Raw genomic sequence first — 230,686 nt, forward strand, 5'->3', positions numbered from 1 at the left:
GCAACAAACTATTATGTAGCATGCTACAGAATAAAGAAAATGAAATAATAGGTGAGCATATATCAACGATTATTCCTGATCGTAAAAAGTTAGTAGTTAATCAAAAGGGTAGTTTGTACAGGTATGAATGTAGGCGTGGCAACCAAGTTTTAATTGTGAATGAATCCCGTGTATATCAGAATGAGACAGAATATGGATCAATTGCCATTCTGGAAAGCAAGGGGAAAAGATTTATTAAAATATAGTTTCTTCATAATAACTCCTCCAAACTAATTTTTAATGTTCTTCAGAAAAGTTTAATGACACGTAAATCATAATTTTAATTATAAAAGATTATTAAAGGTAATTATTAATTTTTGGTTAGTAACGTACATACAATGTGTAATTAAGTGTGTGCACTATGGAGTGAATGCAGAAAAGGGTGAATGAAGCATATGAATCCATTTGAGCAAATGATGTACGTTGGTGTCATTATGTCTATTGTACTATCCGTAATGATTTTAGGATCTTTATATTATAATCCTCGTCTTTCGTTAACTGAATATCCGAAAGATATTCAAAAGGTAGTTTTTCCAAAATCGATTGATGAAAAGAAGCAAACGATTTACTTTAATATCATATATAATGCTATTCTTTTCGGTACTCCTTTCGTTTCTACATATATACTGCATAAACATGAAAAATTATTATATATTGATGCCTATTTACATATTTTTGGTATTTTAATGATTTTTAATTTAGTAGATTTGTTTATAATTGATTGGCTAATCTTTTGCTGGATTACCCCGAGATTTGTTGTTATTCCTAGTACAGAAGGGATGAAGGGTTATAAAGATTACAAGTTTCATTTAAGAGGGGCTATAGTCGGAACAAAATTTTTAGCAATCGTAAGTTTATTTTTGGCGGGAATTGCGACAACTATTTAGTATGAAGAAGGGTATGAAGAGTTTATAAAAGATGAGGAGATTGATAATGTATAGAATTAGAATTGAGAATTTGATACTATTGAAGTAGGAAGTTTTAAAAACAGTATATTAAACGGTATTAATATACTGTTGCAAATGTTTTGATACACTGTGAAATTTCCTGATTTTATGGAAATTTTTCATAGAATACAAAAAACGTAATGGAGGCTAATATGAAAAAAGTAATTGGCGCAGCAACAGCAACTGTTTTGGGATTGGGGGCTTTTACCACAACTGCTATCGCAGAAACGATCGTAACAGCAGATGTACTCAATGTACGTGAAAAACCGACTACGGAATCAAAAGTTGTCGAAAAAGTAAAGGAGGGACAAGAGTTAAAAGTAATAAATACCGAAGATGGATGGTCAAAAATTGATTTAAACGGTAAAGAAGTGTTTGTTAGTTCGGAGTTTACAAAAGATGTGTATCATGTAACAGCGAATTTGTTAAATGTCCGTTCTGATGCAAATACAGAATCAGAAATTCTTGGCAGACTGAAAAAAGATGATGTTATTGAATCAACGCATCAAGTAATAGACGGATGGCTGCAATTTGAGTATAAAGGAAAAACAGCCTATGCGAATGTTTCTTTCTTATCAAGTACAGCACCAGTTGAAAAAAAGGCTGAAGAGAAAACGAAGCAAGTAGCGAAAGTACAAAAAACGGTTAAAGCTAAGGAAGAAGCTAAAACACAAAAAGTAGTAAAGCCTAAAGAAGAAGTGAAAGTAAAAGAAGTAGAAAAAGCTAAAGAAGAAGCGAAAGTAAAAGAAGTAGTAAAGCCTAAGGAAGAAGTGAAAGTAAAAGAAGTAGTAAAGCCTAGGGAAGAAAGCGAAGGCTAAGGAAGAAGTAAAGGCCCAAGAAATAGCGAAGGCTAAAGAAGAGGCGAAAGCCCAAGAAATAGCAAAAGCAAAAGAAGAAGCAAAAGCTCAAGAAATAGCGAAGGCTAAGGAAGAAGTAAAGGCCCAAGAAATAGCGAAGGCTAAAGAAGAGGCGAAAGCCCAAGAAATAGCAAAAGCAAAAGAAGAAGCAAAAGCTCAAGAAATAGCGAAGGCTAAGGAAGAAGTAAAGGCCCAAGAAATAGCGAAGGCTAAAGAAGAGGCGAAAGCAAGAGAAGTAGCAAAAGCAAAAGAAGAATCTAAAAATAACATACAGTCTGCTAAACGTGAATTAACGGTAGTAGCGACTGCATATACTGCTGATCCAAGTGAAAATGGTACATATGGTGGACGCGTTTTAACTGCGATGGGGCATGATTTAACGGCTAATCCGAATATGAGAATTATCGCAGTTGATCCGAAAGTAATCCCATTAGGATCTAAAGTATGGGTAGAAGGTTATGGCGAAGCAATTGCTGGTGATACTGGAAGTGCTATTAAAGGAAATCGTATTGATGTTTTAATGGGCTCAAAAAGTAAAGCTATGAATTGGGGAAGACAAACTGTTAAAGTTAAAATTTTATAATAAATATAGTTAACTATATAAAAGTCAGCTCTCTTTATTGAGGCTGGCTTTTATTTTTGAGTGGAAATAAAATACAAAGCACAGAAAGAAAATAAGACTGACATATTCTGTCGGTCTTATTTTTGTATCGCAACATCAGTAAGAATCGCATTAAATATATCTTTTTGCGTGAAGTTATCTGTAAAAATAGCTTCTCTGGGAACCTCAATTGTATCGTGGGGATTATACCATTTTTCTAGGGAATCCTCACCAAATTCATGTCGTTGGTTCCTTGTGTTATGTCGTCGAATCGTTTCTTTTAACGATAAATCAAAGTAATATGTATAGACGTTTCCTTCAAAAAAATGTATTAATTCTTTCAGCATATCACCGTATCTACGACTGTTTAAAATGCCTTCTAAAATAACAAATTCACATTTTCCTTTTCCGTACTTTGTAATTTCAATTAGTAAATCATGTGATAAATTCCCCATCGTATCGTGTACCCTAAGCATATCTCTACGTACAACATCCTGTGATACTAAAAGTGTACCTTGTCCGAAATGTTCTTGTAGTTGCTTCGCGATTGTTGTTTTACCACTTGCGGAGTTGCCTCTAAGAATGATTAAAGTTGATTTAAGTATAGGATTAGACATAATGTATTCCCCCAGCGTGAATGAGTATATAGAAAATTTTAACAAATAAAGTGCGGAAAGTGTATAATTAATAGGATTGAAATAAAAAGGTGGGAGCTAGATGGAATATAAATTAAAAAAGGTGCAGCCGATTTGGAAACGGACATGGTTTCGCTATCTAGGGGCTTTTATAATTGTTCAATTACTATTTATTATTTGTGAGATTACAGGATGGGCACCAAATTTTAAGCCAAGTGGAGAGTTTTTAAATAGAATTTTACATTCTGAATTTTTCACGGAATGGTTCACTCCATATGAAATTCCTCATTTTAATGTGTTTACAGCATTTTTTGCGATTACATTGTTACCATACGCATTAATAGGTGCAATGAAAGATTTCACAACAAGGAAAAATATAAATAATTAAAAAGAGGTATTATATGCTATTTCAAAAAGATCATGTATCGGTACGGTACGTAAAAGAAGAGGATGCACAGGTCATTTCAAAATGGTTAACAGACCCAGAAGTCTTGCAGTATTACGAAGGGCGAGATAATCCGCAATCTGTAGAAATGGTACTGGATCATTTCATACATAATCCCAATAGTCATGAAAAAAGGTGTGTAATAGAGTTTGATAATATGCCGATTGGTTATATTCAAATGTATCCAGTTGATTCTGAGTGGAAAACATTATATGGCTATGAAGAATCTCAAAATATATGGGGAATGGATCAATTTATCGGTGAGCCGACTTATTGGGAAAAAGGAATTGGAACGAAACTCGTTCAGGCAGCAATTACATATATTATGGAGAACACGGGAGCAGAAGCAATCGCAATGGATCCGAAAGTAAATAATGAACGCGCGATAAAATGTTATGAAAAATGCGGATTTAAAAAGGTGAAGATATTAAAGGAACATGAGCTGCATGAGGGGAAATTAGAAGATTGTTGGATGATGGAGTATAACTCTATAGGGGATAGGTGATATAAATGAAGGCGCTACTTGTATTAGATATGCAGAAGGCGATACTAGAGTGTAAAGATTTTTCTGTTGAAAAAGAGTTAATCACAAATCTTTTAAAACGATTTAAAACGGAGAATGAACCTATTATTTTCTTAAAACACCGAGATAATAATCCAGAAAGTACGTTGTATTTTGAAGCAGCCGGCAGTGAATTAGTAGAAGAATATGCCGAGTTTGCGGATTATGTAGTTGAGAAGACAACACCTAGTGCTTTTAAAGGTACAAGTGTTGAAGAGGTATTAACAAAACATAAAGTTGATCATGTTGTAATCGTTGGATTTAATACGGAATTTTGCTGTTTATTTACAAGTATCGCTGCTTTTGAAAAAGGCTATAAAGTTACGCTCATTGAAGATGCGACAGGAACTGCTAACGATGAAGAAGTATATGAAATGCCTGGGCTTGATATAAAAGATTTTATCGGATCAGTCTTGAATTGGTCTAATGTAATTGAAGTTTTGTATTATGATGAATATATAGAGACATATACAAAAAAAGGGAGCTGCGCGAAATGAAAAAAGCTTTAATAGTAATTGATGTGCAAGCGGGTATGTATACAGCAGGAATGTCAGTACATAATGGGGAGAAGTTTTTAGAAATATTGCAAGAACTTATTGGGGAATGTCGGTCTAATAATATTCCAGTTATTTATGTACAACATAACGGGCCAAAAGATCATCCGTTAGAAAAAGGTACAGCTGGATGGAAAGTGCATGAGGCAATTGCCCCGCAAGAAGGGGACAGTATCATTGAAAAGACGACGCCAGATTCATTCCATAAGACGAACTTAAATGAAGTATTACAAGAAAAAGGGATTGAACACGTAATTATTTCAGGGATGCAAACGGAGTACTGTGTGGATACGACAACGCGAAGAGCGTTTAGTGAAGGGTATAAAGTAACGTTAGTGAGTGATGCACATAGTACGTTTCATACAGAAGTGTTACGTGCTGAAGACATTGTGAAACATCATAATGTAGTGTTTGGAGCGTTTGCTAATGTTGTTGCGTTAAAAGATTTGAAAGTGACTGCCTCTAAATAAGAGGCAGTTTTTTATTGTAAGAAATAGGGTCAAATATTTTCGGTAGATCGATATCTTGAAATAATCGTTTGTATAATTTCACGCACCATAATGAAAAGACACAAAAGGAGCACCACATAATTAAAAAGGGCGCTCCTGCATCACAATGTTATTTCTTCTTATCTTTATCCAATACATTCTGTTCTTCAGCAAATTCCGTACCATATGCAAAGCGGCGATTAATATGAATGTTATCATTGTTGTGTCTTGTGTGGGAGTTAGAAAAGCGATGAACGATTACTTCAGATAATGTAAAGACAGTAGCGGAAAGGAAACTCCCCCATGCAATTTGCATGTAATTGTCTAATAAAATATTACCGAAAATCCATACGCTTAAATACGTTAGCAAGAAATCCGACATAATGGCACCGGTATTACCTATTCGGTTTAATATGATTTTATCGACGAACATATAGGATACGATTGTAACAAAGAGACTAAATGAAATAATTTGGACGAACGTTGCAGGGAAAAATAAAGCGAGTCCAATACTAAATGCGATAATGCACGATATAAATTTGATAAGTACTACAGTAAAACCATTCAATATTTACACCTCCGATTTATACATAGTTTTACAATAAATTTAGGAGTTCATACATTGTAACGAATATATTTACATAAAACTTTTTCACGTTCAAATTTTGTCTAAATATTAAAAAAACAAAGAAAAAATGTTATAGTAAAATGAGAGTATATGACATTTTTAGGTAAGGGGGAATCCGGGGTGTGGATTACTTCAGAAGTAGAAATTCCAGATGAGTTAATTGATCATCTTGAACAAGGAAAGTTAGTACTATTTGTTGGAGCAGGAGTTTCTATGAAAGGGAAATCAAACTTACCGAATTTTGACGATCTAGTTGATGAGATTGCAAAAACGTTATATGTAGAAACGCGTGAAATAACAGAACCTCATGATTATTATCTTGGTAAAATTGCGAAAACAAAAGATGTACATCAAGTTGCAAGAGATTTAGTTCATACTGAAAAGTCAAAGCCAAATCCGCTGCATTATGCGATTCCGAGATTGTTTCCTTTAGATACGGAAGTTCGCATTGTAACAACAAATTTTGATGGACATTTTACAACTGCGATGAAAGAAATGAATAGAGAATTAAACGTATATTACGCACCTGCTTTACCTACAGGTAGAGCGTTTAAAGGACTCGCTTACATACATGGCAATATAGAACAAGAGAAAGAGGCATTAATTTTAACAGATGGTGATTTTGGAAGGGCTTACTTGACCGAAGGATGGGCAAGAAGATTTTTAGTTGATTTATTCTCGAATTATACTGTTTTATTCGTTGGGTATAGCCATAATGACCCAGTAATGAAATATTTAGCGACTGGTTTACCGCCAAGTACACGGCGTTATGCATTTGTTGCACAAGGGGAAAATACGTACCATTGGGAGCATTTAGGAATACGGCCGATTGTATACCCGAATAAAGGTAATAATCATCAATCTCTTGTTAAAGCAGTGAAGCGATGGGCAGAATTAATGGGAGATAATTATATTACAAAACGAATGCGGATTCGTGACATAGTAACAGTTCCACCGTCAGTAGAGCAGGAGCAATTATCATACATAAAACAATCCATAAAAAAAATTGAAACAGTCCGCTACTTTGTTGAATTTGCTCATGATTATGAATGGGTGGAATGGCTTGAAGCAGAAGGGAAATTACAAAATTTATTTTTAGTTACATCAAACGATAATGAGGTAGATGAATTACTTGCAGAATGGTTAGTCGAACAATTTCTTTTTAGTCATCAAAAAGAATTATTTCAATTAATTTTTAAAAATCATTCTAAAATATCTCCGTTATTATGGAGAACAATTTGTAGCTACTTAAACGAAACAAAAATTAAAATGGACCCGTTGTTGTTTGCAAGATGGACACTTCTTTTATTAGAAACAGCTGAAAAAGATAGTAAATCAATTGGAAAAATTTCTTACTTACTCCAAAAATGTTCTTTTCCTGAGCATAAAGAGATTGCTTTATTATTACTAACGTTTATTTTGGATGGAAAGCTTAAGTTAAAGCGGGAGAGAAAATGGGGAAATGATACAGAAGAATCAATAGAACTTGAGGAATCGAGTCGTTTACCAGTGTCTACATTTTCTTATGTGGAGCAAATTTGGAATGAGAAGATGAAACCCTATATTTCCTATTACGCCGTACCAATTATGATGATGGGAATAGAGAAGATGCGAATGTTATCACTACGACAAACAGCACTGAAAAAAAAGGATAAGGAAAATGTTGAAAAAGAGTTTCAGCAAAATGATCTTGCATTTTTAATTCAAATTGTAAAAGAGTGTTTAACTTATTTGTGTGAAAATAATGAAAAAAAAGCAAATTATTATATTACAGAAATGATAGAAGCAAATAGCATGCTTCAGAACCGAATTGCAATTGATGCAATGAATAAAAATATATTCGTTAGCGCCGATGCAAAAATGAAATGGTTGTTACAGGAAGGACTTCTTTTAGATGTCACGTATAAACACGAAGTTTTTCAACTTATAAAAAATCATTTCGTACTCTCTTTAGAAAAAACAAAGGAAGAGGTTATTCAAATTGTATTAAAGGACCTTGCAGAGGAGAGAGCATTTGATGTTTGTTTAGTTTTAGATTTATTATTCACTTGTGATTCAAATAGTCCATCTACAGCAAAAGGTTATGAGTTAATGAAGCAAAAACATCCTCACTTTCATTCTGATCGATATAGTGTACAAAAGAAAGAGACCGCAGATCAAAGTATTACTTGTAATGTAACTGCTGATGGATTATTGCAGCTGAAAGACGATGAAATTATGAAGCAAGTTCGTCAATTTTCTCAAGACGGTGTTTTTGAACAAAGCCATTTTTTAGAGATGTTATCGAAAGCATGTAAATTGAATACAGAATGGAGTATTTCATTTGCCTATCAATTAGTTGGGATGCACGAAATAAGTAATGAAGTATGGTTTGTTTGTATTAGAGAGTGGCGAAATAATCGAGGATTGACAAATGAACAAATCCAAAAAGTAATTCCGCTATTACAGAAATTTGTTAGAAATACTGCTTTTCATTGGTTAATTAGTAGCTTTCTATATGAAATTAGTAATCGATTAGAAGAGTTAGAGGAAAATAGTATACGCAGTGTGAAACGTTTTGCTTTTTCGGTATTCCCTCAAGTAATGAAAAGTGATACAGATTTTAAGCTTGGAAAACAAGACTTTTATAATGAATCGATCCAGCATCCTGTTGGGAAAATGACAGCTGTATTATTAAAACTGTTATCATATGATCATTTATACGATCGTAACGTGTATGAATATTTATTTTTATTTGAAGAACAAGTAAGAGTTAGTACAGAACGGACAAATTTTATGTTAGCGCGTTTAGTAGCAGATATTACATTTCTTTATCATATCGAGAAGCAATGGTGCCGAAAATATTTGCTACCGTATTTAGATTTAAAGAAGGAAAATGAGATTACGAAATATGCATGGGCAGGCGTATGTTACACGCAAATCAATTTACCTTTATTTACAGAGATGAAGCGATTTATTAAGTATGCGGTAGAACATTTGGAAGTATTGCATCCGCATACGAGGGAAGCTTTCTTGAAATGGCTCAGTTTTGTATTTATTAAATGTGTACTGTATTGGGAGCAAAAAACAGATTGGTTATACCCGTTACTTATACAAGAAAATGAAGAAAATAAAATTAAATTTATGGAGTTTTTATGCTATTACGTCAAAACGTTGAGTGCAAAAGAACAACAAAAATTTTGGGCATCTTGGCTCAGTGTATTTTTGCGAGAGCGACCGAAAATGGGTGAAATCACAGCTAGAGAATATGTAATGCTTTTGCGTATTATTTTATTTATGGATGAAATAGTAGAAAGAGGATTATCTATAATAAAAACATTTTCAGATGTGGTTGGAAAAGGGAATCAAACGGAGTTAAAACAGTTGTTTAATGGAATACTTGAAAAGACAGAGAGTATAGAAATGTATAAAGAATTGTATGCAAATGTATTTTTTACTTTATTACAAACGCTTCAGGAAGCCGATTTACTTGAAACTGAAATCATTCAAATAAAAGAAATATTAATCCAGTATGGAGTAGAAAAATATGTATTAAATGCAATAGATAATGAGATAATTCGCATCGGAATTGTTATGGAGAATTTACAAGAAGAAATGTAGGGCGGAAGTGGAATTTTAAAAAATATATAAAAAGTTGTTGACAGTGTTTTGAAAAGCGTTCTATAATACGAATCATACTTATTCAATTTCAAAAACATTTGAATAAACAAAGTGCAATGAAGAGATCACAGTAGTGGTTAGTCTTACTGTAGCAGAGAGCTGGTGGTTGGTGTGAACCAGTACAGGGATAATCATGAATTACAGTCTTGGAGCATCTTTTTCGTAGTAAAGATAGTATTGTCTTTATGAAGAAAAAGCGGTCAATTGATCGTTAACAGTGAAGAGAGGTAGACGGAAAGTTAGTCTACAACTAGGGTGGTACCGCGATAAATATCGTCCCTACTGATTTATTCAGTAGGGACTTTTTGTATTTTAGTGGTCCAACTTGAAAATTAAATATATATGCGTTGAAAGGAAAAGCAGTAGTTGTTGTTTCCCTGTAACAGAGAGCTGGTGGTTGGTGTGAACCAGTACAAAAACAAGAGCGAATTACAGTCCTAGAGCATCTTTTTCGTAATAAAGATAAGTATTGTCTTTATGAAGGGAAAGACGGTCAGATGATCGTTAACAATGAAGAGAGGTAGACGAAAGAAGTCTACAACTAGGGTGGTACCGCGATAAATATCGTCCCTACTGATTGGATCAGTAGGGATTTTTTGTACAAAAAAGTGGGTTTTTATCTAGTCGATAGTGTCCTTATAGTAAGTATTCGTTTAAAATAAGAAGAGGTATCGATTCCACTTAAAATTTGTATAATTTATCAGTTCAGAAAATAGAGAATTTTTCATTCTCTTACTATACTTTTAAAACATTAGAGGAGGATTTCCAAATGGCAAATCATGAATTAGATCAATTACGTAAACAGGTAGATGAAATTAACTTACAACTATTACACCTTTTAAACAAACGTGGTGAAATCGTTCAAAAAATTGGGGAGCAAAAGCAAGTACAAGGTACGAAACGTTTTGATCCAGTACGTGAGCGTGAAGTACTTGATATGATCGCAGAGCATAACGAAGGACCATTCGAAACGTCAACTGTTCAACATATTTTCAAAACAATCTTCAAAGCTAGCTTAGAATTACAAGAAGATGATAACCGTAAAGCATTACTAGTATCACGTAAAAAGAAACAAGAAAATACAATCGTTAATGTAAAAGGTGAATTGATTGGAAACGGAACACAAACGTTCATAATGGGACCTTGTGCGGTAGAAAGTTTAGAGCAAGTTCGCCAAGTAGGGCAAGCGATGAAAGACCAAGGTCTAAAATTAATGCGCGGTGGTGCTTTCAAACCGAGAACATCTCCATACGATTTCCAAGGTTTAGGAGTAGAAGGATTACAAATTTTACGCCAAGTAGCAGATGAGTTCGACTTAGCGATCATTAGTGAAATTTTAAATCCGAACGATGTTGAAATGGCATTAGACTACGTTGATGTAATTCAAGTTGGTGCACGTAACATGCAAAACTTCGATTTATTACGAGCTGTAGGTAAAGTTAACAAGCCAGTATTATTAAAACGTGGATTAGCAGCAACAATTGATGAGTTCATTAACGCAGCTGAATACATCATTGCACAAGGTAACGACCAAATTATTCTATGTGAGCGCGGTATCCGCACATACGAAAGAGCAACACGTAACACATTAGATATTTCAGCAGTACCGATTTTAAAGAAAGAAACACATTTACCAGTAATCGTTGACGTAACGCATTCAACTGGACGTAGAGACTTATTATTACCAACAGCGAAAGCAGCACTTGCAATTGGCGCAGATGCAGTAATGGCTGAAGTACACCCAGACCCAGCGGTTGCATTATCAGATTCTGCACAACAAATGGATATTCCAGAATTCCATAGATTCATGGATGAGTTAAAAGGTTTCAAAAATAAATTATCTTAATTCCATATCATATATGCGCTGAAGAGGAAACAGTAGTGCTTATCTCCCTGTTATAGAGAGCTGATGGTCGGTGTGAATCAGTACAAAGGTAAGCATGAATTACAGCCTTGGAGCATCTTTCCCGCCGCAAATGGAGGGAAAGACGGTCAAACGATCGTTAAAGAAGAAGAGAGGTAGACGATAGTTGTCTACAACTAGGGTGGTACCGCGATAAACATCGTCCCTACTGAGCGCTCAGTAGGGACTTTTTTGTACAAAAAAATAGTAAAGGGGTAAGAGAAATGAGATACATTACAGCTGGAGAATCACATGGGCCGCAGTTAACAGTTATTTTAGAAGGTGTACCAGCAGGTTTAACATTAACAGCGGAACATATTAATAAAGAATTATTAAGAAGACAAAAAGGGCACGGACGCGGAAGACGTATGCAAATTGAAACTGATACAGTTGAAATTGTAAGTGGTGTTCGACATGGGATGACACTTGGCTCACCGATCACGTTAATTGTAAAAAATGATGATTTCAAACATTGGACGAAAGTAATGGGTGCAGAGCCAATTTCGGAAAAAGAAAGTAAAGATATGAAACGTACAATTACAAAACCACGTCCAGGACATGCGGATTTAAACGGCGCAATTAAATATGGACATCGTGATATAAGAAACGTACTAGAGCGCTCATCTGCAAGAGAAACGACAGTTCGTGTAGCTGCTGGTGCAGTTGCGAAACAAATTTTGAAAGAATTAGGCGTAGAAATTGCAGGGCATGTTCTTGAAATTGGTGGGGTACAAGCGAAACGAATTTCAAACTTACCAATAGAAGAAATTCAAACGATTACTGAAAATTCACCAGTTCGATGTTTAGATAAAGAAGTAGAACAAGAGATGATGGATGCGATAGATAACGCTAAAAGTAGCGGGGATTCAATCGGCGGTATTGTTGAAGTTATTGCAGAAGGTATGCCAATAGGTGTTGGTAGTTACGTTCATTACGATCGTAAATTAGATGCAAAACTTGCTGGTGCAATTATGAGTATTAATGCATTTAAAGGTGCTGAAATTGGCGTTGGTTTTGAAGCAGCAAGACAGCCGGGAAGTAAAGTACACGATGAAATATTATGGGATGAAGAAAATGGATACACGAGAAAAACGAATAATGCTGGCGGTTTAGAAGGTGGTATGACAACAGGAATGCCAATAGTCGTAAGAGGTGTAATGAAACCAATACCTACATTATACAAGCCGTTAGCAAGTGTTGACATTGATACGAAAGAAGCGTTCCAAGCGAGTATTGAAAGATCTGATAGTTGTGCAGTACCAGCAGCAGGTGTAGTAGCTGAATCTGTTGTAGCATGGGAACTTGCACATGCACTAGTCGAACAATTCGGAAAAGATCGTATGGATTTAATTCAGCAAAACATTACGCAACATAACAAATACGCAAAAGAATTTTAATAAAAAGGTGGTTTTAACATGCAAGTAAAAGATCAACTATCATCATTACAACCATACAAACCAGGTAAATCACCTGAACAAATGAAAGAAGTGTACGGAGATCATTCATTTGTGAAATTAGCATCAAATGAAAATCCATTCGGCTGCTCACCACGTGTTTTAGATGAGTTGCAAAAATCGTGGTTGGAACATGCTTTATATCCTGACGGAGGTGCTACAACGCTCCGTCAAACAATTGCAAATAAGTTACATGTACAAATGGAACAAGTACTTTGCGGTAGTGGTTTAGATGAGGTTATTCAAATGATCAGTCGTGCAGTACTGAAGGCAGGAGATAACATCGTAACGGCTGGTGCAACATTCCCGCAGTACCGTCATCATGCAATTATTGAAGGTTGTGAAGTGAAAGAAATTCCTTTAAATAACGGTGTATACGATTTAGACGAAATTTCGTCAGCGGTAAATAATAATACGAAAATCGTATGGATTTGTAATCCGAACAATCCGACAGGCACATATGTGAATAATCGAAAATTAACTCAATTTATTGAAGGTATTAGTGAAAATACGTTAATTGTCATTGATGAAGCGTACTATGAATACGTAACAGCAAAAGATTTCCCGGAGACATTACCGCTTTTAGAAAAACATAAAAATATTCTTGTACTTAGAACATTTTCTAAAGCGTACGGATTAGCTTCTTTCCGCGTTGGATATGCGATTGGACAGGAAGAGTTAATCGAGAAATTAAATGTCGTACGTTTGCCATTTAACGTATCTTCATTAGCGCAAAAAGCAGCGACGATTGCTTTTGGTGATGATGAGTTTATTGAAGAAATAGTTCGTGTGAATACAGAGGGATTACAACAATACGAGAGCTTTTGTAAGGAAAATGAAATTCCGTTTTATCCATCGCAAACAAATTTCATCTTCTTGCCAGTTGAGAATGCTGGAGAGATTTATGAAGCTTGTGCACACGCAGGGTTTATTATACGTCCGTTCCCGAATGGTGTCCGTATTACAGTCGGAACAAGGGAGCAAAATGAAGGAGTGATTTCAGTGTTAAAACAACACTTTGAAAATAAAAAAAGAAAGTCTCGAGATGAGGCAAATGCGTAAAAAGGTAGTATTAATTGGAACAGGTTTAATAGGAGGCTCTCTCGCATTAGCAATTAAGAAAGAGCACGATGTAACGATAACAGGTTATGATATTTTTCAAGAACAAGTAGAGCGTGCAAAAGAATTACACGTAGTAGATGAAGTAGCGGTAGATTTACAGCGTGCATGCGAAGAGGCGCATTTAATTGTTTTTGCTTCTCCAGTTGAAGAAACGAAGAAGTTATTACACAAATTAGCGTCATTTCGTTTAAGAGAAGATGTTATTGTAACCGATGTTGGTAGTACAAAAGGAACGATTATGAATGAAGCGGAAGCTTTATTTTCAAAGGAAGTATCTTTCATTGGTGGACATCCGATGGCAGGTTCTCATAAGACTGGAGTTGAAAGTGCAAAAGCGCATTTATTTGAAAATGCATTTTACATTTTAACGCCGATGAATCATGTGCCAAATGAACATGTGGAAGAACTAAAGCGTTGGTTACAAGGAACAGGATCTCATTTTCTCGTTTTAAATACGGAAGAACATGATTATGTAACAGGGATTGTTAGTCATTTTCCGCATCTTATCGCAGCAGGATTAGTGAAACAAGTGGAGAAACATGCAGGAGATAATCCACTTATTCATCAACTAGCTGCCGGAGGGTTTAAAGACATTACACGTATCGCATCTAGTAGCCCAAAAATGTGGAGTGATATTGTTAAGCAAAATCGTGAGCATTTAATGGTATTATTAAAAGAGTGGATCTCTGAAATGGAAGATTTATATGATACAGTTTCTACCGGAGATGCAGGCGAGATTCAAAACTATTTTGCAGACGCGAAAGAATACCGTGACTCTTTACCAGTACGAAAGAGAGGGGCAATTCCTGCCTATCACGACTTATACGTTGATGTCTTAGATAAAGTAGGGGCATTGGCTCATATTACGAGTATTCTAGCGCGCGAAGAAATTAGTATTACGAACTTGCAAATATTAGAAGCGCGTGAAGGGTTGCTTGGGGTGTTACGTATTAGCTTCCAAAGAGAAGAAGATCGTATGAAAGCAAAGCTAGCGCTTGGAGAAGAAAAATACCAAACTTATGAAACAATTTAAATGAGAAGGTGAAAACGTGAAGGAAAGATCGATACAACCTGTTAATAACGGATTAAATGGCAACATTACAATTCCAGGAGATAAATCCATTTCACACCGTGCTGTCATGTTCGGCGCGATTGCAGAGGGAACAACAACAATTAAAGGTTTCTTGCCTGGTGCAGACTGTTTAAGTACGATTTCTTGCTTTAAAGAAATGGGAGTAGACATAGTGCAAAACGGTGATGAAGTCACTGTAGTTGGTAAAGGGTTAGAAGGATTACAAGAACCGAAAGCTGTATTAGATGTTGGTAATTCTGGTACAACGATACGATTAATGTCAGGAATTTTGGCAAATACACCATTTTTCTCTTGCGTACAAGGTGATTCATCTATCGCAAAAAGACCGATGAAACGTGTAACAAATCCATTAAAACAAATGGGTGCAATCATTGATGGCCGCGAAGAAGGAACGTTTACACCGTTAACAATACGTGGCGGAGATTTACAAGCAATTGAATACACTTCACCTGTAGCAAGTGCACAAGTAAAGTCAGCTATTTTACTTGCAGGACTTCGAGCAGAAGGTGTAACAGCTGTTACAGAACCACATATTTCACGCGATCATACAGAAAGAATGCTTGAAGCATTTGGAGTTAAAGTAACTCGCGAAGGAAAAACAGTGAAACTTGCAGGTGGGCAAAAGTTAACAGCAACAGACGTTCAAGTGCCAGGTGACGTATCATCAGCAGCATTTTTCTTAGTAGCAGGCGCAATCATTCCAAATAGTAAACTAGTATTACAAAATGTAGGGATGAACCCAACTCGTACAGGTATTATTGATGTTTTAGAGAAAATGGGTGCTATGTTCACTGTAGAGCCAATTAACGAAGGATCATCAGAACCAGCAGCAAAAATTACGATCGAAACATCTTCATTAAAAGGAATTGAAATTGGCGGAGATATTATCCCAAGATTAATCGATGAAATTCCTGTTATCGCCTTAGCGGCAACGCAAGCAGAAGGAATTACAGTAATTAAAGATGCGCACGAATTAAAAGTAAAAGAAACGAACCGTATCGATACAGTCGTTGCGGAGTTAACGAAACTAGGAGCGCGCATAGAAGCAACTGATGATGGCATGATTATTTACGGGAAATCAGCACTAAAAGGAAATACAGTAAATAGTTACGGTGATCACCGCATCGGAATGATGCTTGCAATTGCCGGCTGTCTAGCAGAAGGAAAAACAACAATTGAAGACGCAGAAGCAGTAGGCGTATCATATCCTACATTCTTCGAAGAACTTCAAAAGTTAGCAAAATAAAGTAATAAAAAGCAGATACGGGATGTATCTGCTTTTTATATTGGATTCGTGTCGTTAAGTTCATATAATTTCATTCGCCGCACTGGAATATTGAGAATTATGGTACAATTCAAACAAGGAATGGAGGAGAAATATATGAACGTTATACGATTAAAAGAAGATAGATTTAGAGAAGCATTACGCTTATCGGAATACGCTTTTCAATATAAAGTTGATGAGGAACGATTGCAGCAACAACTTACAAAGATGAAAGAAAGTCATGAAATATACGGTATTATGGAAGGTGAAGATGTAGCAGCAAAACTGCACCTTATTCCGTTTCATATATACATAGGTAAAGAAAAATTTAAAATGGGTGGCGTTGCAGGGGTAGCGACGTATCCTGAGTATAGAAGAAGTGGATATGTAAAAGAATTGCTTCAACACTCACTTCAAACGATGAAACATGACGGATATACAGTATCGATGCTACATCCATTTGCTGTTTCATTTTACCGTAAATACGGCTGGGAACTTTGTGCGAATCTCTTTGTATGTCATATGACAAAGAGTGATTTAGTTATGAAAAAACAAGTAAATGGTACTGTGAAACGTTTCAATAAAGAAAATCATTCAGAAGAAGTCGAGAAGATTTATGAAACATTTGCAGAACGTTTTTCTGGTATGCTAGTTCGCGATGAAAAATGGTGGTTACAAGCTGTTTATGATGATTTAACATTAGCGATTTATTACGATGAAAATAAAAAGGCAACTGGCTACATGCTATATAAAATAGAAAACTACAAAATGACAGTAGAAGAATTTGTTCCGCTGCATAATGAAGCACGAAATGGTCTGTGGAACTTTATTTGTCAGCATGATTCTATGATTAAAGAACTTGAAATGACAGTAAGTGAAAACGAACCGTTATTATATACACTGCAAGAGCCGCGAGTGAAGGCAGAAATAAAACCATATTTTATGGGCAGAATTGTAGATGTGGAGCAGTTCTTAAAACAATATGAGTTGAACTGGAACAATGCACAGCAAGAAGTAATTTTACATATTACAGATTCATTTGCACCGTGGAATAACGTTACAGTGAGGCTTGCAAATCATGAAATAACAATTATAGAAGAAGAAATAAAGGATAAAGGAATTAGGCTAGATATAAATGCATTATCTACAATAATGTTTGGATACAAACGTCCGTTACAACTTAATGAACTAGAATTAATTAGCGGAAGTGAAGAGGAAATACGAGCGTTTGAGAATATAGTTCCGGTACGTAAAGCATTTATTTATGATTTCTTTTAAGTTATAAAGAGGAAATTGGGCTGTCCCAAACAAAATTTTGGGACGGTTTTCTCTTATATTGTCAGTTTTTGTCGGTAAGTCGATATATCTCGGAAATCGCTGATATAATCTCATTCATAAACAAGGGATAAAAAAACGCAACGATACTGGTCACGCACTTGACTTTTAATCCATGTAATTTATAATTAAAAACGGAATGAATTTTCATTCCTGAAAATAGAGGTGGAAAAAATGGCTAAAAACAAACAAGAGGATATTTTTGATGCTGCGATGCAACTTTTCGCAGAGCGTGGTTACGATGGTACTACAATTCCAATGATCGCTGAAAAAGCAAAGGTCGGTGCGGGTACTATTTATCGCTACTTTGAAAATAAAGAGGCGCTTGTTAACTCATTATTTTCAAAAAGTATGTTAGAGCTTTCTGAAGTGATAAAAACGGATTTTCCTGTTGAAGCAAATATTCGTGAACAGTTTAGTCATACTTACAACCGTTTATTTGAATTTGCGAGAAACAATGTGGACGCTTTTTTGTTTACAAATTCTCACTGCGATAGTTATTTTCTTGACGAACAGAGTAAGAAAATATTTGACAATTTTATAGGCTTCTTTATGAATATTATTGAAGATGGAATCGAAAAAGGTTTTCTTCGTCCATTGCCTCCAGTTGCTTTAATTATTATTGTATATCAACCGCTAGAAAAACTAACGAAGGTAATTGCAACAGGGCAATTAGAATACTCAAAAGAATTAGTAAAAGAATTGGAAGAAAGTTCTTGGAACGCTATTAGAATCATTTGATTCTATAGCTTATAAGTGTAGGAATGAATATTCATTCCTGAATAGATTTGAAAAATGAGAGTAGGAGAGGATATTTGTGTAATTATGGGAATGAACATTCATTCCGGAAAAGGTAGTTTAATAGATTTTACAAAATAATGTAATAGAACGATAGGAATGAACGTTCATTCCGAAAAAGTATTTTTAAAGCGGGAGATGATTAAAATGAGTAAGCTGAAAAATTGGAGAAGTTTATCTTTTCTATTATGGATAGTTATTACTATTGCAATGATCGTAACGATGCCTAATATGGATAAATTAGTGAAAGAAAAAGGGCACATTACGATTCCTAATACAGAGCAAAGTAGTATTGCTGACAAAATGATAAAAGAGATGGATAAAGACGGGACTGAAAAGTATGAAATTATAGCTGTTTTTAATAGTGGAAGTAAAACAGCTTTAACAACTGAGCAAAAAGAGGAAATCGTAAAAACAATCCATGCTTTACAAAATGAAAAAGAGCAATTAGGTATTAAGGAAGTTGTTTCACACTTAGATAATAAAGATTTGGAAAAACAGTTGATATCTAAAGACAATACGACCATTTTAACGCAAATATCTGTAGATAAAAAAAATGGTGAAATATCAAAAGTTTCGAATGGACTTCATAAAAAAGTGCAAACGAAGGGGGTTAAAACGTACTTAACAGGAAGTGATTTAATAGCGGGTGATTTTCTTACTTCCTCTCAAGAGGGAGTGAAAAAGACAGAAGTTATTTCTATCATTTTCATTCTAGTTGTATTAATCATTGTATTTCGTTCACCAATTGTTCCAATTGTATCTCTTCTTACAGTGGGTGTATCATATTTAGTTTCAATGGGGATTATTGCCCATTTAGTAGATCAATTTAATTTTCCGTTTTCTAACTTTACACAAGTGTTTGTAGTTGTTGTCCTGTTTGGGGTTGGAACAGATTATAACATTTTATTATATACAAGATTTAAAGAAGAATTAAGTAAACAAGAAAATGCATTTTTGGCTACGAAAGAAACTTTCAAATCAGCAGGGAAAACCGTTTTATATAGCGGGATAGCAGTACTAATTGGTTTTGCATCTCTTGCTTTAGCAAGTTTCAAATTATATCAATCTACTTCAGCCGTAGCGATTGGTGTTGCAGTATTATTACTCGTATTAACTACGTTAAATCCATTTTTTATGGTGCTTTTAGGAAAAGGAATGTTTTATCCAGTTAAAACATTTAAAGGTCATGAGGATAGTCGTTTATGGGGATTTCTTGCGAAAAACTCAGTAGTAAGACCATTCGCAGCTTTAATCATCGTATTTGTGATATCGATTCCTTTCGTAATGAAATACTCTAACACACTAAATTACAATGATTTATTTGAAGTAGATAATAAATATGAGTCGAAAATGGGGATTAACGTAATAGAAGAGCATTTTCCACCAGGTTTTTCTTCACCAAGTACGTTAGTCATTCAATCGGATAACAAGTTAGATGAGGTGAGTTCGCTTCAAACTTTAGATGAACTAACTGATAAGATTTTGAAAGTGAAAGGTGTTTCAGAAGTATATTCACCGACGCGTCCAACTGGTGAAAGGATAAAAGAACTATATATAAATAAACAAGCGGGAGAACTAAATACAGGATTAGGAGATGCCAATGGTGGTATAAAGGAAATTAATGATGGATTAACTACTGCGAAAGATAAAATGGGTAGTAAAGACTCAAATAGTCTTGCAAACGTTCAAAAGTTAATTGGTGGAACAAACGAAGCGAAAAATGGTGTGTCAGCATTAGGAACAGCTTTAAATCAACTTTCAAGTGGTATAAACAACGGAGCACAAGGTGCGCAGCGAATTGAGAGTGGATTAACTTCAGTAAATGAAAATATAAATGTTCTATCTAATGCAACGTCACAACTTCATGCTGGTTATTCGCAGTTAGAAAAAGGTTTAAGTTCCTACGATCAATACTTCGGAAGTATTTCTCAAGCGATTGATGGTGCGAAAAAAGGCTATGAACAAATTGAAATATTAATGACCAATTTCATTCAAACGAAACCAGAATTAGCAAATGATCCGAACATACTGCAAACGATAGGGATCGCTAAAGAGGCTCAAAAGCAATTAGGTGGGCTTTCAAATGAATTGAATAAATTAGCAACGCAACATAAAGCGGCGATGGGTTCATTTAAAGAAGCGAATCAATCGTTATCGAAAGTGGATAACGGCTTAAAAGAAATGAGCGATGGAGTTACTAAGTTAGAAAAAGGAGCAGCTGATCTTAAAAATGGATTAAATGAAGGTGCTTCAGGATCAAAACAAATTGCGAACAAGTCATCTGAGTTACAAACCGGATTAACAAAAATAAATAATGGGCAAGGTCAGCTATTAACCGGGCTGAAAGACTTGCAAGAACAGATGGGGCAATTACAATCAGGATTATCTAAAAGTACAGAAGGGCTTGAAAAGGTAAGTAACGGTCTAGGAGATGCTCAAAAATATTTAGGAGAACTAAATGAATCAAAAAGCTCTGCGAAATTTTATATACCAAAAGAAGTTTTAGAGGGGGAAGATTTCCAAAAAGCATTGAATACGTACATGTCACAAGATAGAAAGACTGCTAAAATGACAATCATTTTAGACGTAAATCCGTATTCAAAAGAAGCAATGCCAATCATTGAAGAAATTAATAAAACGATAGACGGTACGTTAAATGGTACAGAATTAAAATCGACGAAAAAAGCAATAGGTGGCACAACAGCTCGAAACGTTGATTTAAAAGAAGTAACAGGTCAAGACTTCTTACGTACAGCTACGATTATGTTAATTGGAATTGCGATTGTATTACTCATTATTACACGGTCATTTTTAAATACAATCTTCATTATTGGATCTTTAATATTAGCTTATTTTGCATCACTTGGCATAAGTGAACAAATTAGTGCACACTTACTAAATGTAGAGTCATTAAGCTGGAATGTACCATTCTTTAGTTTTATTATGATTGTCGCTTTAGGTGTGGATTATAGCATTTTTGTAATGATGCGATACAATGAGCTAGAAGGGGACCCCGCAATGAAAATTGTAAATGCATCTCGTCACATAGGAGGAGTCGTATTATCAGCGGCACTTATTTTAGGTGGTACATTTGCTGCATTAATCCCTTCAGGTGTATTGACACTTATACAAGTAGCATCCGTTGTTGGTGTTGCACTGTTATTATTAGCTATCATTGTGATGCCAATATTGTTACCTGCATTAATAGGGTTAACGAGTAAAATGAAGCATTATACGAAGAAATTAAGTAAAAGAAAATAAAAGAATCCCCTTTTAAAAGGGGATTTTTCTTATTTAATAAATTTGTCCATCACATCTTTATATTTTGCAAATTCTTCATCTTTCATATCTCTATTCATTATGAAATTTGCTTCTATATAATATTGTTTCGTTAAAAATATAAATTTTATTCAAGATAGAAGATGGATGAATAGCAATCAACCGTTGCTATTCATCCATCTTCTACTATATAATAGCTATAGTCTACAATAATTGAGTCGTAATATGCGATTTTTTAAGACAATCGGTGAGAAAACGCTGAAATAAGCGGTATTAGTAGGAGGACACAAATGATTACAGTAAGTAACGTTAGTTTGCGTTTCGCGGATCGCAAATTATTTGAAGATGTTAACATAAAATTCACGCCGGGTAACTGCTACGGTTTAATCGGAGCGAACGGTGCTGGTAAATCAACATTTCTAAAGATTTTATCTGGAGAAATTGAACAGTCAACAGGTGATATACATATTACGCCAGGTGAGCGTCTAGCAGTATTAAAACAGAATCACTTCGAATATGAAGAGTTCCCAGTATTAGAAACAGTAATTATGGGTCACACGCAACTTTACAAAGTAATGCAAGAGAAAAATGCCATTTACATGAAAGAAGACTTTAGTGATGAAGATGGTATGCGTGCTGCTGAACTTGAAGGTGAGTTCGCTGAGCTTAACGGTTGGGAAGCAGAATCAGAAGCTGCAATCCTTCTTAAAGGTTTAGGTATTGGTGAAGATGTTCATGATAAGAAATTGTCAGAATTAACTGGGGCAGAGAAAGTAAAAGTATTACTTGCTCAAGCATTATTCGGTAAACCTGACATTCTATTACTGGATGAGCCTACCAACCACTTGGACTTAAAAGCGATTCAATGGTTAGAAAACTTCTTAATGAACTTTGAAAATACAGTAATCGTTGTATCCCATGACCGTCACTTCTTAAATAAAGTTTGTACGCACATGGCTGATCTTGATTTCGGTAAAATTCAACTTTATGTTGGTAACTATGACTTCTGGTATGAGTCAAGCCAATTAGCTTTAAAATTAACACAAGATGCTAATAAGAAAAAAGAAGAGAAAGTAAAAGAGTTACAAAACTTCATTGCACGCTTTAGCTCAAACGCATCTAAAGCGAAACAAGCAACTTCTCGTAAAAAATTATTAGATAAAATTACATTAGATGATATTAGACCATCATCACGTCGTTACCCATTTGTTGGCTTTACACCTGAGCGTGAAATAGGAAATGACTTATTAACTGTTGAAGGTCTTTCTAAAACAATTGATGGTGAAAAAGTGTTAGATAATGTGTACTTCACTTTAAATAAAGGTGATAAAGTTGCATTTATCGGTCGTAACGATATTGCGATGACAACATTATTTAAAATCCTTATGGGTGAAATGGAGCCAGATAGCGGTTCATTCAAATGGGGCGTTACAACATCTCAATCTTACTTCCCAAGAGATAACTCTAAATACTTTGAGAACAGTGACTCCAACTTAGTTGATTGGTTACGCCAATTCTCTCCACAAGATGAGTCAGAAAGCTTCTTACGTGGTTTCTTAGGCCGTATGTTATTCTCAGGTGAAGAAGTTAAGAAGAACGTTTCTGTATTATCTGGAGGCGAAAAAGTTCGTTGTATGCTATCTAAAATGATGTTAAGTGGTGCGAACGTAATCACACTTGACGATCCAACGAACCACTTAGACCTTGAGTCTATCACTGCATTAAACAACGGTTTAATCGCATTTAAAGGTACAATGTTATTCACATCTCATGACCATCAGTTCGTACAAACAATTGCAAACCGCATTATCGAAGTAACGCCAAACGGTGTAATCGATAAAGAGGCTACTTACGATGAGTTCTTAGAAAATGAAGAACTTCAAAAACAAGTAGAAGCAATGTACAAAGGTCAATAATAAATGATAAAAAACCTCGCTCTCTTTATGAGAGCGAGGTTTTTTATAATCTTTGATTTTATGAATTGTGAATAATTATACAGAAATAACTTTAGAGAAGAAAAGACCTTTTGATGTTACATATAGAGAAAGGACTGTATCAAGAATAAACTTGAAATATAAGAAGGAATTTAATATACACCGAAAAAAACAAATGCTATCTATTGTGAATTTCATTATATTACATTAATGTTCCAGAACTGGAGACATATTTATTTGCGAAGCAGTAAAGAAAGGTTTATAGTATGTGGAGTCATAATTAGTGGATGAGACTTGGGAGAAAACAGAAAATGTTACAAATTTATTTTATTAAATAGAAACCAAGGTCAAAATGTCTAGAAAGAAATAGTTGAATAAATACTAGCTTCAAATTATAATTACTAATATTCTTCATTTAGTTAAACAAACAAAATCTATTTGAAGATAAAAAATTGAATAGAGACAGACTTATAAAAAAATAAGCCTTGGATGATCAAAAGAGGTGGAGAGATGAAACAATTACTATTAAAGAGTAAGCGAGTGTTAAGCAATCACTTTGGATTTTTCGTGTTTGCCATTATTTTATTCTGGTTAAAAACATACGCAGCATATGTGACAGAATTTAATTTAGGGATATCCAACACAATCCAAAAGTTTTTACTGTTTTTCAACCCGTTAAGCTCAGCAGTTTTATTTTTAGGGCTCGCATTATTCGCAAAGGGGAAACGTGCTTACATTTGGTTAATTGTTATTAATTTGTTAATGTCTATACTGTTATACGCAAACGTAGTATATTATCGCTTTTTCAGTGACTTTATTACGTTCCCGACATTAACACAAACGAATAACTTTGGAGATTTAGGTGGTAGTATTTTTGCATTGCTACACGTCTATGATCCACTATATTTCTTAGATACAATCATTTTAATTGCTTTAGTCGCAACAAAATTTGCAAGTCCAAAACCAATTCGTGTTGCGAAACATAAATTATCACTAGTATTTGTAGCAGGTATTTTATTATTCAGTATTAACTTAGGTCTTGCAGAATCTGATCGTCCTGAATTATTAACAAGAACATTTGACCGTAATTATATTGTGAAATATTTAGGGGCATACAACTATACGATTTATGATGGCATTCAAAGTGCGAAAGCATCAACAGAACGAGCGTTAGCTGATGGAGATAATATGACAGAGGTTAGAAATTATCTTGCATCAACATATGCAAGTCCAAATCCTGAGTACTTTGGTAAAGGAAAAGGAATGAACGTAATTTATATTCATTTAGAATCATTCCAAAACTTTTTAATTGATTATAAATTAAATGGGCAAGAAGTTACACCGTTCTTAAACTCATTTACAAAAGATGCAAATACGTTATACTTTGATAACTTCTTCCATCAAACAGGACAAGGTAAAACATCTGATGCGGAGTTCATGCTAGAAAACTCAATGTTTGGATTACCACAAGGATCTGTTTTTACAAATAAGGCTCATAACACGTATCAATCAGCACCGGCTATTTTAGGTCAACAAGGATACACATCAGCAGTGTTCCACGGTAACTATAAAACGTTCTGGAACCGTGACGATATTTATAAATCATTTGGTTTTAATAAATTCTTTGATGCGTCATACTACGATATGAACGAAAAAGATGTAGTAAACTATGGATTAAAAGATAAACCGTTCTTTAACGAATCTATACCATTATTACAAACATTGAAACAACCGTTCTATACGAAGTTCATTACGCTATCGAACCATTTCCCTTATCCAATTGATAAAGAGGAAGCGACGATTGAACCAGCTAAAACAGGTGACTCTTCAGTAGATACGTATTTCCAAACAGCACGTTATTTAGATGAGTCTGTAAAAGGATTCTTGGATTACTTGAAACAATCTGGTTTATACGATAACTCAATTATCGTTATGTACGGTGACCATTACGGTATTTCAGATAATCATGGCGCAGCAATGTCTCAAATAATGGGTAAAGAAATGAACTCATTTGAAAATGCACAACTGCAACGTGTACCATTAATCATTCGTGTTCCGGGAATGAAGGGTGGCGTACAACATCAATACGGCGGAGAAATTGATGTTCTTCCGACACTATTACACTTACTAGGTACAGATACGAAAAATTATGTCCAGTTCGGATCAGATTTATTATCACCAGAGCATAAACAAGTTGTTCCATTCCGTAACGGTAACTTCGTAAGTCCAACAGTTACTGCACTGAATGGAAAATACTATGATACAGCTACTGGTGAATCTGTAGAATTAACAGACGAAATAAAACAAAATGAACAAATGGTTCAAAAATCACTGAAATACTCTGACCAAGTCGTAAACGGTGACTTATTACGATTCTATACACCGGAAGGATTTACACCGGTCGATCGTTCGAAGTACAACTATAACCATCGTGATAAAAATAAAACGAAGGTAAAGACGACTGAAGACGGAGAAACGAAATAAATATTAAAAAGCGCTACTCATATGAGTAGCGCTTTTGTTTGTACATATAACGTTGTCATTATATAGAATTATCTTTCGTTTTTTGTTTCATCTTTCCAAAGAATACTACACCGGCAATGATAATAATGATAAATGCCCATTTTATGAAAGGATTACTTTCGAAAAATCCAGCGAACCATTTCTCATCTACAATCATTTTCGCGGCAGTATAAGCTAAAACAGCTGCTCCAATCGTAATGATGACAGGGAACCGGTCCACCCATTTTAAAATTAATGTACTGCCCCATACTACTACTGGAATAGATACTAATAGTCCAATGATTACTAAAGAAAAATTACCATGTGCAGCTCCTGCAACAGCGAGAACATTATCAATTCCCATTAATGCATCAGCTATAATAATGGTTTTAATAGCAGACCAAAATCCTTCTTCTGCCTTAATATCATGATCTTTGCCTTCAGCAATTAATTTGTAAGCAATCCATATAAGAAGTACACCACCAATTAGAAGTAACCCGGGTATTTTTAATAACCAAACGACAACTAAGGTAGCGAGGGCTCTAATCGCGATTGCCCCGATAGTTCCCCATATAATAACTTTCTTTTGTTGATCTTTCGGTAATCGCCTTGCTGCTAATCCAATTACAATGGCATTATCACCGGCTAACACTAAATCAATTACAATGATGGCAAGTAAGGCAGACAAATATTCGGCTGAAAGAAAATCCATATACACATCACTCCTTAAGAGTAATATGTGCTAAAGTGTTGATAATATAAAAAATAGGATTGAATTTGTATATTCAATCCTATTTTTTGACTGTCTTTTGATATGTATATGTGTTTTAATTCCGTATAAGTCGCTTTTGTAGTTTTTTTTGCTTATCTTTTTTCTTTTTTAATTTTCGATTCATCTTATTAATACGGCTTTCTTTTCTGTTATCCCATTTATCACCTCTGATTGTATTAATAGACTTATCTTCCTTAGCACGAAAACGTCGTACTTTTTTCACGAAGGAAAGGGGAATTCTACCAATGACACCTTGTTTTTCTAGTGAATCCTCTTTGCCTAGACACCAATCAGGATGTGATAATAAATAGTCAAAATCGAATATTATCCCGTATTCTTTATCCATATAGGTATACCATTCATCTAATGTACACTTATTTTCTGTATGTAAATATATTGATCCATCAGTCATAGCGCAGCACCAATAGTCAAAATAGCTCCATAGCACCCATTCTTTCGGTACATCTAGTGTTAAAATTACCATTTTTGAATTTTCTCTACCCCAAGCTTTATGATTTCGATTCGGATAATTATTTTTTTCCCAAATCCAAATAGGATAGTTACCTTCGTAATGAGGTAATCTCGTTTTAGCTACGCGCACCATCCAGTCATATGAATATATAGAGTCTGAATCGATGACTTCTTTATTACCTTCTAAATAACCAAGTTTCTTAAATTGTTTCCAAGCTTCTTCAGTTTGTACTGTATATACGATCATATAACACCTACTTATTTAAACTAGGCTATAGTATAGCATGGGATGTTTCAAAGTTACATTTCTTTGATTTTTTCTTACTAAAAGAGAAGATATATATATTAATGATACGATGAAATCGTGTATAGGTTTTCTCTATAAGGAAATTTCCAAAAATGATAAAAAAAGACTTGATAACCTACTAGAGGAAATCAAGTCTTTTTCATTACATACGATTATCGTGCCAGAAGTTTAATGGGAAGTGTTCGTTCTCACTATAGGCTTCTAATTCATATCCTTTTTCCTTCAGTCCTTTAATAATTCCAGGTACTGCTTTAACGGATTGTGGATGAATGTCGTGCATAAGAATAACTTCTGTTGGGTTTGTAGCACCATTTAGAACGTTTTCTACAATTTTAGCTGATGCAGCATCAACTTGCATTTTGTTGTATTTCCAGTCTAAAGAATCAATTGTCCAATCCCAAACTTTTAGTCCATTCTCGACAACTTTGTTGCGAAGAGCTTCGTTTAATCCTGGCATTGAGCCGTAAGATGGACGTGTTAATACTGGTGATTTACCTAGAACACCGGCGATTAAGCCTTGATCTTCTTTCATTTCATCTACGTAATGACCTTCTGTATAAAGTTTCTTGTAGTTATGAGTCATACTGTGCATCCCAACGTAGTGGCCTTCAGCATCTTCACGTTTTACAAGTTCCGGGAATGCTTTTACGTTTGAACCAATTAGGAAAAATGTTGCTTTTGCATTTTCTCTTTTTAACATATCTAAAAGCTCAGCTGTGTATTTTCCAGGACCATCATCAAATGTTAAGTAAGCGACTTTTCTAACTTGCCCGTTATATTGTTTTGGAGCTTCTTTCGGTGCAAGAGAAGATTGAATTTCACTTACAAGTTGAACAGATTTTGCTTCATCCTCTGTACTCGCTAGAGCAGTATGTGCTGATCCTAAAGTTGCTTCGTATGTAAATAATACCCCCGCGCAAATCAACATAGCCCTTTTTACTAAAGTTGTCATTCGAATTCCATTGTGCATAATTTTCCTTCTCTCTATAAAAGTTCTACTCTACTATATTAGCAATTATAGGGCGGTAATTGCAAAAAAACTTTTTTACAAGCGCAAAAAAGTTTATGAAAAAATATGCAAGATTTTGTATCAATTGCAGTCTTGAAAAAACAGGGTGATTTTAATGTTTATTATGAAAATTTTTAAGAATCAAATTCGGTTCTTCTAATAATGATGTAGGTGGTTTTTAGGGGAATCGGTATCAAAATGAAAGGGGACTAATCATACTTTCGTATCACTTCATTTTCGTTCTAATTATTGATTTGAATATTTTTGTTTTCTATTAAAATATTGGTATAGAAAAAAATAAATTTAAAAAGGGAGTGGGAATATGGTTAATTATATTTGCACTACATGTGGAGTACAGTATCCTGAAAGTGAAGAAGCGCCTTCTCGTTGTAAAATTTGTAATGAGGAAAGGCAATATGTGAATCCAATTGGGCAGTCATGGACAACATTAGAAAGTATGAAAAATAGCAATTTATACAAAAATGAAATAATAAAAGAAGAAAGTGGTGTGTATAGCATTACTACAAAACCTAAATTTGCAATTGGACAAACAGCATTTTTAATGCAAAGTAAAACTCTAAATGTTATGTGGGATTGCATTAGTTATTTAGATGATAAGACGATTCAGAGTATATATGATTTAGGTGGTATTCAAGCAATAGCACTTTCTCATCCACATTATTACTCTACACAAGTAAAATGGGCGGAAACATTCAATGTACCTATCTATATTCATGAAGATGATAAAGAGTGGGTGGTTCGCCCGAGTAAACAAATTAAATTTTGGTCTGAGGAACATTTGATATTATCGGAAGAACTTACATTGCATCGCTTAGGAGGCCATTTTAAGGGCGGGACTGTTATGCATTGGAAAGAAGGTAACGAAGGGAAAGGAATTTTGTTATCAGGTGATATTATACAAGTAGTTTCCGATCAAAAATGGGTAAGTTTTATGTATAGTTATCCAAATCTCATCCCATTACCAGCGAATAAAGTTAGAGATATGGCAGAGAAAGTAAAAGATATCCAATTTAGTCGACTATATAATGCATTTCATGGTGTGGTGGAAGATGCGAATAAGGCTGTACAAAGATCTGCTGATCGGTATATAAAGGCCCTGCAAGGAGACCTTTTTCATACGTAATAAAATATAAGGAAGAACTATTTATTTCATCTCAATATTTATATAACTACTTTTATATGAATTTAATACTAAAGTCCTACTATTTATAAACGAATAGGTCTTTCAACTTAGGTAGTTCTCACACTAATGAGAGATACGAAAGGAAATATATGTAACTTATAATAATTACTATAAAGCTTTGGAAAATGAAAAGGAGGAAATTTGCATGAAGAATTGGGTTCAATTTAGAATTGCAAGACCAACAGATAAATTTGAAGAAGTTATAAGTTTTTATGAGACGGGGTTAGGATTAAAGCGTATAGGAGAATTTCACAATCATGAAGGATATGATGGAGTTATGTTTGGATTACCGGATGCCGAATATCATTTGGAGTTTACAACGCACGTTAATGGAAGTCCATGTCCGGCACCGACAAAAGATAATTTACTAGTTTTTTATATGCCTAATAAAGATGAAATTGAAACAATAGTGAATCGATTAAGTAATATGGGCTATCTTGAGGTAGAACCAGAAAATCCGTATTGGATAGAGAAAGGGACCACAATAGAGGATCCAGATGGTTGGAGAATTGTGCTTATGAACGCATTTGAATAAAGAAGCTCTTTTTGTATGAAATGGCACGTTTTTATAATGAAACTGGTATGAAAATAGGAACGTCTGCGGCAGCGAATTTATTAGCTGCTAAACAAATTTGAAAAGAGAAAGGTGCGAATTTTAATGTAGTTACAGTTTTTCTGGACGTAGGGTCTATAGGAGAGTGGTCAGATGTAAAGAGCTTACAAAAAATAAAGAGAAAATCAAACACATAAAAGTTTTTTTATATTCTATTTCTTACACTTTGGGAAATTGATGAAATGAAAACCTGTATATAATGTACAGGTTTTTCGTGGTTTTTTTAGTTATGTATAGCAACTATGAAATTTCACATACCGTATTTAAAAAATACATATAGGAAAACCAAAAAGTAATGTAGAATATATCGTACATACATATATGAGGTCAACATAAAAGATAAAGAGGTGGACATATGTTACTTGAAGAAGTAATGGAGCAACTAGAGGAATATGGAACAGAACAAAATCGTAAGATCTTTAAAAATCATGGGGCGAAAGAGCCGTTATTTGGAGTTAGTTTTGCAAATTTAAAATTGTTAAAAAAGAAGATAAAAAAAGATCATGATTTAGCAATTTCGTTATGGAAAACAAAAAATATGGATGCAATGACTTTAGCAACGATGATTGTAGATCCGAAGAAAGCTACGACAGAACAGCTAAATAAATGGGTACAGGAAGTTGATTATTATTGTTTAATGGACGTTTTGATGACTGCTATTTGTACGTCGCCAATCGCGATTGAAAGAATGGAAGAATGGACAAAGTCTGATGATGAATGGATTGGAAGAGCAGGCTGGTCTTTATTAGCAAATATTGCGATTAAAAATAAAAAGTTACATGATGATTTCTTCTCTCCGTATCTAGAAGAGATTAAAGCAAATATACATATTGAAAAAAATAGAAAAAAAGAAGCGATGAATAGTGCTTTAATCGCGATAGGAATTCGTAATGAAGACTTAGAGAGAAAAGCGATTGAAATTGCACGTGAAATTGGAAAAGTCCAGGTTGATCACGGGGCAACATCATGCAAAACTCCAGATGCAGAACCTTATATAAAAAAAGCGAGAGAAAGAGCTGAAAAAAAGAAAGTGAAATAAGAAAAGGGGAACGGTTATGAAACCAATGAAAGCGGCACAAAGCATAATTACATCACAATTTCCGAATTGTGATGTAGCTTTACTGGGAGGAAGCGTTGCACGAGGAGAAGCGACAAAAACATCTGACCTGGACATTGTCATAGTTGATCAAAGTTTAACGTCTTGTTATAGAGAATCTTTCTATAGTAATGGATGGCCTGTTGAAGTGTTTGTACATAATTTTGAAACGTGTAAAACCTTTTTTAAAATGGATTGTGACCGAGGGAGACCTTCGTTACCACAATTAGTTTCAGAGGGTATTGTATTGAAAGGGGAAAATGAAATTGTTGAGAAATTAAAAAGAGAAGCAAATGATTTACTAAATAAAGGACCAGCTAAATGGACGGAAGAAATGATGAAGCAGAAACGGTATTTTATTACGGATACTTTGGACGATTTTATTGGTGCATCAAAAAGAGAAGAAGAATTGTTTATCGCGAATTTATTAGCTGATTTATTACATGAATATGTATTAAGAGTAAATGGTAAATGGCTTGGAAATTCAAAATGGTTTATAAGGGTACTTAGAAGATATGATGAACAGTACGCAGATCAATTTGTAGCAGCGTTCGATCATTTTTATACAACGGGGGAGAAAAGAAAATTAATTATTTTTGTAGAAAAAACGCTAGAACAGTACGGAGGAAGAATGTTTGAAGGGTTTTCTATAGGAAAATAAAAAGGGGATAACGCAATGAATGTACCATATGTTCAATTAAGAGAACTGAAACTAGATGATGTAGAAGAGCGATATCAATGGTCATTAGATAAAGAAGTGACAAATCATTTAGTTGTACCGGATCAATATCCACCCTTCACTCGTGAAGATACGAAAAAATGGATTGAAGCATGTATAAATCGAAAAAATGGTTATGAACAAAGAGCTATCACTACAGAAAACGGCATACATATTGGGTGGGTAGATCTTAAAAACTTTGATAAAACAAATAAAAATGCAGAACTGGGAATCGCGATTGGTAATAAAGAGTATTGGGGTAAAGGATATGGATTAGCAGCTTTATATAGTATGTTACATCTAGCATTCATTGAATTTGAATTAGAAAAAGTTTGGCTACGTGTAGATGAAGATAATTTTCAAGCTAGAAAGAGTTATGAAAAGGCTGGTTTTATTTGTGAAGGATTAATGAGAAATGATCGATTACGTCAAGGGAAGTTCATTCATCGTTATCGTTATAGTATGTTAAGAGAAGAATACGAATCTTTAAATGGTAGTTTATAAAAATATTATGTTAACTAAAAGGAGCTGGAGAGATATGATTCGATTACTTACGAAAGAAGATGCGAAAAAATATTGGGAGTTACGTTTACAAGCATTACAAGTAAACCCAGAGGCATTTGTAACAACTTATGAAGAGGCGATTCGCCAGGAAAATCCTATTAAGCGAGTGGAAGGCAATTTAACAGCTACTACTAGTTGTACATTCGGTGCTTTTAATGGGGATCATCAATTAGTTGGAGTTGTCACTTTACTAACTGAAGAAAAAGAGGCTTATAAACATAAAGGTCATATCGTTGCGATGTATGTAGATGCAAACAATCGAAGAAGTGGTCTTGCACGTGAGTTAATACGTAAGGCAATTGAAAGAGCAAGAGAAATGAGCTTAGAACAATTGAACTTAGGTGTTGTATCTACAAACGAACCAGCAAAAAAATTGTATGAATCAATGGGCTTTAAAACGTATGGGATTGAAAAGAGAGCTATAAAGATGAATGGTGTGTATAGTGATGATGAACATATGGTCTTGTTCTTTTAATAGAGGGAGTTTAGTATGAAAGATCTCCATTTAGAAAAAAATATGAACCCGCAAGTAGCGATTTTGTATGCGACGGTTACTGATACATTTAAACGATTGCAAAAGTTAGTAGAAGGTACTGATGTGAAAGAACTGTCCTTCAAAAGGTCAGAAAATAATGAAAACAGTATTGGGCAACTACTTCAGCATTTAGCGATAGTCGATTTACACTGGGTGTACCGTTTAAAAGGAGAGGAAGTTCCACCGACACTTGAAAATAAATATGGACCAATGTTGAATGAAATGGGAGGATTGCCTAGTTTAAGAAAGTATAAATTACAAGAATTAATGCAAGATTATGAAGCAGTGCAACATATGTTTTATGAGGAGTGTATGAAACTAACAGAAAATGATTTAACAAGGGAAGTTTTTTATGAGAAGGGAGAAACTGCGACTATAAGGTGGGGAATATGGCATATAGCCGATCATAATCGGTACCATCAAGCTCATATTAGTCAGTTAAGAAGACTATATAGAGCTAGAATAGATGCGAGATAAAGATTTCGAATTTTAATTATATTTAATTTGTTGTATAGTATAAGAAGAAACTAAACAAGGAGTTTTATAATGAAAGCTATTGCAGTAGGGATATTGGCATCATTTTTCTTTGCTTTTACCTTTGTTTTAAACCGGGCGATGGACTTAGAAGGTGGAAGCTGGATTTGGAGTGCTTCATTACGGTACTACTTTATGGTTCCAATGCTTTTACTTATTGTCATGTATAGAGGGAACTTAAAGCAACTCCTTCAATATATGAAAAATAATCCGAAAGAATGGTTAGTGTGGAGTATCGTTGGATTTGGTCTCTTCTATGCACCACTTAGTTTTGCCGGAGCTTTTGGACCTGGTTGGCTTGTTGCATCAACATGGCAAATTACGATTGTCGCAGGAATTTTGTTAACACCGTTTTTTGCAGTAGATCCATTACATAAAAAACTTCCAATGAAGGAATTAGTTATGTCTGGGGTTATTTTAAGCGGTGTTGTACTTATGCAAGTAGAACATGCTTCTTCATTAGGAATTCGAGAAACCGTTTTATGTGTAGTTCCTGTACTTATTGCAGCGTTTGCGTATCCTCTTGGAAATCGAAAAATGATGCAAGTTTGTAAAGGAGAATTAGATGTATTCCAGCGAGTTCTCGGTATGACATTAGCAAGTTTACCATTTTGGTTTTTACTATCTGGTTATGAAGTATCAACAGGCGGGCTACCGTCAAGTAGCCAAGTTTTCCAATGTTTTATTGTAGCAGTTAGTTCTGGTTTAATCGCGACAGTACTATTCTTCTTTGCGACAGATCTTGTAAAAGATGATCCACAAAAACTAGCAACAGTGGAAGCAACACAATCCGGTGAAGTTTTATTTGCGCTAGTAGGAGAGCTCATCTTGCTATCTGCGCCAATTCCGTCATCTTTATCTTGGATCGGAATGAGTCTTGTTATTGTCGGAATGATACTACATAGTTATGTAGCGGTCGTTGTGAAAAAAGAAGAAAAAATAACGGCGTAATGAGATTAGCTCTTTATAGAAAGAGCTAATCTTTTTTCATGGAAAGGGATGTAGAAATGAATTTGCAACGCGTGGAACAAATTGAGAAAAATCCAATTTTAAATGTGTTACAGTATGCAGTCGGGCCAAGTGAAACTAGCTTAAAGAAAGCAGTTTTATATTATGAAAGTAATAAAGGGACTTTGTACAGATATGAAGAAGAGGCTTGTATAGGTATTGAAATAATTGGAGCAAATAAAGCGAGAATATGTCACATAGCAGTCGCTCCACAATATCGTAATAAAGGAATTGCGTTGCAAATGATAAAAGAAGTAGTAAAAATGCTTCAATTAACTTATATAGAAGCAGAGACAGACAATGAGGCAGTAGAATTTTATAAAAAAATTGGTTTTCAGGTTAAAAGTTTAGGAGAAAGATATCCGGGGATTGAAAGATTTCATTTGTATTTTAAAAATAAAACATATTAAAATCATCTTAGAATATAATATCCGGAATAGGATTTGAAGAAATAGTTCGTTTTATATGTATCCCGTTATTTGTGGACAGGACAGTAAAACTCTCACCTCAAAATTCGGCTGGAGTAAGGAAGCTAGGTGGAAGCCCTGAAACCCGTAAACGCCAATTGGTACGGGGATAATAATCAGTGCGTGGATGAACAAAAGCTCAACTAATTAAAATTTCACTTTATTTTTTCTAATTTTAATTGCAACTAGTTATTAGCTTTTGACAAAAATGTAAGAAAGGTTAGTTGATGCTAAGGAAGGAAGTAAAATATGAGTAAATCAATAAATAATGGAGCAATTGAGAAGAAGCGTGCAGTCTCATTAGATTTAGCAAGAGGTACTATGTTACTATTAATCGTACTTGCCCATGCGCCGCTTTACTTGTATACTGCAGATCCTGGAATTATGCATAGGGTAGAAAGTGGAAGTTTCTTTGATCAAATTGTAAACCTTTTTGGTATATTCATAATTGATAACCGTGCAAGAGCGATGTTTGCCGTATTATTAGGCTACGGTTTGGTTCTAGCACTCGAAGGGCAAATATCAAAAGGGAAAAATGAAAATCATGCTGTAAAAATAGTAAGAAGACGCTCTTGGTATTTAATACTGTTTGGGGTTGTGTTAGCAGTCTTAATTGGAGGGCAAGATATTCTTATGGCCTATGGTGTAGCGGGGCTTCTTGTTAGCCCGCTATTAAAGTGTAAAATGAAAACATTAATTCGAACATTTACGATTATCACTATATTGTATATCATTTTTATTCCAATAATATGGGGATTTAATATGCAAGCAATAGGCGATTACGGTTTTTCACCAGATGTTTCAGCAAAAGACACGTATCTAAATACTATAATGTTACGATTACTTTTCTTTCCTTTTATACCTGTTCTCATCCATTTTATGTTCCCAATTCTTCTTTCGGTAATTCTTGGTTTGTGGATTGCTAGATATCAGTTATTAATAAAACCAGAGCAACATTTGAAAAAATTATATTTTATAACAATTATAGGATTAGCAATTTCCTTAATAGGTGCTTTGCCTCTATCTTTTATAGGGACTATATGGTATCCAAGTGTATTTACAGCTGGAATGATAAATGGAATCCATATTTTAACTGGAATTGTTGGAGGGTTAGCATATGCAACGGGTTTCGGTATAATAGGGAGTAGATTGAAAAATCTAGGGTACTTTAGCCTTTCATTAATTGCTTTGGGAAAGCGCTCATTAACATTTTTTGTTTTGAATGAGGCACTGCTTGTTATACTTTTATCACCTGTAGCATTTGATTTAGGTGGGTATGTAAGTAACGCTCTTGCTGCATTGATAGCTATAAGTATTTGGATATTGTCTGTCATATTAGCTACAATAATGGAGAAAAACAATCTGAATGGACCATTAGAGATTTTATTGAGACGTTTAATATATAAAAATAAAACAATTGAAAGACGACCGGGGTATTAGGTCGTCTTTCAATTTATTATAGACTATAAATAAAATTATAATCTAATGATAGTTTGTTTTTATTCATGGAATAAAAAGTATAAAATATGCAAATGTGCATATAGGGTTTAGTTTGAAAAAATTAACATATACATTATATAATAAAGTTATATGGAAAAATATAGATGAAAGAAATTAGGTGTATAACACATGAGAATGGATAAAAGTAAATTTATAAAAGTCGCTGCTTCAATAGGAGTATCATCATTTTTATTAACTGGGTGTGGTGATTATGAAGAAGAAACTGTACAGAAAGAAAGTACCGCTGTTAAAACAGATGGTGCAAAGCAAGGCAATGAACAAGAATCTTTACATTGTGATGATAAAACTCCTACCAATGAAAATGTAGAAAATGATGAATTATGCAAGGAAATTAATCCATCGTTTTCATCGTATAATGAAAACTCACATTTACCGATACTGCCATTCGTAGCAGGATATTTATTAGCAAGCAGAACTTCGAATATGAATTATACAGCAAAACCCAATGTAATGAAGAAACCGTATGCAAATAATATTATTCCATATCGTGAAAAAGACCAAAGTAGAACTGGTGGCAGCGGTGGTGGAGGATACTACGGTGGAACTAACAGTAACAACAATAATTCTTCCAATAAAGTAGATTTAAACAAACAACAGCCGAGTACATCAAATAAAGTGACGCCAGATACAAATACGCCGAAATCATCTACTACTCAAACGCCGAAAGTGAATTCTGGTTCAAGTGGAATTGGAAACGCAAAAGCGCCAGCTGGATCATAACACGAAAGGATAATAGGATCATGTATACAGAACAAGAGCAGAAAGAGTATATGAAAGTATGGTTTTCACTTGCGGAAGAGGCTGGTCGGAATGGTTTTACATGGCCGAGTCTATTAGAAAATGAAGAATGGAATCAATATATGGCAACAGGTATGTATCGTATGCCAGTAAAAACTTATACTGCTATTTCAAAAGCAACAGAGGAAGTTATGTACGTGTTATATAGAACGTATCAATATATTGTCAATACAACAGAAGATTTTCAAAAACTAGGATTTCCAGCTGAAACGTGGGAAATTGCGAGAATGAAACATATTGGTTTGTTTTCATATTTTACAAGGTTTGACTTTATCGTAAATGGTGAAAATATAAAGTTAATAGAAGTAAATTGTGACACACCAACAGGTTATTTAGAGCCGTCTGTCGCAAATGAAGTGTTATGCCGTTATCACGACGTGAATCACCCAAATCATATAGAAGAGCATATTGTGCAGGCGTGGGAACAAATTAAACATGACTATAATATAGGTCCTGAAGAGACGATATATTTTACTAGTTATGATTGGCACGATGAAGATCATCAAACAGTTCAATTTTTAAGAAGCTATTGCTTAGATCAATCAACGGACTATATAGGAATACAAGATATCGTCGTTGCAGATGATGGTATATATACACCAAATGGTGAACGAATCCATTATTTATATAGACTATATCCAATCGAATATTTAGTGTCAGATACCGATAAAAATGGGAAAAGAATTGGACTTCAGCTTTTAGATCATATAGCGCAAGGAAGAGTGAAAATTATTAATCCACCTGCTGCTTTTCTTATGCAAAATAAAAGTGTACTCGCATTAATTTGGCAACTGTTCGAAGAGGGAGTTTTCTTTGAGAAAGAAGAGCGAGAAATCATTCAGAACTACTTCTTACCAACATATTTTACAAATAAACCGTTTATAGACAGAAATGTATCATATGTTTCTAAACCTTTATACGGCCGTGAAGGCGGAGGGGTATCTATATACGAAAATGATGAACTATTAGCTGAAGATAAAACGGAGTATTACTTTGAACAACGGAAAATATATCAGCAATACATAGAAATGCCTGACTATACAATTGACACATGGGATGGTCTGTATACTGGTAAACTATTAATTGGTTCACACTGTATTAGCGGGAGAGCCGCAGGGTTATTTTTACGTGTAGGCGAGAAAATAACGGGAAACTTATCGATGTTTACAGGGGTTACAATTGAAGGGTAAGAAACATATGAAAAAAAGCATTAATGGTAGAGCACTTTGAAATTAAAAGTGCTCTTTTTATTTTGAAAAAAATATTATTAAAAATCGTTGATATATACTAATTAAAGTGGGACAAATTATATAAATATTAGTATAATTCGATAGTGATATATTAAATGGAGATGCGATGATATTTAATTTATTTTTGAAATGGGGAGAAACATATGAAGAGTGAGTATATTTCCAAAACTACTTCACTTAGTACTCAAGTATTAAATCAAGGGGAGGTACTTGCAGCATTAGAACGTTCACTAGCTATGATAGAGTTTGATCCCTATGGAAAAGTAATATGGGCAAATCATAATTTTGCATATGCAATGGGCTATGAAGTGGATGAACTATTAAACAGTCATCATCGCCAGTTTTGTACTGCACAGTTTGTTCAAAGTCCAGAATATGATATCTTTTGGAGAAATTTTCGGAATGGAGTTTCATTTCAAAGGAAAATACAGAGAATTACGAAACAAGGGAAAACTATATGGCTAGAAGCGACATATACCCCTGTTGTAGATAATAATGGAGAGATTCAAGCGGTTATTAAAGTCGCTACAGATATTACTGCACGTGAAGATGGCACGGCAAAGATAACGCATGAATTGCAAGAGATGGCGGAAAATCTAAAGGAACGTGCGCAAGAAGGGATTAAGCGTAGTTATATGGTTTCCGCGGTCATTAAACAAATAGTTGAACAAACTAATGACAATATGAAATTATTACAAGAGCTTAACGAACAAACTAATATTATACGCGACATGGTGAAAACGATTAATGAAATTGCCACACAAACAAATTTATTAGCATTAAATGCTGGAATTCAGGCCGCTCATGCGGGTACTTATGGTAGTGGTTTTAATGTTGTTGCAAATGAAGTTCGTAATTTGGCAAATAAAGTTAAAAACGTAACTAAAGATGTACACTTTAATGTAGAGAATATAACTAAGCAGGTACAAAAGATTAGTGCAGGGACTCTACAATCAGAAAAGAGTGTTACTGAAAGTTACTCATGTATAGAACAAGCAGTTCATGAATTCAATGGTATTGGTGAAGCGGCCCAGAGACTCGATACACAGGCAAAAACTATAGTAGAGCAACTACAAGGGCAAAAATAACTTCCAATGTTCCTGAAGTTCGAGATTTAAATACATAAATTTTAAAATGTTTATAAGAAGCACATTTTAAAATTAAACATGCCATTTTTTTGTTGAAATGGGGCATCGTTCTCTTATAGAAAAAGAATCACTAACATAATATGTGATTCTTTTTTTAGGTGTTATATTTGTAATTGATTTTTAAGAATTTTTGTTAATTGATAAAAACTACATGTTTTTAAGAGATGTAAAACGCCCTTGCTATATATTTTAAAAATCAATTTGTTTTTATAGTTCGATATTTTATAAGTATGAAAAAATGATTAAGTTAAAAATTAAGAAAAATATGATAATATATGTATGTAGTAGTTTTAAAAAATGGGGGAACAATCGTGAAAATGAATGACATAGTGGCAAGTACACAATTGCCAAATACAATCAAAACAATTACAAATGATTTAAGAGAATTAGGGTTAGAAAAAGGAATGACGGTTATTGTGCATTCTTCGCTCAGTTCTATTGGCTGGGTATCTGGCGGAGCCGTTGCGGTAGTAGAGGCGTTAATGAAAGTTATTACGGAAGAGGGAACAATTATTATGCCAACTCAATCTTCGGATTTATCTGATCCGAAACATTGGTCAAGACCACCTGTACCTGAAGAATGGTGGCAAATTATTCGAGATAACGTCCCGGCGTTTGAGCCACATATAACACCAACAAGGGCAATGGGAAAAGTAGTTGAATGTTTTCGTACATATCCGAATGTAGTACGTAGCAACCATCCATTAGGAAGCTTTGCTGCATGGGGAAAACATGCAGAAGAAATAACGATGAATCAGTCGCTATCAATGAGTTTAGGAGAAGAATCTCCATTAAGAAAAATATATGATTTAGACGGATACATATTATTAATTGGTGTTGGATATGATTCCAATACGTCTGTACATTTATCTGAAGTACGTACTGGTGCATGTGAGTTAATAAAAGTAGGGGCACCAATTATAGAGAATGGTGCAAGAGTATGGAAAGAGTTTGTTGATATGGATTACGATTCTGATAAGTTTGTAGAAATCGGTGTAGAGTTTGAGCGAAAAGGAACTGTAACAAATGGGAAAATAGGAAATGCAACGTGCCGTCTTATGAAGCAACGAGATATCGTTGACTTTGGAACAGAATGGTTTCGTAAGAAAAATCAGTAAGGGATGGTTACAATGAAGGGGAAAAAGGTATTAATTACGAGTGGTGGTTGTTTAGAAAAATGGGACCAAGTGCGTGGTCATACGAATATGGCAAAAGGAACAATTGGTAGAATAATCGCGGAAGAATTTATAAGTAAAGGAGCACATGTTATATATTTACACGGTTATTTCGCTGAGAAACCGAATGATGTAAACAATCAATTAGAATTACACCCGTTTGAAGGAATTGTTGATTTACAAGATAAAATGAAAAGTATAATTACACATGAAAAAGTCGATGCGGTCATTATGGCAGCGGCTGGATCAGATTGGGTTGTAGACAAAATTTGTGATCAAGATGGTAATGTTCTTGATATGAATGGGAAAATTTCAAGTGATATAGCGCCAATTATTCATTTTCAAAAGGCTCCAAAAGTATTAAAGCAAATAAAAGAGTGGGATCCAGAAATCGTACTCGTTGGCTTTAAACTTGAAAGTGATGTAAATGAAGAAGAATTGTTTGAAAGAGCGAAAAATAGAATGAAAGAATCTAAGGCAAATGTAATGATTGCAAATTCACCGCATTCTTTATATTCACGCGGAGCGGTGCACTACGTAATTGGACAGGACGGTAATGGGAAGTTATGTAATGGGAAAGATGAAACGGCGAAAGAAATTGTCAAAAGGTTAGAAGTACTATGTAATCACATTACTGCTTTATAATTTTAAGTATTTGGATAAGAGTGAATCCGCATAGTATATATATATGGGTAAGCGAAACTTTAATTTATGGGAATTTTACTTTTACACAAACGTTAACCATTTAAGATGAATACATAAAATAATTGGTGAGGAGTGGATTCTATGGAACATTTATTAAAGCAAGCTATTAAACTCCGGAAAGAAAAGAAATATGCGCAGTCTAAAGAGATACTCATTGGATTAACAAACTTTACGAGGGATGCAGAAGTACTTTATCAATGTGCCTGGATACATGATGTAATGGGTCTTGAAACAGAAGCTATGCCGTATTATGAACAGGCAATTGCAAACGGTCTTGAAGGGGAATCACTTTGCGGAGCGTATATCGGTCTTGGCAGTACATATCGTTGTATAGGTGAGTATGATAAAGCAATTACTGTTTTAGAAACAGGTTTGCAGCAGTTTCCAGATAATGATGTGATGAAAGTATTTTTGTCATTAGCAAAATATAACGTTAACGATCATGAATCCGCGATGAAATTATTACTTGAAACGGTTATAAAATTAGACGAAGTTAAAGAATTTGAACGTGCGATTACATTTTATAAAGATCATTTAAACGAGGTTTTTAAATAGAGGAGTGAACGTATGAATGCCACACTATCACGAAGGCGAAAAGGTATTTGGATTGGACTCGTATCTTTAATCTTGTTATCAAATTATTTATTGTATGCCCTTCCGATTGTACCAGCCGCTCCGAAAGAAGTAGTACTTGGTTCTTTATTAGATTGTATGTTTGTAATTCCGGTTATTACATATTTCTTTATTATTCGAAAAAGATACTCATTAACGTATATATTTCCTGTAGTGATAGCTGGATATATATTTGCGAGATTTATTATTCCAAGCGACTATTTACAAGCTTTTTCAAACGTGTCTTATATTATAGTTGCAGGAGAAATTGCTTTTGTAGGTCTAGAACTATTCCTTCTCTATAAAATCGTTAAAGTGCTCCCTAATACAATCAAAAGATATAAAGAATATAGAAGAGAATATTCTTCATTTTCTTATGCGATTGATGCAGCGTTTGATGCTACTATGAAAAGAAATAAATTAGTAGATATCATTGTAACAGAGTGTAAGTTAATCTATTATGCATTTTTATCGTGGCGTGCAACAGTACCGAAAGGTGAATCTGTATACTCATATCACAAAAAGACTGGTGCAATAGGCGTATATATTATGATCATTCATGCGACCTTAATAGAAAGTATTGGTTTTCATTATTTGCTTCATCAATGGAATCCAGTAATAGCATGGATTATACTTTTATTAAACGTATATGCAATGTTTTATTTTTTAGCTGAAATACAAGCAATGCGTAAAAATCCAATTATTGTTACAGAAGAACGAGTAATCATTCAAATCGGATTAGGAAAGAAAATTGTTATACCATTTACAAAAATTGATAAAATTGCGTTTTATAAAGGCGAACCTTTAAAGAAAGAAGAAGAGAAAGAGGTTCTTGACGCAACTGTGATGGAATTTATAAAGGAACCTCCAACATTTGAAATCATACTAAAAGAGCCAGTGAAAGCTCAATTGTTATATGGATTTTCTAAAACAGTAAGTCGTGTTCACTTAAATGTTGATGAGGAACGGAAGTTTTATGATGTGGTTACGGAGAAGTTGAAACATGAATAGTGCTATTGGAGTTCCTTCTAATTTAGAAGGAGCTTTTTTGTGGGGAAGAAAATGAGTGTATACCCTAAAAAACAAGAAACGAATTGACTGAACGCTTTCTTAGTGGAAATATAAAGGGATATAATGAAAGAACTAAAATAAAAGGGGAAATAAAAAAATGAGTTGCTTACGTACGTCAGACATTGAAATTATTGAAAGAAAAATCCGATATGATGGTACAACCGTAGATCATACTTGTTTACTAATAGAAGCACAGCGGGACAAAATTGTTTTATATCATAAAGTACAGTACTCATTTACAATGGCAGCGAACGATACGAAGTTAACGATCCCGAAAGGAAGTTATACAGTTGCATATTACTGGGAAAATCGGCCATATAATTTATACGTTTGGAGAGATCAGGATGGGGATTATCTAGGTTCTTATTTTAATATTGTAAAGAATACATGTATAACGGATGAAGTGGTATCCTTTGAAGATTTAATACTTGATATTATGGTACTTCCAAGTGGAGAACTTTTTATATTAGATGAGGATGAATTACCTGTGTCGTTAGAACAATTTGAAGACGGGTATGTAGAAAAAGCTCTTCATACAGTCAAAAACACAATTCAAGAGTCGTTTCCAAAAATTATTTTAGAAACTGCTACTATTTTTAAAAGTAAATAACGTTCATCAAAAACCTAGTTGACTTATCGGAAATATTTGTATAATATGTACTTAATTCTATTACGTATTGCTGATTGGAGAAACCAAAGGCATTTTATCTATTGATAAAATGCCTTTGGTTTTTTTATTGCATAAATACTAAATCTGCTCATTTAGATGAATCATTTCAAGGAGGGGGAAAAGTGACTGTTTCAATTGATGGAGTATCAAAATATTTTTCGAAACAAACTCGTACTGTTCAAGTATTAGAAAATATTAATTTTCAATTAGAGAAAGGGGATTTTGTTACAGTAATTGGTCCGAGTGGTTGCGGAAAAAGTACACTATTAAAAATTATTGCGGGGTTAGATAACGAATTTGAAGGTAAAGTTGTTATCGATGGGGAGCAAATTGTAAAACCGAGTAAAAAGCAAGGATTTATATTTCAAGAGCATCGATTAATTGTAAAACCGAGTAAAAAGCAAGGATTTATATTTCAAGAGCATCGATTGTATCCATGGCTAACAGTGGAAGAAAACATTGCAGCTGATTTGTCATTAAAAGATAAGTATGTGAAGGATAAGGTAAAGGAATGGGTTGAAATTGTTCGGTTAGACGGTTTTGAAAAATCATATCCGAAAGAAATATCAGGCGGGATGTCACAACGTGTTGCGATTGCAAGAGCATTGCTAAGAGATCCCAATGTATTATTGCTTGATGAACCATTTGGAGCACTGGATGCATTTACCCGAAGTCATTTGCAAGAAGTACTGCTCAACATTTGGGAACAAAAAAAGACGACAATGATATTCGTTACACATGATATAGACGAAGCAATATATCTTTCAAACCGAATTATCATCATGAGTGCAAAGCCTGGGAAAATACATAAAGTTATTGAAAATAGTTTGCCTTATCCGCGAAATAAAACTTCTCAATCGTTCCAACAACTTCGAACGAAAGTGCTACATGAGTTTGAACACGGGGGACTGATTCAAACAAGTATATAGGAAAAGGGTGGAGTATATATGTATAAAAAATGTAAGGTTCTTTCTTTTGCATTAGTTATATCTTTATTTTTATTAGGATGTGAAAAAAGCACTGCAAGTAGTAAGAAAGAAGAGGTAACGATACAAATTGGTATACAGCAAGGATTAAGCCCACTCTTACTGGCACAGAAAAAAGGGTGGTTTGAAGAGGAGTTTAAAAAAGAAGGAGTTAAGGTGAAATGGACAGAGTTTCAAAGCGGACCTCCTTATTTTGAGGCAATCGCATCAAATCGGTTGGATTTTGGTGAAGTGGGGAACTCCCCAGTTATTTCAGCGCAAGCAGCAGGTATTGAATTTACTGAAATTGCCAATACAAGTTATGCGAGAAAAGGAACAGGGATTCTTGTACAAAAAGATAGCAAGATTACGAGTGTAAAAGATTTAAAAGGTAAAAAAATTGCAGTAGCAAAAGGAAGTAGCGCATTTAATTTATTATATCGAGCATTAGAAAAAGAAGGTATAAATGCGAAAGATGTAAATGTCATTCAACTGCAACCAGATGAAGCGCAGCCGGCATTTGAATCCGGATCAGTAGATGCATGGGCCATTTGGGATCCCTTTATTTCACTACATACGTTAAATAAAGGGGCAAAGGTTATTGCAGATGGTGAACTATTAAATGTTTCTTCACCAGAGTTTTTAATTGCGAGAACAAAATTTGCGAAGGAGCATCCAGAATTAGTTGAGAAATTCCTTAAAGTTTATGAAAAAGCACGTGTATGGCAAGAGTCAAACTTAGATGAAGCGATAAAAATATATACTTCTGCAAAGAAGATAGATGCTGAGATTGTAAAAGAAGTGTTTAATCACGACAAACCAATTTTAGTTCCAGTTACGAAGGAAATAATAGCAGAACAGCAAAAAACAGCGGATTTTCAATATAAGCTCGGTTCTATAAAGAAAGAAATTAAGACAGATAAAGTTGTAGATAATTCTTTCGTAGAAAAAGCGTTAAAGGCGAAGTGAAAAGAGGTTTTATAAATTGGAAAATACGAAAGCGGTTATGAAACCAACGAGGATAACGATTGAGAAAAACAATGTAAAGAAAGTGCGAAAGACGAATGTAAAAGTGCTAGTAAGAGCGATTACTATACCGATTATCGTATTAATTATTTGGCAGTTAGCTGGCGTATTCGATTTAGTTTCTAAAACAGTTTTACCAACACCATTAGATATATTACTAGCTTTTCAAGAACTTATAAAAACAGGAGAGTTATTCGGTCATTTAAGTTTCAGTGTATTCAGGGCTGCGGCTGGTTTCTTTATCGGCGGGAGTTTAGGAATTATTTTAGGAACGATTGTTGGATTTTCAACGAGAAGTGAGCAATATTTAGATCCATCTGTACAAATGTTAAGAACTGTACCTCATTTGGCAGTTGCACCACTTTTCGTATTATGGTTCGGTTTTGGCGAAACATCGAAAGTGTTATTAATTGCGGACGGTGCATTTTTCCCTTTATACGTAAATGCATTTTTAGGAATACGAGGTGTAGATTCGAAGTTATATGATGTTGCGAGAGTGTTAGAGTTTAGTAAAAGAAAATTAATTACAGAATTGATTTTACCTGCTGCATTGCCGAACTTATTACTTGGAGCAAGATTATCATTAGGAGTTGCATGGGTGAGTTTAGTAGTAGCAGAACTTATGGGATCTACAGAAGGTATTGGCTATATGATAATGGATGCAAGGCAATTTTCAAATACAGATATCGTATTTGTCGGTATTATCATCTTTGCATTCGTTGGGAAGTTTTCTGATTCACTCGTACGTTTATTAGAAGTGAAGTTTTTAAGATGGCGAGATAATTTTAAAGGTGAGGCAGGGAATTAACATATAAATTATTAGGGGTAATTTATATAGAGTTCTTTAATATACGTTTCAAATTAATAAAGGGGTGTGCAAAAAAATGGAATTATTATGGTTTATTCCGGCTTATGGAGATGGTCGATATTTAGGTACAACAAAGAGAGGAAGAGCAGCTGAATATGGTTACTATAAACAAGTTGCAGCTGCAGCTGATTATTTAGGATATTCGGGTGTATTACTTCCAACTGGTCAAGGGTGTGAAGATCCATGGGTATTAGCATCTGCACTTGCAGCCGAAACAAAGAAATTAAAATTTTTAGTAGCAGTTAGACCAGGACTTATGTCACCGACAGTTGCAGCGAGGATGGCATCGACATTTGATAGAATTTCAGATGGGAGGTTACTTATTAATGTAGTAGCTGGAGGAGATCCTGTTGAATTGCAAGGCGATGGATTGTATCTTGAACATGATGAAAGATATGAAGCAGCGGATGAATTTTTAAAAGTTTGGAAATCAACCTTACAAGGTGAAACGATCTCTTTAGAAGGAAAGCATATTAAAGTTACGGATAGTAAAGTTGTATTTCCTCCAGTTCAAACACCGTATCCACCAATTTATTTTGGCGGATCGTCTGCTGCAGGTAAAGAAGTTGCAGCTGAACATAGTGATGTATATTTAACGTGGGGAGAGCCGCCAGAGCAAGTGAAAGAGAAAATAGAAGAAGTAAGAAGGCTTGCAGAAGAGAAGGGACGTACGGTACGATTCGGCATCAGATTACATGTAATTGTAAGAGAAACAGAGGTAGAAGCATGGGAAGAGGCTGAAAAGTTAATTCAATATGTAGATAATGAAACAGTTGAGCTTGCTCAAAAAACATTTGCAAGATATGATTCTGTCGGACAAAAACGAATGACACATTTAAATAAAGGTACGAGAGAGTCGTTAGAGATAAGTCCTAACTTATGGGCTGGCATTGGGCTTGTAAGAGGTGGTGCTGGTACTGCGCTTGTTGGAGATCCGCATACAGTAGCAGAAAGAATAAAAGAATAAAAGAATATGAAGCGTTAGGAATTGATACGTTTGTATTATCAGGATACCCCCATTTAGAAGAGGCATATGAAGTCGCAGAACTGTTATTTCCTTTATTGAAAGACGAGAAGAAACAAGAAAATAAAATTGTTGGTGAAATGATAGCTGATGCATATGCATTAAAAAAATAGTGAGAATTAAAGTTTCACCTAAGTTTTGCTTCATTTTGTTTACTGCCTGTTAATACAGGATGAAAAAACCCGCAAGTATTTCACTTGCGGGTTTTCATCGTAAACTATTAGAAAATATGGTAAAATTAAATAGTAACTTAAGGTACGGTTGGTTGTTCAATTATCACTTCTCCGAATAGGAGGGGGGTGATAATACGTGAGTGAAATAGCGTTGCTACTGCAGGGTGGACTGTTTCTCGTTGCATTGTTAACGTTCGTCGTCGTTTTAATAGACAAGCTCAAAAAATAACAACCCACCTATGCCAATAGAATGTGGGTTGTTTTGTTTGTAAGAAACAAATAGGATAAATGAACAATCCAATCTGCTAAGTTACGTGGACTAGTGTGTAGCCGCACACTGGTCTTTTTTATTTATTTACAATTAATAATTGGTTTATGTGATTGTATTGTTCTTTTCATACTTATTATAACACAGTGTCTTTTCGTCAAGAAAGGAGACCGTATGTTCTGATTTCGATTAAATAGTAGGTTTTTTTTCTTTAAATAGCCCATCCATATACTGTTTTAAAGTTTGGACATAAAATTCCTGCCTATTTACATCATTTATGCCGACAATTGGAGATGAAAGTTCATATCTCTTTTCTGATAAATGAACGACAACGTCAAATATATCAAATAGACGAATGAAACAGAACAGGCCATCTTTATCACTTAATAAAATAAAGTAATGGTTCTCGCTATTTGTATTTAATGTATTCCATAAAGAACTTTTACTTAAATCGCGAACTATACTTTTTTCTTTTAATTCCACAAAATCGGCATTTGATAGAATGTTAGAAATATCAATCGCATCTGGATCTTCAAAATAGCCATCAACTGCTTGTACAGCGAAAGTATAAGCCATTTTTAATACACTCATTTTGTATTTACGGTTATCTAAAAGTAATTCACGTTGAATAGAGCTAGCTACTTTCGTTACACGTTCTTCTTTCCAAATTTCATTATGTAGTGAAATATCGTGCTTTTTACATAGTTTCATAATTAATGCATTGGAATAAAGTATTTCATCACTTACTTCAACAACATCTGTCTCAGCAGCCGCAAGTTCCTCACCATGTTCATTCGTATAGAGCGGGGAATCAATTTGTTTTTTCATTTGCTCAATCTTAAATTGACTTAATTTATGCCGAATTAAGGGACGATCAATATTTGTTGTCATTTGTTCATGGCAAGTATCACAAATTGAGTTTGTGAAATAATATCCACATAATATTTCGGGGATGACATATTGTTCACTAAGTTCTTTCGTATCTTTTCTGCATATGATGCATTGTGTCATTTTTATCACCTTTACCTGCAAATTTGTATGTAATCTCATTGTAGTGTATTTATTGGTATTTTGGAATATTGTAAAGGAAAATATTATGTGAAATTCTTGCTTATTTTGGTACAATGAAGAGAAGTGCTAGTTTAAAGGAGGACGTTTTTTTGAAATCGAAAGTGCACTTTTGGACATTAGAAGTGCTAATGGTTGTAGCGATCATATTTATTTGCACAAAAATATCGTTTCTATTTCAACCGATTGGTATCTTCATATCAACGTTGTTTTTCCCAATCTTAATCGCGTTATTTTTATACTTCATATTTAACCCATTGTTAGTCTTTTTGGAGAATAAAAAAGTACCTAGAAATTTAGCGATTTTACTGTTATATCTTTTTATTATAACATTAACTGCAGTTGGAGTTGGGGTAGTTGTTCCAACGATCTCACAACAGTTAATGGATTTAGTAAAAAATATGCCCGGTTATATTAAAGAGGGAAAACTATACATACAAGATTTATCCCATCACAGATTATTTGAATGGTTATCTACACAAAACTACGTTTCCATTGAAACAATTGAGAAAAACGCAATTGAATACTTAAAGGATATACCAAACACGATTACGTCGAGTGCAACGGCTTTATTTGGTATTATCACAAACGTTGCATTAGTTATCTTCACAGTACCGTTTATTTTATTTTATATGTTTAAAGATGGACATGCGTTTCCAGGGAAAGCAGTTAGTCTATTACCTGAGTCTTACCGTGAAGAAGGACTTCGTATCATTAAGGAAACGAACGAAACATTATCTGCATATATTCAAGGGCAAGCGCTCGTTTGTATATTTGTAGGTGCTTTTACTTTTATCGGTTATTTAATTATCGATTTACCGTACGCTTTCGTTTTAGGAATCATAGCAGCATTTACAAATATCATTCCTAACTTAGGTCCATTTATCGGTGCAGCACCAGCTGTTATTGTAGGTCTGTTCGTATCTCCGATGCAAGCGTTGTACGTAATTATTATCGTAACAATTGTACAACAGTTTGAAAGTAACATCATTTCACCGCGTATTATGAGTTCAAAATTAAATATCCATCCGTTAACAATTATTATTTTAATTTTAGGGGTAGGTAACTTTGCGGGAATTATCGGAATGATTTTGGCAGTACCAGTTTATGCAGTAACAAAGACAGTTGTATCGAACTTAGTGAGATTGTTTAAGACGAAACGAAGTAATCGAAAATAGTATAAGTTGAGAAAGATACACCGCTTTTTAAGTGGTGTATCTTTTGTTTGTTAATCAATGTAAAAAAGTGTATGCATAAACTTTTATTATATATTTATTACATATCAAATATAAAGATAAACTTGTATGATATAGCCTCAATAAAACTATGTGGAATCCCTCTGAACTATCCAAATCATTTCCTTACAGCGTGCTAGCAACATCATAATCGACCCCTTTCAAATTTTATATTTTTAAAAGATTATAGATGAGAGTAGTACTTGCTTCTACGATCTCGAATTTCGTCTATAACCTGTTTATATTGTTGTTCTTGTTTTAATTCCGCATCAGAATAGTTTTTTTTCTGAATTGTAATTGTTAAAAAGAAAAGGTGAAACTTCATGATACATTCCTCCTTTCGAAAGAAATTATAGATGGCTACAGTAGTGACTTTGACGTTCTTTTACATCCTCCATAGCTTTATTAATTTGATGGTCATGCAATATCTCACTGTCTGAGAACTTAGTTTTTTGAATGGTGATCGTTAAAAAGAATACTTTAAATTTCATTACATATTGCCCCTTTAAAAGTTATTTAGAAAAGACGGCTGTAATAAGAAGCTTGACGCTCTTTCACTTCGTCCATAATAGTTTGAATGTGTTGCTCACGCAAAATCTCACTTTGAGAAAGCTTACGTTTTTGAATGGTGATTGTTAAAAAGAATGCTTTGAATTTCATGAAGGTATTGCTCCTTTAAAAGTTATTTAGAAAAGACGGCTGTAATAAGAAGCTTGGTGCTCTTTCACTTCGTCCATAATAGTTTGAATGTGTTGCTCACGCAAAATCTCATTCTGTGAAAGCTTACGTTTTTGAATGGTGATTGTTAAAAAGAATGCTTTAAATTTCATGAATGTAATGCTCCTTTAAAATATATTTTTAATACATTTGCGTATAGTATGAACTTTTAATGTCAGTCATTTTATCAGTCAGTTGTTTTAATTGTTGTTTACGAATGATTTCATCTTCAGATAAAGTGTTTTTCTGAAGTGCAGTTGTAAAAAAGAAAATATGAAAAGTCATAAATGAATTCCTCCTTTCGAAAAGGAATTACAGGTGATCACAATAAAGCGCTTGGCGCTCCTTAACATCATTCATAGCTTTTTCAATTTGCTCATTATGAAAAATTTCATCTTTGGAAATTGTATTTCTTTGAATCGTAATACTTAAAAACAATACGCTAATAGTCATCGAATGTTGCTCCTTTCTTTAAAAAATAATATAAGAGGCTAAAAAATCGCACAAAAAAGCCACAGGAAGATATAGTTCTCCTATGGCTGGGCATCAAAAAGCCACAGGAAAGTATACGACCTCCTGTGGCGAATTTATGAATTAATAGAAATAAAGTGCGATTTTCAATTCTCCATTAGGGTGGTCGAATTCATATTTAATTGTCCGAAAAACAAAGGTGCAGTTAACGCTAAAGTTAAAGCATGTAATTGTAATTTCATCATTTCCTTCGACCTCCTTTTAGAATTTTTTCTTACGTTAGTAAGTATATACAATTAATGGATAATTGTAAACATAAAAATTGAAAATTTTTAATTTTGATTAAAGTGCGTATATTTTAAAGGGTTTTGAGAAGAAGTATTGTAATGAACGAAATATCGATAAAAATGGGGGATGCTAAATGAAATATATGCATCGTAATGTGGTTGTTATGCTAACAATTTTTTTACTTATTACTGCTTGTTCTAGCGGAGAAAGAATAAAAGAAATATCTGATATTGAACCTGGTGTTTTTAAGAAATATGCTGGGACATATGTTGGTAATAACTCAGATGTGGTTGCAATTGTTAATCATTTACCCGGTGGTGAAACATTTCAAAGTATAAGTTTGGAGAATGAAAGTATAAAGGTGAACTATGGTGCACGAGGGAATGGAGCCCTTACAGAAGATATGGTTGAGACGTATTGGTTTGATAGTAAGGATACGATGAAGAAGAATTTTCTCTTTAACGTTATTTATGTAGCGATTTTAGTACCAAATGCGAAAAGTTACGAGTTTCAAGTAGAAAATAAAAATTTTGCGATAAAGAGAGAAGAAATACTATCAATCATGTATGAAAAATTTGATGATTTTCCAAAAGAAAATGATATATGGGATACAAAGAAAGTAGTAAAGTTCCTTAACGATAATAACGAAAAAATTAGACTGCTTATAAATGATAAAGATTTTCGGAAAGATTTATTTGTTAAATATCCGGTGCAGCAGTTGTAATAAAATGAAAAGAGTTTGAGAACAAGAGTTGAAACTTTGGAATTTTAGAAAAGAGAGTCATTCTTAAACGAATGACTCTCTTTTTTTGTAAAAGAAATTTATGGAAATAAATAATTTAATGTGATATGGTTAATTGCATAAGTAATGAACCTATTAACCTAAGGTGGTGTAATTGTGAAACCTACTCTGGAGCAAAATAAATTAATATACTTACAAATTGCAGAAACGATTGAATCTGATATTTTAAAAGACATATTACTTGAAGAAGAACAAGTTCCATCAACAAATCAATTTGCGAAGATGTTACAAATCAATCCAGCTACTGCAGCTAAAGGGGTAAATGTATTAGTGGATGAAGGGATTCTATATAAAAAGAGAGGGATCGGGATGTTTGTTGCAAAGGGAGCGAAAGAAGTCGTACTTAAAAAAAGACAAAATACTTTTATGACTGAATATTTACCTAAAGTGTGGGAAGAAGCAAAAGTACTAGAAATATCCAAAGACGAATTGATGGATATGATTCAAAAAATTATGAAGGAAGGGAAATAGGGATGATTGCACTTAAAACGAAGGATGTAACGAAAAAATATAAAAAGAAAGTAGCGATAAATGAAGTAACGATTTCTTTGGAAGAGCATAAAATATATGGTTTGCTCGGTAGAAACGGAGCAGGAAAAACGACTCTATTAAATTTACTTGCAGGCCAAATTACTTCAAGTAGTGGTAGCGTATCAATATTTGGTGAAAATGTTTTTGAAAATAGTAAAGCGATGCAAAATATTTGTTTTGTTAAAGTGAAAGAAGCTGCATATCTAAATAATAAAATTAAAGAAATTTTTAATTTATGTAACATGTTTTATAAAAACTGGGATCAAGAGTTTGCTGAAGAACTTGCTAGGAAGTTCCAACTTGATTTGAAAGAAAAATACCATAAACTATCACATGGAATGCAAACTGTTGTAGGAATTATTCAAGGATTAGCAAGTAGGGCGCCAATTACCATTTTTGATGAACCAACTACAGGTTTAGACGCAGCACATCGCGAGTTGTTTTATAGTTTACTACTAGAAGATTACGGTGAGTATCCACGAACAATTATATTATCAACACATTTAGTAGAAGAAGTAACCCATGTTATTGAAGATGTAATCATCATAAAAGAAGGAAGGCTGGTTGTTCAATCATCAGTGGAAGATTTATTACAACAAGCTCATATTATTTCAGGGAAAAAAGATAAAGTAGATGAATTTTCGATTAATAAAAAAGTAATAAATCGAGAAGTTTATGGAAATAAAGGGATTGCTATTATATGGGAAAAACTTTCTAATGAAGATTATTACTCTCTTGAAAAAGAAGGTTTAGTAATTGATAGAATTACATTACAAAAACTGTTTATACACATAACGGGTGGTGAAGTGAAATGACGATGTTAATGAAGCAGTTGAAGTTACATATAAAATATCATTATAAAGCCATTCTTATCTTTTGGATTGTAGCATTACTTATAAAAGGGACAATGACTGCAACGGATTTAAAGGGAATAAAGGTAGCGTTTTTACATGATATCTTCAATAATTCATCAATTGCAATCGTAATGTTTATTGTGATAAGTGTGTTTTTAATTCAACTTGATATTTTTCCTACAGTCGTCTCGTTTAGTGTCACTAGGTTACAATTCTTGATTGGTTCAATATGTTTTATTTTATTGCAGTCTGCATTGTTTTCAGGTCTGCAAGTTTTATTTTTACAAGGTACATTTTATAAAACAGAACAGATAAATTTCGGATCAAATGCAATCGAACAATTCTTTGTCCAGTTCATATTTTATACTACATTAGCTTGTTTATTTCAATCAACAACAATTTTTCAGAAGAGATTTAATTGGTTTGGATTAGCTTTTAGTATAATATTTTTATTCGGATTGGCTAGTACAATGTATGCAGGGATAGGAATAAAAGAATTGGTATTTATTAATAGTAAAATGTTACTAGAAATACCTAATTTCATATCAGTTTCGATTGTTCTTATTTTCATATATATTGTAATTAGCGCCCTATTTATTCGTAAGGTTTCGTTTGAAGATACAATTTAAATACAATTATTTTAGGGGAGAAGGAAGAGTAAATGAGAGATACTTCTTCATTAATAACCGTCTTTTTATGCATTGCACTATTTATATTTTGGCGTCGTTACCGATCTATGCATAAGCCAATAAAGGGGACGGGGAAAAGTATTTTGTGGCCATTACTATTTTTAACACCGGGTATTTTATTGTTTTTTGGTCCAGTACATCCAGCTATATTACAAGTGACTATAGCTGGATCCATTGGGGTGATTTTCGCAATCCCACTTATATTTCTAACAAACTATGAGCGAAGAGAAGACGGAAACATTTATACGAAAAAAAGTGCTGCCTTTTTAATTACTTTTATTGCACTTGTCGTTTTGAGATACGGTTCAAGACAATATATTGTTGACTTAGATCAGCAAACGATTGGTTTATTATTTTACGTCGTTGCAGTATCGTATATCATTCCGTGGAGAATTGCTTGTTATATAAAGTTTAGGAAAGTTTGGCGGGAAAATAGTAATCATGCTATATGAAAACTTCTCATTTGAGAAGTTTTTTATTTTTACATGTAAGCAAAACAATTTGTTGAAGTGCAAGGCTGTCATAGCATATGATACATATTAAGATGAGGGAAAGTAGAGGGTATAAAAATGCGTACAATTTTAGTTTTTCTAAATAACATGTCTATCGATAAAATAGAGAACATTAGACAAAAACATGATCCTTTATTTGGATTCATTCCACCACATATAACAATTGTATTTCCATTTAAGAGTAATATTTCAAATGATGAATTAAAATCTCATATTTTGAATTTATCAAAAGGGGTAGGAAAAATTGAAATTGAGTTTGCAAATCGTATCACTAGTGTAGGAAACTATTTGTTTTTAGAAGTTGAGGGAGGAAGAAAACAGATAGAAGAACTACATGATATGTTGTATACAGGACCTTTAAGACAATTTTTGAAAGAAGATATTCCATACATACCGCATGTAACAGTCGGGAGAAAAGAAAGTGCTGAGTTAGCTGCTGAAGTAGCTAAGGATATTCATGGTTTCCCTGAAAAGTTACAATGTGTAGTTGATAGAATTAGTGTAGAGCGAATTGGAGGGAATGGGGAATCAATTATAGAATTTGAAGTACCGTTGCAAAAAAGCTGACAAGTGTCAGCTTTTTTTATTCGTAACATGAAGTAAAGCACCAATCGCACCACTATTACCACCATCTTGTAAAAAGATTGGTGTTTTATTTTGATATTTTGTGTAGCTACTAATAATATTTTGAAGGTGTACGTTATTACATAGGGTCGAACCAATATAAATAATATGGTCAATGTTTTTTGTTTCGGCGAATTGAAGGCTTAATGCGGTAACAACTTCACCTACAAGTCCTTGCACAGTTGCTAGTATATCAGCACTACTAAAATTTGAATCTGTTTTGGTAGCTTTTCCGAAATTGCTTGCAGTTAAGCTATTATCAATAGGAGAGAGAATGCCACCATAAATATCTCCAACCGTAATATCTAGTTCTTTTCTAGAACCCACTTTTGTTAAAGGAATCACGTCTTCAAAATGATCTATATTTGTTAACAATTTTGAAAGCCCCATAATAGTACCACCGCCAACACCGGTTCCACCAGCTCGAATATATTTGTCATTATAAACGTAATGAATGGAAGTACCTGTACCTATATTTGTTAAAATAAAGTTGTTTATATCATATTGTTCTTCTTTTAATATGTATCGGACACCTACAAGAGTAGCTTCAAATTCGTTTAATTCTACTATTTTATATGAGTCTGAAAGTAGTTGCTGTAATCGTTTTGCTTTACCACCTGTTATACATATTTGTTTTATACGAGTGTTTTTCTTAAGCCAATCTATTATTTTATCTTGTTCATTTGAATAAAATTTTTCAAAGGCTAATTGCTTTTGTTCGTTCAAATAAGCAATTTTCGTTAATGTTCCTCCAGCATCGATACCGATAGTACTTTCCATTTTCCTGCTCCTAACCAAGTAATTTATTTACTCTGTTCATGTTGGAGAGACGAATTTGTAGGAGAGAGATATCCCGACGAATTACATCGTCTCTATTCTGCTTGATATATTAATAGTTTTTCTATAGTTACAATCGGCTGATCGTTAACAGTTGCAGTACCTTTACCGAGAATAAAACCACGACGATTGCGAGCAAGTTTATAATGTAAATCAAGTTTATCACCGGGATATGCTTTTCCATGGAACACAACCCCATCTAATGAGGAGAGGAAACCTAGACCTTCAGAGTCACTTGTATTTACAAATGCACTAAGCTGAGCAAGTGCTTCTACAATTAACATATGAGGCATATGTTTTTGATTATCATTTATAAACCACTCATTATTTGAAATGAGTTTATATCCCGTAACGGATTCACGATGTTTTACATTTGTTACTTTATCAATCATTAAAAAAGGATAACGATGAGGAAGAGTGTCTTTAATATGCATATGAAAGTACCTCCAATAAATAATACCCCTGCTACAGTTAAGCAGGGGAGTTATCATTAATTTTTAACTAATTCATTTACTTTTTCAAGAGAAAAAATACCGCTATTTCTAATGTTTTCAACAACTTGTTGTAACACTTCTTTATCTTGAACAAGTGCAATACGTACAAAGCCTTCTCCATGAGGTCCAAATGCATGACCTGGTGTAACAACGACATTCGCACGATCCATTAATGCATAAGCGAAATCTATAGAAGTCCAGCCTTTCGGAATTTCGGCCCAGACGAACATACTACCAGCTGGTTTATCAACATTCCAACCAAATGTTCGGAATCCATCAACTAAAGTATCTCTACGTTCTTGATAAATACCGCGATTTTTCTCACAAAACGCAGCGCCATTTCTTAGTGCCGCTGATGCCGCTTTTTGAATTGGTAAAAACACACCATAATCTGTATTTGATTTAAATTGAGTAAGTGCACGAACAATTTCTTCGTTTCCAATCATATATCCAATACGGCTACCTGCTAAACTATAACTTTTTGATAAAGAGTTGATTTCTACTCCAACTTCTTTAGCACCAGGTACAGAGAGGAAGCTAATTGGTTTATTGCCATCAAAATAAAATTCAGCATAAGCAAAATCATGGACAACAATAATGTTATGCTTTTTCGCGAATGCGATTACCTTTTTAAAGAAATCTTCATGAGCCATTGCTGGAACTGGATTCCCTGGGAAGTTTAAAATCATCATCTTTGCTTGATCAGCAATATCTTCGGGGATAGCTGCTAAATTAGGTAAGAATTCATTTTCTTTCTTTAAAGGCATGTAATAGGATGTTGCACCAGCCATTTGAATTCCTGTTTCGTAAGCTGTATATCCTGGATCCGGAACTAATATTATATCCCCCGGATTTGCATAAACCATAGGTAAATGAACAAGTCCGTCTTGTGAACCCATTAATAATAAAACTTCTTTATCGGCATTTAATTTAACGTTATGAGTGTTGTTGTAATATTCAGTTACAGCTTCGTGAAATTCTTGAATACCACTTAATGTGTATCCGTAGCTTTCTTTTTCACTTGCTGTATGTACCATTTCTTCTCTTACGAAGTCAGCAGGTGGCATATCAGGATTCCCGATACTTAAATCAATCATTTTGTGACCTGTTGCAATTTTTTCTTTTTTATAAGCCCCTAATTCACTAAATATAGAAGATTGGAATGCTTTCATTCTAGTTGCTAACGTGTAAGTCATCAAAACCCCTCCTAAAAACAGTGTTTTCTTTCTGCGTTTTTAATTATTCTGAAAACACATGTTTACATTTTATCATTTTTTTATGAAAATTAAAACGATTGACAAATTTAGAGGGAGGATTAGTCTTTTTTGAAAGGGCGTTGTAAATAAGGATTGGTTAACTGAACTGTTTATTATATCTTTCTATACGGTTTAGGATGTTTTATAGTTTTTATTAAGTATATCCCGCATATTTTGGATGAAAAAGAACACGAAAACGAGGCCTAATATACCACTAAGCCAATAGTATGAATTTCCTGTCGTGAATCTTTCATAAAATGAAAGTGCACTCCATAGGATTAGGATAATGGAACAGATTGTTGATACAATTAATGAACTTAAACTTCTCAAAAAAAGCACCTCGCATTAAAATATTGTTATTATATAATACTACATTTAAATTTAAAGATTTCAAAGAGGAAAATGTTTTTGGGGAGGTTTTGTAAATTAAAAATAACGCAGAAAATATTTTCTGCGTCTTATATGAAGTGTAATCATTTCTTTTTATATGTACATAACTTTTCCACTGCATAAAAGTATACATTTAATTTGCCATCGACAATTTGTAAAGTTTGATCCGATGTAAATGAGTTACCATAATCAATATGATATACATTAGAATTTTTTACAAATGAGCCTTTGTATAAATCTTCTTTTTCCTTTGATGTTTGCATCTCCACTAAATATTGAACAATTTTTTCTTTCTTTTCTTCTTTTACAACTGTTTCAAATTTATAAGATGTAGGGCAAAGACCATTTTTGTTGTCAACGACTTCCCAAGAACCGTATATATCATTATTGCTACATCCGCTAAGTAGAACGATGAATATTGGAATAATTAATAGAATCTTTTTCATTTTGTACTCCTTTCTTTTCATTTTCAATAAACGTGCGAATACGATACAAATATTGTAATAAATAAAGTTTAAATTTTTATAAAGAATTATTTAATTTCACATAAAAATTTTGGGGGAATTGAAAAAGCATGAATCTAGTATAAAGTCAGATTCATGCAGAGTACTATAGCCTATGTTATGTCTCTTTTGAGGAAAAGTAATGAGGAAAGTAGGATCATTATTCCATTTAAAATATATATAATTGCAACAATGAAGGCTATCCCACCTGCGCCAAATCCAGCTTTATCGAATATAGAAGCGAATGCTACGGTAGCAAAAAAAACAATAGGAGTTAGTAGTAAAAAAATGAAACCTGCGATAATTCTTCTTTTAAGGTTATGTCCAGATAAGGAAATTGCTAAAAAGTTTATAATGCTAAACAGAACTAATACAAAAATAAAGATACTAAATAACTGCATACCATCAGACAATTTCGCACCTCCTATATATATCATGTTAGTATACTGTTACTGTATTCGAAAGCGAAAGAGGGTACTCCTTTAAATAATTATAATAAGCGTAATAAATAAGGATTTATATAACAAAGACGCATGGATTAATCTAATATGATCCATGCGTCTTTATTTATGTTATAAATTCGCAGATTGCGAAGGCTGTTTTTCATATTGTTTCTGTTTAGATAATGAAATGAAAATAATTAATAATGAAATGACACCGAAAATTAAGACCATGTACTGTAAACCAATCGTATCTAAGAAGAAACCAGTACCGAGTAAAACGATTTGGAACATAACTCTCTCAAACATATTACGGAATGAGAAAAGACGGCCGTGATAGCTTTTTTCCACTTTCGTTTGGAAAATTGTCGACATAATAGGGAAGAAGCAACCGACACTAAAACCAAACAAACCAAATGATGTAAGAGACATCCACTTTATATCGCTAAAGAACAATGATAGATGTGCAAAAGCGGTACAAACTGCGAAGAAGTATAATAATTTTTCAGGTTTGAAATGGTCAGATAAACGTTTAATAACGAAGGCCCCTAACATAAATGCGACACCTTCAATTGTATATATAAAGCCTTTAATCGTTGGATCATGTTGCATTTCACTAATGTTGATTACCATTAAATTAAATCCAGCTATAAATAATAGAGGGATAATACTTAATATAAGTGCTGTAAAAGCAATAGGAATTCCTTTTAAAATACGAAATACTTCCATAAAGCTATTATCTTTTGCAGCTTGTTTACTTGGTGTTGTTGATTTCTTATCCTCGAATTGTAGGAAGAAAGTTGAGAGGAATAATAAAGCGTATGCTGCCATTGAGAAGGCATACATATACTGTAAACTCATTACAACTAAAAGAATTCCACCTAGTGAAGTACCTGCAATACGAGCGATTGTACCTACATTCATATGTACACCGTTCATCTGTAATAACTCATGCTCACGTACGATAAGTGGAATTACAGATTGTAATGCAGGGAAGTAAAATGCTGCAGAAATTTGAAGAGCAACCATAAATGCAATCATGAAGGCAATGCTTTCAAATTGGATAGCGAAAAACATAAAAATAACACTAATAACGCGACCGAACCCAGCATAAAGAAGAACTTTTTTCTTTTCATACTGATCGATAATACGACCAGCCATAGGACCAACTAGTACACCAGCTAATAGTCCGATAAATAATATAACTGATTTCATGAAATCAGAAGGGACATATTTTTGCATAAATTCAAGGTTGCCAAGAATACCAAGCCATAGCCCTAGACCAGCAATAAACTCCCCGATTAACACAATCCAAACATTTTTATTACGCCACATAATGTAAAACCTCTCCGTCTTTTAAAATGAAAAACTCGTATATAAAACCTCCTTATTTTATGTATAATTTATAACGAACTTTTTTAGAGTCAGAGTCTATATTACGTGTTTCATGAGTGGATTACAATCTTTTTGATTTGTCAAAAAATGATTTATTAGTTGGTGAAATAAGCAATAAAAATGTGAAAAAATTTATGATGAATTGACTATTGAGAGTAAGGATACATATAAAAAAGCAAGAACGCACATAGTACGTCTCGCTTTTCTCAAGTACAAAATTAAATATTAGATTGGCTTAGCAGCATTTACGCTCTTGTCCAATAGCTAAAGCGCTAAAAGATAGTGGGCCAACAACTTCTGCGCTTGCACCACTAGTAAGGTTTTCTACAGTTAATGAATATTCGTGTGTTCCACTGCTAACGTTTTGATCTATAGCTTGAAATGTTTGTACGTAGAATTGTTCAGAATCTGTAGATTCAATACCTACTTGTGCATTAAAAATTTCAATGTTATCACGGAAAATTCGGAATAAAACTTGTGAAGTCCCAGTTATACCTTCTACACCAATTGTAGCGATTAATTCTACTCGATTATTACGTGAATCTCTACTTGAAATTCTCAATTTCAAATTTGCTAGAATTGCTTTATTTGGAGAAGCTGGGATTGCAAAAGTTGTTTCACCAGTTTTACTTATAGGTTGAGTAGCTTGGTAATCAATGATATGAGTCATAATTGTCACCTCCTCATATACTAAAATATGAAATTTACGATAAAATAGCTTGGACAAATAATAGAATGTATTAAGAGAATAGAGCACAATTTCTGAAAAGAGGGAGATCGAATGAAGGCATCAAGAATATAGCACAATTAGGTGATATATTCTTGATGCCTTTTGTAATTAAGCAGAATATTCTTCTTTACGTACTTCGAAAAATTCATTACGACGTAAGTAATTATAAACTTTCTCGGAAACCTGTTCTTCTTCAGACATTAAGAAACGATGATCAAAAGCATAGAATGATTGACCTTTAATTAATTTTACGTAGTATATTTTACACGCCTCCTCTAGCATAATTGGAACTTAATTAATATTATGATGGCCTATATGCTTGTTAATCATACTTGGAGTTTCAAAGGATAGAAACTAAACAAATTATAAAAGGTTACAAAATTGTAATGTTGGTGTCACGTTTTCCGATAGTTAAAAATAACCAATCTCTCCTATACTACAAATATGTTACATAAAATAAGGGGGTAAAAAGATGGATGAAGTAATTGGAGAAGTTGTAGCAGGTATTTGTGAATTTGTAGTAGAAGTAACAGCTGATGCTATTGGGAATTTAGTTTCCGGGAATGATGAGGAAAAAGAAACATTATAATAGTTTGTAAAAGTAAACAGATGATTCAAATATAAAGGCTGATTTCTAAAAGGGAGTCAGCTTTTTTATTTTTTACATTATATTAATATTATTTGAATATTCATTTGTTATTATGTTTGTGAAACTCATAAAGGAGGTGAATAAATAAAGATGTCTAATTTAGGATCTGATTTATCTGATTCTCGTTTAATTATGGCGAATGTAGACGAAAGGGAATATCATTTTATTATACGTGAACATCCGATTTTAGGGAAAATTATATCGCTACTTGAAAATGGAAAAGAATATGGTTTAATAGATAAACAAATCGCTAATAAAGATAAATTTATAAAATCGGAGCTTATTAAATTAGATTATTTTAACATAGATGTTCTACATCATACACCTGGATGGATATGGATTGGTATGGATCAATTTGGTTTACATGCTCGTGAGGCTACTTATAACGAAGTAGACGTTATTATGAAGTTGAAAGAGGATTTATATTATATAGATGTATATGAAAAAGTAAAAATGTAATAAATATTTAATCAGGTTAGGGGACAAGTTCCCGTAGCCTTTTTTGTTTAGTAATAAAACATAAAATTTATATTATATTGATGATAGGACAGCAGGATAAGAAGTGAGCTGAAAAGAGGATTTGAAAATACATAAAGAGAACTTTAATTATTACATGAATCCTATATGTAAATAACAATAGAAAGAAGATGATAAAATGAGTAAAGAAGAGCTTGTAAAACAACAGTTTGGTAATAATGCGGAAAAATATGTGAAAAGTAAAATTCATGCTAAAGGACCGGATTTACAATATGTAGTTCAACAAGTAGAGTCTCGTCATAATAATCGTCTTCTTGATATTGCTACTGGCGGTGGACATGTTGCGAATGTATTAGCTCCATTGTTTAAAGAAGTAGTTGCCTTAGACTTAACAGAAAAAATGTTAGAGAATGCGAAAAGCTTTATTACCAGTAATGGACATGAAAATGTATCTTTTGTCGCTGGAAACGCTGAAATTTTACCGTTTTCCGATAGTTCTTTTGATACGATTACATGCCGAATTGCAGCACATCATTTTACGAATCCAGCTCAGTTTATTTATGAAGTAAATCGTACGTTAGAAGATAATGGATTGTTTATTTTAATAGATAATGTTTCACCAGAAAATAATGAATTTGATACATTTTATAATTTTATAGAAAAAAAACGAGATCCGAGTCATGAACGAGCGCTGAAAAAAACAGAATGGATTACCTTGTTAGAAAAAAATGGTTTGCAAATGCAATCATGCCTTACTTTTGACAAGAAATTTGAATTTGACTGGTGGTGCGATATGATGAATGTACCTTTGCAGAAACGCGTGAAATTAACAGAGTGTATGATGAAAACATCAGTTGAAATGCAAGAATTCTTTAACATTCAATATGAAAATAATAAAATTAAATCGTTTTATACTGAAATGGCATTGTTTGTATGTAAAAAAAGCTCGACATTAAAAAGATAAACTTCTTGCAGTCTTTTCAAAGTACGTTATACTTAGTACAGAGAAAATGAGAATTGAGGAAAAGTAATAATGATTCGCGTACGTATTGAAGGAACTGAAGAAGAAATGCTTGAATTTATGGAGAAAATGCCGGATATTCCTGGATTTGAAAAAACACATATGAGAGAACCTAGAAAAGGGAATAATCCAAAATACGATTCAAGTAAAAATGTACTAGCATACTTATCTTATAAAAAGATTGAAGTCGCCAATAAATAGGCGGCTTTTTTAGTTTGCACCGTTTCACAGCCTTGTCTTTTTTACATAATAATAATAGTAGATTATGTTGAAGAGGGGTGAGGATAGTTAATAAGAAAATCATCTTTTTTGGAGACTTTGGTATTGACGATGCGGTGGCGTTAATTTATGCAAATAAAACATGTCAATTGGATATTATAGGTATTGTTGCTGAATATGGGAATGTATCGCGAGAAATTGTAACGGAAAATGTGTATTTTTTAGAAAGATACTATGCTACAGAAATAAAAATCATTGAGGGTGCAGCAAGACCGATGACAGCTGAAGAACCTTTGTTCTTTCCTGAAATACATGGAGATCACGGTTTAGGGCCAATTATTCCACCTGATATGAGGATTTGTAAACGGGAAAATTTTTGTGAACTAATTAAATTAATTGAACCTTGTCCAGAAGATATTATTATCGTAGCGACAGGACGTTTAACAACATTGGCAACGCTATTTTTATTATATCCAAATGTAATGGATAAGGTATGCTCCTATTATATTATGGGCGGTGCTTTTTTATTTCCTGGTAACGTTACTCCTGTATCGGAAGCTAATTTTTATGGAGATCCAATCGCCGCAAATATTGTAATGAAGTACGCAAAAAATTCGACTATTTATCCGTTAAATGTAACGCAAGCAGCCCTCATTACTCCAGAAATGGTGGATATTATTAATAAAGAAGGAACAGGGCAGGCGAAGCTTATTAAACCAATGATCGATTTTTATTATGAGAACTTTTATAAAAAAGAATACCCGGGTATTGCTGGAAGTCCGATTCACGATTTACTTCCGTTCATTTCATTTATAAATGATGATATTTTTGAATACAAAAAATCTGCGGTTTGGATTAGTACGACAAATGACGTAACAAGAGGACAAAGTGTGGCAGACTTTAGAAAAATAGCTGTGCCGACAACGTTTGATAATAGGCCTATTCAAAAAATTGCAGTTGGTTTTAACTATCCAGCTTTTAAAGAAGAGTTTATGCGGACAATATTAAAGCCTGACTGTCCCTAATATGTGAAATACGAAATGTATTAACCGGAAGTCAAAAACTGGTCGTTCATTATTTTGAAATAATCTAATAGTTACCCTTTATGAATAACTAATGAAAAATGTAACATAACTAATGGTAAGCAATTGTTTCTAATTATATTTTGATCTGTGAAATTTAAAGGAGGTTATCATATGATTTGGTCTTTAATCGTTGGTGGTTTATTAGGATGGTTTGCAAGCTTAATTACTGGAAGAGACGTACCAGGTGGTGTAATTGGTAATATTATTGCTGGTATTATCGGTTCTTGGATTGGTTCGAAATTACTTGGTAGTTTTGGTCCAGTCATTGGCGGATATGCAATTATTCCAGCTTTAATCGGTGCGATCGTTTTAATTTTCATCGTAAGCTTCTTATTACGAGCAATGCGAAAATGAATGTAAGGACTGTTTACATTTGTAAGCAGTCCTTTTTATATGTTATGCTAGTATTATACAATCAGGAGGTGTCAGCATTGAAAACATTTACAGTAAATTTCCATCAAGAAGATAATGCTAAAGCGACAACAGTACATAAATTAAGTGAAGAGGACTTCAATAAAGCAACAGAAAAAGGTACTCGTCATCTATTTGATTTAGATACAAACGTTGGATTCTTCGTATTTTTTGACGCAGAAGACGCAGAAGGTAATGATCAATACTTAATGTTACAATACGAAGGGGATCATGAAGAGCCAACTGCGTGCTACGGATTTGATTTAAAACTATACTATCAATTTTTAGCACTATACTTAAATGATCTTGAGTTCCACGGTGAAACAGATGAGGAAGAGGAAGAGTATGGCCCAATTCATCATTTAGCTCACTTACTTTATCATATTGTTGAAGATGGTAAGTCAATCGAAGTGTAAAAATACATATGTAAAGCTGTCCTTTTTGGACAGCTTTTTTTTATTATTATGATGCATGTTATGATTTGCATAATGGTAAATGGATTTCTGATGGTGATAAATGGTTTGATTAAACAGAAAAAGCAACAAAGAAGACTCATCTTTCTTTGTTGCTTTTTCTACGTTTCAGGAAGGATTGCAGTGTAAATGGCGAGAAGGGATATATAAGGAGATGGAAAAAATGATAAATAATACGATTCCAAGTTTTTTAAAATTATGGGAAAGTAACGATGTAGAATTAGCAGTCCTCAACCAATACTTTACTTCGCACCCAGAGATATTTGAAGAATACTTTAAGTATCATTGTCCTAAAACGAGAGAACGTCTTTCTAATGCGATTAAACAATATCCCGCAAAAATAGAAGAAATTCGTATCATTGCAGAAACATTACCGACTATTATTCAAGAGATAACGAATGAATATCATTATAAATATAACTTTGATGTAAATATGAATTTTCATCTCTTTGTTGGAGGGTTTGGCTCTAATGCATTTGTAGAAAGGGAAATTATTGGAGACATATTTTTTTCGGCAGAAAAATTATCTCCAGATTTAAATCATCTTCGTGTTATTGTCGCTCACGAAATAGGACATATATATCATAATGTTATGTTACACAATGATGGAATGGATTGGGGTAAAGCCGATTGGACTGACGGGTCAGTTAATTTGTATCGTGAAGGTGTTGCAACATATTTATCAAAGCAAATTATGAGAGGTTTAAATGAATCAGTGTACTACTCATATAACAATGATGGCGAACGTTGGTTACAATGCTATATAGAAAATGAAGAACAAATAAAGAATCGTTTTTTGGAAGATTATATAGAAGGATGGACGTTCGAAAAAGAGAAAGAGTGGTTTCGGTTATCAGGAGGACAGTATTTTGGATACAACCGACTCGGTTATTTTTTAGGAACAGCTTTTGTAGAATATGTTGTACAAGCATTGGGAGAGAGTGAAGCATTTACTTTTTGGAACAAACACAATTTGAAAAGCGGTGTCATGGATTGGTTATCGAAAGGAATAAGATTATAATAGGGGGCTGAAATGTATGAAAGTGTATGTAAAGATAGCTATGTTATTTCTCGCTTTTACATGCATATTTGCATTAGTAGCATGTAAAGGGACAGACGAAAAAAAGGAAACAAACCCAACCTCGGAAAATAGTAAAAACGAACAAAATAATTCTTCTGAAGAAAAGAAAGAGCCTGAAGCAAAATCAAATAATGAAGGATCAGCAAAACCAAAGACAGATTCAAGCACGAAAGATACAGTTATAAATCAAAAATCAATTAACCACATTAAAGATTTGTTTGAACTAGCGAAAGAAGGAAAAGTACCTAATGTTCCGTTCGCAGCACATACAGGTGATATTGAAGAAATAGAAAAAGATTGGGGTAAAGCAGATAAAACGGAACAAGCAGGTAACGGAATGTACGCTACCTTTACAAATAAAAATGTTTCCTTCGGTTTTAATAAAGGGTCACAAGTTTTTGATGTATGCTCCTATCATGCAGAGCTAAAATCAATTACATTACAAGAAATAGAGAAAGCATTAGGAAAACCAGCTTCAGTTAAAGTAAATGGGGAAGATAAAATATACTTATATAAAGTAAACAATCAGTTTGAGTTAAAATTCATTATTCCAAAATCGACTGGTAAGGTAAATCATATTTCGGTATTTTCACCAGAAGATAGTATTAATAAAATGGCAGGGTAATAAAAAAGGATGTCACAAAAGTCTCGAGACTTTTGTGACATCCTTCTTTTTATAAAGAAAGCATCCTATAAAATATGAGGGGTATGCTCCGAAACGTCTTTATTTATTTTATTACGTTCTACATTATGAATAAACAGTGCTTGAATAATCCCTCCCATTATTAAGAAACAAGCACAAATATAAAATAGCATGCTACCGTTTAGTTTACTTAATAAAACCGCCCCAAGTACAGGACCGCACGTACGAGATATATCCCAATGTAACCCGTAAATTGAAAAATACAATCCACGCTTATCTGTAGGAGCGATTTCTGAAACGAATCGAAGTAAATGGTTTAAGGCGATACTTTCCCCAATGACTAAAAAGAGTAATGTGAAGAATAGTGACGTGATTGTTGCTGAAATCCCGTAGCCAATTGCAGCTATTGTATAGCAGGTGTAAGAAATAAGAATAATTTTCGCCATAGAAAATCGTTCAGACCATTTCACAAGGAAAACTTGCAGGAAGATTTCCATTATAGCCTTGCATGTTGAAATAAAAGCGAGCATGAATACGAAATCTGGAAATATATCTTTAGCGAAAATGCGATAATTTGTCTCAGTTTGAGCATAAAAAAAGCTAATAGGGAGTGTAGTAATCATAAGTCCTAAAACGGCGTAATGCTTGCTTACAAATTGTTTTGAAGATGATACTTCAACTTTTTGCTGTGGCCTTGTAAATACTGGAGCGGTTTCTGGAAGCTGAGTCCATACAACTACTGCATATACCATAAGTGTAATGCTTTGCATTATAAATAAATATTCAGGGTGAGTATGATAAAAGATAGCACCAATTATTGGACCGATTACGGAACCAATTGCAGCCATCGTATGCAAAAGAGCAAAAATTTCTGCTTGTTGTTTTTGTTTTGTTAAATCAGCAATTTGTGCACGTTGAGCGGGAATATATAAGGAACGGCCAACCCCATTTATGACGTAAAGCAAAGCAAATATAAAAACAGATTGAGCAAAGACGAAGCTGCCGATTGCAACGCCTTGTAGCAATAAGCCGAGTAACATAATTTTCTTTCGCCCATATTTATCCGTCACTCCTCCAGCAATAAGTGTAAATACAATGTCTGAGAGAGGTTGTAGTCCGAAAATGAGCATAGTTATTATTATATTACCGTTTAACATTTTATTAATGTAAATAATCATAATGAGAGCTAACATAGATTCAGTCGTTCGGGTTAATAATTCGCCGCACAGTCTAATAATAATGGGTTTATTATAACGTAGTATGAGATTGTTCAATATTAATTCCTCCTTTCTATATTGAAATGATAAGATGAAAGGAGAAGTGGAAAAAGGGTAGAAACAAAAGGGATTATTTTTCACCTTTTAGGGGGATTATGATGTTTATTTTAAATCAATATATTGAACTATGGTGTGCCTATGGTAAAGGTAGACAAGAAGGAGAACAATTAGAAGTTACCGTACAAATGATAGCAGAAACATTATTTTGTACGGAGCGTAATAGTAAATTAATAATAAAAAAATTAGAAGAGTTAAATTGGATCGCTTGGTTTCCAGGGCGCGGAAGAGGGAATCGTTCTAAATTAATATTTCAAAAGCAACCGATGATATTAATTTTAGACAGAGGAAAAGAACTAACGAAAAAAGGGGATGTGAAAAGTGGAATCTCATTTGTGGAACGATACAGCTCACAATTTCCATTAGTAAAGAAAGAGTATGAAGCTTGGGTAGATTCCATATTTGGTCATAAAATAGAAAGGACACCTGAAGGAAGAAAAGATGTACTTCGGTTGCAAGTACAAATGAATCTAGACATCGCTTTAGATCCGGTCTACGCTACGATGCGCTCAGAATGTCATATGGTTAAACATATTTTTGATACACTCGTATATGTGAATGAGGAAACAAATTGTATTGAGCCAAGACTTGCTTTTCACTGGCAATATAATGACGCTGAAAAGGTTTGGACATTTTATTTAAGAAAAGGCGTTCATCTTCATAATAGAAAACGACTTACCGCACATGATGTTATACATTCATTGAATCGATTTATGAAAGCGGAAAACAACCCACACGCATGGATGTTGCAACATGTTGAAAATGTCCGTGCAGTGGATGAATTTGTTGTTGAAATTCAATTACATACGGAAAATAGGATGTTTTTACATATGTTAAGTGCAGAACAGTGTTCTATCGTAAATGTAGATGAAGCAGGAAACTTTATTGGTACAGGACCTTTTATATTACGCGAGAAAAATGCACAATTATTTGTATTAGAAGTGCATGATTTATATTATCGTGAAAGACCTTTTCTTGACCGAATTGAACTAATGAATGTAGAGCAAAATGTAAATACGTATGACGTGTTAGTAAAGGCGCAATATAAAGATAAAGAAAAGCCTAATAAAGAGTTGTCTCGGCTTGAATCGAACGTGACATATGTAACGTGCAATCTTGTAAAAGAAGGACCAATGCAAGATGAGCTGCTTCGAAAGGCACTACATAAAATCATTCATGGCGATAGAATTGTTCAAGAACTCGGCGGAGAACGTGGAGAAGTGGCAAAGAAACTAATATTAGCAAATGAAAGAAAAGTAGAGATTAAGGAAGAGATAGAATGCTTAGTGAAAAGGAGTATGTATCATCATGAAGTGCTACAACTCTACACATTTACAGGACAAGATCACGTAGAAGATGCACAATGGATTCAGAAAGAGTGTGCGAAGTATGGGATTCGTGTAGAAAATAATTTTCTTGAAGTTGAAGAGTTATTGGAAATCAGTACGATACAAAAGGCTGATATGATGCATGATAGTGCAACAATTAGCGAACGAATAGAAGATAGTCTGCTATATATGTTTCTTACAAAAAATAGTTTTATTCATGGGCAAAGCAGCATGGACTTTCATAAAAAGTTCTCCCCTTATTTTAAAGAAGAACATTTAGAGAATAGAGTTACATTGTTACGCGATATTGAGGACACTTTGTTGCGTCACATTCATATTATTCCTTTATATCGTAACAAACAACAAGTAACTTCTCACGAAAAAGTACAAAATATAATGATTAATTCACAAGGGTGGATTGATTTCTATGAAATATGGTTTACATGTTGATATATAAGGGTTTTTACACGTTTTAAATGATGTGTAAGAGCCTTTTTTTGTGTGTGAAACAGGTTTGTTTTACACATTGTTACGCTACTTACGATAAAAGTCCATTTACAGCGTAACAGTGTTATGTTACATTGTTATCAGGAAGGAGTGTTATACAGTTGAGTACAGATTTAATTTCAAAAAAAGATTTATTAGAACTAACTGGTATTTCATACGGACAGTTATATAGGTGGAAAAGAAAAAATTTAATACCGGAAGATTGGTTTGTACGAAAATCAACATTCACGGGTCAAGAGACATTTTTTCCGAAAGAAAAGATATTAGAGCGTATTGATAAAATCCAAACGATGAAAGAAGATTTATCACTTGATGAACTAGCAAATATGTTTTCACCGAGTGTAAGAGAAATCCTTTTAACTAAGGAAGACGTCTTACGTAAAGGAATTGCATCAGAGCCAGTTTTACAATTCTTCATAGAACAAACGAATAAAACAACAGAGTTTCAATTTGTAGATATTCTTTATGTGTATATGTTAGAAGAATTACTACAATCGGGAGAGATTAGTTTAGAAGAAGGAAAAATGGTCTTGCAAGTTTTACGTGAAAATTATGAAGCGATTAAGCATAAAACTTGTGACTTAATCATCGTCCGAAAGTTAGGGATTTCTACATGTTTCTTAGTTTCAAACGTGGACGATTTAATTTTTGAAAAAGGTACCAAAATTGTTTTACGCGAAGCGATTATGAAATATACCGAAGCATTAAAAACGAAACTGTTGTAGTGGAGGAGAAAGTATGCGTACAGATAATTTGATTATAAATGGTTACGGTTCATCGAATGGCGGCGAGTTTCATAAAGTGCAATTAAATGGAAAAGGGACTGTTAATGGAAATGTTGAATGTGATCAATTTGAATGTAACGGTTACGGTGCTGTTACTGGAAATTTGAAAAGTAGTAATGCAAGAATTAGTGGATCGGGTAAAGTCGATGGTACAGTTATTGCGGAAACGATGCGAATTGATGGAAAAGCAACAATTACGCAAGATGTGAAGGCGAACAGTTTAAAAATTGCAGGAAAAGGTACAGTAGGTGGAAATGTAACTGGTGAAGAATTTAAAATCAACGGTCAAGCAACGATTGATGGTAATTGTGAAGTGGATACTTTTTCTTCAGAAGGACAATTTACAATTGGTGGATTATTAAGCGCCGATGAAATAAATATTAATATTCAGGGTACATGTCGAGCGAAAGAAATTGGTGGTCAAACGATTAAAGTAAAACATAGACTAAGTACTTTTAGTAGACTGTTTAAATCGGTATTTGGTATGCAATTAGAGGCTGAACTATTAGAAGGTGACAATATCGATATTGATTATGCTCACATAAAAACGGTAAGAGGAAACAATGTGACAGTAGGAGCGAACTGTGAGATTGAATTGATTGAATACACTGGTGTTCTTACTGTTGATAAAAGCGCAAATGTAAAAGAAATGAAGCAGGTTTAATGGGAGGGAGAAAATAATATGGAACATCAACATAGTCTTACTGTCAATGGTTCTGGTAGTTCAGCAGGCGGGGATTATAACAAAGTGAAGATTCGCGGTGAAGGAACAATTTCTAATGATATGAGCTGTAATGAATTTAAAACGTACGGAACGAGTGAAGTGCGCGGTAATATGAAAGTGAAAAATTATGTCGTGTATGGAGATAGTGAAGTACAAGGAAATGTAACTGCTGAATATGTAAAAGTATACGGAAATACACAAATGAATAGTGATGCCCATATTGAAAAAACGAAAGTAAGAGGTATGATAGAAGTTAAAGGGAAGTTTACTGGTGATTTCGTAGATGTGAAAGGCGCTTTAAATGTGAAAGGAGATATTGAAGTTGAAGAACTATCACTAACTGGTGGCCTTGAAAGTGATGGATTACTTAATGCTGAAAATATTGATATTTCACTTCGTTATGAAGGAAGTAAAGTGAGAGAGATTGGTGGTAAGAAGATTACCGTTCATAAAAAAGCGAGATTTATTCCATTTACAAGTCATGCGGGAAGCCTCCAAACGTCTATCATTGAAGGAGATGAAATTTATTTAGAGCATACGATTGCTGAAGTTGTAAGAGGAAACAACGTTACCATTGGTCCAGGATGTGAAATTAGTGTTGTAGAATATCATACTAGTTTTAACCAAAAAGGTAATGCAGTCGTAAAAGAACATAAACAAATATAAGTAGTACGAGGGAGAGCAAGGTTATGGTTGAGAAAAATAATAAGCTCGGCTTTGTTGTGGCGGGCTTATTGCTAGGTATTTTAATGGCATCAATGGACAATACCATTGTCGTAACAGCGATGGGAACGATTGTTGGTGACTTAGGAGGCCTTGAAAACTTTGTATGGGTCGTTTCTGCCTATATGGTCGCAGAAATGGCAGGTATGCCGATATTCGGAAAACTATCAGATATGTATGGTAGAAAGAGATTCTTTATTTTCGGTTTAATCGTCTTTATGATTGGTTCGGCACTTTGTGGTACTGCTGAAAATATTACACAGTTAGGTATTTATCGTGCCATTCAAGGTATTGGCGGTGGGGCATTAGTGCCGATCGCGTTTACTATCGTTTTTGATATTTTCCCTCCTGAAAAGCGAGGGAAAATGGGTGGATTATTCGGAGCAGTATTTGGTTTATCAAGTATTTTTGGTCCGTTGCTTGGTGCGTATATTACAGATTACATAAGCTGGCACTGGGTATTTTACATTAACTTACCGCTTGGCGTTTTAGCACTTATTTTTATTACATTCTTTTATAAAGAATCACGAGTTCATAGAAAGCAAAAAATTGATTGGTTTGGCGCAATTACTTTAGTTGGTGCAGTAGTTTCGCTAATGTTTGCTTTAGAACTAGGTGGACAAAAGTATGATTGGGATTCTAACTTTATTTTAAGTTTATTTGGCGGATTCGCTATTTTAATTATTGCATTTATTTTTATTGAACGTAAAGTAGAAGAACCGATCATTTCATTTGAAATGTTTAAACAACGTTTATTCGGAATGAGTACCATTATTGCATTATGTTACGGTGCTGCGTTCATGTCAGCAACTGTATACATACCGTTATTCATTCAAGGTGTATACGGTGGTAGCGCAACAAACTCAGGATTATTACTTTTACCGATGATGTTAGGATCAGTCGTAACAGCTCAATTAGGTGGATTTTTAACGACGAAGCTTAGCTACCGAAACATTATGATTATTTCTGCTGTTATTATGCTAATTGGACTATTTTTATTAAGCACATTAACGCCAGAAACAAGTCGTATATTATTAACGGTTTATATGATTATTATTGGATTTGGAGTAGGTTTCTCATTCTCTGTACTAAGTATGGCAGCTATTCACAACTTCGGTATGGAGCAGCGTGGATCTGCAACTTCAACGAGTAATTTCATTCGTTCATTAGGAATGACACTTGGTATTACAATCTTCGGAATGATTCAAAGAACAGGTTTCCAAGATCAATTAGAAGAAGCTTTTAAAGGTATGAGCGGAGGAATGAATACAAACGCTTTAGGAGATTCAAGAGCTATTCTATCAGAATCGGCAAGATCTCAAATCCCGCCGCAAATATTAGATAAAATTATTGATGCTCTTTCTAGCTCCATTGTTCAAACATTTATGTGGGCATTGGTACCAGCAGGTCTAGCATTCATATTTATTTTCTTAATGGGAAATGAGCGTATGGTAATTAAGAAAAAACAAACGAATAAAAAGAGTGAAACATCAAAAGCGTAATGAAAAAGCTCCTTTCCAATTGGAAAGGAGCTTTTTCGTATGTACGGATTTAGATTAGCCTTCGATAATTTCGTATTCTTCGTCTGCTAATAATAAGATTTGTGTTTTCTTACCTTTGTTTTGAACTTCGATTACATCGTATGCACCTAAGTCTCTTAGTTTGTTTTGAGAAGCGTTAACCATAACTTCCATAGAATCAATTAAGATATCTTCTTCAATGTATGATTCAGGCAATGCCATATCTTCTGTTTCTAATACACATGCGTATAGATTTTGTAAGTTTTCAGCAGTTGGGTTTTGTTCCTCAACATCAATGATATTCTTTACTGCATCCATATTTTCTTCTTTTGCTTGGTATACTTTAATTTTAGCCATTTTTTTATTCTCCTTTATAACGTAATCGTAGAGGCTACACCTTATTATAACGTTTTTTTCATGAAAGATGAAATTGTTATATGTATTTATAGGGAAATTTATGTGCTATTACTCATTATTGGCGTAATTTCATTATTAATGTGATAAGTAAGTACCTATATTCCTGAGTTAAAGTTATATTGTCCAAGCTTTTTTATACTCCGTTCATATTATATGTATTAGATAAAACATATAGGGAAGGGATGGAGTGTAAGTGGGTTGTGAGCCGAAACGAAATTATCAATGCTACCAAAATAGTATTTGTGAATTTTTGCGAAGTCTAGAGCCTTTTACAAAAGTTGAGAGTATAGTAATCGCCGGAAACGAAATTGTTGTATCTTATTTTCTTTCATTTAATAAGAGGAATGGTATCGTATCCTTCGTACAAGAGGACAATGAGGTTATTTTTGTAGATTGCTCTAAGATTGATGCAATTCGAATAGGAAAAGTTTGTAGTTGTAAAACGAAAGTTAAATTTATTGAAGAGGATTTTAGTTTACTTGGAAATGTTTGTCCGCAATGTTTAACAGAGGGTAGTACACTCTTTTTTGACTTTTACAATCCAGAATTGAATTTATCACTACAAGCAAAAACAATTGATGCACCTAGTTGTACTGAATTTACAGATGAGATGGGGAATATCGTAAAGCAAATTACTATAATAGGTGAAGCGATTGTTTCTAAAGATTTTGTTCAAGTGCCTGAACTATTAAACTTTCGATTAGTTTTATCTGATACGGCTGCGAATCCTGTAAAGTTTGGAATACTGTTCATTAATTTCCCAGATCTTACGTTTATTATTCTTTTCGCATCGAGTGGATACCTCAGCATCTCGAACTGTTTGAAAATCGAGAGTGGAGCTGGTAATACTGAGATAGAAGAGATGAAAAAGATGATATCGAATGACGATAATACGTACTCATCAGTTGTTAAAGTGACTAAAGTATATAAAAACGGAGGAACAGAATCATATATTTATAAGAATGAGTTATAACATAGGTATTTAAATGAACCCTCAAACGAGTATTGAGGGGTATTACATAATAAAAGGTGATAATCGGTTACATGTAGATTGCAAATTATTATTAAGTATATTTACTGTTAACCTTTATACAGGACAGTCGCTAACTATTCATTAGATGTTATAATAATTTTATATTTACGAATATTTTACGATTATATATAGTTTAATAAACTTTTGTTTATATATGAAAAGTAGAGTTAAACTGATTCCAAAGAAAGCGGGAATGTAAATGATATATGAAGCGAATATACATACGAGAAAAAAATTAGTTACTATGTTCGAGGATTTCAATAACGTTGTTTTACTTTCTTATTTACAAGGACATATGGGTAATGCTTGGGTAAATGATCTTGAAAACCCAACAGTAGCGCAAGTTACGGTAGGGATTTTCACATTTTACGCTGGGGATCCAAATAGGAGAGAAACAGAAGAATTACTACGTAACATTCCTGATAGAATGTTAGTAATCGTAAATAGTGAAGAGTGGAAAAAACGTTTAGAAACATTTTACGGAAGAAAAATAGATAAGTTTTTACGCTATAAATTCAAACGTAATGCAGAAGTTTTTAATCGTTCAAAATTACAATCTTTTATATCAGTGCTTCCAAAAGGATACGAGTTAAGAAGAATAGATGAAGATATCGTAAATAACCCTACATTACATAAAGTCTCTGAAGATTTTACAAGTCAATTTCAATCAGTTGAAGATTATATAAACCGAGGTATAGGGTATTGTATTTTGTATACAGGAGAAGTTATATGCGGTGCATCATCATATAGCATTTATGATAAAGGGATTGAAATTGAGGTAGCGACTGATCACAATCATAGAAGAAAAGGATTGGCGACTATAGTTAGTGCAGCACTCATCTTGGACTGTTTAGAAAAAGAGATATATCCAAACTGGGATGCAGCGAATACTACATCTGCAAAACTAGCAGAAAAGTTAGGATATGTTTTTGATAAGGCATATGATACTTATTTTGTGGATAATAGATGAATGAGCAGAGAGTGTAAGATTTGTACAAAGTATAGAGTTTAAAGGGAAAGACAGATGACTAGAATGTTTTGATAGAGTTTTTAAAAATCTATCAAAACATTAGAAAATAAAATAATTAGTTCAATAATAAGAAGATTTTATAATATATTGAGTGCAAAAACTGGCTTTTTTAGTCGGTTTTTATTTTTTATAAAAAGATAAATTAGTCGTGACCTTCTATTTTGTGGATATTAAAAAGTCGGTAAATGGTTCTTATTAAATATTATCCTTTGTTAGATGGAATAAAAGACTCTTGAAAAATTAATTTTGGAACACCTATTAGCTCTAACAGAAAAAAGTCGAGACCTTCTATTTTATATAGGTAGATATCAGTATAGGCTCCTTTTATTAATTTATATGTTTTTAACTATAAAGGGGAAATGAATCTCTTATTTTGCAAATGATAAAAGTGACTATGATACAAACCCACGCATTAATAGAAAAAGTACATATACAGTATAGAGAGTTGAAAAACTCTAATTTTTTTTTATAAAGGAGATTATATATTATGAGTGAACAATGTCCAATTAATGTACCATGTCAGGTAGTAGGACAAACCCAAACACCATTAAGTGATGAGGCAGCAGCACCAATTCTTACACCAGGAGCACCGATTGTAAAAATCCCAGTTGTATTAGCCGAAAGAACAATTCAAATTGTTGTAGAATCAGATGTTCCATTAGCACCTGCAGCATCCGAAATTAAACGTGTGTTAAAAAACGTATTTTTAACACAGTGTAAGTTAGTTCCAGTAGCATTCACTCCAGTACCAGGTACAAATTACCGCCGAGTTACAAGAGCAAAGTTATTTGTACAAGGATATATTCGTAAAAACATTGAATATGCAGGTAGTGGATGTAATTCAGTACTATTTGATCGTATCGCAAATGTTCCATTTTCTGGTTTTTCAGATTTAACAGAAACAGATTTTCTATCACTAGCAATAGTAGCTGCTTCCTCAGATACTACATCTCACTTTATTAATCCTAATAACGGTGACTTACCACGTTTAGACAAATACTTCTTTGAAAATACTGTTTTTTATAATGAACAACCATATTGCGAATTAGTTAGCGCTCAATTTTTTGAATTAGACTTCTCTCCTTGTCCAACAGAATTAAACGAATCATTTGAGACTCTTCGTGAGAAAATTGTACTGGATCTTACTGTGAAAGTTTTACAAGTGCAACAAGTACGAGTGTAAAACTAAAAAAGCATTGTCTTTGATAAAAAGACAATGTTTTTTTTCGTTTTATAAAACATATATAATAATGAAATGGTCGCGTACAAAAATATATTTTTATGAGTTTCATTGGTGGGGGGATGGTGATGAAAAATCCATGGGTTGGTAAGAAAATATGGAACAAAGTTTACAAAGGAGAGATACTGATTGATCAAGAGCAATCTCATGAAATAAGAGAAAATAAGAAAAGTAAACAAACAGATTCAGAGAAAAAAGAGAAAGCAATACAAGTAGAGAAAGAAGGTAAAGGACCAGAACGTAAGGTGAAGGCAATACAAGCAGAAAAGGAAAATAAAGAAACAAAGTCAAAAAAAGAAGAAAAAGCAATACAAGCAGAAAAGGAAAATAAAGAAACAAAGTCAAAAAAAGAAGAAAAAGCAATACAAGCAGAGAAAGAAAGTAAAGTAACAAAGTCAAAAAAAGAAGAAAAAGCAATACAAGCAGTGAAAGAAAGTAAAGAACCAGGGTCAAAAAAAGAAGAAAAAGCAATACAAGCAGAGAAAGAAAATAAAGAACCAGAGCCCCAAAAGGAAGAAAAAGCAAATGAATCTGAGAAAAAAATCGAAAAAATTTTCCTAGGAAAAGAACATAAAACGAGTGGATTAGAGGGGAAAAGTATAGATTCTGAATCAAAAATAGCGAATTCAGAACGTTCAATAGAAGTGAAAACCCCATTTTCTATTATTTCAGATGTTACTAGTTTTAAAAAATCCCCTAACATGAATGTGAAAAATCAAGAAGTATATGTATTTCGTAATGAAGAAGATGCAAGAGGGCGTGAGCTGGATTCTACGTTACTAACTACAATGGAATATTATCATGGAGAGATTGATTGTAATTTAGTTTCTTCAAACCTTCATGAAAAGAGGGTACTTTTAGAACTTTCTAATCAAAAAGAAAAAGGGAATATTGAAGAGGGTTGGGTAGGCTCATCTTCATGGATTCCTATCCACGGTATAATATTAGAGAAGGAAGTTGAAGCAGATGTAAATAATTATATAACTGCGAAATTACCAATTGAAATAGGGCGGTATAAAGGTGAAATTAGTCTAATAGAAAAGATCGTTTTTAAAGAAACAGTTATAGAAATAAAAGAAGTATCACAGGAAATTATTGTAACAAACAAAGAATTCTTATTGCCAAAAATAATAAAGAAAGGAAAAAATCCATCTATAATTGAAAAAGGAAGCTTACGTGTAGAAGGTTATATATTTCAGTGTATTGAATTTACATCAGAACAAAGTGAAAATCATGATAAGATCTACCAGTTAATGCAAAATATTATATTGGAACTAAACGTCCAATTATTACAAGAACAGGAAGTTCGTGTGCGAATTACATAAATGATTATTTCACTATCAATCAGTTGAATTTTTTTAGGAGTTTGTAATAGAAAAACACAAAAAGTGCTAGCAAGTCTGCAAACAAGCTAGCTAACATGCATTGGAAGTGAAATACTGCCAATGTAGTAATTAACAATACGTTAATTAACTAGGTGAAACGTGATAAATCTTTTTTACATGTGGGGAAATACAAGGTGTTAAATCCTAATTTAGAAACTCACAACTTAAATAGTAAAACATGTTTATCATAAGTATCCAAACACCAGTTATATTTTTTTAGAATAATTGGATGGATAACCTCTTTTGTAGCATCAACTTCAGTAAAGCCATATTTCTTATAAAAGTTTTCTAATTCCTCAAAAGGAAGACAATATACATTTTTTACTTGTAATTTTTTCGCAGTTTCTACTAAAAATGATACAAGTTCCCCAGCTAAATGTAACCCTCTAAATTGGGGGAGAATAAAAATTCCACCCATTTCTATAGTATCATCATCTATTTGGACTAATCGTCCCACACCTGCATACTCGTTGTTGTATGTAATGATTGCAACTTTATCTCTTTTTAAATCACTTCGTACAAATCCTATTGAGTCATATTGATTATTAATCCATTCTAAATCGTTAGATGTAGCCATTTGAATATTCATAGACACCCTCCTTCGGAATACTAGCACTATCTTTATTATATAAAACATAAGATGCTATATCAAAAGAACCTTGATATAGCACATTTGCTAAATTTGTTAGTTGAAGGTGTGGATTTGCTGGTATTGAAATGATTACTTCAACTAAAAGAGGATAAGAACCTTGTGAATTTAGTGTAAAACTATTTCGTGTGTTTGGTAACGCATTATTATTTAAGCGTATAGAGTTTATAGGCTTATTTTAATTGGTGTAGCTACTATATTATTGGAACTAGTAAGGAAATATAATAATCACCAGCCTGAGTGATAAAAATCGTATTAGGATTTAGAAAAAAACCTCCTGAAAAAGAAAAGGGATTTAAAGATAAGAGCACTTCGAAAAGTGCCCTTCAGTAACGACTACTCATTCTAAAAAGAAAGGATGCAATATATCATATGAAGTTAAGTGTATTTAATTATGGGCCTTTTATATAAAAGTTTTATTTTGTTCCGAATAAAAAGGCGGTTGTTTCCGCAACCACCTTTCAGTAAAACAAAGCACTTTTTATGAAATAAATTATGGATGATCCCTAAAAAGGTTATAGGATATACCCACATTTTTATAACTAAAGTGACGAACTCAGGTTATAAGGAAGGAACAATTATATTGTATGAAATCTATTCTAGAGTAGTCACAAAGAAAGTTGTCTTCTTATTAGAAGGCAGCTTTTTTTATTAGAAAAAGAAGTAGAAGATTAAGTTACTTGTCCAAACAAATTTTTAAAAAATACATAAAATGCTAGTAGTTAGTCAATATTTTAATATTGCTAATTTTTAAGACTAAAAGGGGTGATTTTATGTGTGAATGTGAAGTTTGTAGAAGAAAGAAAAATCGGGATCCATTAAACCGGGAGTTTGAGCCGAAAAAACGAGTTCCTGAGCCAAAAAAAGAAGATTGTGAGCCGAAAAAAGAGGATTGTGAACCAAAGAAAGAAGATTGCGAATCATTAAATTATTATTCGTTTAGTAAAAATGCAAATTTTTTAGAGGAAGCTATACAAACAGATGAAATCGATCAAATTTCTGAGGAATATATTGAAATAGTTGATTCAGCAGATGTACAAGTTACTACTACAGATACAAAAGCTGCGCTATCTATCCAAACGGCATTACAAGCAGCTATCGTAGTTGTAGTAAGTATTTCTATAGCAGATAGTGAAAAGGCAGATAAAATAACACAAGAATTATTTCAAAAATCATCTATTAAACAAATTAATAGACAAAAAACACTTATTAAAAATTCCAGAAATGTAACCGTAACAACTACTGATACAGATATTGCAGTGAATATTCAAATTCTCCTTCAAATTTTATTAGCTTTATTAGTTAAACTAAATATTTTATAAAGTTTCTAACCTGTTTATATTTAGCTATAAAGGTTCATTCTAAGTAAATATTTTTTGTTGTAATATGTGGTACAAGCTTGGACTTCTTATTATGACTGAATTAACATTCAAGATTAATGGGAAAGTAAGTGTAGAAAACTACACAATAGTAAAAGTTAAATACATTATTTAAAAGTAAATGAAACTTATGTTTATGTGAAGGAAAGCTGGCTTCTTATTAGAAGCCAGCTTTTTGATTTTATTAGAAAAAGAAGTGGAAATAGAAGATTAAGTTACTTGTCCAAGCAATTTTTATTAAATTACATATAATGCTCGTAGTTATTTAAAATTTTTATAGAAAATTGATTGGAGTGAATATTGTAAATGGATGATTTAAACAAATTTTCTTCCTTTAAGTTTGATAAGGATCAAAAGAATATAATCATAGACCTTTTACTCTCAGATATTTTTAATAGGCATGGGATAAATGAAGAAAGGTTAAAAAATTTATCGCCAGAAAAAAAACAGCAAATTAAAAGTATTGTTTCTGAAATACAATCACAGGTTAATAATTATTTAGATTGAAAGGGGGTGAACTTATGGACAAAGCATGCCATACAGATGAAAATAAAAAGTGGAGTGCATTAGATTACTCAAATCCTCATCCGTCTTTTAAAAATGCTAGCGTTTCAGAAGCAGCTGCGCAAGAAAGTAAAACTTATCAAATTTCTGAAGAATCTATTATAATTGTTGATTCAGCAGATGTAGAAGTTACTACTACAGATACAAAAGCCGCGTTATCTATTCAAGCAGCATTACAAGCAGCTATCGTGGTTATAATAAGTATTTCTATAGCAGATAGTGAAAAAGCTGACCGTGTAGCACAAGAATTGTTTCAAAAATCATCTGTTAAACAAGTTAATAAACAAGAAACTGTCATTAGAAATTCTAGAAATGTTACAGTTACGACTACGGATACAGACATAGCAGTAAATGTTCAAATTCTTCTCCAAATTTTATTAGCTTTACTAGTAAAATTAAATATTCTATAAAATATTTAACCTGTTTTTTATATATGCTGCTTCTTAGTGATAAATATTCACTGTTTTAATTCTAGTACAGGCTATAAATATTAATCATAACTGGACTTATATTTAACATTGCCTAAATAATAATGTAAACAAACAATGTGATGGAAAATAAAGTTTGGTTATTTTTAAAAAAATTTAAAAGCCGTTTCCTTTATTGGATTTGGCTTTTAAATTTTAAATAGTATAAATTTGAAAAGACTATATTGAATTAAAAAATAAAATATATAAATGCAAAATAATCATAAAATCATTTGTGTTATAGAAAGAATAATAAATAGTTAAAATAGAATGATTTTTAGTAAAGGTTCAAGTTTTGAAGAATAGTGCATACAATATAAAGTCTTTTCCTTTCTTCATTTAAGTTTTACGTATATAATTTAAAAGTACTATTTTTATTTTATATTTTTTATATTTATAACAGAATAGAGGTTTAAAAATGGGTGTTAAAATCATTACGGATAGTGCGGCGGATTTACCGGTAGAATTGCTGCAAGCATATGATATTGATTTAATTCCACTCCGTGTATATGATGAAGCAGAAACAGAGTATTTAGATGGAGTTACATTAGAGTCAGTTACATTATTGCAAAATATGAGAGAAGGCGCTGTTTATAGAACGTCATTGCCTTCACTTGAAACTTTCCAAGAAAAATTTGTTTCTTATGCAAAAGAAGGTAATCCTTGTATATATTTAGCTTTTTCATCTGAACTGTCCGGTACATATCAATCGTCAGTTGTTATTAAAGAAGAAGTGAAAGAAACATATGCTGATTTAGATTTAGAAATTATTGATACAAAATGTGCTTCGCTTGGTCAAGGGCTTGTCGTATTAGAAGCTGCTAAAATGTCGACAGACGGTGCATCAAAAGAAGATATTTTAAAACGTATCGCTTTTCTAATGAAGCATATGGAGCACATCTTCACTGTAGCTGACTTGCAGTACCTTGTGAAAGGTGGACGTTTAAGTAAAGTAGCTGGTTTTATCGGTGGTTTATTAAATATTAAACCAATCTTAAACGTAGAAGATGGAAAGCTTGTACCACTTGAAAAGGTAAGAGGGAAAAAGAAAGTACTAAGCCGAATTGTAGATATTATGGAAGAGCGCGGAAAAGACCTTAAAGGTCAAACAATCGCTATGACTCATGGTGATGACTTAGAAACAGCTGAAGCATTAAAAACGTTAATTACGGAAAGATTTGGCTGTGAAGTATTTATCGTAAATACAATTGGAGCAGCAATCGGAGCGCATACAGGACCTGGTGCGTTAACATTGTTCTTCTTAAATGAAGTAGAGTAAAGGATTGATCTTTTGATCAATCCTTTTTTAATTCTAATATAATTGTTTTATGAGGATGAAAAATATGTAATTTTATATTAGTTAGTAACTTTCTTTTTAGTAGGTATGAAGGTAGATAGGAAACCAGTGAAGGCTAGCATGAAACCAAATGTTTCAGTATCATCAACTACTAAACCATTGTTCCACTGATAAAGGAAGGATGCTAGTATTAAAAGAGTAGCGGCTCCTCCAACATATCTTACTATTTTTCGTGTTGAATCGTTTTTAGGTTTTACAATCATATTTATCGCCCTTTCATATTTAATAAATAATTCGATAAACTAACTTACAGGATGTGATATTTATAATTCATTTATTGAGTCTATTTATTAACTTTCTCTTTAATAGGTAAGAAGGTAGATAGGAAAGTAATGATAACTAGCCCAAAGCTGACTCTTTCAGTTTGATCAATTACTAAGTCATTTTTCCACTGATAAAGGAAAGAAGCGATTATTAAAAGTAAAGCAGCGCCTCCAACATATCTTACTATTTTTCGTGCGGATTCATCTTTAAATCTTACAATCATGTTTATCATCCTTTCGTTTTTATTGAATAATTCGACAAACTAATTTCTAGGATTTGATATTGATAATTCATCTATTAAATTTATTTGGTTTATAATAGATATTTTTTATGTATTAGGTAAATGTAATGAACTATAACTATCTAAATGAAGAATGATAGCTTACATGTAGTTAAATCCTTTTCATTAAGTTTATCGTAATTTAAGTATATGATTCTGTGTTTGTTAATAACAAGTAGTAAAATCACATGAAAAAAATGGACGAAAAATCTAAATTTTAACCATTAAATTTAACAAAGTATCTAGAAATAATCATAGTATGAATGTAAAAAAATGTATGATACATTTTTTTACATTTGTGAAATTGTATATTTTATTTAGTATGAAAAATATGTAGATACATAATGACTTAATTAGTAAAAAGCATGAAAAGGTTAATTAGGGAGAGAAAAAGATGGAAATAGGGGAACGTATTCGGCAAGTTCGTATGCATAAAGGATTGACACAGGGGGAGCTCGTATCAGAAATATGCTCAGTAACCTATTTAAGTAGAATTGAGAGTGGGAAAATCAAACCATCATCTTCTTTTTTAAAACAAGTTTCTAAGAAGTTAGATGTTAATAGCGATTATCTTATAGATGGCAATTACGAGGAGATAAAGCTTACTATTTTTAAAATATGTGATAAATATAAAAAAGATAAAAGTATAACTGAAGCTGAATTATCTTTGTTAGAATTATACGTTCGTGAAGTGGACACAATTCCTTTATTATTAAAGACGTATGGCGTCATCATATACTATCATGTCCGAAATAAAAACTTATTATATGTGAAGTTATTTGTAGATCAAGCTTTGCAAATGATTCCAAGTCAAGTGGAAATGAAAAATACTGAAGATTATATATATTATTTAAGAGCTCGAGGTCTTTATTTTTCTAATAAAGGGGAGTATTTTACAGCATATGAAGTTTACAAAAAGATAGAAAATATGTTGGAATCCGAAGAGACCGAGTTGCACGCTGATACGTATTACAATATAAGTATGGTAAGTCAGCATCTTAATAAAGACCTAAGTGTTAGTCGCAAATACGCAAAAAAAGCATATGAATTGTATAAAAAGTTTAATATAGAGCAACATAAAATTTATGCGTTAATACTTCTTGCGATGCAATATAACAAAGATAAACAGTATGAACAAGCATTTGAAACTTTGAAACGAGTAGAAAATGAATCAAAGGTGGAAAATGATTCATTAAACTTATGTTATGTAAAATATAATTACGGAAAAATTTATCAAGCATTAAAAGATTATAAAAATGCAATAAAATGTTACGAGGAAAACTTGATTCTTTGTGAGTATTTACCAAACAAAGCAGGTAAGGTATATACAATTCGTAATTTAATAGAAATTTATATGGAATTAAAAGATTGGCAAAAAGTAACTAAACTTATAGATGAGGCATTTGAAATTTTGTCAATTTGTGATGTACCTTATGCACATGTTCAACTATATGAGTTTAAAGCAGAAAAATCTAAAATATGGGCAGATTATAATGGATATGAGAAGAATATGAAACAAGCAATTGAGATGGGGATTGAAAAACAGCAATATAGCTTGGTTGCTGAATTAGCTTATAAATTAGGGAATTATTATTATGAGAATCGTTCCTATAAATTATCTGCGAAGTATTTTAAAATATCAGCTGAAAATAAAATAGATTAAAAGCAAAGTTTAGTCAGAAGCTTTTATGAATTTTAAAATTAAAGTGGTTATTCAAAAAGTAAAATGTTTTATACTTTTTGGATAACCTCCTTTTATTGCTATTTTATAATTATCGGTCGATATGGTAGCGGTTTATCCTTTTATCGGTGAGTGATATTTATTCCAGTGGCTGTATCATTCATGTGCTTATGCTATGTGCGTTTCATTAACGGAAGTAAAGAATATCAATAAGACTTCGCTTTTAGAAATCTAAATATTTAAAGATATTAAAATTTTTCCGTTTCATATATAATTGTGTAGGGAGAAATATCTGTAACTATTTGTAAAAATAGGAGGCGGCTATAAAAATGCACGAAATTGCTAGATGGGATTTAGATCGATTGTATCCAATTGAGGATATTCTAACTCCAATATTGGAGTTGAAAGAACAATATTATACGACAAAAGATGTAGAGATTCTTTCAAAACTCATACAAGCTATTGAAAAAGCAGAATACTATTTGTATTGCCGATCTGCTGAAGAAAGTGTTTCATCTGACCTTGCTATATCGACTACGACAGTAAAAGATTTGAAAAAAGAAGTACAGCAAGTAATACAACAAAGTAAATTGGAAGCTTCCAATAATATTAATACTAAGTTAATAAAAGATGAACTTGATGCATGGGAAAATATGTACATGCAATTAAGAAATAAGATAAAAATAGAACACAATAATAAGCAATTATCATTTGGACAAGCTAATAATATTGCAATGAATAGTGATAATGAAAAGGAAAGACTAGAAGTATTTGAGTTATTAACAAGTGCTTTACATGAGGAAAAAGAAATCTTTGCTACTGTATTAAATCAAATAGGGAGATTGCGCAATACAAAGAGTAATGAATTAGAAGATAGAGAGATTTTAACACAATCTCTTCATGCGAATGGCATTTCTGAAACAGTATTATTACAAATGTGGAATGCGGCAGAAGAAAATCTTGATAAATTAGTAAGTGCTTTAAATGTGTATAAGAAGGGGGAAGCTTCGATTACATGGCATGAACTTATGACAGTAAAGGAAAATAATGAGACTTTTATACCTTTTTCAGTTTCAGTACAGAACATATATGATGCATTACAAAATATTGATAAAGAATTAGCAGAATTTGCATGGAATGCAATAGAGAGTGGATGGGTGGATGCGGAACCGAGAGATGATAAACCACCTGGTGGATTTTGTGCTCCTTTTTTCAGTGAAAAAGAATCACGAATCTCAATGCGTTATGACGGAAGTATTGATAGTGTAAGAGTACTTGCGCATGAACTAGGACATGCTTGGCATTTTTATAATATGAGTTTTGAGCAATCTACTTCTTTTTTAGATGATTATTTGCCAATGAGTACGGCTGAATCAGCGTCTATTTTCTTTGAAACCGTGCTTATAAACTATTTAGTTCAAACAACAGATAGTATAGATATGAAAAAGTCATTGCTTAGTTGGAAAATAAGCAACTGTTTTAATTATGTAATGGCAATTCGAGCATCATTTGAATTTGAGAAGAATTTTTATGAAAAATATAAAGAAGGTCCTTTAAGTGCTGATGAAATCGAGAAATTATCTATAGTAGCGCAAGAAAAAGCATACGGGAATGCATTATTAGAATATCAGCCGTTTGTTTGGATGAAATATGTTCAGTTTTATATAGCAGATGTTCCTTTTTATAATTATCCATACACATTTGGTTATTTAGCTAGTTTTAGTTTATTAGAAATAGCTAAAGAAAGTAAAAGTACTTTTCATTTGAAATATAAAGAGTTTTTACGAGAAACAGGAAAATCTCCAGTGGAAGAGCTTATGAAAAAACATTTTGAAATAGATATAACAAGCTATGCATTCTGGGATAAAGCTTTTAAACAAATTTCTAAAGATATTGATGAATATTTGAGGCTTATTTAGAGTGAAAAAGGGGACGACATACATGAACAGAATCGGCATTATCGGAGCAATGCAAATTGAAATAGACTTACTTTTAGAAAAACTAGCTATACAAGAGGAACAGACGATTGCGGGAATGCCCTTTTACATTGGCGAATTCATGGGAACAGAAGTAATTATTACACGTTCTGGTGTAGGGAAAGTAAATGCAGCCGCATGTACGCAAACATTAATTCATAAATTTCATGTAGATGCTATCATCAATACGGGTGTTGCTGGAGGGTTACACCCAGATGTAAAAGTTGGTGATATCGTTATTTCAACGAATGTTACCCATCATGACGTAAGTAAAACACAAATGAAAAACTTATTTCCGTTCCAAGAAGAATTTATCGCAAGTAAGGAATTAGTAGAGTTAGCACGTACAGTATGCAATAGTAGTAGTTTACATATGGAGATTCATGAAGGAAGAATTGTCAGCGGTGAATGTTTTGTTGAAGATTCAAAACAAAAAGCGAAATTAATAGACGAATATGCACCGCATTGTACAGAGATGGAAGGTGCAGCAATTGGACATGTTGCTTATATAAATGAAGTACCGTTTCTCGTTATACGATGTATTTCTGATAGCGCAGACGATGAAGCTCAAATTTCTTATGATGATTTCGCGAAAACTGCCGCAAATTATTGTTCAGAAATTATCGTTGAGATGCTGAAAAATATATCGAGTAATACTTTAAGTTCAAAAGGAGAGAATGAAATGTTACAAGCATTAATTTTTGATATGGACGGAACGTTATTTCAAACAGATAAAATTTTAGAATTATCGTTAGATGATACTTTTGATTACTTAAGATCACTACAATTATGGGATACGGTAACACCTATTGAAAAATACCGTGAAATTATGGGTGTGCCTTTGCCGAAAGTCTGGGAAGCTTTATTACCGAATCATTCTATTGAAGTAAGAGAACAAACAGATGCATATTTTTTAGAAAGACTAATTGAAAATATTAAGAGCGGAAAAGGTGCTTTATATCCGAACGTAAAAGAAGTTTTTACATATATAAAAGAAAATAATTGTTCAATATATATTGCTAGTAATGGTTTAACTGAATATTTACGAGCAATCGTATCTTATTATGATTTAGACCAATGGGTTACTGAAACATTTAGTATTGAACAAATAAACTCACTTAATAAAAGTGATTTAGTTAAAAGTATTTTGAACAAGTATGATATAAAAGAAGCAGCTGTAGTTGGGGACCGGTTATCTGATATAAACGCAGCTAAAGATAATGGTTTGATTGCGATTGGATGCAATTTTGATTTTGCACAAGAAGATGAACTTGCGCAGGCGGATAAAGTAATAGATGATTTATTGGAGTTGAAGGGAATATTGCCTGTTGTGCAGAGGTAATAAAATCATTTTCAAAAATTATAAAATTGTATAAAAAGCCTTCTTCCACTAGCGGAGTAGAATTCATTTGTGATAAATCAGTAATAGTTTGATTTGTTTTAAAATTAAGTAGAGGATTATAAAGTGTGCGCAGTTTTTTGCCAATTTCTGTATATCTTATTCCGAGGAGGAAATATGCTTAAAAATAATTTTAACATTAGTAATATTCCCGCGGTTTTGTGGGGAGATAAAAGTGAAAAAGTTTTTATTGCAGTACATGGGAATATGTCAAATAAGGAAGATGCAGTTATTCAAATATTAGCTGAAGCAGCCAATCAAAAAGGTTATCAAGTATTAAGCTTTGATTTACCTGAGCATGGAGAAAGGAAAAATGATAATACTCCTTGTAAAGTACAGTTTTGTGTTAGTGAATTATCTATAATCATAAATTACGCAAAAAAACATTGGAAAGAAGTAAGCGTGTTTGCATGTAGTATCGGAGCTTATTTTAGCCTTTTAGCCTATCAAAATGATGTGATAGAAAAGGCATTATTTTTATCACCAGTAGTTAATATGGAACGAATTATCGAAAATATGATGAAATGGTTTAATGTAACGCCAGAACTTTTGCAAAAAGAAATGACTATAGAGACACCTATTGGTCAAAAGTTATATTGGGATTATTTATGCTATGTAAAAGAGAATCCTATTAGTACATGGAATACAGATACATATATTATGTATGGAGCTAAGGATGAACTGTGTGAATTTGAAACTATAAACTATTTTACAAAAAAACATCGTTGTGAATTAGAGGTCGTGGAGACAGGTGAACATTATTTTCATACTGAAGAACAGTTAAAGATATTTGAACTGTGGTTACATAAACATTTAGATTAACAAATTATAACTTAACTTGAACCTGTTAGAGAAGAATGGTGAATTTAAAAACTGATATTATATTTGAGAGACAATATAAATGTATTCATTTAAACAAACAGCTGCTTGAGTTCAATAAGACTTAAACAACTATATTATCGATTTACATCTGAAGTGAAGAATACACATACTACGAATTGAATAAGATAACAATCATAAAAATGCTCAGAATCAATAATTCTAGAGCATTTTTATGTATTTTCATAGTAAGGGGGATTTACTTGAAAGATATACATATTCAACAAATTGAAGATTTAATGATATACGAACACGAATATCTTGTTCAGGAAAGCAAAGACGAAGGATTTTATTTCCTAATAAAACTAATCAGTGAATATGAAAATAAAATAAACACATTTAATAAAACTGGTGAATGCTTATATGGGATTTTTCATGAGGAAAAGTTAATCGGAATAGGAGGGTTAACTGAGAATCCGTATATAATAAACAATAAGATTGGTAGGGTAAGAAGATTTTATATTGTAAAAGAATACCGCCGGAAAGGATTAGGGAGGTTATTATTAGTGAGAATTATAAGCGATGCGAAAAAATATTTTAATATTGTTGTTTTAAATACAGATACAGTACAGGGTGACAAATTTTATACTTCGATTGGATTTGTGAAAGGGACAAAATATATGGGAGCGAGCCATTATTTGAACTTATATAAAAGGATGTAGTGAATTATTATTTACCTCTTCAACAGAACTTTTGTTCTGTTTTGTGTAGATTGATGTTATAATTTATATGAATATAATATTAGAATGGGGAATTGGATGATGGGAGAAAATAAAATTATTAATGATTTCAATGAATATTCAATTTGGATAAATACATTGAAAGGTATGAAAGAGGAATTGTGGGTGGTACCAATATCAGAGGGGAAATGGACTATTGGCGAAATCATATCTCATATTATGAACTGGGATGACTATCTATTACGTGAGACATTATCATCAGTGAGAGATGGAAAGGGAATGGAGTTCCCTGATTTTGATACATATAATAAACTAGCATCTAGTTATGCCAAATCCGGTATATCTAAGATGAAACTTCTTGAAGAAGCAAAAGCTAAAAGAGAGTTACTCGTAAAAGAACTTAGATTACTGTCTGCTGAAAATCTAAAGAAACCTTTAACTGCCAATGGAGTATCACATTGTCCTCATACTGGAACGCCGTATTCTCTTATATATATTATTAAAGAATTTGTAGATCATGATAACCATCATAAAAGACAGGCTAGTCATTTTTTAAATGAAAATCAAGTTGTTAATTGATAAAGAAAGATCCCGCGAATGATATTTGTGGGATCTTTCTTACATTATAACTTAACATTCATTTGCTTCAATAATCCCTTCGGATCACCTTTCACATAATAAAAATGCGGATTGTTTTCATCATCGTAAAGCATAATATAAGGTTTTTCGTTAAGTGGTAGAAGAATAAGTACTTCATCAATTGTTGTTTGTAGCCATTGATTTGTAATAGAAACTGGTTTAGATAATGGGATTTTTATCATGTGACCATCTTTCGGAACGACGTTTAAGTTTTTGAAGGGGCCAGTAATGGATTTAGCATATTGAACAGCTTCTTTTTGAATAGCTGGATCTAAAGATTGTTTTTGAACGACCATTTCTTTTTGACAATCAAACACTTCAATTTGTTGATTTGTATTTGCGAACACATTTGTTGATAATAAGAAACAAAGAAAAGTAATGAACCCGATTTTTTTAATCATAGTACAACACCTCGTCTTTACTATACCCTTAAAAGGTTTAAATATTTTTCTGTCACATTTATGTAACAAAGAAGTTGTATAATACAATTGGTTTTTGTTTAAAAGCAATGGAGGATAATGTATGAGAGTATTAATAGCAGATGATGAACAAGATATGTTAAGGATTTTAAAAGCTTATTTCGAGAAAGAAGGCTTCGAAGTTTTATTAGCGAAAGATGGAGAAGAAGCACTTCAAATATTTTATGATGAAAAAATTGATTTAGCTATTTTAGACTGGATGATGCCGAAACATAGTGGTATTACTGTTTGTCAGGAAATAAAAAAGAACTCAAGCGTTAAAGTATTAATGCTTACGGCGAAAAGTGAAAGCGAAGACGAATTAGCGGCGCTTCAAAGTGGTGCAGATGAGTACGTAAAAAAACCATTTCATCCAGGTATATTAATAACTAGAGCGAAAAAGCTTATACAGCATAATGATGTCATTCAAGTTCAAGATTTGAAAATAGATTTCACTAAAAATAAAGTTTATAAAAATGACAAAGAGTTAGATATTACAAAAACAGAGCTAGAATTAATAAAGTGTTTTTTAAATCATAAAGGGATGATTTTAACTCGTAAAAAATTGTTAGATATCGTATGGGGATTTGATTATTTTGGAGAAGAGCGAACTGTTGATACACATGTAAGAAGATTACGTAAAAAAGTAGGAGAAAATATTATAAAGACGCATCGTGGTTTAGGATATAGTTTGGAGGAGCAGAGTGAATAAACTCGGAAAAAAGCTATTTCTCAGTATTTCTTTAACTGTTATTCTTATTTTTACAATCTCTTTATTATTAATTAACTATCTTTTACCGAAATATAATATTTACAAAACGCGAGAAAGTTTAGAAGGTATTACAGCACAAATACAGTCCATAGAGAGCAAACAACTGGATGAAGCGATTACTAGCATTGAAAATAAAGGAAATGTTACGATTGCGTATACATCAATTAACAATTCGGAAGATCAAATTAATGATGAGTTACGTATGCAACTTACAAGGAAAAGGGTTGCCCTTAATAAACTTTGGATTACAAAAGAAGAAGTAATGAAAGTAAAGAACTTCGGGCAAGCGAATAAAATATATGATCAAGAAAAGATTAAATCTAGTTTTTTTGTGAAATACATTGCGAAAGACGATATGTTAATTTTAGTAGGAGTTTCAATCGCAGATTCTAATGAAGTAATAAAAACGTTAAATTCATTTTATTTTTACATTTTTGGCATTACGATTTTTCTCATTATCGTACTTGTATGGATACTTTCAACAACAATCACCAGACCATTGAAAGAATTAAGTAATGTTGCAGAAGATATTTCAAATTTGAAATTTGAACGAGCGAAAGTGAAAACAAATGATGAAATAGGGGACTTAGCTAATAGTATTAATATCATGAGTGAAAAACTAAATGAAGCGCATGAAGATTTAACAGATCGAAATGAACATTTAAAACGATTTATGGGTGATGTGACGCATGAATTAAAAACTCCAATCGCATTAGTGAAAGCATATTCTATGGGAATCAAAGATGGTTTAGATGATGGTACGTACATAGATACAATCATTAAACAAACTGATCACATATCAAATCTAATTGAAGAGTTATTACGATTTTCTAAACTAGAAAGAGATGTTTTAGAAAAAGAAGAATTCTCTATTACATCACTAGTCCAAAGTATATTAGATAAGCATAAGATTGAACTGGAGTCGAAAGAAATCAATTTGCAAGTGAACTATAATGTTGGCGATGAAGTTGTTTATGCTGATGTAAATAAAATGAGAATGGTGTTTCAAAATTTAATATCTAATGCGATAAAATATACAGCAAATCAACATATAAAAATTACTTTAGAAAATCGAAATGAAAATATATATTTTCAAATTCAAAATGGTATGAATGCTGAACAAATGAAAGATATCGATAAAATTTGGGAACCTTTTTACGTCTTAGAATCTTCTCGTAGTAAAGACCATTCAGGTACAGGATTAGGCTTAGCGATAGTGAAAAGTATTTTAGAGAGACATGGTTTTGACTATGGAGTATCTACTATAGATGGAGAAATACGATTTTATATTAATATGAAGAATGTCTAATTCAATAAAAAACATCGTCTATTATTAGGCGATGTTTTTTATTGATTATATGAGAGTGGTAAATCAGGATAAATAATCTTGAAAGCTCGTGTGAAGAGTGTTCTACAAATTTTTCAAGTTGTTGCATAAAATATAAACTGAATTTTCTGTAATTTTGTTGTATAGTAAAAGGAGGCATATATGGGGAGGAAAAAGTATGGGGAAAAAGAAAATAGCAATTACATTATCAACAATCTTATCTTTATCAGTCACATCAGGAGTTTCTAGTATGACTGCGTATGCAGACAATAAAGAAACAAACTACATAAATGAGAATGACGTGAAGTTAAATGGGAAAGTTTCAGAAGGGGTACAATTAAATACGAAGATCGAATTAGAAAATGGGATGACAAAGCCGATTTACTCGCTTGATGAAGCAATTATCGAAAATCTATTTGTAGAAACGGAAGTTGATAGTGATCGAGATGGAAACAAGGATCGTGTATCAGTTAAAGTTATGCGTCCAAAAACTGAGTCGAATGTGAAAGTTCCCGTTATTTATGAAATGAGTCCATATCGATCTGGCTTAAAAGATGTTCCTGTATATAATGTAGACGAAGAATTGTATGCGTATGAAGGGAAACCGTATGGAGCTGTTAATCTCGGTTCATACGGCAATTATTATGTGCCAAGAGGCTATGCAGTCATTTTAGGTGAAAGTATAGGAACTGGAAAATCAGACGGATGTCCGACTACTGGGGATGAGCAAGAAATATTAGGGACAAAATCTGTCATTGATTGGGTGAATGGACGTGCGAAAGCATATACAGAAAATGGTGAGGAAGTTAAAGCTGATTGGTCTACAGGAAATGTAGGGATGACAGGAGTTTCTTATAATGGTACGTTACCGAACGCTGTTGCGACGACTGGTGTTGAAGGGTTAAAAACAATTATTCCAATCGCAGCGATTAGTAGTTGGTATGATTATTATCGTGCAAACGGTGCAGTCATTGCGCCAGGTGGATACCAAGGAGAAGATACAGATAATATGGCAGAAGCAGTACTAACAAGAGAAAATCCTGAAGTTTGCGGACAAGTAATAAAAGAGTTAACAGCTGGACAAGACCGGAAAACTGGTAATTATAATAATTTTTGGGATAAACGTAATTATGTAAAAGATGCTAAAAATGTAAAAGCAAGTGTATTTGTGGTTCATGGTTTAAATGATTGGAATGTTAAGACGAAGCAGTTCGCGCAATGGTGGGATGCGCTTGGAGAAAATAATGTTCCTCGTAAAATGTGGTTACATCAAGGTGGACATGGTGGAACATCAACGAATGACTGGCAAAGAACACAAAATAAATGGTTCGATTATTGGTTGTATGGAATTGAAAATGGAATTATGAATGAACCAATGGTTGATGTTCAACGTGAAAATAAAACTTGGGATAAAATAAAAAATTGGCCGGATCCAGCAGCTGTACCGTCAAAAGTTCGTATGTATTTAAGTAACAAAGCAGTTAATTTGCCATTAAGTATGGGCTCTGCAAATAAAGTTTTCTCATTCGTGGATGATGCAAAAATGAAATCAAATCAATTAATAGCAAACCCAGAATTAGAAGTAGCCAATCGATTAGTGTATACAATGCCTGTACTTCAAAAAGATACGCGTATAAGCGGTACACCAAAGATTTCAATTACAGGAAATATTGATCGATCTGTATCGAATTTAACTGCTTTACTTGTTGATTATGGAGGAACGAAGCCAGAAATCGTAACGAGAGGTTGGATGGATCCACAAAACTTAACGAGTATAGAAAGTTCAACAGCGATTCAACCAGGCAAAGATTATACATTTACATGGGACATGCAGCCTGATGATTATGTATTTAAAGCGGGGCATCAAATAGGGGTCATTTTAATCGCTAGTGACTATGATTATACGATTAGACCGAAAGCGGGCACAAAGCTTACAGTAAAATTAAGTGAAGTAACATTGCCGATTGTGAAATAAATAGTTATGAATAAAGAGCTTACTGCATAGTAAGCTCTTTAAACTTTGAAATGGGGAGTTTATTATGAATTTTTATTAGTAGATACAAAAATGCTTACAACAAATAAAAAAATCGCATTTATAATCAATAGACCACTAAAGGTAAGCCCAGCAAAACCTCCAGCGAATCCATCTCCTACTTTTTCACCAATTACGTGCAAAGTGGCGAAGAAAACAACGGGAGAAGAAAGTATGAAAATACCACTGGCTATTTTCCATATTCGTTTATATTTCTTTGCTATAAAGAAAATTAGAGCATTAAAAGCAATAAGAAGTAAAAGAAATATAATTAATGAATTCATCATATCCTCCTTTCTTTAAAAGTCTGAATTTTTATTTTTCTATATTTTTATTTCGAAGGAAATATTATACAATATGATTATATTGTATGGAAAGCGAGTGATATATTATGACAGTCAGCTCTTTCGAATTTTCATTAAAAGTAAAGGTACAGGAAGATTAATTGAAAGAAAATCTTCCGTACGTAAAAAACGGAGGAGAAAATAAATGTTTAGTTTTTATAGTACACTTTGCACAGAACTTTATGATTACACAAAGCCTGTCGGTTATTCTTTAAATGGTGATATTGAGTATTACGAAGAACGTTTAAAAAATTGTAGAGGAAGAATTCTCGAAGCGGCAGTAGGATCAGGGCGCGTTATCATCCCGCTTCTTGAAGCTGGTTTTACAGTAGATGGGATAGATTATTCACCTGAAATGCTAGAATCGTGCCGCATACGATGTAAAGAGAGAAGCTTACATCCTAATTTATATGAGGGAAGCTTACAACAATTTTCACTGCCACATAAATACGAGGCAATTATCATTTCTACTGGATCTTTTTGTTTAATTGAAAATCGTACGGATTCTATAAACGCATTGAAATGTTTTTATGAACATCTTAATCCAGGCGGGCGACTAATCGTAGATATTATGCTGCCGCATGACTGGAAGACTGGGAAAATTCATACATCGACTTTTTCTTTGCCAAGCGGAGACGGAATTACATTAGAAAATAAATCAATTGAAATAGATTGGCTGAACCAAGTTACTCTATCATATTTAAAATATGAAAAATGGAGTAAAGGACAGTTAGTACAAACAGAATTACAACGCTTCGCGCTGCGCTGGTATGGAATAGAAGAGTTTAAACTTCTGTTAGAAAGTATAGGTTTCTCTAACATTACTTGCTCTGCTGACTATGTTTATGGAAAAGAGCCGTCAAATGCAAATCAAATGTTTACTTTTGAAGCTGTGCGAAACGAAGAATAAAGAACTATTTATGAAAGCAAGGGGATCGATATTATATCGACTCCCTTGTTTTAGTTGTGAATTCTTTACAGGTCATTACATATTCATTGTCCAAGCATTCTTCTAGTAGCTACATATACTATTTATGTTAAAGTCAGTCATTATTTTAAATAGGGCTGTTATTTTACTATAAATGATATTTTAGAGCAGTAGGGGGGATAAATTTGGAAAACGTAGAACAAGGAAGAATTGAAAATCAAGTGTATTCAAATCGGGTAGTAAGATCTGAATTTGATGGAAATTGGGAAACATGTATATCAAAAAGTGGTTATGTAATTTATGTAGCAACAAGTAATAATGCTGAAGTAATAGTACTTCTTGCAGATGGTTCAAGTAAATTATTAATATTTGAAAAAGGCGGTAAAGTAGTAGTAGGCGGCGGTGGAACAAGTCATTACAGTAAGCCGCATATCGCAAGAAATATTTAAGGTAGAACATGATAATTGAGAAGAAGCTGGAAAACGGTTAGTCTATCATGTTTATAGCATGTATGACTAGCCGTTTTTATTTAAATCATTTTGGAAGGACATGATTTGTTATAAATACTTTTAGGTGACCAGAGAAATTAGGAGGGAATTGTACGGATAAGAGTTTGAGATATATTGTAGGTTTGGAAAAAACATATAAGCAATTTAAAAAAGCATTTCCTATTTCGGGAAATGCTTTTTCTATGTTATAGTATAATAGTGTTTTGAAACGATATTATTTTAATATAAATCAAGTTTTGTTGTGTATTATTTTTATATTAAATTAGTTGTGTAAGTATTTTTTTATATAAGGAGTAATAATTAGAGAAATGAAAAATATAGACTTTATACTAGAAAGTGACGAAGCATTAAAACCGTCTGAACGATTAGTACTATTATTATTAGAGAAGCATAGAATGTTATATACGAACGATCTATTAGCATTATCTAATTTATCATATAAAACATTAACAGATTCATTAACGGCGCTCGTTTTAAAATCATATGTGTTAAAGGAAACAGGTAAGGGAAGAAGACAGAATTGTTATAGATTGGTATGATAAGACTGCTGATTTTAGAGAGTTTATAATAAGTTTTTTCAAATGTAATGAGAAATATCGTTTTTGTTTTCAAATGAAAAACACTCTACAATGTGCGCTTTAATATTTGGATTTCATTTTTATTAATGATAATTCTATTGTTGTTAAAAATAGAAAAATAAAATAAACTGCATAAAAAAGAAATAAAAAAACAATCCATTTTAAAAATGGATTGTTTTTTTATTGGAATAATATTATTTGATGAATGGAAAACAGGAATGATTATTCTACTTCACTTGTATACTTTTCAGGTAATAATTCCATTACGTTACATTTTACAAGTTCACCATTATAAGAAAGTATAACGTTCGTATTTTTTCCATAATCACTTATTAATTCTCGACACATACCACATGGAGCAACAACCCAACATTTTTCTATATCTTCATGAGGGTGTGGGTGAGCGACTGCTACAATGGTATCAAATTCATGATCGCCTTCTGAAATAGATTTTCCAATCGCCATAACCTCACCACACACTGTAATTCTTCCAACATTCGCTTCAACATGCACTGCTGCATAAATGTTACCTGTTGTAGTTCTTACAGCTGAACCGATATGATGACGGCCATATTTATAGTTTTTTTCAATTACTTTTTCAGCAGCTGTAATTAAATCATAGTCTTCACTATTTAAAGGCATTACTTGTAACATAATTTCTCCTCCGTATAAAACATGATAATTTTATTTTAACAAAAAATTTTAATATTTAAAATAAAAGGTGGGGATCGGTTAGATAATATTGTTATGTAAACTTCTATATTTACAGGAAAATAGCATAATCAATAGAACATATAGAAGAGTATGCTTAAATATTTGAAAGATAGGAGATTATTATGGGAATTTTACAATCAATAGTACAAGCTGTTATAACTGGTAATAAGGAATAAGTGGTGGAGTTTATAAAAACGAATCCAAGTGCTGTTAACGAATTTAGTGACGATGGCTGGACTCTCCTTCATTTAGCGGGTTATTTTGGACAAAAAGAGATAGCAAGTTTTCTTTTAGAAAGTGGAGCAGATATACATAATAGAGCAAAAAACGAAAATGAAAATACACCTTTGCAAGCTGCCATCGCGAATAAGCAAAGTGAACTTGTTACTTTCTTAATTGAAAAAGGATCGGATGTAAATGTTATACAAAGTGGTGGTTGGGCAGGGTTACATGAAGCAGCATTATTAGGAAGTGAAGAAATAGTTATGCTACTTCTTGAAAATGGAGCTAATAAAGCGATTAAGAAAAATGATGGAAAAACAGCATATGATATTGCGTTAGAAAAAGGATACGAGCACCTTTTAAAACATTTAAAACAGGAAGTGAACGTATGATAAATAAATGGAGTGTAGGCATATTTTTATTTAACGAGGTAGAAGTGTTAGACTTTACTGGGCCATTTGAAGTTTTTTCTGTAACCGAAGCGGATGAAGAAAAACCATTTACTGTATATACAGTTAGCCAAAATGGAGAAATGATTACAGCAAGAAATGGATTAAAGGTAAAGCCGGATTATAGTATTGAAGATTTACCACCAATTGATATTTTAATCATTCCAGGTGGTAAAGGCGTTAGGGAAAATGAAATGCACAATGATATTATAATAAATTGGGTTCGTCAGCAAATGAAAGAAGTAAAGCTAATGACTTCAGTTTGTACGGGTGTGCTATTACTTGCGAAAGCCGGCTTATTGGAAGGTATAAAAGCAACAACGCATTGGGCCAGTATTCAAACTTTCAAAAAAGACTTTCCGAATGTAGAAGTAATGGAGAATGTAAAATTTGTAGATGAAGGACACATTATTACATCGGCAGGTATTTCAGCTGGTATTAACATGTCATTTCATATTGTGAAAAATTTGTTAGGTGTGGAGATTGCTGAGGAAACAGCCAAAAGTATGGAATATGATATTGATTTACAAGATTAAAAAAGCCTAATTTGGGCTTTTTTATATTGAATGTATATAGGTAAGTGCCTTAAGAGTTGATCTATGATCCAACTTCTAATTCTGAAACAGTAATTCAGGTTTTATCGAATGTACGAAAATGCAGTTTTTTTCTCCTTGTAAGCATGTTAAAACGAGGAGAAATTTCGTATGTAAAAAAACTCTTCTACAATAATAGAAAAAGAATAACAGAAACTACTATTTTATGGCAGCATACATAAAAAAATTCAATGTAAATATGGAAATGTCGTCGAATGCTATCTTTAATTGGTTAATTTGTGAGATATTTTTGTGAAGGAGCTTATTTTATAAGAATAGAATTACAGTTAGTAAGAGATCATGCCGATGGTAGTGAAAATATATGTGTTAGGGGGATTTCAAAATGAGGAAACTCAAGCGAATAAATGTTCCTAATATACAAGAACAACTATCACAGTCTAATGAGAATCGAGCAATTAATAAGAAGAAACTAAGGCGATTTATATTCATGTTTATATTTATTGCGGCGGCTACATTGTACGTTCAATTTATTTTAACGAAACAACAAGAAATAATCGTGGGAAAAAAAGATACAATAATGAATCAAAAGAAACAATTAGTATCTTTAAAGAAAGATAAAGGCTCTTTAAAGACTAACATAGAAAATTTAACAGACGATGAGGAAGAGATTTTGAAGTTTGCGAGAAAAGAATATCAATTTTCAAAGTCAAATGAAACTATATTTGTGATGCCGAAGTAGTGTAATTGAACAGTTAGCGATAGATAGCTAACTGTTTTTTCATGTATAAATAGCATGGTACAAGTAACAATCACATATTGTAAAAATGAAGAGTTTGAGCTGTTTTTATAATTATGGAATATACACCGAAATAAATGTTGTTAAAATTCTGTTAATTGTATTATAATACAAGGTGAGCGGATACATTTCTTAATCAACGTTGAGTTTATCACTCATACGACTATTAAGAAAACCGTTATCCCGTATTAGAAAGGAAGATAGCTGTGTACGCTTCAAATACAATTTATATCGTAGGGGATGCGAAAGCACCTCAAAATAATCCTATTACCGAAAAGTTCAAAAGTTATTTTGTAGCGTTTGTACTTGTTAAGGAGACAGGGAAAATTGTAGATGCAGATTGCTCAGCGACAATTGCGTTAACATCTCAATTCGTTAAATATTTGTTTCTACATAAAAATATTAATGATCCACTATTGGTAACTGAAATAAAAAATAGATACTTCGGTTCGTCTCAAAAAGCACTCCTTGTAGCATTAAAAGATGCACAGAAAAAATATAATCAAATCGCTGCTTTGTCTACCCATTCCTAGACAAAATCCAGCCATAAGAATCTTCTTATGGCTGGATTTTTTTATTTCACATTAACTTTCTACATGAAAAGTAAGCGAAAGAGGAAATTTATTGTTCCTAAAAAATTAATTCTTTTTGGGGGATTAAGGTTCCACTTTCTCAGACAACGAAAGGATGAACAATATGAAAATTACCGATGTAAAAGTAAATCGTAGACGTGTAAATCTTCATACACCGTTTAAAACGGCGCTTCGTACCGTAACCGAAATAGAAAGTATAGATGTATATATTCATACAGATAAAGGAATTGTTGGCAAGGGTGCTGCAACCGCAACACCAGTTATTACGGGGGATTTCGCTAACGGGATTGAAGAAGCAATTTTAGGACCGATGCGTTCTTGTTTAATTGGTCAAGATATCATTCAATTTCAGCAGTTACTGCAGGACATTCAAATGAGTTGTATTGGAAACCCAAGTGCGAAAGCGGCAGTAGATATCGCTTTATATGATGTGTATTGTCAACATCAAAACGTTCCACTTTACGTATTATTAGGCGGGAAGAAAGAAATTCATACAGATATTACGGTGAGTGTAGATGAGCCTTTTATTATGGCAAAAGAGGCAAAGCAACATGTAGAAAAAGGATTTCAAACTTTAAAAATTAAAGTGGGAAAATCTGCTCATTTAGATTTAGAACGTATTGAAGCAATTCGAAATAGTGTACCAAAAAATACGACGTTACGATTAGATGCAAATCAAGGGTGGAATCCAAAAGAAGCGGTTACGATCATTAAAGAGATGGAAAATCGTAATTTAAATATCGAGTTTATTGAACAACCTGTTCATGCGAAAGATTGGGATGGGTTAAAGTATGTCAAAGATCATGTACAAACGCCCATTATGGCAGATGAAAGCATATTTTCAGCGCGTGATGCATTGAAAATCGTTCAAGGGGGATATGCAGACTTAATTAATATTAAATTAATGAAATGTGGTGGCATACGTGAAGCGTGGCGTATTGCCGATATTGCCGAAACAGCTGGTGTAAAATGTATGGTCGGAAGTATGATGGAATCTTCACTTTCTGTTTGCGCTGTAGCCCATTTAGCAGCTGCCCATCCTAATATTCATTACTTCGATCTGGATGCACCGCTTTGGTTAATGGAAGAACCGGAAGGAATGACTTATTCTGGATCAAAGGTAAACCTTCAATCGACAGTGAATAGTAAATCTTAGGAGAAGAGACTAGTAAACTATCTTTTAAGGGGGATATGTATGAAAAAAATAGGAACTGCATTTTTAACAACTTTATTTATATTTTCATCGTTTACATCAGCAAATGCTGAAGAGAAGAAGGATAGTAAAGCGTTTATCGATGTATCTGCCGCAACACTTTGGACTGCGCCTGATTCATTACGGCCGATAGATGTACCGAGCGCTACAAATCCAGTTGATTTGTGGAAGTGGACGAAATCGATGACGCTTGACGAGAAACTTTGGTTAACAAATGCAAATAAATTAGAAACGCAAGCACTATTAGGTCAAGAAGTAACGGTTGTTGATAAAAAAGGCGACTGGGTGAAAGTGTTAGTCCATGGTCAACCAACACCACGAAACGAAGAAGGTTACCCGGGATGGATGCCTGAAAAACAATTAACATATAATCAAGAATTTGCAGATAAAACAAATGAACCTTTCGTATTAGTAACGAAACCGACAGCCATTTTGTATATTAACCCTTCTGAAAAACAGAAATCGATTGAAGTGAGTTATAATACGCGACTGCCGCTACTTAGTGAAGATACAATTTCGTACCGCGTGTTGTTACCAAACGGACAGAAAGCTTGGCTACGAAAAAATGATGGAACGGTTTACCGTTCGCAAATTGATATTCCAACTCCGGCGGCTGATGATTTAATAAACACTGGAAAAATGTTTTTAGGATTACCGTATATATGGGCTGGTACGAGTGGTTTTGGATTTGATTGCTCTGGATTTACACATACGATTTATAAATCGCACGGTATTACTATTCCGCGAGATTCTGGTCCGCAATCGAGAAATGGAATTGCAGTTGATAAAGAAAATTTACAAAAAGGCGATTTAATCTTCTTTGCACATGATCAAGGAAAAGGTAGTGTTCACCATGTTGCTATGTATATTGGTGACGGAAATATGATTCACTCACCAAGAGCTGAAAGATCAGTAGAAATTATACCGCTAAATACACCAGGATATATAGAAGAATACGCTGGTGCTCGTCGTTACTTACCTTAAAAAATAGAGGGGGTTTTCAAATGAAAAAATTTGTTCGTTACTCATTAGTTAGTACTCTATTAGTTTCTTCATTTTTAGTAGGATGCGCAAAAGAAAAAACAACGACAAAGCCGAAAGATGAGAAGAAAGTATTACAGTTACTAGAAACTGGTGAAATTCCGTCATTAAATTCAGGGAAAGTAACAGATGCAGTATCATTTAACGTTTTAAATAACGTAATGGAAGGATTATTCCGTTTATCGAAAAATGATGAAGTGATTGAGGCTGGAGCACAAAAATATGAAGTAAGTAAAGATGGAAAAACATATACATTCCACTTGCGTGAAGCGAAATGGTCTAACGGAGATCCAGTAACAGCACAAGATTACGTATACGCTTGGAAGCAGCTTATTAATCCGGATACTGCCTCTCAATATGCATACATTGCGTACGATGTGAAAAATGCGGAGAAAATAAATAAGAAACAATTAGGGTTAGAGGAATTAGGAGTGAAAGCGGCGGATGATAAAACATTCGTTGTAGAACTAGAACATCCAGTGCCGTATTTTACGAAATTACTTATTTTACCGTCCTTCTATCCAATTAACGAAAAATATGCGAAAGAGCAGGGCGATAAGTACGGATTAGAAGCAAATAAAGCGGTGTATAACGGGCCATTTACATTATCAGAGTGGAAGCATGAAGCAAGCTTTACAATGAAAAAAAACGATAAGTATTGGGATAAAAAAGAAGTGAAGCTAGATGAAGTAAACTATCAAATTGTTAAAGAAATTTCAACTGCGGTAAATTTATATGAAACAGATAAAGTTGATAGAGCTGTCATTTCTACAGAATTCGTCGATAAATATAAAAATAATAAAGAGCTAAAACAATATACAGATCCGGTTATGTACTTCTTCCGATTCAATGAAAATGTACCGATTCTTAAAAATAAAAACGCAAGGCTCGCGCTAAGTACAGTGTTTGATAAGAAAGGACTTGCGACTTCATTTTTAAATGATGGTTCGGTTGCTGCTAACTATTACGTACCAAAAGGATTTTTAAAAGGTCCAGATAAAAAAGATTTTAGAAGTACAGCAGGTGAGTTTAATAAAACTGATGTAAAACAGGCGAAAGAATATTGGGAAAAGGCGAAGCAAGAGACCGGTTCAAATGAAGTGACGCTTGAGTTATTAAACTATGACTTAGAAAACTTCAAAAAAGTAGGAGAATACATTAAAGAAGAGCTAGAGAAAAACTTACCAGGCTTAAAAGTAAATGTAAAATTACAACCACACACGCAAAAACTAGCGTTAGAGAAGAAGAAAGAATATGAAATGTCATTATCACGCTGGTTACCGGATTATCCAGATCCAATGACTTACTTAGAAGTATTCCTTTCTGGAAGCAGTGTGAACAATACAGAATATGCAAACCCAGAATATGATGCGTTAATTAAGAAGATTAAAACAGAATTAGGTAATGATGAAAAAGCTCGTTGGAAAGCAATGCAAGACGCTGAAAAAATGCTACTCGATGATGCAGTAATTGCACCGGTATTCCAGCGCGGATTATCTTACTTACAAAAGCCGCATGTGAAAGATTTATATGTACATCAATTCGGTCCAGCTACAAGTTTAAAATGGGCAGATGTGCAGAAATAAAATTATGGGGAAACAGACTTCACGTATGTGATAGTCTGTTTTTTTTGTGCAGTTTCAAATGTATAGACATTTTATATATTTTTTCATGTCTTAAAAATAAAATTATTAGTAAAATTCCAGTGTGAAATTTATGTAGAATCTTGTATAATTAACGTGTTTCTATGGAAACATTTTCTTGTGCTATTTATATAGGACTTAATAGAACAAGGAAAGAAATACATACATGTATATAATAGATAAATAGAATGGAACATGTATAGAGAAAAAGGAGAGAAATGATGGCGTGTCAAAAACAAGGGTTACAATTTAATAGCGATAGAAAGAGGAAGAGACGATGAAAATGAAGCATGCTTTTGGTCCCATAATTTTAGCGTGTGTGCTTTTTTTCATTATCATACTCATCCCATCGAAAAGTTTAGTATCACTTATTAGTGATAAGAAGGTAGAAGATGCAGCAACTTCCTTGCAAAAAGAAAAATTGCAAAGTGTTTTTTTACAGCAAAAAATGTTAGAGAATTCGCAGTATTTATCGATGTATGGTTCATCTGAATTTTTACGAATGGATGCATATCATCCGTCTAATTACTTCAAAGTAAATCCCGCAGGTTTTACGCCATATTTAATGGGGATTGGCGGTACACAAAGTTTAGCTCATATATTAAATATGACGTCTACAATGGATGAGTTAGAAGGTAAAAAAGTAGTCTTTGTTCTATCACCACAATGGTTTACAAAGACTGGGGTATCACAGGGGGATTTTACGAACAATTTCTCTAAGCAACAAGCATATCATTTTATTTTTAATGATGAAATAAATGCTGAAATGAAGAAGCAAATTGCGAAACGACTATTAGACTATAAAGTTGTTCAAAAAGATGATATATTAAAGCATTCATTAGAAGGTATTGTATATAATGATACGAAACATAACATAAAAGCAGGTTTAGTTAAACCACTTGCTTATATGCATCGAAATATATTAGATCATAGAGATTTATTTAACTCTTTATTTAAGATTGAACCGATGAAAGAAAAAACAAATATGGGGCTACGTTCAATTTCTTGGGTAGATGCACGTAAACATGCGGAGGAAGAAGGGAAATTGGAATCTACTACAAACACATTCGGAATTGAAAATCCGTATTACTATAAACATAATTTAAAGAAAAAATTAAAAGGTTTAAAAAACTTTAGAGCAAATGAATCGTATGAAGAATCACCAGAATATGATGACTTACAAATTGTTTTAAATATTTTTAAAGAGAAAAATGTTAAGCCACTCTTTATTTCTGTACCTGTAAACGGACCATGGTATGATTACGCTGGTTTCCCTAAAGAGCGCCGTGAAGTGTATTATAAAAAAGTTCGGGAACAAGTTGAGAATGCAGGATACCCAGTTGTTGATTTCTCTGGCCATGAATATGATAAGTATTTCTTAAAAGATACAATTCATTTAGGTTGGAAAGGCTGGATTTACTTTGATGAAGCGGTACAAAACTTTTATACTGAGAAATAAGTGTGGAGAAAAAGGAACGGCTATAAGCTGTTCCTTTTTTAGTACAGAGTATTTTGATGTGGACAATTCGGAAAGGCATGTATATCTTGAATTTGTCCAAAATCATAATGCTTCATTGCGAATTGAGCTTGATAAAGGTATTCATACACATATAATTGACCATCATGTGCTGAACATAATACACCAGAAGTACCTTGCCCGTTCATGAAAGAAATGCCGATAGGGCGTCCGATTAAGTATTGTATTTTTTGTTGCCAATGCATAGGGGAATCACTTCTTTTTGAGATAATATACGAAATGGACGAGTGAATTGTTGCTTATCCATATAAATGTTAACTGAGGGGTTTTCTTGTGATTTCTAAAGATTAGTCAATTTAAACATAAAAAACCGCTATAGTTCGTAATGAATGTATAGCGGTTTTTATTTTTTATCTTAAGCAAGATTTTTACGTTTTTTCGTCCATTTTTTAATGATGAAGTATAAAAGAATGAGTATGACACCGCCAATTGCGAATGATTTCACATATGGCCCAGCAATATCATTAATATTCTCCCAATTTTCACCTAGTTTTTCACCTAAATAAATGAAAATGATAGACCAAGGAATGATTGCAAGTGCTGTTAATGTAGTGAAACGTAGTAATGGCATTTTTGTAATACCAGCAGGTATTGAAATCGCATGGCGTACTACTGGAATAAAACGTGCAGTGAAAATTACACCAGTTCCGTAACGATTAAACCAATCTTCAGCTGCATCTATTTGTTTTTTATGAATGAAAATATATTTTCCGTAACGTTCTAATATAGGGCGTCCACCGTATCGTCCAATCCAATAAATAAAGATTTGGGCAATAACACCGCCAATTGTACCGAATACAACGGCGCCTACAAATGAGATACTACCATTGAATACTAAAAATCCCGCATAAGCTAGGACGATTTCACTTGGAATAATCTCAATCATTAGACCAAGCATTATGCCCCAATAACCTAATCCTTCAAAAAACGTTAATACTGAATGAATAAAACTACTTACCATTGTTGCACCTTCTAGTTTATGTATTTTTGAATAGGTGAACCATTTATTTAATAACATAAAAGATTCACTATGTGTAGATTATACCTTATTTGTATAGGGGATTGCTATTTCAATTCTTTTATGTCTCTATAGTAAAGCATATAAGCTCCGTTTTCATGAAGAGAAAATGAAAAGATTATTAAAAATTTCTCATATATAAATGATAATGTTATGGGCTTTTAATTTACAAAGTGAGAAGAGTAATGTATGCAAAATAAGAATCAAATTTATGGACTATTTTCTATTTGGGATAGAGATATGATTCGGTTGATAAAAACAAAAGTATTTCAAAGGTTGGCTTATAGGTTCAAAAATATAAAAATAATTCAAGGAGAATAAAAACATAAATATTCTCTTATCACTTAGACAGGTACTTTACTTTCAAATAACGAATTATAATGTTAATAAAATTTTTATAGAAAATTAACGTGATGAAGGTGAAAATATGAAAAAGGAATTATTAGAAAAGGCCTCATATCTACATAAAGCAGAATTAGAACAATTACATAAAGCTATATTAGTTTCCGAGAAAGCTCATGAAGGTCAATTTCGCGTTTCAGGTGAGCCGTATATTACTCATCCATTTGCAGTTACAGAGATTGTAAGGCGGATATTATAACTTTCGTTGCAGCGTTATTACATGATGTGGTGGAGGATACAGATTATACAATTGAGTATATACGTGATATATTCGGTAAAAAAAGTGGCTGATATTGTAGAAGGGTTAACTAAAATTGATAAAAAACAAATCCCTAATAAAGAAGAGTATGAAGCAATAAACTTAAAGAAATTATTGTTAGCTACGCAAGGAGATATAAGAGTAGCTATTATTAAAGTGATAGATCGTCTACATAACATGAGAACTTTACAGGTGAAAGCTGTAAAGAAACAAATTCCTTATGCTAATGAAACACTCAAAATTTTCGCTCCGATTTGTAAAAGGCTAGGGCTATTACATATTCAACACGAGTTAGAAGATTTAGGTTTTTTTTATCTTAATCATTCTAAATATAAGAGAATAAAAATTCTTTTACAAAATTATGTTAAGTCATTAGAGGATTTATCTCAAAATATTATGCAAGATATAAATAATTTTCTAAATCCATCTTTAATATTTGAAGTTGACTATGAAGTAAGTCCTATTTATACAGCTTATTCTCGTCTCCAAGATATTCAAGACATTACAGCAGTGTCAAAAATAATTATCACGGCTTCAAATAATTTAGACTGTTATAAAATATTAGGAGTTATACATCAACTATACAAACCAATTCCATATCAATTTGAAGATAATATAGCAATTGAAAGTGATGTATTAAACAAATACTTAAAGACCAAAGTGGTAATCAATAACCATGAAATAATGATATGTATTGAAACAAAATTAAATAAGGAGATACGAGATAAAGGGGTATTTCATATTCTTACAAAAAGTATAACTGATAAGGATATGCAAAATATAATTCATAAATTGATGGATCATTTTATTAAGACAAATGATCTAGTAACTCAAGATACGATTGAATTTTATGATTTAGTATCATATGAACTATTCCAAGATAACATTGTAGCATTTACTCCTAAGTTAGATTCCGTGAACTTACCGCAAGGTTCTACTGTAATTGATTTTGCTTTCGCATAAAACCCTGAGATTGCTAAATATATGTCAGGTGCTAAAGTTAATGGTATAAATAAATCGATAACAACGAATGTTTCACATCTAGATATCGTTGAACTTTTGGTAACTGAAAACACTAGTAATGTGGAACAGGATTGGTTAAGTTTTGCTAATAGCTCAAAAGCTCAAATCGAAATTTGTAAAGAGTTACAAAGATGAAGGAATTAAATTTATCGAGAAAATTTGTTCGAAATTTAATAGAATGAAATATTCATTTTTGAATTAATAATAGGCGCTTATAATTTTTAAAAATTAATACCTAGAAAAGCAAGTATCCACCTGTTCTAAATATATAACAAGTGGATGCTTGTTTTCGTTATAAAAAAATAGAAGCATTTCTGCTCCTATTTTTTACGGTTTCACTTCTAAATTTTGTAAAAATAAAGTTGCTGTTACGTAACGTTTCGCTAACATTTGTACATAAGCGGTATGTACAGAAAGTGTCGCAATAATAATGGCGTTCCGAATTGCTTCGCGTTGCTCGTTATTAATTTGATCAAACTTGCTTGCGATTTTATCAGCTTTTTCTTTTACGATGTTTTCAATTGTATGAACTGTATCTGTTGCATTTAGTTGTAAGCAGTTCCCTTGATTGAGTTCTTCAAATAGAGAAGAGTATGCCCCATATAAATGAACAGGATTGATTAAGTCATCACTTCGATCGGCTGGGTCATTTACGATAAGGCGTAATAGCTTACGGATGGATTCAAAATCAAGTGCTGTTTTTAAATCTTCGACAATGAATAGTAAGGCTGCTTGTTCAATTGAATATTTTTTCCCTTTTTGAGGGGAGCCAATCATTTCTTTAATATCTCGTTTTACCCAGTTTTGCATGGCCGTTACTGAGAAACTTGTATTTTCAATCTGATTTCCAAGCGCAACTATTTCATTTAATGAAAAACCGACGTCTGTATCATCAATTTTAATCAGTTTTTCAAAAATAGGTGAAAGTGCGGTAGTAATAAAAGCAGTTACGCTTTGTCCGCTTTCAATATCTTTTTTATGTGACTTTGCCCACGCTTCTTGTAAAATACCGAGAGGCTTTTTCGTATTCCATCCTCTTAAAGATAGAAGAAGGGTAGCCATTTCGTTTCGTGTGAGATGAAATGTTTCCATCTTTTCACCTCCAAAAATATTAAAAAGTTCTTATGAACCTATAATATGTTTTGTTTCATTTAAAGTCAATTCTGTTTTGCTTAATTTTTCCTTTGTCACCAAACTGTCGTAAGTAAATAATGCTTGCATATTTCGACAAAAGTTCATATAATAAGTTCATAAGAACCTTTAAAATGTTTTTAAAAACAAATCTATCATTCTGAATTTACTAGAAAGGTAGATTTCACATATATCTATATAAAAGGAGAATGGATATAATATGTTGAAAAAACTTGTAGCAGTCATGACAGCATTCATGGTTATCTTTGGAGCTAGTAGCTTCATGTTTGTAGATCACGCAGCAGCGAAGAGTTACAAATCTGGTAAAAAATCATACACACCAAGTTCTGGTCAAAAGTCAAAAGTTGATTTGAACAAAAAAGATACTAACGTAAACTCACAAAAAACGACAACAGATTCAAAAACAAAAGCAACAAACACTGCACCAAAAAGTAATAAAGGAAGTTTTATGAAAGGTTTATTACTAGGTGGTCTTGGTGGTTTACTAATGGGTAGCTTATTTGCAAATATGGGAGCTCTTGGTTCTGTATTAGCGTTTATGGTAAATATGTTAGTAATGGCTGGTATCGTAATGTTAGCAGTTCGTGCATTTAAATACTTCAAAGATCAACGTAAGAAAAAGGAAGATGAAGTAGCATGGAAACAATAAAAATTTCTGAACAAGAATTAATAAATGCACTTTGCGTATATATCGCTGAAAAAAGACAAGTTGGTCCAGAAGAAGTTTTAGTTGAATTAATGTATGACGATGATTACGGTTTTTCTGCTGAAGTAGAAGTAAATGGTCGCAAACAAATTTTAATTCAAGCGAACTTAATCGAAGCACTACGCTTATTGCTTGACAGAGAATATAATGTCAATTCATTCGCAGCAAGATTACAACTTGAATTAGATGATGAAGAAGGCATTTACGCATTAGCAAAGTTTAATAACTCAGATGAGTAGAAAAAAGAGCTGTTGAGAGTAATCTCAGCAGCTCTTTTTAGTATGTGCATATGCCAGGGAATAATCACGCCAAATTTCATTCATTTTGCTTCTACCAACATCAACCATCGGGTTAAATTGAATGGCAGCTTGTTGTCGTACGGTATGTACATGTTGGATCGCCTGTTGCAAGTGTTGTTCAACCGAATGGGATTTTGTATTTGCTTGTTTTACGATTGAATATCCAGCAACTGTTCCTTGTGCCATCGCGATTTTTCCGCTTTCAATGCCTGTTATATTTCCGGCTACAAATAAACCGGGAAGAGGGGTTTCCATTGTTTCGGAATGCAGTGGAACATGTCCGCCTAATTCCGGAATGTAACGGAAAGGACAACCAGCTACAGCGGCTAGCTCAGCAAGAGGGTATAAGCCACCAGCAATACAAACGAAGTCTGCCTCATATATTTGTTCCGATCCAGTTATGATGTTTCCTTTCGTATCAATATTAGCAACGCGTACACCTTCAACTTGATCTGTACCGATAATTTCAAGAGCTGCTTTTCGAAGGTGAAGTGGTGTGCCATTTATTTTCATACCGTTATTTGGATAGAAGTTTAATCCAGCTTGTTTCGCCCAATTATATTTCATCAATCGACTACCTATACGTAATAAAGGCGAAGGGGCAAGGTGTGCAGCATGTAATAGAGAGTTTAAAACTTCTTCTGGTTCACCAGCCTTTTGACTTAATTCACTTTTTTCAGGAAGTACGATCTGTTCCACTTTAATTCCCGCTAATTGTAATTCATTTAAAATAGCGAAGGACAAAATGTTAGCGCCAATAATTACTCCTTTTCGCCCAACTTGAACGCGATGTACATTTGTCATTACTTGGGCTGCACCAATCGACATGACTCCTGGAAGTGTCCAACCAGGAAGGGGGATTGAGTACTCAGCAGCGCCAGTAGCAAGTAAAACGAACGGTGCTTCTAACGTACCGATATTCGTATGTACGAACCAAGAACTTTCATCTTTATCTAAATTATAGACGGAAATACCACATCGAATATCAACTGAAAGTGATTTTGCTTCTTCGTGAAGGCGTTTTGATTCTTCTATTCCGTTCCACCATTCTCCAGTAGGTTCTTGATGTAATTGTCCGAGCAATCTTCCGCCAGGCTTCATAAATTCATCAATAACAAGTACATTTAGTCCAAAACGAGCACAAGAGATGGAGGCTGACAAACCTGCTGGTCCAGCACCGATAATAATGACATCGTTCATCGCTTTTTCACCATCTCTCTCACGATATTTGGATGCTGTTTACCACTATCAACTACCATATCTTTTTCTACAACAGTTAAGCATGCTCGTACGTTCGTTTGATTGTTTACTGTCACGCGGCATTCAGAACAATGCCCGATATTACAGTAAATACCTCGCGGCGTTCCGCTATCTTCATGTACTCTTAATGTTCGTATCCCGTTTGCAAGTAAAGCCGCCGCAATGGTTTCATGTTCATATGCTTCATATTGTTGCCCGTTAAATTGGAAAGTGATGCGCTTACTACTATTTAAACTCCCTAAAATCGGGTGGTGTGTAATTCTATTCATTGATTTTCACCTACCGCTCCAAAGGTAACTGCGCGCACGGGTGGTTGATATTTTAATGGAATTTCATTAGTGTTTACGTCGGGATTTGCACTTTCAATCATTCGATCTATTATCATTCTACATGTGCGGCCACCGCAAAATCCCATGCCAGCACGTGTTCTTAGTTTTAATTCTCTTGCCGAGCATTTATATTCAGCAATTGTCGATTGAAGTTGTCCGTATGTAACTTCTTCACATCGACAAACAATTAAGTGATCTTTATTCGTCATATGTATTCCTCCTCTAGTTCGGTTTGCACAAATTATTATGCAAAAACTATGCCAAAATAGAGGAGGAAGGTTTATTGTAACCCGAGTTTTTTTAGGCGGTTATATAAAGTGGCCCTCGTAACACCGAGCTGTTTCGCACATTCTAATTTATTCCCATTCAAAATACGTAAAGCCCTCTCAATGACTTTTTTCTCATGTTCGTCCATCTCTTCTTGCAAAGAGAGAATTGTATTATTGTTGCTGAGTAATAGGGAATGAGCCGTATGATTGTCTAACGTTTCAGTTGTATGAAATGGTAAATATTCTTGTTTTATAATACCGTCAGTTGCAAATACGACAAGTCTTTCAACAACGTTTCGGAGCTCGCGAATATTACCTGGCCAATTGTAATGAAGCAGTTCATGCATAATGCTTGAAGGCAAGTCACGAATTGGTCTGTTATAGTTGATTGAAAAATCGTTTAAGAAAGAATAGGTCAATTCAATAATATCTTCGCGTCTTTCACGCAGCGGTGGAATATGCAAGCTAACTACATTTAGGCGATAGTATAAATCTTCTCGAAACGTGCCTTTTCTCATTTCTTCTTGTAAATCACGATTTGTAGCAGCGATAATGCGGAAATTAATATGAATCTCTTTCTCTCCACCAACTCGGTAATATTTTCGTTCTTGTAGTACACGCAACAGTTTTACTTGCATATCGAGCGGCATTTCTCCTATTTCATCTAGAAATAATGTACCGCCTTGCGCGAGCTCTATTTTACCCTTTTTGCCTTTACTACTTGCACCAGAAAACGCCCCGCGTTCATACCCAAATAATTCACTTTCAAATAACGCTTCTGGAATGGCACCGCAGTTAATTGAAATGAAAGGTGCCTTAGCTGATTCACTTGCTTCATGAATCGCTTTTGCAAATACTTCTTTTCCAACACCACTTTCGCCGAGTATTAAAACAGTTGATTTCACCGAACAAACTTTTCTAGCTAATTGAATCGTTCTTTGTATAACAGGGCTTTTTCCATTCATCGCAAGGAAAGGATCGGATTCATCTTTGTACTTTGCAACCTCCTGTTCTAAACGGTGCATTTCATGTGACATATTAAATAGTTTTTCATTTAAAGCGACTTGATTTGTTACATCAGTTTCTGAAACGACAGCTCCGATAATTTCATCGTTACAATACACTGGATTTGAATTAATTAATACGAACAAATCTGGACGAGGCTGATGGAACTGAGCGATTATGCTTTTTCCGTCATGTAATGATTGCAAGATTTCCAAATCTTTATAGTCAAAAAAACGAGTGATAGGTTGTCCAATAATTTCAGTATGGTTGACCGAAAAAATCTTTTCGGCGCCATCTGTCCAAGTGCGAACACATTCTTTATCATCGATAACTGTAACAGAAGAATCCGTTGTTTGTATTACGGTGTTATAAAAAGATTGTAGTTCATTGTAAGTCTTAACAAGAAACGGAATGATTTGTTGAGCCGTTATACAGCATATAGGCTCTTTATTTCCGTTCATGATGATAATGAATCGTTCATTGGAAAACGCGTTAATTAAAGCGTTAAATGAATCATCTTCATGTATAACTGCACAGTTATATTCTTTTGTAGTAGAAGGGCAGTAATAAAATGTTTCGCCAACTCGCTGAATAGGTTGCATGTTGTATGTACGATCAATTGATAAAGTTTTTAGAAATTCTTTTATTGTAGGAAATGAGAATGCCATATTGTCCTCCTGTTATGTATAAAAATTTTGACAGTGATAAAAAAATAATACACCTATTTACGATAAATTTAAAATATTTTTACAAATAAAAATATTTATTATAAAAAGTGTATGTAAGTAGAGTTGGCATGTCAATTGCATAAAAGAAAGTGAGGGAATAAAAAGAAGGGAGGGGTGCTACGTGAGGCACTGTGACGTTTTAATAATAGGTGGTGGAATTATAGGTTGTTCTATCGCTTATTACACTTCAAAATACGGAAGAGACGTAACAATCATTGAAAAAGGGGAATTTGTCAGTGGAACGTCTTCACGGTGTGACGGGAATATTTTGGCTATTGATAAAGATCCAGGATTTGATAGTCAAATGTCTTTAGTTAGTCAAAAATTAGTAACAGAATTAAGTGAAGAGCTGGAGCACTCATTTGAATATAGAGCGCCAGGAAGCATTCTCGTATGTGAGTCAGACGAAGAAATGGAAGCTGCACAGCAATGGGTGAATCGTCAAAAGGAAGCTGGATTACCGTTTCGAATGCTTGATAGACACGATATACGAGAAGAATCGCCATTTTTTGCAGATGATTTATTAGGCGGGTTAGAATGCGCAACGGATTCAACTGTAAATCCATATCTTCTTGCTTTTTCACTTCTTGCAGAATCAAAGAAATTTGGTACGAAAGCTTTTAATCATACGGAAGTAAAAGAAATGAAAAGGGATATAGACGGTTCTTTTATTGTAGAAACGACAAATGGGACGTTTACTGCGAAGCAAGTGGTGAACGCAGCCGGTGTATGGGCTCCAAAAATCGGACAAATGTTGGATGTAAATGTCCCAATTGAACCGAGAAAAGGGCATATTATTGTAGCTTCAAGGCAACAACACGTTGGCTGTCGTAAAGTAATGGAATTTGGTTATTTAATTTCTAAATTTGGCGGAAAACGAAAAGTGGATGCTTTAACTGAAAAATATGGGGTAGCTCTTGTGTTTGAGCCGACAGAAAGTCAAAATTTTTTAATTGGTAGTAGTAGAGAGTTTGTAGGGATGCATACGAGGATAAATAACGAGGTTATTAAATGTATTGCGAACAGAGCAATTCGCTTTTATCCGAAAATGGCAGATATGATGGTGATTCGTTCATATGCTGGATTACGCCCGTGGACAGAAGACCATTTGCCGATCATTTCACGTGTGGAACATATCCCGAATTACTTTATAGCAGCAGGGCATGAAGGAGATGGCATTAGCCTTGCAGCTGTTACTGGGAAAGTGATTGAAGAATTATTAAATGAAAAAGAAACAATTATTCCTATTGAACCACTTCGTTTGAGTCGTTTTACAGAAAGGGTGTTAAACGGATGAGGTCACAAAGAGTCTTTACGACGATTGATACACATACGGGTGGGAATCCAACGAGAACATTGATTAGTGGACTTCCTAAGTTAATTGGAGAGACGATGGCAGAGAAGATGTTACATATGAAAAAAGAGTATGACTGGATTCGCAAATTGTTAATGAATGAACCACGTGGTCATGATGTAATGTCAGGAGCATTATTAACAGATCCATGTCATCCTGAAGCAGATATTGGTGTTATTTACATAGAAACAGGTGGATATTTACCGATGTGTGGTCACGATACAATTGGTGTATGTACAGCTTTAATTGAATCAGGTTTAATTCCGGTAGTGGAACCGATTACTTCGTTAAAGTTAGACACGCCAGCCGGCTTAGTTGAAGTGGATATCTTTGTTCAAGATGGAAAAGCGAAAGAAGTCTCTTTCTGTAACATACCAGCTTTTTTACTGAAACATATTACTGTACAAGTCGAAGGAATTGGAACTGTAGAAGCAGATATTGCGTATGGAGGAAATTTTTATGCCATTATCGATGCGAAGTCAGTAGGTTTAGAATTAGTACCAGAAAACGCATCTACAATTATCGATAAGGCAATTCATATTAGAAATATCATTAATGAGGAATTTGAAATCATACATCCGCAGTATTCGTTTATTAGAGGGTTAACACATATTGAATTTTATACAGATCCTACTCATGAAAGTGCTCATGTGAAAAATACAGTTGTCGTTCCGCCAGGAGGAATTGATCGTTCTCCATGTGGTACAGGAACATCAGCGAAGTTAGCTGTATTATACGCAAATCAAAAAATTAAAGTGGATGAAGAGTTTATTCATGAGAGTATCGTGGGCTCTTTATTTAAAGGGTGCGTTATAAATACAACATCTGTAGAAAATATTGAAGCTGTCGTAACGAAAATTGCAGGTTCAGCTTGGCTTATGGGGATGCATAGATTTTTTTATAATGAAAAGGACCCACTGAAAGAAGGCTTTTTGCTAATTCCGCCGATGGAACATGAAACGGAGGATGTAAAATGAACATTCAAAAAATGTATACAGCAGTAGACGTACATGTAAATGGTGAAGCATTTCGTGTAATGAAAGATGTACCATGCAAATACTACTACAGTTTAGAGCAATTAAACGAACAATTTTCAGGTGAATTAGCAGAAGAAATGAAGCTTTTATTAAATGAGCCACGTGGTTTTATCGGATTAAATGGATGTATTGTTGTTCCTTCTATTCATATGGAAGTCGATGCAGCTGTATTATTTTTTAATCATGAAGGATCCATTCCGCTTCATTATGGAGGCATTGTGGCAGTAATAACGATGTTACTAGAAAGCGGGTATTTAAAAAAGAGAGAGACGAACCAATACAAAATCGAAACGCTATCTGGTATATTTTCAATCCATGCGTATGTAGAGAATGATGAAGTTGTATCTGTTTCGTTTGAAAGTAAACTATGTTATATGATTGAGAAAAATTTGCAAGTGGGTAATATAAGTTACTCTCTCATACAGGCAGATAAAGTATATGCAGTTGTAGAAAAGGATGCATATTCACCAGAAATTAGTATTGAAAATATCTCTAAATTAAAAAAATGGGGTGAAGTTACACTTCAAGCTATACAAAAACAGTCATTAATAAAAAGACTTATTTTAGTAGAATCTATGCAAGCAGAAAAGAACCATATAAAGTCGATTACATTTCATGAAGATAACTTTATAGTACGTTCGCCTGGTTTTGTTTCTACTATTGTATCTTATGTTCATACATTATTTAAAAATGATTATATAGCGGATAAACCTTTTAAAAATGAAAGTGTTTTTAATAGCTTTATAACAGTGGAACAAGTGAAGAAAGAAGAACAAGGATACATTTTCCGCTTTGAAAGTAGAGGGTTTATTACAGGAATGCAGACGTTTCTATTAGACTCTACAGATCCTTTTCCGACAGGGTTTTTATTAAAATAAAATAGTTAAAGGGAGAGATAAATATGAAAAACATTAAAGGGGCATTTCCAGTATTAATCACACCGATGGATGAGTTTCAAGAAATTAATTGGAACGGTGTAAAACAAAACGTAAACTATTTTATCGATCAAAAGGTAGCTGGCATTATTATTAATGGAAGTACAGGAGAGTTTGTTAGTTTATCAAAAGAAGAAAGATTTAAAATGGTAGAAACAGTATTAAAAGAAGTTGATGGACGTATTCCAGTTATTGTAGGAACTGCTGCGGAGACGACGAAAGAAACGATTGAATATACGAAACATGCAGAAGCACACGGAGCGGATTGCGCATTAATTATTAACTCGTACTATTGTAAGCCGAAAGAAGAGGAAATTTATTTTCATTTTAAAGAAATCTCAAACGCTGTAAATATACCAATTATGTTATACAATAATCCGTTTACATCTGGTGTTGATATGAGTACAGAGCTCATGCTACGTATTGGAAAAGAATGTGAAAATGTTACACATATTAAAGAATCTAGCGGAGATATTCGTAAAGCAAGAGATTTAGTACGCCGAGGCGAAGGTGCTTTTCAAGTCTTCTGTGGATCTGAAGATTTAGTTATGGAATCTTATTTAGTAGGTGCAACGGGATGGGTTTCAGTAGCAGGAAATATCGTACCGGGACTTGTTACGAAAATGTATGAGCATTTCCAAAATGGTGAATTAGAAAAAGCTTGGGAAATAAACGATGCTATTTTACCTCTTTGCGAGTTCCTTGAAGGATCAGGAAAATATGTACAAATCGTTAAACGCTCAATGGAATTACACGAGCAAGCTGGGGGACCTTCTCGTTATCCGAGACTCGGATTAACTGAAGAAGAAGATCAAAAACTACAAATGATTATTTCAAAAATTGCAGCTCATGCAGCTGTTTAAATAAGGAGGAAAACATATATGTTAACGACAAATATTGAGTTGAGACCAAAAGTGAAAGCGTTTTTAAATGAAGAAATTAAAATGTTTATTAATGGTGAATTTGTACCTTCCATTAGCGGGAAGACATTTGAAACATACAATCCAGCAACAGAAGATGTTCTAGCTGTCGTATGTGAAGCGCAAGAAGAGGATATTGATGTCGCAGTAAAAGCGGCAAGATCTGCATTTGAATCAGGACCTTGGGCAGAGATGACTACTGCTGAAAGAGCGCACCTTATTTATAAATTAGCAGACTTAATTGAAGAGCATGGAGAAGAATTAGCGCAGTTAGAAGCTTTAGATAATGGGAAGCCATATCAAGTAGCACTGGATGATGATATTGCAGCGACTGTAGAAAATTATCGCTATTATGCGGGATGGGCTACAAAAATTATCGGGCAAACGATTCCGATTTCAAAAGATTACTTAAATTACACACGCCATGAACCTGTTGGCGTTGTAGGTCAAATTATCCCATGGAATTTTCCGCTCGTTATGTCTTCTTGGAAAATGGGAGCTGCACTAGCAACAGGATGTACGATCGTATTAAAACCAGCAGAGCAAACGCCTTTATCGTTATTATATACAGCCAAGCTCTTTAAAGAAGCAGGTTTTCCAAACGGTGTTGTAAACTTTGTTCCAGGTTTTGGCCCTGAAGCAGGAGCTGCAATCGTAAACCATCATGATATTGATAAAGTAGCCTTCACAGGTTCAACAGTTACAGGGAAATATATTATGCGTCAATCTGCAGAAACAATTAAACATGTAACGTTAGAACTTGGTGGTAAATCACCAAATATCATTTTAGAAGACGCTGATTTAGAAGAAGCGATTAACGGTGCATTCCAAGGCATTATGTATAATCACGGCCAAAATTGTAGTGCCGGTTCTCGCGTGTTCGTTCACCGAAAACATTACGAAACAGTCGTAAATGAACTAGTAGAAATGGCGAATAACGTGAAACTTGGAGCAGGTATGGAGAAGGAAACAGAAATGGGACCGCTCGTATCTAAAAAACAACAAGAGCGTGTGCTACATTACATTGAACAAGGAAAAGCTGAAGGCGCTACTGTTGCTGCTGGTGGTGAACGTGCATTTGAAAAAGGTTATTTTGTACAGCCAACAGTATTCACAAATGTTACTGATGATATGACAATTGTGAAAGAAGAGATTTTTGGACCAGTTGTCGTTGTACTTTCGTTTGATTCAACAGAAGAGGTCATAGAAAGAGCAAATCGCTCTTCATACGGACTCGCTGCGGGCGTATGGACACAAAATATTAAAACAGGACATCAAGTTGCTAATAAATTAAAGGCAGGAACAGTATGGATTAATGATTATAATTTAGAAAATGCAGCTGCACCATTTGGTGGCTTTAAACAATCTGGTATCGGTCGTGAGTTAGGTTCATATGCGCTTGATAACTATACAGAAGTGAAAAGCGTTTGGGTAAATATAAAGTAATAGAGAATCTAACTGTTAATAAATAGAGGGATGAAATAATGAGCGATACGGACAACTGTAAGTGTTAAAAATAGTTGTCCGTTTTCTTATATATAAAATAGCTTTTAAAAGAATGATAAGGGGGATTTGGATGGAGCAATTAGTAGAGTGGTTAGTAGGGCAAGTATGGAGTATTGGGCTAGTTGTTTTTGCATTAGGGGCAGGTGTGTATTTTACAATTGCCACTCGTTTTCTGCAAATTCGTTATTTTAAAGAGATGATTAAACTATTATTTGAAGGGAAGAGCTCGGAGACGGGAATTTCATCCTTTCAAGCATTTTGTTTAGCCTTATCAGGTAGGGTTGGAATAGGTAATATCGCAGGGGTCGCGACTGCTATCGCTTTTGGCGGACCAGGAGCTGTGTTTTGGATGTGGGTAATGGCTCTTTTAGGAGCAGCGAGTGCATTTGTTGAATCAACATTATCTCAAGTGTATAAAAGTAAAGTTGGAAATGAATACCGGGGCGGTACACCATATTTCATTGAAAAAGGCTTGAAAATGAAATGGTTTGCAGTCATTGTAGCGGTTGTTGTAACACTTTCATATGGCGTTTTATTACCAGGTATTCAGTCTAGTAGTATCGCAGTTGGATTTGAAAACTCTAATGGCATTAGCAAATATATAACTGGAATATTATTGGTTATATTATTAGCATCAATCATTTTTGGTGGCGTAAAGAGAATTGCGGGCGTTTCGCAAATGCTTGTTCCATTTATGGCAATTGGTTATGTAATTGTTACATGTATCGTATTAATTGCGAATGTAACAGAAATTCCAAGTATGTTCGCTTTAATTTTCTCTAGTGCTTTTGGTGTAAATGAAATGTTTGGTGGAATCGTCGGCGCAGCAATTGCATGGGGCGTAAAGCGCGCTGTATTTTCAAATGTTGCAGGTGTTGGAGAAGCGACGTATAGCTCCGCTGCTGCTGAAGTATCCCATCCTGCAAAACAAGGGTTAGTTCAAGCATTTTCTGTATATATCGATACAATTGTTGTATGTACAGCGACAGCTCTTATGATTTTAATAACAGGTATGTATAATGTTATACCTGAAGGGAAAAGCGCTATAGTAAAGAATATAGGGAATGTTGATGCAGGTCCAATCTATACACAACAAGCAGTTGAAACTGTTATGACAGGGTTTGGTCCATTATTCATTTCAATCGCAATCTTCTTTTTCGCATTTACAACTTTACTCGCATACTACTATATCGCTGAAACGACGCTTACTTATTTAGATCGTGATCTTAAACTTAGATGGTTAAAACCAGTTTTAAAAATTGGATTTTTAATTATGGTTTACATCGGTAGCGTAGAATCAGCGTCGCTTTTATGGAATCTTGGAGATTTAGGAATCGGTAGTATGGCATGGTTAAACTTAATTGCGATTCTACTATTAAGTAAAATCGCATTAAAAGTGTTAAAAGATTATGAAGCACAGAAAAAAGAAGGGAAAGATCCAGTATTTGATCCTAAAAATGTTGGGATTGAAGGATTAACGTTTTGGGAAGAAAGAAGTAAAGAGATTGAAAGGAAAAACTATAAGGAACAATCTGTAGTGGATGATAGTCTGAAATTGTAACTATAATAAACTGAATATTCTTTCTTTTTAACGAGGTATATTGCCTTCTTTTCATCACATACTACAATAGGTACACATAATTTGAATGGGGGTAATAATAAGATGGAACACGAACAACATAGTTCAGTAAATGATGTTCTACATCATTATAAAGAAGGAATTGGTAGTTTTACAAACCAAATTCCTGAAATTGCTGAAACATATAATGCATTCACGCAAGCTTGTTTTCAAGAGGGCGCTTTAACAAAAAGGGAAAAGCAACTTATCGCATTAGGAATTAGTCTAGCAACGCAAGATGAATATTGTACCATTTATCATACAAAAGGTTGTCTTGATCAAGGATGTTCAGATAAAGAGATTCTCGAAGCATGTGGTGTATCAGCAGCATTTGCTGGCGGAGCTGCAATGAGTCAAGCAGTAACATTAGTACAAGAGTGTTTAAGTGAACTGAAAAATCAGAAGCATTGAATATAAAAGAACGTTTTAAACTTTATGTTTAAAACGTTCTTTTACGTGAGATTAAATTTGAGTATAAAAATTATTTGGTATGTGATGTATTAAAGTAAGAATTTTAAATTTAGTGGGAATGAGAAATCACAACTATTTATTTAGTATTGAGATTTTCTAAAAAGTTTCAATTGTTTCATATAATCAATAGCTTTTGTTTTGTTCTTTTGTTTACATACATATTCGAATTCATTCTTATCTCGATAGTAACTATTTATTATTTCTTCTGTAAGAAATCCATCGGAAATAGCTTTTTTAATTGCGCAATGTGGTTCATTTGTATGAGTGCAGTTAGAGAATTTACAGCTCATAGATATCTCTTCGATATCTTCATAGCCAAGATCAAAGTTGTCCTCATGTTTTATTAAGTCAAAACCTGTTTTACTAATGGTTAATCCCTCCACTTTTCATACATTCTATAAGTATGTTTTATCTAAATATATATTTCCTTTTAGTAATCTGTTATTCCTTCTATAAAACTTGGTACAATGAAACAAAAGGGGGATTAGTAATGCAAAATTTAGTAATTGAAGAGATTAAGCAAATAAAAGATGGCGTGGAGGAGCTTTCGAATCTTTTGAAAACGGTTGTAGATGATGGGGCATCAATTGGTTTTTTACCTCCACTGGAACAAAAAGAATCGGTAAAGTATTGGGAAACAGTCTTAGCACCAGAAGTGATCTTATATGTCGCTAAAATAAATAATGAAGTGGCAGGGAGTATTCAATTACATTTAGTTACAAAGCCTAATGGGATTCATAGAGCTGAAATTTGCAAGTTAATGACTCACCCGAACTTTAGACGTAACGGCATTGGACGTTCGCTTATGCAAAAAGCAGAGGAAAGAGCAAAGCAAGAAAAAAGGTCTCTTTTAGTGCTAGATACTAGAGAAGGAGATCCTTCGAATAGATTGTATAAGTTGTTAGACTATCAAGAATCCGGAAAAATACCAGGGTATGCAATTTCTCCGAATGGTGAGTTAGATGCAACGGTAATTTATTATAAAATGATTTAGTTTTTTATTTAAAAAGGGAAATAACTCCAAACAACACATTTGTTATTATGTTCGTGCGTTGATTTATAAAAAATATTGATAATTTAAAACAATGTTTGATAAAACCTTGTAACTTCATCTGGAACATTCAATTAAAGGGCTAGTTTGTAGTAGGATAACAGGTTTTTTAGAGTTATTATTTAACGTATTATCCGAAAGAAGTCTCCTTCCTCAAACATGTTAGCTCGGCTGTCTGTCCTAGGACAAATTCGTTAGCTATCAAAAGTAACGATGAACCGAGAAGCCCCCACTTCGGGGTAAGCTAGTAAGAGATACTAAGTGGGGGGTAGTTCACATAGGAATTTTGAAGTCTTTTGGTGAATATTAAATGTTAATCTAAAAGATGGAGGTTGCTGTGATGTTGAAACTGTTTCAATATAACTGGCAAGTTCGTGATGATTGGTTTACATGGTGCGAAGACATGTCGGCCGAAGAACTGGTAAAGAAACGGGTCGGTGGATTCGGCAGTATACTACATACCCTATTTCATATTGTAGATGTGGAATATATGTGGATCTTAGGGTTGCGTGGTGAATCAGTGCCTGAGGAGCCATTGTTTGAAGAGTATGCCAGCTTACAAAAAGTGAAAAATCTTTCAGCTCAATACCACGGGAAAGTGAAACCATTTGTGACCTCTTGGACAAATAAAATGGATTCTCGGAAACTTTCAAAAGCCGACTTCAATGAAGAGCCAATTAGCTCAAGAGACGCACCAATTAGGCGCCGAGTCATTGAATGTACACACGGAGAGTTAATACGTCATGTCATTGTCCACGAAATCCATCATATCGGCCAGTTATCTATATGGGCACGTGAAATCGGAAAGGAGCCAGTTTCCGCAAATCTGAGAGGGAGAGGGCTATTTGATAACTAGACTAACTTTGCCAATTTCGTAATTTATTTATAAACGAATAGTTTAATTGAGTATATTTAACACCGTCTATATTTCTCTAGCGGTGTTATTTGAATGTATCAATAAAATTTATTTAATGTACTAAATGAATTTGAGAAAGTTTTTAGAGGGTTCTTTTAGGTATGTTCTTCGACTTATAATGGATGTAGAGAAGATGACTAGCCGACTATAGTTATTTTCGCTTTATTATGGGAAAGGGGATGACGGGATGAGAACGAAAGGTTTACAGAAGGTGAAGAAAGTTATATTAAGTGGTGGTATATTACTTACGGGATTGTTAACTTTCGGTTTTTCAGAAAAAGCTTCAGCTCATGGATATGTAGAATCACCAGCGAGCCGTTCTTATTTATGTAAGCAAGGGGTAAATGTAAATTGCGGACCGATTCAATATGAGCCGCAAAGTGTAGAAGGAATAGGTGGATTCCCGCAATTAGGACCTTCTGATGGACAAATCGCAGGAGCTGGCCATTTTCCTGCTTTAGAGGTTCAAACAGTCGATAGGTGGAAGAAAGTTACGTTAAACGGTGGGACGAATACATTCAAGTGGAAACTAACCGCTCCTCATAGTACGAAAGAATGGAAATACTACATTACAAAGAAGGATTGGAATCCAAATATGCCTTTAACAAGGTCTAGTTTAGATTTAGTGCCGTTCTATGTGAAAAATGATGGAGGAACTAGACCAGGAACTTCAGTAACACATGAAGCAAATATACCTACTGATAGAAATGGATATCACCTTATTTTAGCTGTTTGGGAAATTGCAGATACTGGGAATGCATTTTATCAAGTTATAGATGTTAACCTTGTAAATAACGGTTTGGCATCGAATTTCGCGCTAAATCATGTAGTGCAGGCTCCTACCTTATTTTAAATAAAATATACATTTCGATCATCTAATTCATTTTAGATGATCTTTTTTACGAAAAACGATGAAAAATATAGAAGAAAGTACAATTATTTATAAAAAAATGGGCTTTAAATATTGTCATATTTGCTTCTTTAAGATATCCTTTTCATGAAGAGGTGGAAAACATGGAAAAAGTACTAGTTTTCGGGCATAAAAACCCAGATACAGATGCAATTTGTTCTGCAATTGCTTATGCAGAATTGAAAAAAGAATTAGGAATGGATGCTGAGCCTGTACGTTTAGGCGAAATCAGCGGTGAAACTCAATTTGCGTTAGACCATTTTAAAGTAGAAGGACCGCGTTTTGTTGAGACAGTTGCAAGCGAAGTGGACAACGTTATTTTAGTTGATCATAACGAGCGTCAACAAAGTGCTAACGATATCGAATCTGTTCGTGTGTTAGAAGTTATTGACCATCACCGTATTGCTAACTTTGAAACAAGCGATCCTATTTACTACCGTTGTGAGCCAGTTGGTTGTACAGCTACAATCTTAAACAAAATGTACAAAGAAAACGGCGTTACAATTCGTAAAGAAGTTGCAGGTTTAATGTTATCTGCAATCATTTCAGATTCTTTACTATTCAAATCTCCAACTTGCACAGAGCAAGACGTAGCAGCAGCTCGTGAATTAGCGGAAATCGCTGGTGTAGATGCTGATAGCTACGGCTTAGAAATGTTAAAAGCTGGTGCTGACTTAAGCGGAAAAACAATGGAGCAATTAATCTCTCTTGATGCTAAAGAATTCCAAATGGGTAATGCGAAAGTTGAAATCGCACAAGTAAACGCTGTTGATACAAACGACGTTCTTGTACACCAAGCGGAACTTGAAAAAGTTATCTCTGCAGTAGTTGAAGAAAAAGGTTTAGACCTATTCTTATTCGTTGTAACTGATATCTTAACTAACGATTCTGTCGGTCTTGCGATCGGTAAAGCAGCAAACGTTGTTGAGAAAGCATACAACGTATCTCTAGAAAACAACACTGCGACTTTAAAAGGTGTTGTATCTCGTAAAAAACAAATCGTACCAGTATTAACAGAAGCATTCCAAGCTTAATATACTTGGGTATGGTTTAACAAAAAACAGAAAATTAAAAACGGGAGGATTGTGTATGCTTAATGATTTAGAAAGTAAATTACAGTCACTTTTAGAGCGAAATATTACTTCTGTTTCAGAATTAGAGCGTTGGCTTTTGGAGGAATTGCGTGTAAACGCTGAAATAGAAGAGGAGATAACAAGTAGTTTAATCGCCATGTATAGAGATACAAATGACAGAAATATACGTAATTTACATATGTATAATCAAAATACAATTCAACCACTTTTAAAAAGATACAATGCAAAATTTGACCAGAAATTTAGAGAGTGTCCATTTTCAAATTTATTAGATGAGCAGAAATATGGATTTATGAAAAAAGCAAGATTGGTGAAAAGTAAAACATTTAATGAAAAGAACATTGCTCTTTCCATTAAAGAGCAAGAGCTTATAACGCAGTATAGAGAAATAATGTCTAACATATCTATTAATTGGGAAGGAGAGCTAAAGACGTATGCATACATAAAAGCAAAGTTAGATAACCCCAATAGAGTTATTCGTGAAAAAGCTTGGTATGCTTTATGTGAAGCAAGAAGTGTAGTGAAAATAGAAATAGATTGTATTATGAATGAACTCGTACAATTGCGGAATGAGATCGCTTTACATGCAGGATTTAATAATTATAGTGAATATGCTTTTAAACAAAAAAATAGAGATTATAGTATTGAAGAGTGTTATAAACTTCATGAATCTATAGAAAAGTATGTTGTACCAATATGGGAACAGTTGGGGATTCTTTCTAAAAAGAATCTCGGTGTAAAAACGTATCGCCCTTGGGATCTTACTCCAAGTAATTTACCAAAAATCCCGTTTCAAAATGCCATTGATGTATTGAATGGGGTGGAAGAAATATTTCGGAAGACAGATTTATATTTTTATGAGAAATTTATTCATATAAGAAAAGGGGGATTCATTGACGTAGAAGAACGTGAAAATAAAGCGCCAGGAGCCGCTTGTTTTACCTTGCCTCATAGTAAAGAGGTTTTTGTGTATTCTAATTTTAGTCCATCATTTTATGCAATTAACGCGTTAATACATGAAGTGGGACATGCATTTCATTTTTATAAACAATTTAACAATGATAGTAGCATGCAGGAAAGATATCTTCGTGAAGAGGTGGCTGAACTTTATTCCCTAAGTCTTGAGTTACTAGTAACGGATAAGCTGGATATCTTTTATAAGAAAAAGGATGAATATAAAGAAGTACAGCGCGTCCAATTATACCGTGCTTTGTCTTTATTAATGTCGTCAGTTGCAGGAGATGTATTCCAGCACTGGCTCTATTCAAATCCAAACCATACATCAGAAGAACGTGATAAGAAATACGCTGAACTATGTAAAAGATATCAATATTCATCAGTCAATATTGCTGGATTAAAAGTTGAAATTGGTTCGAGTTGGTTAGAGTCATTTCACTTTGTTCAGTTTCCTTTTTATAAAATTGAATATGCAATTGCTCAAATAGGAGCAATGCAATTGTTTCAAATTTACCGGGAAGACCCAGAAAAAGCGATTGCTTTCTTTAAAGAAGGTGCGAGTGCAGATTGGAATTTATCCATACAAGAAATATATGAAAAAACAGGTGTCACGTTTGATTTTTCGGAAGAAAGGATAGAAAGTACTGCAAGTGTTATTTTGGATTTGATTAATGAATAAAATAAGGATAGCATTTGCTATCCTTATAACTGCGTGTTCGTAGATTTTTTCTTGTTTATATAAAATGTAATAATAGCCGCAATGAGGAAAATAGGTATAGCATACGCTTGCCCAACAAACAACTTCCAGCCAACATGATTATAGCCTTGAGATGCTGGAGCAATCATAGCGATTATGCAAACAATAATATAGAGTACTAGTGCAGGGATTATATTTTTCATTTGTTCACCTCCTTTTCATAAAATTATCATATGTATATTTATATAATACATTATAGATTGAGATAAGATATATGTTTTTCTAACTTTTATGTAAATAAAAGGGTTGTTTTTAAGTGGAATAGAATAGGTGTATGTAGAATGATATAGGGGTGTTACATATAATGAATAATATACTAAATCGAATAAAGAAAGATGTAAGTATAGAATTATTGAATACGCTATGGCCTAGTTTTAATAGGGCTGCATTTGCATTATATGATGACGAGCATGTGTATGTATTTCATCATCCATTATTTTTGAAAGATGATGGTGAGTATGCCATTTTAAAGTGGGATGACCAATTTAAAGGCGATACACTTATTCTATTCAAAGATTATCCGACTGCCATTGTGAATATGAATAGGTATAAAGATTATGAAAGTTTATTTGCGGTTGTTGTGCATGAACTTTTTCATTGCTATCAATATTTGAATAAAGAAAGTAGATTTCCAAATGAATCTCTAGGATTTCTATATCCTATATTAGAAGAAAATATAGAATTGCGAAATAATGAACGAATGTGTTTATATGATGCTGTTCATTGTAAGTCACAAGCTGAGAGAAATAATTATATTAAACAATTTATTGAACTAAGGAAGCAAAGAGCTCGTTTTATAAAAGAAGAGTTTATAACTTATGAATGTATGGTTGAAAGTATAGAGGGGCCTGCTTGGTATGTTGAAATGAATGCTTACAATACAGTATGTAAAAATGATGAAAGCGAAACATTACGAAAATATAGCGGATTCATTTTAGATGCATATGAAGCTAATTATAACATTAGGAAGAGCTGCTATAGCTCAGGAATGCTTTTATGTTTATTATTAGATGAAATTCATCCAGAATGGAGAATGAGATTCTTTAATAGTGATAAATCGTTATATTCTTTTTTAAAACAAAACATAAATGTGGATTTGAGTTTTAATAATGAAATTGCAATAAGTAAAGAAACGAAACAAATCCTTCATTTTGTTCAAAACGAAAGAGACAAGGATTTTAAACAATTCTATAAAGAAAAAGGGTATCATCTGTATATTGTAGGGGATATAAAATTAAATTCGTTTAATCCGATGAATGTAAAATTAAACAAAAATAAAGTGTTACATAAAACTTTTTTAAGTGTAAGTATACATAATAAAACATATATGATAAATCAACCTGTTTTAGCATCTTTTGAAGAAGATTTTAAAAATATGAAACAAGTTCATATTATAATGAATGAAAAGCCAATAGAAACAAATAATGTTTGGAACGTAGTGGGTATTGGGGATATAGAAGCTGAGTATGAAGAAGTAGGGAATTCTATATTTTTAAATTTAAAAAGTTAGAAGTGAGGTAAGAAATAACGATGAAAAGGTTATGCATAATTCCATGCGGAAAAAAGAAAATTTGGGATAAGTATCCAGATTACGGATCGATGGAGGCAAAAGAAGTATATATTAGTCCGTTCGGAAAAGCATGTCAGGCGTATGCAACTATGTTTTTCGAGAATTGGGTTATATTATCGGCGAAGCATGGATTTTTAAGACCAAATGATATTGTTTTAGAAAACTATGACCTTGCATTTGATTCAAAAAGCGATGAGATTATTAGTGTGGAACAATTAAAACAACAGATGATTGAAAAAGACTTACATCAGTTTGATGAAATAGTTTTACTTGCAGGCAAGAAGCATAAGAAAGTAGTGACACAATTATATGCAGAAGAAATTATTACGTATCCGTTAGCAGGATGTAAAGGAATTGGGTATATGTTGCAGAGGTTGAAAGGGGCTGTGGGGGAAGGGAAGGAATTATAGGGAATATATTATAGCCAGCTTTGCATATAGGTAACTAATGTATAATTAAGGTATGAAGATGGAGGTGAAGAAGGTTTTCAAAAGTAATGTATCTAGTTTTGTTTGTATAGGTCTAGTGTTATTATTAATTGATTTTAATAATTTATCGATATTAGAATACATATTCTTAACAACGAGCACCCTTGCTTTTGTTGCATTTTTAGTGAACTTAGCAGTTACATACTATTGTGAGAGAGAAGAAAGAAAATATACATGAATGTAAAGCCTAAATATTGGGCTTTTTTCTATGTTGTATTTTGGTTGAATATGTAAGGGAGAATTATTAAGGGTACTAAAATAATTCTTATAATCCGTAGAATATAGACCAGTAAACAAGCCTTTTTATACTTTCAAACATAGAATATGATGAATACTATTGAAGGGAGAGTCATATTCATGGGAAACAATTGTCGTTGTAGACAGTTCCGGGATTGTAATAGATTTTGGGATGATCTAATGTTTGGAAGATGCAGACGTAGAGATTGTGATGATTGTGGTTGTAAACGAAAACGTCATTGTGATTGTGATGATTGCCGTTGCAATCATAAACGTGACGATGATGACGATAAATGCCGAAAGTGGTAATTTTTTTGAAAGAGTACTTATAAGTAAGTACTCTTTTTGTATATCAACCTTTTATATTCCATCTTGAACAGATTTTTTTACAATTTCCCATGTGTCTTGTTTTTTAATCTTGATAGCTACATTAGTTCCGGTAGATTCCTTATAAAAGATATATCCATTGTTTTCGTCCACATATGTCAATGGTTCACTTATGCAATCTCGCGAACAAGATGTATTAATTAGCTCAATTAATGATAGTTCGCTCGGATCGGTTTTACTTGCATCTATAATAGTATCAACGTCTGTTTTACGGTAACCTTGTAAGTTTACATGGAAACTTTGTTCAATTTCACCTGTAATACTAGTATTCATTACTTCAATTGAAAGTTTCTTTTCTTGAAGAAATCCTTTTTCATAAAGTAATTTTGTATATCCAAGCCATCCAATTAAAACGAGCATAATAAACATACTAAATATTTTAAGTGTTCGAAGCCGTTTACTAACAATCGTTTCTGAGTATTTCATTCAGTTAAATCCTCCATTGTTTTTAATTAAAAGTATGCCTAAATACATACTTTTAGAAGAAGGATAGAACTTAACGAGTTCTATTCTAGATTCAAAAAAGAAAGCATCCGAAGTTAGATGCTTTCTTTTTTGCGTATTTTTCGCTATCTGTTCGTTACTTGTGTCATAAGTGGTCTAATTTCTTTAACAGGTGGTTTTTTATCATAGGCATCAACGTAAGAGAAATAGTAATTTAAGTTTCTGAGAAGACCTTTTCCTATTTTAGCGCTCAAGAACGGAAATACTTGCCCAGTATAATCATCGAGAGATTTACAGTAATATTTTTCATCTAGATAAATACTGTATTTACATGTTAGTTCTACTAGTGAGTTCCCTTCATCATCAATTACTTCTTTAGAATCAATAATGTCTATTAATGCGAATTTTTCATTTAGATAAACTTTCTTCTTTTTCTCGTGTTTATTTGTGAGGATAAATACGAGACCAATGGCGTTAATCAAACTATTTCCTCCTATAAAAAACGGATATTAATAAAATATATCGATATACGTTAAATGTAAAGAGGAGAGGTGAAATTTCATTGATAGAAAGTATTATAAGCCGATTTGTTTTTCAAATCGGCTTAATGTTATTGAAACACTTGCGGGAATTGTTTTACGATTGCGTTTGTTATCATATCAGCCATTTCTAATGCTTCTTTTTCAATTTTATCGTATAGTTTTACGCTTGCTTCAAAATCTTTATTTAGGAAGGCAAGCGCTTCTGCTTTCGTAAGTGCTAAATGTTCATAAAACATTTTTCTGAATTCTTCTTTTTCTATATATGGGTTGATGCTAGTAAGAAATGCTACAATTTCATCACCATTAGCGTACCATTTTTTCTCTATAGCGGCAGCTGCATTTTGATCACCAGCTTTTGCGGCTTTAACTAGATCCGCTGCAATGACTAAGTGGTCTTTAATTAGCGCACTATATTTTTTTACAGCATCCTCACCATAGAATGGTTCAAGTGATAGTCCCATATGTGTTGCATTTTGAAGAAGACGCCCAACTGTAACGTTAACGTCTGGTAAATTAAAGACAATACTTATAATAGCTAATCTTGTCCAAGCGACATGTTGTTCCCATAAAGAACGCATATAACCTTTTAAAAAGTTCTCGTTTTTACTAATTCGGTAATTACGTACAGATGTATCAAAGTGTACATAAGGGTTATGATAGGGGGAGTAATACGATTGCCAATAAGAATACATAAACGGTAACACTCCTTTGAACATGTATAACTCAAAGTATGATGGGAATTTATTTTTAGTTACGTGTCCTAGATTAATTTCAGAAATTGATATGGAAAAAGATGAAGAATTTTATTGTGGTATATATAAATAAAATGAATATGATATTAAACAAGGCTCTGCAAGGGAAGTTGCAGAGCCTCAAAAGGGTATTGCCGAGATGTCGGACTCGACTAAGTAATGTTATCATAAAATTCTATTAAAAAAACCTGGTAAATGTGTCCAAATGAAAGTGGATCTTTAATAAAGTCAAAGGGATCCGCTTCCCGCAGCAGATCCCTTTAACTAGATAATGTTGATGAGCAAAAACTCATCTAGAGTACTTTTATAGTAACAAGTGAAAATCGTTTTGTGTATTGAGAAAAAAAGAATTACTTCAATAAATGTTAAGAACTTATATTTTACTTCTTGTTATTATCATCATTTGTTGTGAGTGGAGTATGGTTATAAAATGGAGAAAAGACATGTAAACATATATAAGTGTACTGAATTAAATAATAATCAAAAAAGACCTGCTTATAAAAGTAGGTCAAATTAAGGGGTTTTATCCAACAGAATATTTCATATGATAACAGCTGTATTATAGGAAGTCTATAAGGTATATATTGAGAAAATTATTATGGATAGTATCACATACACACATTAACGTTTAAAAAGTTGAAAAAGAAAATGAAAAAGCTTTCTATAAGAAAATAATGGCTGATACTTATAATACGATTCATATTTCCACGCATCATGATTCGAGAATTGGAGTTGGTTCGGTACTGTTTTCTGCTTGATGGAACTAATATTCTGCTGCTTCATATAGTAACCTCCTGAATTCATATGTATAAGACTAGTAGTATTCAAGGAAGAGTAATAAAATGTATATCTATTTTGTAATTCATTTTATATGTACTTTATTTATGTTTTAAAATTTATAAACATACATAGCCATTAAAATACTGTTGCTAAACAACCTTTAAAACGTAGAGAAGCGTAAAATAATGAAAAAGTAAGCTGTTAGTCATGTATTCAGCACTTTCATGACGCATAAGTGATGATATAATAGGAATAGATGAAAGATAAAGAAAAGCAGGTGACTCTTTTTTGTTTACAAAAGCACAAGAACTTTTAGCGTCTTATTTCGGTTATTCGTCATTCCGAAGAGGACAAGATGAAACAATTAAAAATGTATTAGATGGGAAAGATACTGTCTGTATTATGCCTACAGGTGGTGGTAAGTCAATTTGTTATCAAATTCCCGCATTAGTATTCGAAGGAACGACATTAGTTATTTCACCATTGATTTCACTTATGAAAGACCAAGTAGATACATTAGTACAAAACGGTATTTCAGCTACTTATATTAATAGTTCTATTTCGATTGCGGAAGCGAATCAACGAATTCAATTAGCAAAACAAGGACATTATAAGTTACTTTATGTGGCGCCGGAGCGTCTTGATTCAATGGAATTTGTTGACCAACTTATCGATATGAAAATCCCGATGATTGCAATTGATGAAGCGCACTGTATTTCGCAGTGGGGACATGATTTCCGTCCGAGTTATTTACATATACATCGCATATTAGATTATCTTCCAGAAAAGCCGCTTGTACTAGCATTAACTGCGACGGCAACACCACAAGTTCGTGAAGATATTTGCAACACGCTTGGAATTAATCAAGAAAATACGATTATGACAACGTTTGAGCGCGAGAACTTATCATTTTCTGTTATTAAAGGACAAGATCGTAATGCATATTTAGGGGATTATATTCGTCAAAATCAAAAAGAATCTGGGATTATATATGCAGCTACTAGAAAAGTTGTTGATCAATTGTATGAGGATTTAATGAAAGCGGGAGTTTCTGTATCAAAATACCATGCTGGTATGAGTGATAACGATCGAAATGAGCAGCAGGAACTCTTTTTACGTGATGAAGTGAGTGTAATGGTAGCGACATCTGCGTTCGGGATGGGAATTGATAAATCGAATATTCGTTACGTTATCCATTATCAACTGCCAAAAAACATGGAAAGTTATTACCAAGAAGCAGGCCGTGCAGGCCGTGATGGATTAGATAGTGCGTGTATATTGCTATATTCTTCTCAAGATGTGCAAGTACAGCGCTTTTTAATTGATCAATCGACAGGAGAGTCTCGTTTTTCAAATGAACTTGAAAAACTGCAAAATATGACTGACTACTGTCATACAGAACAATGTTTACAATCATTTATTTTGCAATACTTTGGAGAAGAGCCGAAGGAAGATTGTGGTCGCTGCGGTAATTGTACGGACGACCGCGAAAGTATCGATGTGACGAGAGAATCACAAATGGTTCTATCTTGCATGATTAGAACGAACCAACGATTTGGAAAACAAATGATTGCACAAGTTTTAACTGGTTCAAAAAATAAGAAAGTTATTGAATTTAATTTTCATACGTTACCAACATACGGATTACTATCAAATCGTAGCGTAAAAGAAGTTAGTGAATTTATTGAGTTTCTAATTTCAGATGAGTTGATTGCAGTTGAACATGGTACGTATCCAACATTAAAAGTAACAGAAAAAGGGAAAGAAGTATTATTAGGTAAAGAGAATGTTTTACGTAAAGAACGAGTAGAGACAAGACAAATTGTTCAAGATCATCCTTTATTTGAAGTGCTTCGCGAAGTACGTAAAGAAATTGCGCAAGGAGAAGGTGTACCTCCATTCGTTATTTTCTCTGACCAAACGTTGAAAGATATGTGTGCAAAAATGCCGCAAAGTGACTCTGAACTTTTAACTGTGAAAGGGATCGGCGAACATAAACTTGTGAAGTATGGTTCTCACTTCTTACAAGCAGTTCAGCACTTTATTAAGGACAATCCAAACTATGCTGAAACAGTTAAAACAGAAGTGGTGACAGAGCGGAAAAAGTCAGGAAAAGCTTCAGCAAATTCTCATTTAGAAACGTATGAAATGTATAAACAAGGCATTGATCTAGATGAAATTGCGAAAGAACGTGGCTTATCAAGACAAACAATTGAAAATCATTTAATTCGCTCTTTTGAAGATGGAATGGGAATAGACTGGAACAGTTTTGTTCCTGCAGAATATGAATCACTGATTGAAACTGCCGTGCAAAATGCAGAGGGTGGTCTGAAATCAATTAAGGAACAACTTCCAAATGAAGTGAGTTACTTTATGATTCGTGCATATTTACAATTTAGAAAGTAGATATATATAAAGGGGATAGGGATATATGCATCACGTTTTCGTGTATGGCACATTAAGAAAAGAGCAAACGAATGCCCATTTTATGCAAGGTGCAATATGCATCGCAGACGGAGCATGGACGTATGGTAAATTATTTGATACAAACGAAGGGTATCCGGCAATGATTTGTTCAAATGAGGACAAAGTATACGGAGAAGTTTATGAAGTAAATGAGGTTGTTCTGCAAAAATTAGATGAACTTGAAGAATATACAGGTAATGCAGAAAGTGATTTATATGACCGAATCACCGAAACGGTTTATTTAGGTGATAGAGAAATACGTGCATTTGTGTATGTTGCTCAAGATATAGGGATACTGAAAAAAGTTATCATTTCTGGTGATTGGGTGATGTATCAAAAAGGTAAATAAAAGTAGCGGAAGAGCAGATAGTGGAATCATCCATTATCTGCTTTTTATATTGGTACTTTCAAAATTCTTATTATTTTGATAAATTGTAAATATAGGGAAATTAGAATGGTTTTTTCATGGGTGTCAGAGATTTAGTTTTTCACCTGTAGAAGAAAAAACTATTGCAGGAGGAGAATAATAATGAACGAATTAGATGTGAGAGAATTTTACGAAAAACAATTCAAACTATCCAATTACGATATCAATACAGAAAGCTGGTTAGAGCAAGTTGCTAAAGAAGTTAAAGAACAAGTTGGATATCCATTTCAGTCGATGTTGGAACTAGGTGCAGGAAATGGTGGATTCGCAAGGGCGATGGCTAAGTTAGATGTAAAAATGACTACTGTTGAGCTTGTACCAGAGTTAGTTATGTTTGCAAAAGAACATTCTACTAATGATATAGATATTCATTGCGCTGATTTTTATAAAATTAATTTTGAAGAAAAGTTTGATGTTGTTAGTTATTTAGATGGATTTGGTGTAGGAGCAGATGATGAACAATTGATTCTATTAAAACGCATTAAAAACTGGATGAAGGATGATGGATGTGCACTTATTGATATGTATCAACCATTGTATTGGAAAAAAGCAAGTGGACAAGAAATGACCTTAAGTGCAGCTATGCGAAAATACGAATATGATAGTATAAATGAAAGAATGTTAGATCATTGGTGGCATCCGAATAATCCCAACGATATAGTCACACAGTCTTTACGATGTTATACGGTAGATGAGATTAGCAATCTATGTGCTGAAGCTGGATTAAGTATTGTAGGGTTCTTCCCAGGTGGAGCATATGATTTTGAAAAACGAAAATATAAAGAATTAGCAACATTAAATGAATGTTTGGCATATCGAATTAAAGTAAGGAAGAGTAGGGATTAATCTCTACTCTTTTTTGATTTAGAAAATTCTTACTAAAGCTATTGACTTTATAAATGGATTTTTAATACAATTATATTTCGACTGAAAAATTAGAACGGACAGGAGGGAATCATCAAATGAACAACATTTTTGAGGTAGAGTTACAAAGGATGAAAGATACATTAAGTACGATGGATGATCAATTAGAACAGCTCGAAAAAATTCCGGTTTATTATGGAGATGATTTTAAAGAACAGATTCTAGAAAGTATGAGGGAGTCTAATAGACAAAACTTACGTATTGGTGTGCATGAGCCATACTTTGGGAGACTAGACTTTCAAGAGGATGGCAAGGAAGATGTTATGCCGATTTACATCGGTAAAGTAGGTGTTTCAGATAAAGATACGATGAAACCAATTGTAATTGATTGGCGGGCACCTGTCGCAAGTATGTTTTATTCATTTACCGGTGGAGATGAATTAGCGTTTTATCAATCACCAGACGGATTAGTAGAAGGTGATGTTTATTTAAAGCGAAATATCTCTATCCGAAAAAGAGAACTAGAACGTGTTGTTGATACATACGTGAAAGGAAATGAAGATGTATCGCATGCCGATGATTTTCTTCTATATCGATTAGGTGAGAATAAAGATAATAAACTAAAGGATATTGTTTCGACGATACAATCAGAGCAAAACGATATTATTCGTGCGGAAAGAAACTTACCATTATTAATTCAAGGGGTTGCAGGGAGCGGAAAAACAACAATCGCTTTACATCGCCTTGCTTTTTTAATTTATGAATATCGTGAGCAGCTAGAAGCTGAGAGAATGATTGTATTCGCTCCGAATAGTCTGTTTTTAGACTATATTTCGAGTGTACTACCTGAATTAGGTGTAGGGAATATTAGTCAAACAACATTTCCAGATTGGGCATTACGTACGTTAGATGATTCGGTGAAACTGAAGCAGACAGAAGAAAAATTGATAGAAGCATTTTCTATTAATCGTGATGAAGAAAAGGTTATGCTCGGTAAATTGAAAGGTACACTAGAATTTAAGTCCTTTATTGAAGAGAGAATGATTCAATTTGAAAATGAATTAGTACCAACAAGTGATTTTGAGGCATGGGACAAAGCTATTATTCCAGTAGAAGACATAAAAAAATGGATGCAAGTGGAATATAAACATTATCCATTAAAGAAAAGAAGAGAAAGATTAGTCGGCCGAATGAAGCGCTGGATTGAAATTGAACTGAAAAAGTATGGAGAAACAAACGAGAAGAAATTATTAAAAAAAGAAGCGACAAAGAGATTGAACACTTATATGAAGTTTTGGCCGAAAATGAGCCCACTTTCACTATATAGTTCAATATTGAAAAATAAAGAAATACTCGAAGTATTGCCTGAAGAACTTGTGAAAGAAACTGAAAAGAGTTGTCGTAAAAAAGAAGTGTATGTAGAAGATTTACCAGCTTTAATTTACATACATCTCCGCATAACAGGTATTGAAATCGGACAGAAATTTCATCACGTCGTTATTGATGAAGCGCAAGATTTTTCACCATTCCAAGTTTACGTATTAAAAGAAATTACACTAGGTAATTCTTTTACTATATTAGGTGATTTATCTCAAGCAATTTATGATTATCAAGGGATTGAAGATTGGAGTGCTTTTAAAGAAGTGTTCCAAGAAACAGGTTATTATGAACTGACAAGAAGTTATCGTTCTACAAAAGAAATTATTGAATTTGCGAACGAGATAATTAAAAATGCAGAGATTCCAGTGGGGCTCGCAACACCAGTTTTTCGCAGCGGTGAAGATGTTAAAGTAATCCATACAGAAGATCAATTTAATGAGATTATGAAGACGTTAAAACATCTACAAAATGAAGATGTGAAAACAATTGCGGTAATAGGAAGAACAGACGATGAATGCCGCGATTTATATGAGAAATTAACAAATGCAGGATTAGCTGTAAACGTCATTGAAGCAGATCAAAGTAAATATGAAGGTGGTATTTCAGTAGTACCTGTATACTTGGCAAAAGGGTTAGAATTTGATGCTGTTCTATTAATCGATGTTGATGAAGAACATTATAAAAATACGAAACATGATGCGAAGTTACTATATGTCGGATGTACAAGGTCACTTCATGATTTATGGATTTTCCATAGCGGAGAAGTATCACCTTTAATTAATGGAATAAAATAAATATGAAAAACAAGAGGCTTTTCTAGTAACAATAAGAAGAACCTCTTGTTTTTCTATATAAAGACATGGAGAGAAAATAACTATGATAACAAAAGTAATAACAAAAAGAAATTGGGAAATCGCAAAGGTAGATGGAGAAGTTAATGAAGCTTCACTTAAAGAAGAGGGATTTATTCATTGTTCATTTTTACAGCAAGCTTTAAAAGTTGCTGTAAAACATTTTAGTCATGAAGAAGATGTTTTATTACTAACAATTGATCCATCCTTAATAAAAGCAGATATAAAATATGAACTTGCTTCTAACGGTCAAGAATATCCGCATGTATATGGGGTAATTCATATTGAGGCAATTGTAGATGTTACTCCATTTACTAAAGAAAAAGGAGAGTTTATATTATAAGAGGTACAAAATTAAGATTGTAATAGCCGTTTAAATTAACAAAAAAAGCACAAATAATATAATTTGTGCTTTTTTATTATCTATTTTTTGTAAATATGCATTGTTTTTATCACACTAATACTGTACGATACATAGTATAAAACATATACTGTATGACATATAGTAATGGAAATGAGGTGAGTGAATGGATACTTTATTAAATTCGTTAATTACTGAATTAAGAAGAGGTACATTAACATTAGCGGTTTTAAGCCAGTTAAGAACACCGCAGTATGGGTATTCACTTGTCCAATTATTGGAGCAATCAGGGATCACAATCGATCAAAGTACTCTATATCCACTACTTCGCCGATTAGAAAAGCAAGAGCTAGTGACGAGTAGTTGGGATAAAACGGAGAGTAGACCTCGTAAGTATTACGTTTTAAGTGAATATGGATTAGAGATATTTTTGCAGTTAAAAAAGGCATGGATAAAGGATTCGAAAGAACTTTATAACTTATTAAAGGAGGAGGACAAGAATGAATTTGATTGATATTTATGTCGAAGAAGTAGCGAAGAGATTACCTGAAAAAAATCGTGAAGATATTATTCTTGAACTACGGTCAACTATCGAGGATATGTTACCTGATGAGTATAATGAGGAAGATGTAAACAGTGTCCTTGAAAAATTGGGAAGCCCAGTTTCATTGGCTAATGGCTATCTGGATAGACCGATGCATTTAATTGGACCACGTTATTTTGATGTATATACGACATTGTTAAAAATGATCATACCAATAGCAGCTGTTATCGCACTTATTGCAATGGTTGCAGAAAATTTTGTAGGATATAATGGTGAGCAAGCGGTATTAAATGTTATTTTAAATTTGATAGGTAAAGGGATTGGGGAAATTATCGAAGTAGGCCTCCATGTGTTTTTCTGGTTGACACTTGTATTTGCAATTTTAGAAAGAACAGATAAAGACAAAGGTACCCAACCGCTGACTACAAGTTTAAAAAAATGGACGCCTGATGATTTAAAAAATACTTCGTATGTTCCAAAGAAAAAGTCGATCTCAAAGTTCGAAGTATTTGGCGGGTTAATGTGGACGGCAATATGGGCAACACTTTATTTTTATGCGAATCATCTTGTAGGTGTATATCATGGTACAGAAAACGGACTAAAGTTTGTCGCGCCAACTTTTAATCAAGATGTGTTACTTCAGTATTGGCCAATCGTTGTAATTATGATTGTGTTTGAAATAGGGATATCTCTTTATAAGTTAGTACAAGGACAATGGACGAAAAAGTTGGCAATTGGGAATGCTTTTCTTCAAATAGCTGGAACAATAGTATTCATTGTAATTGTAGTAAATCCGCATTTATTTAACGAAGGATTTATTACGTATGTGGCAAATGTGTTTACTACTTCTCCAGAGGAATTTAAAAAGTGGTTAATTGGTGGAGGTATAATCATTTATATTTTATCTGCAGTATTAAATATATTTGATGGTTTCCGAAAAGCTCGTATTCGTATGTAGGAGTGAAAGAAAAGAAGATATACTTTATGAAAGGAAGAAAGCAATGATAAGGGAAGCAACGAAACAAGATATAACAAACATTTTAGATATTTATAATGATGCTATATTGTATACAACGGCCGTATATACGTATAAACCTGTAACCCTTGAAAATAGAATAGACTGGTATGAACAAAAAAAGGCTGAAAGTTATCCGATTTTAGTATACGAATTAGATAATAAAGTAGTAGGATTTGCGACATTCGGGCCGTTTAGAGCTTGGCCTGCCTATAAATATTCAATTGAGCATTCTGTTTATGTTCATAAGGAATATAGAAAAAATGGGATAGGAACTTCTTTAATGAAAGCATTGATCACAGTTGCAAAAGAAAGGGAATATATGACCTTAATTGCTGGAATTGATGCAGAAAATGAGAAAAGCATTGCCTTACATGAAAACTATGGATTTGTTCATACTGGGACAATAAAAAAAGCTGGTTATAAGTTTAATAGGTGGTTAGATTTAGCTTTTTATCAATTGGAGCTTAATGGTCCTAAAAGGCCTACGGAAGAATAGATATTTGCGTTTTGCTTAGTATTTCTTTTAGAAAGGTAGCATGGAGAAATTTCATGCTACCTTGTTTATTGTATGCATAAATATCACGTAACAAAAAAGGTTTTTTATATTCTATATCGAATTTTGAGAAGATGATAAAACTATATAAAAATAGGTAAGGATATGTATTTACAAAAAGTATAGCAAAGGCATACTAGGGGGTGAGTGATTGAAAAAAAACTTAAAAACTTCAACAATGATCATTTTAATTTTAACAATTATCGCTATTGAAGTTGGAATGGCGATTTATGATCATAATCTGTCATTGGATACGATTTACTTTGCAGCAATCCTCATTTGTATTGTATTGCTTTTTGGCACACGTGTTTCTGAAGAGAAAGCAAGTACATCGAAAGAGAGACGAAGAAAAACAGCACTTATATTTTGGCCATCTATTTTATTGTCTATCGCTTGTTTTGCCGTTATAAGTTATATAAGAATAGGCTATGTCTCTGTACCAGGGATAATTGGTTTTTCATGCTTTGTTACTTATGGTGGATTCGTATTTATTAGTATTTTAAAAAGGAAAAGTAAAAATTAAAGGTAGCTTACTAAGTTGAAAGGAATAAATATATGAAACATATAGAAAGTGGTACTCGAACTGAAGGAGAATACATAAAAAATAAAGTAATTCAATATAACATGTCGATTTTAAGAGATGAAGCAAAACAGCCGATGGAACAAGTAAGTTTCGTAGTAAAAGATGAGGATGGAAAAATTTTTGGCGGGGTAACAGGAACGATGTATTTTTATCATCTTCATATAGATTTTTTATGGGTTGATGAAACAGTTCGTCATGATGGTTATGGTAGTCAACTGTTACATAAAATTGAAGTCATCGCGAAGGAAAAAGGGTGTAGATTAATATTATTAGATTCATTTAGTTTTCAAGCACCAGATTTTTATAAAAAGCACGGCTACCGAGAATATGGTGTTGTTGAAGATCATCCTAAAGGACATAGTCAACACTTTTTAGAGAAGCGGTTATAGTAATAGTATTCGTGCTCTAGAAGAAAAATTGATTTTAAAAGCATCGCCAAACAAGGTGATGCTATTTTAAATTTAAAGCAACTACTCAAGCTGATGTAATTATGGGGACAAATAGTACGATTCGTATAGCTATAATTTTCTTTTCTAATGGAAATGAGTTACTGTCTTTGTAGAAGACACTTGTCGTATTTACTATATGTACTAGCAAATACTATTGAATTTTTAGGAGAGGAAGAGCAATAAGACGAGCTCTGAATATAATACTAATAAAGGAGGTGTTAAGAAATGGGTTACATTGTAGATATTTCAAAATGGAACGGTAATATTAACTGGGATGTAGCCGCTCCACAACTAGATTTCGTAATCGCTAGGGTACAAGATGGTTCAAATTATGTAGATCCTTTATATAAAAATTACGTACAAGCAATGAAAACAAGAAATATTCCTTTCGGTAATTATGCATTTTGCCGATTTATTTCAATTGCTGATGCGAAGAAGGAAGCGCAAGATTTTTGGAATCGAGGTGATAAGAGCGCTACAGTTTGGGCGGCTGATGTAGAAGTAAAAACAATGGATGATATGAGAGCCGGTACACAAGCTTTTATCGATGAATTACGCCGACTAGGAGCTAAGAAAGTTGGCTTATATGTTGGTCATCATGTATATGAACCATTCGGTATGGCGAACGTAAAAAGTGATTTTGTATGGATTCCTAGATATGGAGGTAATAAACCAGCATATCCTTGTGATATTTGGCAATACACCGAGACAGGTGATGTACCAGGTATTGGCAAATGTGATTTAAATCAATTAATAGGAAATAAGCCACTTTTCTGGTTTACTGAATCAGTACCAAAACAAGAAAATATACAAGCACAAGTTTCTAAACAAAATATTATTCAATCTGGAGCCTTTTCACCTTATGAAACTCCAGATGTTATGGGAGCATTAACTTCTTTAAAAATGACTGCTACCTTCATTTTACAATCGGATGGTTTAACGTATTTTGTTACTGAACCTACTAGTGATACGCAATTAAACGCTATGAAAGGCTGGCTTGATCAAAAAGGTTGGTGGTATGAAGTTAAATAGCTCCTATATGTGAAAAAAGAAGAGCCATTAAACAAGACGGCTCTTCTCAAGTTATTATTGAATCTTGCTATTCAAATAATTTATCCATTAAATCTTGGATTTCACGTCTTCTTTTATCTGTTTCGTTCTTATCAATTGTATACGTATCATTTTCGATTATAAGAACATCACCTTCTTTTGCAGTGGAAGGGATTTTGGATTTAGGTACATCAATTGTCACGTTATTCACTTCAATTACTGCTAGTTCGCCTTCAAAACGGTCAATAATACCTCTTTTCATAATTATCTCTCCGTTCTTACAGAAATATTTGAACCATCACTATTAATAACTACAGTGCCATTTAAATCTGTTCTATATACATTAACAGACATTGCATTTAACTTTGCCAAAGTTTCCTGTGTAGGATGGCCATAGCGATTACCTGCACCGGCACTGATCACAGCGATACTTGGTTTCACTGCATCTAAAAATGGCTGAGAAGAAGATGTCTTACTTCCATGATGACCAGGTTTTAATACATCAGATTTTAGGTTAGAACCATGTGCTAGAACCATATCTTTTTCACTTTTAGATTCAGCATCACCAGTAAATAAGAAAGATTTGCTACCGTGTGTTACTTTTAATACCGCACTCCACTCATTTAGGTCGTTACCGTATTCTTTTACGGGAGCTAAAAATTGTGAGTTTAAACCGTTGATTGGTAAAGTTACTCCAGATTTCGCTTCTTTAATTGTTAATCCTTTGTTAGCTACTGCAGTTAGGAAGTCTTTGAACGTTTGTGTCGTATGACTTACTTTAGGGACGTAAACGTTTTTTACATTCATAGCATAAAGCACTTCATCTAATCCGCCTACATGATCAGCATCAGGATGAGTGGCAATCATATAATCAATAGTTTGGAATCCTAATCCTTTTAAATAATTTGCTACTACTTTACCTTTGCCGTTGTTACCAGCGTCAATAAGGATTGTTTCTCCACTTGGAGATTTAATAAAAGTAGCATCACCTTGTCCGACATCAATATAATGTACCTCTAAGTTACCTTTAGGATTAGGAAGAGCTGGACGGAAATTTGGTTCTAATACACGAGCCAAAAATGCAGCGAATTGCTCACGAGTTACTTTTACACCTGGACCAAATGTACCATCAGGCAATCCAGTGGTGATATTATTTTGTGCTAAAATTTTGACATAATTGTAACCCCAGTGAGTAGATGGAACATCAGGGAAATTGACGTCAGTACCTGTAGGCTTCAAATCAAAAGTTTTAACTAAAACTTTTGCCATTTCTGCACGAGTTAATGAGCGATCAGGGAAATAGTTTGTTTCACGTTGTACAATGTTATTATGTGCTAACTTATGTACAGAATCATAGTAATAGATACCTTTGGCTACATCGGAAAAAATATGATTATAGCTAGATGGTTTTTCTAATTTTAATGATAAATCTAGCATTAAGGCCATTTGTCCACGAGTTACATCATCACTCGGTTTAAAAGTTCCTTCTGGCGTACCTTTAATGATACCTTTATCCGATAAATAGTTAATTTCTTTAATTGCCCAATGATTAGATTGGACATCAGGGAAAGATTTAGCACTTGTAAAATTAGGGATGAATAATGATAAAATTATGACAAATGCTGTTAGTAATAAACTAAACTTTTTCAAAAGATCGCCTCACTTTGTGTATTTTTTACCTAATTAACTTTACCAGTTCTTGCAAGAAATTCAAGTTTTAATAGTTATAAATAATATGAGAAATGCTTTTGGTATTATATTCATTAGTTTTCTCTTATTCTTTATATTTGATATACGTAATATGAAAGGATAAGAGTAACGATTGCAATTGTAAAATCGATATTATAAATTTATTTTATGAAGTTTTTTTGTAACAGGTTGGATTCTATAGTTTTATATTGAAAGAAGTAAAGTAAGATAAATTATATATAATGAGAAATTTGATGGGAGAAGGAAAATGTACACGTATAAATTGAAACATGAACAACCAATTTGCGTAGAAAAAATAAAAAAACTTTATGATTCTGTCGGTTGGTGGCCAGAAAGAAAAGAAATCGATATTCGAAAAATGTTAAAGAATAGTATAGCAATTGGAGTATGGGAAGAAAATGAATTAATTGGATTTGCTAGAGTTGTTTCTGATGGTGTTTTTCGAGCGTACATAGAAGATGTTGTTGTGCATGAGAGTGTAAGAAATAAAGGCATTGGGGAGAAGATGCTTACAATGTTACTTCAGGAGATATCTCATGTTCATATTGTTAGTCTATTTTGCGGGGAAAAACTAATAAAGTTTTATGGTGAACAGCAATTTCAAGTGACAAAGCAAATTGTGATGCATCGTAATCAAATAGTGAAAGAATAAGAGGTGCCAATGAGAATGAATGTAACAAGAACATATTGTTTATCAAAAAGAAAAGCGACTGAAGATTCTCCTGATGGTTGGAATGCAACATGTATGAGGCTTAATAATAAAATATTTGCGATAATAAACCATGAAGAAGGAGAAACAGCTGCGATTACATTAAAATGTGATCCAGAACTTGCACTAAGATTAAGAGAGGAGTATCCAGAAGCAATCATTCCGGGGTATCATATGAATAAAAAACATTGGAATACAGTGTATATACATAAAGATGTAGAGCAAGAGAAAATTAACAAAATGATTGATTGGTCGTATGATTTAGTTCTACAATCATTTTCAAAGAGAAAGCAGAAAGAGTTATTAGATTAGTATGTATAAGGGGTGGAAGTAATGAAAGACACGATCAAAGATACATATGATAAATTAGCGAGTACATATAAAGAAAATCTAGACTTGGCAAATCCATATAACAGTTATTATGAAAGACCAGCGATGATGGAGATGATTCCAAAGAATTTAGAAGGGAAGAGTATATTAGATGCTGGATGTGCAGCTGGGTGGTATACTACTCAATTTGTAGAAAGAGGAGCAAATGTTACTGCAATTGACGTAAGTTCTGAAATGGTAAAAGCTGCAAAGGAAAGTACAGGTAATAAAGCAACGTTTCTTTGTCATGATTTGCAAGAAGTATTACCATTTGAAGATAATACTTATGATGTTATTGTAAGTTCGTTAACGCTTCATTACTTAGAAAATTGGAATAAAGTATTTCAGGAGTTTCATCGAGTATTGAAGCCAGGTGGCGAATTTATATACTCCATTCATCATCCTTTTATGGATTTTACAAAGTTTCCTTGTGAAAATTATTTCGAAAAACAATTATTAGTAGATACTTGGGTTAAACCAAATATTACAATAGAAGTTAGCTTTTTTAGAAGATCACTCCAAGATATAATTAATGAAACAACAAATTATTTTGTGCTAGATAAAATGGTAGAACCGAGGCCTGTTGAAAAGATGAAAGAAGTAAACGAAAAGTCATATCATTATTTAAATACAAATCCACATTTTCTTATTATGAAAGCCATTAAAAAATAGCTAGTAAAATAATTATATTTTACTAGCTATTTACAGTTTTAAATTACATATTAGGAGATTTTGATATGAATACGAAACGAAATAGGTTATTATATGCACTATTTACTATCGTTGTAATTATTTTAGGTCTTAGCTCAAGAAAGTTAGCTTTTGCGTTACCTCATTTATTAAACGAGTATTTAGGCGACGCTTTGTGGGCATTGATGATTTTTACTGTATTTGGATTTTTATTTCCTAAAACAGAAACGAAGAAATTAGCTTTTATTAGTTTGCTATTTTGCTACGGGATTGAAGTGAGCCAATTGTATCATGCTGAATGGATAGATAGCATTCGTGCAACGACTTTAGGTGGACTCGTATTAGGTTACGGATTTTTGTGGAGTGATTTAGTTGCTTATACAATAGGTGTTGGGATTGGAATGTTTTGTGAGTTTATGTTAAGGAATAGATAAAAGATGTAAGAAGGGGTATTTATGAAAAAAATAATATTAATAGGTTCTGGTGGTTCAGGAAAATCTACATTAGCAAAACAGTTAGGGAATAAATTAAATATTAAAGTGCATCATCTTGATGCGTTATTTTGGAAACCGAATTGGGAAGGTGTACCGAAAGCGGAGCAAAGAAAGGTTCAAAATGAATTAGTTAAGGAAGATGAATGGATTATTGATGGGAATTATGGCGGGACAATGGACATAAGAATTAAAGCAGCTGATACAATTATCTTTCTTGATATTCATAGAACAATATGTATTTATCGTGCCTTTAAAAGGGTTGTACAATATCGGAATAAAACAAGACCGGATATGGGTGCTGGATGTGAAGAAAGGTTTGATTTGCAATTTTTCAAATGGATATGGCAATATCCTAAAACGAAACGGCCTTCAATTTTAAAAAGGCTAAATCAATTGAGTAAGGAAAAAGAGGTTATTATTTTAAAATCTTCAAATGAAGTAAGACTATTTTTAGAGAAGTACAATACCATGAATAGCTAGATTATAAAAAGAAGTAACATGGGGGGATAGGATTGAATAGATTCATTGGCCCGGTTGATTCTAATATGGTGAAAATTCCAGCAGGAAAAGTAGAATTAAGAGATGATCGAATAAAAAAACAATGGCAAGTTCAAGTTAAACCGTTTCTTCTTGCAAAGTATGTTGTAACGATGGAATTATATGATGCCATTGTGGATAATAAACCAAGTTTATTGAAAGATAAAAATAAACCAGCTGTAAATATCTCATGGAATGATGCCATTATGATTTGTAATTTACTTTCAAAAAAAGTGGGATTAAAAGAATATTATTCTATTAGTGACGGTGGTCAAATTGTTAGTTGTAATTTAGATTCAACTGGCTACCGATTACCTTCAGAAGCAGAGTGGCAGTATGCATGTAAAGCAGGAACTACTGGATACATATATGGAGAACTGAAAGAGATCGCTTGGTATAATGAAAATTCAGATGGACATATTCATGAGGTCGGAAAAAAAGAACCGAATGCATGGGGACTGTATGATATGTTAGGAAACGTTTGGGAATGGTGCTATGATTTGTATGATGAAAAGGTATATGGATCATACCGAATTTTTCGAGGTGGTAGCTGGGCTGAAGCAGCTAGAGGTTGCGGTGCGACTTGTCGCCGGCGTAGCCATCCAACATTTTATATAGATGATCTTGGGTTTAGGCTTGCAAGGTCAATTTAATAAAAGCATGTTATATATAACAAAGAGTTTGGAGAGTAACCATATTCTTAATAGTATAGAAAAGATTTGACGTAAGGAGTGTTTACAGTGGCACGTGTGTTATTCATTAATACTGGATCAGAAGGGCATATAAATCCAACGTTGCAAGTTGTAGAAGAGCTAGTTTCTCGTGGTGAGGAGGTAGTTTATTTTTCAATTGAATCTTTTAGAGAGCGCATTGAGAAGACAGGTGCGACGGTACGAACAATTGATGATCAAAAATTTATAAAAGCTTTTCTCTCTGGTGGCCGAAATTATTTACCAGAAAGAATAAATGGTCTTTTATATACAGCAGATGTTATTATACCAGGTGTTCTTGAGCAAATTGAAGGCGAACATTTTGATTACATCATTCACGATTCGATGTTTGGCTGCGGTCGTATAATTGCTCAAATTCTAAAGCTTCCGGCAATAAATTCTTGTACATCCTTTGCACAGGATGTACAAGAATTTGAACAAATGTTAGACCACATGTCTAAAAATATCCCACTGGAAATCCAAGATAGAATACATAATGATTTTCAAACCTTAACAAAAGGAATTGCAGAAAGATATAGTGTTGAAATAAACTCACCGTACGAAGTTTTTTGTAACCCAGCACCACTCACTATTGTGTATACAATAAAGGAGTTCCAACCTTTTGGAGATGCGTTTGATGAAAAATATAAATTTGTAGGCCCATCTATTTCTGCACAAGTAAAAAATGAAGACTTTGATTTTACTTCAATTGAAGAAAAAAGTGCAATTTATATTTCTCTAGGTACTGTTTTTAATGAAGCACTTGATTTTTATAAACTTTGTATAAAGGCGTTTGAAAATAGTGAGCATACTATTGTTATGTCTATTGGTAGTAAAACGAAAATAAGTGATTTAGGTAACATTCCTAAAAACTTCATTGTGAAAAACTATGTACCACAAACGAAACTACTTGCATATACAAAGTTATTTATTACACATGGCGGGATGAACAGTACACATGAAGGATTATATAACGGGATTCCACTCATTGTAATTCCGCAAAGTGCAGATCAACCAGTAATCGCAAAGCAAGTGGAGAATCTCGGAGCCGGGGTTAAGTTGCACATGAAAGAATTAACTGAGGAACAACTACGTGAAAGTGTAGAAATCGTATTAAATAATCCTTCATTTAAAGAAGCAGCTTTGCATTTGAAGGAGTCTTTCCGAAAATCTGGTGGGTATAAACAAGCTGTTGATGAAATTTCTACATTTGTAGGTCAGTAATAAATAGAAAATTATACATGAGAAGAGTGTCTATATGAAATGATATAGACACTCTTCTGTTATATGAAGCGGAGAATTAGATGTTTTGAAAGAATGAATATTCTGTTTTATAAATTCAGGCCATAGTTTTATGTGTTACTAATGCTTTCACAGTTTCTGCACAACTTCTGCACATACTTTGATAATTTCTATGTCATGATATATTTGTTAAGTGAAATATTTCACAAGAAATGAAATATATTTTCACTGTGGTGTATGCATAACTAACACATACACCGATACAAGATTGCCTCTTGTTATTCTTTTACATCAAAGCCCACATTACACTACGAAGTATAACAAGAAGGGGACAGGAACATGAATAATCGATTTTTAAAACAACTACAAAACATGAAAATGAACAAAAAAAGTCTAGGAGCTGTTGCATTAACAGCCGGAATTATTGGCACGACACTTATTCCTCAAAACGCATACGCGCATGGTTTTGTTGAAAAGCCTGGCAGTCGATCTGCTTTATGTAGTCCAACTTATGGTGCACTAAATGTAAACTGCGGAAGTGTTATGTATGAACCGCAAAGCTTAGAAGCACCAAAAGGATTCCCGCAAGGTGGCCCACTTGATGGACAAATCGCTTCTGCAGGTGGTAAATTTGGTGGTATTTTAGATCAACAAACAGCAAATCGTTGGTTTAAAAATACAATCACAGGCGGAGAAAATACTTTTACCTGGAAGTATACGGCGCCTCACTTAACGAGCAAATGGCATTACTATATTACAAAAAAAGGATGGAATCCAAATAAAGCGCTCACAAGAGCAGATTTTGAACCAATTGGAACTGTACAACATGATGGTTCTGCAGCTTCAAATCATTTAACTCACAAAATTAATGTACCTACTGATAGAAGTGGATACCATGTGATTTTAGCAGTATGGGATGTAGCTGATACAGCAAATGCTTTCTATAATGTAATCGATGTTAATCTTATCAATGATGTGAAACCAGATATAGAAGCTCCAAGTAGTCCAAATGGAATTCAGACACAAAAAGTAACAGCGAATAGTATAGAACTAACGTGGAACGCTTCTACGGATAATGTAGGGGTAAAAGGGTATCAAATCTTCCGTAACGGAGAGATGATTGATACAGTACCAGGAACTCATTTTATTGATAAAAAATTACAACCAAGTACGGAATATTCTTATACTGTAAAAGCGATTGACACAGCTGGAAATGTCTCGAAAGAAAGTGCAGCACATACAGTGAAAACGACAGTTGAGGCTCCTGATACAGAAGCACCAACACAACCAAAAGGATTACATAGTATGGGAACAACAACGTCAAGTGTAGATTTAATGTGGAGTCCTTCTGACGATAATATTGGTGTAGACCATTACGATATTTATAGAGAAACAGAAGGATCACTGAAAAAGATTGCAACATCCAAACCGACTTCTTATATGGATAAAAACTTACTCTCTAATACTACATATAAATATGTAGTGAAAGCTGTTGATGTAGCTGGAAATGAATCTGTACAGAGTGATATATTTATAATTACTACAAAAGCTGAAAGCGCTTCATATGAAGATTGGGATGCAAAGAAAGCATATGAAAAGGGAGATAGAGTTCTACACGAAGGAAAAGTATATGAAGCAGTCCAGAGCTATCAAGGAAATGGGGATCCAAACTGGATTTATGCCTTATCATTATGGAAAACAGTGTAAGCTTTACCTAGGTATGAACTAAGAGATAATGGGCTTTGATGCAAAAAGAAATCTTGAGAATTCACTTTTCTGTTTATAAAAAAGACGACGTTGAATACGTCGTCTTTTTTAACCAATTTCCCTTTCCTTTCCTACGGATTTTCTCCGCTGTAAGTAGAAAAAATAATGGATTTATTCGCTATACGATTCATGTCATTACGGCAGCTACTGTATACTTGCTGTGTAGAAGTACGAAATGCAGTAGTATTTATAAAGAGGAAGGAGTATATGTGCTTTTTTAAGGATAGTCCTGATATGGTTTCCTACAATTGTAAGTCTTCCTGCTAAAACGGACTCTAGCAGTTAAAAGCTTCCTGTTCGTAGTATTATTAAAGACACAAAGAATATATAAAAGAAAATGCTCCGCTCTACCAGAGATCCTTTATCGCTGGTTACGGTCAGAAAGTCTATCGATTCGCCAAAGTCAATATTTCATCTGCAACGAGGTCAGGACGAAATTGATGAATATAATGATCGGTATCCTTAATCACCAATTGTTTTGCTTGCAAGGACCAGGAAGTAAATTCCTTTTCGTATTTGTTCCAGATTTCATCCGTAGCCCCTAAGTAATCGGCGGTAAGCACAGTAAGGGGAAAAGGGAAAGGTTGTTTGTCATCCAATACGATCTTCGCATTAGTTTTTGACTGACGTAGTTCATCATCTATATTGTCATTTTTAAGCTTAAGCAATGAGGCTGTCAGATCAATTTCCTTCAATTTATCGGGAACAAATTTCAAGCCGTTTCGATTTTTACGTGATTTTTCGATAACGCTATCCGAGTGAAAAAGCATCCGAAACACACCTGTGTTAATGAGCAGCTGATTAGTAAAACCACCACTTATTGGTGTCTCAACATCATCGTAGTAATATTCTGGACTTCCGCTATCGAGCAAAACGATACCCTGAATCTCATCTGGGTATTTTTGCGCAAATCGGATTGTTTCAAGGGATCCTAGCGAATGTCCTACAAATAAGTAAGGTGGTTTTTGTCCAGACGCCTGCAATATTTCATGTATTTCGTTCGTTATTATATCGATATCACGCTTCTTATCTGTCGTATCACTATAACCATAGCCAAACCGATCATAAACTGCGAATTTAACATGTGGCGCGAGCTTCTCATATAGTGGATAAAAATCAACATATGGATTAGGTGTCCCCCACCCAGAAGCAAATACAACGGTCACATTTCCTTGACCACCGGCATATAAATGCATATTTTTCCCATTAATATTGTACAGCTGGCCACTAGGGGTATAAGATTTCAAATCTTGCTGAACTCTTATCTTTTCATATATCACGCCTGATCCCAGAAGAATAAGAATAGCCAGAAACCCAAAAGTAACCGTTTTACATAATCTTTTACGCCATTTTTTCATCTATCACATTCTCCTTTTATGGTAAGAAATGTATACCTTGGATCTCTTTCAGTATATATGCTTATTAGAAAATGGTATCTTAATTTTGGCTTAATTCTCAAAAGTAGCTGTTATGGGGGGATTTGGAGCAAATGTTTTTTAAAATGATAGTTATTTAATAAATAAAGATAATGAAGTGTTTGATATCATTTCATTTAACGAAGATTTGATAGGTCAATTAAAAATTAAATATAGTACAGAATATGATAATTATTATGAAATAAGTAGATAACTTGCTAACGATTAAGAGGCTATTCTATAAATCAATGGAGTTGATTTGTAGAATAGCCTCTTTTTAAAAGGAGAATAAAAAGATGTACGAAAAGAAAATCATATAAAAGATTTTTCTAATTGTTATGTATTACTATTGAGATAAATCTTTCGTCATAAGTATATGTGGAATGCCATCTTCCATAAATACATCAGAAGAAGTTTGATAACCTAGTTTTTTATAAAATCCTTCAGCTTGTGTTTGACCGTGTAGTTTTACTTTCGTAGCTTCTTTGTCACGAGCAATCTCTTCTAACGATTGTATAATTACTTTTCCTAATCCATATTTACGATAGTCTTTTAAAATACAAATACGTTCTAATTTTCCTGCGCCGTCAACAAATCGTATACGACCTGTACCTACAGGAAGCTCGTTATAATAAACTAAAATATGTTTACATTCCTCACCGATTTCATCGAATGTATCGAATTCATCTTCAAGATGTACATTTTGTTCCTTTACAAATACTTCTTTTCGAATATGAAAGGCAGTTTCTAAATCTGTAAGTTCTGTTATGAGTTTGGAGTGCAAATTGTTCAGCCCTTTCTAGTGTGATGTGCTTTTGTTTTCATAGTATATCATAATGATACGCAATAAAGAAAACATATAAAAAGCTGACTGTAAGAGTCAGCTTTCATTATAATTCCTTTATCCCATTTTTTGTTCCAATAATCGCCTTACTAGTCATATTAACAAACAACCCTGTTTCAACTACACCTGTAATCATTTTTAATTGAGTGTGTAAATTGGCAGGATTAGTTATGTTATGAGGGAATATACAATCGATAATCACGTTATTGTTATCGGTAATAAACGTTTCATTATTTTTTAAACGTAACGTTGTTTGACAACCTAAAGATTGAATTTTCCTTTCGGTTTGTTTCCATGAAAAAGGTATAATTTCAACAGGTAATGGGAAAGTACCTAAATGTGTTACAAGTTTCGATTCATCAGCAATAATAATTAGTTCTTTGGAGGAAGTGGCAACAATTTTCTCGCGAAGTAATGCGCCACCACCACCTTTTATAAGCTGTAAATTAGCATCAATTTCATCCGCTCCATCAATTGTAAGATCAAGACTTTGTACGTCGTTTAACGAAATTAGAGAGATATTTAGTTGTTTAGCTAATACTTCCGTTTCTTTTGACGTTGGTACAGCTTGAAATGATAAGCCTTCTTTTACACGCTCACCTAATTTTTGTATCGTCCAATATACAGTAGAACCTGTACCAAGTCCAACTTTCATCCCATCTTTTACAAAGTTAGCAGCATATTCACCAGCGAGTTGTTTTAAATTCATCATTTTACTCCGCTGGGCGTGGACCGGCATCTAATCCTGAATTTTCAACTGTAAGTACCGGACGAACTACTATATCTTTATGTACACGCATTTGGCAAGATAATCGTAAATGATCTTCAATCCCTTTTTCTGTCATCGCATTTTTTTCATTTGTGCTCGCTTCACAGAAATCACCCGCTATAATTTCAACTCTACAAGTAGTGCAACGTGCTTTACCACCGCAACGATGGAGAATATGTACACCGTTATCTTCAATTGCTAATACTAACTTTGTTCCTTCTTTCACATCAAAAGTTCCCGCACCTTCAATTGTTAATTTTGGCAAATTTGTTCCTCCTCAAGTAATATTGTACATAACATATTTATGACCGCGAATTATTGAACATAAACATAATTTTTTTATATGCCCCGTAACTTTTTTATTTGTTGAATCGTTAATTAAGTAAGCGCTGAAAAGGAGTGGTTATTTTGTGCACAAAAGTAACTCATATTTTAAAAAATCATATCGATATGAATCATTCAAATATAAATTTTTTAATTGAGCAATATGGAGAATTGAAAAGGTACTGTACATTTTTAACGAAAAACAAATGGGACGGCGAAGATCTTGCTCAAGAAACAGTTTGTAAAGTTCTTCAAAAATATAGTAATAAAGATATTTGTATGACGCTTGCATATAAAATAGCTAGAAATCGCTGGATAGACCAGATGAAATCAAAATCAGTTCATGAAAAAATAAAGGAACAAATTATTTTTGATGCCCCACAAGAGAATATTGCAGATTTGCATGAAATGGTAGGGAAAGTATTATCGTCATTAAATGTACAACAATCCACAATTTTATTATTAAAAGATGTTTTTCAATATAGTATCACTGATATTGCTAAAGTATGTTCCGTATCAGAAGGTGCAGTAAAAGCCTCTTTATTTCGGAGTAGAAATAGGCTGAAAGCTGTAAGCGAAGAAGGGATAGAGATTGTCGAATTCACAGATGATATTGAAGTTGTAGTAACGTCTATTCGTGAGGAGAGACCAGAATTATTAACGAAACTCCTTCCGACAATAGATTTTACTAAGTTACCATCTATACAGCCAGTCTTATTGTTTTATGCGAAAAACCCTTCTTCCTACAGTTGTATGCTTTGTGCGGCATAACAATTATTGGAGGGATTTAAAATGAATGCAATTCCATATGTAGTAGAACAAACGAAATTAGGAGAACGTTCCTATGATATATATTCAAGGTTATTAAAAGATCGTATTATTATTATCGGTTCAGAAATAAATGATCAAGTAGCGAGTAGTGTCGTAGCTCAATTATTATTTTTAGAAGCGGAAGATGCAGAGAAAGATATATATTTATACATCAATAGCCCAGGTGGTTCAACAACAGCGGGTTTTGCCATATTAGATACGATGAATCTCATTAAACCAGATGTACAAACGCTATGCATGGGATTTGCAGCATCATTTGGTGCATTGTTATTATTATCAGGTGCAAAAGGAAAACGGTTTGCACTCCCTAATAGTGAAATTATGATTCATCAGCCACTTGGTGGTGCACAGGGGCAGGCAACAGAAATTGAAATTACAGCAAAAAGGATATTGAAATTAAAGCGTGATATTAATAAAATGATTGCAGAAAAAACAGGGCAACCGATTGAAAGAGTAGCACATGATACAGAAAGAGATTATTTTATGACTGCAGAAGAAGCGAAGGCATATGGGATAGTAGATGATGTTGTTACGAAAAAATAAGATAAAAACAGGCTAGGGGATATGTTAATCCTCTAGCCTGTTTTCTTAATCTTTTACCCATTCATCAACTAGCGCTTGATTCTTTTCAATCCATTTGCGCGCCGCTTCTTCGGGATCTTTCGTTTTATTTAACTCGACCATTAATGTACCAAGCTGTTCATCGTTCATTTTCCATTTGTCAAAGTATTTTATGATATTGGGATGATCTTTTTCGAAACCTTTACGAACAGAGTAATAAATGTCATCTTTTTCACCATATACTTTCTTAGGGTCTTTTAAATATTTTAAGTCAAATTCTGAAAAGCCCCAATGCGGATTCCAAAGCGTAACAGCGATTGGTTTCTTTTTCGTATATGCTTTCTTTAGTTCACTCATCATCGCAGCTTCAGAAGATTGGACAAGTTTTAGTTTTATATCATATTCCTTCATTGCTTTGTTCGTTAAATTCATAAGACTACTACCGGGTTCGATTCCGACAATTTTGTTATCTAGCTCATCTTTATGTGCATTTAAATCCTCAATACTGTTAATGTTTTTCACATAAGAAGGGACGACGAGGCCAAGTCCAGTACCTTCATACCATTTGGATTTTAGGACAATATCATCTTTATAACGAGCATTTAACGGTTTATCCGTAACGGGTAGCCACACTTCTAAATTAGCATCAACATCACCGCGAGCAACGCCAGTCCAAATTGCCGCTTTTTCTAAATACATGAGTTCAACTTTGTAGCCCTTTTGTTCTAATAGAACTTTCCACATGTTTGCCGTTGCAATATTTTCTTTCCAACTTGTTACACCAAGTTTAATTTTTCCTTTCGAATTTGCATTTGTTGCATTACATGAAGAGAAAATCATAGTAATAAATAATGCAAGGCATATAAGCCATATTTTCTTTTTCATCGAAACCCTCCTAAGAAACGTTTGCCTTTTTAAATAAATGTATAAGTAAGCATTCTTATTATGAACGGAAACGCGAATTTTAAAGAAATCTTATGAATGTCATTTTTATGTAATATTTCTTTGCAAAATCGCAACACTATATGAATAGATGGGTAGAAAAGGAGTAGTGACATGGATAATACAAAGGTGCGTGTTGAAAACGTAACAAAAGTATTTGGGAAACACCCGCAAAGAGCGCTGTCTTTATTAAAAGAAGGAAAAAGCAAATCGGAAATTTTGAAAGAGACAGGAATGAACGTGGGTGTAAAAAAGGCAACCTTTGAAGTATATACTGGAGAGATTTTCGTTATTATGGGTTTGTCTGGTAGCGGGAAATCTACGTTAGTTCGGATGTTAAACCAATTAATTAAACCAACAGCGGGGCATATATACATAGATGGTGAAGATATCGCAACGATGGGAAAAGAAGAGTTGCGAAGAGTGAGAAGAACGAAGATGAGTATGGTGTTTCAAAAGTTTGCTTTATTTCCACATCGTACAGTGATACAAAATGTTGCGTACGGGTTAGAAATTCAAGGAGTTCCAGTAGAGGAAAGAGAGAATAAAGCGTTAGAATCGCTACAGTTAGTAGGACTCGATCATCATAAAGATAATTATCCAAGTCAACTTAGTGGCGGTATGCAGCAACGTGTTGGAATCGCAAGGGCATTAACAAATAATCCAGATGTATTGTTAATGGATGAGTCATTTAGTGCATTAGACCCACTGATTCGAAAAGAAATGCAAGATGAGCTGTTAGAATTACAAGATAAAATGGAGAAAACAATTATTTTTATTACACATGATTTAGATGAAGCTCTTCGAATTGGAGATCGTATCGCATTAATGAAAGATGGAGAGATTGTCCAAATTGGAACACCGGAAGAAATTATGATGAGTCCTGCCAATGAATTTGTAGAGAAATTCGTAGCGGATGTAAATTTAGGAAAAGTAATTACGGCGGAATCTATATTAAAACGACCGGAGACTTTATTAATTGATCGTGGACCGCGTGTAGCACTTCAAATTATGAGGAACGCTGGCGTTTCTACTGTGTATGTTGTTAACAAAAAGTATGAATTTTTAGGTATATTAACTGCGGATGATGCAAGTAAAGCAGTGCAAAAACAGTGGCCAATCGCTGATTTATTACTTAACGATATTCCGCATGTATATTTAGATACTTTACTTGAAGAGACGTATGCAAAAATGGCGGAGATGAAATATCCGTTACCCGTAATTGATGAGAAGAAAAGGTTAAGAGGAATTATTAAACGTGAAAGTGTCATTCAAGCTCTTGCAGGTAACATTGAGGAAGAGGTGAAGGACGATGAATAATATACCGCGCATTCCATTAGGGGAATGGGTCGATTCATTTGTTGCAAGTTTATATGAGCACTTTGAAGGCTTATTCCGAGGGTTCTCTTATATTATTGGAGGATTCGTTGATTTACTCACTAATTTTTTAACAATCATACCAGCCATATTGATGATTATTATCCTTTGTTTCCTCATTTGGTACACAACGAGAAAATTATCTTTAGTTATTTTTACGCTTATTGGATTATTATTTATTTTAAATATTAACTATTGGGCACAAACGATGCAAACATTGGCACTCGTATTAACATCCGTTATTATCTCAATTATTGTAGGAATCCCAATCGGAATTTTAGCTTCTCAAAATGAACGTTTTTCAAAATTTTTAAAACCGACATTAGATTTTATGCAAACAATGCCGGCATTCGTATATCTCATTCCCGCGATTACATTTTTCGGAGTAGGTGTAGTACCTGGGATTATTGCATCTGTAATCTTTGCAATGCCACCGACAATCCGTTTTACTGACTTAGGAATTAGACAAGTTCCAGAAGATTTAATTGAAGCAGCGAATGCGTTTGGCTCTACCGCATCACAAAAATTATTTAAAGTACAATTGCCACTTGCAACTGGAACGATCATGGCTGGTGTGAACCAAAGCATTATGCTTTCTTTATCAATGGTAGTAACAGCATCTCTTGTAGGAGCACCAGGTCTTGGAGTTGATGTATACCGCTCTGTAACACAAGTTAATATCGGAATGGGATTTGAAGCCGGACTAGCTATTGTTGTCATTGCGATTATATTAGACCGCATTACACAAGGATTTCATCAAAAAAGAAGATAAAAGGAAAACACACTTTATTATACAAAGTGTGTTTTTTTGTTCAAAAAAATTACATACGAACGATAACAGAACCACCAGGTGGTGCACAAACTTGGTTTTGTTGTTGTTCCATTGATTTAATTAAATGATTATTTTCTTCAATTAATGAGATTAGTTTCGCTAATTGACTTTCAAGACTTGCGATACGCTGCATCATATATTGTGAATCATGATGTAGTGTATTTCTTCCGGGATGGGGGGAATACACATATTGTTGATTTATATTTGGATTCCAGTGAGGATGCATTTAAATCTTTCCTCCTTCAATAAATTACGAAGCTTTCTTATAGTAAATGCCTATGTATAATTAATGGTTACTTGAAATTTTATTATGATAAAAGAAGTATGTACAGAAAATGGAAAATATTATTATACGAAGTTAAAGTACATTTTTTGGAAATATTCAAGTGAGATAGTGAATATATTAATACATTCAAGTACATGTATGTTATTTAGGGAGAAATGATGAGAGGAGATGTAATTTTGACTAAAAATAAAAAAAGAAATGATGCAATGGCGATAGGTATCAGTATAGGTGTTGTAATTGGTGTGTTTCAAGGGTTCTTTACTAATAATTTAGTAATCGGAATTGTGATTGGAATCGTAATTGGGATTGCGTTTTTGAAGAAATAATAAGGTGCAAATTTATTTCAAAAATTGCCGAATTGAAAGAATGAATTTTCGGAATATAAATCCTATTTTTCCTTTTTTTATGATATTATAAATATTAAGGTTGGTGATGGAAATGCATACAACAAATAATAGACAATATTCATGGGTTGGAAATAAGAAGATGTGTTTAGACGAAGTTTCAGTAAAACAATATGGTGATATCGTACTCGGTGCATATGGCGGGAATATAAGTGCTGGAGCAAAAAAGAATGAAGATGGTGCGTTAGTTTGGTCAAATGGTGATTGGGAGTTTACAGCTATTTTAGATGGACATAATAGTGCGGAAAGTGTTGATTTAGTGGTAAATACAATCCAAAAGGAATATGAAAATATAAAAGTAATGATGAATGAATCGATTGATACAGTATTTCGATCTGTTGAAAATCATCTACTTACAATCTTTCAATCCTCTTCATTTAAGGAAAAGTGCCAAAGCATTAAAGGTGAAACAGCTTGCTTAATATGTGTAAGAAAAGAAAATTATATATGGTGGTTGTCTATTGGCGATTGCCTCATTTATGTATTTCATGAAGAGTTACATAAGTTAGGACAATATGCATTAAATCAACGTCATTTTTACGAATGGATTGGAAATGTAAACACTTTCACTTTACCAGTCCCTTGCTATTCAACAGGAATTCGTGAATTACGCGCTGGAAAGAATCGAATTGTAATGGTTACAGATGGGGTATTAGAATGCGGGGAACGTCATTATGAAACACCATTGAATCTGTATAATGATATGAATAGAAATAATATAGAACTTGAAGAAAGTGTTCAACATGTATTAGAACACGTTCATCATCAATTCGGACGAGATAGTGCGACCGTTATTTGTTGGGATGTCGGAAATAAAGAAAATACTACGTATCCAAGTGATCAGCCGGAGAAAATTCAGACGATAAGGTAAAGGAGGCGATCTCTCAATTGCATGTGAAAGTCATTGTATTAGTTTTATGGATCATATTCTTATTTTTCCTAGAAAATATAGTGAGAAAAAGGCTAAATATACCGAAACAAAAAGGATGGAATAATAAATATGTAAATAAGCTGCATAAATGGGGAAACAGGATTATTATTTTTTCTTATATAGTGGTGATAATTATATGCTCTTTTCTTTCAAATCCCCTATACATGAGCTTTCTACCTTTTCTGTTTTTAATTACGTTGTATAGTTTCGAATCATATATGGAATGGAAATATGATCGAGAATCAAGGGAGTTTTTGATGTCCTTAGGCGGAGTTGTATCACTAATGATAACAGGGATAATCCTATATTTCCTTATTTAATACGTATTGATTACAACACTATGGTAATATCATATAATGAGCAATTATAAGGAGAGAAGAAGTGAAAAGTCCTTGATTACGTGCTGAAGCAATGATTTTAAATAAAAGATCATTCTAAAGTACTAGTACAATGTGAGTTAAGTGAAACATTTTATCGTTTTCCAGGAGGTTCTATTGAATTTGGTGAAACAGCAAAAGAAGCGATAATGCGAGAATGAGAATTAATGGAAGAATACGATTTGAAGATCTATGTTCAAGAATTAGCCGTTGTAAATGAGCATATTTTTGAGTGGAACAACGAAAAAGGACATCATTGCACATTGATACATAGGGGGACTGTTCAAGAGAGAATTACAAATGAAATAAGACATAAAGAATATGAAGATATTATATTAATATAGAAAAGTATAGAAGAATTAAAAACGAAGCCAACATACCCTGAAGGAATTGTAAGTTATTTAGAAAAGGATAACCATAATATAGTCCACTTTATTTCTAAAAATAAATAAAGTAATAGGAGGTGGAGTAATGGGAACTTCTACTTTTTGGATTATAAGTATTATTTTTTGTATAGTTGTTTATTTTTTGGATAAGTATTTAAGAAAAAAATTGAATATGCCAAAGAGTGATTTTTTGGGATATAAAAAACATGTAAATAGTTTACACAAAAAATTAGAAATAGGACTAATGTTGATTTATTTAATAACTAGTTTTATTTTTATCGTTAAATTCGAAAGCGTTAATATTGCTTATGTCATTTTCACTTATTTAGGGGGAACGTTGATATTAAGAGCATTGATGGAATGGAAATTTGATAGAGAATCGAAAGAATATATATTTTCAATAATTGGGATATTCACGTTTGTTTTTATGACTTCAATACTATTTTACTTCTTTCCATCTGCCGCATAACAAGATAATGATTGATGCAAGAACTATAAGAGGGAGGAGGTTGGACTTAAACGTAATTTTAAAACGTATTCATGAAAAACGTAAAAAGCAATCACATATAATAATAGGTATTGATGGTGCAAATAATGAAATAACTAATAAATAAGAAACCATTTACTGCTAAATGGTTTCTTATTTAAGCATCTATTTTAGCTAAAATAGATGTAACGAAATTTGTTTTATCCTCTGCATATTGATGTTTATTATTAGGGTTAGCTTGTGAAAGTTGAATCTTTAACTGTTCATACTGTATACGAGAAATTTTGTTGTTTATTAAGTAATCTCTGAATTGTAATTGCTCTATTAAATATGTATTTCCTTGTTCATACATATGAATTTGATGAGTTCTTGGCTCACCTTTATTAAAATAGTATCTTTCTGGCAGTATATCTTTTCTGTATTTATAGTTTAGTAGTTCTAACTTTTTAATACATTTTAAATCGTCCTTATAATCTTCTAATTCGATTGCTATATCAATAATTGGCTTTGCACTTAGATGTGGGATAGAGGTACTACCAATATGGTGTATCGCTAAAATATGTTTGCCAATTTGTTCCTCAATGAAGTGTTTCTCTTTCATAAATTCAATTTGCCATTCTTCAGTCCACGGAACTAAAAACACTTTTCCATACGGTAAACCTAACATTTAATTAGCACCTCTTTCAAAATGGTTTTCAAAAAGTCTTTTACATTTTCTTAAAGCTCTTTAAAACAAGGTATTCCCACAATCTCCAAGGAAGAATCTTCTTCACAAAAATCATAAATTTTACACCTTTTCCAATCGGATATCGTAAATTCGTACGCTTAGATTCAGCGATTTCTACAATTTTATTAGCAACATCTATCGGATTACCAAACGTATCACTGCCGCTATTAATATGTTTTTGGATTTTATCCATATATTCTTTGTAAGGAGAAGATGTATCAGATTGGTTTGAAGCTAGTTGTTTACCGACTTCCCAAATGTTTGTGTTATAAGAACCAGGTTCAATTAAAGTAACATCTATTCCAAAAGGTTTCACTTCTAAACGAAGGGATTCACTCCAGCCTTCTAATGCATATTTTGAAGAAACGTAAGGGGATAGACCCGGGAATCCAACTTGACCACTAATGCTGCTTATATTAATGATTTTTCCACTTTTTTGTTCTCTCATATAAGGTAAAACAAGCTGTGTGATTGAAATAGCGCCAAAAAAGTTTGTTTCAAATTGTTTACGGTATTCCTCTAATGGAATTTCTTCTACAAAGCCCCCATTTGCAAATCCTGCATTATTAATAAGAAGGTCTACTCTGTTTATTTCTTTTAAAAAAAATTGGAAGTTATGTATAGAGTTTTGATCGATTACATCTAATTGTTGAATTTTTATGTTTTGTTTTAAGTTGAGTTTAGTAGCTTGAGATATTAAATCTTCTTGTTTATTAAGGTTTCGCATTGTAGCAATGACTAAATAGTCTTTTTTTGCAAGCTCAAGTGTTGTTAATAGACCGAAACCACTTGAAGCCCCGGTAATAACTGCTATTTTTTTATTCATTTTTTGCTCGCTTTCTTTTTCTTTTATCATAACGAGTTATGAAAAGAAAATCTATTAATCTTGCATTCGTTTTGAGAGCAATACCGTTAATTCTATTTTAAAAGAGGGAATTATTCGGACTCAGCGTATATAAAGAAGTGAGTATAAATACGTTAATGAAATGAGGGGAAAAAATGGCTCATGTAAAAGATGTATTAGCAGATCAATTATTAGCGAATGCAAACGATCCTAGTTGGTATATTCCATTTTCAGATGCAGTGAAAGATCTACCTGAGAGAGAAGCTTTCTGGAAACCGAATGAAGAGAGTAATAGTATAGCTGAAATTGTACAACATTTACTGTATTGGAATTCAACGTGGCAAACTAGGTACAAAGAATCGAATGTGGATGCCGTGCCCGCTTTTGGTGATAATAACAAAAGTTTTATGCTTTCAAATAATCAAACCTTCGATGAGTTGAGAGAAAAACTACTAGAGAAACTGTTACAATGGCAAAAGCTTATAAATGAAGAGAAGGTTGAAAGCGATGTAGTTGGATTTCCCGTAAATGCGAAGTGGTGGGAAGTGCTTAGTAATGTAACGACTCATAATGCTTATCATATTGGTCAAATTATTTACATCCGGAAGTTACAGAAGAGTTTTGAGAATGAATAAGATAATAATTCTCAAATTAGGTGAACAAAAGTGGACAAAACGAGACATATGTCTCATTTTGTCCACTTTTTTATTATGAAAGAAAAGAGAAAACCTATGAAATCAGGGATTAGAATTTGGCACAGTACTTGCAATATAAAAGATGAACAAGAAAATAGGAGGGCTGGACATGTTAAAAACAACTGAAAGTAAAGGGAATGAAATTACGAAAGAACAAGCTCGTTGGATGTATGAAAAAATGTTAGAAATTCGTAAGTTTGAAGATAAGGTACATGAATTATTCGCGCAAGGCGTTCTGCCAGGTTTCGTTCATTTATACGCAGGTGAAGAAGCGGTAGCAGTTGGTGTATGTGCCCACTTAACGGATAGTGACAGTATTACAAGTACACATAGAGGTCATGGGCATTGTATCGCAAAAGGCTGTGATTTAAACGGAATGATGGCTGAACTTTTTGGGAAAGCGACAGGGTTATGTAAAGGTAAAGGCGGTTCCATGCATATTGCCGATTTAGATAAAGGAATGCTTGGTGCAAATGGGATTGTAGGCGGAGGTTTTCCACTTGCTTGCGGTTCAGCATTAACAGCTAAATATAAAGGAACGAAAGATGTGAGTGTATGCTTCTTCGGTGACGGAGCAAATAATGAAGGAACATTTCATGAAGGGGTTAATTTAGCGGCGATATGGAAGTTACCAGTTATTTTTATCGCAGAAAATAATGGTTACGGTGAAGCAACGACATTTGAATATGCTTCAAGTTGTGATTCTATTGCTGATCGTGCAAAAGCTTATAATATTCCAGGTGTTCAAGTAGATGGAAAAGATCTACTTGCAGTATACAAAGCTGCTGAAGAAGCGGTGGAACGTGCGCGTAATGGCGGTGGTCCAACAATAATTGAATGTATGACCTATCGCAATTACGGTCATTTCGAAGGTGAAGCGCAAACATATAAAACTTCAGAAGAAAAAGAAGAACATTTAAATGAAAAAGATGCGATTGTGAATTTCCGTAAGCATTTAATTCATGAAGCTTTATTAACTGAATCTGAACTTGTCGATATGGAAAAGGCAGTAGATGAAGCAGTGCAAAGATCGATTGAATTTAGTGAAAATAGTCCATATCCAGAGGATGAAGAATTATTAAAAGATGTATACGTTTCTTACAAATAAGAGGAGGGTGAAAAATAATGAATAGAACAGTAAGTATGTCAACTGCAATTAATGAAGCGATGAAAATTTCAATGCGTCGTGATGAAAATGTAATTTTGATAGGAGAAGACGTTGCAGGTGGTGCACAAGTTGATCATTTGCAAGACGATGAAGCATGGGGCGGTGTACTCGGTGTTACGAAAGGCCTTGTACAAGAATTTGGCCGAAATCGTATTTTAGATACACCTATTTCAGAAGCGGGTTATATGGGGGCAGCGATGGCAGCGGCTGCAACAGGATTACGTCCAATTGCTGAATTAATGTTTAATGACTTTATAGGTAGTTGCCTTGATCAAGTATTAAACCAAGGCGCAAAGTTCCGCTATATGTTCGGTGGAAAAGCGAAAGTGCCAGTTACAGTACGTACGATGCACGGTGCTGGATTTAGCGCAGCGGCACAGCATTCACAAAGTTTATATGCGTTATTTACGAGCATTCCAGGTATAAAAGTTGTCGTTCCTTCCACTCCTTATGACGCAAAAGGCTTATTATTAGCGGCAATTGAAGATGACGATCCAGTAATCTTCTTTGAAGATAAAACACTTTACAATATGAAAGGCGAAGTACCAGAAGGGTACTATACAATTCCTTTAGGAAAAGCAGATATTAAACGAGAAGGTTCTGATGTAACAATCGTCGCAATTGGAAAACAAGTTCATACAGCACTTGCAGCTGCAAAGCAATTATCGAAAAAGGGACTTGAAGTAGAAGTAATTGATCCACGTTCTTTATCACCACTGGATGAAGATACGATTTTAGCATCTGTTGAAAAAACAAATCGCCTAATTGTTATTGACGAAGCAAATCCAAGATGTAGTATCGCAACGGATATTGCGGCAATTGTAGCGGACAAAGGATTCGATTTGTTAGATGCACCAATTAAACGAATTACAGCACCACATACACCAGTTCCGTTCTCGCCACCACTTGAAAAGTTATATTTACCAACGCCGGAGAAAGTAATTGAAACTGTATCAGAAATGATCGGAGACCAATCTTTATTACATGTGTAATGAAACGACGAGAAGGGAGAGAGAAACATGGCTGTTGAAGTTGTAATGCCAAAGTTAGGTATGGCGATGAAAGAAGGTATTATTACGAGCTGGAATATTAAAGCAGGCGATAACGTAGCAAAAGGTGAACTAATTGCTAGCATTAACTCGGAAAAAATCGAAACTGAAATAGAAGCACCGGCTGATGGAACTGTTCTTGATATAGCTGTAAGTGAAGATGAGGGAGTTCCACCTGGCACTGTTATTTGCTACATCGGTAAGCCGAACGAAAAAGTAGAAGTCTATGAAAATACAAATGTTGTTGAAGAAAAAACACCTAATGCAGAACATAAAAATATACAACATCCAGAACCATATGCGAAAGAAGTGGCGAAGCAAAGAATCAAAATTTCACCTGTTGCGAAAAAAATTGCAAAGTCTGAAAATCTGGATATCAATGCGTTAGTTGGTACAGGTCCTGGCGGAAGAATTACAAAGGTAGATGTTTTAAAGGTACTTGAGGAAAGAGTTGCAATTCCAGAAGTACTTGAACAAGAAGAAAGTAAAGTCATTCCTGTTACTGGTATGAGGAAAGCAATCGCAAACCGTATGCATGCGAGCTTACAAAATAGTGCGCAATTAACATTAACGATGAAAGTAGATGTGACAGATTTAGTTGCTTTACATAAAGACATATCGGAAGTTGTACAAAAACGATACGATAACAAACTAACCATTACGGATCTCGTTTCTCGCGCTGTTGTATTAGCACTTGCGGAGCATAAAGAAATGAACAGCGCTTATATAGATGATGCAATTCATCAATTTGAACATGTTCATTTAGGCATGGCAGTCGCGTTAGAAAAAGGATTAGTCGTTCCGGCTATTCGCTTTGCTAATAATTTATCTTTAGTAGAGTTATCTAAAGAAATTAAAAATGTGGCACAAAAAGCAAGAGAAGGTAATTTAAGTAGTGACGATATGCAAGGAACAACATTTACAATTAGTAATTTAGGTAGCTTTGGGATTGAATATTTCACACCAGTATTAAATACACCTGAGACTGGTATTTTAGGTGTTGGTGCAATTGAACATGTTCCAGTATATAAAGGGAAAAAATTTAAAAAAGGAAGTTTATTACCTTTAAGTTTAACTTTCGATCATCGTGTATTAGACGGCGCACCAGCAGCTGCATTTTTACGCACAATTAAAGGTTATTTAGAAGAACCTGTAACAATTCTTTTATAAAGAGAAGGTGAGAGAATGAGTAAATTAGTCGTTATTGGAGGCGGACCTGCTGGCTATGTAGCGGCAATTACCGCGGCTCAAAATGGAAAAGATGTCACTCTTATTGATGAAGCTGATCTTGGCGGGACTTGTTTAAATGTCGGTTGTATGCCTACAAAATCATTGTTAGAAAGTGCGGAAGTACATGGCATTGTGAGAAAAGCGAATCATTATGGAATTACACTTAACAATGGAAGTATATCAATTGATTGGAAGCAAATACAGGTGAGGAAATCACAAATCGTAACGCAGCTCGTCCAAGGAATTCAATACTTAATGAAGAAAAATAAAATAAAAGTCATACAAGGTAAAGTGAAATTTGAAACGGATCACCGTGTGCGAGTTACACACGGTGATAATGTAGATATAGTAGATGGAGACCAGTTCATTATAGCGGCAGGATCAGAACCAACTGAATTACCTTTTGCTCCATTTGATGGGAATTGGATTTTAAATAGTAGCCATGCAATGTCCCTAGAAAATATACCGAAATCATTATTAATCGTTGGCGGTGGTGTAATAGGTTGCGAGTTTGCAAGTATTTATAGTCGTCTTGGAACAAAAGTTATGATTGTTGAAATGGCACCGCAATTATTACCTGGTGAAGATGAAGATATCGCACATATTTTAAGGGAGAAACTAGAAAATGATGGTGTTGAAATATTTACAGGAGCTGCTTTAAAAGGATTAAATAATTATAAGAAGCAAGCTTCATTTGAATATGAAGGAAGTATTCAAGAAGCCAATCCGGAATATGTTCTCGTTTCTGTCGGCCGAAAACCGCGTGTACAACAATTAGATTTAGAAAAAGCAGGCGTTCAGTTTTCAAATAAAGGAATTTCTGTGAATGAATATATGCAAACAAATGTATCACATATTTACGCAGCAGGTGATGTGATTGGTGGAATACAACTTGCTCACGTTGCTTTCCATGAAGGAACGACAGCAGCATTACATGCGAGTGGAGAAGATGTGAAAGTAAACTATCATGCTGTACCTCGCTGTATTTATACAGCTCCAGAAATTGCTAGTGTCGGTTTAACAGAAAAAGGAGCAAGAGAGCAATACGGTGACATCCTCATCGGAGAATTCGCATTTACAGCGAACGGAAAAGCGCTTATTATTGGAGAACAAACGGGGAAAGTAAAAGTTATTGTGGAACCTAAATATCAAGAAATTGTAGGGATTTCTATTATCGGTCCTCGTGCAACCGAACTAATCGGACAAGGAACGGTGATGATTCATACAGAAGTAACCGCTGATATAATGAGAGATTATATTGCAGCACATCCAACTTTATCTGAAGCAATCCATGAAGCATTATTGCAGGCGGTAGGACATGCTGTACATGCTTGAAGGTAAAAAGACCAGTCTAATATGACTGGTCTTTTTAGTAAATAATATTTAAGTAGCAATATGTATAAAAAGATACTAGAAAAATCACTATACTCTCATGTTTTTTTAATCGATGAGAGTATAGTGATTTTGAAACTTCTTCACTTATTTAATTGAAATGCGCTGTTACTATTTAATTTCAATAGCTGAAGTTATATCGTTCCAATCTGCAGCTAAATTAGCAGTTTGACCATACCAATCAGAGTGTCTAAAGGAGACACCTTTTCCATATCCTTGAGTTGAAGAATGTTCCCATAGCGTTGTTGAATAACTTGCAGAAGGTGAAGCTGTACTTACAGAAGAAATTCTGTCGTTCCAGCTAGAAGGTAGGTTTTTAAAGCCACTGCTCCAATAAATATACTGTCCACCTTTATTTTGATGCTCATAAAAATCGGTACTACCAGCACCACTACCTAAAGGGTTAATTTGATTTTTAAGTGCCCTTTTATCCTTTTCAATAAAAGCATTCAATGTTTCTCTGCTAGTAAAGCCATAAGCTAACCAATCTCCATTTTCATTTTGCTTAGGTAGTACCATAGTAATTTGGATGTCTTTTTTTGATTGATCGCTTAATTTTGTGAATGAATTAACATTCTTTTCATCAACTTTTAAATAATCAAATGATTTAATTGTATTATCTTTTTCTGCAGCACTTACTACTCCTAATCCTCCAGTTAATGCAAAACCTGCTACTAATGTCCCTGCTACTAATTTCTTCAACATATAACCATCCCTTTTTGTTTAGATTTTTGTACAGGTAAAACTTGTACATGTAAAATGTATTCTAATTTCGTATTTTTGTAAATATTCTGAAGTTTTAGAAATAATAGGCGGAATATTTACAGTTTTGCATTTATTCTTTAGAAAAAATAGCTATTGGAATGATATAATAAATAGATATATTGCTATTGTTGGATGTTGAAATGTTTTAGGAGGAAAGCCATTGAAGTATTTCAATAAAGATTGGTATAAAGAAATGCAAGTATCTGGATTTTTAATTTTCTCAGAAACATTAGAAGAATGGGAAGAGATTTTGCGAGAGAGCGAAAAGGTAGGAATGGATTATAAGAAAAGTTTGAGAGAAGACGTGGAAGAAAAGAAAGAAGATTTATTAAAGTTTCTACCTAAGTCACTACATCCATACATTCATGACAATGCAATTAAGTCAGAATACCCATCAGAAAAGTTAAAGAAACTTATGCTTGATTGGACAGAAGATTATGAGAAAAGAATGAATGATTTAGAACAAGCTCATATAGATAATTATAATGCTATAAAAGAAAAGCTCGCGCAGAATGTCGTTCAACTACATGAATACTCACTACATGACAGTGTAGTCAAATCAGTAGAGAGAAGATCAAAAGATACGCTAATTATTACTTTAGATTGCAGTGGTACTTTCAGTGAATTTGACAAACTGGAAGTAACTTTTACAGGCGTAACGAAATGTTCTATTCCGGAAAATTTTGAAGGTGCTTGGTGGTTATGTCATGAAATAGATCTTACTAATGAAGGTTTCGAATTGGGTGTTTTATTTGATTGCCCATTTGAAGAAGTGACGATTTGTGCAAAAGATGTATTGCTTAAGAAAAGTAACTAGTAAACTTTATAACTTTACAAATAAAAAACAGTCTTATATGACTGTTTTTTATTTAGATGCTAAATTATCAAGTTTCCAATATGTATCTGTTAACGGCGCAGCTTTGCTATCTATGTATAAATACATATTATTTAAATCTTTTGGAGAAGTTTTCATATTAAATACAATGTCGGTAGTTAAAGAAAACTCAGATGGAACCTTTTTAGCATTTTCATTTTGTATAAATTCACCTTCGTATTTTTCACCCGTTTTTGCATCTTTTAGGAAATATTTTATTTCTGAAAGATCTATCGTTTGTCCTTCAGCACGAGCATTATTTATAGTAACGCGAGCTGTGAGACGCCACTCTTTGTCTATTTTATCGAATTTTGCATTTTCAACAGTTGCTCTATAGTATTCGTTTTTAAATATTTCCCCATAGTGCATTGCATTCTTTTCAAAAGCGCTCTTTTCTTGTTTTGGTGCAGTATTTTCACTACATCCTGCCATTATTCCTGTAAATAATAATGCTGTACAAGTTACTTTAATTATAGATTTCATAGTAATCCCTTTCTGTATTAAAAAGTAAAACATAGGAATAATTTTACATCAATAGGAGGTTAAATGGAAGTGTATTTGCGGAATATGCAAATATACATTTATTTCGTTGTCAAGTTAACGTGATAGAAAGAGGGAGAATACTGTATAAAACGGAATAAATAAGAATTGAAAATATTGTAAAACGGAAGAGGCGTGCATATAATTAAAATAAAGATTAAATTTCTGAATCTTCAATAATGGTGGTGGGAACATGTTTACTGAAGAGCGTAGAGAGAAAATTTTAGAGTTACTTAAGAAAGATGGAAGGATAATTGCTAAGAATCTTGCGGAAAGTTTCGATATGTCTATCGATTCTATAAGAAGAGATTTGTCTGTTATGGAAAAAGATGGATTGTTGAAAAGAACGCACGGAGGTGCAATTGAACTTACGCGAGTGAGAAACTTAGCTGCCGAACCATCGAAACGTTATAGTGATCGTTCTATAAATGAAGAAGCGATTGCAAAAGTTGCTGCATCCTACATACAAGAAGGAGATTCCGTTTTTATTGGCGGGGCTTCTATTCATTATGCTATGTTAAAATATTTACCTGAAATGTCATTTACAGTGATTACGAATTCTTTAGAAATTGCTAGTACCTTACGGGAATATAAGAACATTGATACGTACTTAATTGGTGGAAAGGTGAAACCATCAGGAAATATGACAGATACACTTGCCTCTGAAATGATAAGTAGATTATCTATAGATCTTTATTTCTCTACAGGTGGTGGCATTTCATTGAACGGTATAAGTACTGCAACTCCGGAAGTTGCTTATTTTGGAAAAAGAGTAAGTAACATTGCTAGAAGAAATATTTGTTTAGCTCCTCATAATAAACTCGGAATAGACTGCTTTATAATAGGAGAGTCACTAATAGAAATTGACCTTATCATAACAGATGAAGAGGCTAATAAAGAAATAATTCTACAATTTGAGAAACAAGGGAAAGAAATTGTAATAGCATCAATAGACTGCATTTAAAAGGAGTTTGTAATGATTATAAAAGGACAAGAGTTTCATATAAATGGATTAACTTATACAGTTCGTTCTGCAGCTGAAACGGATGCTGAGCAGTTATCGAAAATTAGAGTTCAGATCGATGGCGAAACTGAAAATATGGATAGAGAAGCTGGAGAGGGATTTATAGATAAGATAGGTTTTCAAAATATAATAAAAGCAGATAGTGAAGAGATGAAAAATCTCTTTTTAGTTGCAGAAGTGCACAACCAAATCGTAGGATTTTCAAGATGTGAAGGATCGAATTTGAAAAGATTATCCCATAAAGTAGAGTTTGGCGTTTGTATTTTAAAAGAGTTTTGGGGATATGGAATGGGTAAGAGTCTATTGCAACAATCTATTCAGTGGGCTGATGAAAATGAAGTGAAAAAGATATCATTACAAGTGTTAGAGACAAATGAAAAAGCCATTCAGCTGTATAAAAAATCAGGTTTTGAAGTAGAAGGTATTTTAAAAAATGATAAAAGATTATCGAATGGGAAGTATTATAATACGGTAGTAATGGGAAGGTGTATTTGAGTCTGTTCATAAAAGAGGTGGAAATGTATGTTTTATAGAAGGAAGTACTATATAGTAAAGAATGAATTTATAAAAATATTTAATGAGCATTTTACTCACACGAACTTACCTAATCAGTTAAAGCATGGTTCCAGGTTAATAGGACGCTGGATGAAAGATAATAATGATGGTACAACAGAAATATTCGCCATATGGGAATATGATAGTTATGAACAGTATAAAGAAATTGAATCGAAAATTAGAAGTGATGAGATGCATGTTAAAAGAATACATGATTGGTATGAAAAACATGGCGGAAGAGAATATGTTTTACAGAAGTACATATTAGAGTTGAAAAATGAAGAGTTAGTATGTACTGTAATTTGATAGAGAGGTGAGGGGGAATGAGAATTAAAACAAAATTATATTTTAGTTTAGCATCTACCATTTTATTTGCCATAGCTGTAATAGTTTTCTTTATAGACGGCAATCCACAAAAGTGGTTTTGGTTATGTATTTTCTTTGCGTCCATTATACAAAATATAGTTTTACTAAAAAAGAATAAAGAAGCGCATTAAAATATTCAAATTATTAACATATTTGTGTCGTCTTTCTAGTTTTATTGAAAACGCTTTTATTCAGTTTTATAATAAAAGTATGTTTTTATAGATCTCCAAAATAATGAATAGGGAGATGATACAATGTTAGCTTCACCGTTTTACTTACATACATGGAAAAAGTTTGTTGATGAAGGAGTCCTTGATTCGAACCGTATGAACGAAAGAATTTCAGAGTCATGGTATCGATGTAAACAAGCAAATGTGAATCCTCATATGAATAAAGGTCTGAAAATTTTGTCTTCTAATATTTTTCACGATCAAAAGAAAAAGAGTGAAATCTTCCTTGATATAGCAATACCTCAAATACAAAATATGAGAAAAACTATTGACGAACTGCAAATGATGGCATTATTAATTGATCCAGACGGTTATGTTCTATCGTTAAGTGGAAATCAGCAAACGTTGAAACGAGCGAAACATATTAACTTCATTGAAGGTGTGAAATGGACGGAAGCAGCTGTTGGTACAAATGCGATAGGAACCGCGTTACAGATTGAAGAGGCTATTATGATTAGTGGTACAGAGCATTATTCTGTCGCATCTCATAGCTGGAGCTGTGCGGCCGCTCCGATTCATAATGATGACGGGAAATTAATTGGAGTTCTAGATTTCTCCTGTCCAATTGAATTTTCACATCCGTATATGCTCGGGATGGTAACTTCGATTGCACATGCGATTGAACGTGAATGTAGTATTCGAGTGCATCAAAATGAACTACATTTAATCCATCGTTTTTTAGATGTAATTGACAGTGATGAACAAGTTGTCATTTGTAATCATCGTGATGTCATCGTTTCCGCAAGCAAAAAGGTTCGAGAACGTGTTTCTAATTGGTCACGAATGAAACTTGAAGATTTAATGCAACATGGATTGAAGCCTAAATTAGAAGTACCAGTATATAGTAATGATAGAATGATCGGGAAATGTATTTATGTAAAAGAAAATAAGCGAGAGAATTTATTTTCTACTTCCCCATTTATAAACGGAATTACTTTCCCAGGAGTTATTGGGACAAGCAATGCATTTCAACATACTTTAGAAGAAATTAAGCTTGTATCTCCAACTGACGCTAGTGTATATGTTTGTGGTGAAACAGGTGTAGGGAAAGAATATGTAGCGAGAGCGATTCATGAAAATAGTCCAAGAAAAAATGGTCCTTTTATAGCTGTTAACTGCGGTTCATTGCCGAAAGAATTAATGGAAAGTGAATTGTTCGGTTATGCTGAAGGTGCGTTTACAGGTGCGCGGCGCCAAGGATATAAAGGGAAATTCGAACAAGCAGACGGAGGAACAATATTTTTAGATGAAATTGGTGAAGTGCCGCCAGAGATGCAAGTAGCATTATTACGTGTTTTACAAGAACGAACAGTAACACCTATTGGCAGTTCAAAAGAGATACCTGTAAATATTCGTATTATTACTGCGACACATAAAGATTTACTGCGATTAGTTGAAGAAGGAAAGTTCCGTCAAGATTTATATTATCGTTTACATGTGTATCCATTATATGTTCCATCGTTAATAGAAAGAAAAGAGGATATACCGTACTTCATACAACATTTTTGTGAACGAAAGGATTGGAATGTTGTATTTCCAAAGAGTATTTGTAATCAATTTTCACAGCATACATGGCCCGGAAATATTCGAGAATTATTAAATGTATTAGAACGCATATACATTTTGTCGCAAGGACGGGAAATATGCGAAAAACAAATCTCTTTTTTATTACAAACAATGATGGGAAATCACCATCAACTTGCATTGCAAACAGAAAATAAAACAGAACATACATTAAATTTTCGTGAAAAAATACAGCGTGATAGTATGATTGAAGCGCTAGAAAAGACGAATGGAAATGTTTCATTAGCTGCAAAACTTTTAGATGTACCTCGAAGTACATTCTATAAGCGAATGCAAAAATATAAGCTATAAAGTAGATTTTTGTAATCTACTTTTTCTTTGTGGGCTCATGTTCTGTCGGAATGTGCGCTTACCGGGGAAATAATAGAATAGTTAGAAATTAATTTCCGAAAGGGGGACTTATGTGAAGTATATTGAAATTGGCTTCGGAAATAGGTGGTTCGTTCGAACAGAAACTGAAAATAAAGATGGAACTGAATTTGAGGAACGAGGAATTATAAAACCTATTTATTTTGAGTCACTATATGTACGAATGTGGTTTCGGAAAACGTGTTTTATTTTTGATACGAAAGAAGGGTTTAAAAAAACTAAGAAGAGGAGGATTGAATATAAATTTATAGTTGGAATTGTAAGTAGAATAAATAAAGAAAAAGTGTGCTGATATACATTATTATATTGACCAGGAAATTCTTTGGACTTATATCAAATTCATAAAAAGCAATTTTACTAAATATAAATTGTTAATAAAACCACTAAAAATTATTATCAAGACCTAAAAGCTAAAAATCCTAAAAAAATAAAGGTGAGCGCATATTAGTCATGTATAATATGTACTCACCTTTATTTTCTTGTTCAAAGCACCCGTTAGTCACTCATGGAACATGGAATAAAGTGTGGTATTGATTTAAAATAAAGTTTGATAATTTATAAAAAAGATTGATAAAACCCTGTATTAATATAAGGTTTTTCTTTTGCCCCTTAAATTTCAGTTGTATTGTTCAATTAAAGGGCCAGATTGTTGAGGAAACAGGAATAATAAGAATACTCAAAAGATTGTTTGTGAAGTGTTACACTTAAACTAACGGGCAGTTTAGCTTAAGTACATTTTTTCACAAATTTAAAGGGGGAAATTTCCCCATTTTTTATACCAGCTTAACGTTGATTCGGGAATATTGAACTGCGCTACCTGCTAATTGAATTCTACTTCATCTGGAGACCTTTAAATTAAAATGTTTCCTTTCTTCTGACAGACTTATTAAATTTCGAAAACAATCAATTCAATCATCTTTTCGTATAGAAAAACTTATTAAGAAACATGCACTAGAAAAAATATAAATCATATATAGGAGATATCCCGTTTGAATGCTTGAGGAGGATATTATGAAACCTATGTTACCTTGTGAAAAATATTTCGGTAATTTAGAACTAGTTTATGCATTTTATGGGGCTATGCCTACAGGTGTTACTGTTTCAGAAACCGGTCGTATTTTCATTTGCTTTCCGAAGTGGGGAGACGATGTTAAATTTACGGTGGCGGAAATTTTTGAGGATAAATTGCAGCCTTATCCTAATTTACAAACCAATTTGGCTAACCCCGAGAATATCCCAATGACTTTCATCAGTGTCCAAAGTGTAGTTGCTGATGGAAGGGGAACGCTTTGGATATTAGATACAGCGGCACCCAATTTTTCTGAACCTATTAAAGGGGGGGCAAAATTAGTCGCTGTTGATTTAGAAACCAATACAATAAGAAAAGTATATACCTTTACAGAAGATGTTGTCCTGCCTACAACTTATCTGAATGATGTCCGTTTTGATTTTCGTGTTGGAAAAGCAGGTTATGCCTATATAACGGATTCTTCTTCAAGAGGACCAGGAGCTATTATCGTCGTAGATTTATCAAATGGAAACGCGTTTAGACGGTTAAATGGAGCAAATTCAACTTCACCCGATCCCTATTTTTTACCGAAAGTAGAAGGTCAAATTTTAATGAATCGAAACAAAGACGGTTCAACTTTTCCATTTAGGTTGGCGTCTGATAGTCTTGCGATTTCTCCCGATGGAAAGATATTATTTTTTGCTCCACTAACCAGTCGGCATTTGTTCTCGATCTCAACAGAAGCCCTGAGAGACAGAACGATACCGGACATGAATTTACCTTATCATGTGGAGTATTGGGGAGAAAAAGGTGCGTCTGATGGAATGATCACCGATGCAAAGGGAACTGTTTATGCTGGAGATTATGAAAACAACAGTATCCGTAAGATATTGCCAAATGGCATAATGGAAACTATCGCACATGATCCGAGAATTTTGTGGCCGGATACTTTTTCAATTGGTCCGGATCAATATTTGTATGTCATTGTGAACCAATTACATCGACAGCCTAGATTTCATTATGGAAAAGACTTACGACAGAAACCTTATAGTTTACTTCGTATCAAAATTGATGAATTTCCTGCTCCGACCTTTTCATAATAAAAATAGTCAATTAATTGTTTTCATTGATAGAAAATGATCAAACTTTTTTATAAAACCAAAACATAAACCTGCTGGATAAGAATCCATTTTGATCAATCTTTTTCAAAATGGATTCTTTTTATTTACCATAGAATACGGGTTAACACGATATTTTTAATCAAACTTTATTTTAAAATTACGAAGAAACTCATGAATGTTTTAAAAAATATGGTGAAGTAGTAATACCCGAACTTATGAGTGAAATTAATGAAAAGTTAAAATGGGATGTTGTTAGTTATGTAGATCATAAGGAGTATGCTTTATGGCCACTACTAAAATATTTTAAAAAGATAATTAAACAAGATTCACAAGAATGGAAAACGCGAGGTTTAGAACTGTATAAATTATCTAGTGTAGCAGATATAAAGGGGAGTAATAGAGCCTCGTACGATATACAAAAAGAAATTGCAACTGCTGCAGTAAAAAGTGGGATTAATGATATATGGCAAGTTAGACAACATGATGAAGAATTTCGTTTCTCGTTAAATTTAATATATAATCAATTATTTGATTTTGTGGAGATTGCTACTGATATTGAAGAGTTAATTTCTATTTGGATATTAAGTTTTGGGATATTATCTTGGTATCACAAAGAAGACCGAGCAGGATTAAAACATATTTATTTCAAATGTATAAATAAAGGTAAAGAAATAGGCGCTGAAGAAATTGAAAGCCTATTAGCGGATTTATCACCAGAACAAGTAAAGATTGCTTTTTATCAAGAAAGTAAGGAATATTTAAAAATACAAAATCAAACTGATTATGATCAAAGAAGCAAATTAGAAGAAAGTGAATTAAAAGCAATTCTAAGTGAAATGAAAGAGGAGGAAATAATAGAGTTTTTAAAATTTGAAAAGAATTCATTGATGAGATGGACTTCAATTAATATTGCTTGGGATATTATTGAAAATCGTGGTGAGATTTCTAAGGACATTGCTGAAGAATTTACTGAAATTATTTTAAGTAGATTAGAGAGTTATTCTTGGGAAAATTCGGGGTGTATAAGCATTGTTGAAAAAATTAAAAATATATTAAAAGAAGATTTTTTATGGGATTTGGCGGAATATAATATAAAAAATCTTGATGACGATGACAATTATTATACTTGTAGCTCGAATATGGAGTTTCTGTTGCAATACGCAGGAGATTTATTATCTATAGATATTGTGAAATATATGTTCGATGAAGAGTTGAAATGTCACTATATGTGGCTAACTGGATGTGGACATATAAGCTTTAACTTTGAAATTGCTCCTTCAACTAGCTATTTACCTCAGCCTAAAGATATTAAGGAACTTGTTTGTAATATTCTATTTGAAGATTTTTCATTGAAAATCTCAATAGCTCTTTCAAATATTTCTTGATTAATACAAAATCTTTCTGTTATCCAATAATTAAGTTCAGAAGATATAAGGCTTTGTTCTATTTTCTTACCTTGGGAATATTGTTTTAAAACATTATTATTAATAGAAGTCGGAATGCCATCGATATAACCGAAAATCTGAATTTTCTTTAATACAGGAGATATACGCCAATCATTAGACTTTGTAATGATTTCTTTCATACTTGATAAATGTATTGGCTCTGTATGTAAAACTTCTGCTGGACCTGGATTGCTAGTAATCTTTATCTTATTATTTGAGACTTCATAAGTGAAAGTTTCTCGTACATTACTTACTTGAAATGATTCATAAAGTGGATAAGCTTGGAATAAAGGTGCACAGTAACCAACATCAACATAGTAAGGCTGCTCTAAGTTAACCCGTATGCATAAATGTCCGAGATTCATATACAAATAATAAACGTCAAAACCAAGGTTTGATAATAACCAATGAAATCCAATCGAGTGCGTCCAACAAGTACCGCCCAGACCTTTTGTTGTAATACGGTCTATATATGTCTCAACGGAAGGAAAATAATCCGCTGTTTCATTACCTTTTTCACAGTCAATTATTTTAGTAAGAGTTTCCCACTTTACTTTTTCTTGATGAGCTTTAATAAGTTCATTTAAAAACTTTAAGCTAGTAGGCTGTTTTGTAGCACCTAAAAATGATAGAAAGCTATTTACTAGTTGTTCTTGAGACATTTTCTTATCCTTTCTATATAGGAATTGTTATTGGTATTATTATACAATAAATGTCAGGAAATACAGTTATTTATAGAGTAGGAGAGAATTATATGTCTATGTCGCTATATTATAAAAAGATCCGGGAGCAATTAGGCCATGAACTAATTCTAATACCGAGTGTAGCTGCAGTTATTAAAAATGAGCAGGGAGAAATCTTATTTCAATATCCTGGAGGAGAATACTGGAGCTTGCCAGCTGGAGCAATTGAACCTGGAGAAACTCCAGAAAAATCGGTAGTTCGGGAAGTGTGGGAAGAAACGGGTTTGAAAGTGCAAGTAAAAAAACAAAAAGGCGTATTTGGAGGGGAAGAGTTCCGTCATACATATCCGAATGGCGATCAAGTAGAATACATTGTTGTTGTGTTTGAGTGTGAAGTTATCAGTGGTAAGCTGAAGTCAATAGATGGTGAATCCTTAAAACTACAATATTTCTCTTTATCTGAAAAGCCACCATTATCGTTACCGTACCCAGATAAAATATTTTTATAGATGTAAAGTAGCACACCTTATTCATTGAAGGTGTGCTATTTATATAATCCCGCCGTATACATTTCCGTCAATGTATGTACTATCTCTTCTAACACTAATTTCTTATCATTTTTCACAATCGTCCAAAGAAACATCTCATTCATAGCGAACCAAGCACGAGCTACAATTTCTTTATTTAATTCAGGATGTGCTAATCCACTTTCTTGAGAGTATGTAATATCCTGCGTAATATTGTTTATAAAGCGTTCCCGTATCTCTTCCCATTTTTGACGTATCTCTTTTGATAATCCTATAGCTTCCTGAACAACTTGCAATATAGCTCGTTCTTTTTCTGCTAGTTGTAGGAATGCTCTAACTTGATTTTGAATCATTTTATGTGCTTCTTCTTTCGTTTGAGGCGAAAAGGAGCGCTCAGCAATATCATAAAATTGATTCATGACATCTTCCATTAAAACGATAAGGAGATCATCTTTGTTTTTAAAGTATACATATGCCGTTCCATAACCAGTTTCTGCATGTTTAATAATTTGTGTAATTGTCGTTTTTTGAAATCCGTTATGTATAAAAATAGTGTAACCAGAGTGTAATAGTTTTTTCTTTGTTTCTAAGGAGCGGTGTTTTCTTGATGAAAGAGTATTGTTTTTCAAAGAATCACCTCTTTATACTGAAATATCTGAAAATATAACAGTATTGTAAAAGAAATGCATATATAAAGTCAACTGACATAATATCATTGACGTTATATCAACTAAGGTGATATATTTCAATTAGTTAGAATAAAAAGAAAATTAAAAGAAGGTGACACCATGTATAAAGAACCATTTCAACCAACTTATGAATATGCGCTTGAATGTGATAAACATGATGAACTGAAAGATTTTCAAACTGAATTCTATAAAAAAGAAGGAACAATATATTTAGATGGAAACTCATTAGGACTACTTTCAAAAAGAGCAGAGAAATCGTTACTTACGTTGCTAGATTCATGGAAGGAGTATGGTATTGATGGTTGGACGGAGGGTGAACACCCTTGGTTTTTCCTTTCGGAGAAATTAGGTGAGTTGACTGCACCTCTTATTGGGGCTTTACCGGAAGAAACAATTGCAACCGGTTCCACGACGACGAATATTCATCAAGTAATCGCTACGTTCTATGAACCGAAAGGAATACGCACAAAAATTCTTGCTGATGAATTAACATTCCCATCAGATATATATGCACTTCAAAGTCAAATTCGTTTAAAAGGATTAGATCCAGATGAGCATTTAGTACGAGTGAAAAGCCGAGATGGTAGAACGCTTTCTGAAGATGATATTATTCAGGCAATGACAGATGATGTCGCGTTAATTTTATTACCTTCTGTACTATATAGAAGCGGTCAAATTCTTGATATGAAACGTTTAACAGCGGAAGCACATAAGCGTGGTATTCATATCGGATTCGATTTATGTCATTCAATCGGTTCTATTCCGCATTATTTCAAAGAATGGGATGTTGATTTCGCTATTTGGTGTAATTATAAATATTTAAATGCAGGACCTGGTGGAGTTGCGGGCCTTTATGTAAATAAAAAGCATTTTAATAGACTTCCAGGATTATCAGGTTGGTTTAGTTCTAGAAAAGATAAGCAGTTTGATATGGAACATACATTAACAGCTGCTGATCATGCAGGTGCTTATCAAATTGGTACACCGCACGTATTAAGTACTGCACCTTTAATTGGTTCTCTTGAAATATTTAAAGATGCTGGTATAGAACGTTTACGTGAAAAATCTCTACATATTACAAGATACATGATTGATTTAATTGATCACGAATTAAAAGATTACGGATTTACAATTGGAAATCCATTAGAAGATGAAAAACGAGGCGGTCATATTTATTTAGAGCATGCAGAAGCAGCACGCATTTGTAAAGCGTTAAAAGCAAATGGAGTTATCCCTGATTTCCGTGCACCTAATGGAGTAAGACTTGCGCCGGTCGCTTTATATAACACATACGAAGAAGTGTGGAAATCTGTACAAATATTAAAGAAAATTATGAAAGATGAAGAGTATAAGCAGTTTGAAAATAAGCGAGAGGTTGTGGCATAAGTATGAAAGCTTCAGAGTGGATTGATATTTCACAACCGCTAAATAATGATATTGCCACTTGGCCAGGAGATACACCGTTTTCGTATGAAGTTTCATGGTCAAAAGAAGAGAGTGGCTCAGTAAATGTCGGAAAGTTAACGATGAGTATTCATACAGGTACTCATATTGACGCACCGTTTCATTTTGATAATGATGGAAAGAAAGTAATAGATTTAGATGTTCAAGTTTATGTCGGTCCAGCACGGATCATTGATGTTTCTAATCTTGAAAGTATTGGGAAAAAGGAATTAGAAAACTTTCATTTAGAAGGCGTAGAACGCTTGTTGTTACGCACATCTTCACATGGTAAAGCTAATGAATTCCCCGATGTAATCCCGAATTTACGTGCTGATATCGCACCATTTCTTTCTGAAAAGGGAATTCGTTTAATTGGGGTGGATGTACCATCAGTTGATCCATTAGATGATAAAGAATTAGCAGCGCACCATCAATTGTTTAAACATGGCATACACATCTTAGAAAATGTCGTACTAGATCATGTAGCAGACGGTGATTATGAATTAATCGCATTACCACTTGCCTTAACAGATGCAGATGGAAGTCCAGTTCGAGCAGTTATTAGACCAATATAAGTAGAAATATATAAAAGGGGTGTTTGGCTAATATGAAAGAAAACGAAAAGGTAATTATGGAAAAAGGAATTCATACGGACTTTAAAGAGAATATGACGTACGGGGAGTATTTACAATTAGATAGTTTACTATCTTCTCAAAAGAGATTATCAGATCATCATGATGAAATGTTATTCATCGTGATTCACCAAGCAAGCGAGCTTTGGATGAAATTAATTTTACATGAGTTAAATGCAGCAATTGAATCGATTAAAAATGATAAATTACAACCAGCTTTTAAAATGTTAGCACGTGTATCAAAAATTCAGTCGCAAATCATTCAATCTTGGGATATCCTTGCGACATTAACACCATCTGAATATATTGAGTTTCGTGATTCACTTGGTCAAGCCTCAGGGTTTCAATCGTATCAATATCGTATGATTGAGTATGCACTTGGCTATAAAACACCGCACGCATTAAAAATTTATGAAAAGGATCCAGAATTACACGCTCGACTTCATACAGCGCTACATGCACCAAGTTTATATGATGTGGCAATTCAAGCACTTGTAAAAGAAGGATTCCCTATTCATAAGGATGTGTTAAATCGTGATATTACGCAGCCTTATGAAGAAGATGCAACGGTAGAAGCGGCATGGATAGAAGTGTATGCAGATGTGAAGAAATATTGGGATTTATATCAGCTTGCTGAAAAATTAATTGATATAGAAGATTGGCTTCAACAATGGCGTTTCCGTCATATGAAAACAGTAGAACGCATTATCGGACATAAAATGGGAACAGGCGGCTCTTCTGGTGTATCGTATTTAAAACGAGTACTTGATCAATGTTTCTTCCCAGAGCTTTGGAATGTTCGGACGAAATTATAAAAACAAACCTGTCAGTTCATTACTGGCAGGTTTGTTTTTTATTTGAACACAAGTATGTTTTAATTAAAGCTACAAGATATAATAAATAAGGTAATGATTTAATTGGAGGTAAAGTTTTGAATTTCAAGCAACTAGAAAATAAATTTGAAAAGAAAAAAGTAAATACATTTCTCGTTTATCAAAAAGGTGAGCTAACCAATGAATATTATAAAACGATAGAATGTGCAAGTAATTTATATAAAATAAATTCGATTACAAAAAGTATTGTATCCATATTAATAGGTATTGTAATCGATAAAGGATATATAAATGATATACATACACCAATTACAAAATGGATTCCAAATATACCAGAAGAAAAAAACGAATTAACAATTTATCATCTATTAACGATGACTACAGGTGAAGATTGGAAAGAGTTTGGAAATGGAGTAGTGTTCCCAAATGATTTTGTAGAATCGAAAAACTGGGTGCAGTACATATTAGAAAAAACAATTATTGAAGAACCCGCTACAAAAATGAATTATAACTCAGGGTCTTCGCATTTGCTTAGTTATATTATTCAAGAAGCTACCGGAATGTCGACAGAACAATTTGCAAAAAGATATTTATTTGATCCGTTAGAAATTACCGAGTATGAGTGGCAACAAGATCCCCAAGGAATACATGTCGGCGGGTTCGGCATGAAAATGAAATCTAAAGATGTATTAAACCTCGGAATATTATGTTTGCAGAATGGATATTGGCAGGGGAATGAAATTGTATCCTCGAAATGGTTAGAAGAATCAAGTACACCTCTATTTGAAACGTATGAACATGTTGGGGCGTATGGATATCACTGGTGGGTATTGAATAACGAAAGATTTCACATGCCGTATTGTATGTACTTTGCTATGGGATATGGCGGGCAATACATCGTTATCATTCCGCAGTTAGAGCTTGTTGCTGTAATAAGTAGTCATATGCCAAAACGTGGACTCGTTCCATTGAAATTATTTATTGAACATGTACAAGAGAATGATAAGTTGAAATAAGAAGAGGAGAGAATGTATGAGAAGTGTAAAAACATTATCTTTATTTAGACTATGTTTAAGTCTTCTAGCATGTAGCGCCATTATTACGCAATTTATAATAAGGGCACAAGTGAAACCGTTCAATCCAGTTAACTTTTTTAGTTTCTTTACGATCGAAAGTAACATCTTAGTTGTATGTATTCTCCTTTTAAGTAGCATTGGAACAGCTACATTTGGTCGGTCAGAGCAGTTTAGTATACTTCGTGGTGCCGCAACTGTATATATACTTACGACAGGACTCATTTATTTTTTGCTATTAAGAGGATTAGAAGAATCACTTCAAACCGCAATACCATGGGTAAATACGGTGCTACATTATATCATGCCAATTGCCATGCTTTTAGATTGGATTATAAATCCACCTAGTAAGAAAATCACTTGGAAACAAGCTGCAAGTTGGCTCTTATTCCCGTTCTTTTACGTTGTGTACAGCTTAATACGTGGCACGACTGTGAATTGGTATCCTTATCCATTTTTAGATCCGAGAATAGGCGGATATGGTAGAGTGCTTTTATACAGTATAGGGATAGCGATTGTAATTGGTGCTATTTGTATATTGGTAAGATTTTTAGGGAATCGAGATTTTAGGAAAGAATTTTAGAAATGAAAGAAACCCCACTGTTAACATGTTAACAGTGGGGTTTCTTTCATTTTATCTACTCGTCTTATGAAACGACATTTTTAAAAATTTATCCGTCTTCGTTTCAAACTCAACATCAACAAAAACACCATATTCTTTTCCATTTTCACGTAGCCACAATTTAAATTTTTCAACTGTTATTTGAACGGTTTTTGGTTTTCTACCTATATGAAGATAATCAATAATCTCCGCTTTTGGGTATTGTTCTTTCGTCTTTTCTACAGCAAGTTTACCCCATTTTGCATACGGTGGCTGCGCATGAACAATTGATGGACCGATATATATATTTGAACATGTTGTTATGAACAGAATAACAAGTGCGACACGCTTTAATAACAATTTCTTCATGATGAACTCCTTTTATCCTTTTTTCATATTGTTTACATATTTTTTCAACGATATGAGTTTGGATTTTTTTGTCTTCTTTACATAAAAGCGAGGCTTTTACAAAACATAACCAAGAAATCATTTCCGTAATTAAGGAGGGAAAATTATGCGTCAAAAAGCTATTTTTAAAATAGCAGTTTTACTTGCGTTCATAGGACTATCTTTGATGGTCAGTAGTATACAACTAAAGAATGTAGAAGCTTTTTCTAATCAAGTCATTCAAAGAGGAGCATCTGGCGAAGATGTCATTGAGCTGCAATCTCGTTTGAAATATAACGGATTTTATACGGGAAAAGTGGATGGTGTTTTCGGATGGGGTACATACTGGGCACTTCGAAATTTTCAAGAGAAATTTGGACTACCTGTTGATGGTTTAGCTGGAGCCAAAACGAAGCAAATGCTTGTAAAGGCAACGAAGTATGACAAGTCAACTGCTAATAAAGGAACGACAACGAATAAAGGAAATAGTGGTGGTACTGCACAAGAAAATAAACCACCTCAAAATAAAGGGACAAATGTTCCAAACGGTTATTCTCAAAATGACATTCAGCTCATGGCAAACGCAGTATATGGAGAATCTCGTGGTGAGCCGTACTTAGGGCAAGTTGCAGTAGCTGCGGTTATTATAAATCGAGTTACAAGTGCATCATTTCCAAATACCGTTTCGGGTGTAATCTTTGAGCCAAGAGCATTTACAGCAGTAGCAGACGGACAAATATATTTAACGCCAAATGAAACAGCGAAAAAAGCTGTATTAGATGCAGTTAATGGATGGGATCCAACAGGAAACGCATTGTATTATTTCAATCCAGATACTGCAACAAGTAAATGGATTTGGACTCGTCCACAAATTAAAAAGATTGGGAAACATATTTTCTGTAAATAGAGCGGAGGTGGAATTGTGTTACGAGGTATTGTAATCGTATTATTAACAATCGGTGTAGTTGGAACTGGATACTGGGGCTATAAAGAGCACCAAGAGAAGAATGCAGTATTAATTCGAGCAGAAAATAGCTATCAACGTGCGTTTCATGATTTAGCATACGAAGTTGATTTGTTGCACGATAAAATTGGAACAACGCTTGCAATGAATTCGCGTGCATCTTTATCACCTGCATTAGCAGATGTATGGCGTTTAACATCTGAAGCTCGTTCGGATGTAGGACAACTTCCTTTAACATTAATGCCTTTTAATAAAACGGAAGAATTTTTAGCAAATATCGGCGATTTTAGTTATCGTGCAGCCATTCGTGATTTAGAAAAAGAACCCTTAAATGATCAAGAATACAAAACGTTGGAAACTTTATATTCAAATGCAGGAAATATACAAGATGAGTTACGAAAAGTACAGCATCTAGTTTTGAAAAATAATTTACGCTGGATGGATGTTGAGATGGCACTCGCATCAAATCGTGATCCTGCAGACAACACAATTATTGACGGATTAAAAACAGTAGAGAAAAACGTAACATCGTATTCATCTACAAACTTCGGACCGACCTTTACTAGTGCACAAAAAAATAAAAAAGGCGGATTTGAAGCAGAAGGGAAAGCAATCTCTAAAGATGAAGCAGCGAAAATTGCAAAATCATTTTTGAACTTAAAAGGAAATGAAAAAGTAGATGTTGAGAAAAGCGGAAAAGGTGCGAAAGAATCTTTCTATAGTGTAAAAATTAAAGATAAAGCAACGAATAATGAGTTTTATATGGATATTACCGGAAAAGGTGGATATCCAATTTGGGTAATGAATAATCGAGAAATTAAAGAGCAGAAAATTAGTTTAAACGATGCTGGTAGTAAAGGTTTGACATTTTTAAAAGACCATAAATTTAATAATATGGAGCTTTATGATAGCTCGCAATATGATAATGTTGGTGTATTTACGTATGTAGTAAATGAGAATGGCATACGAATTTATCCAGAAGCAATCCAAATGAAAATTGCTTTAGATGACGGTTCCATCGTTGGATTTTCCGCAAAAGAATATTTAGCATCACACCAAAAACGAACAGTTCCCTCAGCAAAGCTAACTGCAGCAGAAGCAAGAAAGAAAATCAATCCAGATGTTAAAGTTATGGAAGAACGTAAAGCTGTAGTTGTAAATGATTTGCATAATGAAGTACTTTGCTATGAATTTATAGGTACTTTAGGGAAAGATACGTACCAAATTTTCATTAATGCAAATAGCGGAGCAGAGGAAAAAGTGAAGAAAATGCAAGCTGTTGAAAAAATTTATGATTAAACTTTAATAGTAAAGTGGTGAGAATAATGAAAATCCTAATATATATGTTGATGCTTTGCTTTTTTATAACAGGATGCAGTATTGGAAAAAAGGACAATCCAAACGAAAAACCAGAGCAAAAAAATGTTTCGACGAAAAATGTTAATTATACGAACAAACCAAATAAGCCAAATGAAAAAGCAGCGGACCATTTAGCATCTTTAGCCGCGAGTGTGCCAGGTGTGAATGATGCAACAGCGGTAGTTGTCGGGAAATATGCTATTGTAGGTATTGATGTAAAAGCGAAACTCGATCGAACTCGCGTGGAGTCCATTAAATACTCTGTAGCAGAAAGTTTAAAAAACGATCCGGATGGTGCTAATGCAGTCGTTGTAGCGGATGTTGATACGTATGAACGACTCAAACAAATTGGAAAGCAAATTAAAAAAGGCAAAACAGGTGAAGGTATACTTGATGAGTTAGCAGCAATTGTTGGCCGAGTAATGCCACAAGTTCCAAATGACATGATTGAAAATCGAGAAACGAATCCAATTAAAGATAATGATAAACAATTACCAAAAGATGAAGAACAAGAACTAAGAAAAGAACAGAATGACCAATCAAATAATCATTTGAATAAATAAAGTTAACCCCGTACTTAATTGTACGGGGATTTTTCAATATAATATTTAATATTTAATATTTAATATTCAGTTTATTTTTAAGGGAATATATGGTTTAATTATGATGGGAGGGACAACTGTTATGATGAAAAAAAGCGCATTAATAGTATGTAGTTTATGCTTAGGTTTCAGTATGACAGCGTGTGAACAGAAGAAAGAAGTGAAAAAACAAACAGCGACTTCTTCTACTGTGATGGAAAGGCAGCAGAAAAATTCTATCAATATAAATCATTTCTCGAACATAAATGAAGGAATGACTTATACAGAAGTGAAAGATTTAATTGGTTTTGATGGTAATTTACTTATAGAAGAAGGTGTAGAAGATTCTACACAAATTAAACAAATTTTTTCTTGGAAGGGAAGCGATCCAACTTCATTAGTTGAAATTACCTTTTTAGATGGAAAAGTGCATTCAAAAGAGCAGCAACGTTTAAGTTAATAAGTTGAAAAATGGGAGAGTTTCGCATGAACATACATACAGGGGAAATTCAATTAGTTCCGTATAAGCAGAAATATAAAGAAGTTATACAAACATTTACTTTACCAAGTGAACAAGTTCAATTCACATCAGATCCAGGTGAATTATTGGAGAAAGCAAAAAGTGATCGAACAAAAAATGTGATTGTTATTTTAGATTACAATGGGGTACCTGTTGGTCTTTTCGCATTGCAAACGGGAGATAGAGTACAGGAGTTCACAGATAATGAAAGCGCTCTACTTTTAACTTCGTTTTCTATAAATCAAAATAGACAAAGAAAAGGATATGCTAAAAAGTCATTGGCTTTATTACAAGAGTTTGTAAAACGTTATTTTCCGATGAAAAATGAAGTTGTACTTGCTGTGAATGAAAAAAATATTCCGGCACAAAATTTATATGTAAAAGTCGGCTTCCAAGATAAAGGTTTTAGAAGAATGGGACCAATTGGTCAACAAATCATAATGCATTTATCTATCATGAAATAATAATAAAAAAACTTACTCTTGCATAACAAAGTAGTAAGTTTTTTTATTTAGAACGATAAGAGAATATATATGAAAAGGCTATATTTAAGAGTCAAGAAATTATAGCTAGTTACATAAAAAAATAAAGATACTTGAAAAACTTTAAATTTAGTAAGTTCTACAATCATTAAATAATACTTTTTGGGGGTGTAGCTTTATGGAATTTATTCAATTACTGAAGAAAGATGACTTATTTAATAAGGCAATAGATGTTTTTTGGAAAGAATGAGGTGAGGAAGGTGGACGTGTTTTTTATGAAGATTGTATGACTAATGCTTTAACTGATCCAAATGACATACCGAGTTTTTACATTGCAAAGGTAGATGATAAGATTGTCGGAACGTATGCATTAATTCGCAATGATTTAAATAGTCGTCAAGATTTGAGCCCGTGGTTAGTGTGTTTGTAGATGAAAAATTTAGGGGCAACTCTATAGGAGCAAAATTGTTGAATCATGGACTGCTAGAAGCTGCAAAGAGATGGTATCAATTTCTTTATCTTACTTCAGATCTTAACGGATATTATGAAAAATATGGATGGGAAGAAATTTGAGTTGCTTATGGGCCTAGTGGAGGGTACATACCTTTGTTTAAAAAGTCAACGGCTCTATAACAAAATCACTTTTTATTCAACAAACAGGTGCTTTCGTTAAATGAAATTAAACACCAAGAACCTTACTACAATAAAATGTAGCAAGGTTCTTATAGGTTATATTAAATAACTTTACATCAACTTTGAAACACATTTAAACGAGGAGAAATGATATGACAATTTATATTGCATTACTAAGAGGAATCAATGTAGGCGGGCATAAGGTAATCAAAATGGTGGATTTAAAACAAATGTTTGAATCAATAGAGTTAAAACAAGTAAAAACATATATTCAAAGCGTTAATATCGTGTTCGAATCTGAGGAGAATATAACATTTCTAAAGGAACGAATAAAATCTGAAATTAAAAACGTTTTTGGTTTTGATGTTTCTATCATGTTAAGTACACATGATGAATTTATAAATATTATAAAAAATGCCCCTATGAAGCTGATTCATTGCTAGAAGGTGAAAGTATACATGTTGCTTTCACCTTCTAGCAATGAACTTTCTGAAAAAGATCAGCTGCTTATGCAAAAAAATGAGACTGAAGATTGCTATATTCATGAAAAAGTTGTGTATTTATTTTTCAAAAATAGCATTCGAAATTCTAAATTAATGAACCAGTTTCAGAAGTTACATACACCAGCTACAGTAAGAAATTGGCGGACTGTGAATAAATTAAAAACGATAGTTGAGGGTATGTAAATTTAAAAAGGTGAGATTTTCTGTATATAGAAAATCTCACCTTTTTATTTATATTGTTTTGCGACTATAAGCTCGACGATAGGATAAATAAAAAACGAAGAACAAAGTGCGATAAAAAGAGGAAGATTCTTTATTTCATCGAGTAATAGGAATGCAAATCCTTCTGATAATATTAAAATAAAAAACATTAGGCATATTAGTACAAAATAAGCAACTTTAAAGCTTTTATATTGGATTTGCTGTCCCATTTCATCTTGACTTTCTTCCGATACTCCGTTTGGGTCTCCCTAAGTAATTTGATTAATTAAATTACCAATTATTAACGAAAAAGCGAATATTGTTCCTCCCAAAATAGAACCTTCCGTTGCATATTTATATGCGCCATGTATGAGGACTCCGATTAATGATAAAACGATAAGCATGAAAATAATTTTTTTATGATTCAATTTAGAAATGACACCTCCTGTTATGTAAAAAACTCTTTACACCAATAGTATAAAATTGGAAAAGTGTTATGTCAAATACTTTTTACATAAAGGTCCGAAAATATAATATTTTGTTTTTACGATTAATAAAAAATTACATAACATTTGAATGTAAAAGAATGGGCTCGCATATATTTGGAAGGGATGTCAGATTAATTTAGGGGGTAGTTATGTCTATTCTATTAAAAGCTGGTGCTGATGCAGGAAATAACGGTTTGAAGTTAATGGTGAAAGGGCAAGACCCTATTTTTATTCCGAGTATATATTCTTTATATATAGGAGAGCCTACAGGATTGTTAGATGAGAGTGATGTTTCATTATCCGAATTAGAAAATCACATTGACGTGACCATTAGTTCTCCATCGCTAATGTTAAATAATGTGCGGTATATCGTTGGTGAAAAAGTCATTCAAGATCAATTAAAAGGTACTGAGGTTGAGAAGAAATCAAATAAGTCAACTGATGAGTTAATGGTTATTACAATTCTATCTGGTTTAGCGGTGAGTGCTATGCGTCAAAGTCCAACTTCTAGTCATATTAATATTCGTTATGATTTATCTGTTGCTCTTCCTATGCAGCTTATTACACAAGAAATAGCTGCGGAAAATGCGAAACGTTATATGGGCAATCATAAGGTTGTTTTCCATTATCCAAACGGACGTGATGTGACAATTAATATTTCAATCGAATATTGTAAATGCCTGCCTGAGGGCGCTTCTGGTACGTGGGGCATTGTATATGATGAAGAAGGAAATGTAGTGAAACATAAAATAGAATGTGAACAAAATCAAGTTTCAGAAATTGATTTTGTTGATAAAACTTTATTGTCTTTTGATATTGGTGCAGGGACGACAGAAGAAGTAGTTTCACTAGGTGTGAACTTTAGACCACAATTAAGTAAGGGCTTATCATACGGTGTGAAAGAAACGTTACTACAAATTATTACAAGATGGAACCGGAAGTATCCAACAAAGACGATTGATAGTATTACAGAGTTTAACCAAATTTATTTACATGAAAAGCACCCAAGAAATGCGTTACTAGTTGAAGAATCACAACCAGCATTATTAGGTTTAGCAGCGCGTGTCGCAACGGATATCATAAACAAAATTGATGACATGAAAGACGATCCATACGTATTTATTTATGGCGGGGGCGCAGTAATTATTAAAAACAGTTTAAAAATGATTTTAAAACAAAAAGGACGACTAACAAATGTAATCTTTGTAGATAATCCGTTATTTACAAATGCACGTGGATTATTAGTCTACACTTGTTCGCCAAAATATAGAGAGCATAAGCAAAAAGAGTTAGGATTTACAAACTTAACGATAAGTTAGTTGGTGGAAGTATGCGATCTAGGCGATATAAACGTGGTGATCGAGTAAAAATCAATATTCATAAATCAGTATCACCTGAAATGATTGCATGGCTGAATAAACAATCAAACCCAACCAATTTCTTTTTCTTTGCAGCGCAGCAACTCTTTAAACAAGTAGGAGATATTGATGTGTCAAAAGCTATACCAGGTAGCCATGTTTTCTCATTATACGTGGAGCCATCATCTTTATTAAAGGTCGAAGTAAATCCCTTTAAAAACGTGCCACTAGAAGCTAATAAATCCACCGATAATATAAAAAAAAAATCATGGGAATCTGTTGATCAATTAGATTGTCCGTTTTTTTAAACATAGAAAAAATAAGTATTGCCCATCACTATACATACGGATACAGTGATGGGCTTTTTTACATGTAACGAATAGAAGGGGCACAAATTATGGTGTGCTCCTTCTATTCGTTATTTATCTATATTTTAGATGTATGTTCAGTAACTGCATGAATGATGTCTGCCCAGTCATCAGGATGATTTTCATGTCCTGCGCCTTCAAGGGTTAGTAGGACTGATTTAGGAATTTCATCAATAAGTGCGAGACCATGTTCAAAAGGGAGTGCTGTATCGTCTGTTCCGTGGATAACTAATGTAGGTGCTTGTATTGAGTGAAGCACACCTTCATAAGCATCATCACCTTGAAGTAAAGCGTGATTAAACATACTTAATAGATTGTTTGCGCGTTCTATTTCTTGTTTTACTTGATTATAGACTCTTTTTTCATCAAATGTTCGTTTGGATCCACATAATAGGCGAGATCCGGAAACTAAATATTCTGCTACAACATTTTCATTTGTCCAATCTAAATGCGTGCCATTTGCGTGATGTGTTAAAATTCTTTCGTCCATCGGAGGTAAATCGCGCGTATTATCGTCAGAGCCTATTATACTTGTAGCTAATAATGTTAACGTTAAAATTCTTTCGGGATGTTTTACAGCAGCAATTTGAGCGATCATACCACCTAATGACATACCAAATAGATGTGCTTTATCAATATGATAAGCATCGAGTACCCCAATTGCATCTTCAGCCATATTTGTAACTGTATAATTGGAAGTTCCAGGCTCATATGTAACAGAGCATCCTACATCACGGTTATCAAAACGAATAACAAATTTCCCCGTGTTAGCCAACTGTTCACAAAACTCTTCATCCCAATAAATCATTGAACACGTAGCACCCATAATTAATAAAATAGCTGGGTTTTTAGGGTTCCCAAAGCTTTCTGTACATATATCAATCCCGTTTATTTTAAATATCTTTTCAGTCATAGAGTTCTCCCCATTTCTTTTGAATGTAATTGAAAATACAGTTTTGAACGATTCTAAGGTGAGTGTACGTTTCTTTATGGAATTCATAATGCTTCTTACGTAATTACCCCCAAAAATAAGTTTATGATAATTTAAGGCAAAAAATTTTGAGAAATATTTGTATGTTATTAAAATAAATAGCAAGGAGGAATGGAAATGAAAACAATTGTTATAGATCAATATGGTAATGTTGAAGAATTAAAAGAAAGAGAAGTTTTAAAACCAATTGTTAAAGGTAACGAGGTATTGATACGCATTCTCGCAACATCTATTAATCCTGTTGATTGGAAAATAAGAAAAGGAGACTTACAAGAACAGTTGCGATTTTCATTTCCAATTATTTTAGGGTTGGATGTAGCTGGGGTAATTGAAGAAGTTGGGGAAGAGGTAGAGTGCTTCAAAGTAGGAGATAAAGTATTTACGAAACCTGAAAATATAGGGAAGGGCTCTTATGCTGAATTCATTACAGTAAAATCGGATTTAGTATCCTATATGCCTACTAATCTAAGTTTCGAAGAGGCGGCTTCTATTCCTCTGGCAGGACTTACAGCGTGGCAAAGTCTTGTAGATTACGCAAAAATAAAAGAACATGACCGAGTACTCATTCATGCTGGAGCTGGTGGAGTTGGAAGTTTGGCAATCCAAATCGCAAAATTATTTGGAGCTTTTGTTGCGACAACTGCAAGTAGTAAGAATGAAGAGTTTTTAAAATCTTTAGGAGCAGATCTCGTTATTGATTATAAAAAAGATAAATTTGAAGAATTATTATCAGATTTCGATATTGTATTAGATACAATAGGTGGCGAAATACAAGAAAAAAGCTTTCAAATTATAAAATCTGGTGGTGTGTTAGTTTCGATTGTTCATGAGCCCATTCAAAAAGTAAAAGGGATAAAATCAGGGTTTTTATGGCTAAAACCAAACGGGAAGCAATTAGAAGCATTATCAAAATTAATTGTACATGGAAAAATAAAGCCAATTATAAGTAAAGTTGTGCCTTTTAATGAAGAGGGGGTTAGAGAAGCTCATATTTTGAGTGAAGGTCAACATGTTAGAGGTAAAATTGTAATAAAAGTCGGAGGATAATGAAGATAGTGGCTTGTAGAGAAAGTGAAGTTGAACCAGGAAAAAACTTAGAAATAAACACTATCCCAAAATTCACATTTTCATTTTGGGATAGTATTTATTATTGGACATGTAATGTTATCTCTATAATATACAGTTTCGTATTGTATCATGTAATTTCTCTAAACCAATCAACATATCTTTTTCATTTAACATTGAATAGCTAATCCGTAATTTGTTATGATTTATATCGGTATTTAATTGACAAGCTGTACCTGGTAAAAAAGAGACATCTACTTTATTTGCTTTTTGTAATAAGGTAAAGGGATCTATCGAATCAGGAAGTGTAATCCATAAATTAAAGCCACCATTTGGTATTTCAAATCGTAATTCTTTAAGTGGTGATAACATATCAATCGTTATATCACGTCTAATTTGTAAAGCCGTACGTAATTTTTCTAAATGATTTTTCATACGTTCTGCACGTAAAAAAGGAAGGAGTGCTTTTTGCGTTAATAAAGGACTACCGATATCCATTGAACCTTTTACAGCATATAACCATTCAAAAATAGGCCCATCAGCAATAAGAGATGCGATACGTAATCCTGGTGCTAACGTTTTACTAAATCCTTTTATATATATTACATGACCATTCCTATCAAAATTTTTAATAGGAGGGGGAATAGTAGCACCCTCAAAATATATTTCTCCGAAAGAATCATCTTCAATTATAAAAAACTCATATAGCTCTGCTAGTTCTATAAGTTCCATTCGCCTTTCATTACTCATTACTGTACCTGTCGGGTTCTGGAAAGTTGGATTCGTATACAATAATACTGGATTTTTACTTTGACAAATATCATCGATTAAGTCGGAGCGAACTCCATGATTATCAAGAGAAACTGGTATAATTTTAGCGCCTTTATTGATGAAAATATCAAGTGCAGCACTGTAACAAGGACTTTCCACTAATACAATATCACCAGGTTTTAATAATGTTTGAGCAATTAAATCAATTCCTTGTTGTGCTCCGCTTGTAATTAATAATTGAGATGGATCGGTCACTAAATTCTGGTGTTCACTTAAGTAATTTGCTATTTCAACTCGCAGTTCATAATCACCCTGTACTGGCCCATAAGTTGCTAGGATCATCTTGTCTTTATTAAGTATTTTATGCATTTCGTCTGCTAAGAATGGATTTGGCAATAAACGAGGATACAAAATCGCTTGTGAAAAATCGTAATATTTTCGGTGCTGATTCATTGCATATTGAGATCGCATAACATTAATCGTTTTCGTTTGTTGCCATTTGTACGGAATTGGTTTGAAATCTTTTCTTACATGTTTATGTATATAAGCACCTTTTCCTTGCTCAATGCGTATATATTCTTTCTTTTCTAATTGCTTGTATGCCTTACGAACAGTTAATAGGCTAATCTGTAAATCTTCGGCCATAGAGCGTAAAGATGGAAGTGCGTCACCATGCGCAAGCATGCCACTTTGTACTCTTTCAACGATTTGCATATATATTTGTTGGTAATACGGTATGTTGGATTCTTTACGAAGGACAATCTTCATGGTTTCACCTTTTTCGTTTTTATTTTATTAAAGCGAAAAATATAAAGAGAATCAACTACAATTTTAAGTAACTGTTATATACATAGTTACACTGTTATACACCACACCTTCTATACTCATGTTAAGAGTAAAAAGGAGGAAGAAAAATGGTCATTTTCAATTATATTTTAGTATGTATTATTTTCGGAACAACATTTTTAACGATAAAAATCGGAATTGAAGCAGGGGCGCCCCCATTATTTTCAGCAGGAATTCGTTTCTTGTTAGCAGGCGTAATTCTGATGATTATATTTAAGTTAAAAAGAAAAGAAATTATGCCACATGTATTTTCAAAACGTATTATGTATGCTGGTTTTTGTTTAACGTTTATGACATTCGCATCACTGTACTGGGCAGAACAATATATTTCTTCAGGTTTAGCTGCTGTACTTTCTGCTACGGGGCCGATGATGATTTTGTTATTACAAGCAAAGAGAAATAAGACAAAATTACAAAAGGAGCAACTCGTAGCATTAATTATTGCACTAATAGGTGTTATTTTTGTTTCTTTACCAGGAACGCACCAAGAAGTAAGTCTCATATGGAGTATCGCTTGTTTTGTTTTAATAATAGGAGAGTTATTTTACGGAATAGGCTCTATTCGCTCAAAAGAAATACTTTCGGATTTACAAAGTGTATCACCATTTCTCATTAATGGTATTCAAATGTTTTACGGAGGGGTTTTATTAATAATCGTATCCGTCATAGTAGAACAACCGAATGTATCTGTATTAGCTTCATGGAGTGTACAGTGGCCTATTTTATATCTAATCTTTATTGGATCAATTGGTGGACACGGATTATACTACTGGCTCTTATCAAAAACAAACCCTGTATTCCCGTCAACGTGGTTATATGTATCACCGTTAATTGCTATTATTGTAGGATATATCATATTAGGAGAACCTTTAAACCCTACAATGGGAATAGGTGCTTGTTTTATTTTGGTTGGTGTATTTTTAGCTAATCGATCCACACTCCGGAGCTATTTCAAGCAAGGGAAATGGTTTGAGAAGGAAATGTAGTTGTATAAAGAAGCAGCCCTGTATATAACAGGGCTGCTTGAATTTTATTCATGATACGGATTGACTTTATTTATTGGAAAGTCGTAATATTATTAAGCTATATGAAAGAGAACCACAAAAAGAGGGGGAGTTATTATGAAAATAAACTGGACTGAAGTAAAGGGAAAAATTCGAACGCAAATTTCAAAACCATCATATGAAACTTGGTTTACTAATACTACTGTTTATTTAGAGGATGATATATTAACAATTTATTGTCCGAATGAATTTGCTCGTGACTGGTTAGAATCTCACTACAAAGAATTAGTATTTCATACATTAAGAGAAATGTTTAATACGACGTTTGAAATTCAGTTTGATCTATGTAATGGCGAACCATCTAAATTGAAAGATGTTCAAAAAGAAAGGCTTAATAGCTGGGATGAAGTAAAGAAAGCGTTAAGGCCAAAATTAGCAGAGAAAACATTTATGACCTGGATTAGAAATACAAATGCTACTATAGAAGATAATACATTAATAATCTTTTGTGAAGATGCGTTTCATCGTGATTTGCTTGAAGGTGAGTATAAAAATATAATTTCAACTACCGTACAGAAAATTACTAATGAAGAATATCAAATATGGTTTGAAATAGGATCAAACACCGCTTTAATAGCACAAATTCATCATATGCAAAATAATCAACTCACTTCCGGACAAGAGGAATCGAATATAATTTGGAATCAAATAAAAGATAAAATGCAATTAATAATTTCAAGATCTTCATATGAAACGTGGATGAAAGAAACGACAGCCAAAATAAATGAAAATTCATTGATCATTTATTTTGAAAATGAATTCCAACAAGAATGGGTTGAAAAGTCTTATAAAGATTTAATTTCGCAAATAGCCAAAGAATTAACTGGAAATACATATGAACTTCAATTTGAATTAGAATCAAATAAAGTTGTAACCAGTAATAGTGAAAAATCAAAGTCACCTACCGAAAATACTATTTTCGAATTATGGGAGCAGTTCAAATCGTCCAATGATGATTTAAAATATAATAATCTAGAAGATAGCGAAAAACGCATTCAAGCATTAGAAGAAAAAATAGTGAACTTGGAAAATGTAATTGATACATTAGTGGGGAAATTAGAGGTAGTAGAATTAAAAACACAGTTGGAAAAATAACCAACTGTGTTTTTTTACTTAATTTACTTTTTTTATAAACCCTTTATAATGACGTTTCACAAGCTGACTTTCTAATGTCTTCATTGTTTCAAGTGCTACACCGACGATGATAAGTAAGCTTGTACCACCGATTTGTGCAGAAGGTGGTAATGTAGCAATTTTCGTGAATACGAGCGGTAAAATTGAAATTGCCCCTAAGAAAATTGCACCGATAAATGTTAAACGGTATAAAATTTTAGTTACATATTGTTCTGTTGATTTACCAGGGCGAATACCAGGCACATAGCCATTTTGCTTTTTCAAATTCTCAGCCATTTGTTCAGGATTTACTTGAATAAATGCGTAGAAGTATGTGAAAGCAACGATCAGACCGACATAAAGCGTCATTCCAATTGGATGTGCGAAATCAAGATTTGCAACTAACCATTGCGATACGCTTGAATCAGGGAAGAGCTGCGCAATTGTACGCGGCGTCATTAAAAATGCGGAAGCAAAGATAACTGGAATTACACCAGCACTATTTACTTTAAGAGGTAAATGAGTGTTTTTTGCTCCTTGATATTGATTGTTTCCTGAAACAGCTTTTGCATATTGAATCGGTATTTTACGCACAGCTTGTTGAATGTAAATAACGCCAACAACTATTGCTAAAATTACGAGACCAATTAAAACTATTTTTATGATGTGCATGAATAATTGATCGCCTGCATTTTGAAATTGTTGTAAATAAATTTGATTCGCAACATTTGGAATCGCTGCTACAAGTCCTGCGAAGATAATCATCGAAATACCATTACCAACGCCATTAGCGGTAATTTGTTCACCTAACCAAAGTAAAAATGCAGTACCTGCAGTTAAAACTGTCGCAATAAATAAGTATGTAGTCCAGCTTTGATCTGTTATTAATTGTCCACCTGCTATATTATTAAAACCATAAGACATCCCAATGGCTTGTATGAATGCGAGAACGATTGTAAAGTATCGAGTGAATTGAGCTGATTTCTTACGGCCCATTTCTCCTTGCTTTGCCCATTCCGAAAATTTAGGTATAACGTCCATTTGTAGTAATTGTACTATGATGGAAGCTGTAATATAAGGTGTAATACCTACAGCGAAGATTGAGAAGTGTTGTAGTGCTCCTCCGCCAAATACGTTTAGCATACCTAAAACGTTAGCTTGATCTTGTACTTTTAATACCTCTGCGTTAGTATGAGGAACTGGAATAAACGTGCCAATTCGAAAAACAATTAGCATCGCTAGTGTAAAAAGAATTTTGTTTCTTATCTCAGCTACTCTCATGAAATTTGAAATCGTACGAAACATTATGTCGCCTCCTATATTTTTATCAGTTTAAAACTGATTATTATATCCCGATGAAGTAACCACAAACCTCCTTCCGCATTAAATTCATTTGACAAATGGAATTTCATACACTTTGTAGTTTTCACGGATATAAAAATATAAGGTTTTTTAGCGACCTATAAACTTTTCATAATCATTCAATACACATAATATATCGAATAAATTAACAAATGTACATACATACGCATGAAAAATGAATGAATAGGGGCATTTTTTACATTTATGTAATACTAGATTGATAATTAGGAACGTTTTATGTAGTTGTATTGAAAGGGTTCGGCGGGAAAGTAATATGGTATAGCTGTAGCACATGATAACCTCAAGGAAATCTTCAAGGATGTTGAGAAAACTTATATATTTAGTCGTGAATTAGAGAAACAGTAGTGAAGGAAAATCTTTCTTCTATAGAGAATATTTCTAACGCAGGAATCTAAGTATATAGGTTCTAATGAAAGGAGAATTCACATGAATACATTTGTAAAGGACAAGTTTTATGAAACGAGAAATCAATTATTTGAGGAAATTACTTTGTTAAGTGATGCTCAATTTAATAGAAAACCAGATAAGGATAAATGGAGTATAGCACAAGTGTGTCATCACTTAGTTTTATTAGATGAGAGAGTTATAACGGTTATTTCGTCAGGATTAAAAAAGATGGATAGTTTCCAAAATGAGCGTAAAGAAATTCATACTATTGTATTAGATAGATCGATAAAATTTATAGCACCAGAAATGATTGAACCAAGTATAGAACCATTTGAAGTGCTGCAAATGGTTGATTTGTTAAACGACTCTAGAAAAGAATTGATGCGTTTTCTGAGTACAATAGAAGATGAATCTAAATTGGCAAAAAAATCAGTGATGCATCCAGCTCTTGGAGAATTATTTCTTGATCAGTGGATAGAATTAATCTATTTGCATGAACAGCGTCATATAGAACAAATCAAAGAGGTAAAATTGCTTTGTGAAGTTGAAAAGTAAAAATTATTATCTATTTATTTAGCGATTTAGGAAAGCATCAAGGGTTCGAGTGATAAAATACAAGTCCTGATTAAAATTATGATGAATTTAGTTGAAAGCAACCAATAAGCAAAAGAAAATATGAAACTAGCAGATTTTACTGCTGAAGAGGAAACGAACATTTGAAAAACATCTGAATCCAATTTGCTGTATAAGTGTAACCCCGTCTTGAATGAAGAGCGGGGTTATTATTTTTGGAAGTGATCTCAGTATTTTCATATAGAAGGAAATAAATTGGAAATTAAATCCGAAAATGAGTTATATGTCCAAAATTTTGAAAGTACATATACATCTACCGTTAGTTTAGCGCTCTTCACACGTTGGAGGAAGAAGTATTTTGTTAGAAAATGATAAAATACTATTCTGTTAGGGGATATATGCATTTTATTCTCTATATTTTCACAGCAGAACCACCTTCAAAATTATCTTTTGTAGTTGAATTTTTCCGAATAATAAGTTACTGTCATAAAGTTCAAGCAACTTTATGACAGTACAAAAAGGGGAGAAATATTGTTATTATGCAAAAAATGAAATGGAAGAACTATGTATGCTATTTTATTATTCTAATGCTTCTTGTAACAGCAGTAACAGTCAAACCAGCTATTTCTAAGGCTGAGGAATCTGATGTTAATATTACATTGTTAGGTACTGCAGATATTCATGGTAGATTTATGCCTTGGGATTATGCGCTTGACGGAGCGAATATGAGTGGAAGTTTGACGCAGCTTTATACGGTTATAAAGAAGGTACGTCAAGAAAATCCAAATACCATATTAGTAGATGCCGGGGATACAATTCAAGGAAACTCAGTAGAATTATTCAACGATAAGCCACAATCGCCAATGATGGTAGCGATGAATACAATGGGATATGACGCCTGGGCATTTGGAAATCATGAATTCAACTTTGGATTAGATACATTGAAAAAAGTTAGTGAGCAATATAAGGGAAAGACGTTAGCAGGAAATATTTATAAGGAAAATGGAGAGCGTTTTCTTCCTGCATATACGATTGTTGAAAAAGGTGGAATTAAAGTCGGGATAATTGGTATGAATACACCAATGATTAGTGATTTTGAAAAAGGGACAGATCATTTGGATGGTTTAGTAGTGAAAAATCCAGTAGAAGAGACAAAAAAGGCAATTAAAGAATTAGAAGGTAAAGTAGATGTAATGGTAGGGGTTATGCATATGGGACTAGAAAATGAGAATGGAATCCCAGGTACTGGTGTTCAAGATATTGCGAATGCTTGTCCGGAACTAAGCGCTATTTTTGCGGCTCATATGCATAAACTTGTAAAAAAAGAAGTTGTAAATGGCGTAATTATTACAGAACCAGATAAATATGGAACGCATATTTCACGTATTGACCTTACTTTTACAAAGCAAGATGGAAAGCTGGTTCTAAAAAATAAAACTGCTACAGCTATACCTGTAAAAAATACTGATGGAACAACAATAGTATCTGATCCTACACTTGAAGACACACTGACACCTTTTCACGAGTATGCGAGAGGAGATGCAAATGTTGTAGTTGCCCAATTAAAGGGTAGAAACCTTGTTCCTGAAAATGAAATAAAGGGTATTCCAAGTGTGCAGATTCAAGAGACACCTTTATCAGATTTCTTTCATGAAGTCATGCTCCATTACAGTAAGGCGGATGTAGTAGCCCATCAAATTGATAATGATTATGCCCGTTTGGATATAGGTCCTATAAAGAAGAAAGATATTGCTTATAATTATCAATATGCTTTGGGAGAAATTACAGTATATAAGATAACTGGAAAAGATTTAAAAGACTATATGGAATGGGCAGCAGGATATTTTAATTCATCTCGTGCCGGAGATGTAACAGTTAGCTTTGATAAAAATCGTCGTGCGTCTAAATACAGTACGAACGATTTCTTTGGAGGCGTAAAATACGAAATTGACTTAACAAAACCATATGGTAGTAGAATTACAAATTTACGCTCTATTCGTACAAATAAACCAATCAAAATGAGCGATGTTATGACGCTAGGAATGAATGCGTATAGAATGGAGGCTCTTCAGGCAAAAGGGGGAGCTTTAGAGGGACGTAAATTTGAACAAACTTGGTCATCTAAACAAGAGAATGCATTCGGAGAAACAGGTGGAACCATTCGTAACCTTGCTATTACATATTTAAAAGAGGTAAAGTACGGTGTATATACACCAAAAGTTATGCATAATTGGAAAATTACTGGTGTAGATACACATTCTTCAGAGCATAAGGCTGTAGTTGATCTTGTAAATAAAGGGATTTTAGAAATTCCAAAAACAGAAGATGGAAAATATACAAATATAGCATCTATAAATACTAAAGATTCAATTACAAAAGAAGAGATTGTAGCACTCTCACAAAAAGCTAATATTAATCCAAATCAGTTTAATCATGTAAAAAGAAAAGGTGAATTTTACAAAAAACTTAGTAGGATAATTAAATAAATATAAAATAGATGGCTCTCGTGCAAAAAACTATTAAACTTGGACATACCATTATCCTAAAAAAGTCTGTGATCGGTATGGTAGTATAAAGAATCAACGATAAAAAATCCCCTGGATCATTAAACAAATCCGGGGGATTTTTTATTTGAATAATTATGGTTTTATTTCTTTTAAAGCATATTTATAATATGCTTTAAAAGAACATACCTTAAGTTAATAACATGCAATAGATATGTCCTTTTCTATATTTAAATAGGGAGTCAAAAATATCTTTGAAAGATATTTTTGACAAGATAAAAAAGCCTGAAACTCATATAAGACTTCAGCAGTCTCAAAACGTTACAATCCATGCAGCTATAGACATAAATAACAAAATTATATTGAAAAATCTAACTTGTATATGCGTTGCCTCACTACAGTATTTATCTACTATTCTTAAAATAGTAAAGAGTGGTTTTTTATGTTGTTAATAAGATATAAGTGTACTTTGATTAGAATGAATATAGATAATTAACGACTAACCAATTGGATGAGCACCTAAAAGGGCTCATTTTTTATTTTATCGACCACATTTATGTAATTTTGCATAATATTACATAAATTTTGTGTTTTCTCTTTTTTTCGACATAAATAGACAGTATACTTTGTACAAGCTTTCTATTTCAAAAATTATACGAGGTGAAAAAATGAAAAACAAAAAGACATTAACTAAGGTAGCATTAACAACAGGCTTAGCTTTAACAGCTGTAGCACCATACGGAGTAGGTCATGCTGAGGAAACAGATCAACTACAAGTTCAAATTCAGGAAGAATCGTTCCGTTCAGGTGAACTTACACAACCGTCACAAAAGGCACCAGAGAATGTAGTAAAAGATGCTCTTAAGGAGAAAACAGAACAAGCTCTTTCTCCAAAGCAAGTCAATGGAGAAACAGGAGTAGATTATAAAGTTCTTCAAAAACGTGGTTCATATGATGGAACTACACTTGTACGTATACAGCAAACATACGAAGGAAAAGAAGTATATGGCCATCAATTAACTGCACACGTAGATAATAACGGTGTTATTAAAAGTGTTTCAGGCGATAGCGCGCAAAATTTAAAACAAGAAGAATTGAAAAAACCTATTAATCTATCAAAAGATGAAGCAAAACAATATATTTATACGAAGTACGGGAACGATATCAATTTTATTTCTGAGCCAGAAGTTAAAGAAGTTATTTTTGTTGATGAAAATAATGGACAAGCTAGTAATGCATACCAAGTTACATTTGAAGCTGCAACACCAAAATATGTTTCCGGAACTTATTTAGTAAATGCACAAAATGGTGATATGTTAAAAAATATGGTACAAGAATCTAACTTAAAAGCAAGTGAAAAACTAGTTGGAGCATTAAAGAAAAGTAAAAAAAGCAATCTTACATCATTAACTGGAACAGGAAAAGATGATTTAGGTATATCACGTACATTTGGAATCTCTCAACAAAGTAATGGCAAATATGCTCTTGCTGATTATACAAGAGGGCAAGGAATTGAAACATATGATGTGAATTATAGAGACATTACTAAAGAAGAAAGCTATTATCCTGGTACATTAGCAACTAGTACTTCGACAACATTTAACGATCCAAAAGCAGTAAGTGCTCATTACTTAGCAACAAAAGTATTTGATTTTTATAAAGATAAATACAAGCGTAATAGTTTTGATAATAAGGGACAAAAGGTAGTTTCAGTTGTACATGCTTGGGATTCTGGAGATACGAATGATCCGAAAAATTGGCAGAATGCATTAAGTGCGAATAATGGAAGTATGCTTGTATACGGAGATCCTATCGTCAAGGCATACGATGTAGCTGGCCATGAATTTACACATGCAGTTACTTCTAGCGAATCTAATCTTGAATATTACGGTGAATCTGGTGCGATTAATGAGGCGCTATCTGATATTATGGGAACATCTATTGAGAAATACGTAAATAATGGAAGCTTTAACTGGACGATGGGAGAACAAACTGGATCTGTTTTTCGTGATATGGAAAACCCGGCTTCTGTTCCATCTTCACTTGGAGTACCTTATCCAGATGATTACAGTGAATTTAACGATTTTAATGGATGGGATCAAGGTGGCGTTCATTTTAATTCAAGTATTATTAATAAAGTTGCGTATCTCATTGCAAAAGGTGGAACTCATAACGGTGTAACTGTTAAAGGGATTGGTGAAGATAAAATGTTTGATATCTTCTATTATGCAAATACAGATGAGTTAAACATGACTTCTAATTTCAAAGAATTGAGATCAGCATGTATTCGAGTGGCAACTAATAAATATGGAGCAAATACTGCTGAAGTTCAAGCAGTTCAAAAGGCATTTGATGCAGCAAAAATTAAGTAAGTTAGAAATATAGTTTTTATTCATATATTATTACATTATGAAAAACAGCTAATGTCATTTTAAAGATATTAGCTGTTTTTTTTACACAGCAATTTATGAGCGATACTAAGTTGCGACAAATATATAAGGATTTAAATTAAAAAAACAGAAAATTAATAATATATTGACCTCTTAATAGGAAGTGCTATAGAATGAAAGCGATAACAAACGATTGCTTTAAAATGATTTCTCTGATCTTTTAGTATTTATACATATATGCAGACATAAACAAATCTATTTTTTCGAACATTAATGCAAGCGTTTTCGTAATAAAAAGATCATTGAAATCCATATGTGAAAATTGCCAATATGGGGGTGAAGTAAAAGAGATTTCTAGATTAATTTAAATATTGTAATTTAGTACGAGCATAATAAATTGTACGTACTATTTAAAGAAAGGGTGTATGTGGTGCAAATGATAAAAAGATTAATTAACAAATCCGTTGTATTACTGACTATAATCGTTATGTTATCATCTGTTTTCTCTTTTCAAAGTGTAAAGGCAGTTTCAAATTCGAAAACAACTGAAATTATCATTCATTACAAAGAGCAGTCTGGAAATACAAAAGAATGGAACCTTTGGACATGGGGAGAAAATGAAAATGGTAAATCATATGAATTTACTGGCGAAGATGATTTTGGAAAGTACGCTAAGATTAATATAGATAGTGACTATAATCGTGTAGGATTTATCATTCGTACAAATGAGTGGGAAAAAGATGGTGGCGATCGTTGGATTGAAAATATAAAGGATGGTCGTGCTGAAGTATGGATTCTTTCTGGTGATGATAAAGTATATAACTCTAAGCCCTCTTCGGATCTATCCATTCAAAAAGCAACTATTGATAGTTTCAATGAAATTACTGTAACGACTAATGTGCCGTTTCATATTAAGGAACGGAATATTGAAATTGAAGGCATTAAAATTAAGGATATTAGTCCTTATGATATAAACAGTGGAAATGTTACTAATAAGGTTAAAATAATTACGGAGCAGAAAATTGATTTAAAACAAACATACAAAGTTAAAATCGAAAACGTAGCTGATACGAATACTGAAATCGGTAAAGTCATTCGTAGTGAGGAATTTGATCATTCATTTTATTATGCTGGTAACGATTTAGGTAATATATATACGCCGCAACACACTAAGTTCCGTGTATGGGCTCCTACTGCGAGTGAAGCGAAGTTAGTTACATATAAAAAATGGAACGATAAAATAGGTACTGAAATAAACATGCAACAAGGTGACAAAGGAACTTGGAAAGCAGAACTTAAAGGGAACCATAAAGGACTCTATTATACGTATAAGGTGAAAATTGGTGATAAGTGGAATGAAGCAGTTGATCCGTATGCACGTGCTGCTGCAGTAAATGGAGATAAAGGTGCAGTTGTTGATTTAGAAGAAACAAATCCGAAAAAATGGAAAGCAAACAAAAAACCAAAATTTAAAAATCCGGAAGATGCTATTATTTATGAATTGCATGTACGTGATCTTTCTATTCAGCCCGAAAGCGGTATTAAACAGAAAGGAAAATATTTAGGGGTAACAGAAAAAGGAACAAGAGGTCCTGAAGGTGTGAAAACAGGCCTTGATCATATGAAAGATCTTGGTGTTACGCACGTGCAGCTTTTACCGATATTTGATTATGCATCAGTAAATGAAGAGAATTTAAATGAACCACAATATAACTGGGGATATGATCCGAAAAATTTCAACGTTCCAGAAGGATCCTATTCTACAAATCCATATGAGCCAACTGTTCGAATAACTGAATTAAAGCAAATGATTCAAACACTGCATGATAATAATCTTCGTGTTGTAATGGATGTAGTATATAACCACATGTATAATGCTGTTGAATCTAATTTTCATAAGTTAGTTCCAGGTTATTATTACCGTTACAATGAAGATGGAACATTTGCAAATGGAACCGGAGTAGGAAATGATACAGCTTCAGAACGAAAAATGATGAGAAAATTTATGGTGGATTCGGTGACATACTGGGCAAAAGAATACAATTTAGACGGATTCCGTTTTGATTTAATGGGTATTCATGATTATGAAACGATGAATGAAATACGTAATGCTGTTAATCAAATTGACCCTTCTATTATAATGCATGGGGAAGGTTGGGATTTAAATACACCTCTTGCTGCTGAATTGAAAGCAAATCAAAAAAATGCGGAGAAAATGAAAGGGATTGCTCATTTTAACGATAATATACGTGATGGATTGAAAGGTAGTGTATTTGAGGAGAAGGAAAATGGATTTGTAAATGGAAAGGACAACATGGAAGACCGTATTAAAAAAGGGATTACGGCAGGCATTGACTACGATATAAATTCGTCTACTTATCAAGATCCAGAGCAGGTACTCACTTATGTGGAAGCACATGATAATCATACATTATGGGACAAACTTGAGTTGACTAATCCAGGTGACAGTGAAGAAGTGCGAAAACAAATGCACAAATTGTCTTCTTCAATTTTATTAACATCACAAGGTATTCCATTCTTACATGCAGGACAAGAGTTTATGCGCACGAAGTATGGTGATCATAACAGTTACAAATCTCCTGATTCAATTAACCAAATGGACTGGTTGCGCCGTGCTGCATTTAATAATGAAGTAGATTATATGAAGGGCTTAATAGAATTACGCAAAAAGTACCCAGCTTTTCGAATGACATCTGCAGAACAAATAAAAAAACATATAGCTTTTATGGATACTCCCAAAAATGTTGTGGCTTATTCAATAAAGGGAAATGGTAATAAAAACGAATACTTTATGGTGGCTCACAATGCAAATAAGGAAGCTGTTGACATAACACTTCCATCGAAAGGTCCATGGAAAGTGCTAGTAGACGGTAAACAGGCAGGTAGTAAAACACTTTACGTTGTCCATGATAATAAAATTAAAGTTCCTGCATTAAGTTCATTAGTTTTAAAAACAGAGAGACCGATTAAATAAATACAAAAAGCTAAGTGAAGGTTGTTTTCACTTAGCTTTTAAAGTTAAAGTAATATAATTTCACATACTGTAATTTTATTACAATATAATAAAAAACATAAACAAAAGGAGACGAACTCACCAAGGTTCTTCTCCTTTTGTTTATGTGTAATAAGAGTATCCATAGTTGCAGGTATGGGTAGTGTAAAATTAACTTTTTTTATTTAATTAACAGCGAATAGGTGTCTGCAAATAAATTATATCAATCAGAAGTTGTTTACATAGAAATATACGATTCTAAAATTGTTGTGGAACTAGCCGTTACATACCGAAAGACCAATATTAACCCAGAGTTACAAGAGTTTTTGAAAATAGCGAAAGGCAAGACGATGAACCTATTTACAAAGTGACAAGAAAATGACAAAACTGTAAGAATGCATGAATGTTTGTAAGAAAGTTCGATGTTTTCCTTTTTCTTTTTTTATTAAAGTGAAAAAGAAGAAAGCGGTGTCATAAGAGGTTAATATTTTTAGGTGCGTACAATAACCAAAACTATTCATGCAATGAAGGTATATGGCAATCAGTAAAACACCTTACTAAAAAGGAGGGATTTGAAATGTCTTTTTCTCAATTCAATATTGATATTTTTCGAGCAATTAATGATTTAGGTAAACAATATTCATTCCTAAACTCAACCATCGTATTTTTGGCAGAATATATGGTATATATTTTTGCTTTAATTATTTTAACTTATTGGTTTACTGGGGCCAGAAAAAGTAGGATGATGGTTATTCAAGCGATGGTTGCTTTTGTAATTGCTGAGGTGATTGGAAAAATAGCAGGGAAATTCCATCTAAATTATCAACCGTTTGCAGTATTGCCTGATGTGAATAAACTTGTCGACCATACTGTAGATAATTCATTTCCTAGTGACCATACGATTCTCTTTTTTTCGATATGTTTTTCGTTTTGGCTTGTTCGTAAAAAAACTGGATGGTTATGGCTTATACTTGCATTTTGTGTAGCGATTTCTCGTATTTGGGTAGGAGTTCATTATCCTTTTGATGTTGCAATAGGGGCTTTAATAGGATGTGTTTCAGCATTGTTTTCTTATTGGTTAGTATCTAAATTTTCTTTTATCAAGCAATTGCTTACTCTATATGAAAGAGTAGAGAAACATGTTTTACCATCCAAAAACAATTCAAAGGAATTTTGAGTATAGAAGTATAAAAAAGACGTTATCCTTTCCTATAATTCTACAGAAAGGATAACGTCTTTTTCGTTTTATCGAAAGTGCAAAATATTAGATTGATAATGATGTATAGGGAACCCATAGTTAAATATAAGTCTCTTCAACTCTATCCAACCATTCAAAATAGCTTATTTTTGTATTAAAAGGTGTACCTTTTAATATGACGTGATTTCTATGAGTAACATTAACAATCCCCATTTAGATATTTAATAGGTTCTCTATATTTATTGTATATAAATTATACAATAAATATTTTTATGTTACATACATTAAATTTAAGCTTAACCTCTCTCTTTTTCTATAATTCTCTTAAATGGACAAAATTCTTACCAATATTCAGAAACGATTACGCTTTTGCATTGATTTTTCGGTTTTTCTTGACCAGGTCAATGAATAACTACACATAAACTCCTTATATCTATAGATAAACTACCGATTAACTCCATTTAAACTCTAGATAATCTATATAAAATAAGAGTTATCAAGGAGGTAAGAAAAAATGAATTTTATGAAACGTGCAATTCTCAGTATGAAAAAAAGGATAGGAACATCATTAATTTTGATGGCAGTTTTTCTGATTGTTACAAATTTGGTTCTTTCAGGGTTCACAATCCAAAATGCATCAAAAAAAGCTGCGGATGCAGCAAGAAAAAGACTAGGTGCAGATGTTACTTTAAGTCTTGATTTTGACAAATTAGGTCAACAAGCTCGAGAAACTGGAGAGATGCCTAACCCACCGAAGCTTAAAACAAAAGAAACAGATCAATTAGCGAAGTCCAAGTATGTAAAAGACTATAATTACATAGCTAACACTTTCGGTATTTCTGATGGACTTAAACTAGTAGGAGCTTCAGAAGGAGAAGAAGAAGGAAAAGGTAAAGTGGGAATGGCGGCTGTGCGAGGCGGTTCAAGCTCTGGTACAGAAATAGATATGAATGCTTCTTTTATGATTGAGGGGGTCCGCAAAACTGCATTACAAGAAAGCTTTAAAAACGGAAAAAGTAAAATCATTGATGGAAAACCAATTACAGAGCAAATGAAGGATCAGAATGTAGCTTTAATGGAAAAACGATTAGCGGAATTAAACAATTTGAAAGTAGGAGACAAAGTTAAAGTGCAATCAGGGGATAAGAAGGAAACCCTCGAGATTGAAATTATCGGTATTTACGAAACGAATGAGCAAGCAATAGGCCAACAGGCTCCTCCTATTATGGATCCAGCTAATAAACTATATATGCCGCATTCAACTATGAAAAAATTAGAAGTAGACCAAGGTATAAGTAGTGTTCAAGTCGTGTATTTCTTGAATGATCCAAAATATATTGATGCATTTAAAAAAGAAGCAAAAAAATCTAATATTGATTTTAATTATTACAAATTAGATGCACATGATTCATTGTACAAACAAATGATTGGTCCTATCGAAAATATCTCTTCGACTTCTCAAATGATTATTTATATTGTATCGATTGCAGGTGCGATTATTTTAGGATTAATCATTATGCTATCAATTAAAGGACGTCGTAAGGAAATGGGAATTCTGTTATCTATTGGAGAGAAAAAATGGAAACTGATGGCGCAGTTCGTAGTAGAAGTAGTATGTGTCGCTATTTTAGCATTTGGATTATCCATAACAACAGGAGCCAAAGTTTCTCAATTTATAGGGGATAATTTACTTTCGAGTGAAATCGCTACAACAAGCGAAGAAACAGACACCATGCGAAATAATAGTACTGTAATGATGTCTGGATCTGGTAGTAGTACGCTACAAAATCAAAAAGAAGATCCAATTGATAAAATTGATGTAAGTGTAACAGGAGAAGATGTAGGGAAAATGGGGGTGATTGGACTAGCTATTGCTATAATAGCAACACTTCTTCCAGCATTATCAATTCTACGTTTAAATCCAAAACAAATTCTTTTAAAAGATGAATAAGGAGGCATAATATGGAAACGATTTTACAATTTAAAAATTTGGATTATTATTATGAAAGTAATGGAAAAAATGTAGCGATACTAGACAATGTTAACTTTTCTTTTCAAAAAGGGCATTTCTACACGATTTTAGGACCATCTGGATCTGGTAAAACCACAACGCTAAGTTTAGGTTGTGGACTAGATGTCCCTAAAAATGGTTATGTACTGTATAATGGCAAAGATATTAGAAAAATTGGTTTGGATCGATACCGTAATCAAAATGTATCTGTAATTTTCCAATCTTATAACTTAATTACCTATATGACAGCTCTTCAAAACGTCTTAACAGCAATGGAAATTACAGGTGTTAAAGTGAAAAATAAGACGGTAAGGGCATTAGAGTTATTAGAGAAAGTAGGACTTACAGAAGCTGAAGCGAAACGAAACGTCCTGCAACTAAGTGGTGGGCAACAACAGCGTGTAGCAATTGCTCGAGCACTATCTTGTAATGTTGATTTACTGATTGCAGATGAGCCAACAGGAAACCTCGACGAGGAAACCACAATGGATATAATAGAACTGTTTCAAGAACTTGCACATAAAGAGAATAAATGCATTATTGTTGTGACGCACTCACAGGAAGTTGCTAAAAAATCAGATCGTGCAGTGTATTTAAGTAAGAAGAAGTTGGTCGTAAATGAAATCTAATATAAACATCGTAGCTGGTCAATTCACATAATTTTCAAAATGCAGTCCTTTCAAAAGCTTATATTTGATTTATAATAAAATCAAGCCATAATCAAAATGGTCTCCCTGTACTGAATGTTAAAATAGTTTGTTGTTCCCGTTTTAATAATATAAGAAAAAGAACTTGTAGTATATTCTACAAGTTCTTTTTCTTATAATTGGTTACCTATATCATGGGATAAGCACACATAAAAAACGGGACATTACCTAGATATATAATCTAAATGCTGTCCCGTTTAACTGTGTATTTGTATAGTTATTGCAGAATTAAACCTACAATCATAATTAAACTAAATACTATTATCCAACCAAACGCACAATAGCCAAAAATTCTAATCCATTTAGGTAATTGATTCATGTTAATTTTATTTGAGGAAACTCCCTGCATAGAAAACATCATTTTTTGATCTCTATCTCTATTATTTTGTTGTTCATACATAGCATCATAACCTTTCCAGAACTATTGTGTTTATAGTATATCAGCCTGAAGAAAATTATGTACAGAATAAAAGGGGATAACTTAATATTATGTGGTGAATTTTATAAATACTGAAAAAAAGCCCTACATAAATAAGACTATGTTTCTTCAAGTATTAACTTGCTGGATATGCATTAGAACCAAGATAGCGTTCTTTTATAATTTGAAGATGATGAAGTTCATGACCAGCAATGATGTATGCTAATGCACGAACTGTAACTTCAGAATTATTCGCATTTCCTCTTTGTGACCAAGCTTCTTTATCTAAGCTTCTAAGTAAATACACGGTAGATTGGCGAACAACTATTAAATTCTCAAGAAGATCTTGCATAGATTGCTTATCAAAAGCAGCTCTAAGAACATACATATCATCATTATAGCCTGGAAGTTCTGCTGTCTCGCCTCGAGCGATAGATAGCAATCGATACGCCATAATACGTTCTGTATCTGCTATATGACCGATTACTTCTTTTATACTCCATTTAGTAGGAGCATACCGGAAAAGTCCCTCACTATCAGAAATTTCCTTTAATAAAAGATTCGTTTTCTTCATTTGTTGTTCTAGAATATGTATGATATTTCCGTCTAATACCAAGTTGGTATACGTTGCATAATAGGAGTTATATTCACTTACCTTTGGTCTTATTTGCATACGAATCATCCTTTATGTTTTATGTTTAATCTTTACATATAGCTTATCATAAAAGAATTCCAAATTAATCTGAAAAATGGAGGCAAATATGCATTTTTCATCTTCCTTTTCAGTTGCATAGATGAAATGCATCTCAAATAAGAGAATCTAATTTGTTGCTAAGCGGAATTTCGTTTTTTTGCTGTTATAGGTAGAAGGTGAATATTTAAGTTGGATACAGTTTGTCACTACTTATGACAATCGCAATTTAAGAAGTAGCATATATCATTAAATGAAAAGCCTGTTAATAAGTTTATACTTGCTACAAAAACAAACAAACTCGTCCTACTAAGAGGGGAGTTTGTTTGTTTGTTGTTTAGATATAGGAATGTTCATGCAAAATTGCACACTATGTTCCATATTTTTTATAGAATACTTTATATTTAGCGTTTCAAGAATTTGTTTAACAATATATAGCCCCAAACCACTTCCTCCAGTATTTCGATTCCTAGATTTTTCAATTCGATAAAATGGTTTGAAAATTTGTTGTATGTCTTCATCTTTAATATTGACACCTGTATTTATAATTTGCATTTTGATTTGACCATGTTTAGAATCCTTACTTAACTTTATATAGACTTTTTCATTATGTGGTGAATACATAACTGCATTATGGATAATATTTTTACATACTTTTTCAAAAAGTAAATGATCTGTATAAACAGAAAGGTCAGAGTCAATTTCTTTTATTATTTGGATGCTTTTTTGAGAAGCGAAAAATTCGAGATCTTTTGTGATTGTACCTATTAACTTTGAAAAATTAACTTCTTCTATTTTTAGTTTAAAAGTGTGTTGTTCTAACTTTGACATACTTAAAATTTCACGAACTAATTGTTCCATACTTTCAATAATTTGATGATTTTTCTTTAAATATTGATCACGATTTTGATAAGGGCCAATATTGTATATCATCCCTTCTAAGTATCCTTTCATTACAGTAAGAGGGGACTTTAATTCATGTGCTACAATCGCAAAAAACTCTCTGCGTTTTGTTTCTATTTCTCTTTCTTTTTCAATATCATTTTTTAATTGTTCATTTGCTTTTTTTAAATCAAACATAGCTTGTTGTAAGTTAATAGACATGTCATTCAAACTATTAGATAATTCTCCTAACTCATCTGTGGAGCGAACCTCAATTTTTTCGGAGAAATCTAAATTTGCCATCTTTTGTGCACCCTCATTAATATAAATAAGTGGCTTTGTAATAAACCTGGAATAGAAATAAGCACTCCCTATACCAATTACGATCACAATGATACTAATATAGGGGAGAAAGCGCGCTAATACTTGCGAAGCTTCATCAATCGGTTGAAATGTTGCGAACACTACAAGCGTTAAACTACCATCTTGGAATTGAATTGGTTCCGTAACATTATATGAATTGCTAATGGTACCTGCATTCTCAAATCGTGCCGCTTTAGTAACTACTGTTGTTTGTGTACCACTTTGAATAAAAGAAAATGAAGGCGAGTAAATAATTATTCCTTCTTTATTTTGAAGCGAAAGCATCGCGTTATTTTTTTTTGCGTATTCATCAAAAAGTGGTATCGCATCTTGAAACGTAAGATCTTTGGATTTATCAATTATTTCTTTTATCCCTGTTTGAAGTTGATCTGTTTTGTATTGCTCATAAAACGTAGGGAGAAAGAAATATAAAGTTAAATAAATCAACACTGCAAAGGATAACAAAATGAGAGATGTAGTCATAAAGAGTTTATAAGTAATTTGCTTCATCTTCATGATTTTTAAAATTTTATTCATCAATTTTATAACCAATCCCCTTTATTGTTTTAATATAGGGGATAGTTAGTTTTTTACGTAGGTTTTTAATATGTGTATCTATTATTCGTGTTTCTCCAAAATAATCGTATCCCCAAACTTTTTCTACGATATTTTCTCTTGTAAGTACTTTTCTCTCATTTTGAAATAGTAGTTGTAGAATTTCGAACTCTTTTGTCGTTAACAAAATTTCAACATCATTTACATATACTCTATATGCATCAACATCAATGCGCACTTCTTTAAATACCAAATAATTATTTACATTTTTATCATAACTTCTTCTAAGTACAGCTTCGACTCGCCTAATCAAAACATGAAACGAAAAGGGTTTTGTTATATAATCATCAATCCCAAGATCGAACCCTTTCATTTGATCTTCCTCTTCTTCTAACGCAGTTAGCATAATAATTGGTATGTTTGACTGACTTCGAATCATTTTAGCAACTTCAAATCCATTAAGATTGGGCATCATTACATCTAGAAGAACTAAATCAAAGGATTGCTTATTAAATTGTGTCATACCCTCTAGTCCATCTGAAGCAACTACCACTGTATACTGTTGTGTCATTAAAAATTGTTTAATTAATTCCTGAATTTCTTGATCGTCCTCAACCACGAGGATATGATAGTTTTTCATAATATCACCTCTGGTAGTCATTATAGCCGTACTATCTGTAGTTTATGTGGAGATATAGCAGGAAACTTCATAGGACGTTTAACTCCATTTTCAAGATTGTGTATTCTCCATAAAAAAGTATTATTACCCATATTCCTTTTTATGGATAAATATTTGTGTGCTTGAAAAAACTTATTATATAAAAAGCTGAACGATTAATATTTACAAAAAATAATGTATAATAATGTAAATTGTGTGTAGTTTTTTTAACTGTTTGAAAATATACTTTCGATACTTTACTAGAAGGGGAAAGGGAAAGGGAGATGAATTTAAATATAAAAGAAGCCAGCGAAATTCTAGAGCGTACGCCACAAACTTTTTAGTTTTTTTGCTAATTTAGTAAAGGCCTAAGGTGCGAACAAGGGATTATTTAAATCATGTGAGAAAGGTTGTGAAATTATTTGATGGGTTATAAAGCGATGCTGTTTGATTTAGATGATACGTTACTCGATAGGGATAAGGCAGTAGATAACTTGTTTTTATTAGTTTTAGAAAAGTGTTATGAGGATGTTAGTGATACAGTCAAAAACAATATGTTACAGAAATTCAAAGAATATGATAAAAGAGAATATGGCATTAGTGATAAAACGATAGTTTTAGAATCATTATTTGATGAATTCGCGCCGAAATATAGATTGCCACTCAATTATATCCAAGATTTTTGGAATGAAAATTTCCCTAAATGTTTTTCAATTGACCAAAATACTATTCATTTCTTAAATCATATAAAGAAGCACTTTGAAGTTGGAATTATAACAAATGGCTTAACGCAGAGGCAAAAGGCTAAAATAATTAATACGAATTTAAACAATTACTTTGATACAATCATTATTTCTGAAGAAGTAGGATTGAGTAAACCTGATAAACGTATATTCGAACTAGCATTAAATAAGCTAAATGCACAGCCGGAAAATACCTTATTTGTTGGGGATGACCTAGAAAAGGATATTGCTGGTCCTCAAAATGCAAATATAAAAGGTGTGTGGTTTAATCCTCAGAAAATCAAGAACACAACAGAAATACAACCGTATGCCGAGATTCATACTTTGGATAGTTTGTTAAGTTATGTTACACCACAATATTTTTTTAACAAGTAAAATCAATTTCATATATATTCAAAAATATAAAAAAGAGAAACTTATCATTAATTTCATTGACCGTATTAATAATATAAAAATAGATATTTACAATAAAAAATAGAGGCGATTTTAATAGCTGCGGCTAATTTAATCTATGGTTAAAACAATTTTAATCATACTGTGTAAATTATAAAGGGGTGGAACTATGAAAATAAAAAAAGTCGTAATTGACGGAATAAATATTGCTATCATAAGAAATGATAAGGTGCTAATATCCGATGTTCAATCTGCATTAGATACTATGGCAACAGTTCAATATGAGGTAGATGCGAAGCATATTATTATCAACAAATCATTAATAAGTGAAAGCTTCTTTGACTTAAAAACACGGCTTGCGGGTGATATTCTTCAAAAGTTTATAAACTACAGAGTAAAGATTGCTATCATTGGAGATTTCTCTATGTATACTAGTAAAAGCTTAAAGGATTTTATTTATGAATGTAATAAAGGTAAAGATATTTTTTACTTAGCAACTGAACAACAAGCAATTGAAAAACTAAGTACATTGAAGCTTTAATAATGCCCCAGTAAAATCTCTTTCTTTTTCACGTCGCTTATCATTTACAACATATAAGAACTAATGTTTGTGATAAACTAAGAGATGACTAAAGGGGGAGTTTTCTTGAACAATTTTAATGATACAATCCGAAATGTAAACAATTTAGTTTACAAACCTAACAATTTAATGATTACGAATCTAAAAGAAGAAAAGCAAAACGCAGAATATGAAGGATGTTTATTTCATTTAAATAACAAAACCATGCGTTTTAGAAAATCAAAAATTACGCCTAATAAAATTGGTCAATTTGTTTCTTTTTGGGAGAAAGATGACAATATGCAAAATCAAGCGTTTTCTTATGACGCTGCTCCTGATTTATTAGTTATTACTTGTATAGACGATAACAAACTAGGACAATTTATTTTCCCTAAAGAGATCCTTCTTAAGGAAAAAATCTTGAGAACACAAAATCAAAAAGGCAAAATGGCTATGAGGATTTATCCTATATGGGATAACCCTGTCAGCAATCAAGCTATAAAGAGCCAAATGTGGCAACTTCAATATTTTGTTGATTTAAGTGATCATAATAATTTACCTAAAGACAAACTATTAAATTTGTATTCGTAGCTTCTTATTTTAAGTGATCTTGTAGGTTAGACTTTTTGTACCGGTACAGTTAAACGAAATGTACATTGTTTCAGTACCCCATCAAATTTACAATCAGCATATACTATTTTAACTTATACATTTTAAGGGGTGCTGACTATGACAAGTCTACAACATAAGCTTTTTAAAAGATTGAATGTTGCAAAGCGTACTGAAGTGAAATTTGAGGAATTAAATACAATTCTCTTTACATTTGCACACACTATACCATTTGAGAATTTAGATGTTATAGCACGCAATGCAAATACAATTACTATGGAAAATTTACAGAATAAAATTTTAACTTCATCCCGCGGCGGACTTTGTTATGAATTAAATACTCTTTTTTACTACTTTTTACAAGATTGTGGTTATGATGTACAACTTGCACTTGGAACCGTTTATAAAAATGAAATAAACGCATGGGCACTTGAGGATGGACATATAACGATTATTTTAAATTATGATAACGTACGATACTTAATTGATGTAGGTATTGCTTCATTAGTACCTCTAGCCCCTGTACCTTTTACTGGTGAGTCAGTTTCTTCTAAAAATGGTACGTATCGAGTGAGACGAAAAGATACGAGTAAAGGGAATTACGTTCTAGAAAGAAAAGATACGAACGGTGAGTGGAAAGTTTGTCATGCTTTTTATAATCGTATGATTGATGAGGCAATAGTAAATGATGTTCAAAAAAGAGTAATAGAAGATGAGAAATCTATTTTCAATAAGGGACCAATTGCAGTAAAATTGACGGACTCTGGCCATGTCTCTTTAACAAATACTAGTTTAACTGAAATAATTCATGGTGAAAAAGCGAAACGTAAAATTACAGAAGAGCAATATAGAGAGCTTTTAAATACTTTATTTGCTATTGAGCTGTAATGAAACAAATAGATAGCCGGTTCTTATGCAGAATCGGCTATTTTATTAACTTTAATTTAAAACAACTATTAAAGTTTGATTTTCTAATTAGATATAATACACTAGAACAGTATGAAAAATTATAAACAATGAATTTTGAATGTAAAGGAAGATTTTTATGTCAATTATTGATAAATTGAAACTTAATAAGTATACAAATATGGTTGTAATTAATGAACCTAGTGATTATGACATTTTTACAGGGAAAGAAACTGCATTTTCCAAAGATCATGATGCCATTTTTATTTTTGTAGAAACACTTGATGAAATGGTGAAACAAACGAATTATATTATTAGTAATGAAGAATTACTAATTGAAAAAAGCTACATATTCTTCGCATATCCGAAAAAAGGGAATTCTCGTTACAGTACGTTTATTCACCGTGATGAAATGTTTCCTGCATTAAGCGTTGGAGAAGATGGGTATGTAGGACAGAGTGATATTAAATTTGCGCGAATGGTAAGTATGGACGATGTCTTTACTGTTGTAGGTTTAAAGCGTGAAAAGAAAAAAGAGAAGAAAACGCCTGCTATGAGTCAATGTGTTGCCGATTATGCAGATCGTATTAAAGATGTTGAAGCACTATTGGCTAGTCATCCAAATGAACTTAAATTTTATCAAAGTTTAACACCTGGATATCAAAAAGATTGGGCGCGTAATTTATTTTCTGTAAAACAAGAAAAAACACGCGATAAACGTCTTGAAAAAATGATTGAAATCCTTTCACAAGGCTATAAAACAATTGAATTATTCCGTAAGAAGAAAAAATAATGGTTAGGAAAGTCACAATGATGCAACAATTAATTACGCTTAGTACATTGAAAAAAGGATTCCTTTCAGTATACTAAAGTATGTTCTTATATTTAAATAATTAGCAAAAGAGAAAAGGTGTTTGAAATGAAATCGTATATTGTAGTTGGAGCTGGAATTTTAGGAGCGTCTACTGCTTATCATCTTGCTAAAGCAGGTGCGAATGTTATTATCGTTGATCGCCAACAATTAGGTCAAGCAACTGATGCAGCAGCAGGTATTGTCTGTCCTTGGCTTTCACAGCGTCGTAATAAAGCGTGGTATAAAATCGTTAAAGGCGGTGCACGTTACTATTCTTCATTAATCCAACAATTAGAAGAAGACGGTGAAACGGATACAGGTTACAACCGTGTAGGTGCAATTAGTTTACATACTGACGAGAAAAAACTAGATCAAATGGAAGAGCGAGCTTATAAACGACGTGAAGATGCACCAGAGATTGGTGAAATCACTCGCTTATCAGCTGAAGAAACAAAAAAATTATTCCCAGCATTATCAGAAGAATATAGTTCTGTTCATATTAGTGGCGCTGCACGAGTAAATGGAAGATCATTACGTAACGCATTAATAAGTGCTTCGAAAAAACATGGTGCTACTTTTATAAAAGGAGATGCTGTATTAGTTCGTGAAGGTAATCGTATTACCGGGGTTACAGTAAACGATGAAACAATTTTAGCAGAAAAGGTAATTGTAACTGCAGGCGCCTGGGCGAATGAACTCTTGAATCCGTTAGGAATTAATTTCTTAGTTACATTCCAAAAAGGACAAATTGTTCATTTACAAATTGCAAATACAGCAACAGAAAATATGCCGGTTGTTATGCCGCCAAACGATCAATACATTTTAACATTTGACAATGGTCACGTCGTAATTGGTGCAACACATGAGAATGACACTGGTTTCGATCACCGTGTAACAGCTGGGGGTTTACATGAAGTATTCCATAAAGCATTAACAGTTGCGCCTGGTTTAGAAGATAGTACTATGCTTGAAACGAGAGTTGGATTTAGACCATTTACTCCAGGATTCTTACCTGTTATCGGACCTCTGCCTAACTTTGAAGGCATTCTCGTTGCAAACGGATTAGGTGCTTCAGGTTTAACTGCTGGACCATATTTAGGTTCAGAACTTGCTAAATTAGCACTCGGACAACCAATTGAATTAGATTTAAACGATTATGACGTTGCTGGTGCAATTGAATAACAAAAAAAGATTAGGATTCGCTCCTAATCTTTTTTATTTAAAGCTAATTTTGTTAGTTAATACTTTAATTGTTTTAATAACCTTTTGTTTAATTCCCACAATGCTGTTTTGTTACTATCCCATTTCAAAAGCGTTACTGCTTCCTCAAAGCATAACCATTTATAATTGAGGTGTTCTTTGGATAAGGAAATATTTGTTGTAGGAACTTTAACTCCAAAAGAAAATTCTTTTATTACATAAACATCTTCTCCCCAAAGAAACCCTCCGACTACATCCTCTACAGGTAGTGAAGATACAGAATCTAATTTTATATAGGGATATTCTCTTAAAATACCAGCCTCTTCAAAAGCTTCCCGTTTTGCTGATTCAATAAGAGTCTCACCATCTTCTCCACCACCAGCTATTCCTTGCCAATAACCATAATCACTTCGGTTAAAAATAGCATATTGAATAGAATCGTCAGTTATAATATAAGGAAATATCAATACTTGATATTGTGCTCTCATTGCATAATCTCCTCCCAAAAATAAGCTGTAAATAAATATGAATAAAGAGCCGACATCACTATTCTACATTAATAATGCAGTTTTTTGATGTCGGCTCTTCATTTTCAAAGAACAAATTTATTGTTCATAGACATGTTTACTCATAACGGGGAAAAACTGCTTTTTCTTGTCAGAATTTGCTAAACGTAGTTTTTCTCCGAAATGCTATCGATTTCCCTTACAGTTAATTGTTATATGGAGTGGGGGTTCTTTTGAATAAAAACACCACTGATAAAATAAAGATTACAGCCTTCAAACTTCTCCAATATGGATAAACAGCATGATCTGTTAAACTAGCATATTGAAAAATATTTTCTAAACCGAAAATTCCTATAATGACCGCCAAAAGAAATGCAGCTTTTCCCATAGTCGTATTACGATAGAGGGTAAATAAGTATATTGCACAAATAAGTGGTACGATGATTTGTAGTAAGAGTGTCATAATGAGTCCCCCTAGTTTATTTATAATTATATCATATACAGAATTGTAATAAAAAGGAATTATAGTTATTTAATACTAATAAGTCTTCTCTAATCATACTATTCTATTAAAAAGGGGTGTACAGTGAATTGACAAAAGTTAAGGTTCGTTTACGGCCCATCGTTCATAACTTAAATTTACCAACTGTAATAAAAACAGCTATGCTTCCTGGTGAATCGGCTGACAGGCTATTTATTGCAACCCAATTAGGAGAGATTTTTTACATAGGAGACGGAGATATAAAGACGTTTTTAAATATTCGTCACCTAATTATTACATTAGGCACATTTGAAGAAGGTGTTTCTAGTAGCGGTTATGATGAACGCGGGTTGCTCGGACTAGCGTTCCATCCACAATTTAATCATAACGGCTTATTTTATCTTCATTATTCTATGGCCGGGACTCAAGGACCTGGTGCGCTTTCAGAACAATTTAAACCGAATCCTTGTGACCCGAAAACTTTAAACTTAAAGTGGATAAATAGAGATACTCAATATGATCATATTGATACAGTGGAAGAATGGATTTTACAATCACACGGCCAACCTCAAAAACAAAGAACTTTACTTAATATAAGAAGACCATTTTTTAATCATAACGGCGTAAATAGTTTAAACTTTTCACCAGAGACAGGAAAACTTGTTTTTACAAATGGAGATGGCGGTTCGGGCTATGATCCATTTAATTTAAGCCAGGATGATTTAGAAGTAGCAGGTAAAATAATTGAAATCGATGTAAGTAAAAATACATTCATAAACAATCCTCCAGTCGTTACACGTTTTAATGAACTTCCTCTATCTATTCAAGAAACTCTTACAGTAATGGCAAAAGGCGTTCGTAATATAACAGGTATTTCATTTCAAAGGTTTTATAATCAATATATTAAATATGCCGGAAATGTGGGGCAGGATATTGTAGAGTCTATTTTTTCTTTTGTTCAATATACACCAATACCAGTTACCGAACTTGTTCAAACCCATTTAATGAGAGATACTCCCGATCAATATGGATTGATTAATTTCGGTTGGAGAGGGTGGGAAGGAGAATTACCTACTTCATTTATAAGGCACTGTTCTGAGAATCCTACTTTGGATGAGAGGATAATGGCTTATTATAATGAAACAATAGTAACATCTACAAATCGTATTCAACCTCTAATTAGTTATTATCATAAAGATTCCAGACCGGATAAGTTTGGAGGAACTTCACTTACAGGAGTTCAACCATATATGGGGACTACAATCCCCATTTTAACAGGTAGCGTCGTATTTACTGACCTTGCTAAGAAAGAAAAATCGCAGTCTTCAGTAAAGGGTGCTTTAGTTTATTCTAGAGCTGGTACGCATGGTAAACATAATGACTTTCATGTTATGGAAATCGATTATGATTTTGGTACGCAAGCAGCTTATTATATGAGTTTAGGAGCAAATTTAGATCAAACTAGATTATATTTAGGGGTCTATGGTTCTATGAAAGTAACGGATTTTAACAAAGGTACTATTTTTGAAATCGTTCCTTGATAGGATAAAAACTTTCAGATACATTTTTTATATAATCGTTTATTGTATAATGATTGATTCCTTTTAGAAGGTAACAAATAAACAATAAGTGTATGAATAAAAATAGAAAGTGATAAATTAAATATTTTTAGGGGGATTTTGATGAATCACTTTAGAAACTATTGGTATCAACCAATAATCGCGCATGATACGAATTTTGTTCATAGAAGAAAGAGGACGCCAGCAAAGAGGTTAGTCATTACAGCGTTACTCGGTTCACTTGCTGCTATTTTTCAATCTGCCGGGAACTTAATCCCTGGTATCGGCTTATTTATTAGTCCTTTTGCAACGCTGCCTATATTTTTCGCTATTTGTTATTCTATTCGTTATTCTATTCGTGCGGGAATACTTTCTTATATTCTTACTATTCTTCTATTATTTATTATTGAGCCAAGTGAATTAATTGTCTTTCCTTTTACTACAGGTTTATTAGGTATAGCGCTAGGAGTATCTTTTATGCAATTCAAGAGGAGGATTTGGATTGTTTCCTTTTCAGCAATATGTCTACTTATAGGTATTATGATTGTACTTGATGTCTTTCGATTCCCTGTATTAGGTCCTACTGTTCTTACAACTTTAGATATAAAAGTTATTTTATCGATATTTATACTGAGCTTTCTATATTGTTGGATCAATGCAGGCCTTTGTAGAATAATGTTGAATAGAGTATATAAAGTATGGTCTTAACAATTTCTTATATATTTTCAAAGATTGGAGATTTAAGTCGTGTATAACGTTAAAATAAGAAGGCCAAATTCGGATGATTTAGATGAACTCAATTTGTTTTTTCGTCTTGTTATTACTCATACATTTAAAAATGAAGGGTTATCACAATTATTAGATGACATAGAAAATGAAATACATACGAAAAAACAGTATTTGAAAAATGATTTGGAGAGTAATGGAGAAAATCGTTACTTTTTATTAGCAATTGATACAAGTTACGATAAAATCATTGGAACAATTGAAATCGGTCCAGCGAGTACATTGATTCATAGTTGTACAGGTGGTGTACTTAAAGATTTATATGAAATAGGAACAGTATTTGTTCTACCTGAATATCAACGAAATGGCATAAGTAAGTTATTACTTAATGCAATGTATATTACGTTACTTAGCAGAGGAATAACAGAATACTGTTTAGATAGTGGATACAAAAAAGCACAAAGTATATGGACGAAGAAGTTTGGAGAGCCTAGTTATGTATTGAAGGATTATTGGGGAGAATCAAGTGATCATATGATTTGGAAGAAGAGTTTACATGATACTCCTATAATATTTGAATTATAAAATGAAATATGCCTCTGAACGTAGCTTTTCTTACATATGTATGCTATTATTTATCTTTATAATAAAAGAGGACGTGAATGAACTTGATTAAAATTAATATCCCTGAAGCTAATGTTTCAATTACTGAACGTAAACAAGTTTTTAAAGGAGACGAGCCAATCATTACTCCAATCAATGGCTTTATCGATTTCCACTTGTTGCCTAGAGATAAAGGCGGCATTTTTATGTTTTACAATATTAATGACGAACTTCTTTTCGTAGGTAAAGCTCGTAAAATTAGACAACGTATTAAAAAGCATTTTGAAGACAATGTTTCGCCAATTAAAAATCACCGTGATGAAGTATACCGCATTGATGCATGTATCGTAGAAGATCCAACAGAAAGAGAAATTTACGAAACATACATTATTAATGAATATAAAGCAAAATATAACGTTGATAAAGTGTTCTATAAATAAGTAATAAAAAAAACAATCCTAGCACATATACTGGGATTGTTTTTTTTATTTAAATTTAGTCCTCATATTTTTCTCCTTTTTTCAAATGATTCGCAACAATAAAACAGCACACACCTATACAAATAAGTACAATTCCAATCGTTTTATGTTTTCCTTCAAAGAAAGGAATATCAGAAATAACATTTGTCATACATAATCCAACAAACACAAGAATGGGTCCTACCCACAGTAATATATTTCCTAATTTCGTATGTTGCCACATAGTAACCCTCCTGATCTCTTTTTACATATATATCCATAAATTGAAAGTAAATTCATAGAGAAATATAGTTTTTTTCATATCGAAAATTTAACCTTCATATATTGGTACAAGCAAACGAGAAAGGGGACTATCATGAATTGGTTAGAAGCTTTTATATTAGGGATCATACAAGGTTTAACAGAATTTTTACCGATAAGTAGTACAGGGCATCTTTATTTAGGAAGACATTTGTTTCAATTAGATGAAGCAGGATTGTTTTTAGATACGATGCTGCACATTGGAACTTTGCTTGCAGTGTTAATTTATTACAAAAAAGAATTTATATATTTAATTAAAAATCCATTTTCAAAACTCATGTTACTACTTATTGTTGGGATGATACCCGCAGTTGTAATTGGATTGTTATTTAAAGACTTTTTTGAGGATATTTCAAAAACAGGCATTACGATTGGATGGGAGTTTTTAGTGACAGGCTTCTTTCTATATATAGCTGATAAACAAAGAAATGATCGTAAAAAAATGGAGGACATTACATATAAAGATGCATTTATCATCGGTTCATTTCAAGCTGCTGCTATTTTTCCAGCAATTTCTCGTTCTGGTATGACAATCGTTGCTGCATTATGGAGGAAGTTAGACCGCGAAACTGCTGCTTACTTTTCTTTTTTATTATCAACGCCAGCCATTGTCGGAGCTATCATTTTGCAATTAGCAG

At 33.3% G+C, this 230,686-nt stretch carries 243 protein-coding genes, 10 pseudogenes and 3 other annotated features (1 of these 256 cut by a window edge); of the genes and pseudogenes, 186 read left to right on the top strand and 67 right to left on the bottom strand.

Annotation, left to right across the window (positions count from 1 at the left end):
• The 3 genes and pseudogenes from MKO96_RS00005 to entB all read left to right on the top strand — a co-directional run.
• A pseudogene (locus tag MKO96_RS00005) lies at window positions 1-227 on the top strand (sigma-54-dependent Fis family transcriptional regulator); the annotation flags it as partial.
• Window positions 228-434: 207 nt separating this feature from the next.
• Entirely contained in the window at window positions 435-926 is a 492-nt protein-coding gene (locus MKO96_RS00010) for a nitroreductase (RefSeq protein WP_140386811.1), read from the top strand.
• A 212-nt stretch (window positions 927-1,138) separates the two neighbouring features.
• A pseudogene (gene entB / locus MKO96_RS00015) lies at window positions 1,139-2,426 on the top strand (cell wall-binding protein EntB).
• 116 nt (window positions 2,427-2,542) lie between these two features.
• Here the strand turns inward: entB and MKO96_RS00020 are convergent.
• Window positions 2,543-3,061 (bottom strand): kinase, encoded by a 519-nt coding sequence (locus MKO96_RS00020; RefSeq protein WP_240586221.1) that lies wholly within the window; start codon window positions 3,059-3,061, stop codon window positions 2,543-2,545.
• A gap of 100 nt (window positions 3,062-3,161) precedes the next feature.
• Here MKO96_RS00020 and MKO96_RS00025 point away from each other — a divergent pair, with 100 nt between their 5' ends.
• The 4 genes from MKO96_RS00025 to MKO96_RS00040 are packed head-to-tail and all read left to right on the top strand — an operon-like array spanning window position 3,162 to window position 5,110.
• On the top strand, window positions 3,162-3,467 hold the full coding sequence (locus MKO96_RS00025; RefSeq protein ID WP_087980789.1) for a YfzA family protein: 306 nt from the start codon (window positions 3,162-3,164) through the stop codon (window positions 3,465-3,467).
• 13 nt (window positions 3,468-3,480) lie between these two features.
• On the top strand, window positions 3,481-4,029 hold the full coding sequence (locus MKO96_RS00030; RefSeq protein WP_240586222.1) for a GNAT family N-acetyltransferase: 549 nt from the start codon (window positions 3,481-3,483) through the stop codon (window positions 4,027-4,029).
• A gap of 5 nt (window positions 4,030-4,034) precedes the next feature.
• A complete protein-coding gene (locus tag MKO96_RS00035; RefSeq protein ID WP_240586223.1) occupies window positions 4,035-4,583 on the top strand; it encodes an isochorismatase family protein in 549 nt (182 codons plus the stop codon).
• A complete protein-coding gene (locus tag MKO96_RS00040) occupies window positions 4,580-5,110 on the top strand; it encodes a cysteine hydrolase family protein (RefSeq protein ID WP_240586224.1) in 531 nt (176 codons plus the stop codon). Before MKO96_RS00035 ends, MKO96_RS00040 begins: the two co-directional genes overlap by 4 nt.
• Before the next feature lie 148 nt (window positions 5,111-5,258).
• Here MKO96_RS00040 and MKO96_RS00045 read toward each other — a convergent pair whose 3' ends face one another.
• The gene (locus MKO96_RS00045; protein WP_001013096.1) at window positions 5,259-5,696 is read right to left on the bottom strand and encodes a YndM family protein; all 438 of its coding nucleotides are present in this window, start codon (window positions 5,694-5,696) and stop codon (window positions 5,259-5,261) included.
• 150 nt (window positions 5,697-5,846) lie between these two features.
• On the opposite strand from MKO96_RS00045, the gene MKO96_RS00050 reads away from it, so the two are divergent.
• The 11 genes from MKO96_RS00050 to ltaS all read left to right on the top strand — a co-directional run bounded on the left by MKO96_RS00050 (window position 5,847) and on the right by ltaS (window position 26,085).
• Window positions 5,847-9,356 carry a DUF4020 domain-containing protein gene (locus MKO96_RS00050; RefSeq protein WP_240586225.1) on the top strand — a complete coding sequence of 1,170 codons (3,510 nt, stop codon included), beginning with the start codon at window positions 5,847-5,849 and terminating at the stop codon, window positions 9,354-9,356.
• 107 nt (window positions 9,357-9,463) lie between these two features.
• Window positions 9,464-9,700, top strand: a binding site (T-box leader).
• Window positions 9,701-9,754: 54 nt separating this feature from the next.
• Window positions 9,755-9,991, top strand: a binding site (T-box leader).
• 194 nt (window positions 9,992-10,185) lie between these two features.
• Window positions 10,186-11,262 (top strand): bifunctional 3-deoxy-7-phosphoheptulonate synthase/chorismate mutase, encoded by a 1,077-nt coding sequence (locus MKO96_RS00055; RefSeq protein ID WP_001273578.1) that lies wholly within the window; start codon window positions 10,186-10,188, stop codon window positions 11,260-11,262.
• 9 nt (window positions 11,263-11,271) lie between these two features.
• Window positions 11,272-11,490, top strand: a binding site (T-box leader).
• A gap of 53 nt (window positions 11,491-11,543) precedes the next feature.
• Complete coding sequence (aroC, locus tag MKO96_RS00060; protein ID WP_001269422.1) at window positions 11,544-12,716, top strand: chorismate synthase; 1,173 nt, start codon at window positions 11,544-11,546, stop codon at window positions 12,714-12,716.
• Between the two features lie 18 nt (window positions 12,717-12,734).
• Window positions 12,735-13,835: a histidinol-phosphate transaminase gene (gene hisC / locus MKO96_RS00065; RefSeq protein WP_240586226.1), complete on the top strand. Its 1,101-nt coding sequence runs from the start codon at window positions 12,735-12,737 to the stop codon at window positions 13,833-13,835.
• Window positions 13,828-14,928 carry a prephenate dehydrogenase gene (tyrA, locus tag MKO96_RS00070; protein WP_023522270.1) on the top strand — a complete coding sequence of 367 codons (1,101 nt, stop codon included), beginning with the start codon at window positions 13,828-13,830 and terminating at the stop codon, window positions 14,926-14,928. The genes hisC and tyrA overlap by 8 nt, the downstream gene beginning before the upstream one ends.
• A 16-nt stretch (window positions 14,929-14,944) precedes the next feature.
• Complete coding sequence (gene aroA / locus MKO96_RS00075) at window positions 14,945-16,234, top strand: 3-phosphoshikimate 1-carboxyvinyltransferase (protein WP_240586227.1); 1,290 nt, start codon at window positions 14,945-14,947, stop codon at window positions 16,232-16,234.
• 135 nt (window positions 16,235-16,369) lie between these two features.
• Entirely contained in the window at window positions 16,370-17,530 is a 1,161-nt protein-coding gene (locus MKO96_RS00080) for a GNAT family N-acetyltransferase (protein WP_240586228.1), read from the top strand.
• Window positions 17,531-17,761: 231 nt separating this feature from the next.
• Window positions 17,762-18,328, top strand: a complete 567-nt coding sequence (locus MKO96_RS00085) for a TetR/AcrR family transcriptional regulator (RefSeq protein ID WP_240586229.1) — start codon at window positions 17,762-17,764, stop codon at window positions 18,326-18,328.
• Between the two features lie 204 nt (window positions 18,329-18,532).
• Window positions 18,533-21,649 carry an MMPL family transporter gene (locus MKO96_RS00090; protein WP_240586230.1) on the top strand — a complete coding sequence of 1,039 codons (3,117 nt, stop codon included), beginning with the start codon at window positions 18,533-18,535 and terminating at the stop codon, window positions 21,647-21,649.
• Window positions 21,650-21,957: 308 nt separating this feature from the next.
• A complete protein-coding gene (locus MKO96_RS00095; protein WP_000633872.1) occupies window positions 21,958-23,583 on the top strand; it encodes an ABC-F family ATP-binding cassette domain-containing protein in 1,626 nt (541 codons plus the stop codon).
• A gap of 528 nt (window positions 23,584-24,111) precedes the next feature.
• Window positions 24,112-26,085 (top strand): lipoteichoic acid synthase, encoded by a 1,974-nt coding sequence (gene ltaS, locus MKO96_RS00100; protein ID WP_240586231.1) that lies wholly within the window; start codon window positions 24,112-24,114, stop codon window positions 26,083-26,085.
• Between the two features lie 58 nt (window positions 26,086-26,143).
• Here ltaS and MKO96_RS00105 read toward each other — a convergent pair whose 3' ends face one another.
• The 3 genes from MKO96_RS00105 to MKO96_RS00115 form a co-directional block, all read right to left on the bottom strand.
• On the bottom strand, window positions 26,144-26,815 hold the full coding sequence (locus MKO96_RS00105) for a TerC family protein (protein WP_075307552.1): 672 nt from the start codon (window positions 26,813-26,815) through the stop codon (window positions 26,144-26,146).
• A gap of 115 nt (window positions 26,816-26,930) precedes the next feature.
• Window positions 26,931-27,593, bottom strand: coding sequence for a DUF3841 domain-containing protein (locus tag MKO96_RS00110; protein ID WP_240586232.1), 663 nt, complete (start codon window positions 27,591-27,593; stop codon window positions 26,931-26,933).
• Between the two features lie 202 nt (window positions 27,594-27,795).
• The gene (locus MKO96_RS00115) at window positions 27,796-28,623 is read right to left on the bottom strand and encodes a peptidoglycan-N-acetylglucosamine deacetylase (protein WP_240586233.1); all 828 of its coding nucleotides are present in this window, start codon (window positions 28,621-28,623) and stop codon (window positions 27,796-27,798) included.
• 361 nt (window positions 28,624-28,984) lie between these two features.
• Here MKO96_RS00115 and MKO96_RS00120 point away from each other — a divergent pair, with 361 nt between their 5' ends.
• The 24 genes and pseudogenes from MKO96_RS00120 to MKO96_RS00235 all read left to right on the top strand — a co-directional run bounded on the left by MKO96_RS00120 (window position 28,985) and on the right by MKO96_RS00235 (window position 48,636).
• Window positions 28,985-29,806, top strand: coding sequence for an MBL fold metallo-hydrolase (locus tag MKO96_RS00120; protein ID WP_240586234.1), 822 nt, complete (start codon window positions 28,985-28,987; stop codon window positions 29,804-29,806).
• Between the two features lie 205 nt (window positions 29,807-30,011).
• Window positions 30,012-30,401: a VOC family protein gene (locus tag MKO96_RS00125; protein WP_087980776.1), complete on the top strand. Its 390-nt coding sequence runs from the start codon at window positions 30,012-30,014 to the stop codon at window positions 30,399-30,401.
• Between the two features lie 11 nt (window positions 30,402-30,412).
• Window positions 30,413-30,616, top strand: a pseudogene (locus MKO96_RS00130) (cysteine synthase); the annotation flags it as partial.
• Between the two features lie 218 nt (window positions 30,617-30,834).
• Window positions 30,835-31,518, top strand: a complete 684-nt coding sequence (locus MKO96_RS00135) for a DNA alkylation repair protein (RefSeq protein WP_240586235.1) — start codon at window positions 30,835-30,837, stop codon at window positions 31,516-31,518.
• 16 nt (window positions 31,519-31,534) lie between these two features.
• Window positions 31,535-32,236, top strand: coding sequence for a nucleotidyltransferase domain-containing protein (locus tag MKO96_RS00140; RefSeq protein ID WP_240586236.1), 702 nt, complete (start codon window positions 31,535-31,537; stop codon window positions 32,234-32,236).
• Between the two features lie 15 nt (window positions 32,237-32,251).
• The gene (locus MKO96_RS00145; protein WP_240586237.1) at window positions 32,252-32,797 is read left to right on the top strand and encodes a GNAT family N-acetyltransferase; all 546 of its coding nucleotides are present in this window, start codon (window positions 32,252-32,254) and stop codon (window positions 32,795-32,797) included.
• Window positions 32,798-32,831: 34 nt separating this feature from the next.
• The gene (locus tag MKO96_RS00150; protein WP_240586238.1) at window positions 32,832-33,332 is read left to right on the top strand and encodes a GNAT family N-acetyltransferase; all 501 of its coding nucleotides are present in this window, start codon (window positions 32,832-32,834) and stop codon (window positions 33,330-33,332) included.
• Window positions 33,333-33,347: 15 nt separating this feature from the next.
• Window positions 33,348-33,869, top strand: a complete 522-nt coding sequence (locus MKO96_RS00155; RefSeq protein WP_240586239.1) for a DinB family protein — start codon at window positions 33,348-33,350, stop codon at window positions 33,867-33,869.
• Between the two features lie 69 nt (window positions 33,870-33,938).
• A complete protein-coding gene (locus MKO96_RS00160; RefSeq protein WP_240586240.1) occupies window positions 33,939-34,877 on the top strand; it encodes a DMT family transporter in 939 nt (312 codons plus the stop codon).
• A 56-nt stretch (window positions 34,878-34,933) separates the two neighbouring features.
• Window positions 34,934-35,344, top strand: coding sequence for a GNAT family N-acetyltransferase (locus tag MKO96_RS00165; protein ID WP_001053323.1), 411 nt, complete (start codon window positions 34,934-34,936; stop codon window positions 35,342-35,344).
• Between the two features lie 306 nt (window positions 35,345-35,650).
• Complete coding sequence (locus MKO96_RS00170) at window positions 35,651-36,841, top strand: DUF418 domain-containing protein (protein ID WP_240586241.1); 1,191 nt, start codon at window positions 35,651-35,653, stop codon at window positions 36,839-36,841.
• A 189-nt stretch (window positions 36,842-37,030) separates the two neighbouring features.
• A complete protein-coding gene (locus MKO96_RS00175; protein WP_240586242.1) occupies window positions 37,031-37,642 on the top strand; it encodes a hypothetical protein in 612 nt (203 codons plus the stop codon).
• A 20-nt stretch (window positions 37,643-37,662) separates the two neighbouring features.
• Window positions 37,663-38,910 (top strand): glutathionylspermidine synthase family protein, encoded by a 1,248-nt coding sequence (locus MKO96_RS00180; protein ID WP_240586243.1) that lies wholly within the window; start codon window positions 37,663-37,665, stop codon window positions 38,908-38,910.
• 203 nt (window positions 38,911-39,113) lie between these two features.
• A complete protein-coding gene (locus MKO96_RS00185) occupies window positions 39,114-40,058 on the top strand; it encodes a methyl-accepting chemotaxis protein (RefSeq protein ID WP_240586244.1) in 945 nt (314 codons plus the stop codon).
• 377 nt (window positions 40,059-40,435) lie between these two features.
• The gene (gene aacC, locus MKO96_RS00190) at window positions 40,436-41,236 is read left to right on the top strand and encodes a BA2930 family N-acetyltransferase (protein WP_131233603.1); all 801 of its coding nucleotides are present in this window, start codon (window positions 40,436-40,438) and stop codon (window positions 41,234-41,236) included.
• Window positions 41,237-41,248: 12 nt separating this feature from the next.
• The gene (locus MKO96_RS00195; protein WP_240586245.1) at window positions 41,249-41,938 is read left to right on the top strand and encodes a phosphopantothenoylcysteine decarboxylase domain-containing protein; all 690 of its coding nucleotides are present in this window, start codon (window positions 41,249-41,251) and stop codon (window positions 41,936-41,938) included.
• Between the two features lie 141 nt (window positions 41,939-42,079).
• The gene (locus MKO96_RS00200) at window positions 42,080-42,553 is read left to right on the top strand and encodes a tetratricopeptide repeat protein (RefSeq protein WP_240586246.1); all 474 of its coding nucleotides are present in this window, start codon (window positions 42,080-42,082) and stop codon (window positions 42,551-42,553) included.
• A gap of 12 nt (window positions 42,554-42,565) precedes the next feature.
• On the top strand, window positions 42,566-43,621 hold the full coding sequence (locus MKO96_RS00205) for a hypothetical protein (RefSeq protein ID WP_240586247.1): 1,056 nt from the start codon (window positions 42,566-42,568) through the stop codon (window positions 43,619-43,621).
• Between the two features lie 157 nt (window positions 43,622-43,778).
• Complete coding sequence (locus MKO96_RS00210) at window positions 43,779-44,291, top strand: ribonuclease FAU-1 family protein (RefSeq protein WP_240586248.1); 513 nt, start codon at window positions 43,779-43,781, stop codon at window positions 44,289-44,291.
• A gap of 182 nt (window positions 44,292-44,473) precedes the next feature.
• Window positions 44,474-45,280, top strand: coding sequence for an ABC transporter ATP-binding protein (locus MKO96_RS00215; protein WP_240586249.1), 807 nt, complete (start codon window positions 44,474-44,476; stop codon window positions 45,278-45,280).
• Window positions 45,281-45,298: 18 nt separating this feature from the next.
• Window positions 45,299-46,285 (top strand): aliphatic sulfonate ABC transporter substrate-binding protein, encoded by a 987-nt coding sequence (locus MKO96_RS00220; RefSeq protein ID WP_240586250.1) that lies wholly within the window; start codon window positions 45,299-45,301, stop codon window positions 46,283-46,285.
• 16 nt (window positions 46,286-46,301) lie between these two features.
• Entirely contained in the window at window positions 46,302-47,150 is an 849-nt protein-coding gene (locus MKO96_RS00225) for an ABC transporter permease (protein WP_240586251.1), read from the top strand.
• 76 nt (window positions 47,151-47,226) lie between these two features.
• Window positions 47,227-48,347 (top strand): annotated as a pseudogene (ssuD, locus tag MKO96_RS00230) (FMNH2-dependent alkanesulfonate monooxygenase).
• Between the two features lie 196 nt (window positions 48,348-48,543).
• Window positions 48,544-48,636, top strand: coding sequence for a putative holin-like toxin (locus MKO96_RS00235; protein WP_001289320.1), 93 nt, complete (start codon window positions 48,544-48,546; stop codon window positions 48,634-48,636).
• A gap of 228 nt (window positions 48,637-48,864) precedes the next feature.
• Here MKO96_RS00235 and MKO96_RS00240 read toward each other — a convergent pair whose 3' ends face one another.
• Entirely contained in the window at window positions 48,865-49,686 is an 822-nt protein-coding gene (locus MKO96_RS00240; protein ID WP_240586252.1) for an HNH endonuclease, read from the bottom strand.
• Between the two features lie 149 nt (window positions 49,687-49,835).
• Here MKO96_RS00240 and MKO96_RS00245 point away from each other — a divergent pair, with 149 nt between their 5' ends.
• Window positions 49,836-50,921: an AI-2E family transporter gene (locus MKO96_RS00245; protein WP_000837880.1), complete on the top strand. Its 1,086-nt coding sequence runs from the start codon at window positions 49,836-49,838 to the stop codon at window positions 50,919-50,921.
• 241 nt (window positions 50,922-51,162) lie between these two features.
• Here MKO96_RS00245 and MKO96_RS00250 read toward each other — a convergent pair whose 3' ends face one another.
• The 6 genes from MKO96_RS00250 to MKO96_RS00275 are packed head-to-tail and all read right to left on the bottom strand — an operon-like array spanning window position 51,163 to window position 52,148.
• Window positions 51,163-51,303: a YrzI family small protein gene (locus MKO96_RS00250; protein ID WP_064473550.1), complete on the bottom strand. Its 141-nt coding sequence runs from the start codon at window positions 51,301-51,303 to the stop codon at window positions 51,163-51,165.
• A 25-nt stretch (window positions 51,304-51,328) separates the two neighbouring features.
• Entirely contained in the window at window positions 51,329-51,469 is a 141-nt protein-coding gene (locus tag MKO96_RS00255; protein ID WP_000669812.1) for a YrzI family small protein, read from the bottom strand.
• 25 nt (window positions 51,470-51,494) lie between these two features.
• Window positions 51,495-51,638 carry a YrzI family small protein gene (locus MKO96_RS00260; RefSeq protein ID WP_000668983.1) on the bottom strand — a complete coding sequence of 48 codons (144 nt, stop codon included), beginning with the start codon at window positions 51,636-51,638 and terminating at the stop codon, window positions 51,495-51,497.
• 26 nt (window positions 51,639-51,664) lie between these two features.
• A complete protein-coding gene (locus tag MKO96_RS00265) occupies window positions 51,665-51,808 on the bottom strand; it encodes a YrzI family small protein (RefSeq protein WP_000668975.1) in 144 nt (47 codons plus the stop codon).
• Between the two features lie 28 nt (window positions 51,809-51,836).
• Window positions 51,837-51,980: a YrzI family small protein gene (locus MKO96_RS00270; RefSeq protein WP_087980752.1), complete on the bottom strand. Its 144-nt coding sequence runs from the start codon at window positions 51,978-51,980 to the stop codon at window positions 51,837-51,839.
• Between the two features lie 27 nt (window positions 51,981-52,007).
• Entirely contained in the window at window positions 52,008-52,148 is a 141-nt protein-coding gene (locus MKO96_RS00275; RefSeq protein ID WP_000156189.1) for a YrzI family small protein, read from the bottom strand.
• Between the two features lie 439 nt (window positions 52,149-52,587).
• Between MKO96_RS00275 and MKO96_RS00280 the strand changes: the two genes are divergently transcribed.
• From MKO96_RS00280 to MKO96_RS00305, 6 genes are all read left to right on the top strand, one after another.
• The gene (locus MKO96_RS00280; RefSeq protein ID WP_240586253.1) at window positions 52,588-53,178 is read left to right on the top strand and encodes a DUF4825 domain-containing protein; all 591 of its coding nucleotides are present in this window, start codon (window positions 52,588-52,590) and stop codon (window positions 53,176-53,178) included.
• A 174-nt stretch (window positions 53,179-53,352) separates the two neighbouring features.
• Window positions 53,353-53,727 carry a GntR family transcriptional regulator gene (locus MKO96_RS00285; RefSeq protein ID WP_087980749.1) on the top strand — a complete coding sequence of 125 codons (375 nt, stop codon included), beginning with the start codon at window positions 53,353-53,355 and terminating at the stop codon, window positions 53,725-53,727.
• A gap of 2 nt (window positions 53,728-53,729) precedes the next feature.
• Window positions 53,730-54,602, top strand: coding sequence for an ABC transporter ATP-binding protein (locus MKO96_RS00290; protein ID WP_240586254.1), 873 nt, complete (start codon window positions 53,730-53,732; stop codon window positions 54,600-54,602).
• Window positions 54,599-55,270, top strand: a complete 672-nt coding sequence (locus tag MKO96_RS00295) for a DUF4052 family protein (protein WP_240586255.1) — start codon at window positions 54,599-54,601, stop codon at window positions 55,268-55,270. The genes MKO96_RS00290 and MKO96_RS00295 overlap by 4 nt, the downstream gene beginning before the upstream one ends.
• 32 nt (window positions 55,271-55,302) lie before the next feature.
• A complete protein-coding gene (locus MKO96_RS00300; protein WP_240586256.1) occupies window positions 55,303-55,782 on the top strand; it encodes a CcdC family protein in 480 nt (159 codons plus the stop codon).
• 117 nt (window positions 55,783-55,899) lie between these two features.
• Window positions 55,900-56,409 (top strand): 2'-5' RNA ligase family protein, encoded by a 510-nt coding sequence (locus MKO96_RS00305; protein WP_240586257.1) that lies wholly within the window; start codon window positions 55,900-55,902, stop codon window positions 56,407-56,409.
• A 6-nt stretch (window positions 56,410-56,415) separates the two neighbouring features.
• Here MKO96_RS00305 and coaW read toward each other — a convergent pair whose 3' ends face one another.
• From coaW to MKO96_RS00350, 8 genes are all read right to left on the bottom strand, one after another.
• Window positions 56,416-57,246 (bottom strand): type II pantothenate kinase, encoded by an 831-nt coding sequence (gene coaW / locus MKO96_RS00310; protein WP_240586258.1) that lies wholly within the window; start codon window positions 57,244-57,246, stop codon window positions 56,416-56,418.
• A 92-nt stretch (window positions 57,247-57,338) separates the two neighbouring features.
• Window positions 57,339-57,737 (bottom strand): 3-hydroxyacyl-ACP dehydratase FabZ family protein, encoded by a 399-nt coding sequence (locus MKO96_RS00315; RefSeq protein WP_240586259.1) that lies wholly within the window; start codon window positions 57,735-57,737, stop codon window positions 57,339-57,341.
• 56 nt (window positions 57,738-57,793) lie between these two features.
• Window positions 57,794-58,993 (bottom strand): LL-diaminopimelate aminotransferase, encoded by a 1,200-nt coding sequence (locus tag MKO96_RS00320; protein WP_240586260.1) that lies wholly within the window; start codon window positions 58,991-58,993, stop codon window positions 57,794-57,796.
• Between the two features lie 533 nt (window positions 58,994-59,526).
• A complete protein-coding gene (locus MKO96_RS00330; protein ID WP_240586261.1) occupies window positions 59,527-59,889 on the bottom strand; it encodes a hypothetical protein in 363 nt (120 codons plus the stop codon).
• A gap of 170 nt (window positions 59,890-60,059) precedes the next feature.
• A complete protein-coding gene (locus MKO96_RS00335) occupies window positions 60,060-60,359 on the bottom strand; it encodes a hypothetical protein (RefSeq protein WP_087980741.1) in 300 nt (99 codons plus the stop codon).
• Between the two features lie 159 nt (window positions 60,360-60,518).
• Window positions 60,519-61,721: an MFS transporter gene (locus MKO96_RS00340; protein WP_000269247.1), complete on the bottom strand. Its 1,203-nt coding sequence runs from the start codon at window positions 61,719-61,721 to the stop codon at window positions 60,519-60,521.
• A gap of 295 nt (window positions 61,722-62,016) precedes the next feature.
• Window positions 62,017-62,451, bottom strand: a complete 435-nt coding sequence (exsC, locus tag MKO96_RS00345) for an exosporium protein ExsC (RefSeq protein WP_000148799.1) — start codon at window positions 62,449-62,451, stop codon at window positions 62,017-62,019.
• A 168-nt stretch (window positions 62,452-62,619) separates the two neighbouring features.
• The gene (locus MKO96_RS00350) at window positions 62,620-62,772 is read right to left on the bottom strand and encodes a YqbF domain-containing protein (RefSeq protein ID WP_078183406.1); all 153 of its coding nucleotides are present in this window, start codon (window positions 62,770-62,772) and stop codon (window positions 62,620-62,622) included.
• A gap of 478 nt (window positions 62,773-63,250) precedes the next feature.
• Here MKO96_RS00350 and MKO96_RS00355 point away from each other — a divergent pair, with 478 nt between their 5' ends.
• The 8 genes from MKO96_RS00355 to MKO96_RS00390 all read left to right on the top strand — a co-directional run bounded on the left by MKO96_RS00355 (window position 63,251) and on the right by MKO96_RS00390 (window position 68,552).
• Window positions 63,251-63,619 carry a hypothetical protein gene (locus MKO96_RS00355; protein ID WP_048560753.1) on the top strand — a complete coding sequence of 123 codons (369 nt, stop codon included), beginning with the start codon at window positions 63,251-63,253 and terminating at the stop codon, window positions 63,617-63,619.
• A 196-nt stretch (window positions 63,620-63,815) separates the two neighbouring features.
• Window positions 63,816-64,601 (top strand): class I SAM-dependent methyltransferase, encoded by a 786-nt coding sequence (locus MKO96_RS00360; RefSeq protein WP_240586262.1) that lies wholly within the window; start codon window positions 63,816-63,818, stop codon window positions 64,599-64,601.
• Between the two features lie 69 nt (window positions 64,602-64,670).
• Complete coding sequence (locus MKO96_RS00365; protein ID WP_000621879.1) at window positions 64,671-64,859, top strand: DUF3970 family protein; 189 nt, start codon at window positions 64,671-64,673, stop codon at window positions 64,857-64,859.
• A gap of 77 nt (window positions 64,860-64,936) precedes the next feature.
• Window positions 64,937-65,902, top strand: coding sequence for a nucleoside hydrolase (locus MKO96_RS00370; RefSeq protein WP_240586263.1), 966 nt, complete (start codon window positions 64,937-64,939; stop codon window positions 65,900-65,902).
• 171 nt (window positions 65,903-66,073) lie between these two features.
• Entirely contained in the window at window positions 66,074-66,316 is a 243-nt protein-coding gene (locus MKO96_RS00375) for a GlsB/YeaQ/YmgE family stress response membrane protein (protein ID WP_087980736.1), read from the top strand.
• 77 nt (window positions 66,317-66,393) lie between these two features.
• Complete coding sequence (locus MKO96_RS00380; RefSeq protein ID WP_000847586.1) at window positions 66,394-66,789, top strand: hypothetical protein; 396 nt, start codon at window positions 66,394-66,396, stop codon at window positions 66,787-66,789.
• Between the two features lie 220 nt (window positions 66,790-67,009).
• A complete protein-coding gene (locus MKO96_RS00385) occupies window positions 67,010-67,867 on the top strand; it encodes an aminopeptidase (protein ID WP_240586264.1) in 858 nt (285 codons plus the stop codon).
• Between the two features lie 16 nt (window positions 67,868-67,883).
• Window positions 67,884-68,552 (top strand): YjgB family protein, encoded by a 669-nt coding sequence (locus tag MKO96_RS00390; RefSeq protein ID WP_240586265.1) that lies wholly within the window; start codon window positions 67,884-67,886, stop codon window positions 68,550-68,552.
• 65 nt (window positions 68,553-68,617) lie between these two features.
• Here MKO96_RS00390 and MKO96_RS00395 read toward each other — a convergent pair whose 3' ends face one another.
• Window positions 68,618-69,844, bottom strand: a complete 1,227-nt coding sequence (locus MKO96_RS00395; protein ID WP_240586266.1) for an MDR family MFS transporter — start codon at window positions 69,842-69,844, stop codon at window positions 68,618-68,620.
• A 101-nt stretch (window positions 69,845-69,945) separates the two neighbouring features.
• Between MKO96_RS00395 and MKO96_RS00400 the strand changes: the two genes are divergently transcribed.
• From MKO96_RS00400 to MKO96_RS00420, 5 genes are all read left to right on the top strand, one after another.
• Window positions 69,946-71,682 carry an ABC transporter substrate-binding protein gene (locus MKO96_RS00400; protein WP_087980732.1) on the top strand — a complete coding sequence of 579 codons (1,737 nt, stop codon included), beginning with the start codon at window positions 69,946-69,948 and terminating at the stop codon, window positions 71,680-71,682.
• A gap of 158 nt (window positions 71,683-71,840) precedes the next feature.
• Complete coding sequence (locus MKO96_RS00405) at window positions 71,841-72,464, top strand: YhbD family protein (RefSeq protein WP_087980731.1); 624 nt, start codon at window positions 71,841-71,843, stop codon at window positions 72,462-72,464.
• 13 nt (window positions 72,465-72,477) lie between these two features.
• A complete protein-coding gene (locus MKO96_RS00410; RefSeq protein WP_240586267.1) occupies window positions 72,478-73,188 on the top strand; it encodes a bactofilin family protein in 711 nt (236 codons plus the stop codon).
• Window positions 73,189-73,206: 18 nt separating this feature from the next.
• The gene (locus MKO96_RS00415) at window positions 73,207-73,914 is read left to right on the top strand and encodes a hypothetical protein (protein WP_000401032.1); all 708 of its coding nucleotides are present in this window, start codon (window positions 73,207-73,209) and stop codon (window positions 73,912-73,914) included.
• 23 nt (window positions 73,915-73,937) lie between these two features.
• Window positions 73,938-75,473: an MDR family MFS transporter gene (locus tag MKO96_RS00420; RefSeq protein ID WP_240586268.1), complete on the top strand. Its 1,536-nt coding sequence runs from the start codon at window positions 73,938-73,940 to the stop codon at window positions 75,471-75,473.
• 54 nt (window positions 75,474-75,527) lie between these two features.
• On the opposite strand, the gene MKO96_RS00425 is transcribed toward MKO96_RS00420, so the two are convergent.
• A complete protein-coding gene (locus MKO96_RS00425) occupies window positions 75,528-75,848 on the bottom strand; it encodes a hypothetical protein (protein WP_001062728.1) in 321 nt (106 codons plus the stop codon).
• Window positions 75,849-76,101: 253 nt separating this feature from the next.
• On the opposite strand from MKO96_RS00425, the gene MKO96_RS00430 reads away from it, so the two are divergent.
• The 4 genes from MKO96_RS00430 to MKO96_RS00445 all read left to right on the top strand — a co-directional run bounded on the left by MKO96_RS00430 (window position 76,102) and on the right by MKO96_RS00445 (window position 80,536).
• A complete protein-coding gene (locus MKO96_RS00430) occupies window positions 76,102-76,881 on the top strand; it encodes a BC_2878 family exosporium-associated protein (RefSeq protein WP_240586269.1) in 780 nt (259 codons plus the stop codon).
• Window positions 76,882-77,140: 259 nt separating this feature from the next.
• Entirely contained in the window at window positions 77,141-77,911 is a 771-nt protein-coding gene (locus MKO96_RS00435) for a GNAT family N-acetyltransferase (RefSeq protein ID WP_240586270.1), read from the top strand.
• 547 nt (window positions 77,912-78,458) lie between these two features.
• Complete coding sequence (locus tag MKO96_RS00440; protein ID WP_240586271.1) at window positions 78,459-79,154, top strand: CsxC family protein; 696 nt, start codon at window positions 78,459-78,461, stop codon at window positions 79,152-79,154.
• Between the two features lie 125 nt (window positions 79,155-79,279).
• On the top strand, window positions 79,280-80,536 hold the full coding sequence (locus MKO96_RS00445; protein WP_240586272.1) for a BC_2427 family protein: 1,257 nt from the start codon (window positions 79,280-79,282) through the stop codon (window positions 80,534-80,536).
• Between the two features lie 217 nt (window positions 80,537-80,753).
• Here the strand turns inward: MKO96_RS00445 and MKO96_RS00450 are convergent, their stop codons facing one another.
• The gene (locus tag MKO96_RS00450) at window positions 80,754-81,185 is read right to left on the bottom strand and encodes a GNAT family N-acetyltransferase (protein ID WP_240586273.1); all 432 of its coding nucleotides are present in this window, start codon (window positions 81,183-81,185) and stop codon (window positions 80,754-80,756) included.
• 833 nt (window positions 81,186-82,018) lie between these two features.
• Between MKO96_RS00450 and MKO96_RS00455 the strand changes: the two genes are divergently transcribed.
• The 4 genes from MKO96_RS00455 (at window position 82,019) to MKO96_RS00470 (ending at window position 84,934) form a co-directional block, all read left to right on the top strand.
• Entirely contained in the window at window positions 82,019-82,567 is a 549-nt protein-coding gene (locus MKO96_RS00455) for a spore coat protein (protein ID WP_240586274.1), read from the top strand.
• A 363-nt stretch (window positions 82,568-82,930) separates the two neighbouring features.
• Complete coding sequence (locus MKO96_RS00460; RefSeq protein WP_060487103.1) at window positions 82,931-83,131, top strand: hypothetical protein; 201 nt, start codon at window positions 82,931-82,933, stop codon at window positions 83,129-83,131.
• A 14-nt stretch (window positions 83,132-83,145) separates the two neighbouring features.
• On the top strand, window positions 83,146-83,598 hold the full coding sequence (locus MKO96_RS00465) for a spore coat protein (protein WP_087980724.1): 453 nt from the start codon (window positions 83,146-83,148) through the stop codon (window positions 83,596-83,598).
• Between the two features lie 475 nt (window positions 83,599-84,073).
• On the top strand, window positions 84,074-84,934 hold the full coding sequence (locus MKO96_RS00470) for a DegV family protein (RefSeq protein WP_240586275.1): 861 nt from the start codon (window positions 84,074-84,076) through the stop codon (window positions 84,932-84,934).
• Between the two features lie 77 nt (window positions 84,935-85,011).
• Here the strand turns inward: MKO96_RS00470 and MKO96_RS00475 are convergent, their stop codons facing one another.
• The gene (locus MKO96_RS00475) at window positions 85,012-85,215 is read right to left on the bottom strand and encodes a hypothetical protein (protein WP_098208896.1); all 204 of its coding nucleotides are present in this window, start codon (window positions 85,213-85,215) and stop codon (window positions 85,012-85,014) included.
• 80 nt (window positions 85,216-85,295) lie between these two features.
• Window positions 85,296-85,499 (bottom strand): hypothetical protein, encoded by a 204-nt coding sequence (locus tag MKO96_RS00480; protein WP_016129684.1) that lies wholly within the window; start codon window positions 85,497-85,499, stop codon window positions 85,296-85,298.
• 451 nt (window positions 85,500-85,950) lie between these two features.
• Here MKO96_RS00480 and MKO96_RS00485 point away from each other — a divergent pair, with 451 nt between their 5' ends.
• From MKO96_RS00485 to MKO96_RS00510, 6 genes are all read left to right on the top strand, one after another.
• Window positions 85,951-87,219 carry a helix-turn-helix domain-containing protein gene (locus MKO96_RS00485; protein ID WP_240586276.1) on the top strand — a complete coding sequence of 423 codons (1,269 nt, stop codon included), beginning with the start codon at window positions 85,951-85,953 and terminating at the stop codon, window positions 87,217-87,219.
• Between the two features lie 347 nt (window positions 87,220-87,566).
• Window positions 87,567-89,156 (top strand): M3 family metallopeptidase, encoded by a 1,590-nt coding sequence (locus tag MKO96_RS00490; protein WP_240586277.1) that lies wholly within the window; start codon window positions 87,567-87,569, stop codon window positions 89,154-89,156.
• A gap of 22 nt (window positions 89,157-89,178) precedes the next feature.
• The gene (locus MKO96_RS00495) at window positions 89,179-90,555 is read left to right on the top strand and encodes a 5'-methylthioadenosine/adenosylhomocysteine nucleosidase (protein WP_240586278.1); all 1,377 of its coding nucleotides are present in this window, start codon (window positions 89,179-89,181) and stop codon (window positions 90,553-90,555) included.
• Window positions 90,556-90,729: 174 nt separating this feature from the next.
• Window positions 90,730-91,434, top strand: a complete 705-nt coding sequence (locus tag MKO96_RS00500; protein ID WP_240586279.1) for an alpha/beta hydrolase — start codon at window positions 90,730-90,732, stop codon at window positions 91,432-91,434.
• A 260-nt stretch (window positions 91,435-91,694) separates the two neighbouring features.
• Entirely contained in the window at window positions 91,695-92,153 is a 459-nt protein-coding gene (locus MKO96_RS00505) for a GNAT family N-acetyltransferase (RefSeq protein WP_240586280.1), read from the top strand.
• Window positions 92,154-92,252: 99 nt separating this feature from the next.
• A complete protein-coding gene (locus tag MKO96_RS00510; RefSeq protein WP_240586281.1) occupies window positions 92,253-92,750 on the top strand; it encodes a DinB family protein in 498 nt (165 codons plus the stop codon).
• Between the two features lie 44 nt (window positions 92,751-92,794).
• On the opposite strand, the gene MKO96_RS00515 is transcribed toward MKO96_RS00510, so the two are convergent.
• Window positions 92,795-93,211 carry a hypothetical protein gene (locus MKO96_RS00515; protein ID WP_240586282.1) on the bottom strand — a complete coding sequence of 139 codons (417 nt, stop codon included), beginning with the start codon at window positions 93,209-93,211 and terminating at the stop codon, window positions 92,795-92,797.
• A 121-nt stretch (window positions 93,212-93,332) separates the two neighbouring features.
• On the opposite strand from MKO96_RS00515, the gene MKO96_RS00520 reads away from it, so the two are divergent.
• From MKO96_RS00520 to MKO96_RS00530, 3 genes are all read left to right on the top strand, one after another.
• Entirely contained in the window at window positions 93,333-93,980 is a 648-nt protein-coding gene (locus tag MKO96_RS00520; RefSeq protein WP_048560780.1) for a response regulator transcription factor, read from the top strand.
• On the top strand, window positions 93,973-95,349 hold the full coding sequence (locus tag MKO96_RS00525; protein WP_240586283.1) for a sensor histidine kinase: 1,377 nt from the start codon (window positions 93,973-93,975) through the stop codon (window positions 95,347-95,349). Before MKO96_RS00520 ends, MKO96_RS00525 begins: the two co-directional genes overlap by 8 nt.
• A gap of 196 nt (window positions 95,350-95,545) precedes the next feature.
• A complete protein-coding gene (locus tag MKO96_RS00530; RefSeq protein WP_240586284.1) occupies window positions 95,546-97,342 on the top strand; it encodes a Xaa-Pro dipeptidyl-peptidase in 1,797 nt (598 codons plus the stop codon).
• A gap of 62 nt (window positions 97,343-97,404) precedes the next feature.
• On the opposite strand, the gene MKO96_RS00535 is transcribed toward MKO96_RS00530, so the two are convergent.
• Window positions 97,405-97,683 (bottom strand): hypothetical protein, encoded by a 279-nt coding sequence (locus MKO96_RS00535; protein WP_240586285.1) that lies wholly within the window; start codon window positions 97,681-97,683, stop codon window positions 97,405-97,407.
• A gap of 205 nt (window positions 97,684-97,888) precedes the next feature.
• Between MKO96_RS00535 and MKO96_RS00540 the strand changes: the two genes are divergently transcribed.
• From MKO96_RS00540 to MKO96_RS00550, 3 genes are all read left to right on the top strand, one after another.
• Window positions 97,889-98,653 (top strand): class I SAM-dependent methyltransferase, encoded by a 765-nt coding sequence (locus MKO96_RS00540; RefSeq protein ID WP_240586286.1) that lies wholly within the window; start codon window positions 97,889-97,891, stop codon window positions 98,651-98,653.
• Between the two features lie 203 nt (window positions 98,654-98,856).
• A complete protein-coding gene (locus MKO96_RS00545) occupies window positions 98,857-99,120 on the top strand; it encodes a hypothetical protein (RefSeq protein WP_087980709.1) in 264 nt (87 codons plus the stop codon).
• A 368-nt stretch (window positions 99,121-99,488) separates the two neighbouring features.
• Window positions 99,489-99,719 (top strand): hypothetical protein, encoded by a 231-nt coding sequence (locus MKO96_RS00550; protein ID WP_000789031.1) that lies wholly within the window; start codon window positions 99,489-99,491, stop codon window positions 99,717-99,719.
• A 261-nt stretch (window positions 99,720-99,980) separates the two neighbouring features.
• Here the strand turns inward: MKO96_RS00550 and MKO96_RS00555 are convergent, their stop codons facing one another.
• Window positions 99,981-100,412, bottom strand: a complete 432-nt coding sequence (locus tag MKO96_RS00555; RefSeq protein WP_240586287.1) for a cytidine deaminase — start codon at window positions 100,410-100,412, stop codon at window positions 99,981-99,983.
• 236 nt (window positions 100,413-100,648) lie between these two features.
• On the opposite strand from MKO96_RS00555, the gene MKO96_RS00560 reads away from it, so the two are divergent.
• The 8 genes from MKO96_RS00560 to dltD all read left to right on the top strand — a co-directional run bounded on the left by MKO96_RS00560 (window position 100,649) and on the right by dltD (window position 108,442).
• On the top strand, window positions 100,649-101,086 hold the full coding sequence (locus MKO96_RS00560) for an ankyrin repeat domain-containing protein (RefSeq protein WP_240586288.1): 438 nt from the start codon (window positions 100,649-100,651) through the stop codon (window positions 101,084-101,086).
• Window positions 101,083-101,679 carry a DJ-1/PfpI family protein gene (locus MKO96_RS00565; protein WP_240586289.1) on the top strand — a complete coding sequence of 199 codons (597 nt, stop codon included), beginning with the start codon at window positions 101,083-101,085 and terminating at the stop codon, window positions 101,677-101,679. The genes MKO96_RS00560 and MKO96_RS00565 overlap by 4 nt, the downstream gene beginning before the upstream one ends.
• A gap of 400 nt (window positions 101,680-102,079) precedes the next feature.
• A complete protein-coding gene (locus MKO96_RS00570; RefSeq protein WP_240586290.1) occupies window positions 102,080-102,436 on the top strand; it encodes an FtsB family cell division protein in 357 nt (118 codons plus the stop codon).
• A gap of 263 nt (window positions 102,437-102,699) precedes the next feature.
• The gene (locus MKO96_RS00575; RefSeq protein WP_240586291.1) at window positions 102,700-103,026 is read left to right on the top strand and encodes a DUF3870 domain-containing protein; all 327 of its coding nucleotides are present in this window, start codon (window positions 102,700-102,702) and stop codon (window positions 103,024-103,026) included.
• Between the two features lie 154 nt (window positions 103,027-103,180).
• A complete protein-coding gene (locus MKO96_RS00580) occupies window positions 103,181-104,242 on the top strand; it encodes a dipeptide epimerase (RefSeq protein WP_240586292.1) in 1,062 nt (353 codons plus the stop codon).
• Window positions 104,243-104,281: 39 nt separating this feature from the next.
• Window positions 104,282-105,283: a C40 family peptidase gene (locus tag MKO96_RS00585; RefSeq protein ID WP_240586293.1), complete on the top strand. Its 1,002-nt coding sequence runs from the start codon at window positions 104,282-104,284 to the stop codon at window positions 105,281-105,283.
• A gap of 20 nt (window positions 105,284-105,303) precedes the next feature.
• The gene (locus tag MKO96_RS00590) at window positions 105,304-106,926 is read left to right on the top strand and encodes a peptide ABC transporter substrate-binding protein (protein ID WP_240586294.1); all 1,623 of its coding nucleotides are present in this window, start codon (window positions 105,304-105,306) and stop codon (window positions 106,924-106,926) included.
• A gap of 334 nt (window positions 106,927-107,260) precedes the next feature.
• On the top strand, window positions 107,261-108,442 hold the full coding sequence (gene dltD, locus MKO96_RS00595; protein WP_240586295.1) for a D-alanyl-lipoteichoic acid biosynthesis protein DltD: 1,182 nt from the start codon (window positions 107,261-107,263) through the stop codon (window positions 108,440-108,442).
• A 38-nt stretch (window positions 108,443-108,480) separates the two neighbouring features.
• Here dltD and MKO96_RS00600 read toward each other — a convergent pair whose 3' ends face one another.
• Together MKO96_RS00600 and uptA are read right to left on the bottom strand one after the other, a co-directional pair.
• Window positions 108,481-108,705, bottom strand: a complete 225-nt coding sequence (locus tag MKO96_RS00600) for a hypothetical protein (protein ID WP_240586296.1) — start codon at window positions 108,703-108,705, stop codon at window positions 108,481-108,483.
• A 170-nt stretch (window positions 108,706-108,875) separates the two neighbouring features.
• Window positions 108,876-109,481 (bottom strand): undecaprenyl phosphate transporter UptA, encoded by a 606-nt coding sequence (gene uptA / locus MKO96_RS00605; protein ID WP_240586297.1) that lies wholly within the window; start codon window positions 109,479-109,481, stop codon window positions 108,876-108,878.
• A gap of 484 nt (window positions 109,482-109,965) precedes the next feature.
• On the opposite strand from uptA, the pseudogene MKO96_RS00610 reads away from it, so the two are divergent.
• Window positions 109,966-111,357, top strand: a pseudogene (locus MKO96_RS00610) (HD domain-containing protein).
• A gap of 192 nt (window positions 111,358-111,549) precedes the next feature.
• On the opposite strand, the gene MKO96_RS00615 reads toward MKO96_RS00610, so the two are convergent.
• Window positions 111,550-112,314 carry a DUF1836 domain-containing protein gene (locus tag MKO96_RS00615; RefSeq protein WP_075307439.1) on the bottom strand — a complete coding sequence of 255 codons (765 nt, stop codon included), beginning with the start codon at window positions 112,312-112,314 and terminating at the stop codon, window positions 111,550-111,552.
• Between the two features lie 259 nt (window positions 112,315-112,573).
• On the opposite strand from MKO96_RS00615, the gene MKO96_RS00620 reads away from it, so the two are divergent.
• Together MKO96_RS00620 and MKO96_RS00625 are read left to right on the top strand one after the other, a co-directional pair.
• Window positions 112,574-113,023 carry a hypothetical protein gene (locus MKO96_RS00620; protein ID WP_098274149.1) on the top strand — a complete coding sequence of 150 codons (450 nt, stop codon included), beginning with the start codon at window positions 112,574-112,576 and terminating at the stop codon, window positions 113,021-113,023.
• The gene (locus tag MKO96_RS00625) at window positions 113,011-113,319 is read left to right on the top strand and encodes a YxcD family protein (RefSeq protein ID WP_000447755.1); all 309 of its coding nucleotides are present in this window, start codon (window positions 113,011-113,013) and stop codon (window positions 113,317-113,319) included. The genes MKO96_RS00620 and MKO96_RS00625 overlap by 13 nt, the downstream gene beginning before the upstream one ends.
• Before the next feature lie 24 nt (window positions 113,320-113,343).
• On the opposite strand, the gene MKO96_RS00630 is transcribed toward MKO96_RS00625, so the two are convergent.
• The 4 genes from MKO96_RS00630 to MKO96_RS00645 all read right to left on the bottom strand — a co-directional run bounded on the left by MKO96_RS00630 (window position 113,344) and on the right by MKO96_RS00645 (window position 116,910).
• Complete coding sequence (locus MKO96_RS00630) at window positions 113,344-114,579, bottom strand: NAD(P)/FAD-dependent oxidoreductase (protein WP_087980694.1); 1,236 nt, start codon at window positions 114,577-114,579, stop codon at window positions 113,344-113,346.
• Window positions 114,576-114,908 (bottom strand): (2Fe-2S)-binding protein, encoded by a 333-nt coding sequence (locus tag MKO96_RS00635; protein WP_001080017.1) that lies wholly within the window; start codon window positions 114,906-114,908, stop codon window positions 114,576-114,578. The genes MKO96_RS00630 and MKO96_RS00635 overlap by 4 nt, the downstream gene beginning before the upstream one ends.
• Complete coding sequence (locus MKO96_RS00640; protein ID WP_240586298.1) at window positions 114,905-115,177, bottom strand: (2Fe-2S)-binding protein; 273 nt, start codon at window positions 115,175-115,177, stop codon at window positions 114,905-114,907. Before MKO96_RS00640 ends, MKO96_RS00635 begins: the two co-directional genes overlap by 4 nt.
• Before the next feature lie 71 nt (window positions 115,178-115,248).
• Window positions 115,249-116,910, bottom strand: coding sequence for a sigma-54 interaction domain-containing protein (locus MKO96_RS00645; RefSeq protein ID WP_087980693.1), 1,662 nt, complete (start codon window positions 116,908-116,910; stop codon window positions 115,249-115,251).
• A 181-nt stretch (window positions 116,911-117,091) separates the two neighbouring features.
• Here MKO96_RS00645 and MKO96_RS00650 point away from each other — a divergent pair, with 181 nt between their 5' ends.
• The 7 genes from MKO96_RS00650 (at window position 117,092) to MKO96_RS00680 (ending at window position 124,751) form a co-directional block, all read left to right on the top strand.
• Complete coding sequence (locus MKO96_RS00650; RefSeq protein WP_087980692.1) at window positions 117,092-118,267, top strand: NAD(P)/FAD-dependent oxidoreductase; 1,176 nt, start codon at window positions 117,092-117,094, stop codon at window positions 118,265-118,267.
• On the top strand, window positions 118,264-119,301 hold the full coding sequence (locus MKO96_RS00655) for a proline racemase family protein (RefSeq protein ID WP_087980691.1): 1,038 nt from the start codon (window positions 118,264-118,266) through the stop codon (window positions 119,299-119,301). Before MKO96_RS00650 ends, MKO96_RS00655 begins: the two co-directional genes overlap by 4 nt.
• A complete protein-coding gene (locus MKO96_RS00660) occupies window positions 119,298-120,239 on the top strand; it encodes a proline racemase family protein (RefSeq protein ID WP_240586299.1) in 942 nt (313 codons plus the stop codon). The genes MKO96_RS00655 and MKO96_RS00660 overlap by 4 nt, the downstream gene beginning before the upstream one ends.
• 23 nt (window positions 120,240-120,262) lie before the next feature.
• Entirely contained in the window at window positions 120,263-121,159 is an 897-nt protein-coding gene (gene dapA, locus MKO96_RS00665) for a 4-hydroxy-tetrahydrodipicolinate synthase (protein WP_087980689.1), read from the top strand.
• An 18-nt stretch (window positions 121,160-121,177) separates the two neighbouring features.
• Complete coding sequence (locus tag MKO96_RS00670; RefSeq protein ID WP_240586300.1) at window positions 121,178-122,662, top strand: aldehyde dehydrogenase family protein; 1,485 nt, start codon at window positions 121,178-121,180, stop codon at window positions 122,660-122,662.
• A 130-nt stretch (window positions 122,663-122,792) separates the two neighbouring features.
• Window positions 122,793-124,283: an alanine/glycine:cation symporter family protein gene (locus tag MKO96_RS00675; RefSeq protein WP_087980687.1), complete on the top strand. Its 1,491-nt coding sequence runs from the start codon at window positions 122,793-122,795 to the stop codon at window positions 124,281-124,283.
• Between the two features lie 102 nt (window positions 124,284-124,385).
• The gene (locus MKO96_RS00680; RefSeq protein WP_016087526.1) at window positions 124,386-124,751 is read left to right on the top strand and encodes a carboxymuconolactone decarboxylase family protein; all 366 of its coding nucleotides are present in this window, start codon (window positions 124,386-124,388) and stop codon (window positions 124,749-124,751) included.
• A gap of 140 nt (window positions 124,752-124,891) precedes the next feature.
• Here the strand turns inward: MKO96_RS00680 and MKO96_RS00685 are convergent, their stop codons facing one another.
• Window positions 124,892-125,194, bottom strand: a complete 303-nt coding sequence (locus tag MKO96_RS00685; protein ID WP_240586301.1) for a hypothetical protein — start codon at window positions 125,192-125,194, stop codon at window positions 124,892-124,894.
• A gap of 107 nt (window positions 125,195-125,301) precedes the next feature.
• On the opposite strand from MKO96_RS00685, the gene MKO96_RS00690 reads away from it, so the two are divergent.
• The 5 genes from MKO96_RS00690 (at window position 125,302) to MKO96_RS00710 (ending at window position 130,418) form a co-directional block, all read left to right on the top strand.
• A complete protein-coding gene (locus MKO96_RS00690; RefSeq protein WP_087980685.1) occupies window positions 125,302-125,805 on the top strand; it encodes a GNAT family N-acetyltransferase in 504 nt (167 codons plus the stop codon).
• Window positions 125,806-126,202: 397 nt separating this feature from the next.
• Window positions 126,203-126,718 (top strand): DinB family protein, encoded by a 516-nt coding sequence (locus MKO96_RS00695; RefSeq protein ID WP_240586302.1) that lies wholly within the window; start codon window positions 126,203-126,205, stop codon window positions 126,716-126,718.
• A gap of 247 nt (window positions 126,719-126,965) precedes the next feature.
• Complete coding sequence (locus tag MKO96_RS00700; RefSeq protein ID WP_240586303.1) at window positions 126,966-127,631, top strand: lytic polysaccharide monooxygenase; 666 nt, start codon at window positions 126,966-126,968, stop codon at window positions 127,629-127,631.
• A gap of 161 nt (window positions 127,632-127,792) precedes the next feature.
• The gene (gene ppaC / locus MKO96_RS00705; RefSeq protein ID WP_240586304.1) at window positions 127,793-128,722 is read left to right on the top strand and encodes a manganese-dependent inorganic pyrophosphatase; all 930 of its coding nucleotides are present in this window, start codon (window positions 127,793-127,795) and stop codon (window positions 128,720-128,722) included.
• A 55-nt stretch (window positions 128,723-128,777) separates the two neighbouring features.
• A complete protein-coding gene (locus MKO96_RS00710) occupies window positions 128,778-130,418 on the top strand; it encodes a M3 family oligoendopeptidase (RefSeq protein ID WP_240586305.1) in 1,641 nt (546 codons plus the stop codon).
• A gap of 23 nt (window positions 130,419-130,441) precedes the next feature.
• On the opposite strand, the gene MKO96_RS00715 is transcribed toward MKO96_RS00710, so the two are convergent.
• Window positions 130,442-130,639, bottom strand: a complete 198-nt coding sequence (locus MKO96_RS00715; protein WP_240586306.1) for a DUF4017 family protein — start codon at window positions 130,637-130,639, stop codon at window positions 130,442-130,444.
• A 161-nt stretch (window positions 130,640-130,800) separates the two neighbouring features.
• On the opposite strand from MKO96_RS00715, the gene MKO96_RS00720 reads away from it, so the two are divergent.
• The 3 genes from MKO96_RS00720 (at window position 130,801) to MKO96_RS00730 (ending at window position 133,100) form a co-directional block, all read left to right on the top strand.
• Window positions 130,801-132,006: a peptide ABC transporter permease gene (locus tag MKO96_RS00720; RefSeq protein WP_240586307.1), complete on the top strand. Its 1,206-nt coding sequence runs from the start codon at window positions 130,801-130,803 to the stop codon at window positions 132,004-132,006.
• A 20-nt stretch (window positions 132,007-132,026) separates the two neighbouring features.
• The gene (locus tag MKO96_RS00725) at window positions 132,027-132,476 is read left to right on the top strand and encodes a DUF6884 domain-containing protein (protein ID WP_240586308.1); all 450 of its coding nucleotides are present in this window, start codon (window positions 132,027-132,029) and stop codon (window positions 132,474-132,476) included.
• 435 nt (window positions 132,477-132,911) lie between these two features.
• Window positions 132,912-133,100, top strand: a complete 189-nt coding sequence (locus MKO96_RS00730) for a hypothetical protein (RefSeq protein WP_088096646.1) — start codon at window positions 132,912-132,914, stop codon at window positions 133,098-133,100.
• A gap of 51 nt (window positions 133,101-133,151) precedes the next feature.
• On the opposite strand, the gene MKO96_RS00735 is transcribed toward MKO96_RS00730, so the two are convergent.
• The 4 genes from MKO96_RS00735 to MKO96_RS00750 all read right to left on the bottom strand — a co-directional run bounded on the left by MKO96_RS00735 (window position 133,152) and on the right by MKO96_RS00750 (window position 135,699).
• A complete protein-coding gene (locus MKO96_RS00735; protein WP_240586309.1) occupies window positions 133,152-133,604 on the bottom strand; it encodes a hypothetical protein in 453 nt (150 codons plus the stop codon).
• A 143-nt stretch (window positions 133,605-133,747) separates the two neighbouring features.
• On the bottom strand, window positions 133,748-134,104 hold the full coding sequence (locus MKO96_RS00740; RefSeq protein ID WP_240586310.1) for a cytoplasmic protein: 357 nt from the start codon (window positions 134,102-134,104) through the stop codon (window positions 133,748-133,750).
• A 128-nt stretch (window positions 134,105-134,232) separates the two neighbouring features.
• A complete protein-coding gene (locus MKO96_RS00745; RefSeq protein WP_137052833.1) occupies window positions 134,233-134,856 on the bottom strand; it encodes an acetylglutamate kinase in 624 nt (207 codons plus the stop codon).
• A gap of 681 nt (window positions 134,857-135,537) precedes the next feature.
• Window positions 135,538-135,699 (bottom strand): hypothetical protein, encoded by a 162-nt coding sequence (locus tag MKO96_RS00750; protein WP_240586311.1) that lies wholly within the window; start codon window positions 135,697-135,699, stop codon window positions 135,538-135,540.
• Window positions 135,700-135,984: 285 nt separating this feature from the next.
• On the opposite strand from MKO96_RS00750, the gene recQ reads away from it, so the two are divergent.
• From recQ to MKO96_RS00805, 11 genes are all read left to right on the top strand, one after another.
• A complete protein-coding gene (recQ, locus tag MKO96_RS00755; RefSeq protein WP_240586312.1) occupies window positions 135,985-138,102 on the top strand; it encodes a DNA helicase RecQ in 2,118 nt (705 codons plus the stop codon).
• A 25-nt stretch (window positions 138,103-138,127) separates the two neighbouring features.
• On the top strand, window positions 138,128-138,511 hold the full coding sequence (locus MKO96_RS00760) for a gamma-glutamylcyclotransferase family protein (protein WP_087980673.1): 384 nt from the start codon (window positions 138,128-138,130) through the stop codon (window positions 138,509-138,511).
• Between the two features lie 180 nt (window positions 138,512-138,691).
• On the top strand, window positions 138,692-139,435 hold the full coding sequence (locus MKO96_RS00765; protein WP_240586313.1) for a class I SAM-dependent methyltransferase: 744 nt from the start codon (window positions 138,692-138,694) through the stop codon (window positions 139,433-139,435).
• Window positions 139,436-139,551: 116 nt separating this feature from the next.
• Window positions 139,552-141,627: a HelD family protein gene (locus tag MKO96_RS00770; RefSeq protein ID WP_240586314.1), complete on the top strand. Its 2,076-nt coding sequence runs from the start codon at window positions 139,552-139,554 to the stop codon at window positions 141,625-141,627.
• An 82-nt stretch (window positions 141,628-141,709) separates the two neighbouring features.
• Complete coding sequence (locus tag MKO96_RS00775; protein WP_087980670.1) at window positions 141,710-142,027, top strand: DUF952 domain-containing protein; 318 nt, start codon at window positions 141,710-141,712, stop codon at window positions 142,025-142,027.
• A 184-nt stretch (window positions 142,028-142,211) separates the two neighbouring features.
• Entirely contained in the window at window positions 142,212-142,559 is a 348-nt protein-coding gene (locus MKO96_RS00780) for a PadR family transcriptional regulator (protein ID WP_087980669.1), read from the top strand.
• Window positions 142,546-143,547, top strand: a complete 1,002-nt coding sequence (locus tag MKO96_RS00785) for an HAAS signaling domain-containing protein (protein ID WP_240586315.1) — start codon at window positions 142,546-142,548, stop codon at window positions 143,545-143,547. Before MKO96_RS00780 ends, MKO96_RS00785 begins: the two co-directional genes overlap by 14 nt.
• A 43-nt stretch (window positions 143,548-143,590) precedes the next feature.
• Window positions 143,591-144,103: a GNAT family N-acetyltransferase gene (locus tag MKO96_RS00790; protein WP_240586316.1), complete on the top strand. Its 513-nt coding sequence runs from the start codon at window positions 143,591-143,593 to the stop codon at window positions 144,101-144,103.
• A gap of 208 nt (window positions 144,104-144,311) precedes the next feature.
• Complete coding sequence (locus MKO96_RS00795) at window positions 144,312-144,683, top strand: hypothetical protein (RefSeq protein WP_240586317.1); 372 nt, start codon at window positions 144,312-144,314, stop codon at window positions 144,681-144,683.
• A 32-nt stretch (window positions 144,684-144,715) separates the two neighbouring features.
• Window positions 144,716-145,132 carry a GNAT family N-acetyltransferase gene (locus tag MKO96_RS00800; protein WP_240586318.1) on the top strand — a complete coding sequence of 139 codons (417 nt, stop codon included), beginning with the start codon at window positions 144,716-144,718 and terminating at the stop codon, window positions 145,130-145,132.
• Window positions 145,133-145,417: 285 nt separating this feature from the next.
• Window positions 145,418-146,224, top strand: coding sequence for a GH25 family lysozyme (locus MKO96_RS00805; RefSeq protein ID WP_087980664.1), 807 nt, complete (start codon window positions 145,418-145,420; stop codon window positions 146,222-146,224).
• A 67-nt stretch (window positions 146,225-146,291) separates the two neighbouring features.
• Here MKO96_RS00805 and MKO96_RS00810 read toward each other — a convergent pair whose 3' ends face one another.
• Together MKO96_RS00810 and MKO96_RS00815 are read right to left on the bottom strand one after the other, a co-directional pair.
• Window positions 146,292-146,504 carry a DUF3006 domain-containing protein gene (locus tag MKO96_RS00810; RefSeq protein ID WP_240586319.1) on the bottom strand — a complete coding sequence of 71 codons (213 nt, stop codon included), beginning with the start codon at window positions 146,502-146,504 and terminating at the stop codon, window positions 146,292-146,294.
• A gap of 2 nt (window positions 146,505-146,506) precedes the next feature.
• Window positions 146,507-147,892, bottom strand: coding sequence for an S-layer homology domain-containing protein (locus MKO96_RS00815; RefSeq protein ID WP_240586320.1), 1,386 nt, complete (start codon window positions 147,890-147,892; stop codon window positions 146,507-146,509).
• A gap of 307 nt (window positions 147,893-148,199) precedes the next feature.
• Here MKO96_RS00815 and MKO96_RS00820 point away from each other — a divergent pair, with 307 nt between their 5' ends.
• The 8 genes from MKO96_RS00820 to MKO96_RS00855 all read left to right on the top strand — a co-directional run bounded on the left by MKO96_RS00820 (window position 148,200) and on the right by MKO96_RS00855 (window position 154,410).
• Entirely contained in the window at window positions 148,200-148,604 is a 405-nt protein-coding gene (locus MKO96_RS00820) for a GNAT family N-acetyltransferase (RefSeq protein ID WP_240586321.1), read from the top strand.
• Between the two features lie 15 nt (window positions 148,605-148,619).
• The gene (locus MKO96_RS00825) at window positions 148,620-148,973 is read left to right on the top strand and encodes an MmcQ/YjbR family DNA-binding protein (RefSeq protein ID WP_240586322.1); all 354 of its coding nucleotides are present in this window, start codon (window positions 148,620-148,622) and stop codon (window positions 148,971-148,973) included.
• Between the two features lie 21 nt (window positions 148,974-148,994).
• Window positions 148,995-149,702 (top strand): class I SAM-dependent methyltransferase, encoded by a 708-nt coding sequence (locus tag MKO96_RS00830; RefSeq protein WP_240586323.1) that lies wholly within the window; start codon window positions 148,995-148,997, stop codon window positions 149,700-149,702.
• A 65-nt stretch (window positions 149,703-149,767) separates the two neighbouring features.
• Window positions 149,768-150,154 (top strand): ribosomal maturation YjgA family protein, encoded by a 387-nt coding sequence (locus tag MKO96_RS00835; RefSeq protein ID WP_240586324.1) that lies wholly within the window; start codon window positions 149,768-149,770, stop codon window positions 150,152-150,154.
• 21 nt (window positions 150,155-150,175) lie between these two features.
• Window positions 150,176-150,694, top strand: coding sequence for a DNA topology modulation protein (locus MKO96_RS00840; protein WP_240586325.1), 519 nt, complete (start codon window positions 150,176-150,178; stop codon window positions 150,692-150,694).
• Window positions 150,695-150,759: 65 nt separating this feature from the next.
• Window positions 150,760-151,404 carry a formylglycine-generating enzyme family protein gene (locus MKO96_RS00845; protein ID WP_240587366.1) on the top strand — a complete coding sequence of 215 codons (645 nt, stop codon included), beginning with the start codon at window positions 150,760-150,762 and terminating at the stop codon, window positions 151,402-151,404.
• An 87-nt stretch (window positions 151,405-151,491) separates the two neighbouring features.
• Window positions 151,492-152,685: a macrolide family glycosyltransferase gene (locus MKO96_RS00850; RefSeq protein ID WP_240586326.1), complete on the top strand. Its 1,194-nt coding sequence runs from the start codon at window positions 151,492-151,494 to the stop codon at window positions 152,683-152,685.
• A 357-nt stretch (window positions 152,686-153,042) separates the two neighbouring features.
• On the top strand, window positions 153,043-154,410 hold the full coding sequence (locus tag MKO96_RS00855; RefSeq protein WP_240586327.1) for a lytic polysaccharide monooxygenase: 1,368 nt from the start codon (window positions 153,043-153,045) through the stop codon (window positions 154,408-154,410).
• A gap of 446 nt (window positions 154,411-154,856) precedes the next feature.
• Here MKO96_RS00855 and MKO96_RS00860 read toward each other — a convergent pair whose 3' ends face one another.
• The 4 genes from MKO96_RS00860 to MKO96_RS00875 form a co-directional block, all read right to left on the bottom strand.
• Window positions 154,857-155,828 (bottom strand): alpha/beta hydrolase, encoded by a 972-nt coding sequence (locus MKO96_RS00860; protein ID WP_240586328.1) that lies wholly within the window; start codon window positions 155,826-155,828, stop codon window positions 154,857-154,859.
• Window positions 155,829-156,231: 403 nt separating this feature from the next.
• Complete coding sequence (locus MKO96_RS00865; RefSeq protein ID WP_240586329.1) at window positions 156,232-156,669, bottom strand: GNAT family N-acetyltransferase; 438 nt, start codon at window positions 156,667-156,669, stop codon at window positions 156,232-156,234.
• 106 nt (window positions 156,670-156,775) lie between these two features.
• Complete coding sequence (gene rpiA, locus MKO96_RS00870; RefSeq protein ID WP_240586330.1) at window positions 156,776-157,438, bottom strand: ribose-5-phosphate isomerase RpiA; 663 nt, start codon at window positions 157,436-157,438, stop codon at window positions 156,776-156,778.
• A 4-nt stretch (window positions 157,439-157,442) separates the two neighbouring features.
• Window positions 157,443-157,763, bottom strand: coding sequence for a 2Fe-2S iron-sulfur cluster-binding protein (locus MKO96_RS00875; RefSeq protein WP_240586331.1), 321 nt, complete (start codon window positions 157,761-157,763; stop codon window positions 157,443-157,445).
• Window positions 157,764-157,906: 143 nt separating this feature from the next.
• Between MKO96_RS00875 and MKO96_RS00880 the strand changes: the two genes are divergently transcribed.
• Together MKO96_RS00880 and clpP are read left to right on the top strand one after the other, a co-directional pair.
• Window positions 157,907-158,593: an RNA polymerase subunit sigma-70 gene (locus MKO96_RS00880; RefSeq protein WP_240586332.1), complete on the top strand. Its 687-nt coding sequence runs from the start codon at window positions 157,907-157,909 to the stop codon at window positions 158,591-158,593.
• 21 nt (window positions 158,594-158,614) lie between these two features.
• Entirely contained in the window at window positions 158,615-159,196 is a 582-nt protein-coding gene (gene clpP / locus MKO96_RS00885) for an ATP-dependent Clp endopeptidase proteolytic subunit ClpP (RefSeq protein ID WP_087980652.1), read from the top strand.
• Window positions 159,197-159,241: 45 nt separating this feature from the next.
• Here the strand turns inward: clpP and MKO96_RS00890 are convergent, their stop codons facing one another.
• Complete coding sequence (locus MKO96_RS00890; RefSeq protein ID WP_240586333.1) at window positions 159,242-160,099, bottom strand: glycine betaine ABC transporter substrate-binding protein; 858 nt, start codon at window positions 160,097-160,099, stop codon at window positions 159,242-159,244.
• A gap of 171 nt (window positions 160,100-160,270) precedes the next feature.
• On the opposite strand from MKO96_RS00890, the gene MKO96_RS00895 reads away from it, so the two are divergent.
• Complete coding sequence (locus tag MKO96_RS00895; protein ID WP_046954107.1) at window positions 160,271-161,476, top strand: quaternary amine ABC transporter ATP-binding protein; 1,206 nt, start codon at window positions 160,271-160,273, stop codon at window positions 161,474-161,476.
• Window positions 161,469-162,305: an ABC transporter permease gene (locus MKO96_RS00900; RefSeq protein WP_098266583.1), complete on the top strand. Its 837-nt coding sequence runs from the start codon at window positions 161,469-161,471 to the stop codon at window positions 162,303-162,305. The genes MKO96_RS00895 and MKO96_RS00900 overlap by 8 nt, the downstream gene beginning before the upstream one ends.
• A gap of 49 nt (window positions 162,306-162,354) precedes the next feature.
• Here MKO96_RS00900 and MKO96_RS00905 read toward each other — a convergent pair whose 3' ends face one another.
• Complete coding sequence (locus tag MKO96_RS00905) at window positions 162,355-162,591, bottom strand: hypothetical protein (protein WP_240586334.1); 237 nt, start codon at window positions 162,589-162,591, stop codon at window positions 162,355-162,357.
• Between the two features lie 218 nt (window positions 162,592-162,809).
• Here MKO96_RS00905 and MKO96_RS00910 point away from each other — a divergent pair, with 218 nt between their 5' ends.
• From MKO96_RS00910 to MKO96_RS00930, 5 genes and pseudogenes are all read left to right on the top strand, one after another.
• On the top strand, window positions 162,810-162,977 hold the full coding sequence (locus MKO96_RS00910; protein WP_240586335.1) for a glycine zipper domain-containing protein: 168 nt from the start codon (window positions 162,810-162,812) through the stop codon (window positions 162,975-162,977).
• A gap of 112 nt (window positions 162,978-163,089) precedes the next feature.
• On the top strand, window positions 163,090-163,926 hold the full coding sequence (locus tag MKO96_RS00915; protein ID WP_240586336.1) for a PP2C family serine/threonine-protein phosphatase: 837 nt from the start codon (window positions 163,090-163,092) through the stop codon (window positions 163,924-163,926).
• A gap of 17 nt (window positions 163,927-163,943) precedes the next feature.
• Window positions 163,944-164,306, top strand: coding sequence for a DUF4181 domain-containing protein (locus tag MKO96_RS00920; RefSeq protein WP_240586337.1), 363 nt, complete (start codon window positions 163,944-163,946; stop codon window positions 164,304-164,306).
• 91 nt (window positions 164,307-164,397) lie between these two features.
• Window positions 164,398-164,815, top strand: a pseudogene (locus tag MKO96_RS00925) (NUDIX domain-containing protein).
• Between the two features lie 19 nt (window positions 164,816-164,834).
• Window positions 164,835-165,218, top strand: coding sequence for a DUF4181 domain-containing protein (locus tag MKO96_RS00930; RefSeq protein ID WP_240586338.1), 384 nt, complete (start codon window positions 164,835-164,837; stop codon window positions 165,216-165,218).
• A 175-nt stretch (window positions 165,219-165,393) separates the two neighbouring features.
• On the opposite strand, the gene MKO96_RS00935 is transcribed toward MKO96_RS00930, so the two are convergent.
• Window positions 165,394-165,903: a GrpB family protein gene (locus MKO96_RS00935; RefSeq protein WP_240586339.1), complete on the bottom strand. Its 510-nt coding sequence runs from the start codon at window positions 165,901-165,903 to the stop codon at window positions 165,394-165,396.
• A gap of 40 nt (window positions 165,904-165,943) precedes the next feature.
• On the bottom strand, window positions 165,944-166,789 hold the full coding sequence (locus tag MKO96_RS00940) for an oxidoreductase (RefSeq protein WP_240586340.1): 846 nt from the start codon (window positions 166,787-166,789) through the stop codon (window positions 165,944-165,946).
• A 173-nt stretch (window positions 166,790-166,962) separates the two neighbouring features.
• Between MKO96_RS00940 and MKO96_RS00945 the strand changes: the two genes are divergently transcribed.
• The 5 genes from MKO96_RS00945 (at window position 166,963) to lpdA (ending at window position 172,284) form a co-directional block, all read left to right on the top strand.
• Window positions 166,963-167,442: a DinB family protein gene (locus tag MKO96_RS00945; RefSeq protein ID WP_240586341.1), complete on the top strand. Its 480-nt coding sequence runs from the start codon at window positions 166,963-166,965 to the stop codon at window positions 167,440-167,442.
• Between the two features lie 169 nt (window positions 167,443-167,611).
• Window positions 167,612-168,610, top strand: a complete 999-nt coding sequence (acoA, locus tag MKO96_RS00950) for an acetoin:2,6-dichlorophenolindophenol oxidoreductase subunit alpha (protein WP_000921285.1) — start codon at window positions 167,612-167,614, stop codon at window positions 168,608-168,610.
• A gap of 17 nt (window positions 168,611-168,627) precedes the next feature.
• A complete protein-coding gene (gene acoB, locus MKO96_RS00955) occupies window positions 168,628-169,662 on the top strand; it encodes an acetoin:2,6-dichlorophenolindophenol oxidoreductase subunit beta (RefSeq protein ID WP_240586342.1) in 1,035 nt (344 codons plus the stop codon).
• A 27-nt stretch (window positions 169,663-169,689) separates the two neighbouring features.
• Window positions 169,690-170,889, top strand: a complete 1,200-nt coding sequence (locus MKO96_RS00960) for a dihydrolipoamide acetyltransferase family protein (protein WP_240586343.1) — start codon at window positions 169,690-169,692, stop codon at window positions 170,887-170,889.
• 15 nt (window positions 170,890-170,904) lie between these two features.
• Window positions 170,905-172,284, top strand: a complete 1,380-nt coding sequence (lpdA, locus tag MKO96_RS00965; protein ID WP_240586344.1) for a dihydrolipoyl dehydrogenase — start codon at window positions 170,905-170,907, stop codon at window positions 172,282-172,284.
• A 168-nt stretch (window positions 172,285-172,452) separates the two neighbouring features.
• On the opposite strand, the gene MKO96_RS00970 is transcribed toward lpdA, so the two are convergent.
• Window positions 172,453-173,046 (bottom strand): hypothetical protein, encoded by a 594-nt coding sequence (locus tag MKO96_RS00970; RefSeq protein WP_240586345.1) that lies wholly within the window; start codon window positions 173,044-173,046, stop codon window positions 172,453-172,455.
• A 220-nt stretch (window positions 173,047-173,266) separates the two neighbouring features.
• On the opposite strand from MKO96_RS00970, the gene MKO96_RS00975 reads away from it, so the two are divergent.
• Entirely contained in the window at window positions 173,267-173,923 is a 657-nt protein-coding gene (locus MKO96_RS00975; protein WP_240586346.1) for a DUF4085 family protein, read from the top strand.
• Between the two features lie 48 nt (window positions 173,924-173,971).
• Here MKO96_RS00975 and MKO96_RS00980 read toward each other — a convergent pair whose 3' ends face one another.
• The gene (locus MKO96_RS00980; protein WP_240586347.1) at window positions 173,972-174,463 is read right to left on the bottom strand and encodes a hypothetical protein; all 492 of its coding nucleotides are present in this window, start codon (window positions 174,461-174,463) and stop codon (window positions 173,972-173,974) included.
• 250 nt (window positions 174,464-174,713) lie between these two features.
• Between MKO96_RS00980 and MKO96_RS00985 the strand changes: the two genes are divergently transcribed.
• The 7 genes from MKO96_RS00985 (at window position 174,714) to MKO96_RS01015 (ending at window position 182,163) form a co-directional block, all read left to right on the top strand.
• Window positions 174,714-175,484: a DeoR/GlpR family DNA-binding transcription regulator gene (locus MKO96_RS00985; protein ID WP_240586348.1), complete on the top strand. Its 771-nt coding sequence runs from the start codon at window positions 174,714-174,716 to the stop codon at window positions 175,482-175,484.
• Window positions 175,485-175,496: 12 nt separating this feature from the next.
• Window positions 175,497-176,039 (top strand): GNAT family N-acetyltransferase, encoded by a 543-nt coding sequence (locus tag MKO96_RS00990; protein WP_240586349.1) that lies wholly within the window; start codon window positions 175,497-175,499, stop codon window positions 176,037-176,039.
• Window positions 176,040-176,066: 27 nt separating this feature from the next.
• Entirely contained in the window at window positions 176,067-176,405 is a 339-nt protein-coding gene (locus tag MKO96_RS00995) for an NIPSNAP family protein (RefSeq protein ID WP_087980634.1), read from the top strand.
• A gap of 314 nt (window positions 176,406-176,719) precedes the next feature.
• Window positions 176,720-178,570 (top strand): sigma-54-dependent Fis family transcriptional regulator, encoded by a 1,851-nt coding sequence (locus MKO96_RS01000; protein WP_240586350.1) that lies wholly within the window; start codon window positions 176,720-176,722, stop codon window positions 178,568-178,570.
• A 112-nt stretch (window positions 178,571-178,682) separates the two neighbouring features.
• Complete coding sequence (locus MKO96_RS01005; RefSeq protein ID WP_087980631.1) at window positions 178,683-178,940, top strand: DUF3977 family protein; 258 nt, start codon at window positions 178,683-178,685, stop codon at window positions 178,938-178,940.
• A gap of 719 nt (window positions 178,941-179,659) precedes the next feature.
• Entirely contained in the window at window positions 179,660-180,757 is a 1,098-nt protein-coding gene (locus MKO96_RS01010) for an L-dopachrome tautomerase-related protein (RefSeq protein ID WP_240586351.1), read from the top strand.
• 236 nt (window positions 180,758-180,993) lie between these two features.
• A complete protein-coding gene (locus tag MKO96_RS01015) occupies window positions 180,994-182,163 on the top strand; it encodes a hypothetical protein (RefSeq protein WP_240586352.1) in 1,170 nt (389 codons plus the stop codon).
• Here the strand turns inward: MKO96_RS01015 and MKO96_RS01020 are convergent.
• The gene (locus MKO96_RS01020) at window positions 182,073-182,885 is read right to left on the bottom strand and encodes an arylamine N-acetyltransferase family protein (RefSeq protein ID WP_240586353.1); all 813 of its coding nucleotides are present in this window, start codon (window positions 182,883-182,885) and stop codon (window positions 182,073-182,075) included. The genes MKO96_RS01015 and MKO96_RS01020 overlap by 91 nt on opposite strands.
• A 92-nt stretch (window positions 182,886-182,977) precedes the next feature.
• Between MKO96_RS01020 and MKO96_RS01025 the strand changes: the two genes are divergently transcribed.
• The gene (locus MKO96_RS01025; protein WP_147808022.1) at window positions 182,978-183,415 is read left to right on the top strand and encodes an NUDIX hydrolase; all 438 of its coding nucleotides are present in this window, start codon (window positions 182,978-182,980) and stop codon (window positions 183,413-183,415) included.
• Between the two features lie 35 nt (window positions 183,416-183,450).
• Here the strand turns inward: MKO96_RS01025 and MKO96_RS01030 are convergent, their stop codons facing one another.
• On the bottom strand, window positions 183,451-184,062 hold the full coding sequence (locus tag MKO96_RS01030; RefSeq protein WP_240586354.1) for a TetR/AcrR family transcriptional regulator: 612 nt from the start codon (window positions 184,060-184,062) through the stop codon (window positions 183,451-183,453).
• A 159-nt stretch (window positions 184,063-184,221) separates the two neighbouring features.
• Between MKO96_RS01030 and kynU the strand changes: the two genes are divergently transcribed.
• The 5 genes from kynU (at window position 184,222) to MKO96_RS01055 (ending at window position 188,686) form a co-directional block, all read left to right on the top strand.
• Window positions 184,222-185,508 (top strand): kynureninase, encoded by a 1,287-nt coding sequence (gene kynU, locus MKO96_RS01035; RefSeq protein ID WP_240586355.1) that lies wholly within the window; start codon window positions 184,222-184,224, stop codon window positions 185,506-185,508.
• Window positions 185,509-185,510: 2 nt separating this feature from the next.
• Window positions 185,511-186,140 carry an arylformamidase gene (gene kynB / locus MKO96_RS01040; RefSeq protein ID WP_240586356.1) on the top strand — a complete coding sequence of 210 codons (630 nt, stop codon included), beginning with the start codon at window positions 185,511-185,513 and terminating at the stop codon, window positions 186,138-186,140.
• A gap of 32 nt (window positions 186,141-186,172) precedes the next feature.
• On the top strand, window positions 186,173-187,012 hold the full coding sequence (gene kynA / locus MKO96_RS01045; RefSeq protein WP_199694243.1) for a tryptophan 2,3-dioxygenase: 840 nt from the start codon (window positions 186,173-186,175) through the stop codon (window positions 187,010-187,012).
• 116 nt (window positions 187,013-187,128) lie between these two features.
• Window positions 187,129-188,046 (top strand): serine hydrolase domain-containing protein, encoded by a 918-nt coding sequence (locus tag MKO96_RS01050; RefSeq protein WP_240586357.1) that lies wholly within the window; start codon window positions 187,129-187,131, stop codon window positions 188,044-188,046.
• 16 nt (window positions 188,047-188,062) lie between these two features.
• Window positions 188,063-188,686, top strand: coding sequence for a Pr6Pr family membrane protein (locus tag MKO96_RS01055; RefSeq protein WP_240586358.1), 624 nt, complete (start codon window positions 188,063-188,065; stop codon window positions 188,684-188,686).
• 51 nt (window positions 188,687-188,737) lie between these two features.
• Here MKO96_RS01055 and MKO96_RS01060 read toward each other — a convergent pair whose 3' ends face one another.
• Window positions 188,738-189,073, bottom strand: coding sequence for a DUF3889 domain-containing protein (locus MKO96_RS01060; RefSeq protein ID WP_087980621.1), 336 nt, complete (start codon window positions 189,071-189,073; stop codon window positions 188,738-188,740).
• Window positions 189,074-189,218: 145 nt separating this feature from the next.
• Between MKO96_RS01060 and sleB the strand changes: the two genes are divergently transcribed.
• The 7 genes and pseudogenes from sleB (at window position 189,219) to MKO96_RS29445 (ending at window position 194,316) form a co-directional block, all read left to right on the top strand.
• Complete coding sequence (gene sleB / locus MKO96_RS01065) at window positions 189,219-189,998, top strand: spore cortex-lytic enzyme (RefSeq protein WP_240586359.1); 780 nt, start codon at window positions 189,219-189,221, stop codon at window positions 189,996-189,998.
• Between the two features lie 15 nt (window positions 189,999-190,013).
• Window positions 190,014-191,354, top strand: a complete 1,341-nt coding sequence (gene ypeB, locus MKO96_RS01070) for a germination protein YpeB (protein ID WP_087980620.1) — start codon at window positions 190,014-190,016, stop codon at window positions 191,352-191,354.
• Window positions 191,355-191,380: 26 nt separating this feature from the next.
• Complete coding sequence (locus tag MKO96_RS01075) at window positions 191,381-191,977, top strand: YhcN/YlaJ family sporulation lipoprotein (protein ID WP_048547299.1); 597 nt, start codon at window positions 191,381-191,383, stop codon at window positions 191,975-191,977.
• A 121-nt stretch (window positions 191,978-192,098) separates the two neighbouring features.
• Window positions 192,099-192,455 carry a hypothetical protein gene (locus MKO96_RS01080; protein ID WP_240586360.1) on the top strand — a complete coding sequence of 119 codons (357 nt, stop codon included), beginning with the start codon at window positions 192,099-192,101 and terminating at the stop codon, window positions 192,453-192,455.
• 26 nt (window positions 192,456-192,481) lie between these two features.
• Entirely contained in the window at window positions 192,482-192,979 is a 498-nt protein-coding gene (locus MKO96_RS01085) for a GNAT family N-acetyltransferase (RefSeq protein ID WP_240586361.1), read from the top strand.
• 196 nt (window positions 192,980-193,175) lie between these two features.
• A pseudogene (locus tag MKO96_RS01090) lies at window positions 193,176-193,570 on the top strand (GNAT family N-acetyltransferase).
• A gap of 212 nt (window positions 193,571-193,782) precedes the next feature.
• Window positions 193,783-194,316 (top strand): annotated as a pseudogene (locus tag MKO96_RS29445) (DUF1697 domain-containing protein).
• A gap of 44 nt (window positions 194,317-194,360) precedes the next feature.
• On the opposite strand, the pseudogene MKO96_RS01100 reads toward MKO96_RS29445, so the two are convergent.
• A pseudogene (locus MKO96_RS01100) lies at window positions 194,361-194,762 on the bottom strand (hypothetical protein).
• 209 nt (window positions 194,763-194,971) lie between these two features.
• On the opposite strand from MKO96_RS01100, the gene MKO96_RS01105 reads away from it, so the two are divergent.
• Window positions 194,972-196,141 carry a ParM/StbA family protein gene (locus tag MKO96_RS01105; protein ID WP_046954076.1) on the top strand — a complete coding sequence of 390 codons (1,170 nt, stop codon included), beginning with the start codon at window positions 194,972-194,974 and terminating at the stop codon, window positions 196,139-196,141.
• An 11-nt stretch (window positions 196,142-196,152) separates the two neighbouring features.
• Entirely contained in the window at window positions 196,153-196,488 is a 336-nt protein-coding gene (locus MKO96_RS01110) for a hypothetical protein (protein WP_240586362.1), read from the top strand.
• A 118-nt stretch (window positions 196,489-196,606) separates the two neighbouring features.
• Here MKO96_RS01110 and mleBCA read toward each other — a convergent pair whose 3' ends face one another.
• Window positions 196,607-197,461, bottom strand: coding sequence for a BCA family alpha/beta fold macrolide esterase (gene mleBCA / locus MKO96_RS01115; protein ID WP_240586363.1), 855 nt, complete (start codon window positions 197,459-197,461; stop codon window positions 196,607-196,609).
• 195 nt (window positions 197,462-197,656) lie between these two features.
• Between mleBCA and MKO96_RS01120 the strand changes: the two genes are divergently transcribed.
• Window positions 197,657-198,586: an NADP-dependent oxidoreductase gene (locus MKO96_RS01120; RefSeq protein WP_240586364.1), complete on the top strand. Its 930-nt coding sequence runs from the start codon at window positions 197,657-197,659 to the stop codon at window positions 198,584-198,586.
• A 123-nt stretch (window positions 198,587-198,709) separates the two neighbouring features.
• Here MKO96_RS01120 and pdxR read toward each other — a convergent pair whose 3' ends face one another.
• Window positions 198,710-200,143 carry a MocR-like pyridoxine biosynthesis transcription factor PdxR gene (pdxR, locus tag MKO96_RS01125; protein ID WP_240586365.1) on the bottom strand — a complete coding sequence of 478 codons (1,434 nt, stop codon included), beginning with the start codon at window positions 200,141-200,143 and terminating at the stop codon, window positions 198,710-198,712.
• Between the two features lie 146 nt (window positions 200,144-200,289).
• Here pdxR and MKO96_RS01130 point away from each other — a divergent pair, with 146 nt between their 5' ends.
• Window positions 200,290-201,207: a DMT family transporter gene (locus MKO96_RS01130; RefSeq protein WP_240586366.1), complete on the top strand. Its 918-nt coding sequence runs from the start codon at window positions 200,290-200,292 to the stop codon at window positions 201,205-201,207.
• Between the two features lie 135 nt (window positions 201,208-201,342).
• Window positions 201,343-202,380, top strand: a complete 1,038-nt coding sequence (locus MKO96_RS01135) for a DnaA N-terminal domain-containing protein (protein ID WP_240586367.1) — start codon at window positions 201,343-201,345, stop codon at window positions 202,378-202,380.
• 18 nt (window positions 202,381-202,398) lie between these two features.
• Here the strand turns inward: MKO96_RS01135 and secY are convergent, their stop codons facing one another.
• On the bottom strand, window positions 202,399-203,703 hold the full coding sequence (secY, locus tag MKO96_RS01140) for a preprotein translocase subunit SecY (RefSeq protein ID WP_240586368.1): 1,305 nt from the start codon (window positions 203,701-203,703) through the stop codon (window positions 202,399-202,401).
• Between the two features lie 504 nt (window positions 203,704-204,207).
• Here secY and MKO96_RS01145 point away from each other — a divergent pair.
• The 8 genes and pseudogenes from MKO96_RS01145 (at window position 204,208) to MKO96_RS01180 (ending at window position 216,486) form a co-directional block, all read left to right on the top strand.
• Entirely contained in the window at window positions 204,208-204,723 is a 516-nt protein-coding gene (locus tag MKO96_RS01145) for a DinB family protein (protein ID WP_076538079.1), read from the top strand.
• A gap of 557 nt (window positions 204,724-205,280) precedes the next feature.
• Window positions 205,281-207,227 (top strand): bifunctional metallophosphatase/5'-nucleotidase, encoded by a 1,947-nt coding sequence (locus MKO96_RS01150; protein ID WP_240586369.1) that lies wholly within the window; start codon window positions 205,281-205,283, stop codon window positions 207,225-207,227.
• A 686-nt stretch (window positions 207,228-207,913) separates the two neighbouring features.
• Window positions 207,914-209,617 (top strand): M4 family metallopeptidase, encoded by a 1,704-nt coding sequence (locus MKO96_RS01155; RefSeq protein WP_240586370.1) that lies wholly within the window; start codon window positions 207,914-207,916, stop codon window positions 209,615-209,617.
• Window positions 209,618-210,065: 448 nt separating this feature from the next.
• Complete coding sequence (gene pulA / locus MKO96_RS01160; RefSeq protein ID WP_369294511.1) at window positions 210,066-212,630, top strand: type I pullulanase; 2,565 nt, start codon at window positions 210,066-210,068, stop codon at window positions 212,628-212,630.
• 221 nt (window positions 212,631-212,851) lie between these two features.
• Window positions 212,852-213,019: pseudogene (locus MKO96_RS01165) on the top strand (LysR family transcriptional regulator); the annotation flags it as partial.
• A gap of 206 nt (window positions 213,020-213,225) precedes the next feature.
• Window positions 213,226-213,825: an undecaprenyl-diphosphatase gene (locus MKO96_RS01170; protein WP_240586372.1), complete on the top strand. Its 600-nt coding sequence runs from the start codon at window positions 213,226-213,228 to the stop codon at window positions 213,823-213,825.
• A 535-nt stretch (window positions 213,826-214,360) separates the two neighbouring features.
• Complete coding sequence (locus MKO96_RS01175; protein WP_240586373.1) at window positions 214,361-215,797, top strand: ABC transporter permease; 1,437 nt, start codon at window positions 214,361-214,363, stop codon at window positions 215,795-215,797.
• An 11-nt stretch (window positions 215,798-215,808) separates the two neighbouring features.
• Entirely contained in the window at window positions 215,809-216,486 is a 678-nt protein-coding gene (locus tag MKO96_RS01180; protein ID WP_000447847.1) for an ABC transporter ATP-binding protein, read from the top strand.
• A 295-nt stretch (window positions 216,487-216,781) separates the two neighbouring features.
• On the opposite strand, the gene MKO96_RS01185 is transcribed toward MKO96_RS01180, so the two are convergent.
• The 4 genes from MKO96_RS01185 to MKO96_RS01200 form a co-directional block, all read right to left on the bottom strand.
• Window positions 216,782-216,964 carry a hypothetical protein gene (locus MKO96_RS01185; protein WP_240586374.1) on the bottom strand — a complete coding sequence of 61 codons (183 nt, stop codon included), beginning with the start codon at window positions 216,962-216,964 and terminating at the stop codon, window positions 216,782-216,784.
• 154 nt (window positions 216,965-217,118) lie between these two features.
• Window positions 217,119-217,655 (bottom strand): DinB family protein, encoded by a 537-nt coding sequence (locus tag MKO96_RS01190; protein ID WP_240586375.1) that lies wholly within the window; start codon window positions 217,653-217,655, stop codon window positions 217,119-217,121.
• A 327-nt stretch (window positions 217,656-217,982) separates the two neighbouring features.
• The gene (locus MKO96_RS01195) at window positions 217,983-219,455 is read right to left on the bottom strand and encodes a sensor histidine kinase (protein WP_240586376.1); all 1,473 of its coding nucleotides are present in this window, start codon (window positions 219,453-219,455) and stop codon (window positions 217,983-217,985) included.
• Entirely contained in the window at window positions 219,448-220,113 is a 666-nt protein-coding gene (locus tag MKO96_RS01200) for a response regulator transcription factor (RefSeq protein WP_240586377.1), read from the bottom strand. Before MKO96_RS01200 ends, MKO96_RS01195 begins: the two co-directional genes overlap by 8 nt.
• Before the next feature lie 443 nt (window positions 220,114-220,556).
• On the opposite strand from MKO96_RS01200, the gene MKO96_RS01205 reads away from it, so the two are divergent.
• The 6 genes from MKO96_RS01205 (at window position 220,557) to MKO96_RS01230 (ending at window position 225,376) form a co-directional block, all read left to right on the top strand.
• Window positions 220,557-221,249: an HAD family hydrolase gene (locus tag MKO96_RS01205; protein WP_240587367.1), complete on the top strand. Its 693-nt coding sequence runs from the start codon at window positions 220,557-220,559 to the stop codon at window positions 221,247-221,249.
• 187 nt (window positions 221,250-221,436) lie between these two features.
• Window positions 221,437-221,808 carry a DUF4180 domain-containing protein gene (locus MKO96_RS01210; protein WP_240586378.1) on the top strand — a complete coding sequence of 124 codons (372 nt, stop codon included), beginning with the start codon at window positions 221,437-221,439 and terminating at the stop codon, window positions 221,806-221,808.
• An 84-nt stretch (window positions 221,809-221,892) separates the two neighbouring features.
• A complete protein-coding gene (locus tag MKO96_RS01215; RefSeq protein ID WP_240586379.1) occupies window positions 221,893-222,417 on the top strand; it encodes a MepB family protein in 525 nt (174 codons plus the stop codon).
• Between the two features lie 138 nt (window positions 222,418-222,555).
• Window positions 222,556-223,323, top strand: a complete 768-nt coding sequence (locus MKO96_RS01220) for an arylamine N-acetyltransferase family protein (protein WP_240586380.1) — start codon at window positions 222,556-222,558, stop codon at window positions 223,321-223,323.
• Window positions 223,324-223,480: 157 nt separating this feature from the next.
• On the top strand, window positions 223,481-224,134 hold the full coding sequence (locus tag MKO96_RS01225; RefSeq protein ID WP_240586381.1) for a YdeI/OmpD-associated family protein: 654 nt from the start codon (window positions 223,481-223,483) through the stop codon (window positions 224,132-224,134).
• A 126-nt stretch (window positions 224,135-224,260) separates the two neighbouring features.
• Window positions 224,261-225,376, top strand: a complete 1,116-nt coding sequence (locus MKO96_RS01230) for an NAD(P)/FAD-dependent oxidoreductase (RefSeq protein ID WP_240586382.1) — start codon at window positions 224,261-224,263, stop codon at window positions 225,374-225,376.
• A gap of 56 nt (window positions 225,377-225,432) precedes the next feature.
• Here MKO96_RS01230 and MKO96_RS01235 read toward each other — a convergent pair whose 3' ends face one another.
• The gene (locus MKO96_RS01235) at window positions 225,433-225,882 is read right to left on the bottom strand and encodes an NUDIX hydrolase (RefSeq protein ID WP_240586383.1); all 450 of its coding nucleotides are present in this window, start codon (window positions 225,880-225,882) and stop codon (window positions 225,433-225,435) included.
• A 223-nt stretch (window positions 225,883-226,105) separates the two neighbouring features.
• Complete coding sequence (locus tag MKO96_RS01240; protein ID WP_240586384.1) at window positions 226,106-226,363, bottom strand: hypothetical protein; 258 nt, start codon at window positions 226,361-226,363, stop codon at window positions 226,106-226,108.
• Window positions 226,364-226,491: 128 nt separating this feature from the next.
• Here MKO96_RS01240 and MKO96_RS01245 point away from each other — a divergent pair, with 128 nt between their 5' ends.
• From MKO96_RS01245 to MKO96_RS01260, 4 genes are all read left to right on the top strand, one after another.
• Window positions 226,492-227,922 (top strand): PQQ-dependent sugar dehydrogenase, encoded by a 1,431-nt coding sequence (locus tag MKO96_RS01245; protein ID WP_240586385.1) that lies wholly within the window; start codon window positions 226,492-226,494, stop codon window positions 227,920-227,922.
• 141 nt (window positions 227,923-228,063) lie between these two features.
• Window positions 228,064-228,648, top strand: a complete 585-nt coding sequence (locus MKO96_RS01250; RefSeq protein WP_240586386.1) for a YybS family protein — start codon at window positions 228,064-228,066, stop codon at window positions 228,646-228,648.
• Between the two features lie 39 nt (window positions 228,649-228,687).
• Window positions 228,688-229,251 carry a GNAT family N-acetyltransferase gene (locus MKO96_RS01255; protein WP_087980589.1) on the top strand — a complete coding sequence of 188 codons (564 nt, stop codon included), beginning with the start codon at window positions 228,688-228,690 and terminating at the stop codon, window positions 229,249-229,251.
• 77 nt (window positions 229,252-229,328) lie between these two features.
• Window positions 229,329-229,709 carry a nucleotide excision repair endonuclease gene (locus MKO96_RS01260; RefSeq protein ID WP_240586387.1) on the top strand — a complete coding sequence of 127 codons (381 nt, stop codon included), beginning with the start codon at window positions 229,329-229,331 and terminating at the stop codon, window positions 229,707-229,709.
• A 55-nt stretch (window positions 229,710-229,764) separates the two neighbouring features.
• Here MKO96_RS01260 and MKO96_RS01265 read toward each other — a convergent pair whose 3' ends face one another.
• A complete protein-coding gene (locus MKO96_RS01265; protein WP_240586388.1) occupies window positions 229,765-229,971 on the bottom strand; it encodes a hypothetical protein in 207 nt (68 codons plus the stop codon).
• Window positions 229,972-230,103: 132 nt separating this feature from the next.
• Between MKO96_RS01265 and MKO96_RS01270 the strand changes: the two genes are divergently transcribed.
• On the top strand, window positions 230,104-230,686 hold the 5' portion of the coding sequence (locus MKO96_RS01270) for an undecaprenyl-diphosphate phosphatase (protein WP_240586389.1). The gene runs 197 nt beyond the window's last position; 583 of the gene's 780 nt are visible here — the first part of the coding sequence; it begins with the start codon at window positions 230,104-230,106; the stop codon falls past the right edge of the window.

Source organism: Bacillus sp. ES1-5 (genome assembly GCF_022487605.1).
In the GTDB taxonomy this organism is placed as follows: domain Bacteria; phylum Bacillota; class Bacilli; order Bacillales; family Bacillaceae_G; genus Bacillus_A; species Bacillus_A wiedmannii.

What these genes read in the sequence shown, in the direction of transcription:
- MKO96_RS00010 (WP_140386811.1), top strand. Translation starts at nt 435, where the DNA reads ATGAATCCATTTGAGCAAATGATGTACGTTGGTGTCATTATGTCTATT.
- MKO96_RS00020 (WP_240586221.1), bottom strand. Translation starts at nt 3,061, where the DNA reads ATGTCTAATCCTATACTTAAATCAACTTTAATCATTCTTAGAGGCAAC.
- MKO96_RS00025 (WP_087980789.1), top strand. Translation starts at nt 3,162, where the DNA reads ATGGAATATAAATTAAAAAAGGTGCAGCCGATTTGGAAACGGACATGG.
- MKO96_RS00030 (WP_240586222.1), top strand. Translation starts at nt 3,481, where the DNA reads ATGCTATTTCAAAAAGATCATGTATCGGTACGGTACGTAAAAGAAGAG.
- MKO96_RS00035 (WP_240586223.1), top strand. Translation starts at nt 4,035, where the DNA reads ATGAAGGCGCTACTTGTATTAGATATGCAGAAGGCGATACTAGAGTGT.
- MKO96_RS00040 (WP_240586224.1), top strand. Translation starts at nt 4,580, where the DNA reads ATGAAAAAAGCTTTAATAGTAATTGATGTGCAAGCGGGTATGTATACA.
- MKO96_RS00050 (WP_240586225.1), top strand. Translation starts at nt 5,847, where the DNA reads ATGACATTTTTAGGTAAGGGGGAATCCGGGGTGTGGATTACTTCAGAA.
- MKO96_RS00055 (WP_001273578.1), top strand. Translation starts at nt 10,186, where the DNA reads ATGGCAAATCATGAATTAGATCAATTACGTAAACAGGTAGATGAAATT.
- aroC (WP_001269422.1), top strand. Translation starts at nt 11,544, where the DNA reads ATGAGATACATTACAGCTGGAGAATCACATGGGCCGCAGTTAACAGTT.
- hisC (WP_240586226.1), top strand. Translation starts at nt 12,735, where the DNA reads ATGCAAGTAAAAGATCAACTATCATCATTACAACCATACAAACCAGGT.
- tyrA (WP_023522270.1), top strand. Translation starts at nt 13,828, where the DNA reads ATGCGTAAAAAGGTAGTATTAATTGGAACAGGTTTAATAGGAGGCTCT.
- MKO96_RS00080 (WP_240586228.1), top strand. Translation starts at nt 16,370, where the DNA reads ATGAACGTTATACGATTAAAAGAAGATAGATTTAGAGAAGCATTACGC.
- MKO96_RS00085 (WP_240586229.1), top strand. Translation starts at nt 17,762, where the DNA reads ATGGCTAAAAACAAACAAGAGGATATTTTTGATGCTGCGATGCAACTT.
- MKO96_RS00090 (WP_240586230.1), top strand. Translation starts at nt 18,533, where the DNA reads ATGAGTAAGCTGAAAAATTGGAGAAGTTTATCTTTTCTATTATGGATA.
- MKO96_RS00095 (WP_000633872.1), top strand. Translation starts at nt 21,958, where the DNA reads ATGATTACAGTAAGTAACGTTAGTTTGCGTTTCGCGGATCGCAAATTA.
- ltaS (WP_240586231.1), top strand. Translation starts at nt 24,112, where the DNA reads ATGAAACAATTACTATTAAAGAGTAAGCGAGTGTTAAGCAATCACTTT.
- MKO96_RS00105 (WP_075307552.1), bottom strand. Translation starts at nt 26,815, where the DNA reads ATGGATTTTCTTTCAGCCGAATATTTGTCTGCCTTACTTGCCATCATT.
- MKO96_RS00110 (WP_240586232.1), bottom strand. Translation starts at nt 27,593, where the DNA reads ATGATCGTATATACAGTACAAACTGAAGAAGCTTGGAAACAATTTAAG.
- MKO96_RS00115 (WP_240586233.1), bottom strand. Translation starts at nt 28,623, where the DNA reads ATGCACAATGGAATTCGAATGACAACTTTAGTAAAAAGGGCTATGTTG.
- MKO96_RS00120 (WP_240586234.1), top strand. Translation starts at nt 28,985, where the DNA reads ATGGTTAATTATATTTGCACTACATGTGGAGTACAGTATCCTGAAAGT.
- MKO96_RS00125 (WP_087980776.1), top strand. Translation starts at nt 30,012, where the DNA reads ATGAAGAATTGGGTTCAATTTAGAATTGCAAGACCAACAGATAAATTT.
- MKO96_RS00135 (WP_240586235.1), top strand. Translation starts at nt 30,835, where the DNA reads ATGTTACTTGAAGAAGTAATGGAGCAACTAGAGGAATATGGAACAGAA.
- MKO96_RS00140 (WP_240586236.1), top strand. Translation starts at nt 31,535, where the DNA reads ATGAAACCAATGAAAGCGGCACAAAGCATAATTACATCACAATTTCCG.
- MKO96_RS00145 (WP_240586237.1), top strand. Translation starts at nt 32,252, where the DNA reads ATGAATGTACCATATGTTCAATTAAGAGAACTGAAACTAGATGATGTA.
- MKO96_RS00150 (WP_240586238.1), top strand. Translation starts at nt 32,832, where the DNA reads ATGATTCGATTACTTACGAAAGAAGATGCGAAAAAATATTGGGAGTTA.
- MKO96_RS00155 (WP_240586239.1), top strand. Translation starts at nt 33,348, where the DNA reads ATGAAAGATCTCCATTTAGAAAAAAATATGAACCCGCAAGTAGCGATT.
- MKO96_RS00160 (WP_240586240.1), top strand. Translation starts at nt 33,939, where the DNA reads ATGAAAGCTATTGCAGTAGGGATATTGGCATCATTTTTCTTTGCTTTT.
- MKO96_RS00165 (WP_001053323.1), top strand. Translation starts at nt 34,934, where the DNA reads ATGAATTTGCAACGCGTGGAACAAATTGAGAAAAATCCAATTTTAAAT.
- MKO96_RS00170 (WP_240586241.1), top strand. Translation starts at nt 35,651, where the DNA reads ATGAGTAAATCAATAAATAATGGAGCAATTGAGAAGAAGCGTGCAGTC.
- MKO96_RS00175 (WP_240586242.1), top strand. Translation starts at nt 37,031, where the DNA reads ATGAGAATGGATAAAAGTAAATTTATAAAAGTCGCTGCTTCAATAGGA.
- MKO96_RS00180 (WP_240586243.1), top strand. Translation starts at nt 37,663, where the DNA reads ATGTATACAGAACAAGAGCAGAAAGAGTATATGAAAGTATGGTTTTCA.
- MKO96_RS00185 (WP_240586244.1), top strand. Translation starts at nt 39,114, where the DNA reads ATGAAGAGTGAGTATATTTCCAAAACTACTTCACTTAGTACTCAAGTA.
- aacC (WP_131233603.1), top strand. Translation starts at nt 40,436, where the DNA reads ATGAATGACATAGTGGCAAGTACACAATTGCCAAATACAATCAAAACA.
- MKO96_RS00195 (WP_240586245.1), top strand. Translation starts at nt 41,249, where the DNA reads ATGAAGGGGAAAAAGGTATTAATTACGAGTGGTGGTTGTTTAGAAAAA.
- MKO96_RS00200 (WP_240586246.1), top strand. Translation starts at nt 42,080, where the DNA reads ATGGAACATTTATTAAAGCAAGCTATTAAACTCCGGAAAGAAAAGAAA.
- MKO96_RS00205 (WP_240586247.1), top strand. Translation starts at nt 42,566, where the DNA reads ATGAATGCCACACTATCACGAAGGCGAAAAGGTATTTGGATTGGACTC.
- MKO96_RS00210 (WP_240586248.1), top strand. Translation starts at nt 43,779, where the DNA reads ATGAGTTGCTTACGTACGTCAGACATTGAAATTATTGAAAGAAAAATC.
- MKO96_RS00220 (WP_240586250.1), top strand. Translation starts at nt 45,299, where the DNA reads ATGTATAAAAAATGTAAGGTTCTTTCTTTTGCATTAGTTATATCTTTA.
- MKO96_RS00240 (WP_240586252.1), bottom strand. Translation starts at nt 49,686, where the DNA reads ATGACACAATGCATCATATGCAGAAAAGATACGAAAGAACTTAGTGAA.
- MKO96_RS00250 (WP_064473550.1), bottom strand. Translation starts at nt 51,303, where the DNA reads ATGAAGTTTCACCTTTTCTTTTTAACAATTACAATTCAGAAAAAAAAC.
- MKO96_RS00255 (WP_000669812.1), bottom strand. Translation starts at nt 51,469, where the DNA reads ATGAAATTTAAAGTATTCTTTTTAACGATCACCATTCAAAAAACTAAG.
- MKO96_RS00260 (WP_000668983.1), bottom strand. Translation starts at nt 51,638, where the DNA reads ATGAAATTCAAAGCATTCTTTTTAACAATCACCATTCAAAAACGTAAG.
- MKO96_RS00265 (WP_000668975.1), bottom strand. Translation starts at nt 51,808, where the DNA reads ATGAAATTTAAAGCATTCTTTTTAACAATCACCATTCAAAAACGTAAG.
- MKO96_RS00270 (WP_087980752.1), bottom strand. Translation starts at nt 51,980, where the DNA reads ATGACTTTTCATATTTTCTTTTTTACAACTGCACTTCAGAAAAACACT.
- MKO96_RS00275 (WP_000156189.1), bottom strand. Translation starts at nt 52,148, where the DNA reads ATGACTATTAGCGTATTGTTTTTAAGTATTACGATTCAAAGAAATACA.
- MKO96_RS00280 (WP_240586253.1), top strand. Translation starts at nt 52,588, where the DNA reads ATGAAATATATGCATCGTAATGTGGTTGTTATGCTAACAATTTTTTTA.
- MKO96_RS00290 (WP_240586254.1), top strand. Translation starts at nt 53,730, where the DNA reads ATGATTGCACTTAAAACGAAGGATGTAACGAAAAAATATAAAAAGAAA.
- MKO96_RS00295 (WP_240586255.1), top strand. Translation starts at nt 54,599, where the DNA reads ATGACGATGTTAATGAAGCAGTTGAAGTTACATATAAAATATCATTAT.
- MKO96_RS00300 (WP_240586256.1), top strand. Translation starts at nt 55,303, where the DNA reads ATGAGAGATACTTCTTCATTAATAACCGTCTTTTTATGCATTGCACTA.
- MKO96_RS00305 (WP_240586257.1), top strand. Translation starts at nt 55,900, where the DNA reads ATGCGTACAATTTTAGTTTTTCTAAATAACATGTCTATCGATAAAATA.
- coaW (WP_240586258.1), bottom strand. Translation starts at nt 57,246, where the DNA reads ATGGAAAGTACTATCGGTATCGATGCTGGAGGAACATTAACGAAAATT.
- MKO96_RS00315 (WP_240586259.1), bottom strand. Translation starts at nt 57,737, where the DNA reads ATGCATATTAAAGACACTCTTCCTCATCGTTATCCTTTTTTAATGATT.
- MKO96_RS00320 (WP_240586260.1), bottom strand. Translation starts at nt 58,993, where the DNA reads ATGACTTACACGTTAGCAACTAGAATGAAAGCATTCCAATCTTCTATA.
- MKO96_RS00330 (WP_240586261.1), bottom strand. Translation starts at nt 59,889, where the DNA reads ATGAAAAAGATTCTATTAATTATTCCAATATTCATCGTTCTACTTAGC.
- MKO96_RS00340 (WP_000269247.1), bottom strand. Translation starts at nt 61,721, where the DNA reads ATGTGGCGTAATAAAAATGTTTGGATTGTGTTAATCGGGGAGTTTATT.
- exsC (WP_000148799.1), bottom strand. Translation starts at nt 62,451, where the DNA reads ATGACTCATATCATTGATTACCAAGCTACTCAACCTATAAGTAAAACT.
- MKO96_RS00355 (WP_048560753.1), top strand. Translation starts at nt 63,251, where the DNA reads ATGTCTAATTTAGGATCTGATTTATCTGATTCTCGTTTAATTATGGCG.
- MKO96_RS00360 (WP_240586262.1), top strand. Translation starts at nt 63,816, where the DNA reads ATGAGTAAAGAAGAGCTTGTAAAACAACAGTTTGGTAATAATGCGGAA.
- MKO96_RS00365 (WP_000621879.1), top strand. Translation starts at nt 64,671, where the DNA reads ATGATTCGCGTACGTATTGAAGGAACTGAAGAAGAAATGCTTGAATTT.
- MKO96_RS00375 (WP_087980736.1), top strand. Translation starts at nt 66,074, where the DNA reads ATGATTTGGTCTTTAATCGTTGGTGGTTTATTAGGATGGTTTGCAAGC.
- MKO96_RS00385 (WP_240586264.1), top strand. Translation starts at nt 67,010, where the DNA reads ATGATAAATAATACGATTCCAAGTTTTTTAAAATTATGGGAAAGTAAC.
- MKO96_RS00390 (WP_240586265.1), top strand. Translation starts at nt 67,884, where the DNA reads ATGAAAGTGTATGTAAAGATAGCTATGTTATTTCTCGCTTTTACATGC.
- MKO96_RS00400 (WP_087980732.1), top strand. Translation starts at nt 69,946, where the DNA reads ATGTTTATTTTAAATCAATATATTGAACTATGGTGTGCCTATGGTAAA.
- MKO96_RS00410 (WP_240586267.1), top strand. Translation starts at nt 72,478, where the DNA reads ATGCGTACAGATAATTTGATTATAAATGGTTACGGTTCATCGAATGGC.
- MKO96_RS00415 (WP_000401032.1), top strand. Translation starts at nt 73,207, where the DNA reads ATGGAACATCAACATAGTCTTACTGTCAATGGTTCTGGTAGTTCAGCA.
- MKO96_RS00420 (WP_240586268.1), top strand. Translation starts at nt 73,938, where the DNA reads ATGGTTGAGAAAAATAATAAGCTCGGCTTTGTTGTGGCGGGCTTATTG.
- MKO96_RS00425 (WP_001062728.1), bottom strand. Translation starts at nt 75,848, where the DNA reads ATGGCTAAAATTAAAGTATACCAAGCAAAAGAAGAAAATATGGATGCA.
- MKO96_RS00435 (WP_240586270.1), top strand. Translation starts at nt 77,141, where the DNA reads ATGATATATGAAGCGAATATACATACGAGAAAAAAATTAGTTACTATG.
- MKO96_RS00440 (WP_240586271.1), top strand. Translation starts at nt 78,459, where the DNA reads ATGAGTGAACAATGTCCAATTAATGTACCATGTCAGGTAGTAGGACAA.
- MKO96_RS00445 (WP_240586272.1), top strand. Translation starts at nt 79,280, where the DNA reads ATGAAAAATCCATGGGTTGGTAAGAAAATATGGAACAAAGTTTACAAA.
- MKO96_RS00450 (WP_240586273.1), bottom strand. Translation starts at nt 81,185, where the DNA reads ATGAATATTCAAATGGCTACATCTAACGATTTAGAATGGATTAATAAT.
- MKO96_RS00455 (WP_240586274.1), top strand. Translation starts at nt 82,019, where the DNA reads ATGTGTGAATGTGAAGTTTGTAGAAGAAAGAAAAATCGGGATCCATTA.
- MKO96_RS00460 (WP_060487103.1), top strand. Translation starts at nt 82,931, where the DNA reads ATGGATGATTTAAACAAATTTTCTTCCTTTAAGTTTGATAAGGATCAA.
- MKO96_RS00465 (WP_087980724.1), top strand. Translation starts at nt 83,146, where the DNA reads ATGGACAAAGCATGCCATACAGATGAAAATAAAAAGTGGAGTGCATTA.
- MKO96_RS00470 (WP_240586275.1), top strand. Translation starts at nt 84,074, where the DNA reads ATGGGTGTTAAAATCATTACGGATAGTGCGGCGGATTTACCGGTAGAA.
- MKO96_RS00475 (WP_098208896.1), bottom strand. Translation starts at nt 85,215, where the DNA reads ATGATTGTAAAACCTAAAAACGATTCAACACGAAAAATAGTAAGATAT.
- MKO96_RS00480 (WP_016129684.1), bottom strand. Translation starts at nt 85,499, where the DNA reads ATGATTGTAAGATTTAAAGATGAATCCGCACGAAAAATAGTAAGATAT.
- MKO96_RS00485 (WP_240586276.1), top strand. Translation starts at nt 85,951, where the DNA reads ATGGAAATAGGGGAACGTATTCGGCAAGTTCGTATGCATAAAGGATTG.
- MKO96_RS00490 (WP_240586277.1), top strand. Translation starts at nt 87,567, where the DNA reads ATGCACGAAATTGCTAGATGGGATTTAGATCGATTGTATCCAATTGAG.
- MKO96_RS00495 (WP_240586278.1), top strand. Translation starts at nt 89,179, where the DNA reads ATGAACAGAATCGGCATTATCGGAGCAATGCAAATTGAAATAGACTTA.
- MKO96_RS00500 (WP_240586279.1), top strand. Translation starts at nt 90,730, where the DNA reads ATGCTTAAAAATAATTTTAACATTAGTAATATTCCCGCGGTTTTGTGG.
- MKO96_RS00510 (WP_240586281.1), top strand. Translation starts at nt 92,253, where the DNA reads ATGGGAGAAAATAAAATTATTAATGATTTCAATGAATATTCAATTTGG.
- MKO96_RS00515 (WP_240586282.1), bottom strand. Translation starts at nt 93,211, where the DNA reads ATGATTAAAAAAATCGGGTTCATTACTTTTCTTTGTTTCTTATTATCA.
- MKO96_RS00520 (WP_048560780.1), top strand. Translation starts at nt 93,333, where the DNA reads ATGAGAGTATTAATAGCAGATGATGAACAAGATATGTTAAGGATTTTA.
- MKO96_RS00530 (WP_240586284.1), top strand. Translation starts at nt 95,546, where the DNA reads ATGGGGAAAAAGAAAATAGCAATTACATTATCAACAATCTTATCTTTA.
- MKO96_RS00535 (WP_240586285.1), bottom strand. Translation starts at nt 97,683, where the DNA reads ATGAATTCATTAATTATATTTCTTTTACTTCTTATTGCTTTTAATGCT.
- MKO96_RS00540 (WP_240586286.1), top strand. Translation starts at nt 97,889, where the DNA reads ATGTTTAGTTTTTATAGTACACTTTGCACAGAACTTTATGATTACACA.
- MKO96_RS00550 (WP_000789031.1), top strand. Translation starts at nt 99,489, where the DNA reads ATGAAAAATATAGACTTTATACTAGAAAGTGACGAAGCATTAAAACCG.
- MKO96_RS00555 (WP_240586287.1), bottom strand. Translation starts at nt 100,412, where the DNA reads ATGTTACAAGTAATGCCTTTAAATAGTGAAGACTATGATTTAATTACA.
- MKO96_RS00565 (WP_240586289.1), top strand. Translation starts at nt 101,083, where the DNA reads ATGATAAATAAATGGAGTGTAGGCATATTTTTATTTAACGAGGTAGAA.
- MKO96_RS00570 (WP_240586290.1), top strand. Translation starts at nt 102,080, where the DNA reads ATGAGGAAACTCAAGCGAATAAATGTTCCTAATATACAAGAACAACTA.
- MKO96_RS00580 (WP_240586292.1), top strand. Translation starts at nt 103,181, where the DNA reads ATGAACAATATGAAAATTACCGATGTAAAAGTAAATCGTAGACGTGTA.
- MKO96_RS00585 (WP_240586293.1), top strand. Translation starts at nt 104,282, where the DNA reads ATGAAAAAAATAGGAACTGCATTTTTAACAACTTTATTTATATTTTCA.
- MKO96_RS00590 (WP_240586294.1), top strand. Translation starts at nt 105,304, where the DNA reads ATGAAAAAATTTGTTCGTTACTCATTAGTTAGTACTCTATTAGTTTCT.
- dltD (WP_240586295.1), top strand. Translation starts at nt 107,261, where the DNA reads ATGAAAATGAAGCATGCTTTTGGTCCCATAATTTTAGCGTGTGTGCTT.
- MKO96_RS00600 (WP_240586296.1), bottom strand. Translation starts at nt 108,705, where the DNA reads ATGCATTGGCAACAAAAAATACAATACTTAATCGGACGCCCTATCGGC.
- uptA (WP_240586297.1), bottom strand. Translation starts at nt 109,481, where the DNA reads ATGGTAAGTAGTTTTATTCATTCAGTATTAACGTTTTTTGAAGGATTA.
- MKO96_RS00615 (WP_075307439.1), bottom strand. Translation starts at nt 112,314, where the DNA reads ATGGAAACATTTCATCTCACACGAAACGAAATGGCTACCCTTCTTCTA.
- MKO96_RS00620 (WP_098274149.1), top strand. Translation starts at nt 112,574, where the DNA reads ATGTTGAAAAAACTTGTAGCAGTCATGACAGCATTCATGGTTATCTTT.
- MKO96_RS00625 (WP_000447755.1), top strand. Translation starts at nt 113,011, where the DNA reads ATGGAAACAATAAAAATTTCTGAACAAGAATTAATAAATGCACTTTGC.
- MKO96_RS00630 (WP_087980694.1), bottom strand. Translation starts at nt 114,579, where the DNA reads ATGAACGATGTCATTATTATCGGTGCTGGACCAGCAGGTTTGTCAGCC.
- MKO96_RS00635 (WP_001080017.1), bottom strand. Translation starts at nt 114,908, where the DNA reads ATGAATAGAATTACACACCACCCGATTTTAGGGAGTTTAAATAGTAGT.
- MKO96_RS00640 (WP_240586298.1), bottom strand. Translation starts at nt 115,177, where the DNA reads ATGACGAATAAAGATCACTTAATTGTTTGTCGATGTGAAGAAGTTACA.
- MKO96_RS00645 (WP_087980693.1), bottom strand. Translation starts at nt 116,910, where the DNA reads ATGGCATTCTCATTTCCTACAATAAAAGAATTTCTAAAAACTTTATCA.
- MKO96_RS00655 (WP_087980691.1), top strand. Translation starts at nt 118,264, where the DNA reads ATGAGGTCACAAAGAGTCTTTACGACGATTGATACACATACGGGTGGG.
- MKO96_RS00660 (WP_240586299.1), top strand. Translation starts at nt 119,298, where the DNA reads ATGAACATTCAAAAAATGTATACAGCAGTAGACGTACATGTAAATGGT.
- dapA (WP_087980689.1), top strand. Translation starts at nt 120,263, where the DNA reads ATGAAAAACATTAAAGGGGCATTTCCAGTATTAATCACACCGATGGAT.
- MKO96_RS00670 (WP_240586300.1), top strand. Translation starts at nt 121,178, where the DNA reads ATGTTAACGACAAATATTGAGTTGAGACCAAAAGTGAAAGCGTTTTTA.
- MKO96_RS00675 (WP_087980687.1), top strand. Translation starts at nt 122,793, where the DNA reads ATGGAGCAATTAGTAGAGTGGTTAGTAGGGCAAGTATGGAGTATTGGG.
- MKO96_RS00680 (WP_016087526.1), top strand. Translation starts at nt 124,386, where the DNA reads ATGGAACACGAACAACATAGTTCAGTAAATGATGTTCTACATCATTAT.
- MKO96_RS00690 (WP_087980685.1), top strand. Translation starts at nt 125,302, where the DNA reads ATGCAAAATTTAGTAATTGAAGAGATTAAGCAAATAAAAGATGGCGTG.
- MKO96_RS00695 (WP_240586302.1), top strand. Translation starts at nt 126,203, where the DNA reads ATGTTGAAACTGTTTCAATATAACTGGCAAGTTCGTGATGATTGGTTT.
- MKO96_RS00700 (WP_240586303.1), top strand. Translation starts at nt 126,966, where the DNA reads ATGAGAACGAAAGGTTTACAGAAGGTGAAGAAAGTTATATTAAGTGGT.
- ppaC (WP_240586304.1), top strand. Translation starts at nt 127,793, where the DNA reads ATGGAAAAAGTACTAGTTTTCGGGCATAAAAACCCAGATACAGATGCA.
- MKO96_RS00710 (WP_240586305.1), top strand. Translation starts at nt 128,778, where the DNA reads ATGCTTAATGATTTAGAAAGTAAATTACAGTCACTTTTAGAGCGAAAT.
- MKO96_RS00715 (WP_240586306.1), bottom strand. Translation starts at nt 130,639, where the DNA reads ATGAAAAATATAATCCCTGCACTAGTACTCTATATTATTGTTTGCATA.
- MKO96_RS00720 (WP_240586307.1), top strand. Translation starts at nt 130,801, where the DNA reads ATGAATAATATACTAAATCGAATAAAGAAAGATGTAAGTATAGAATTA.
- MKO96_RS00725 (WP_240586308.1), top strand. Translation starts at nt 132,027, where the DNA reads ATGAAAAGGTTATGCATAATTCCATGCGGAAAAAAGAAAATTTGGGAT.
- MKO96_RS00730 (WP_088096646.1), top strand. Translation starts at nt 132,912, where the DNA reads ATGGGAAACAATTGTCGTTGTAGACAGTTCCGGGATTGTAATAGATTT.
- MKO96_RS00735 (WP_240586309.1), bottom strand. Translation starts at nt 133,604, where the DNA reads ATGAAATACTCAGAAACGATTGTTAGTAAACGGCTTCGAACACTTAAA.
- MKO96_RS00745 (WP_137052833.1), bottom strand. Translation starts at nt 134,856, where the DNA reads ATGTATTCTTATTGGCAATCGTATTACTCCCCCTATCATAACCCTTAT.
- MKO96_RS00750 (WP_240586311.1), bottom strand. Translation starts at nt 135,699, where the DNA reads ATGAAGCAGCAGAATATTAGTTCCATCAAGCAGAAAACAGTACCGAAC.
- MKO96_RS00760 (WP_087980673.1), top strand. Translation starts at nt 138,128, where the DNA reads ATGCATCACGTTTTCGTGTATGGCACATTAAGAAAAGAGCAAACGAAT.
- MKO96_RS00765 (WP_240586313.1), top strand. Translation starts at nt 138,692, where the DNA reads ATGAACGAATTAGATGTGAGAGAATTTTACGAAAAACAATTCAAACTA.
- MKO96_RS00770 (WP_240586314.1), top strand. Translation starts at nt 139,552, where the DNA reads ATGAACAACATTTTTGAGGTAGAGTTACAAAGGATGAAAGATACATTA.
- MKO96_RS00775 (WP_087980670.1), top strand. Translation starts at nt 141,710, where the DNA reads ATGATAACAAAAGTAATAACAAAAAGAAATTGGGAAATCGCAAAGGTA.
- MKO96_RS00780 (WP_087980669.1), top strand. Translation starts at nt 142,212, where the DNA reads ATGGATACTTTATTAAATTCGTTAATTACTGAATTAAGAAGAGGTACA.
- MKO96_RS00785 (WP_240586315.1), top strand. Translation starts at nt 142,546, where the DNA reads ATGAATTTGATTGATATTTATGTCGAAGAAGTAGCGAAGAGATTACCT.
- MKO96_RS00790 (WP_240586316.1), top strand. Translation starts at nt 143,591, where the DNA reads ATGATAAGGGAAGCAACGAAACAAGATATAACAAACATTTTAGATATT.
- MKO96_RS00800 (WP_240586318.1), top strand. Translation starts at nt 144,716, where the DNA reads ATGAAACATATAGAAAGTGGTACTCGAACTGAAGGAGAATACATAAAA.
- MKO96_RS00805 (WP_087980664.1), top strand. Translation starts at nt 145,418, where the DNA reads ATGGGTTACATTGTAGATATTTCAAAATGGAACGGTAATATTAACTGG.
- MKO96_RS00810 (WP_240586319.1), bottom strand. Translation starts at nt 146,504, where the DNA reads ATGAAAAGAGGTATTATTGACCGTTTTGAAGGCGAACTAGCAGTAATT.
- MKO96_RS00820 (WP_240586321.1), top strand. Translation starts at nt 148,200, where the DNA reads ATGTACACGTATAAATTGAAACATGAACAACCAATTTGCGTAGAAAAA.
- MKO96_RS00825 (WP_240586322.1), top strand. Translation starts at nt 148,620, where the DNA reads ATGAATGTAACAAGAACATATTGTTTATCAAAAAGAAAAGCGACTGAA.
- MKO96_RS00830 (WP_240586323.1), top strand. Translation starts at nt 148,995, where the DNA reads ATGAAAGACACGATCAAAGATACATATGATAAATTAGCGAGTACATAT.
- MKO96_RS00835 (WP_240586324.1), top strand. Translation starts at nt 149,768, where the DNA reads ATGAATACGAAACGAAATAGGTTATTATATGCACTATTTACTATCGTT.
- MKO96_RS00840 (WP_240586325.1), top strand. Translation starts at nt 150,176, where the DNA reads ATGAAAAAAATAATATTAATAGGTTCTGGTGGTTCAGGAAAATCTACA.
- MKO96_RS00845 (WP_240587366.1), top strand. Translation starts at nt 150,760, where the DNA reads ATGGTGAAAATTCCAGCAGGAAAAGTAGAATTAAGAGATGATCGAATA.
- MKO96_RS00855 (WP_240586327.1), top strand. Translation starts at nt 153,043, where the DNA reads ATGAATAATCGATTTTTAAAACAACTACAAAACATGAAAATGAACAAA.
- MKO96_RS00860 (WP_240586328.1), bottom strand. Translation starts at nt 155,828, where the DNA reads ATGAAAAAATGGCGTAAAAGATTATGTAAAACGGTTACTTTTGGGTTT.
- rpiA (WP_240586330.1), bottom strand. Translation starts at nt 157,438, where the DNA reads ATGAATTTAAAACAACTCGCTGGTGAATATGCTGCTAACTTTGTAAAA.
- clpP (WP_087980652.1), top strand. Translation starts at nt 158,615, where the DNA reads ATGAATGCAATTCCATATGTAGTAGAACAAACGAAATTAGGAGAACGT.
- MKO96_RS00890 (WP_240586333.1), bottom strand. Translation starts at nt 160,099, where the DNA reads ATGAAAAAGAAAATATGGCTTATATGCCTTGCATTATTTATTACTATG.
- MKO96_RS00895 (WP_046954107.1), top strand. Translation starts at nt 160,271, where the DNA reads ATGGATAATACAAAGGTGCGTGTTGAAAACGTAACAAAAGTATTTGGG.
- MKO96_RS00900 (WP_098266583.1), top strand. Translation starts at nt 161,469, where the DNA reads ATGAATAATATACCGCGCATTCCATTAGGGGAATGGGTCGATTCATTT.
- MKO96_RS00905 (WP_240586334.1), bottom strand. Translation starts at nt 162,591, where the DNA reads ATGCATCCTCACTGGAATCCAAATATAAATCAACAATATGTGTATTCC.
- MKO96_RS00910 (WP_240586335.1), top strand. Translation starts at nt 162,810, where the DNA reads ATGAGAGGAGATGTAATTTTGACTAAAAATAAAAAAAGAAATGATGCA.
- MKO96_RS00915 (WP_240586336.1), top strand. Translation starts at nt 163,090, where the DNA reads ATGCATACAACAAATAATAGACAATATTCATGGGTTGGAAATAAGAAG.
- MKO96_RS00930 (WP_240586338.1), top strand. Translation starts at nt 164,835, where the DNA reads ATGGGAACTTCTACTTTTTGGATTATAAGTATTATTTTTTGTATAGTT.
- MKO96_RS00935 (WP_240586339.1), bottom strand. Translation starts at nt 165,903, where the DNA reads ATGTTAGGTTTACCGTATGGAAAAGTGTTTTTAGTTCCGTGGACTGAA.
- MKO96_RS00940 (WP_240586340.1), bottom strand. Translation starts at nt 166,789, where the DNA reads ATGAATAAAAAAATAGCAGTTATTACCGGGGCTTCAAGTGGTTTCGGT.
- MKO96_RS00945 (WP_240586341.1), top strand. Translation starts at nt 166,963, where the DNA reads ATGGCTCATGTAAAAGATGTATTAGCAGATCAATTATTAGCGAATGCA.
- acoA (WP_000921285.1), top strand. Translation starts at nt 167,612, where the DNA reads ATGTTAAAAACAACTGAAAGTAAAGGGAATGAAATTACGAAAGAACAA.
- acoB (WP_240586342.1), top strand. Translation starts at nt 168,628, where the DNA reads ATGAATAGAACAGTAAGTATGTCAACTGCAATTAATGAAGCGATGAAA.
- MKO96_RS00960 (WP_240586343.1), top strand. Translation starts at nt 169,690, where the DNA reads ATGGCTGTTGAAGTTGTAATGCCAAAGTTAGGTATGGCGATGAAAGAA.
- lpdA (WP_240586344.1), top strand. Translation starts at nt 170,905, where the DNA reads ATGAGTAAATTAGTCGTTATTGGAGGCGGACCTGCTGGCTATGTAGCG.
- MKO96_RS00970 (WP_240586345.1), bottom strand. Translation starts at nt 173,046, where the DNA reads ATGTTGAAGAAATTAGTAGCAGGGACATTAGTAGCAGGTTTTGCATTA.
- MKO96_RS00980 (WP_240586347.1), bottom strand. Translation starts at nt 174,463, where the DNA reads ATGAAATCTATAATTAAAGTAACTTGTACAGCATTATTATTTACAGGA.
- MKO96_RS00985 (WP_240586348.1), top strand. Translation starts at nt 174,714, where the DNA reads ATGTTTACTGAAGAGCGTAGAGAGAAAATTTTAGAGTTACTTAAGAAA.
- MKO96_RS00990 (WP_240586349.1), top strand. Translation starts at nt 175,497, where the DNA reads ATGATTATAAAAGGACAAGAGTTTCATATAAATGGATTAACTTATACA.
- MKO96_RS00995 (WP_087980634.1), top strand. Translation starts at nt 176,067, where the DNA reads ATGTTTTATAGAAGGAAGTACTATATAGTAAAGAATGAATTTATAAAA.
- MKO96_RS01000 (WP_240586350.1), top strand. Translation starts at nt 176,720, where the DNA reads ATGTTAGCTTCACCGTTTTACTTACATACATGGAAAAAGTTTGTTGAT.
- MKO96_RS01010 (WP_240586351.1), top strand. Translation starts at nt 179,660, where the DNA reads ATGAAACCTATGTTACCTTGTGAAAAATATTTCGGTAATTTAGAACTA.
- MKO96_RS01015 (WP_240586352.1), top strand. Translation starts at nt 180,994, where the DNA reads ATGAGTGAAATTAATGAAAAGTTAAAATGGGATGTTGTTAGTTATGTA.
- MKO96_RS01020 (WP_240586353.1), bottom strand. Translation starts at nt 182,885, where the DNA reads ATGTCTCAAGAACAACTAGTAAATAGCTTTCTATCATTTTTAGGTGCT.
- MKO96_RS01025 (WP_147808022.1), top strand. Translation starts at nt 182,978, where the DNA reads ATGTCTATGTCGCTATATTATAAAAAGATCCGGGAGCAATTAGGCCAT.
- kynU (WP_240586355.1), top strand. Translation starts at nt 184,222, where the DNA reads ATGTATAAAGAACCATTTCAACCAACTTATGAATATGCGCTTGAATGT.
- kynB (WP_240586356.1), top strand. Translation starts at nt 185,511, where the DNA reads ATGAAAGCTTCAGAGTGGATTGATATTTCACAACCGCTAAATAATGAT.
- kynA (WP_199694243.1), top strand. Translation starts at nt 186,173, where the DNA reads ATGAAAGAAAACGAAAAGGTAATTATGGAAAAAGGAATTCATACGGAC.
- MKO96_RS01055 (WP_240586358.1), top strand. Translation starts at nt 188,063, where the DNA reads ATGAGAAGTGTAAAAACATTATCTTTATTTAGACTATGTTTAAGTCTT.
- MKO96_RS01060 (WP_087980621.1), bottom strand. Translation starts at nt 189,073, where the DNA reads ATGAAGAAATTGTTATTAAAGCGTGTCGCACTTGTTATTCTGTTCATA.
- sleB (WP_240586359.1), top strand. Translation starts at nt 189,219, where the DNA reads ATGCGTCAAAAAGCTATTTTTAAAATAGCAGTTTTACTTGCGTTCATA.
- MKO96_RS01075 (WP_048547299.1), top strand. Translation starts at nt 191,381, where the DNA reads ATGAAAATCCTAATATATATGTTGATGCTTTGCTTTTTTATAACAGGA.
- MKO96_RS01080 (WP_240586360.1), top strand. Translation starts at nt 192,099, where the DNA reads ATGATGAAAAAAAGCGCATTAATAGTATGTAGTTTATGCTTAGGTTTC.
- MKO96_RS01085 (WP_240586361.1), top strand. Translation starts at nt 192,482, where the DNA reads ATGAACATACATACAGGGGAAATTCAATTAGTTCCGTATAAGCAGAAA.
- MKO96_RS01105 (WP_046954076.1), top strand. Translation starts at nt 194,972, where the DNA reads ATGTCTATTCTATTAAAAGCTGGTGCTGATGCAGGAAATAACGGTTTG.
- MKO96_RS01110 (WP_240586362.1), top strand. Translation starts at nt 196,153, where the DNA reads ATGCGATCTAGGCGATATAAACGTGGTGATCGAGTAAAAATCAATATT.
- mleBCA (WP_240586363.1), bottom strand. Translation starts at nt 197,461, where the DNA reads ATGACTGAAAAGATATTTAAAATAAACGGGATTGATATATGTACAGAA.
- MKO96_RS01120 (WP_240586364.1), top strand. Translation starts at nt 197,657, where the DNA reads ATGAAAACAATTGTTATAGATCAATATGGTAATGTTGAAGAATTAAAA.
- pdxR (WP_240586365.1), bottom strand. Translation starts at nt 200,143, where the DNA reads ATGAAGATTGTCCTTCGTAAAGAATCCAACATACCGTATTACCAACAA.
- MKO96_RS01130 (WP_240586366.1), top strand. Translation starts at nt 200,290, where the DNA reads ATGGTCATTTTCAATTATATTTTAGTATGTATTATTTTCGGAACAACA.
- MKO96_RS01135 (WP_240586367.1), top strand. Translation starts at nt 201,343, where the DNA reads ATGAAAATAAACTGGACTGAAGTAAAGGGAAAAATTCGAACGCAAATT.
- secY (WP_240586368.1), bottom strand. Translation starts at nt 203,703, where the DNA reads ATGTTTCGTACGATTTCAAATTTCATGAGAGTAGCTGAGATAAGAAAC.
- MKO96_RS01145 (WP_076538079.1), top strand. Translation starts at nt 204,208, where the DNA reads ATGAATACATTTGTAAAGGACAAGTTTTATGAAACGAGAAATCAATTA.
- MKO96_RS01150 (WP_240586369.1), top strand. Translation starts at nt 205,281, where the DNA reads ATGCAAAAAATGAAATGGAAGAACTATGTATGCTATTTTATTATTCTA.
- MKO96_RS01155 (WP_240586370.1), top strand. Translation starts at nt 207,914, where the DNA reads ATGAAAAACAAAAAGACATTAACTAAGGTAGCATTAACAACAGGCTTA.
- MKO96_RS01170 (WP_240586372.1), top strand. Translation starts at nt 213,226, where the DNA reads ATGTCTTTTTCTCAATTCAATATTGATATTTTTCGAGCAATTAATGAT.
- MKO96_RS01175 (WP_240586373.1), top strand. Translation starts at nt 214,361, where the DNA reads ATGAATTTTATGAAACGTGCAATTCTCAGTATGAAAAAAAGGATAGGA.
- MKO96_RS01180 (WP_000447847.1), top strand. Translation starts at nt 215,809, where the DNA reads ATGGAAACGATTTTACAATTTAAAAATTTGGATTATTATTATGAAAGT.
- MKO96_RS01185 (WP_240586374.1), bottom strand. Translation starts at nt 216,964, where the DNA reads ATGTATGAACAACAAAATAATAGAGATAGAGATCAAAAAATGATGTTT.
- MKO96_RS01190 (WP_240586375.1), bottom strand. Translation starts at nt 217,655, where the DNA reads ATGCAAATAAGACCAAAGGTAAGTGAATATAACTCCTATTATGCAACG.
- MKO96_RS01195 (WP_240586376.1), bottom strand. Translation starts at nt 219,455, where the DNA reads ATGAATAAAATTTTAAAAATCATGAAGATGAAGCAAATTACTTATAAA.
- MKO96_RS01200 (WP_240586377.1), bottom strand. Translation starts at nt 220,113, where the DNA reads ATGAAAAACTATCATATCCTCGTGGTTGAGGACGATCAAGAAATTCAG.
- MKO96_RS01205 (WP_240587367.1), top strand. Translation starts at nt 220,557, where the DNA reads ATGGGTTATAAAGCGATGCTGTTTGATTTAGATGATACGTTACTCGAT.
- MKO96_RS01210 (WP_240586378.1), top strand. Translation starts at nt 221,437, where the DNA reads ATGAAAATAAAAAAAGTCGTAATTGACGGAATAAATATTGCTATCATA.
- MKO96_RS01215 (WP_240586379.1), top strand. Translation starts at nt 221,893, where the DNA reads ATGACTAAAGGGGGAGTTTTCTTGAACAATTTTAATGATACAATCCGA.
- MKO96_RS01220 (WP_240586380.1), top strand. Translation starts at nt 222,556, where the DNA reads ATGACAAGTCTACAACATAAGCTTTTTAAAAGATTGAATGTTGCAAAG.
- MKO96_RS01225 (WP_240586381.1), top strand. Translation starts at nt 223,481, where the DNA reads ATGTCAATTATTGATAAATTGAAACTTAATAAGTATACAAATATGGTT.
- MKO96_RS01230 (WP_240586382.1), top strand. Translation starts at nt 224,261, where the DNA reads ATGAAATCGTATATTGTAGTTGGAGCTGGAATTTTAGGAGCGTCTACT.
- MKO96_RS01235 (WP_240586383.1), bottom strand. Translation starts at nt 225,882, where the DNA reads ATGAGAGCACAATATCAAGTATTGATATTTCCTTATATTATAACTGAC.
- MKO96_RS01240 (WP_240586384.1), bottom strand. Translation starts at nt 226,363, where the DNA reads ATGACACTCTTACTACAAATCATCGTACCACTTATTTGTGCAATATAC.
- MKO96_RS01250 (WP_240586386.1), top strand. Translation starts at nt 228,064, where the DNA reads ATGAATCACTTTAGAAACTATTGGTATCAACCAATAATCGCGCATGAT.
- MKO96_RS01260 (WP_240586387.1), top strand. Translation starts at nt 229,329, where the DNA reads ATGAACTTGATTAAAATTAATATCCCTGAAGCTAATGTTTCAATTACT.
- MKO96_RS01265 (WP_240586388.1), bottom strand. Translation starts at nt 229,971, where the DNA reads ATGTGGCAACATACGAAATTAGGAAATATATTACTGTGGGTAGGACCC.